This is a genomic window from Falsochrobactrum tianjinense (assembly GCF_019100495.1).
GTDB lineage: Bacteria > Pseudomonadota > Alphaproteobacteria > Rhizobiales > Rhizobiaceae > Brucella > Brucella tianjinense.
Window position 1 is genome coordinate 1 of the sequence record NZ_JAHRVA010000002.1, and the last position, 230,686, is coordinate 230,686.

Consider the following 230,686-nt stretch of genomic DNA (forward strand, 5'->3'; position numbering starts at 1 on the left):
TTCGCCCGCTAGTGGGGTCAATATTCCACGCCGAAACACAGCCTCGAGCGAGGATTCGCCATTTTGAGCCGACCCTGCTGCGACCGGGCTGTAACCCGTAACCCCAATACAAGCGCGGCAACCTTCTGCGCCGCGCCCTACGGCAGGGGGAGTGTACTACTCCCCCTGCCGTCCTTGGAGCTTTCGGACCTTAAGTTACGGTTACAAGTTACAGGGGCAACGACCCATGCCGTCCGCTACGTTTTGGGTCGGCCTGCCGGACGCGGTACGGGGCGCTCAGAACCGCCTCAGACGCCGTAGGAGGCATAGGCAGCGGCGGGGGCGGCTTTGGGCATGGGCGTGCCTAAAGCCGCCTGTCGGACGCTCTGACGGCCGTCGGCGCGGGTTATGTGCAGCACGTTTGGTTTTGGGGCACGTAAGGGTCGCGGTTTGGCACTACTCCATGCCCGCGTGGTCAATTCGATCGGTCCGTCAGCAGGTCCGCCGTCGTGGTACCGAGCGCCTTGGCCAGCTTTGCGACCACGGTGATCGTTGGGTTCCTCACCTGCCGCTCAACACCCGAGATATAGGTGCGGTCGATCTCTGCACGGTCGGCAAGCTCTTCCTGGGACCAACCCAGAAGGCCTCGGGCCGCCTTGATGTTTCGGGCCAGTATCGCGCACACGTCTTCCATGCCCACGATAGGCCAGATGTGTAGACGATGAGGCCACGGACTATGAGTCTCATTTTGCTTTCAAATTCCACTTGTTGACTATAGGCTACATCGCATTTTCATCGGGGATGGTGCGATGTGGGATATATTCGTTCAAGCATTTTCGTGGCTGCTACTAATCTTCTTCGTCGGTCAGGCACTTTTCTTCGTCGGCCTCATGCTCTGGACGATCTGGACCGACGCGATCAAGCCGAGGCTGATCCCAGTTGACGACATTGCCCGCGTGGCTGACGACATTATCGCCAGCTATCCCGACCCGGAACTTGAGGCCTTTGCCCGCCACGAGCGCGCGTGGTGCGACAGCGACGGCGCGGAGCAGACCTATTGGTATCGCGTGCGGAAGACCGTCAGGCGGCGGCTGGAAGGGCGCTGAGGCCCGTCAGTCGAACAGAGGGCCGTGACCACCGCCAGCGGCCTTACGGCGAACCTCGTCTTCGCGCGCCTCGCTGACCTCGCGCCAGATGTCGTAGGTCTCGCGCACCATCTGTCTGGTCGAGTTGGTCGAAGCCAAAGAGTTCGACGCCTTCGGCGGTGCTCAGCGTCACCGGGCGCTGGTCATCAGCGGCATCGCCAAACTGCACGACCCCGAGCTGAGCGGCGGTAAAGTCGGGGTTGGCGACCCTGATATGCTCATGCATCATCGAGAAGACAAACCGTCTCGCTTCTGCCGTCAGACGCTTGCCGCGCCGGGGATCGATGAAGATCACCAGCGGGGCACCCTCCAGCGCCGTCACCATCGGCAACCAGTATTCCACCTTCTCGCCGACGCTCAGTGATAGCGGGAAGAAGGCTTGAGAGCGGCTTCGCAAGGCATTTGCGCGCGCGAAGTCGTGCAGACCCTTGGCGACGAGCAGGTTGGCGTTGCATTCGTCGTCGGAGGTCGCCTTTGCCTGTATCAGTCGTTCCAGAACCGGCCACGCGGTCGGGTCGGCAGCCGCGAACATATCAGGCTGAACATTGAAGATATCGGCGAACCGGGCGCGCACTGGTTTGTAGGTGATCGTCGGATGCCCGAGCTTGAAACGCTCAAGTTCGCGCCGCTTCTGATCCGTCGGCAGCGTTGCGACACGGGCAAGATCGATCTCAGGTAAGCGGCGTATCTTCATCCGGTTCTCCCGCGACCGGAGCCGCGCCAACGGAAACCTTGTGGAACTTGAATCGGTTAACGATGACATCATCGGGGATTCGCAACCCCAGCGCAACCGATGTTCTTCCTATGTCCGCAATGTAATCCCAAGGCGCTCCCTTGGCGTGGGAGATGTCCACCAGTCGCCCCGGCGATAGCTGCCCGTAGGACGACATGATACGCGCCAGATGGCGACGAATAGCGGGGTCGTTGGGCAGGTCGAGAGTTATGCGCTCGCCGGTCATCACATTCTGCCCGGTGGCGCGGAAGTCGATAGGAGAACTGCCAGCCGTCTTGAAAGCCGAGTAGGCGGCAGGATGCACCGGCCCGTATTGCCATGCCTCGAAATAGCCGCTGACCAGAGGTCGCTTGGCTTCGATCAGGAAAATGGAGTGGGCGAAGTAGAGGAGTTTTTGCAGTGCAAGATTGGTGACCTTCATCCCCGACCGGTCAGCCTCGTCCAGCATGAGGTTGGCGACGGCTCTCGGATCGTATGGACCACCGGTCATCTGCGCACTTTGACTTCCTCAAGCTGGGAAGTGGTGCCGCTTGCGTGACTCGAACACGCGACCCCATCATTACGAATGATGTGCTCTACCAACTGAGCTAAAGCGGCTTAACCCTTCACACACGGCCATACTATGGCCCTACTAACTTTCACTCACCAGCCCCAACCCACTGGCTTCGAACCTCATTCTCTAGCGGACCCGCTAATTACGAATGATGTGCTCTACCAACTGAGCTAATGCGGCCCTGGAAATGCATTTCGGATCATAACCGGACGGTGCGCTGATAACCAAAAGCACAAAGGAATGCAAGGTCCAAAACGCACAAACCTTATGTTAATTGCAGACCTTATCAGCACAATGCCTCTATCGGCCTATACAAGCACTTCCATCTGCCGGAAAGGGGTTCAGACGAGAGTGCAGAGACGGTTGCGAGCGTCCTCATAATCGCGTGCCAGCCGGTCGATGAGTGTAGCAACTGGCAGAACTTCCTTAACCGCGCCAATCCCCTGACCACAGCCCCATATGTCTTTCCAGGCCTTGGCGCTTTCGCGATGTGCCGCGTCGAAGTTCATTTTGGAGGGGGCAGCTTCTGGCAGATTGTCCGGGTTGAGGCCGCTTCTGGCGATCGAAGGCTTGAGATAGTTGCCGGCAATGCCCGTGAAATAGTTCGAATAGACAATGTCGGCAGAATTTGATTCGATGATCATCTGTTTATATGCGTCAGTCGCACGCGCTTCCGGGGTCGCTATGAAGGGTGAGCCGACATAGGCAAGATCCGCCCCCATGGCCTGCGCGGCAAGGATCGCGCTGCCATTGGCGATTGCGCCAGAGAGCAGAAGCGGCCCATCGAACCATGCGCGAATTTCCTGAATGAGCGCAAAAGGCGAAAGGGACCCCGCATGGCCACCTGCACCCGCTGCTACCGCGATCAGGCCGTCAGCGCCCTTCCGGATTGCCGAATTGGCGTGGCGGTTGTTGATGACGTCATGCAGGACGATGCCGCCATAGGAATGGATGGCCGCATTGACCTCGGGTACGGCGCCCAGCGAGGAAATGACGATAGGAACCTTGTATTTCACGCAAAGAGCCAGATCGTGTTCAAGCCGTTTGTTTGAGCGATGAACGATCTGGTTCACGGCAAAAGGCGCAGCCGGACGATCTGGGCTGGCCGCGTCATAGGCGGCAAGCTCTTCGGTGATTTCAGCCAACCATTCATCGAGTTGGGCTTCGGGGCGCGCATTGAGCGCAGGAAAGGAGCCGATAATACCTGCCTTGCATTGCGCCAGAACCAGAGCCGGATGGGAAATGATAAACAGCGGCGCTCCTACGACCGGAATGCGCAACCCGTTTTTCAAAATTTCCGGCAATGCCATTCTGTTCTCCTATAAATTGACGTTTCCGTAAACGTCATAGTTTTATCATGACCTATGACAACAGCAAGAATAAAACAGTGCGGGAATCAGGATGGCGATTTTGATATTGTCTTGTGTTTTTTATCAAACGGCAGGGGAAAATCGCTTTAAAGTTCATATTTAGCCAATCTGGCAACCATATCGGCTAGCCAAAACATGTATTGAACAGGTAAACCACCTTGATTCAGACACTAATATCGCGGACGCTTGTTTAGCGGTATGCTGAAATGCAGCTTTAATATCGCCGCAATGGCATGACCGAATACGCGAACGAAGGAAGATCGGCCTTTTGGAAAGTATCGAACGCGCAATCAGGAACGCATTCGCAAAGGCGGAGGCGCATAATCCGGCGGCCCGCCAGCGTATTTACGAGGCGGCCTGGGGCGCGCATGAACGCGCGCTTGCGACCAATAATGCGGCATTGAATGACGGGCAGAAAGCACAGCGGCGCCAGAAGCTGAAGGACGCGATCTCTCGAATCGAGCGGGAATTCCTGCCTCGACAGGATACCGCGCCGCAGCGGGAACCATCTTCTGACACTCTCGGATCGGCGGATCCCGTTCTGGGAAGAGCCGCTTTTGAAGCCGGTCCGGCTCTTGATACGGCGGATATTCGCCCGACGCTAAAAAAGAGCAGGCGCAGTGCAGGGGAGGGGTATGAGGCTAGCGCAACCCATCGCAGCCGCACGAAAAAGCGCCGCTCCCCGTTTTACAGCTATGGCATTCCTGCGCTTGTTCTGGTCGTGGCCGTTATGATCGGCTATTCACTTTACAACAGCTTCGCCGATTTCACGCGTGGTTCTTCTTCTCCCTTGCATGCTGATGGCAGTATTGCTCCGGTCATGGAGGGCGAAGACCCGGAAGGACGTCGCTGGATTAATATTTTCACACCGCAAGAGGCGACGCGCATGTCCGTGCAAGGGCGTGGACAGGCGGAAATCATGCGAGAGGGCAATAGTAGTTTCGTGCGCATTCAATCGTTGGGTGTGGGCGACACAATCACCTTCGACGTGGGCGAGGGTGTGCTCAATCAGTTGGCTGGCAAAAAAGCGACCTTCGATATCGTGGCGCGTAGCGAAGGCGAGGGAACCACGCAAATGTCGGTAAGCTGCAATTTTGCTGCTCTGGGCGATTGCGGGCGCAGGCGCTACGACATTCGTGATACGATCGGCGATTTCCTTTTTGATGTGACGTTTCCGGCAGATCAGACAGTGGGCGGCGGCGGTACGATCACGATCAATTCCGATCTTAGCGGCCAAGGCAAGCCGGTCGATATCTACGCGATCCGCGTGACAAGCGCCGCTACTCAGTAATCTGGTTCAATCCTTGCGGAAAAGAATGCGGCCCACCCAGCCGGTTGTGACGGCCAGAAGAACGGCGAACAGGCCATAGAGCAAGCTGTGTTTATGGGCTGCGTCGTAGATGCTTTGTTCGAGACTTGCCTTGACGATTTCTAGACCCGTACTGGCTTCACGCAGGAAAACGCCATTGCGAAACAATAGCGCGCGCGCGCGATGGCGTCCGACCGGCACATTGGCTGACAAGTTCAGCGTGGCGCGAAACAGGGTGCGCGATACGAACTCCACTCCGCCAACACGCTCGCTGTAAAGACCCTCGCGGATTTTCATCTCGCGCAATTCATCAGCAAATTTGGGAATATTGTCCGAAAGGCTCGTCGGGTCCTCTGGTGTCAGGTAAAAGTTGTGCACCCCGACCGAAAGCTGGCGGAATGTTTTCTCGTCGGCAATATCCTGCAAATTGCGCGTTGAGGCTAATGAGTAGGACAGGGGAACGCCTAGAAACGTCTCTGAATTCGCATTGACCCAGACACCCAGATAGCGCTCTTTCTTGCGCATGACCAGATCGCGCGAGGGACCTTGCAGTACGACTATGATGTCGTAGCGGCCCTGACGCTGGATCAGCGGGTCAGCATTATCGAGCGCGCCGAAGATAGTCAGTCGAGTGCCGCCGAAATTCGAGGTGATGGCGATGGTTTCAGTGGAAAGGCCGATCTCGATGGTCTCTTCGGCCGGATTGCGTAATTGCGGCATATTGTTGCCGTCGCCGATGGAGTTGATCTGCGCTGCAGCGGGCAAGACTGCAAGATTCAGGGCCGATGCGGATATGAGCGCGAGCTTTCTCATATCACATATCCGCAATTGAGATGGAGAACAGGTTGTCGGGTCGCACAAACAGGCCAAAGGCGAGGCGCAGGCCGACGGCGAGAACCAGAAGTGCAAGCAGCAGGCGCAATTGCTCGCCGCGCAATTTTTGGCCTGCGCGTGCGCCGTATTGCGCGCCTATGACGCCGCCCAGCATCAGCAGGAAAGCAAGGACGATATCGATCGACTGATTGGCGGTCGCCTGCAAAACAGTTGTGAAAGCTGTAACGAAAGTGATCTGGAACAGCGAGGTTCCCACCACGACATTGGTGGGAACATGCAACAGATAGATCAGCGCCGGAACCATGATGAAACCGCCACCGACGCCCATCACCGATGAAAGCAGGCCGATGAAAAAGCCGATGGCGAGCACCGGAACGATGCTGACATAGATGGTTGAGGTGCGAAAACGCATCTTGAAGGGCAGCTTGTGAATCCATGTATGCTGGCCGGGGCGCCGCGCCGCGCTGGCCTGCCCTTTTTTGGTGCGGCGCAGGGCGCGCAGGCTCTCTACCAGCATCAGTCCGCCGACCGTACCCAGAAAGAAGACATACAGAATGGAGACGATCAGATCGAGCTGGCCGAGATCGCGCAGCCATGAAAAGACGAAGATGCCCACCAGCGATCCCAACAGGCCCCCCGCGACGAGAAACAAGCCCAGTTTGATGTCGAGTGTGCGGCGTTTGAAATGCGCAAGCGCACCCGAAACTGAGGAAGCAATGACCTGATTGGCACCGGTGGCAACAGCGATTGCTGGCGGGATGTTGTAAAATATCAGCAGTGGTGTGATGAGAAAGCCGCCGCCTACACCGAAGAGGCCGGAGAGAAATCCCACGGCAGCGCCCATGCCAAGCAGAACCAGCATGTTGACCGACAATTCTGCAATGGGAAGGTAAATACCCAATTCCGAACCCGGTTATACTACGCATGACATGCAGTCGCTTGCGGTTGCGCCCGGCCGCAAGGCCTGTCCAGTATCGTCTTGCTCTTTCAGGGCGGCGAAGTCAAACCCTGATTCAAAATAGAGTTACCTTATTGGAAGCGCGTAACTTTCCTGCAATATCTTCCGGGAGCGGAAACAAATTATCGCCGGTTTTGAGCCATGCTTTACCCATTCTTTTCGAGAAGCAATTGCACCAATTGCTGGTCCACTTCGCCGGTCGGATTCTGGCCGTTGGCTTTCTGTATTGCAGCGATGGCATTGCGGGTCCGGCTTCCCATCACTCCATCTGCCGCGCCTACGTCATAGCCGTTCTTCTGGAGAATGAGTTGTATGTTGCGCACGGCCTTTTTCATATCCACCGAACTGGTGGCCACAGGTGCGTCTTCTGACCAGCCCTCCGGCACGTCGATGGAATTGGCGGCCTCGTTCAAAGGTTTTGCCTTCCAGAGTTCCACCGCGCCCTTGGCGCGTTTGAGTTGCGCGGGTTTGAGGATTGCGGCAACCTGGTCACGCTTTTGCGCGGAATCCTTGTCGCCCGAATTGGCGGCAAGCGCGAACCATTTGTAACTCTCTTCCAGATCGACCGCCATTCCCAGTCCCTTGGCGGCGAGAATACCCAGATTGAACTGGCTGTCTCTCACGCCTAGTTCCGCAGCTTCCGTAAACCAGCGCACTGCCGCAGCGTTGTCGGGCGCGCCATTGGCTCCCGAAGCATAAAGGACGGCCAGATTATGCATCGCACTGGCATTACCCTGTCCAGCGGCAAGTTGATACCAGTCCTTCGCCTTGGCAAGGTCGCGGGGCATTCCCAGCCCCTTTTCATTGAAATTACCAAGGCGATATTGTGCCGGCGCGTAATTTTGCTCTGCGGCCCGCTCATACCATTTCGCAGCTTGTGCGAAATCGGCGGTAACGCCACGGCCTTCCATATAGCGATTGCCGATCTCGAAGAGGGCGCGGGTGTCGCCCTTGGATGCTGCGTCGCGCAGCGCCTCCGGGCCCGTTTCCTGCGGAATATCCGTGATCGCAGCGTTCTGTCCGGCCTGTTCGGCGGCTGGCGAAGGGGCTGCGAGCACGCTTTCCGCGCGTGGCTCCGTAATCTGCGTGGCCGGAGTGATGGTCTCCGGCATTTGCGGCAATTCCTGCATTTCCACCGTGGCAGGAGCTACAGGTTCGTTGTCTGGGGTGAGGGCGGGTGCGTGAACCGAAGCCGTGGTTGCTGGATCGATTGCGGGCAATTCCGCATGCTGCGAAGCCGGGTCGGCCTGCTCGTCATGTTGTAGAAAAGCCGAGCCGACCTGCAAGCCGGCGATGGCGATCATGACCGCGCCGACGCCCATCAGGATCGGTTTGCGCTGGCGATGGAAAAAGCCGCCGAGCGAGCTTTTCCGATCTTCGGTGCCCTCGGCCAGCTTTTCTTCGATCTGCTTCGATTCATCGGCTGCCTGTTGTGCCGTGCGCCGGGCAACGGAGATGAAATCCGCTTTGCCGCCGGGCTGATCTTTGCCAGCCTCCTGCTGGCTGCGTTCCTCGCGCACACGCCGCATGATCGTGCTGAGATCAAGCGCGCCATCATTATCGGGTTGGGTCGAATCGAGTGTCGGGTTGAGTTCCGGCTCGCGACGTATCTTCGGCGTGAGATGGCCAAGCTTCTCTTCAAGGAGCGGGGAGGCAATATCCGTTTTGCTTTTCTTTTGGGCAGCCACGGGCGTACGAACCACAACAGGTTGCGGTGCTACAGAAAACGGATTGCTGGCCGCAGGCGACTCCCCGTCCCCGTTCATATTCTGCTCAAGATGCGTCAGGCGATCCACCACCTTGACCAGAGCCTCATGCACGGACTGGAAGGACTTCCCGTTGCGTTCTTCCGCCGTGCGCGCAAGGGATTCCAGCGATTTTATATCATTGGAAAGCTGAAGCGCCATGGCGCTGTCGTTCTGCGATCCATGTTCTGAAAGGCGAGCGACGGCGCTTTCGGCGGCTTCGCGCGCTGCATCGAAAACTGCTTCGCGATTGGAGGAAAGCGAGCGCTCAATGTTGTCTAGGCGCGGTTTGAGTTCCGCAAATTCCACAGATGGCTGCACCAGATGCTGCGCGATCGTGGCAAGCTGGCTTTCCAGATTATGAATGGTTTCCTGGCCGATATGATGGCTGGCATATTGCGCGTCGAGCCTTTCGGCCAGCGCTGCAAAACGCTCGTTCAATTTATCTACAATGGCAGGGTTTGGCTCGGATGCCCGCTTCTCCATTGCGGCAAGTTTTCCGGCGATGGTGGCCAGACGAGCGTCGATGGAGCGGTAATCCGAAGAATGCGGATTGTCGATGAGCTTGCCAAGGTGCTGCGCAAGCAGATTGATCTGACGGGCAAGCGGTTCGATGACCTGCTGCGGCAGGTTTGAAGCGCCGTTGAGCGTATCAATACGCTGCGAAAGCTCGCCGAGGCGGCGAAACAGAATATCCGAATTCTGTTCGGCCAGAGATGTGTCGAGCTGTCCGGTCAGTTCTGTCAGCCGCTTTTCGATCCGGTCGAGTCGACCAGTATCCTCACGAGAGGTCTCGCGGTACCGGTTGGCGGCAATCAGTGCGCGGCTGATTTCATTCAGACGATGGTCGATCTGGCGCAGGGCCGCACTTTCCATGACGGTTGCGCTCCTAGGCTGTGAATAGGCTGGTAACTCTGCCGGTTCGCGCACCGAGTTGTGATAATAATCGGGCTGCTGATAACGATGGCTTTCGGGAGGCGTGCTCATCAGCGACAGACGCTTTTCCAGTTCGGTCAAGGTATGGCGCAATTCATCCATCGCATTCGATGCAGGACGGCGCTCCCGCAGGACGTTGAGTTCATCTATTATAGAGCGTGAACCGGATGCCGGATGGGAGTTTGCCATGAGAAGTCACTTTTCCCTCGATAGAACAGCCAAAGGCAAATTTTGCGAATGCACCGCTGTAATGTGATTTGCAGCCGATCTTCTTACAATCATGGTAAATAAGTCGTTAAACTCGCCCTATATTGCCTCAGCGCTTCAATGTTGGGCGAGTACCGCATTTTCTTAATAGGAGCGGTAAACATCAGTGACATAAATTGAGTGTTGTGCATTGGCGAGTGATCGCCACCTCTTTTCCGGTTCTGGAAAACCGTAATTTTCCCGGAGCGGGGTGGAAGGTTTGTCCAAACTGCCCTCTTGCGTGCTCCAATCTTGTATACTAGAATACTTACCTAGCCAGGGGAGTGCTGGCAGGTAGAGGTGAGGAGCAGTTTATAATGAAAAAGCTATTATATGCAGTCGTGGCCGCGACTGCCCTGAGTGCGATGTTTCTTGCGGGACTGGCACAGGCGCAGGAAGTTCCCGCACCGGGCAAGAGTGCGCGTATCGACGCGATCAAGGAAGCGGGCGAGCTGCGCGTAGGCGTTCTGGCCAATCCGCCGTGGCTGGTCGAGGACACCACGGGCTCGGGCGAACGCTGGCGGGGTCCGGCCTGGTCGCTGGCGCAGACCTATGCCGATGATCTCGGTGTGAAACTGGTTCCGGTTCTCGTCTCGCATGAAACCAAGGTTCCGGTTCTGGCAGCCAATCAGGTGGACATGACCATTTCGCCGCTTTCCATGACCAAGCAGCGGCAGGAAGTCGTCGATTTCGTCACCTATTCGCGCACGTCGCTGTGCGTTTTCGGCAAGGCTTCCAACCCCAAGGTTTCCGAAGCCAAGTCGGTTGACGATTTCAACCGTCCGGAAGTGACCATTGCCTATTTCACCGGCGGCGGTGAGGAAAACTGGGTCAAGGAACGTTTTCCAAACGCCACACTGCGCGGTGTCACGAGTGCCGGAACTGCGGCGCCCATGGAAGAAATCATGGCTGGTCGCGCCGATGTTGCGCCGATCAACCGTATTCCTTTCATTGCCCTGAGCAACAATGTAAAGGGGCTGGAAGCGCTGCCGCGCGAGAATAATTGTCAGGACAGCACCGAAGCCGTGAATGAAATCGGCCTCGCCATCGACAAGAACCAGCCCGAATATCTCGAATGGCTACAGGCGGTGACGGAGCCGAAGCTTCCGGAACTTCTCAAGCTTGAAGAAGCCGAAGTCGCCAAAATGTGAACGATTTCAATTCCACACGCGGTCTTTTCCGGCAGCGTGTGGAGGCTGTCCTGTTTCGTGCAGGACCTTCAGAGTTCCAGAATCTTCAGGGTTAATGACAAATGGAATTCAATTTCAGCGCCATATTTGAGAGCTGGCGATTTCTGCTCGATGGGCTGATGGTCACGCTTCTGCTTGCAGCGGGCGTGAGTATATTAAGCTTTCTTCTGGGTCTGCTGCTCGCTTTCGCCCGTCTTTATGGGCCGACATGGCTTAGCAAGATAACCGTTTTTTATATCGATTCCATGCGCGCCATTCCGGTGCTGGTGGTGCTGGTGTGGGTTTATTTTGCCCTGCCCATCGCAACGGGCATAAACCTTCCTCCCTTCTGGTCGGCTTTGTTCTCGCTGTCGCTGCATCTTGCCGCTTATGTGGCGGAAGTCGTGCGCGCGGGTATTCAGTCGGTTCGTCCGGGGCAGGTTCGCGCGGGGCTGGCGCTGGGCATGTCGCAGAGCCAGGTCATGCGTAAGATCGTGCTGCCGCAGGCTTTTGTGCGTATGCTGCCTTCCTTCGGCTCGCTGCTGTCGCTGGCGGTGAAGGATACGGCCATTGCGACTGTGATCGCCGTGCCTGAACTCATGCGGCGCGCCGAGGCGATCGCCGGGCAGAAATATGCACCCGTCGAAGCTTTCACAGCAGTCATGATCCTTTACTTCATCGTCATTTTCCCACTCACCCGAGGCGTCGACATGCTCTACCGCCGCATTTCCTTCCTGGGGCGCTCATGACATTCGACTGGTCCATCATCTGGAAAAGCCTGCCCGCATTGGGCCACGGCGCGCTCATCACCATAGCGCTGACCATATTGACCATGCTCCTTGCGACACCGCTGGGCATATTGGTTGCGGTCATGCGCGAATCGCGTTTCAGGCCCCTTGCGGTGATCGCAACCTGGTATGTCGAGCTGATGCGCAATCTGCCGATCATTCTGGTGGTTTATTGGGCGTTCTATGTGCTGCCCATGATCAGCGGGCTTTCGTTTTCGCCTTTCATGACCGGGCTTGTGGCGCTGGTCGCCAATAATGCCGCCTATAATTCGGAGACGTTCCGCTCCGGTATCCGCTCCATTCGCAAAGGGCAGACCGAGGCCGGGCTGGCGCTGGGCATGAGCGAATGGACGGCGTTTCGCAAGATCGTATTGCCGCAGGCATCACGCCGCGTGCTGCCGGTTCTGGCGACCACATGGGTCACGCTTTTCAAGGACACGTCGCTGGTATCCGTGATCGCTGTCGGCGATCTGGCGCATACGGCCATGCAGATACGCTCCCAGACATTCCGCGTGATCGAGCTTCTGACCGCCATGGCGGCGATCTATTGGCTGCTGGGTTATCCGCAGGCCAAGCTCGTCGACTGGATTCATCGCAAATACGGGGTTACCGAATGACATCTCCCAGAACCGCAGCCGCAAAAACAGGCGATGTCGTCATCGAATATCGCGATGTGCGCAAATCCTATGGCGATTTCGTCGCTCTCAATGGCGTCAGCCTGAAAGTACACCGCGGGCAGGTCGTCTGCCTCATCGGCCCCTCCGGCTCGGGAAAATCGACCTTGCTGCGCTGCACCAATGGTCTGGAAGCCATGAGCGGCGGAGAGATCCTGATCGATGGCGAACCGCTTACGCAGGACCCGAAACAGGCGCGCTCCATGCGCCAGCGCATGGGCATGGTGTTCCAGAATTTCGAGCTTTTTCCGCACAAGAATGCGCTCGGCAATATCATGATGGGGCCGACAACCGTTCTGGGGCTGTCTGAGAAGCAGTCGCGCGAGCGTGCCGTCGCATTGCTGGCCAAGGTGGGCCTGTCCGACAAGGCGGATAATTATCCCTCCAATCTCTCCGGCGGCCAGCAACAGCGCGTGGCCATCGCCAGAGCACTTGCAATGGAACCGGAAGTCATGCTCTTTGATGAGCCGACTTCGGCGCTTGATCCCGAAACCATCGGTGAAGTGCTCAACGTCATGAAAAGGCTGGCGGATGACGGAATGACCATGATTGTCGTGACCCATGAAATGACTTTTGCGCGCCGGGTGGCGGATCATGTCGTCGTTTTTGCCAACGGCCAGATCATTGAGCAGGGACCGCCGGAGCAGATTTTTGACAATCCGCATACGACCCGCACGAGGGATTTCCTGAGCCATCTGGGCTGGGACGGTTAAAGATGAATGATACTCCGGCCAGCCCGATCCAGCTTCAGGAAAAATCTGCGCATGGTGGCGGGGTTCCGCCTGCGGTTGGAACCATTCTCGAAGCCATCCGCAACGACATCATCACCTTGCGGCTGATGCCGGGAAAGCGCGTCTCTGAGAACGAGTTGGCACGGCATTTCGGCACCAGCCGTACGCCAGTGCGCGAGGCGCTGCTGCGGCTGGTCGATCAGGGGCTGGTCGAGGTCTGGCCGCAGCGCGGCACCTTCATCATGCCGATTTCGCTGTCTGCGGTGCGGCGCGCGCGCTTTGTGCGTAACGCTGTGGAGATCGCGGTATTCAGGCGCGCGGCGGAAGAGGGGCTTGGCGAGGATGTTCTGGCCGAACTCGATGGGATCATTGCCGCGCAAGAAAACTCGAAGGATTCGCCCGAAGACTTCACTATGGCAGACGATGCTTTTCATCGCACCATCGCCAACAGCATTCGCGTTGGCGATCTCTGGGGTCTGCTCGAACGTGAAAAAGCTCAGTTCGACCGACTGCGCTTTCTAAGCCTGCCCAACGTCACGCCCGTTGAATTGCTCATCGAACAGCATAAGGACATGCTCGCGGCTATACGCCAGCGCGATCCGGCGGCAGCGGAAGCGGCTGTGCGCGTGCATCTTTCGGAAGTACTGAAAGTTACCGAGCACCTTGCGCAGCGTTATCCGAATCTGATCGTCAACGATGACTGACGCACAAATTTGCCGCCTCATACGCGATTGATTCCGTCACGCCGTCTGACAACATGCGTTGCAGGCAGGCTTTGACCTGTTGTGCAAAAAGGCCTCCTTTGAGCACAGACGGCAATAATCCAGGTAATCCGGCATAAGCGGAAAATATTGCATCGGCAGTTGAGAGATGGCTGAGTGCTGCTGAAATCTCGTTTGCGCGCGGGTCGTTCAGGGGATAGGTTTTGCCTATATCGTTATAACCTAACCCATAACGCATCCATGCCGCGGCGGCGAAGGCAAAAGGCGTGGTATCGCCGCCCTTTTCCAGCGTGTCGAGTGCGGGGGCAAAAATGCGCTGGGGCATTTTCTCGGTACCGTCCATGGCAATCTGCCGTGTTTCATGCGCAATGGCGCGGTTGCGGAAGCGCTCCGCAAGCGCCTGTGCATAGGTATCAAGATTGATATCGATTGGAGGAAGGGTCTTTGCCGCTGCCCGCAAATGGCGCAGCACCAGCTTGTTGAGCGCTGCATCCGCCATTACATCGCGCACATAGGTTTTACCCGCCAGAAAACCGGTATAGGCCAGCATGGAATGACTGCCATTGAGCATACGCAGCTTCATCATCTCGAACGGGCGCACATTGTCGGTGAATGTCGCCCCCATGGCCTCCCACACCGGACGGCCATGGGGGAAATTATCCTCAATGACCCATTGCGAAAAAGCCTCCGTCTCGATTGCTGCTTCATCGTCGCAGCCTGTGGCGAGCGCGGCGTCGGTGCGGGTTTGCGCCGTTGCCTGCGGCGTAATGCGGTCAACCATCGTGGCAGGAAAGGCAACCTCGCTTGCGATGCGTTCGGCCAGATTGGCACCATGCGCGCGCCGGGCGAAATCGATGACAGCAGCGCGCAGCAATGCGCCATTGTCGGGCAGATTATCGCAACTCAATATGGTGAAAGGCGGTTGGGAAGCATCAAAACGTCGTTTCAACCCCAATGTCAGCAGGCCCAGTACGCCTTTTGGCGCGTGAGGTTCGGCCAGGTCGGCCTTGATTGCCGGATGATCGGGGTCGCAGCCGCCGCTGCGCAGCAGGCCATAGCCTTTTTCCGTGACGGTTATGCTCACAATATGGCAGGCGGGATGAACGATGGCGGCCAATGCATACGCGCCGACGCCCGGCCCCGAAAGCACATGGGAGATCGAACCGATGACGCTGGCGCGGTTTTCCTCGCCGCGCACGATCAGCGTGTAGCGTCCGTCCTGAGCATTCAATGCTTGTGCCACATCGGTCCCGCGCAGCGACACACCGATAATGCGCCAGTTGCCGGGAGCGACCGCCAATGCCGCATCCGTATAGGCTGCGATATGCGCGCGTGCAAAAGCCCCCAGACCCAGATGCACAATGCCTGCATTATGGGTTTCCGGCTGATAATCGGGCCATGAAGCGCCGTCCGATCGGGGGCTGTTTGCGGATAGTCTCATCAGGCTTGCCTTGCGAAAGAAGGGTGTTCCAGCGCGGTCATGATGCCGCGCAGCTCCGCCAGTCCCTTGAGACGACCAATCGACGGATAGCCGGGCTGGCCCCTGCGGCTCAGATCGTCAAGAATATCCTGACCGTGATCGGGGCGGATCGGTAACTGCCAGTCCTTGCGGCCTGCGGTCTTGCGGCGGCGTTCTTCCGCCAGAATAGCTGCGATCATCGCTACCATATCGGTGCCGCCTTCCAGATGGCCCGCTTCGTAGAAAGAGCCGTAATTGCCGGGATCCTCGATCATGACATTGCGCAGGTGGAGGAAGTGGACGCGATCCCCAAGGCGCTGCATCATTCCGGGCAGGTCGTTGTCACGCCGTGTTCCGAGCGAACCGGTGCAGAGCGTGATGCCGCTTGCCGGAATGTTCACCGCCTCGATCATCTGCCGGTAATCCGCTTCCGTCGACATGATGCGCGGCAGGCCAAGCAGCGAAAACGGCGGGTCGTCGGGATGGCAGCAGATACGCACTCCCAGTTCTTCGGCCAGCGGAGCGACTTCGGCCAGAAAATCGAACAGATGGCCACGCAGTTTTTCCGCGCTGATATTATCATATTCCGCCAGATGCTGGCGTACATCGGCAAGGCTGAAAGTCTCGGCGGTGCCCGGCAGGCCATAGACCACATTTACTGCAAGTTGCTCTCGCCGTTCCTCGCTCATGGCGTTGAAGCGCTCCTTTGCAGCCTGCACCACATCATCAGAAAAGCTTTCGGAAGCGCCGGCGCGTTGCAGGATGTGAATATCGAAAGCCGCAAAATCAATGAGATCGAAGCGCATGCATGTCGCACCGCTATCCAGCCGCCAGGCCAGATCGGTCCGCGTCCAGTCCAGCACCGGCATGAAATTATAGCAGATGGTCTCTATCCCGGCGCGGGACAGATTGGTTAGGCTCGTTTTCCAATTGGCGAGATGGGTTTTCCAGTCACCCGTCTGTCTCTTGATGTCTTCGGACACGGGCAGGCTTTCGACTACTTCCCATTTGAGGTGTGACGGTGCTCCATCTTCCATTCGCCCGATCTCTGCCTGCCGCAGTGCAATCTCTTCGGGCGTCCACACGATTCCGGTTGCCACATGGTGCAGAGCGGAAACAACGCCCTCTACGCCCGCCTGCCGCATGTCGTCAATCGACGTGAGGTCCTTTGGTCCGAACCATCGCCATGTCTGCCGCATTCCATTCCTCCATGAATCCGAAACTGCTTCTAGCATATGGTAGACTAGTATGGAAGATAGTTGGGCGCACTCACTTTCAACTAAATTTCACTCTGGGAAGAAGTTTCGAGGGGTGATTCCGGCCTGCCGTCACGGCGATGTGCGCGTCCAAAGGCGAAATGTGTTTCGATCTGGGACAAAAATCATTGTCGACTTCGTCAGATCAAAGGGCATTTCGTCAATATGTATAGGATTAGCGCAGAATATTATCGATTTAACGGGTTGTTTGTTCAAACATTCGATGGAAGAGTTTCCATCAATAAAGGGCGATTTGAAAAAGGGAGAGGATCGGGGGACCTGTAGCCCGGATATTCAGATGGAAAATTTGTGAGCTGATATTTCTGGGAGGAAATTACTGCATGCCTGCAAGGCCGGAATTGTACGCCGACACCATTCTGTTTAATGGTACGATCTGGTGTGGTTATGAAGAGGGAACCGTCGAGGCACTGGCGATCTGGCAGGGCAAGGTTCTGGCGACGGGAAACCAGACGGAAATCGTGGCCGCCTATAAGGGCGCCGATACGCGTCTGGTGGACCTCAAGGGCGGTTTCGCCACGCCCGGCCTAAACGATGCGCATCTTCATCTGATTTCGCTCGGATTGACGCTGCACTGGATCGACGCGACATCACATGCGGCACCTACGCTCGACAGTTTGCTGGAGGCGATCCGCCGCAAGGCTGCTCAAACGCCGCCCGGCGCGTGGGTCATGGCGCGCGGCTATGATCAGACAAAACTCGATACGGGACGTCATCCCCTCAAGGAAGAACTGGACGCGGTAGCGCCCGATAACCCGGTCATGCTGGTTCGTGCCTGCGGGCATGTGGCGATCTTCAATTCCGCTGCTTTCAAGCTGGCGGGGGTGGACGAAAATACGCCCGTACCCGAAGGTGGCCTGATCGGGCAGAAGGACGGTAAGTTGACGGGCATGGTCGCGGAAAACGCGCAAGGCCTCGTGCGCGCAGCCATTCCCGACCCCACGACCGAGCAGATGATTGATGCCATTGAGGCGGCGGGCAATCTGCTGCTTTCCTATGGCATTACCAGCGTCATGGATGCAGCAGTGGGACAGGTTGCCGGTTTCGACGAGATCCGCGCCTATAATCTCGCCCAGCTGCAAAAGCGCCTGCCAGTGCGTAGCTGGCTGGTGTTGCTCGGCGATCCGGGCAAGTCCATTGTCGAGCAATGCTACGAGACGGGCCTCGTTTCCGGCGTTGGCGACGATATGGTCAGGATCGGTGCCGTCAAGATATTCCTCGACGGATCGGCGGGCGGGCGCACCGCATGGATGAGCAGGCCCTATCTGGGTGACGACAACAATACGGGTGTGCAGATTCTACCCGATGCAGAGCTTGAAGCTCTGGTGCTCGACTGGCACGGAAAGGGCTACCAGTTCGCTTGTCACGCCATTGGCGATGCGGCAATCGGCCAGCTTATCACCGCTTATGAAAAGGCGCTTGCCGTGCATCCCGATGCTGACCGGCGACACCGCATCGAACATTGCGGCTTTTCCACATCGCAGCAGCACGAACGCATGCGCAAAGCGGGCATTTATCCGTGTCCGCAGCAGGTTTTCATTTATGATTTCGGCGATGCCTATATTTCCGTTCTGGGTGAGGAAAGGGCGCTGCCGAGCTATCCATTGAAGACATGGAAGAACCTTGGATTCAAGCCTGCGACAGGCAGCGATTCGCCCGTTTGCCATCCCAATCCCTATCCGAACATCTATTCCATGCTGACGCGGGAAACCGGCAAAGGGACGGTGATGGATGCGAATGAGCGGGTTACGATCGAAGAGGCCTTGCAGGTCTATACCGAATATGGTGCATTCTCCCAGAAGCTTGAGAATGCGAAGGGGAGGCTTGTACCGGGGCAGATGGCGGACATTGCGGTTTTCTCACGTAACATGCTGACTGCAAAGCCGGAGGAAATCCTGAACGATACGCAATGCATGCTCACCATTCGCGGGGGCGAAGTGGTGTTCGAGCGTCAATAAGCCGGGGGGCGCCGGGCGGTTTGGCATCTTGCTGTGCCGCCCGGATAAACGGTCCGGAAGAACCAGAACAATAATCTTAAAGGGGAAAGAAATGAAAAAATTCGCATTGATGGCAGCTTTGTCCGCCGTACTGATGGCGGGAACTGCGGCTTACGCCGCCGATGAGCCGCGTTCGGGTGGCGTTGTGAATTTCGTAGCGCCCTATGGGGACAGTTTTTCGTCGCTTGATATTCACGCTTCGCCTGCCACGCAGGACGAATTTTACGCCAAGGCCATTCATCGCACGCTTTATGATTGGGACGCTAACGAAAACACGCCGGTCCTCGGGCTTGCCACAGAAGTGAGCGCTTCAGATGACAAGCTGACCTATACATACAAGCTCCGCCAGGATGCCTACTTCCATAATGGAAAACAGCTGACGGCAGATGATATCATCTGGAGCTATACAAGGATGATGGACCCCAAAAAGGCATTCCCTCCGGCTCGTTATATCGCTGAAATAAAAGGGGCAGATGAATACACGCAAGGTAAAGCCGAGGAAATTTCCGGCCTGAAAAAGATCGATGACCATACGCTTGAAATCACGCTCAACCAGCCGATCGATCCCAAATTCCTCTTCATGCGCAACAATACCGCGATTTATCCCGCTGGTGAAGGCGATAGCGAGGAATTCCAGCGTCATCCTGTCGGGCTTGGGCCTTATAAATTTGCCGAGTATATTCCCGGCTCGCGCCTGACGGTCGAGAAATGGGACAAATATTACGAAAAAGGCAAGCCCTACGCCGACAAGATCAATATCATGATCATGGGTGATGCGGCGGCGCGCGACGTTGCCTTCCGCAACAAGGAAATCGATGTGGCGGTGTTGGGCTCGGCGCAATATGTAGCCTACCAACAAGATCCGGAACTGTCGAAGAACCTGCTGGAAGTGGCTGAGGTCTATACGCGCATGGTTGGTTTTAATCCCGACCATAAACCGTTTCAGGACAAGCGCGTCCGCCAGGCAATCAATTATGCTATCGACAGCGATTTGATCATAAAACGCCTCGTCAAGGACAAGGCATATCGCGCAGTGAGTTGGCTGCCAAATTCTTCGCCAGCCTTCGACAAGGATGCAAAGCCTTATCCCTATGATCCGGAAAAGGCGAAAGCCCTGCTAGCTGAAGCCGGCTATCCGGACGGCTTCGAGTTTGAATTGACGGCGACGCAAAACGAAAGCTGGGGTCTGACCATTGTTGAGGCCATAATTCCGATGCTCGACAAGGTTGGCATCAAGGTCAAGGCCAAGCCGGTGGAGGCTTCCGTGCTTTCCGAGGTGGTGCCAAGCGGTAATTTCCAGGCTTTCATGTGGTCGCTTGAAAGCGGGCCCGATCCGCTGACATCGCTACAGTGCTTCTATTCCAAGACGCCGCAATCGGCTTGTAACTATCAGAAGTTTGCCAATGCGGATTTCGACAAGCTGATTGACGATGCGAAGCTAGCCGCGACGGAAGAAGAGAAGAACGAGCTTCTGCGCAAGGCCAACAATCTGTTGCAGGAGGAAGCGCCGGTCTGGTTCTTCAACTACAACAAGGCCGTTATGGCTTATCAGCCATGGCTGCACGGCCTTCAACCCAACTCCGCCGAGCTTGCTATTCAATCCTACGAAAAATTGTGGGTAGACGAAACGGTTCCGTCCGGGCGCTGATCCCCGGTCGAACAGGATCGGCCCGCTCCAGCTAAACTGGTGCGGGCCACTGATCCCCTTTGCTCCAGCGCCTTGAGCGCTGATACGGAAGGAGGACCGTGTGCTTTATTTTATCGTGCGGCGTGTCTTGCAGATGATACCGACCATCATAGCGGTATCCTTGCTGATATTTGTCATTTTCAGCGTGGTGCCGGGCAGCATCGCGTCCGGACTGGTCGCCAGCGGCAAGGGTATGAATGACCCCAGAGCCGTGGAGAAGATCACTAAGGAATTTGGGCTGGACAAGCCGGTCTACGTGCGCTTCGGCAATTATCTGGTGCAGCTTGCCCAGTTCGATCTTGGTACGTCCCATCGCTCGCGCCAGCCTGTCGCCACGCTCATTCAGGAGCGCATGTGGCCGACGCTTAAACTTGCTTTCGCTGCGATGGGCTTTGCCATTCTCATCGGCGTGCCGCTGGGTTTCATCGCAGCTCTCAGGCCCGGAAGCCTCCTCGACAGCGTGACCATGATCGGTGCGGTTTCGGGTCTGTCGTTGCCGCAATTCTGGCTCGGCCTGCTTGCAATGTATCTGTTTGCGCTCACACTCGGCTGGTTGCCCAGTTTTGGCTATGGCGATGGCGGCATACGCAATATCATCCTGCCCGCCATGACATTGGGCGTTGCTCCTTTGGCGCTTCTTGCGCGCACGACGCGCGCGGCGGTTCTCGAAGTGATGAATGCGGATTTCATTCGCACCGCGCGCTCAAAGGGCATGAGCAGCTTCCGGCTTGTCAAATGGCATGTGGGGCGCAATGCGCTGGTGCTCATCATCACCACGATCGGCCTCCAGTTCGGTTCGATGATGGGGCAGGCGGTCGTGGTGGAAAAGCTTTTCTCCTGGCCGGGGCTCGGATCGCTTCTCATCGACAGCGTTTCATTGCGCGACATTCCGGTCGTGCAGGGAGCAATCCTCGTGATCGTATTGTGGTTTCTGGTCATCAATACGATCGTTGACATTCTTTACGCGGTCATCGATCCGCGCATAAGCCACGAGTAAGCTCATGAATCTGCGTTTCAATTTCGTACTCGGCGGGGTTCTGTGCGTCATCATGCTGTTGGGTGCGGTGTTCGCACCCTTTCTCGCTCATTATCACCCGGTGATGGACGCCGATCTGATGAGTGCGGAAATGCCGCCTGATGCACAATTCTGGTTCGGCACGGACGCACAGGGCCGCGATGTCTTTACGCGCATTCTTTATGGTGCGCGGGTCTCGCTGACCGTCGGCATCGTTTCCCAGTGCATCAATACAGTCATCGGCCTTTGTTTCGGTATTTCCGCCGGTTATTTCGGTGGCTGGTGGGATGATTTCGTCAATGGCCTCACCAATTTGATGCTGGCCATTCCGTCGCTGATCTTTGCTCTCGCCATCATGTCCGTGCTTGGGCCGGGCCTGCCAAGCCTGTTGCTGGCGCTTGGCCTCACCAACTGGTCATGGACCTGCCGCATCGCGCGCAGCTCCACCTTGTCACTGAAAAAGCAGGGCTATGTGCAGGCGGCAAAGACGCTTGGTTATAGCGATATCCGTATCATGATCACGCAGATCGTGCCCAATATGATCGGCCCGATTCTGGTTATCGGGACGCTCGGCATGGGCGATGCGATCCTTGCGGAAGCGGCCCTTTCCTATCTTGGCCTGGGTATCAGCCCGCCATCACCGAGCTGGGGCAATATGCTCACCGATGCGCGCGAACTGATCGTGAATGCGCCATGGGCTGCGATCTTCCCCGGTATTGCAATCTTCCTCACCGTGCTTGGGCTCAATCTCTTCGGGGATGGTCTGCGCGACTGGCTTGACCCGCATATGAGGACGCGCAAGATATGAGTGAAAACATGCTTCTGGAGGTGGATAAACTCCGCCTCGACATCGTATCCGGCAGCCGCAGGCATAATGTGGTGGAAGATGTTTCTTTTACCATTCGTCGGGGAGAAACTTTCGGCCTGGTTGGTGAATCGGGTTGCGGCAAGAGCATCACGGCCCTGTCGATGATCGGCCTGCTGCGCAAGCCGCTGGCCATCACCGGTGGCTCCATCCGCTTCAAGGGACAGGATTTGCGTTTGGCATCGGCGCGTGAAATGCGCAAGCTGCGAGGAAACCGCATCGCCATGATCTTTCAGGAACCGATGACGGCGCTTAATCCGCTATCGTCGGTGGGACGGCAGATCGCTGAAATGTTCGTACTGCATCAGGGTGCGACCTGGCATGAGGCGGAACGCAAGGCGGTCGAGGCATTGGCGAGCGTGCAGGTTCCTGCTCCTGATCAGCGGGTGAAAAACTATCCCCACCAAATGTCAGGGGGGATGCGCCAGCGTGTCATGATCGCCATTGCGCTGGCCTGTAATCCCGATCTTTTGATCGCAGATGAGCCGACAACCGCGCTTGATGTGACTGTGCAGGCGGAAATCCTGCGTCTGATGCATGAATTGTGTAATGCGCGCGGCACGTCCGTACTGATGATCAGCCACGATCTGGGGGTGATCGCCAAAATGTGCCGCCGCGTCGGCGTCATGTATGCGGGACATCTGGTCGAAGAGCGCGGGACGGCGGATTTGTTTCACCATCCTTCGCATCCCTATGCGCAAGGGCTTCTCGCGTCGCTGCCGCAACTCGGCTCACGCCAGAGCGAAGGCCAGCGGCGCTTGCAGGAAATCGAGGGCGTCGTGCCGTCCATTTCCGCTTTTCCAAAGGGATGCCGGTTCGAGCCGCGCTGTACGCGCGCGACCGACATATGCCGGGCGTCTCCGCCTGAACAGACTCCGCTGGCGGATACTGGTTTCGTGAGGTGTTTCCACCATGATTGACAGGGCAACCTATTCAACCGCACTTGCCGAGCCGCTGGTCCGCATCGACGATCTGTGCGTCTATTTTCCCATCGGCAACGGATTGTTCAGCCGGTCCAAGCAATTGCTGCGGGCAGTCAACAATCTCAGCCTGACGCTGAACAAGGGCGAATGTCTGTCGGTTGTCGGTGAATCGGGCTGCGGAAAGTCAACGTTGGCCCTTTCCATTGTCGGCCTTCAGAAGCCTACTCATGGGGAGATCTATTTCGAGGGCAAGCCGATTACCGGTAAGGACGAGCCGTCCCGGCTGGAGCGGGCGAAAATGGCGCAAATGGTGTTTCAGGACCCCTTCGCTTCGCTCAATCCGCGCCAGACGGTCTATACTTCGCTGGCGGCTCCCTTGCGTATTCATGGTATCAGCAACCGTAGCGAGCTTGATGGGCGGCTGGAAGAAATCCTGCGTCTTGTTGGCCTGAAGCCCGAACAGGCCAAGCGTTATCCGCATGAATTTTCCGGTGGCCAGCGCCAGCGTATCGGCATTGCGCGCGCGCTTTTGCTCAATCCCAAAGTGATCGTCCTCGATGAGCCGGTATCGGCACTCGATGTTTCAATCCGGGCGCAGATCATCAACCTGCTGCTGGAACTCAAAGAGCGGCTTGGCCTCTCCTACATCATGATCAGCCATGATCTGAGCGTGGTCGAACATATGAGCGATCGTGTGGCGGTGATGTATTTCGGGCAGGTGGTGGAAACGGGGCCGTGGAACCAGATTTTCTCCAACCCTACGCATCCCTATACGCGGCGGCTCATCAGTGCCATTCCCGATCCAATGACCGAACTTGCGGGTGGAAAGCTGATCGATGAAAGCGTGCCCCCAACGCCCCCGGCAGGCTATGAATTCTATCCGAGTAGCTTCGGCACGCATGATGTGCATGAGGTGCCCCCGCCGACCCGGTTAGTGGATATTGGTGGCGAGCAGAGCGTTCGGGTCATCGAGGAGGCGTGAGCCAGTTTAAGTGGTTTTAGCCCGCAGCTTCTGCTCGCCGAGAACGAAAGCGCTGTTGATGAGAATGGCCAGGGCCGCGACAATCAGGCCCCCTTGCAGGACGAAGGCGGTATTGCCCGACAGAAGACCTGCGACAATGACCTCGCCCAGCGTGCTTGCGGCAACGGTTGAGCCGATGGTTGCGGTCGCAAGCGAAATGATCGTGCTCAGCCTTATGCCCGAGAGGATGACTGGAAGGGCCAGAGGAAGCTCGACCTTGAACAGCAATTGCGGTTCGGTCATCCCCATGCTGCGCCCCGCATCCACCACCGAAGCGTCAAGCTCGGTCAGCCCGGTCAGCGTATTTTCAAATATTGGCAGCAGGCCATAAAGCACCAGCGCTATGAAGGTCGGCACCGAGCCGAAGCCGAAAACCGGAACTGCGATGGCAAGCACAGCGACCGGAGGAAAGGTCTGGCCGATATTGGCGATGGCGCGCGAGAACGGCAGGAATTCGCGCCCGCCTGCCCGGGTCGTCAGAATTCCCAGAGTGACGGCGACGAGCGTCGCGGTAAGTGTTGCAGCCCCCACCAGCACGAGATGATTGATTGTCAGTCTCAACAGTGAGTTCTGCGTATAGATCGCCGGAGCATTATTGCGCGCATAGGGTGCAAGCAGGCCCTTGAAAAGCTCTGGTTCGAAAAGAAAGGCGCATAGAAATAGCAGTAGGGCGGCTTTGGCGATTGTACCTGCTCTCATGATGCCGCCTTGCGGGCATAGTCTTCGATAGCGGTGCGGGTGACGCGCCCGATTATCTTGCCCTCGCGGCTTACTGGCAGGGCAGGGCGACCCGACCAGAGGCTTGTGCCCAGCGCCTCGCGCAGCGATGCGGAGCTCGCCACCGGCTCACCATCCGCATGACCCGTTTCGATCAGTCCGCTGACCGTATTGAGGGCGAGCAGTCGGAACACGCGGTCACCGCCGCCGCCAAGCAGCGCGCGGACAAAATCCGTGGCGGGATGGGTGATGAGCTGCTCTGGCGTCGCATATTGGAGCAGTTTCCCCTTGTCCATGACCGCAATGCGGGAACCCAGACGGATGGCTTCCTCCATATCATGCGTCACCAGCACGATTGTCGTGCCGTAATGTTTCTGGATTGCCAGCAGGTCTTCCTGCGCCTTGTCGCGAATGATGGGATCGAGCGCACCGAAAGGCTCATCCATCAAGAGGATCGCCGGGTTGGAAGCCAATGCGCGGGCTACGCCGATCCGCTGTTTTTCTCCGCCCGAAAGCTCATGCGGCATCCGCTCGCGATAAAGCGCGGGGTCGAGACGAAACAGCGACAGAAGCTCATCCACACGCTCCGAAATTCGTGTTTTGTTCCAACCGAGCAGCACTGGCACCGTGGCGATGTTTTCGGCGATGGTGCGATGGGGAAAAAGCCCATGGCCCTGAATCGCATAGCCGATGCCGCGCCGCAGAATATGTGCGGGCAGTTCACGATTGTCGCGGCCATCGATCCGGATCATCCCGGAGGTTGGCTCGACAAGGCGGTTGATCATACGCAGCAAGGTGGTCTTGCCTGAACCCGATGTGCCGACGATAACCGCTACATCGCCCGCGTCGACGGTCAGTGATACATCGTCTACAGCAGCCTGCGTGCCGTAGATGCGGCTGATATTTGCGATCTCGATCATGGGCTTTGCTCCATATTCGGGTGGCCACGACTGATTTCGATCAGCGCGTCGAGCAGAATGGCGGCGGCGAAGGCCATGGCAACGGTTGGCAGCGCGCCCAGCAGCACCAGATCAGTGGCAGTCTGGCTGATGCCCTGAAAGACGAAAATACCAAGCCCGCCTCCACCCACCAGCCCGGCAATCACTGCAAGGCCTATATTCTGAACCAGAACGACGCGGATGCCGGTCAGGATCACCGGAAAGGCGAGCGGCAATTCGACCGAGAAAAGCCGCTGAAAGCGGGTCATGCCGACACCATTTGCGGCATCGACCACGGCTGGCGCAACGCTGTCGAGGCCGGTAACGGTTGCCAGTGCGAGCGGCAAAAGCGCGTAGGCGACCAATGCAATGAAGGCAGGGGCCGGGCCGATACCGGCAATGCCCAAGGCTGCTGCACCGGGAAAAGTGGCAGCAACCCATGCGAGCGGCGCAATCAGCATTCCGAACAGGGCCATGGAGGGAATGGTCTGGATGACGTTGAAAACTGACAGCACCGCATCGCGCAACCGCTTGATCCGGTGGATCAGGATGCCGATGGGCGTGGCGATGAGAAAGGCCACCACCAGCGAACCGCCAGCGAGCAACGCATGGGTGCTGAGCGCATTCATGAACGGCCCCCGATGCGATGCATATTCCTTGAGGATCGAAAGATCGCTCCACACTCCGGCATAAAGGAAGATGCCCAGCACAATGATGAAAACCGCAAGTGCTGCAAGGCGCGTGAGCGGTTTGAGTTGCAGGCGCACGAATGTATCGCCGATGGCAAGAGCCAATGCCAGAAACATCAGCCAGAAGCTGCTGCCGGGCGAAACGCGCGCATAATCATTGTCGGAAGGAGTGAGATAGCTGGCGCTTGAGCCGATGGTGATTGCCAGCGCCAGCAGCGACACGCTCAATATGGCAAGGCGCAATTGCGGTGCGGTGCGCCAGACCATGGCAAGGACTGAACCGAGTGCCAGCGCGATCATGGCGAGCGATTGCCAGAACGGCAATGCGTCGAGGATCGTCACTGGTGCGGTGGCGGCAATGCGATTGGGCCGCACAAGCGCAAAAGGCTGCACGAGCGCTACGATAATGATGAGCGCGATCACCAATCCCAGCCGGTCGAAGCTTAAACGCGCGTGAGCAGCAGTGGCATGATCTGCTTTTGACTGCATGAATGTCCTGTTCGCCCAGAGCAAGAAGGGCAGCAGAAGGGTCTATTTGATGAAGCCCTTGCTGGTGAGATAATCGCGCGCCACATCGGCTGCCGGTTCTCCGCCCACCTGCACACGCCCGTTCAAGTCCTGCAAGGTTGCCAGATCAAGCGAAGCGAAAACGGGCTTGAGCAGCTCTTCAATCTGCGGATACTCCTTCAATACGGCTTCGCGGATGATCGGAGTGGGCAGATAGACCGGCTGCACTCCTTTGTCATCTTCCATGACCACAAGGCCCGCAGGCGCAATGCCGCCATCGGTGCCATAGACCATTGCCGCATTTGCGCCCGAAGTTTGCTGTGCTGCGGCCGCGATGGTCGCTGCCGTATCGCCGCCCGAAAGGGTGATGAGCTGTTCGGGCTTGAGGGTGAAACTGTAGGCGGTCTGGAAGGCGGGCAGGGCGGTGGGCGAGGTGACGAATTCCGACGAGGCCGCAAGCTTCACTTCGCCGCCCCCGGCGACATATTTGCCGAATTCAGATAATGTTTTGAGATTGTTCTTTTCTGCCAGATCCTTGCGCAGCGCAATGGCCCAGGTATTGTTGGCGCTTGCAGGCGTCAGCCACACGATCTTGTTGGCGTCATAATCGAGCTTTTTGGCTTCCTGATAGCCTTCTTCCGGCTTGTTCCAGACCGGAAGGTCCGCCTTGTTGAAGAAGAAAGCAGCATTGCCGGTATATTCAGGATAGATATCGATCTGCCCCTGTATGATCGCTTCGCGCACGATTGGCGTCGCGCCAAGCTGTATCTTGTCGGCAACGGGGATATCGTGGGCTTTGAGGACCTGGAGGATGACATTCCCTAAAACACCCCCTTCGGTGTCGATCTTCGAACTGACGACAACATCGGCGGCGTGGGCGCTCGTTGCAGCAACCATACCGACAAGGAGGCCGGCCATGATCAATGATGTTTTCATTATTCTGGCTCCATTACAGTCAGGCACGCTGGAAGCTTAACGCGATTAGCGCGCGTCCGATAGGGTCAAGGCAGATTCAGGGTAAATATCGATCTGTATACTGGCTGCTGGAGGAACGGCGCCGCCGGGGCGGCACCATTTGTTATCAGTCAGAAATTCCAGTCTTCATCCTCTGTCGCGACGGCCTTTCCGATGACATAGGAGGAGCCGGAGCCGGAAAAGAAGTCGTGGTTTTCGTCGGCATTGGGAGACAATGCGGACAGGATTGCCGGATTGACCTTGCAGGCTTCGGCAGGAAACAATGCTTCATAGCCCAGGTTCATCAGCGCCTTGTTGCCATTATAGTGAAGGAACTTCTTCACGTCCTCCGTAAGGCCGACGCCATCATAAAGCGCTTCCGTATAGCGAACTTCATTGTCATAAAGTTCCAGCAGAAGTTCAAAGGCGAAATCCTTGATTTCCTGTTTTTTCGCCTCATCCAGATCTTCGATGGCGCGCTGGTATTTATAGCCGATATAATAGCCATGCACCGCCTCATCACGGATAATGAGCCGTATGAGATCGGCGGTATTGGTCAGCTTGGCGCGACTCGACCAGTACATGGGCAGATAAAAGCCCGAATAGAACAGGAAGCTTTCAAGAAAGACGCTGGCGATCTTTTTCCTCAGTGGATCGCCAGAATGGTAATTATCGAGAATAAGCGCGGATTTCTTTTGCAGAAACTCGTTTTCTTCCGACCAGCGATAGGCGTCGTCCACATCTGGCGTGAGGCAAAGCGTGGAGAATATCGACGAGTAAGAACGCGCATGTACCGCTTCCATGAAGGAAATATTGGACAGCACCGCTTCCTCATGCGGCGTGGCGGCATCCTCCATCAGCGTCACGGTGCCGACCGCGTTCTGAATTGTATCCAGAAGGGTGAGGCCGGTAAATACACGGATGGTAAGCTGCTTTTCCACGGGCTTGAGTGTTTCCCATGACTGGATGTCGTTGGAAAGCGGGACCTTTTCAGGCAGCCAGAAATTTCCCGTCAGACGGTTCCAGACTTCGAGGTCCTTGTCGTCCTCAATGCGGTTCCAGTTGATTGCGCGCGCAATGCCGGGCTTTTTCGAAGAGTTGGGTTTGAATTGCATGTTCATTGCTTCACCTTGGATCAAAGAGCGCACGAAACGCAGCCTTCAACCTGCGTTCCTTCCAGCGCCATCTGGCGCAGGCGGATATAATAGATGGTCTTGATGCCCTTCTTCCATGCATAGATCTGGGCGCGATTGATGTCGCGCGTGGTGGCCGTATCACGGAAGAACAGCGTCAATGACAGGCCCTGATCGACATGCTGCGTGGCGGCGGCATAGGTGTCGATGATCTTTTCAGGCCCGATTTCATAGGCGTCCTGATAATATTCGAGATTGTCATTGGTCATGAAGGCGGCGGGATAATAAACGCGACCGATCTTGCCTTCCTTGCGGATTTCGATCTTTGAGACGATCGGATGGATCGAGGAGGTCGAATGGTTGATATAGGAGATCGAACCGGTCGGCGGGACGGCCTGAAGGTTCTGGTTATAAAGCCCGCCTTCCATTACGGACTTCTTCAGCTTACGCCAGTCTTCCTGCGTGGGAATGGCAATGCCTGCGTCAGAGAAAATTTCCCGCACCCGATCGGTGGCCGGCTCCCATTGCTGGTCGGTATATTTGTCGAAATATTCGCCGGAAGCATATTTGGATTTATCGAACCCCCTGAAGGAGCGCCCCGTCTCGATTGCCAGCCGGTTGGATGCGCGGACGGCATGATAGGTTACGGTGTAGAAGTAGATATTGGTGAAATCGATGCCTTCTTCGGAACCATAGAAGATCCGCTCGCGCGCCAGATAGCCGTGCAGGTTCATCTGGCCGAGGCCGATGGCGTGGCTTTCATCATTACCGCGTGCAACCGACGGTACCGAGCCGATATGGCTGGTATCGGAAACGGCGGTCAGCGCACGGATCGCGGTTTCGATGGTCTTGCCGAAATCGGGTGAATCCATCGCTGCGGCAATATTGAGCGAACCGAGATTGCAGGAAATATCCTTGCCCAGATGCTGGTAGGACAGATCGTCATTAAAGGTGCTGGCTTCGCTGACCTGAAGGATTTCCGAGCAGAGATTGCTCATGGTGATGCGCCCGTCAATCGGGTTGGCGCGGTTCACCGTATCTTCGAACATGATATAGGGATAACCGGACTCAAACTGGATTTCCGCCAATACCTGAAAAAACTCGCGCGCCTTGATCTTCCTCTTGGTGATGCGGGCGTCATTGACCATTTCGCGGTATTTTTCCGTCACTGAAATTTCAGTGAACGGCACGCCATAGACACGCTCCACATCATAGGGCGAGAACAGATACATATCCTCGCCATTCCTCGCCAGTTCAAAGGTGATGTCGGGGATCACCACACCAAGCGACAGGGTTTTGATGCGGATTTTTTCATCGGCATTTTCGCGTTTCGTGTCGAGAAAGCGCATGATGTCGGGATGATGCGCGTGCAGGTAGACCGCGCCTGCACCCTGCCGCGCGCCCAGCTGATTGGCATAGGAGAAGGAATCCTCCAGCAGCTTCATCACCGGAATGATGCCGGAGGACTGGTTCTGTATCTGCTTGATAGGCGCGCCGGATTCGCGAATGTTGGTCAGGCTCAGCGCCACGCCACCGCCGCGTTTCGACAGTTGCAGCGCCGAATTGATGGAGCGGCCAATCGACTCCATATTGTCCTCGATGCGTAGCAGGAAGCACGAAACCAGTTCGCCGCGCTGTTTCTTGCCTGCGTTGAGGAAGGTCGGTGTCGCCGGTTGATAACGCCCTGAAATAATCTCATCGACCATTTCGCGCGCAAGCTGCTCATCGCCGCGCGCAAGCGTCAGCGCCACCATGCAGACGCGATCTTCATAGCGTTCCAGATAGCGCTCTCCGTCAAATGTCTTGAGCGTGTAGCTGGTGTAATATTTGAAGGCACCAAGGAAGGTCGGGAAGCGGAATTTTTTCGCGTAAGCTTCGTCGAAAAGATCGCGCACGAAGTTGAAGGAATATTGATCGAGAACCTCTCGCTCATAATAGCCTTCCGTCACCAGATAATCGAGCTTCTCACGCAGATTGTGGAAGAAGACGGTGTTCTGGTTCACATGCTGGAGAAAATATTGCCGAGCGGCCTGCCGGTCCCTGTCGAGCTGAATCCGGCCGGCATCGTCATAAAGGTTGAGCATGGCGTTGAGCGCGTGATAATCCAGCGCCGTTTCTGCCGGTCTGGTCGCCGTCTGCGTCACAGATTCTTCTTCTATGACGCCGGTTTCACGCTCGCGGGTCAGGGTCATATCTGCCGTTTCCAAAATCGTTCCATTCCGTTTTTGACATTGCCAATATCGTCCTCGGTTCCCAGAAGCTCGAAGCGGTAGAGATAGGGGACCTGGCATTTGGCGGAAATAATCTTGCCGGCGAGGCCGAAAGCTTCGCCGAAATTGGAGTTGCCCGCAGCGATCACGCCGCGAATGAGCGAGCGGTTATCCGCATCATTGAGAAAGCGGATAACCGGCTTGGGAACCGCGCCTTTGTAACCGCCGCCGCCATAGGTGGGTGTGACGAGCACGAAAGGTTCATTCACCCGAAACAGGTGCGAACCGTCTGCGTAGCTCACCAGCGGAATGCGGCGCGCGCGTATTCCAAGCCGCATCACGAACCGATGCGTGTTTTCCGAGCGGCTGGAAAAATAGACGATCTGGCCCATGGCAAAGTTCCCCGCAGCGTCCGATCCGTTCAGGCGAGGGCGCTGATCATGTCGGGGCGGAAACCCGCCCAATGGGTTTCGCCTGCGACGACAACCGGAACCTGCCGGTAGCCCATGCCCTGAACGAGATCGTAAGCATGAGCATCGGCGGATATATCGATGACCTCATATTCGGTGCCCTGACGGTCGAGTGCGCGGGTGGTGGCGGTGCATTGCACGCAGGCGGGCTTGCTATAGACGGTGACGTTCATTTCATCCTCACTTACTGGTCGGCAAAACTGGGAGGTGGTTTGGAAAAAAGACGCAGAAAATCGCCGCGCATTTGGGTGCACGTGAAATCAACGGCTTATTGTCAAGGACAGACTATCCGCAGCTACAGCGGATCAATCGACGGGCTCGCGGGCCCGGTCGCTCCAAAGCGGAGCCTATTGGAACTGGTTGATTTGACATGCTCTTCACCCCGAAGCTTGTGGTGGGATATTCGGGGGCAGCAATGCAGGCACGGCAATTGACTGCCATGCTCGACTGCGCGCCATCCGGACACCCCGCCCGTGGACGTTCATGTTCAAGGCAGGTCTCCTGGCTTGCGGATCATCGCCCTGTGTCCGCCTTCCCGGAATACCCGGTGGCATGGTGGACAAGAACTCGTCGCTTACAGTTGCGGGGGCAGCTCCGGCATTGCGCTGTCTTCTGTAAACAGCCCGCACCGGATTCCCATCTTCGCTTTCGACACTTACGAATCGAAAGCACCCTGAACACAAGATATGGTATATGAAGTTAATTATGCGTCAATAACTAGATGCGCGAAAACACAAGTTCTCCACCTTCCGGTGGGGGCCCATTATCCATGTTGTTGGCGGTGCCTGAGAAGCATGGGCGCATATTCTACAATATAGAGGCCGAAGGCCGCCATCCATAACAGTGCCGACGCGGCAAGCAGTGTATGGAAGAAATTTGGCATTATCTCCGCAAAGGGCCGGATGAGCGCTGACGCAACGATGCACATATAGGCCACCTGCGTCAGGGACGAAGCGGCCAGTTTGTGTCCCGTATGTCCACGTGTCGCGCGGGTCATCACCGCGAGCATCATGCAGCCGACTACTCCGACCGTCATCACATGCAGGGCCGAATAGGGGTTGAGCCTGCCGAGCGCAGCACAGGCAATGGCGATAAAACCCGCAGGAATAAAGGCATAGGAGACATGTAGGATCAGGAGCAGCTTCTCGCGCGTCACTGCCCAGCCGCGCCAGCGATAGAGCCGCACGGCATGAAATGCTGCGGCAATCATGGCAAGCACTGCGGTCAGCGAATGGTCGGGGGCCGAAATCCAGCCAAGGCAGGCGATTGCGCCGACGAGGATGCACAAGCCGTCATAGCGGTTGAAAGGCACGGGAAAACGTGTTTCGCCCGTGCGATTGAGCCAGTTGCGGGTGAAGCTTGGTATGATCCTTCCGCCGATCAGCATGACGAGCAGCACGAAGGCGCTCACTCCGAGACGGTTGGCGAGCGCCACATCACCATTTGTCAGCACCATATAGTGGAAGGTGAGATTGGCGATCATGATGATAGCCACGCCGCTCAGCACCTTGAGATTGCGCCACTGCTTGCCTGCAACGATCTCACGCGCCGCAATGAAAAGTAGCAGCGGCAGGAACAGGCTTTCAATGATCACGGCAATGTGGAGATGCATCAGGTCGGGTGCCAGAAAAACGATTCTTCCGGCAAGCCAGACCCCGACCAGCGATGCGAGCGGCGTGCCTGAAACCGGTAGCCTGCCGGTCCAGTTTGGCACGGCGGTTAGCAGAAAACCCGCCAGAATAGCGGGCGCGAAACCGAACACCATCTCGTGCGCATGCCAGTTGACGCCGCCGTAAGAGCCGCCAATGGAAAGGCCGATGGTGAGCGACAATATCCATAGCAGCATAGCCATGACCGCCCATATGGCTCCACCAAAAAAGAAGGGGCGAAAGCCATAACCTAAAATTGCCGGACCGGTAGTTTTCAGGCCGCGCGCTATCGCACCCCGGCGTATGAAGGGCGTTGCACCCGGACCGGCGGAGGCAGTCGGTGTGCTTTCCTGTGTCGTCATGGCTTCCTCATCATTGCAACCGGCCCCGAGCATAGACTTGGGGCCGCCCTACCGGTAGCGATCAATCTATTGTGCGCTGGCGAGTGCTTTTTCCAGTCGTTTCTGCACCGCTTTAGGCTTCTTGGCCGCGACAATTGCATCGAGATTGGCCGGATTGTCGCCTACTTCGATGAGCGCGATCATGCCCATGGCATAATGCGGTGTGCATTTGACGAGATAGGCACCAGGCTGGGTCACGGTCAGCGTATAATTTTCATTGATCTTGCTTTTGAACTTTTCCGCGCCTTCGGGAATCATATTCTTGATCGACTCGACATTGTGCCCTTTGTCCACCGGAATGAAAGTGATAGTGTCCCCGGGATTGGCCTTGATCAGGGCAGGCTCGAAAACCATTACGCCTTCCGCACCTTTGTTCAGCATGTGGACTTCAAAATTCTCGGCCAAGGCGGGGGCAGCCATCAGAAGGCAAAGTCCAGCGGTAGCGAACGGAATGGCAATTTTACGCATTTTAATTCGATCTCCATAAATAGGTCCCAGCATCACCACGGTGCCGGTCGGGCCACGTTGATATTAGTCTCTGGCAAACGGGGCTTCTTTGATGAAGATCAAATAAGAAGATGTATGGGCCGACCTTAGATATCGCTGTCGGCGATCTGTTGCAGGCGATGAAGATCGCGGACGAGCAGCGATTTGCGGCCACCTTCCACCCAGCCTTTGCCCTGCCAATGGCTGATGATGCGTGAAACCGTATGCAGGGTCGTGCCGGTCAATTCTGCTATATCCTGGCGGGAAACCGGAAAATCGATCCGGATGCCGCCTTCATCCTTTACGCCTGCCTCGCTGATAAGCCGGATGATGGCATGCGCCACGCGCTGTTCCACTTCCTGTGTAGAGATTTCGCGGATGCGTGAATGGGCGGCGTCGAGGCGGCTTCCGATCATCTGCATGGTGTTGACGGCAAGCGTCGGATTACGCGCCATGAAATCGCTCATCATCTCCATAGGCCAGGCGAGAACGCTGCTGTCCACCAATGCGACCGGCGTGCCGGGGTAATCCTTGCGTCCCAAAGCCATGGCGAAACCAAAAAGGTCGCCCGGATTGACGACGCGGACAATGATCTGTTGGCCGTCCGCTGTTACTTGCGTGACCTTTAACCTTCCCTGAACCAGAAGATAGAAGAGATCGGCTTCCTCGCCCTGCTGAAAGACAGCGCTATTCTTGGGAACGATGCGTTGCGTTCCATGGCTCATCAGCTGATTGAAAGCGGCCTCTTCCATGCCGGAAAATACCGGCAATTTACGGACCAGTGTTTTGATGATTGTTTCCGTGGCCATTTCTGCTCCATTGCCCGAACCGGCGTCGCAGAAATGCGTGCGAATGCCCGGAGGAGGCAAGGAAGGGCTATCAGACCTTCCTTTGAAAGAAAACCGATTTTCCGCATAAAACATGCGCAAAATAGTCTTGCATTATCCGCTGCTTATCGCCTGCACACGGTTTGCTACATAAAAGTGATCGTGATTTGTGTTGACTATTAACATTTCGTTAACCACAGTTTGTTGCAATATGTTACAAAACGTTACAAGGCGTGAGCGAAAGGAGCCCGGATTGAAGACGAAACGGCAGGTACAACAGCATTCCTTGCTAGCAAAGGGTGGCTCTGCCGTGTCCTCCATGACCTCGTTTTGGGGTCTCATGCGCGCCTATTGGGTTTCGGAGCGCTGGAAAGAAGCTTGGGGCCTGACCCTCGCAATCTTCCTTTTCACCGCCATCATCAGCAAGACTACGGTCTGGGTGGCCGAGGCCTCGGGCCACCTGATGAATTCCATTGTCAATGTGAAATCCGCTCCCGTTCAGGATCCGCTTATGATGATCGTCGCTAATGCGGGCATTCTGATCGTGCTCATGCTTGCCAAGGATGTATGCCTTGTCGGCTTCCGGCATCTGCTATCCACGACCTTGCACCGCAAATGGCGAAAATGGCTCAATGATAGTTTCTCCGATGCGCTGCTTGACCGCAATCACACGCATTTTCATTTGCAACAGGGAAAAGGCGGTGATCTGCCCGACAATGTGGACCAGCGGTTGCAGGAGTCCATCAAGGGCATGACGGGCGGTGCCATCGGCCTTGTCATGGGCATTGTCGGCGTACTGCTCTCTGCCTTTTTCGTCGGTCAGAAGCTCATTGAAATCTCAACCGAAGTGACTGGGCTGGAATTTCTCGGCTCCTATGGCGGCGCGATCCTCGCCTTGGCCGCGATAATCATCTATGTACCCCTGGGTACGTTGATCGCCATAAAGATCGGCCGCAGGCTGGAACGGCTCAATTTGGGCATGCAAAAGGCCGAAGGTTCCTACCGTGGCGAATGGACCACGCTTCTGCGGCGTAGCTTTCAGATTTCCGCTTCCGAAGGGGAAAACGTGCAGCGCACCGTCAACAAACGTCTTTACAGGGACGTCGACGGCACATGGAACAGCCTCAACCGGTTCGATGCGGCTTATCTCGCCTTTTCGCAGGCCTATGGCTTCATGTCCAATCGCATCATTGCCTATATTCCCGGCCTGTTACCTTATATGAGCGGGGCTGTCAGCTTCCGCAATTATGTGACCGGGGCGGAACTTGTGGCGGCGATGATCAACGACTGCTCATGGTTTATCCAGGTCATGCCAGCCATCGCCAATCTTCGTGCGAATGCGAGCCGTGTCACCGAGTTGGCGCGGGCAATCGACAATGTTCAAGAGCCTGCAGAATTTTATGCACGCACCGGCGTCAACCGTTTTACCTTCACCCGGCAACATCCGCGTTTCGGGCTGTCCGTGCGCAATCTGACTCTGATGCATGGTGCGGAGAGCGAAACACCCTTCCTGCGTTCGGGCGTCATTAGTATCCGCCGTGGCGACTGGGTCTATATGCGCGGGCCGTCCGGTTCGGGTAAAACCTCTTTTATCAAGGCGCTGAACGGCCTCTGGCCCTATGGTACGGGCGACATAATCTATCCGCAGAAGGCGACATCCATCTATGCGCCGCAAGAGGCCAAGTTTCCCTCCGTGAGCTTGAAGCAGCTTGTCTGCCTGCCCGGTGACGAAGCAGACTTCGATGATCTCGCTGTGGCTGCGGTTTTGCATGAAGCGGATCTTGGCGAATTCATCGGGCGCATGAAAAATGCCGATGCTGACGGCTCGCCGTGGGACATGGTGCTTTCGGGCGGGCAGAAACAGAAGGCAATGCTGGCGCGCATCCTGTTGCACAAGCCGTCGATCATCTTCCTTGATGAGGCCACCGGCGCACTCGACCCGGCCTCCAAAGCGCGTTTCCATACCGCGCTCAAGGGCCATTGCCCCGATGCTATCGTCATCAGCATCATGCATGAGGAGAAGCTGCCCACGCTGGAAAATGGTTCGAACGTCTATTCACACGTCCTTGAGATAATCAACGGCTATGCTTCCCTGCGCCCGGTCAGTTTCCCGGTAGTGGCCGAAATGCCGTTGATCGCCGCAGAGTGAGCGGCCACGAGTGCAAGGGAGGGGCATCTATTGCGTATAATGCCCTGGCTCTTGCCAATTGAGCAGCCGCGAGGTTTTGCCGATCCCCGGATTGAAGGAATTGGTCGGATCAAGTTCCCGATAGAAGTCTTTAAGCGAATCCGCTGCCGGATAGAGATGGCCGACATTATGTTCCGCTGGATATTGCGCGCCGCGTGCGCTTAGCAGAGACAGGATCGCATCCTTCACCGCATCGCAGTCCTCGCCCTTCTTGACCAGATATTCCTGATGCAGGACATGGCAGAAGAAATGGCCGCAATACATCGTGAAATCGATCTTTTGTGCGATCTCGTCGGGCAGTTTTTCAAACCAGTCGAGCGTGTTGCGCGGCAAGGCAATGTCGAGCGCTACGATATCCTCGACTGTTTTTGGATGAACCGCCCGATAACGGACAACCGAGCCACCCACGGCAAAACGGTTGAGAAAAGCGGCTGTGCCTTCCTGTTCCGTACATTCGAAATAGGCGCCATTCTGGGTTGGAAAGCGTGCCGAAAGATATTGGCGTGCTTCGTCAATGCCAGTATCGCCCATTTTAAGCAGCAGGTGATGGGCATATTTGTCGCGAAAGTCATTGAGGCGCAGCGGCAGGTGCTCGGGCAGCAATCCTGTTATGAATTGCAGGAGACGGTCGCTGATCGCGCTGCCCAGGCCGAGCTTCTCGGTGATCGCGTCGAACCGGCTCTTGAGCGCAAAGGCGAGAGGAATCCTGTCGGTGCCGAAAGCCTGAAGGAAGAGAAACAGGTCCTTGCCGTACTGCTGGCTAAGCGCGTAGGCGGAGCTGTGCATATACTCGCCCGCAATCGGCAGGCTTTCAAAATCGCCGAGAATATCGCGCCGGATATTTTCCAGTTCAGCCGGATCATTGGTGCCGATGTAAAAAACCTGTGTTTTTTCGTCTGCGGGGAAAGTGTCGAGGCGCAGGGCAAATACGGCAAGCCGTCCTGCCGAGCCGGATGCCTCATATAGCCGCCGGGGGTCTGCATTGAAGCGCGCAGGCGTTGCAGCAGAAATATCGCGCACATGATTACAATATTCATGATCGGAAGCATGGCGGTTGGCTGAAGTGGCGATGTCGCTCTCGTTTATCTCGCCGCGATCAAGCCGCCCCAATATTTCCTCCGGGCTTTCGCCCAGTTCAATGCCCAGATGGTTGACAAGCTTGAGTTCACCGCTTGCGGTGGTCTGCGCAAAAAGCGCAAGCTGCGTGAAGGCCGGGCCGCGACGGATCAGCGAGCCGCCCGAATTGTTGCACACGCCGCCTGTGACGGATGCACCGATGCAGCTTGAGCCGATCACCGAATGAGGTTCGCGCCCGATGGGGCGCAGGGTCTTTTCAAGTTGGTCGAGCGTCACGCCCGGCTGCGACACGACCTGACCGCCGCCGGTGATGAGGTCGAGACGGCGCAGGCGCATTGTATTGATGATGACGACGGGCCGGTCATAGCCTTCGGGAACCGGCGTTGATCCTCCGGTCAGGCCCGTATTGGCGGCCTGGCAGATAATGATGGTTCCCGCCTTGTGACAGGCCTGCAATGCGCGCCACATTTCGACCAGCGTGCCCGGCCGCACGACGGCAAGCACTGCACCGCCGCCATAGCGATAGCCCTGCCGGAAGCGGCGTGTTTGCGCATCGCCGGTCAGCACATGACGGCGACCGGCGATAGTACGAAGTTCATCAATGAGTTGGGACATTATTTTCAATCATGCAGGTTTCAAGCGAAGTAGCGCACGCGGATTGCGTCGATTGCCACTGCGATGAAGATCATGAAGCCGCCGATCATTCCCACATAGAATGAGGGAATATTGATGATTGCAAGCCCGACCTGAATGACAGTGAGCAGAAGTACGCCGCCCAGAATGCCGATTACATTGCCGCGCCCGCCGAACACACTCACGCCGCCGATGATGGGGGCTGCGATTGCGTAGAGCAGATAGCTCGAACCCTGATTGGACGTAATGGCCATCTGCCATGACGCCAGCAGAAAGCCTGCCACGCCTGCAAGAAATCCAGAAATCGTATAGGCGATGATCTTGACGCGGTCAACGCGGATGCCAGCCGAATTGGAAGCGAGCGGATTGCCGCCCACTGCATAGATGGAACGGCCCAGAACCGTCATGCGCAACAGCACGCCAACCAGTATCAATGCGGCGAGAAAAATCAGCGGCATGACCGGCCATCCGCCGATGGATGCCTGGCCGATCCAGACATAACCGTCGGTGAGGTTGGTCAGGGTCTTGCCCTGGGTGATCGCCAGCAGGGCCCCTTGCAGGATAATCATCATGGACAGGGTTTGGATCAATGAAACCATACGCAGCTTCGTGATGCACAGGCCGTTGAAGAAGCCGATGAGCGTGGCGACGCCCACACCGGCCAGCATGGCTGCAAACCACGGCAATCCCAGATCGGAATAGGCCAGCGCGCCGATTGCCGAGGAGAAGCCGAGATTGGCCGGAATGGAAAGATCGATTTCCGCCACGAGCAGCGGCAGGGCGACCGCAAGGCCAAGCATGCCCAGCACGGTGGCCTGCACCATGATATTCTGCATGTTCATGACGGTCAGGAAGAACTCGTTAAAGGCTCCAAAACCGAGAAACAGCGCTACGAGCCAGATCCAGACCACATTATGCAGGACCCAGCCAACCGCCTTGTGGACGGTTTCATTTTTTTTCCTGGGAGATGTTTTCTGTGCGGTTGCTGTCATAACAGTGCTCATTCTCTTATTCCTTTACCGATGGTGCGGTCACGCCTGAGCCAGGCTGCGCAGATTTTCGGTGGTGATTTCGTCGCCGGTTACAATTTCCTGAACGGAGCCGTGCCGGAATACGCATACGCGGTCCACGGCCCGCACCAGTTCGTCGGTATCGGTGGACACGATAATGATACTGACGCCCGTTTGGCTCAGCGCGTCGATGGTGCGCAGCACATCCTGCTTGACGCCAACATCAATGCCCCTGGTTGGTTCGTCGAGGATCAGAAGGCGCGGCTCGGTTGCGAGAACGCGGCCAAGACAGACTTTTTGCTGGTTGCCTCCACTCAGCGTATCCACGGCAGCAGCTCCGTTGGCGGCTTTGATCCCCATGCTGGCAAAATAGCCATGGCAAAGGTCCGCTTCGCGCTTTTGTTGGATGAAGCCGAATGTGGCCCGGCGGTCCAGCGAGGAAAGAGCGATATTGTCGGCGATCGAAAGATGGCCAACAACGCCGTCCTTGCGCCGGTCGTCGGAAAGATAGGCGATGCCCCTGTCGAAAGCCGCGCTGGGGTGATGCGGAAGGTTCTCATCTGCGCTGTCAGCCAGGCTGATCGTGCCGCTTGTTGCGCGGTTGAGGCCAAAAATGGTCCGGGCAAGTTCTTTTGCGCCGGCTCCGGGCAAGCCGGTGAAGCCGACGATTTCGCCGGGTCTTATATCGAGTTCGTCGAGTTCGACGTGCTGGGCTGTGACATTGCGCAGGCGTACGGCTACGGGTTCATCGCTGAATGTCTTGCGCTCGCGCTGGAACAGGTCCAGCCCGCGCCCCAGAACCAGTTCGGAAAGCTGCTCGGACGTCATCGCTTCGATGTCTTCGCTGCCGCCTGCAAGCGCACCATCGCGCAGCACCGAAACCGCATCACAGATTTCCAGAATTTCGTCATTATAATGGGAAATGAAAATGAAGGTGACGCCTTCATCCTTCAACTGGCGCATGAAATCGAAAAGCTGGCGGCGGTCGGGAACCGTAAGTGCAGCGGTCGGTTCGTCCAGAATGATGACCTTGCCGCCGGAAAACATGGCGCGCAGAATGTTGAGCTTACGGCGCGCAACCGCATTGAGCCTGCCCGCATTCGCATCGGGATCGATCCCCGATCCTTCGAGCATCCTTGCTGCATCGGCCTTGAGCTTCTTCCAGCGCACGAAACCACCGCGCGAGGGCCAGATGCCCAGCATCAGGTTTTCGGATGCCGAGATGTGATCGACGATCATCGGCTCCTGCGTGACCAGGAAAACCCCGGCTTCTTCCATGGCCTTGACATCGGCGTCGCGGATTGCCTTGCCATTGAGATAGATCGTGCCGCTGCTTGGGGTTCTCTGGCCCGAAATGATGCCCACAAGCGTACTTTTGCCTGCGCCATTCTCGCCCAGCAGACCATGAATGGAGCCGCGACGTATATTCAGGCTGACCGATCGCAGGGCCGAGAAGGAACCATAATTCTTGCCTACCTTGTCGACGCGCAAGGCGATGTCACTGACAGGCGCGCTGTTTTGCGCCGGGCTGACTGCCGCATGGGCCTTGGTCTGATTGCTCATCATGGTTCATTCCATCCGTGGAGCGGCCTGGATTGCAAAGCCGTTCTCTCTTCCTGTTTCACGCATTTCCGGTCGCCATTAACTGGCGACCGGATTGCATCACCCTGATCAGGTGTAGGGAACACCCCAGTCATTTTCCGCGACATAGCCCCAGTGGCGTTTGTCAGAGGCGTTTTCACCGTTGATGACGAATGGCGGAATAATCAGTGTCGGACCCGTTGTGCCCTTGACGATTTCGCCCTTCTCCCAGAAGTATTTCTTGTTCTCATAAGTGCCCAGCGGCACCTCTTCGCCCTTCATCGAATGTTCAGCAAGCATATCGACGGCAATTTCGCCATAAGCGATCGGGTCTTGAGATACACAGGCATCCATGAAGCCTTCCTGAATCCATTTCAGGGCGACCGGTTCGCCGTCAATGGTCACGAAAATGACGTGGCCTTCCTCGTCGACTTTTTTCCAGCGGTCCTTCTGCTGAAGAGCAGTGGCAATGCCGCGCGCAGGCGAATCGCTGGGCGCGTGGACTGCGTCCAGATCCGGATGTTCCGAAAGGGTCGAGAGCGTCACGGAAAGCATCTGCTCAAGCTGGCCTTCGGTCGGGCGCGTGATGTAGGTGATGTCAGGATGCTTTGCGAATTCGGCGTCCATGCCTTCCTTGCGCTGGCGCCAGGCGACGCTGGCAAGAGAACCGTAGCAATTGAGCACCTTGCCGCGCGGGCTGCCATATTTCTTGGTCAGGCGGTCGATGATCTCGCGCGCGGCCATAACGCCGCCTTCGTAATTATCGAAGCTGACGGTGATCGCGACATCGCCGCCATCAGCAGGCGTGTCGATGATAGCGACCGGAATTTTCTGCCTGTTATAGCGGCGGATTGCACTGACGATGGCCTGGCTGTCGATCGGATCGGCAACAATGCCCGCGGGCTTGGACAGCATCAGGCTCTGCCATTGTTCAAGCTGTTTGGTATTGTCGAAATTGGCGTTGGTGGCCTGAAAGGACCATTCCTTGCCATTAACGGCGCGCTTGACGGCCTCTTCCTCGATGACGAAGAAATAATAGTCGAGGCTCTTATTGCTGAACGGCAGAAATACGCGGTCCTGTGCAAATGCTGCGCGACCGGCCAATGTGCTTGCACCCAATGCAAGACCCCCGGCTAGAACATGACGGCGGTTCAGTTTCAGATCGATACTCATGCTCACCTCCCTAGGTATAAGACGTATAGTTTCACTACATAGCAGATCTGGTTGTCAAGTTGTTTCGGATGAATCGATAACGCTCACCGCGAGAATTTTCAAGCACATGGCCAAACAACCGGAAAAATGCCCATAAATTCTCCCGGCCATGGCTTTTTCTGTCAGAGAAAGCCATGGCCGGGTCAAATCGTATTTAGAAGTTTTACTACATTAACGCATCTGAACGTAGGATGTGCCGTCAAAGCAGCCGACAACCATTCCCGCTGATTCACGGGTGAAAAGACCGTTTTCGACCACACCCGGAATGCGGTTGAGTTCGATTTCAAGCGGTGCCGGCTCGGCGATCACACCGCATTTGCAATCGAGAATGAAATTGCCGCTATCGGTTACCACGGGCTGGTCGTCACGCATGCGGCGCGTCATTTGCGCAGTGATTCCATGCTCGACCAGAACGCGCGCCACCATCCGTTCGGTCTGCTTCCACGCAAACTGGACCACCTCGACTGGCAGCGGAAAGCCGCCGAGCTTGTCGACGATCTTGGTCTCGTCGCAGACGGTTATCATCTGTTTCGAGGCATGAGCGATGATCTTTTCCCACAGAAGGCAGGCCCCGCCGCCCTTGATCATGTTGAACTGGCGGTCGATTTCGTCGGGTCCATCGACAGTCAGGTCCAGTTCGCCGATTTCATTGGGATCGGTAATGGCGATACCGACTTCACGTGCTACATCGATGGTCGAGCGCGATGTGGTAGTGCAGGTGAGTTTCATGCCGTTGGCGACATGTTTGCCAAGTTCGCGAACGAAAAAATGCGAGGTTGTGCCGGAGCCCAGGCCGAGTTTCATGCCGTCGCGAACGAATTCCTCAATTACTCGCCGCCCTGCTACTTTTTTGGCTTCGTTTTGCTGTTCTGACATTTGTCTTCCTTGATGATGGACGATCTGCGGCTGCGCACGGCCGCGTGTGGTGATGGGTTCAAATCAGTCCCGGATTTTGTCGGTCAGCCAGGAATCGAGGGCTGGCAACTGGTCGGGGAATTTGCTGCCGCTCGATACGGCAATGGCCGTGACGAGCATATTGACGACGAGGTGGTGGTTGAGGCGCGAGGCCAGCGGTGTCATGAGTTCCGTCTGGTCATAGGGGAGGACTGCGATCAGCCCATCGGTCACGCGGGCAAGGGGGCTGTCGGCGGCTGTTACCGATACGACGCGCGCGCCGCCCGCCCGTGCGGCAATGGCCAGTTCCACCATTTGCTTGGTGTGACCCGACTGCGAAAAAATCAGGGCGACCTCATTGGGGTGCGACCGTTCCGCATGCATCCATTGCTTTTGCCGCCCCATGACCGCTGCACAGCGCATTCCAAGCCGCTGGAACTTGTGCTCGGCGTCGATTGCCGTCACTTCCGAGATGCCGCTTGCATAAATGCCAGTCCATGTAGCGTCGCGCAAAAGCAGGGCGGCATTCTCAATCTGTTGCGGGATCAGGTCTTCAAGCACACGCTGAATGGCGTTGAGCGAGTTCCGGCACGTTTTGCGAACGATATTCTCGATGCCATCGTCGGGAATGATCTGCTCATAGACGAATGGTGCGGACGGAACGAGGCTCTGGGCGAGATGGAGTTTAAAATCCTGATAGCCGTCAAAGCCGAACCTGCGGCTGAAGCGCATGATTGTGGGATCGCTGACGGAGCAGCGCTCGGCGAGCTTGGCCATGCTCATATGGATGACGTCGCCGGGCGATGTGCTTACGAATTTTGCAAGCCGCTGCTCGGCCGCCCCCATCGCATCCATTTCCTGAAATATGGACTGTAACAGGCTGACGGTCATGCAATCCGTTCCTTTGCCACTTCGTCATCTGCACCGGGGCGATAGTTCATGAGATCAGAAATTCGTGTAAGACGCTGATGCGGCTCTACATCCACTTCTGCCCCGCCGCCCCACGGCACAACAAAGAAGGTTGCATCAGCACCTTTCGCAGTTGCCCGGTCGACATTGGTGTCGCCGATATAGGCCCAGCTTTTAGCCTCCAGCCCCATCTGTTCTACCACGGCCAGCAGGTGGCCAGGATCGGGCTTGCAGGCAGGCACGGCATCCGCGCCCAGGGCCACGTCAAATATATGATCGAGCTTGAGGAGCTTGAGAATTTCCTGCGTGAGAGCGTGGGGCTTGTTGGTGCAGATGCCAAGTCGAAATCCAGCCTTGTGAAGCCCTTCCAGATCCTCGCGGACATGATCGAAAAAGCGCGTCTTCTCGGCGGGATTGCGGTGATAGTTCTCAATATAGCTCTTGACCGCCGCATCGACCGTCGCATCATCGGAGGGCAGGCCCTGATCGATGAAAATATCCAGCAGCAGACGGCGCGGTCCATTGCCAATGAATTTTTCGACATAGGCCACATCGAGTTCCCGCCAGCCGTGATCCTTCATATAGACATTCACGGCGGCGGCGATATCCGGTGCGCTATCGATGAGGGTGCCGTCGAGATCGAAAATCAAGGCTGAATATTGGGTCATAAGATGGGCAGTCCTGTCGTTCATCTGCTTGCAATGAATTAGTCTGCAAAAGCTTGATTGTTGAGCGCGGAAAAACTCTGCGTAAGGGCGGGATAAAGATTGCGATAGATGTCATGCGCCTTGCGATAGATCTCCCCGGCTGCATTGTCGGCATGCTGGCGGGTCAACTCGCGCAATATGCCGGCTGCCTGTGTGGCGTCTTGCCAGATCCCGACGCCGACGCCAGCAACCAGTGCCGCGCCAAAGGCGCCACCCTCTGCAGCGCCTTCTGTTGTCACCACATCGCAGCCGAACAGATCGGCCTGCATCTGCCGCCAGAGTGCCGATTTCGCACCGCCGCCAGACGCTTTGATGAGTGTGCCTTCAATGCCCATGTACTTCATCAACTCATGCATGTCGTAAAATGCATGGACGACGCCTTCCATGACGGCACGTCCGATATCGCCGGAACCATGTCGGGCCGTCAGACCCACAAATGCGCCGCGCGCAAGCGGATCGGGATGCGGGCAGCGCTCGCCATTCAGATAGGGAAGAAACAGCAAGCCGCGCGCGCCGGGCCTGCTTGCGGCAGCAGCTTTTACGATGGTGTCGAAATCGAGCGCATCTTGCTGGCCTGCCTGCGACAGAACCGAACGAAGCCAGCCCATTGCACCGCCTGCGTTCAGCGAGACGCCCATCGCGTGCCACTTATCGGGAGCGACGTTGCAGAACATCTGGATGCGTCCGTCAGGGCTGGGGGCCGGGGCATCCAGAGCGGCTGCCAGTATTCCGGCAGTTCCGATGGTGGTCTGAAGCTCGCCGGGCGCAATCACGCCGGAGCCGATGGTCTGAATGACGCTATCGCCTCCGCCCCCGGCAACGGGTATACCAGCCGGAAGTCCGAACAATTGTGCACCGGTCGCGCTGAGGCGTCCCGAAATCTCGTGCGATTCATAGCAGCGCGGCAATAGCGATGGATCGATACCGATCTGTTCGATCAGTTCCGTCGCCCATTTGCGCTGCTTCACGTCAAAAAGGCCCGTTCCCGATGCATCGGATACTTCGGTCGCCATTTCGCCGGTGAGGATGAAACGCAGATAATCCTTGGGATTGAGGACATGGCGCAGCCGGGAAAACAGTTCCGGCTCGTGATTCTTCATCCAGACAATCTTGCCGCCCGTATAGCCGACCAGCATGCGATTGCCTGTCTGGGCAATCAGCGCCTCAAGGCCACCGGCCTTTTTCGTGATTTCAGTCACCTCGGCGGCATTGCGCTGATCGTTCCACAGGATGGCGGGGCGCAGGACCTCTCCATTGGCGTCGAGCGGTGTCAGTCCGTGCATCTGACCAGACAGGCCGACGCAGAGCAATTCGACCCCTGGGCATTGCGCCATGGCTTGCGCAACGGCCTTGCGCGCGCCTTCGATCCAAAGGGAAGGGTCTTGCTCTGTCCAGCCCACTTGCGGCTGCGAAAGCCCGTAAGTGGCAGTGCTGGTTGCAAGAATATCGCCATCAATGGAGAGCAGGAGCGCCTTGCATCCCGAAGTTCCGATATCGATACCCAGAAGTGCCGAAGCCATGGTCTCAGGCTCCTGCGCCGTGGTGAAGGCGGATATGCTTGAAATTGAAATATTCCAGCAGTCCTTCGCGACCGTGTTCATAGCCGATGCCGCTTTGCTTGCGTCCGCCATAGGGCGCGTTCATGATGCCCGCATCGACATTGTTGATTGCGACATTGCCGTAATCGAGTTCGGCGGAAAGCTGGTAAATTTCCTGCAAATCGCGCGCATAGACATAGGATGCGAGGCCATAGGGCGTGTCATTGGCAAGCGTCGTGGCTTCTTCCAGCGTGTCGAAGGGGGCAACGCCCACCAGAGGACCGAAAGTCTCTTCGCTCATGACCTTCATGGCGTGGGTGCAATCGGCAACGATGGTTGGCTGGAAGAAGAAACCTTTCGCAAACTCATCGCCTTCCGGTGCCTTGCCACCGGTAATCAGGCGCGCGCCCTTGTCGAGTGCGTCGGCAAGGTGCTCATGCGTCTTCTTGAGCGGATCGGCGGACGCCATCGAGCCGATATCCGCGCCGGGGTTCAGAAGGCCATCGCCAATGGTCAGCCCACCGGCGGCCTGTGCGAATTTTTCGAGGAAGCTGCTGTAAAGCGGACGGGCTACATAGATGCGATTGATGGCAATGCAAATCTGTCCCATATTGCGGAAGGAGCGGCGCGCCGCACCCTTGACAGCCGCATCGATATCCGCGCTTTGGGTGATGATCAGCGGACAATTGCCGCCCAGTTCCAGCGACAGGCGCTTGACTGTGGGGCAGGAACGCTGAATCTGCAATCCAACCGCGCTCGAACCGGTGAAGGCGATCTTGTCGACGTCGGGATGTTCCACCAGTGCCTGTCCGACGATCGACCCCTTGCCCGTCAGGACATTGACCACACCGGCGGGAATGCCCGCCTCGGCCACTTTTTCGGCAATGGCAAGCGCGGTGAAAGGAGTGAGTTCGGCAGGCTTGATGATGATGGTGCAACCAGCGGCGACACTGGCGCAAAGCTTCCAGCCAATCAGTTCGGCGGGATAATTCCATGGGGTGATCGCGCCAACGACGCCTATGGGTTCGCGAATGACCTGGCTCTGATAGCCATTCTGATCGTTTGGAACGATCTCGCCCAGAACGCGCACGGCTTCTTCGGCATAGAAATGGCAGGCTTCAGCAAGCTTGAGGATCTCGCCTTTGGCTTCATTGAGCGGCTTGCCCTGTTCCAGCGTCATGATATGCGCCATACGTTGTGCGTCGGCGGTGATTGCGTCACCGAGTCTGTGCAGAGCCTGAGAACGCGTTTTAGCAGGGACGCGTGACCATTGACGGAAAGCGGTACGGGCGCTGGTAACAGCCTGTTCGATTTCGTCGACCGTTGTCTCCGCAGTCTGTCCGATGACTTGATCGCGGGCCGGGTTTTTCACATCATTGCGCCCGCCGCGCCCTTCAATGAATTTCCCGTCAATGAACAATTTGCCATCGAGTTGTGACAGGGTTACGTCCGTCATATATTCCTCCGCGCTATTCTCAAGCAGTCAGGTCGTCTGTTGGGCCTCATGAAATATAGCATAACTACATATCAAGAGAACCGCAATTCACCAATCCTGAAAAATAACAAAAATTACATGGACTGATTAATATCATTAATTTCAAATACTTGCGCATAAATTGCTGAGGCTTTGGCTAAAATCGCCTGATCGTCATGAGTCAGGGCGGTGCTTATATGTAGTGGTAGAACTTTCGTACTTGACGAAATAGCGGTTCATTCAATAGTTTTACTACATACGTTGGAGGAGGCATGATCCCCCGATTCTCACGAAGGAGTGTGTGCCGGATGTCTTATTGCAGACTACAATGGCGCAAAAGAGGTGTCCGTCCCGTTCTTCGATCTATCTGAACAGATCAGTGCAATTCATATTGGATAAAACAGATGACATATCGTGCGAAAATGGATTTGAACGGGCGGCTTGCACTCGTTACGGGTGCTGGTCAGGGAATTGGAGCGGCCTGTGCGCAGGCGCTGGCTGAAACTGGCGCGACGGTAATCTGCACGGACATCGATCTGGCGCGCGCCGCAAATACGGCAAACAGCATCGGCGGCAGCGCCACGGCCCGTCAACTCGATGTGACCGACACCAGCGGGCTGAATGCGCTGGCAGTCGAACTGCCGCCTCTCGATATTCTTGTCTGCAATGCGGGTATTGTCACCAACGTGCCTGCCGAAGATATGAGCGATGAGGACTGGGATCGCGTCATTGAGGTCAATTTGAGCGGCGTGTTCCGCACATGCCGCGCCTTTGGCCGCCGAATGCTGGAGCAGGGCCGGGGATCGATCATCAATATCGGCTCCATGTCGGCGACGATCGTCAATGTGCCGCAGCCGCAATGTCATTATAATGCCTCGAAAGCCGGTGTACATCATTTGACACGCTCGCTTGCGGTTGAATGGGCCAGACGTGGCGTGCGGGTCAATGCTGTCGCGCCGACCTATATCGAAACGCCTTTGCTGCAAAGTCTGGAAAGCCAGGCCGGACTGATCGACCGCTGGCTTGATCTCACTCCTGCGGGGCGCATGGGCAAGTCCGAAGAAGTCGCGTCGATTGTACAGTTTCTGGCCTCGGATGCGTCAAGCCTGATGACCGGGTCCATCGTCACTGCGGATGCGGGCTATACGAGCATATAGGGCTGCCTATTGGCCTGCTCGAACAGGCGGGGTTGAGGTAAAATCGCTAGGTTCGACAACTTATCCCTTTAGTAAAAGCATCGAGGCGTTTAAACGTGCCGATGCGACACATCCCCAGGATGTCAGAATACAGATCGCAATGCGATAATTATCGCAGAAAGGAAGAATAATGAGCTGGAAACCCCATGGAAGCCATCTGATTGCCGGTGAATGGGTTGCAGGCGAGAAGACTTTCGCATCTTCGCCTGCGACGGGGCCGTCATATGAGTTTGCCGTTGGTACGCCCGAGCTTGTGGCTCGCGCCTGCGAGGCGGCGGAAGATGCGTTCTGGACTTACGGCTACACATCCCGCGAAGAGCGTGCCGCATTTCTGGAGGCAATTGCCGACGAGATCGAGGCCCGCGCTGCTGCCATTACGGAAATCGGTACACAGGAAAGCGGCTTGCCAGCTGGACGGCTTGAAGGCGAACGCGGCCGCACGACCGGCCAGCTTCGGCTTTTCGCCCAGCATATCCGCAAGGGCGAATATCTCGACCATCGCGTGGATGAGGCGCAGCCGGATCGCAAGCCCGCGCCGCGTCCGGAAATCCGCATGATCGAGCGCCCGGTGGGCCCAATTGCCGTGTTCGGCGCTTCCAATTTCCCGCTGGCATTCTCCACCGCTGGCGGTGACACGGCAGCAGCGCTTGCCGCAGGTTGCCCAGTGGTCGTCAAGGGGCATTCCGCCCATCCGGGAACCGGCGAGATCGTTGCCGAGGCCGTTCTGGCTGCAATCGAGAAGACTGGCATGCCCAAGGGCGTGTTCAGCCTGATCCAGGGCGGTGACCGCAAGGTCGGTGAGGCACTGGTCACCCATCCGCTGATCAAGGCGGTCGGCTTTACCGGCTCGCTTGGCGGTGGGCGCGCTTTGTTCAATCTTTGCGCGCAGCGCCCGGAACCAATCCCCTTCTTTGGCGAACTGGGCTCGGTCAACCCGATGTTCCTGCTGCCGGAAGCGATCAAGGCACGCGCAACCTCGCTTGGCGAGGGCTGGGCGGGCTCACTCACCATGGGCGCGGGACAGTTCTGCACCAATCCGGGTATTGCCGTCGTGATCGATGGCGCGGATGCGGACAGTTTTGTGGCCTCGACCCGCGATGCGCTCGAAAAGGTCGGACCACAGATCATGCTCACCGACGGTATCGCCAAGGCCTATCAGGACGGCAAGGCGCATTTCGACAGTCGTAATTCGGTGAAGCCGGTTCTGACCACTGAAAGCAAGGGTCGCGAAGCTTCGCCGAACCTCTATGAGACGACGGGCGAAGCATTCCTCGAAGATGATTCGCTGAGCGAAGAAGTATTCGGTCCGCTGGGCGTCGTCGTGCGCGTCAACTCCGTGGATGACATGGTTCGTCTCGCCAAGGGCTTCGATGGTCAGTTGACGGCAACCTTGCATATGGACGAAGGCGACGCGCCGGCGGCCCGTAAGCTGCTTCCGGTGCTGGAACGCAAGGCCGGACGCGTATTGGCCAACGGCTTCCCGACTGGCGTGGAAGTTGGAGAGGCCATGGTGCATGGTGGTCCTTACCCGGCCAGCACCAATTTTGGCGCGACCAGCGTCGGAACGCTGTCCATCCGCCGTTTTCTGCGTCCTGTCAGCTATCAGAACTTTCCGGCTGACGTCCTCCCGCAAGACGTCTGAAGCGCGGCTCCCGTTCTCGCACATATGGGAATAGGTAAAATATGATCAGGACGGCCTATCCTTTCAGCAAGGGTGGGCCGTCCTATATCTACTTTCAAGCATTTACGGGGTATATATGATCACCATGAAACCCGGTTTTATCAATTAATATGGTTCCATAATGGGACTCATGCTAACGATGCTGTGATTGATATGATTTTACCGTTACACATCACAGCACAGACGCGATTTGTCAGGCTCCGGCGCATTTTTCGAAGCATGAACGGCTTTTGGAGAATGGAAAATGATGCGCGTTGGGTCAGGAATTGGAGATGCCGATTTGGCCAAGCGGGATCCGAAACTGTTTGTCTTCGTTACATCGATCGGGCCTTTGTCGGCACTTTTAGTTTTCTCTCGTTGATGGCTTGGGGCGGATGCGCATGAATTTTGGATGTTTTTGGCACAGGCTGGCATTGCTGCCGCGCCGTGCCAAGCAGATCATCTTGCTGCTGAGCGATTTCGCTCTGTTATTGCTCAGCGCCTATCTCGCTTTTGTCATACGTCTTGGCTTTGTTTTCGTTCCGACAAATACGCAATTCTTTCTTATTCTGATAGCGCCGGTTCTGGCCGTTCCGGTCTTCGTCCGGTTTGGCCTCTATCGGGCCATTATCCGCTATCTGGCTGAGCGATCCATATGGCCGATCTTTCAGGCTACGGCCATTTCCGCCCTTTTCTGGGTGGCTCTGGTCTTTCTTATGGAGCTTTCTGGTGGTACAGGATTACCGCGTTCCGTTCCTCTGCTTTACTGGCTTTTGAGTACGGTGCTGATTTCGGCCAGCCGTTTTGGCGCAAAATGGCTGTTGCGAAACGCTGAAACGCACAAGACCTATTCGAGCGCGGCACTTATCATAGGTGTAGGCGAGGCGGCACGCCAGCTTGCGGTCGCGCTCCGAAGCCACAGTGATACGCGTGTGATCGGTTTTGTCGATCCAGACGAACAACTCACCGGTATGGATATTGTGGGTCTACGCGTATATGGCACTGAGCAGATTCCAAACCTGATCGAGAATTTCGGCATTGATCAGGTTCTGATCTCGGAGCCGGGGCTTACGCAGCAGCAAAGGCAGCATTTTGCCCGCCTTCTGGGCCGGTTGGCGGTTAATACCCGCATTCTCCCACCCATTGCCGACCTGACGGCTGGAAAATATCTGGTCAGCGCCCTGCGCAATATCGAGATTGACGATCTGCTTGGACGTTCGCCCGTTCCACCGGACGACGATCTGCTGCGTGAGGTGGTCGAAGGTCGCCGCATCATGGTGACGGGCGCGGGTGGATCGATCGGCAGCCAGCTTTGCCGCACCATCGCTCGACGCAACCCCGCATGTATAGTTGTTTTCGAGCAGAGTGAATTCGCGCTTTACCAGATTGACAGGCAATTGCGGGAGATCGCGCTTTGCCCTGTCGTACCGGTCCTCGGTTCCGTGAGTGACCGGTTATGTATCGAAAAGGCGATCCGTGATCATCGCGTCGACACCGTCTACCACTGCGCGGCTTATAAACATGTGCCGCTGGTCGAGAAAAACCCGCTAATCGGCATTTACAACAATGTTTTTGGCACTTTGGAAGTTGCCGCTGCAGCCCTTGCCACGGATGTGGAACGCATGGTGCTGATCTCATCGGACAAAGCCGTACGGCCCACCAATATCATGGGTGCGACGAAACGCTGGGCCGAGCTGGTGGTCTATTATCACGGCCTGCTGGCCGCGGAAGCTGGCAAGCAGAAATTGTTCTATTCCGTCCGTTTCGGCAATGTGCTCGGTTCCAACGGCTCGGTCGTGCCGCTCTTTCGCGAGCAGATCACCCAGGGCGGGCCGGTGACTCTGACGCATAAGGATATGACGCGCTATTTCATGTCCATCAAGGAAGCGGCGGAATTGATTGTTCAGTCGGGTGCTATCGCAGAATCGGGCGATACGGTTCTGCTTGAGATGGGCGATCCGGTGAAAATCATCGATCTGGCTGAAAACATGATACTTTTGGCGGGGCTTACCGTCCGCAACGAGGAAAATCCGCAAGGTGACATCGCCATTGAGGTGACAGGTGTCCGTGAAGGCGAGAAGATGTATGAAGAACTCTTCTATGACCCTTCGCATGTACAGGCGACACGCCATCCCAAGATCATGCGCGCGCCGAAGGGCAAGAAGGCAGATGTCGATGTGCCTGCAAGCTTGGATGCGCTGCGCGCCGCGATGGAAAGTGGCGATATTGATGCAATCCGCAAGGTGTTGTTTGGCGTCATAGCTTCTTGAAGCATCCTCGAAAATCGAGCAGTAGCAGCAACACAGCGACAATCGCCACCAGAAGAAACGCTATCCGCACGAACATATGATCGAGGCTCATCATCGCGATGGCGCTGCCGATCAGAATAATATTGAGCAGCGCGATATGACCGGTGATTTTCAGGACACTCCAGCCTGATCGCCGGGCAATCTGGTAGGCATGTCTGGAATGTGCCTTGAGAATATTCTCGCCTGCAATAGCGCGCAAGATGATGGTGGTGAGCGCATCAAGAATATAATAGAGTGGCAGGATGAGGGCAACGACGATGTGGGTTTCCTGCGCCAGCAAGAGGAATGCAGTACCGGTGAGAAGACCGAGCGGAAAACTGCCTGAATCGCCCAGAAAAATACTTGCGGGAGGGCGATTGAAGAATGCAAATCCCAGCAGCCCACCTGCCGTTATGGCGGCTATCGTACCGCTTTCCATCCCAGCAAGATGAAGTGTCGCAAGCAAGACAACGCCAACCAGCGGTGCGCCGATGCCGACCGCCGTCATCAGGTCGAGGCCATCCATGAAATTGGTTACGTTGATTGTCGCGACCAGGGCGATGACGATAAGCGCAATTTCGGCCCAGTGAGGCAGGATGTCGGGCAGCAGGCGGAAGTCAGGACCCAGTCCATAAACAACAAGGCAAGCGGCGATAAATTGCGAGCTGAAGCGCGTCGCCACGGAAAGTTCAAAGCGGTCATCTAATCCGCCAATGATCCAGAGCAATGCTGTCGCGCCGCAAAGGCAGAGAACAAGGCTGCTGTTGACCCCGTTATCCGTTCCGAACATCCACAGCGTGATAAGTATCGCCGGTATGAGTGCAAGGCCGCCGATTTGCCGCGCCGGAACCGTATGGTTGGAACGCGCGCTGAATTGTGCGGCCAGAAACCTGGCCGGGAGCAATGAAGACAGGACATAAAGAGCGGCAGCACAAAGCACGGCGCTTGCGAGAAAGGAAACCAGCAACAAAAACATTACGAATACCGATGAAAACAGACGTTGTTAATTAGCAGCTTTGCGGGCGGAGGCAAATGCCTATCCGCTCTGACGGAGTGTTTGTACCGGTCTTATTTGTGTGTACGCATTTGCAGATATGGCACTTTGATGCTGGCATCGTTATGGTTCGAGCAAATTAAACTACGGAGCTTTCGGTGAAGATTTTTGTTTTCGGCAGTGTGAATGTCGATGTCAGCGCGAGAATGGCCACGCTCCCCCGGCCCGGACAAACTGTCAACGCCTCGGCCTATGGTATCGGGCTTGGCGGCAAGGGCGCCAATCAGGCCGTGGCGATTGCGAAGCTTGGCGGCGAGGTCCGTTTTGCGGGCGCGGTCGGCAGGGATATTTTCGGCGATCTGGCCTTGAAGGAAATGCAGCAATTCGGCCTCGGAACGGATGGCATTCGCATTCTGGACGATGTCGATACCGGTATGGCCATTATTCAGGTTGAAGAAGCCGGGCAGAATACGATTGCAGTCTGTGCGGGGGCCAATGCTTGCTGGTCGGCGACGGACATCAATCAATATGCTGCTGATATCGCCAAAGCGAAAATAACGCTTTTGCAGCGCGAAGTTCCGCATGAGGCCAATCTGGCGGTCGCCAGGGCAGTGAGGGCTGCGGGCGGGGTGGTCTGCCTCGATCCGGCGCCGGTTGGCGACGCAGGACGCATGGCCGATCTGATTGCGCTCAGCGATATCGTTTCACCCAATGAAACGGAAGCTGCCGAAATAACGGGGATCGAGCCGACTGACATTGCCTCGGCACAAGAAGCGGCACGCAGGCTTCTGGAGGGCGGCCCCAAGGTCGTGATCGTAAAGCTCGGCGGGCGTGGTTCATTGCTGGTCACGGCTGATGAGGTGACGCATTTTGAGGCTTTCAAGGTCAAGGTGGTGGATACCGTGGCTGCGGGCGACAGTTTTAATGGCGGATTTGCGGTTGCCTATTCGCAGGGCCGGTCGCTGCATGACTGTGTGCGCTATGCATCGGCGGCGGGAGCAATAGCGGTTACGCGGGCAGGAGCCGGTGCGGCGGCCCCGACCGCACGGGAAGTGGAGGAACTGCTGGCGGGGGAATGATCTCATGTCTGAATAGCAGATGATAACGCACCGGGCTTTGTGGACAAAGCCGGGCGGAGCCTCTATGTGTTCTGGACGGACAGCATGTTTGACGGTGACGGTTATGTTTGCATACCAGCGTTACACGGTTTGTGTTGCTGCGGTACTTCTGGCATTGTTTTCGCTTCTGGGGGCAGTTTTCTATAGCAGTTGGCTATGGCTTCCCGCCGCTTTCTTCGGCTGGCTGGTGCTTGTCGGCATTCATGATATGCGCCAGCGCAGGCACGCGATCCTGCGCAATTATCCGATCATCGGGCATATGCGCTTCATCCTTGAAAGCATCCGCCCGGAAATTCGCCAGTATATGCTCGAAGCCGATCATGACGAGGTGCCGTTCAGCAGGCAGGATCGCGGTCTGGTCTATCAGCGTGCCAAGGGTGAGGAAGACAAGCGTCCTTTTGGCACTATCGAAAATGTCTATGGCTCCGGCTATGCGTGGTTGACCCATTCGGCGGCCCCGGTTGTCATCGCGAATACGGATTTTCGCGTGCGAATCGGCGGCTCGGCGTGCAGGCAGCCCTATGATGCGAGCCTTTACAATATTTCGGCCATGAGCTTCGGAGCGCTGTCGGCGAATGCCATTCTGGCGCTCAATAGCGGGGCGCGGAAAGGCCAATTCGCCCACGATACCGGCGAAGGCAGCATCAGCAAATATCACAGGCAAGGCGGCGGCGACCTTATTTATCAGGTGGCGTCGGGCTATTTCGGCTGTCGTAATGATGACGGAAGTTTTTCGCCGGAAAAATTTGCCGCCACTGCCGCCGATCCGCAAGTCAAAATGATAGAGGTGAAGCTGAGCCAGGGGGCCAAGCCCGGCCATGGCGGCATGTTGCCTGCATCCAAGATTTCGGCAGAAATAGCCGAAGCACGCGGCATTCCCATGGGGAGGGATTGCGTTTCCCCGGCCGCGCACAGCACTTTCTCCACCCCCATCGAACTGATGCGATTCATCGGCCAGTTGCGGATGCTTTCGGGCGGCAAGCCCATCGGGTTCAAGCTTTGCATTGGTCATCGGCGTGAATTTATGAGCATGGTGAAGGCCATGCTGGCGACCGGCATCAATCCCGATTTCATCGTCGTGGACGGTGCCGAAGGCGGCACGGGCGCAGCCCCTGTGGAATTTGCCAACCGCGTCGGCATGCCAATGCTCGAAGCCCTGACTTTCGTGCACAATGCCCTGCGCGGGGCGGGCATAAGGGACGAGGTAAAGATAGGGGCCGCGGGCAAGATTATCTCGGCCTTCGACATAGCCCGCACATTGGCGCTGGGGGCCGACTGGTGCAATTCCGCGCGCGGTTTTATGTTCGCCGTCGGCTGCATCCAGGCGCAGTCATGTCACACCAATACCTGCCCTGTCGGCATCGCCACGCAGGACCCGCTGCGCCAGAAGGCCATCGACGTTGGTGACAAAAGCGAGCGCGTGGCGCGCTTTCACCGCAACACGATGCGCGCACTGGGCGAAATCGCCGGTGCTGCCGGATTGACCAATCCGAGTGATTTCATGCCCTATCATTTTATGTTCCGCCAGAAGGACAATGAGTTTCTCGACGGCAACGAAGCCTATCCCTATCTGCCGGAGGGCTTTCTGGTATCGGGTAACGAGATTCCCGAATTGTCGGACTGGTATAGCCGCTGGGACCGTGCCTCGGCCGAGTCTTTCACACCACCGGAAATTCCGCATGGCCCTTTCCAGCGCAGCAAAGCGGCTTGAACTTCAGTCGACTTTATTTCTCTTTACAAAAAACAGGTCTGGAACGGCAGGTGTCCCCTTTAAGTGGGATACTTGTCGGCTTTGATTTCGAATATAGGGGCATCAGGCGCCCTTAGAGAATTGCGCGCGCATAATAGGAGGAATTGATGTTCAAGCGAACCGCTTCGGCGATTATTGCAGTTTTGGTGGCATCCGGCTCGGCCGCAGTGGCGGAGGAGATCACGATCGCCACTAATATCGCCAATGTGCCTTTTGAATTTGAAGACGCCAGCGGCAAACTTCAAGGATTTGAGGTCGATCTGGTTGACCTGATTGCCGCTCGCATCAACAAGACCGCCAAATTTACGCAAATGCCTTTCAACAGTCTGTTCTCGGCTGTGCAGTCGAGCCGCGCGGATATTGCGATCGGCTCCATCACCATTACGTCCAAGCGGCTTGAATCAGTTTCGTTCACGCAGCCTTTCTATGATGCAGATCAGTGTCTTACAGTAGCGACCTCAGGTGGCATTGAAGGTTTTGATGGCCTGGAAGGCAAGGACGTCGCAGTCATCACCGGAACCACCGGTGAAATATGGGCTTCGGACAATGAGGCGAAGCATAAGTTTGGAACCATCAAGCGTTATGATGGAAATGCCGAACCAATGCTCGACATTGCGACTGGCCGTATTTCTGGCTTTATCCACGATTGCCCGATCGACGCTTACTACATCCGCGACAAGCCGCAGTATAAAATCGTAGCGACCATTCCGACCAATGAGCAGTTCGGCCTGATGCTGCGCAAGGATAGCCCGCTTCTCAACGACGTGAACGAAGCCATCACAGCCCTGAAGAATGAAGGCGAGATGGAACGTCTCCACAAGAAGTGGTTCGGAACGGATGCAGACGCTGATTCCAGCACGCTGAAAGTGCATCCGATCCCCACGAACTGACTGGCTCGATGATAGCGAGAAGAAAATGGCCTCCGCAGAGGGGCCATTTTCCATGCCTGTCTGCTGCGATTGGCCGAACGAACACGATACCATTGGTGGTTTGAATGGATTTTATTACGACATTTGTGAATATAGGGGTTCTTACGGACGCGGCCCCGCTGCTTTTGAAAGGCTTTGGCCTCACCATTGTTCTTGGTGCGACGAGCTTGGTCATTTCGCTTGCTCTGGGGTTAGTGTTGGTGTTGATCCGCCTTTATTCGCCCTATGTCACACGCATTCTCGCGACCGCCTATATTGATCTGTTCCGTGCGATACCGCTGCTCGTCTTGCTCGTACTGATCTATTACGCTCTGCCGTTCCTCGGCCTTCGGCTGACGTCGTTCTGGGCCGCTACCGCAGCCCTGTCGCTTGTCGCTTCGGCCTATATGGCTGAAACCTTCCGTGCCGGTATTGAGGCGGTTTCGCGTGGCCAATTCGAAGCAGCGCAAGCCCTCGGGTTTTCCTGGCCGCGCATGATGATCGATGTGATCCTGCCGCAAGCCATGCGCATGGTCATTCCTCCGGCGACCGGCGTTGCTGTAGGCCTGATCAAGGATACCGCACTTGCCTCTGTCGTCGCTCTGCCGGATCTGCTCAAACAGGCGACCCAGACACAGGCATTCTATGCCAATCCCTCGCCGCTGATCGGCGCCGCAGTGCTGTATCTGGTCCTGCTGCTGCCGCTCGTCCGCATCGTCAATATCCTCGAGTCGAAACAAAAGCGCTCTCGTTGAAGATAATGCGAAACATCACGCGACCGAGCGGGAGGAACTATAAATGAGCCAAAACAATCAAAAAGTGAACAACGCGAAAACGATCATAGAGATAAAGGGTCTGGAAAAGCATTACGGCAAATTCCATGCCCTCAAGGGCATAGATCTTGCAGTAAAGCGCGGCGAAGTCATCACGATCATCGGATCGTCGGGCTCGGGAAAGTCTACACTTATACGCTGCATCAATCTGCTTGAGGATTTTTCTTCGGGATCGATTACTGTCGATGGTGTACCTGTTACGCAGGGCAAGAACCTTGTCAAGGTGCGCGCGGAAGTCGGCATGGTGTTCCAGCAGTTCAATCTGTTTCCGCATATGACCGCGCTCAAGAATGTGGCCATCGCTCCGGTGCGGGTGCGCGGGCGTTCCTGGGCTGATTCCGAAGCCAAGGCAAAGCAGTTGCTCGAACGTGTCGGCCTTGCGGAGCATACGCATAAATATCCCGACCAGCTTTCAGGTGGACAGCAGCAGCGCGTGGCAATTGCGCGCGCGCTGGCGATGGAGCCAGCTGTTCTGCTCTTCGACGAGCCGACCTCGGCGCTCGATCCCGAAATGGTCGGGGAAGTGCTCGATGTGATCCAGCAACTCGCAAAAACCGGCGTGACGATGCTGGTGGTGACGCATGAGATGTCGTTTGCAAGGCGGATAGCCGACCGCGTCCTATTCATGGAGCGGGGCGAAATCATTGAGCAAAACGATCCGAATAGCTTCTTCGATAATCCGCAGACGGATCGTGCGAAGTTCTTCCTCAGCTCAATCGTCCGCTCGTCGGAAAACTGACGCGCGCTCCCTTTTGATATTTTTGTTGTGTTGCAGAGGCACAGTTCATGAACATTCATCCGTCATTTCCGATTGAGGCCCGTCCTCAAGTGCAGGCGCTGTCCAGCTCGCTTATTCGAGAAGTCGCCAATAGCGCGATGGGGCAGTCCCACGTCCTGCCGTTCTGGTTCGGCGAATCCGACCGCCCGACGCCGGGCTTCATCTGCGAGGAAGCCGTCCGCTCCTTGCAGAGCGGAGAGACCTTCTATTCGCAAAATCTTGGACGCCACTATTTCCGTGAGGCGATCGCGGAATATCTGGGCAATCTGCATGAGAGGCCTATTGATATCGAAAGAGTCGCAGCGATAGGGTCCGGCGTGTCGGGTTTGATGATCGCCTCGCAGCTTCTGCTGTCGCCAAACGATAAAGTCGTCGCCATCACGCCGCTCTGGCCGAATGTCTGCGAGATACCCCGCATCCTGGGCGCTCGGGTCGAACGTGTTGCACTGGACGTTGCGCAAGGCCGTTGGTCGCTGGACCTCGACAAGCTGTTTGCAGCCCTGACGCCGGATACGCGCGCGCTCTTCATCAACTCGCCCAATAACCCGACGGGCTGGACAATTGATGAAGAAAGCATTGTCGCCATCCTCGCCCATTGCCGTAAACACGGGATCTGGGTGTTCTGCGACGATGTCTATGAACGGCTCGTTTACGATCCCGCCCAGCGCTCCGCTCCTTCATTCCAGCGCTATTATGAAGAGGGAGACCGCATCATTTCGGTCAACAGCTTCTCAAAAGCCTGGTCCATGACGGGTTGGCGTGCGGGCTGGATTCTTGGGCCAAAAGCTCTTGGCGACGATCTGGCGAAGCTGATCGAGTATAATTTCTCCTGCATTTTCGAGCCGACGCAGCGGGCTGCTACCATCGCGCTCAAGCAGGGCGAGACAGAAGTAATGAATATGCGCCAGCAACTCGTGCGCACGCGCGCCGTGCTGCAAAGCGCGCTCAAGGGTTTCGACGGTGTCGAAGTCCCCGATGCGGGCGGCGCTATGTATGTCTTCTTCCGTGTGAGCGGATTTACCGATACGCTTGCCCTTGCAAAGCAATTGCTCAGCGAAGTGGGCCTTGGGCTTGCGCCTGGTGGCGCATTCGGCCCTGAAGGCAATGGCTGGTTGCGCTGGTGCCATGCGGTGCAGGAAGACAAGCTTCTCGATGGTATCGACCGCTTCTCATCCTTCCTGAGTGAACATCGATAAGCTGCGCAGATTTACGCCTTTTCGAGTGGAAGAGAAAGCTTACGCGGTTTATCGCGTAAGCTTTTGTTTATGTGTGTTTAAATGACTTTTTTAGAAATTTCTGGAAAAGAGAGCGGCCGGAAACATTGCCATTGACACGGTCAGTCGCCTATTGCAAAGTTCATATTGTAGACTGTGTGTCTATAATATGAACAAGGAGGAGAGCGTGTCTGAAAAGCCGCCGGGGGATGTCGACCCCGAAGTCCTGCGACGAATGCCTTATCAGAACCCCCAGCCAGTCGAAATGCTACCGGATCTGGTGGTGCCGAACGCCATCCCGACCGATGATCGTATCTGGGTGCCCCAGTCTGAGAATGTCTGGTTTCGACCGCTGTGCCTCAACCGTTCGGCTGGCTATTGGATGAACTTGCTGAAAGTTCGCAAGTCTGGCGTTCTCAGTCGTCATCGCCATCCGGGGCCGGTCCATGCCCTCGTGCTCAAGGGTAGCTGGCGCTACCTGGAGCATGACTGGGTCGCCACAGAAGGCTCCTATGCTTTTGAACCGCCGGGTGAGATTCATACGCTGGTGGTTGATGAAGGCGTCGAGGAAATGATCACTTATTTCCAGGTCAACGGCTGCATGTATTACGTCGACCCCTGGGGCAACAATAATGGGTATGAAGATGTCTTCACCAAGATCGATATGTGCCGCAAACATTATGAGGCTATTGGCCTTGGCGCGGATTATGTCGATCAATTTATCCGTTGAGTGGTGAATTGTGAAGTTGCGAGCGGCTCTTGGGCCGCTCGCTCGCTAACCGTAAATCTTCCCCTTTGCAGGCACAATCATGACATTTCAGACGAATATCTTTGCTGGGAAGCTTGCTCTGGTGACGGGTGCTACAACCGGCATTGGCGCAGGCGTGGCGCAGGGGCTTGCCCGGCTTGGGGCCGAGGTGGTCGCCGTCGGACTTGGCGCAGATCAAGCTCGTGCCGAAACCGGCGCTGCAATAAGCTTTCGCGAGCTTGATGTGTGCGACGAAGCTGGAGTGCAGTCACTGGTCGATAGTCTGGATCGTATCGATATCGTCGTGAACTGCGCCGGTGTGATCCGCCGCCAGGAGGAACATCAGCTTGACGTTTTCGAGAAAGTACTCGCTATCAATCTGACTGGAACGATGCGCGTCTGCTCGGCGGCCCGCGAAAAACTGGCCAAAAGCGGCGGGACCATTGTCAATACCGCCTCCATGCTGTCTTTCTTTGGCGGGGGTCTGGTTCCGGCTTACAGCGCAAGCAAGGGCGGGGTAGCGCAGCTTACCAAATCGCTCGCCATTGCCTACGCGCCCGATGGCATCCGCGTGAACGCCATTGCGCCGGGCTGGATCGCCACGCCTTTGACGCAGGCGCTTCAGGACGATCCTGTGCGATCCGGCCCGATCCTTGAGCGGACGCCCATGAAGCGATGGGGCGCGCCGGAAGATATTGCGGGTGCTGTTGCATTTCTGTGCAGTCCCGCCGCAGCCTTCATTACCGGCATTGTCATGCCCGTCGATGGGGGCTATCTGGTGGCGTAGGTCGGTTCTGGCTGGAAGGATACGTCGCCGATGAGCAACGAGGAACATGGTTCTGCGCGCAGGCAAGAGGTGCCCGGCACGGCGGCATTCTCGCGGTTCATGCGCGTGTTGCAGGCGGTCAGCGATAGTGACGAACGGATGACAACAGCAAAACTTGCAGCATCGGTCGGCCTTCCGCGCCCGACCGTTTACCGCATCGTCGCAGCGCTCAAATCCGAAGGCATGCTGGCGGAAGAGCCGCAGACGGGAGCATTACTGCTCGGCCCCCGTCTTATCAGCCTTGCCGCGCGCAGTTGGGACAGGTCCGATCTGAGAAAGGCTGCGCAAACACCGCTCGCGCGCCTGCGTGACCGGCTTGACGAGACGGTCCATCTCGCAATTCGCAGTGGCGACGAGATGGTCTATATCGACAAGATCGAAAGTAATCGCACCGTTCGGATGATGTCGCGCATCGGCATGCGTGTTCCGCTTCATTCCAGTTCGGTGGGCAAGGCATGGCTCGCCAGTCTTGACGCTGAGGAAGTGCGCAACACCCTTGCGCGAATACCTCTCGTATCGCGCACGAAATACACGCTTACCGACCGCGATGCGGTCGCCCGCGAGATCGAGATAACTCGCCAGCGCGGGTTTTCGCTCGATTTGCAGGAAAACGAAGAAGATATCTGCTGTTATGGTTGCGTCATCCTCGACCGGGGCGGTCGCGTGCTGGGCTGTATCAGCGTGAGCATGCCGCGCTATCGTTTTGAAGAGGCTGAATCCGGGCCGATTACACAGGCGATGGCAGAATGTGTCCGCGACATTGCCGAAGAGATGATTTCCATAGATGGTTGAGCCAATGACAGTTTCTGCTTCTTCCCCTTTCGTTTGCGCCGTTGACTGGGGCACGTCGAGTTTTCGCCTGTGGCTATTTGACCGTGATGGTGCGGTTCTCGCCGAAAGCCGGTCGGATGAAGGCATGATGAAGGCGGTGCAGACCGGCTTCGCCGTTGTTCTGGAAAAACATCTGGCATCGGTGGAAGCAGATCCCGATCTGCCGGTTCTAATCTGCGGCATGGCCGGTGCGCGGCAGGGTTGGGTGGAAGCGCCCTATGTCGCGGTGCCGGCGACGCTTGGCGGTCTGGCCGATGCAGTCAGAAGCATCGAAGAACTGCCGCGCGATATCCGTATCCTGCCGGGCGTGGCGCAGCGTGATCCGGCTGCTCCCGATGTCATGCGCGGAGAAGAAACGCAATTGTTAGGCCTTGGAGCGAATGGCGCGAACCGGATCATCTGCATGCCCGGCACCCACAGCAAATGGGTGGAAATGCGCGATGGAGCCATCCATGGCTTCACCACCTATATGACCGGTGAGCTGTTCAGCGTCATCGGCAAGCATTCCATTCTCAAGCATACGGTGGGCGCGGCGAAGGGCGGCACGGAAATTCCACCCGCATTTCTCCTGATCGCAGGTAAGGCGATTGCCGATCCCGATGCACTGGCACAGGGTCTGTTCAAACTGCGCGCAGGCCAGCTTCTGGGCTATAGCGACAACGGCGAGGGCGCGGTGCAATTGTCAGCTCTGCTGATCGGTGCGGAAATCGGTGCGGCCATGCGGCAATATCCCGGCATGCGCGCGCCTGTTCTCATTTCCGATGGCCGCTTGGGTCTGCTTTACGAGGTGGCGATGAAACAGGCTGGTCTGGAGCCAGTCATTGTCAATGCCGACGATATCACCAGAACCGGCCTTTATACGCTCGCCCGCCAGATATGGACGGCTTGAGCCGGTCCGCACGATCTGCCTTTTCTCACAAGGAGTTATGCCATGTCCACCACATCGACAAAAATGCCCTGGCCCGGTCTCAAGCGCTCGCTGGTGGCGATCCTGCGCGGCATTCGCCCCGAAGAGGTGGAGGCCATTCTGGGTGCCCTGATCGAAGAGGGTTTTGAAGCCATAGAAATCCCGCTCAACTCGCCCCAGCCATGGGTTTCAATCGGCAAGGCGGTCGAACTGTTCGGCGAGCGGGCGCTGATCGGTGCGGGAACCGTCCTCACTGTGGAAGACGTTCACAAGCTTGCCGATCTTGGCGGGCGCATCATGGTCAGCCCCAATACGGATGCACAGGTCATAGGCGCGGCTGTCGAACGCGGCCTTTATTCCATGCCGGGCTGCTATACGGCCAGCGAGGCTTTGCTGGCTATCAAAAGCGGCGCATCAGCGCTTAAATTTTTCCCCGCTGCAACGCTCGGGCCTTCGGGGATTGCCGCGATCTGCACCATCCTGCCACGCAATGCTGTCGTAGGTGCTGTTGGCGGCGTTTCCGAGCGCGACTTTGCCGATTATGTCAAGGCTGGAGTTCGCGCATTCGGTCTGGGCAGCAGCCTTTACCGTCCCGGTGACAATGCTGCCAACGTGCGCGAGAAAGCAAAAAGAACCATCGCTGCTTATGATGCACTGGGGTTATAAAAAGCTCTGGCACTTTGGTAAGGCCGATTGAAAAGGCGTACGCTTCGGGGTAAAGCCAAGGGGTGTCCTCCCCCTTGGGCGAGACAATCCATCATCCATGTTTCGCACGGCCAGCGAAGTTCAGGGACGAAAATCAAAAATGAGATCGGTTGAGACGAGCGATTTCGCAAAGAGCAATAAGGCGATAGCGGCCCTTATCGACGAATTGGATAATCCCCATTTCGAGAGCAGTTTCGTCGCAGCACTCAAGAAGGTGGTTTCTTTCGATCTCGCCATGATCTCGATTTACGACCAGGACAGCGTGTTCGCGCCCAATTACCCGCTGCCTTTCGGGATTAGCGATGACGTTTTGGAAAAATATTACGCGTCAACCTATCGGTTCAGCCCGTTTTTTCAAATGCACAAGCTTGGGCTGCGCGGCGGCGTTTATCAGATGGAGAAGCTTGCAAATTCCTCGATTCTGCAAAAGCCGACCCGCAATATGGATATTCTGGAAATCGACCATTCCGAGGAGGTTGGTTACAGCACAATCGGTTGGCCGAAGCGTTTGCGCGAAATCGGCCTTGCAATCCGTCTTTCGAGCACGCAGACCGTTCAGGTCGCAATGTACCGCGTGGGTACGGCGCATTACCGGCCCAGGGAAGTGGAAAGTCTGAACGCCGTTTCGCAAATCATGAGTTCGCTTTACAAGCGCTTCTGGACGAGCGCCTCCGAGAGGCGGCAGCAGCCTTCGTCCATGATCGCGAAATCATTGCAGGAAATGGCGTGCCACACTCTCTCCCCGCGTGAGCTGGAAGTGATCTCGCTGATCGTGGAAGGCCAGTCGGGAGAGAATATCGCGCATACGCTGGGGGTGGGCGAAGAAACGATAAAGACCCATCGCAAACGCGCCTATCAGAAACTTGGTGTTAAATCCCATGTGGAACTGTTCGTTCTTCTGATAAACCGTCTGAAGAAGGTGTGATCAAAGGAGGAGAGCAGGGTGGGTTCAGGTAATACGGCAACCGTGATCGGTCTTGGTTCGATGGGGTGGGGCGCAGCCCTGTCCTTGCTGCGTGCAGGTTTTCGCGCCAAGGGCGTCGATATAAACCCACAAGTGCTTGAGCGTTTCGAAAAAGAGGGGGGCGAAGCCTATTCCGTGCCTGCCGAGGCCGGTGAAAGCGATGTGGTCTTTGTTTTCGTGGTCAATTCCGATCAGGCCAGGGAAGTGCTTTTCGGGCCGAAAGGCGCACTTGAAAGTGCACGGCCCGGCACCGTTTTCCTGCTATGCGTAACCATGGCTCCGAGCGCTACGCTCGAAATCGCAAGGGAACTTGAGGCGGCAGGCATGGCCGTCATCGATGCGCCTGTGTCCGGCGGTCATTTAAAGGCAATTGCGGGTGAGATTACGGTCATGGGGTCGGGACCGGACGCAGCTTTTGAAACGGCATCGAGTGCTCTGGATGCGGTTGCCGCCAAGGTGTTCCGACTGGGAAACGAAGTCGGAACCGGCTCAAAAGTCAAGATGATCAACCAGTTGCTGGCAGGAGTTCATATCGCAGCCGCTGCTGAAGCCCTAACCCTGGCCGCGAAAATCGGCCTTGATCTTGAAACTGTCTTCGATGTCATTCGGGTTTCCGCCGGCTCATCCTGGATGTTCGAGAACCGCGGGCCGCATATCGTCGAAGGGGACTATACGCCGCGTTCAGCGGTGAATATTTTCGTCAAGGATCTGGGCATCGTTACAAGTGAGGCGGAAAGTGCAGGTGGTGCGACCCCGTTGAGCGAGATGGCGCTTGCCTTGTTCGGGGATGCAGCGCAGGCCGGGCTGGGTCTGGAGGATGACGCCGCTGTGGCCAAGATATTGGCGCAAAAAAGCGGAACGATGCTGCCCGGCATGGCGGGGCAAACCGCTAAGAAGCACGGTTAAGATGGTCAAATTTTCTGCTAACCTAGGTTTTCTGTGGCAGGAAATGCCGCTCCCGGACGCTATCCGGGCGGCCAAAGCCGCAGGCTTTGATGCGGTCGAATGCCATTGGCCCTATGCATTCGAAGTGGGTGAGATCAGTGCGGCGCTTCGGGAAACCGGATTGTCGATGCTGGGACTGAACACCAACAGGGGAGATGTCGGGGCCGGTGACAACGGGCTTGCCGCCATTGTCGGGCGCGAAGAAGAGGCGCGGCAGGCGATTCGTCAGGCTGTCGATTACGCGGCGGCGCTTGAGGCTGCCTGCGTTCATGTCATGGCGGGTAAGGCGCAGGGCGATGAGGCGCACCGGGCATTTTTGAATAACCTCTCTTACGCCTGTGAACTGGCTGCACCTCATGGCATTACGGTCCTGATTGAGCCGCTCAACCACCGCGACGCGCCGGGTTATTTTCTCAAGACTTCGGCGCAGGCGCTGGCCATCATCGAAGAGCTGGGCGCGCCTAATCTCAAACTAATGTTCGATTGCTATCATATCCAGATCATGGAAGGTGATATTAGCAAGCGACTGGAGGCTTTGTTGCCGCATATCGGACATATACAGATTGCGGCGGTGCCTGACCGTGGCGAGCCGGATCACGGAGAACTGGATTATCGCCATATACTCCGGCTGCTGGCTTCGATAGGCTATGAGCGGCCTGTCGGTGCGGAATATCGTCCAGCTGGTTCCACCGATGCGGGGCTGTCCTGGATGAAGGAATTACGCTGATTTGATGACCTGACTATCAACGCGGCGCCATCGCCCATATGGTGATTTAAATGGCCGTTTGCTGTTGGGCACAAATGTGCTTACCATAACGAAAACACCTTTTGTCGGCGCGAGAGAAGCAAAGAATAGAAGCCGTCCCGACGAGACGATTTAACAGGAGAATGCCCCAAGCGCGCGTCAGGGAAGTGAGGAGCCCGCAACTGCGCTGCAAGAAAAATCAAAATCAGGTTGCACTCTGGGAGGAGACGCATGGCCGCTGTTCAGTTTGCCGAGGTGAGGAAATCTTTTGGTAATTTTCCTGTCATCAAAGGCGTTGATATCGATATTGAAGACGGTGAGTTTGTTATTCTGGTAGGGCCATCCGGCTGCGGCAAGTCAACCCTGTTGCGCATGCTGGCAGGGCTGGAGAATATCTCGGGCGGCGAAATCCGCATTGGCGGAAGGACGGTCAACAGCTTGCCGCCCAAGGAGAGGGACATCGCCATGGTGTTCCAGAATTATGCTCTCTACCCTCATATGACGGTTGCGAAAAACATGGCTTTCTCGCTGATGCTCAATTCCTCGCCGCAGGCGGAAATCGACAAGCGCGTCAATTATGCAGCCGAAATCCTGGGCCTGAACACTCTACTCGATCGTTATCCGCGACAATTGTCCGGGGGGCAGCGCCAGCGCGTGGCCATGGGGCGCGCCATCGTCCGCGATCCGCAAGTCTTCTTGTTCGATGAACCGCTTTCCAATCTCGATGCAAAATTACGCGTAGCGATGAGAGCGGAAATCAAGGAACTGCATCACCGGCTGAAAACCACAACCGTCTATGTGACGCATGACCAGATCGAGGCCATGACTATGGCCGACAAGATCGTCGTCATGCATGATGGCAAGGTTGAGCAGGTCGGCTCGCCGCTCGACCTTTACGACAATCCCAATAATCTGTTCGTCGCGGGGTTTATAGGCTCTCCCGCCATGAACATGCTCCGGGGCAGGCTCGATCCTGACGATAACCGGACGTTTGTTGCGACTGATGGCACCCGTCTGCCGCTATCCCATGCCTATCCCGGAGCCGCAGGCAAGGAACTGATTTACGGTCTTCGCCCCGAATATATAAAGCTCGATAGTGAGGGGCTTCCCGCCCCAGTCGTCGTCATTGAGCCGACCGGTTATGAAACGCAGATCGTCGTAAGTTTCGGCGGCTCAGAAATAACCTGCGTCTTCCGCGAACGCGTCAATGTCCGCCCCGGCGAGATGATCTCAATTTCGATTGATCCGGGCAATGTTCATCTTTTTGATGAGCAAAGCGGGGAGCGTCTGAAAGCATAACGTATCCGCTTCGCAGAGGCCGGATCATCAGATATTGGCATTCGCCCATCGGGACAGCGGATGCGGCAAGGGAGAACGTCCCGAATTTGGAGGAGGAGCATATGACCATCAAGAGAAGAACGTTCCTTGCGGGAACGGCAAGCCTTGTGGGAGCCTCGGGCCTGACTGGTCTGGGCATTCATCCGGTCTTCGCGGCCGAGCCGGAATATAAACCGGAAGAAGGTGCGAGCTTACGCCTTTTGCGCTGGACGCCTTTCGTGAAGGGAGACGAGGATAGCTGGCTGGCCAATACCAAGAAATTCACCGAAGCTACCGGTGTTGAAGTGCGTGTCGATAAGGAAAGCTGGGAGGATATCCGCCCCAAGGCCGCCGTGGCCGCTAATGTGGGCTCCGGTCCTGATCTCGTCATGTGCTGGTTCGACGATGCGCATCAATATCCCGATAAGCTCGTCGATCTGACGGAACTTGGCAATTATCTCGATGCCAAATATGGCGGTTTCTATGACGGCTTGAGGGGCTATGCGACCCGTGATGACAAGTTCATCGCCATGCCGCTGACGGCCATCGGTAATGCGATCGTCTATCGTGATAGCCACATGAAAGCAGCCGGGTTTGATGAATTTCCGCAGGATACCGCCGGGTTCCTCGAACTGTGCAAGGCGATGAAAGCCAAGGGAACGCCGGCCGGTTTTCCCCATGGCAAGGCTGTGGGCGACGGCAACAACTATGCCCATTGGCTTTTGTGGAGCCATGGCGGGAAGATGGTCGACGAAAGTGGGCAGGTCACGATCGATTCTCCTGAAACGCTCGCGGCCATCAACTATGCCAAGGAGCTTTATGCGACCTTCATTCCCGGAACCGAAAGCTGGCTTGATATCAACAACAACCGCGCTTTTCTTGCTGGCCAGGTTTCACTGACAGCCAACGGTGTTTCCATCTATTACGCCGCCAAGAACGATGCGAGCCTTGCGGAAATTGCTGAAGACATGCGCAGCACGAATTTCCCCGTCGGGCCGGTCGGGAAAAGTGTCGAACTGCATCAGACCAGTTCACTGCTTTTGTTCCAGCACACCAAATATCCTGAAGCGGCGAAGGCCTACATCAAGTTCATGATGGAAGCCGACCAAATGAACGAATGGATCAAAGGCTCCAGCGCCTATTGCTGCCAGCCATTAAAGGCTTTTGCCGACAATCCCGTCTGGACCGAGAATCCGATCCATGCGCCGTATGCACGGGCTTCGGAAACACTGCGCCCGAATGGTTATGCGGGTCCGCTCGGTTATGCCTCGGCTGCGGTGATGGCCGACTATGTGCTGGTCGATATGTTCGCTGCGGCCGTCACTGGTGCATCCACGCCGGAAGAGGCCATTGCGACAGCGCAAAAACGTGCCGAACGGTACTACCGCGTCTGATCCGCTGCGGTAGAGGGGCGAAAGTCAATCCTTTCGCCCCTCTACCGCTCTTTGCCTTGGAGATTTGGTCCATGACAATGACAAGCCCTACCGATCCCGGTGTGCCGCAGCGTCCTTTTCTCGCCCGGCTGGGAAACAACCGCGACATGCTCGGCTTTCTATTCATGCTGCCAGCGGCGGTATTTCTGCTCTGCTTTCTGACCTACCCGCTGGGTCTCGGCGTCTGGCTCGGTTTCACCGATACGAAAATCGGCCGAGACGGCATTTTCATAGGTCTGGAAAATTACGAATTTCTCTGGGATGACAGTGTGTTCTGGCTGTCTGTTTTCAATACGCTTTTATATACGTCCGTAGCTTCGGTGCTCAAATTCGTGCTTGGCCTGTGGCTTGCCTTGCTACTCAATGAAAACCTGCCGGTTAAATCCTTCTTCCGCGCAATCGTACTTCTGCCATGGGTGGTGCCCACGGTGCTTTCGGCGTTGGCGTTCTGGTGGATTTACGATTCGCAGTTCTCGATTATCTCTTGGTCTCTGATCGAAATGGGACTGATCGACCAGCCGATCAATTTCCTCGGCGACCCCACCAATGCCCGTGCGTCTGTCATCGCAGCCAATGTGTGGCGCGGCATCCCCTTCGTGGCGATTTCGCTGCTTGCGGGCCTGCAAACGATCCCCGTTTCGCTACAGGAAGCAGCTTCACTGGACGGCGCATCAAGCTGGCAACGGTTCCGCTATGTAACATTGCCGATGCTGACCCCGATCATCGCCGTGGTCATGACCTTCTCGGTGCTGTTCACCTTCACCGATTTTCAGCTCATCTATGTGCTGACCAGAGGTGGGCCGGTCAATGCGACGCACCTCATGGCGACGCTGTCCTTCCAGCGCGCTATTCCCGGCGGCCAATTGGGCGAGGGCGCGGCTATCGCTGTTGCGATGATCCCGTTCCTGCTTGCCGCCATCATGTTCTCCTTCTTCGGCTTGCAGCGCCGCAAATGGCAGCAGGGCGGGGGCGACTAATCACGGAGACCGGCATGAATACCAAGATACAATCTCAGCCTGCCGCCCATGATGCGGCTTTCAACGATGATACGCAGGGTATGTCCTATCTCAACCGCCTGCCGCGCCGGGTGGTGACGCTCTATCTGCCCATGGCGCTGTTCGTCTTCGTGTTGCTGTTTCCATTCTACTGGATGACGATAACCTCTATTAAACCGAATTCGCAGCTTACCGATTACGATAATTACAGCCCGTTCTGGGTGGTCGGCCCGACGCTCGATCATATCAAATATCTATTGTTCGAGACCTCCTACCCGGGCTGGCTATGGAACACGATGCTGGTGGCGACGGCCTCCACAATCCTGTCTCTGGTTGCTTCCGTGGCGGGGGCCTATGCCATCGAGCGCATTCGTTTTACCGGCTCGCGCTCGGTGGGCCTGCTGATCTTTCTGGCCTATCTGGTGCCGCCGTCCATCCTGTTCATTCCGCTTGCCTTCATCGTCTTCAAAATCGGCATTTACGATTCACGCCTTGCACTGATCTTCACCTATCCGACCTTCCTCATTCCCTTCTGTACATGGCTGCTGATGGGCTATTTCCGTTCAATCCCCTTCGAGCTGGAGGAAAGCGCGCTGGTGGATGGCGCGAGCCGCTGGCAGATTCTGGTCAAGATCATCCTGCCGCTTGCTGTTCCGGGACTAATTTCGGCAGGTATCTTCGCCTTCACCCTTTCATGGAACGAATTCATTTATGCGCTTACATTCATTCAGTCTTCAGAGAATAAAACTGTACCGGTAGGAGTGCTGACCGAACTGGTGCGCGGCGATATTTTTGAATGGGGTGCGCTGATGGCGGGCGCGCTGTTCGGCTCGTTGCCAGTCGTCATCCTCTATTCCTTCTTTGTCGATTATTATGTCTCGTCCATGACCGGCGCGGTGAAGGAATGAGTGTGGAACCAACCGGCCCTCGTGTGAGGGCCAGTTGGTTTGCGGAGCAGGCCAGCGATTTTGTGAAAAGATGAAACTCTCTAAAACATATTGTGTTTAAACATATGAAGGCATTCTGCTTTATTCCTTTGTTGAGATGCATTGCCCCAACCGAGTCGCACTTTAAGTGGCAGGTTGAACGAAGCGGATGAAAAGAGAGGCCGTCCGGATGTCGCAAAGAGTTTCCGCTCTTGCACCGTTTCAGAACAGAATTTTTCGCGGGCTATGGTCAGCGACGCTCTTTTCCAATCTGGGTGGCTTGGTGCAGACAGTCGGCGCGGGCTGGATGATGGCCACCATCGCGCATTCCGACGATATGGTTGCGCTGGTTCAGGCATCGACTACATTACCGGTAATGATTTTTTCGGTTGCGGCAGGTGCGCTAGCGGATAATTTTGACCGTCGCCGCATCATGCTGACCGCGCAGATACTGCTTTTGTTTATCTCTTTCGCATTGGCCGCTTTCGCCTATCTTGGCATGCTGACGCCATGGATGCTGCTAAGCTTCACCTTTCTGATCGGTTGTGGCGGCGCGCTGCATAATCCCTCCTGGCAGGCATCGATGGGCGACATTGTTCCCAGAGCCGACCTGCCTGCGGCTGTTGCCCTCAACAGCATGAGCTTCAATCTCATGCGCAGTATTGGGCCGGCGATCGGAGGCTTGATCGTTGCGGTTGCAGGTGCGGCGTTCGCTTTTCTTTTCAATGCCTTCAGCTATTGCGCGCTCATTATCGCACTGTGGCGCTGGAAACCGCAAACCGTCAAGTCCGATCTGCCCCGTGAAACCTTCGGCTCCGCAATGGTGGCAGGGTTGCGCTATGCGTCCATGTCGCCAAACCTGCTCAAGGTCATGTTCCGTAGCTTTCTGTTCGGCCTGTCGGCGGTCGTCATATTGGCGCTGCTGCCATTAGTGGCGCGCGATCTGGTTGAGGGAACTGCGCTCACTTACGGCATCATGCTGGGTTTTTTCGGGCTGGGCGCTATTGGCGGCGCGCTTTCAAGTGCGCATCTGCGGGAGCTTCTGGGCAATGAATGGCTGGTCCGCGGTGCTTTCGTGGCCTTCGCCATAAGCTGCGCGCTGCTTGCGGTCAGCAGAAGCATATGGCTTGGCTGCCTGTTCCTGCTTCCGGCCGGGCTGTCATGGGTGCTGGCGCTTTCGCTCTTCAATGTCACTGTGCAGCTTTCGACGCCACGCTGGGTCGTGGGCAGGGCGCTGGCGCTCTATCAGACCGCCACTTTCGGCGGTATGGCGGCGGGTAGCTGGCTGTGGGGCTCGATAGCTGAAGATTTCGGCGTTCCCATTGCGTTGATGGCCGCTGCTGCGGTGCTTCTGTTCGGAGCGCTGATCGGGATTTTATTGCCGCAGCCGGAATTCGAATCGCTCAATCTCGACCCGCTCAACCATTTCAGTGAGCCGAAGCTCCGCCTTGATCTTCGTTCACGCAGTGGCCCGATCATGATTATGGTCGATTATAAAATTGCTCAGGAAGACGTTCCGGCTTTTCTCGCTGCCATGGCGGCGCGGCGGCGTATCCGCATTCGCGACGGCGCGCGGCAATGGGCGCTGCTGCGCGATCTGGAAAATCCAGAGACATGGACTGAAAGTTACCACGTTCCCACATGGGTGGAATATGTGCGCCATAACCAGCGCCGGACCCAATCGGACGCTGAAGTTTCACAACGACTGTTCGCGCTTCATCAGGGTGAAAAACCGCCTCTGGTCCATCGCATGATTGAGCGGCAGACGGTGCCCATCCGGGATGATATGCCGCTCAAGCCCCATCTGGACATGCCGTGAAGTAAGTAACCGTTAGAGCCTTTCCAGCAAAAGTGGGAATGGTTTGTATTGAAAAAGCTTGACTGGGTCGAACCGAAAATCCGGCGCGGCTTTTTGGATGTAGGGCTTGATTAACTACGTGGCAGCAGATGCTTGACTTCCTTGGCCGCATCTTTTGGTGTTGCTGATTGCTCTACGATACGCGAGAGATCGCGCGGCGGTGTATGAGGGCACGCACTGGCGCGGACGGCTCGCCTTCGACGGCCTTCTGAGCACAGGCAATACGGAGATCGACGTCCCTGCCGTATTGACCAAGATGCTGCAACTGCGCGGCTTCACCTTGCGCCCGCATTCACGCGAGGAGAAGGCGGAAGTGCTCGAACGCTTCCATCAGCGCTGGATGCCGCTGCTGGTAAACGGAGAGATCGAGCCGGCCATTCATGCGGTGCTGCCGTTCGAATCCGCCATGAAAGCTCATTGCATGTTGGAGGGCGGCGACAATTTCGGCAAGATTGTGCTCAAATTCTAGAGAACAATTTCCAGTGCAGCCTTCATGAATCCACAGCCATAGATGTGCAAATGACCTTTGCGGCCATTGTTTTTGAACATAATATAACAGTTAAATCGTTATAATTTTCTAGCCACATTGTTATGTTTTCAAAATGATGTTAGGCACCCGCTTGCCCCGTCATATGGGGGAATGCCTTGGAAATACCGGCAAAGGATTGCTGTCTATGAGTTCCGCTTCATCTGCGCCAATTGCATCGCAGGGCGCCGATTGCCACATTATCGCACATCATTATCCGCCTCTTGTCCTCGCTGGCGACTGCGATCGTATCGAGGCTGATAATGTCGAGGATTATCTCGACTTATGGACCGGTCAGGACGTGGCGCGTCTGGCAACCGCCAATGCAATCAGGGCCATTCTGGCGGGTGCAGTCAGGCTTGCAGGCCGTATCGCGCTTGGGTCGCTTCCGGGCGATCCGGGCAAGCTTGTCGGGATCAACAGTGATCAGGACCAGCAAAAGAGCATCGATGTCGGTTCGCATGATCTCTTTGTCGAACTATTGATTGCGGCAGGTGCTGCTTCCATACTTTCCGAAGAGGCGGACAAGCCGGTTTCTGGCCGCAAGGACGGCATTGTGGCCGTCGCCATCGACCCGCTTGACGGCTCCGGAAATGTGGGCCTTGGAGCGCCGCTCGGCACCATTTTTTCCATTGTGCCTGCTGATACGGACGAGCCGTTCCTGCAACCGGGCAGCCGCCAGATTGCCGCTGGATACGTTTCTTATGGCAATTCGGTCGATCTTGGATTTTCGGTGGGCGAGGGTGTTGTACTTGCAACGCTTGATCCCGTCAGTGGGACTTTCCTGATTACGCGCCGCAATCTGACATTGCCTGAACGTGCTTCCGAGTTGGCGTTCAACGCTTCCGTTTACCGCTATTTGCCTGACGGCATGAAAGCCTATGTCGATGATGCCTTTAATGGCAAGGACGGACCGCGCGGACGCAATTTCAACATGCGCTGGCTGGGCGCGGCAGTGGGCGACCTGCATCGCATCCTGCAACGCGGCGGGCTGTTTTTCTATGTAAACGATAGCCGGCCCGGCTATGAAAATGGCCGTCTGCGGCTCGTTTACGAAGCAAACCCGATTGCCTTTCTCTGTCAGCAGGCAGGTGGCAAGGCAACCGACGGACGCATGCCTGTCCTCGACATTGTTCCGCAATCCTATCATGAGCGTAGCGGACTGGTGTTTGGCGTGGCTGAAGAAGTAGACGTGCTTGGCAAATATTTCACCCGTAACTGACAGGAGTTAAGAATGGCGCGCATCACGCTGCGGCAGTTACTCGATCACGCCGCTGAAAAAGGTTATGGCGTTCCCGCCTTCAATATCAACAATATGGAGCAGGCGCTGGCCATCATGGAAGCGGCAGATGCCGCCGATGCGCCGGTCATCCTGCAAGCATCGCGCGGCGCGCGTGCCTATGCCAATGACATCATGCTCAAGCATATGATGGATGCAGTCACGGAAATCTATCCGCATATTCCGGTTTGTGTGCATCTTGACCACGGCAATGAAGCCGGAACCTGCATGACCGCCATCCAGTCGGGCTTTACGTCCGTCATGATGGACGGCTCGCTCAAAGCCGATGGCAAGACGCCTGCGGATTGGGATTATAACGTTTCTGTCACACGGCAGGTCAGTGAAATGGCGCATCTGGGCGGTATTTCGGTGGAAGGCGAACTCGGCGTTCTGGGGTCGCTCGAAACCGGTATGGGCGATGCGGAAGACGGCCACGGCGCGGAAGGCAAGCTTTCGCAGGAACAGCTTCTGACCGATCCGGATGAAGCGGTGAAATTCGTGCGCGAAACCAAGGTCGATGCGCTGGCCATCGCCATGGGCACATCGCATGGCGCTTATAAGTTCAGCCGCAAGCCCGATGGTTCGGTGCTGGCTATGCATGTGATCGAAGAAATCCATCGCAAGCTGCCCAATACGCATCTGGTCATGCATGGTTCGTCTTCAGTGCCGGAAGAGCTGCAGGACATCATCAATAAATATGGCGGCAAGATGAAGCCGACCTGGGGTGTGCCGGTCGAGGAGATCCAGCGCGGCATCAAGAATGGCGTGCGCAAGATCAATATCGATACAGACAACCGTATGGCATTGACTGGGCAAATTCGCCGCGTTCTTCAGGAAGATCCGAGCGAGTTCGATCCACGCAAATATCTCAAGCCGGCTATGGCGGCGATGACGAAGCTCTGCAAGGAACGTTTTGAGCAGTTCGGCACGGCAGGCCACGCAGGCTCGATCCGTCCACTGCCGGTTTCGGAAATGGCCAAGCGCTATCGCGATGGCTTGCTCGACCCGAAATTCAGCTAATTTTGCGGATATAGCAAAAGAAAAGCGGCCAGATGGCCGCTTTTTTGCATTTAAGAGGCTGAGAAATCAGCTCTTGTTGTACTTGGCGTCAACTTCGTTGATTGCCTTGACGTTGCCAGCCGAACGTCCGTTTTCATCGAAGGTCTGGGCAAGAAAGGCATCGGCAATGGTCTTCGCCACTTCCGAACCGATCACGCGTGCGCCCATGGTGATGATCTGCGCATTATTGGAGAGCGCCGCACGTTCTGCCGAATAGGTGTCGTGCGCTAGCGCCGCGCGGATACCGGGCACCTTGTTGGCCGAGATGCATACACCGATTCCGGTGCCGCAGACCAGAATGGCGCGATCATAAGTACCGTCAAGAACGCCTGAGGCCACACGGTCCGACAGATTGGCGTAGAATGCATCGGGGCCTGCATCCGTATGTGAGACTTCCGAGACTTCAAAACGGTCTTTCAGGTAGTCTGCGAGAACCTTGGCCAGGCCTTCGCCCGCACTATCGCCTGCTACTGCGATTTTCATGATTTTACTCCTTGGTTTTCTGAGTTTTCAACCCGCCTGAACTTTTCGGGCGCATTTATCCAGAATGTCGAGATAGCCTTCCACGTTCCACGCCGAACGGCCGATGAACAATCCATCAATATGTGGGCATGCGATCAGTTCTTCGCAATTGCCCGGATTGACCGAGCCGCCGTAAAGGCAGAGCACGCGGCGACCAAGAATATCTTCCGCGACCGCGATGATTTCCGCCTGACGGGCATCCGCATAATCTGCGGAAGCTGGAATACCGTTCTCGCCGATCGCCCAGACTGGCTCATAGGCCAGCAGGATTTCGGCCTTTTTCTGCTCGTCGGAAAGCTTTGCAAGCGCGCCGCGTACTTCATCCGCCAGAACTTCGGCAGCACGGCCGCTTTCGCGGTCTTCGAGTGTTTCGCCAATGCAGATAAGCGGAATCAGCCCATGGCGCACCGCAGCTTCGACTTTGAGGCCGACCGTTTCATTGGTTTCGCCGAAGTGCTCGCGGCGTTCTGAATGGCCCAGTTCCACCATGTCGAGATTGCAGTCCTTGAGCATCAGCGGTGAGATTTCGCCAGTCCATGCGCCCTGATCGGCCCAATGCATGTTCTGCGCGCCAACCTTGACAGATGTATCGGAGAGGATTTCCTTGGCTTCGCGCACGGCGGTAAAGGGCGGAATGACAAAACGCTGAATGTCTGGTGAGCGACTGCCATCGGCAGCTTTGAGTGCCTGAGCAAAAAGACGCGCTTCTGCAAGCGTCTTGTTCATTTTCCAACTCGTTCCAACCCAGAATTTCGCCATGGGATAACTCTTTCCTAGTCTGCTATCGTCAATTTGATCCCGGCCTGTTCCAGCGGCGCCAGAACATCGCTTCCGGGCGATAAATCGGTGGTGATTGCGTCAAAATCGGCAAGATCGGCCATGACATGCAAAGCCGAGCGCCCAAAGCGCTGATGATTGACCAGCAGGCATGAGCGGACGGAAGAAGCAGTCATGGCGCGCTTGGTGCGCACGACGCTTTCATCCATATGATAGACCAATCTGCCGTTGACTGCGGGGGTCGAAATGAAGGCGATATCGGCGCTCAACCGCGATAGCGCCTCTTCCGTCAGCAAGCCAAAGAACGCATTGAATTTGGATGAATAGACCCCGCCCAGCGCAATGAGATTGATGCCGCTCTCGCCTTTGAGGTTGTCAATAATGACGGCATTGTTGGTGATGACGGTCAATGGACACTTTTCGCGCAGCATCGTGCCAAGAACCGCCGCCGTCGAGCCGTCGTTGATCATGACGGTCATGCCCGGTTCGACTAGTTCAAGGGCCGCGCGCGCCATCCGAAGTTTTGCTTCGCCATCCTGTTTTTCGCGAAAGCGGAAATCGCTTTCAAACTGTGTGCCGGTATCGATGGTCGCGCCGCCTCGCATCTTGCGCAAGACCCCCGCTTGTTCCAGCGCGTCGAGATCGCGGTGAATGGTCATTTTGGAAACCGCAAAGCGCTCGGCCAGATGATCAAGGTCGACAGCATGATTTTCGATCAGCAGATTTATAATCGCTTGTCTTCTGTCTTCGCGTTTCACCATATTTCCGATCCGCGTTATGAATTTCAGTTAAAAAGATAAATCACAAAATCACAAAAAAATCTAATTAAATGTTATTTTGTGATCTTCCTGTAGAAATGTTCACATGAATCAGTTCAGGCTTCGACAAGGGCTTTCGCGGTGCGCTCATCGGTGATGAGACCGTAGAGGCGTCCGCTTTTAAGAACTGCGCGAATAGCTTCCACTTTGGATACCCCACCAGCAAGACCGATGATGCGGCTCATATCGGCATTTTCGACGGAGGCGGCGATGGTGCGCGCGGTAAGGCCGGTTTCCAGCGAGCGACCCTCGGCATCGAAGAAGTGGCCGAGCATCTCACCGACGCCGCCCAGGTCAGCGATTTCCTCGACTTCCGCAAGCTGGATCACGCCGGACGTGACGAGTTGCGCTTGCCCATCGACTGTGCCGATACCGACGATCTTCAATTCCGCGCGGCAGCCCATTTCGAATATGCTGGTGACGCCCTTTTGCGCGAGCAGCACTTCGCGATCTTCCGCTGTATTGGCAAAGAACGGAACTGGCATGACATAGGCAGGCATGCTGGTTTTCTCGGCAATACGGTGCATCACGTCATGGGGATTGGCGGCGAAGTTTCGCGTCAGGCCACCGAGCAACGAGACGAATTGCAGGTCTTGCGTGCTGACGCGGGGCATATGTTTGACCGCCGCTGAAAGCGTACGGCCATGGCCAAGGCCGATCACTTCGTGATCCCCATGCTCGATCTCACGGCGAAGGAATTCGGCCCCTGCATTACCAAGTGCAACCAGCGGCAATCCCTCTTCACCAAGATCAGGCGCCACTTCACAATACTCGAGCTGATAAAGCTCGCCGAGCCGGTTTTCGAGGTCGATACATTCGGTGATGTCGCCGTCGATCGTCACTTTGACCGCGCCATCGGCAACCGCCTTGGCGATGAGGCGATGCGCCTTCACCGAAGGCAACCCTAAACGTTTGGCCACTGCGGATTGGGTCATGCCGGCTACGAAATGCAGCCAGGCAGCACGAAGGGCAAGGGAATCGTCGGGGTCCGCCATGGTTCATGATCTTCCAGTAGCCGTTAAACTTTCAAATCTGCAACGCCGGTGTCGATATGCGGAGCCCAGAAAGCCACACTTTCGGCAATATGGGGAATGACTTCGCGGTCGTTCGGTTCGCGTTCTTTGAACGAAAGCTCAAGGCAGATCTCATTGTCCCGTGCGCCACCTTCGGCGAGGGCCTTCAGAAGCGGTTCCGGCTGGATGCGGCCCTTGGCATTGAACTCCGCCGTGAACGGGCGATGACCGCCCTTGTCCATCAGGCTTTGTTTGATATGGATGATCGGCGATACTTTCGGCACGGTGCGCGCCCAGGCATAAGGATCGAAATCAGCCGGATTGGAAGAGGTCACATCGCCATGGTCGATATCGGCCATCATCCACATGGGAATGGCCATACTGGCGGCGGTGAGGCGATCTTGAAGCTTCATGCATTCGACAATCGTTTCGCCGAATTCGCGCCCGATGCTCATCGGCTCCCAGAAGACATATTCAAGACCTGCGCCTGCGGCGTGTTCCGCTACTTCTGCCCAGCAATCGACCGCGATCTTGATGAGTTCTTCCCGGCGCGCGGGATCGTCAAAATCCTTATAGGTGAAGATCGCAAACTGCGTACCCACCGACTTGCCGCCTAGATCACCGATGATATCGGCAAAAGTCTTGAACCAGTCGACGTAATAGCGGCGCACGTCGCGGTCGGGGTGGCCAAAATGGTTGAGACGGCCATAAGGACCGGTCATGCCAGAGGTCACGCGAACGCCGGTGCGCTGCAGCGCCTTGTCCATATCACGGGTGAGGCGGCGAATGGTCGAAGCCTGCCAGCTCGGATTGATGAATTCATGCGTGAGCTGAAGATCGCGTAAACGCAGGTCGCGCGCCACAGTTTTGATCAAATCGCCCGGCTCTGCAAAGCGGTTGACCAGCGGATTGGTGTTGAGCGAAAGCGTCAGAGCCATGTCGTCCTCAGGCAGAAATCTTGTTGGTTTCGAACCATTGCGCAAAGGCAGTGCGTTCGGCTTCGGTCAGGTGCAGGTAATGTTTGGTACGGCGATAGAGAATGTCTTCCGCCGTTTTCGCCCATTCCTTGGCCACCAGATAGCGCACTTCGGCTTCGTAGAAATTTCCGCCGAAATGACGGCCCAGCTCTTCGAGGTTTTGCGCTGCGCCGATTACATCTTTCGTTCTTGCGCCATAGAGGCGGCCATAATGATGGACGAGCGTGCGCGGCATCCACGGATAGGTGTCGCGCAAGGCGTTGGCGAAGGTTTCGTAATCGGCATTGGGGATTTCCCCGCCTGGAAGCGGTGCGCCATGCGTCCAGTCATCACCCATCTTCGGGAAGATATGCTTCAGGCGATGCATGCCGCGCTCCGCCAATTCGCGGAACGTGGTAATCTTGCCGCCGAAGACATTGAGCAGCGGTGCATCGTTGGTTTCATCGAGGTCGAAAACGTAATCACGGGTCACGGCTGAAGGATTGCCCTTACCGTCATCGAACAGCGGACGCACGCCGGAGAAGGAATGCAGCACGTCTTCGCGGCGCAGCTTTTCCTTGAAATAGCGGTTCACGGCGGTTAGCAGATATTCGATTTCCTTCTCGTCTGCGGCAACGTCTTCCGCACGGCCGTCATAGGCAATGTCGGTGGTGCCGATCAGTGCCTTGTCCCCTTCATAGGGGTTGATGAAGATCACGCGCTTGTCGTGGTTCTGGACGAGATAGGCGTTCGATCCCGACCAGAACTTGGGCACGATGATATGGCTGCCCTTGACGAGACGCACATTGCGCGACGAGTTCGATCCGGCCACATTGGTGATGACATCCGTGACCCATGGTCCGGCGCAATTAACGATGCAGCGTGCGCGGAACGTGCTGGTTTCGCCCGTATCGCGGTTCTTGGTTTCCACGATCCAGCTGCCTTTTTCGCCCATTTTTTCACGACGCGCGGAGACGACGGGCGTGCGGGTCAGGATCGTCGCGCCCTTTTCGGCCGCGCCGACCGCATTGAGGGCCACGAGGCGGGCGTCGTCCACCCAGCAGTCAGAATATTCGAAGCCTCGTGTGTACTGGTCGAGGATCGGGGTGCCTTCCGGGTCGCGCTTGAGATCAAGCGTTCGGGTTCCGGGCAACTTCTTGCGACCGCCAAGATGGTCGTAGAGAAACAGACCAAGCCGCACCAGCCAGGCCGGGCGATCCTGCGGGCTGTGCGGCAGAACGAAACGCATCGGCCAGATGATGTGCGGGGCGGCGTTCAGAAGCACCTCGCGCTCGATCAGCGCCTCGCGCACCAGGCGAAATTCGTAATATTCGAGATAGCGCAGACCGCCATGCACCAGCTTGCCGGAACGAGACGAAGTGCCTTGCGCCAGATCGTCCTTTTCGGCCATCACGACCTTGAGACCGCGTCCAGCTGCATCGCGGGCCACGCCTGCGCCGTTAATGCCGCCGCCAATTACAAACAGATCGCAGGTTTCCGGTTCAGCCATTTCATGCTCCTTCGGATGCAATCGCATCCCATAGTCTATATGCGGGCTAACTTGTCCCAGATCGGCGTCAGCGCCAGCCGGGCTTCGCGATAGGCAACGAAGAGTTCTTCATAGTGCTTTGCGCGCGCTTCATCCGGCGCTTCGCCGGTGCCGAGCAATGGCTTGACCCATTCGGCGATGCAGTCATCCATGCCCGGATAAGTACCGATGGCGACAGCGGCCATCATGGCAGCACCTGCCGCCCCAGCCTCTTCGCGGGCCGAAACACGCACCGGCGCATTGACGGCGGCTGCAAGCGTGCTGCGCAGGGCCTTCGAGCGCGCCGCACCACCGGTAATGCGCAATTCAGCAGGCATTTCACCCATGGCCGCATAACAATCGCGCGTCGCCATACCGAGGCCTTCGACGACCGAACGCACCAGTTCCGGGAACCGATCGCGGCTGGAAAGTCCGGCGAAGCCTGCGCGTGCGTAGGCATTGACGAAGGGGCCGCGCTCGCCTGCTTCCGAAATATAAGGATGATAGAGGATCGTGCCGGGGCGGCTGGCATTGAACCAGTCATCGAGGCGGGGTATGAGATCGCTCAGGGAGACGGGTTTCTCCGGCGTCGATATAAGATCGGCAGCGACCTGCAATATCCAGTCGATATTGATCGTCGCGCCCATATTGGTCTGGACCTGCGTAACGATGCCGGGAATGGGCAGCGCGATGACGTAGCCCGTGCCATCCTTATTCAGGTGAATATCCGCCACGGGCTTGGCGCGCATATGCACGCCCGTCGAGCCGATGGTCGAACATCCGGCACCTGCCGTGCCGCCACGCACGCCGGCGCCGAGTGCCGTCATGGCCATGTCCACATAGCCGAGGCTCACCGGCGTTCCGGCCTTGAGGCCGGTTGCAGCCGCCGCTTCGGGCGATAGAGGATGCTGGACTTCTGTGCCGTCGATGATTTCGGGCAAGAGTCTGCGGCGCGTTTGCAGGCCGAGCGCTTCGATGACCACATCGTCATACTGGCGATTGCGGAAATTGCCGAAGGTAAAACTTGCTTCCGAAGGGTCTGTGGCGCGGACGCCAGTGAGATTGAGGTACAGCCAATCCTTACAATGAAGCGCGACTTCGGCATTGTCGAGAAGTTCCGGCGCAAATCTGTCCATATGCGCCATCTGCGAACCCTGCTGGCAGGTATTGAGTCCGGTGCCGGTCGCCTCAAAACGTGCGCGATTCATCGGTTCGGCAGCAAGCCGTGTGACGGTTTCCGCCGCTCGGGCGTCAAGCCATATCCATGCATCACCGACGGGCTTGTTATCCTTGCCCACCAGCCAGGTACCGTCGCCCTGGCCGGTAACCGCTACGGCTGCCGTGCGCTCGGCAAGTCCCGGCATTTTATCGCCAAGATCGCGCAGTGCGTTCGCACAATCTTCCCAGGTCTGGGAAAGCGATTGGGTGACAGCGCCATGTTCGCCGGTTTCATATTTATTGCGGACGGCTGCCGATTCCAGTTGCCGACCTTCAAGGTTGAATGCAACTGCCTTGACGACAGACGTGCCGGCGTCGATCCCGATGATTATATCACCTTTACCATGCATGACGGAGATACGCTTTCCCACAGTGCTCATTCACGGACAACTGGATTTCCGCGACGAAATATGCCGCTCGCGACGCCTATTTTAACGAAAACGGGCTATGCATATGATTGAGATAACATAAGCTTTCGAATGTGTCTGTAAAATTTTTGACTTACAGTATTTTTTTTCACAATGGGGTGGCGCAGATAAATTCGCCATCAGTAATTTGACCCGGCGCTATCTATTTTGGACTGCTCGAGCAAAACTCTAAAACCATAATGTGGTATAATATACTGTTATTAAATAATAAAGTATACTGTTTGGGTGAGGTGCTCTGTCTTTGCCTGCTCATAGGCAGGTTTGCCCTGGCCCGCTTTTGCGTAGAGGATTTCGCTACTTCAATGTGGATTTCCAGATGGAGGTTAATGAAAATCGCCCTGTTATGAAAACATATGATTGACAGATATTAGTGTTTATAACATCATTATTGAAGTTGATAACACGCCGCTATCATAGCATATGGCGCGGCAGCAGAAATTGCTCAAGGCGTTTGATTATGAGTATACAAGCTGATCAAGTTTCGCAGAAGCCCGCCAGAAACAATCGCTCTGTTTTATGGAGTGTGATTGCTGCGGTAGTGGTTATTGGTGCGATCGGATTTGATACAACAGTGGTGAGGATCGGTTCCGAGGCCGATGTGCGTCAGCAGGTTTTCTCGCCTGAAGCCTATGGTGCTGAAGAGTTTCCGAAAGTCAAAGCGGATGTCGAAAGGCGCGCCGTCGATGCGGTCGAGGTGGGAACTGCGGTTGCGGCCGACAAGGGCGCCGCTGGAAAGAAATATGGCGTAGGTGACGTCAATCCGGTCATTCCAGTCAAGTTTACCGGTGTCGTTGAAGAGCGCAAGTCCAATTACAATATCGTCAAGGTCGACGGTTTCCCCGAGGGTATGACGATCCGCGTCCAAACCGGCCCGGCTGTCAACGGCACGGATCTGCGTGATGCCACAGGCACCATCGAATTTGGCCAGTTCAAGAACCAGATCGAATATCAGAACGCCGGTTCCGCGCTCAATAATGAGATGAAAAAGCAGATACTGGAAGGTGTTCCCGTTGATAATCTCGTCGGACAGACGGTTTCGGTTGTCGGTGTTTTCAAGCTCGTCAATCCGAAAAACTGGCTCGTTACGCCAGTGGGATTTGAAGTCAAATGAATCCGGAAAATAAAATCGAAGGCAGGCACGGCGAGGTCGTTCTGGCCGCGCAGAATATCGCCAAGTCCTATGGCCGGGTTCATGCGCTCAAGGGCGTGAATTTCGAGATCAGGCGCGGGCAGGTCACGACGCTGTTCGGCGAAAACGGCGCTGGCAAATCGACGCTGATGAAGGTGCTGTCGGGCGTGATCCAGCCGACCTCCGGCACGATTCTTCTCGATGGCGAGCCGGTGGTTTTCAGTTCGTCGTCCGATGCGCGCGATCGCGGAATTTCGATCATCCACCAGGAATTGAGCCTCGCGCCAAACCTGAATGTACGCGATAATGTCTTCATGGGGCGTGAAATCCGCACGCCGACAGGTGTAAATTTTGCTGAAGAAGAACGCCTGACTCGTGCGCTTCTCGAAGAGCTGGAAGAGGACATAGATCCGCTGACCCTGGTCGAGGATTTGCGGCTGGGCCAGCAGCAGATCGTTGAAATCGCTCGCGCACTTTCGGTCAATTCGCGCATTCTTATTATGGACGAGCCGACTTCCGCACTCAGCGCAACGGAAGTGGAAGTGCTGTTCAAGGTTATTCGCGACCTGACATCGCGCGGCGTTGCCATTGTCTATATTTCGCATCATCTTGAAGAAGCCTTGCAGATCACTGATCATGCGGTGGTGCTGCGAGACGGTGCCATGACAGCTTATTCTCCGCGCGCTGATATCGATTTGGAATGGATCGTACGCAATATGGTTGGCGAGAATTTCGATCTTGGCTCGCCGCCGACCGGCTATGAATGGGGCGACGTTGCGCTTTCCGTGACAGATCTCACGGTTCCCGATCCGTCGGGTGCCGGTTTCGCGGTTGTTGACCGCATGTCGCTCGATGTACGCGCAGGCGAAGTCGTCTGCATCTATGGTCTGATGGGAGCTGGGCGCACGGAATTGCTTGAAGCGGTCGCAGGCCGGCTCAAGACGACTGAGGGCCAGATATTGCTCAATGGACAGGATGTGTCTGGTTTGACCATTGCGCAGCGTATCGACAGAGGATTGGTTTTGGTTCCTGAAGACCGCCAACGCGATGGCCTCGTTCAGACCATGACGGTGGGCGGAAACCTTTCCCTTGCCAGTATCAGCGCTATCATCAGGGGATTTTTCACCTCGAAGAAGAGAGAAAAAGACCTGATCGGGCAGGCCATCCAGAAGGTTCACATCAAGACGGATGGCGGCGAGGCGACAATTGGCTCGCTTTCGGGCGGTAATCAGCAAAAGGTCGTCATTGGCAAGATGCTGGCGACAGAGCCGGAAGTGGTCCTGTTGGATGAACCGAGCCGCGGCATCGACATTGGCGCAAAGGCGGAAGTTTTCAAGCTGCTGGCCGAGAAGGCCCGGCAGGGGCTGGCGGTTGTCTACACCACCTCGGAAGTCGGCGAATGCCTGAGCATCGCCCATCGTATCATCGTTATGCACCGCGGACGCGTTTCGGCCGAATTCGGCTCGGACGTTTCCAAGGAGAAGATCATGGCCGCCTCGGGCGAGGCCATGGTCAGTCACTGATATAGTTATGGAGCACTGATAGAATGTCAGTCACAAGCACCAAAGAGAAGGCTGCGGCCCCCGAGGGAGCGAAGCGTAAAACCAGCATCGTGCAATTGCTGCTCGAAGGCCGTGCGTTCTTTGCGCTTATTGCAATCATCGCCGTCTTCTCGTTCCTTTCACCTTATTACTTCACTGTCGGCAATTTCCTCATCATGTCGTCGCATGTGGCCATTTTCGGCCTGCTGGCGATCGGTATGCTGCTGGTGATCCTCAATGGGGGCATCGACCTTTCCGTGGGTTCGACGCTGGGGCTTGCGGGCGTGTTTGCAGGCTTTCTGATGCAGGGCGTGACGCTCTCGCAATTTGACATCATTCTTTATTTCCCGGTCTGGGCGGTCGTGCTCATCACCTGCGCGCTGGGCGCTTTCGTGGGCGCGGTGAATGGCGTGCTGATTGCCTATCTGCGCGTTCCCGCCTTTGTGGCGACGCTTGGCGTGCTTTACTGCGCGCGCGGTGTTGCGCTGCTGATGACCAACGGTCTAACCTACAATAACCTTGGCGGTCGTCCCGAACTTGGCAATACCGGCTTCGACTGGCTCGGCTTCAACCGGCTTTTTGGCGTGCCGATCGGTGTGCTGGTTCTTGCCGTTCTCGCAATCATCTTCGCAATTGTTTTGAACCGGACCGCATTTGGCCGCTGGCTCTATGCATCGGGCGGCAATGAACGGGCGGCGGAACTTTCGGGCGTTCCGGTCAAGCGCGTCAAGGTTTCCGTCTATGTCATTTCTGGCGTCTGTGCGGCAATTGCCGGGCTGGTCCTGTCGTCACAGCTGACCTCGGCTGGCCCCACGGCGGGCAATACCTATGAACTCACCGCAATCGCCGCGGTCGTTATCGGCGGCGCTGCCCTGACGGGCGGGCGCGGCACAATTCTGGGTACGCTGCTTGGCGCTTTCGTGATCGGCTTTCTTTCTGACGGCCTCGTCATCATCGGCGTATCGTCTTACTGGCAGACCGTCTTTACCGGCGCGGTGATCGTGCTCGCGGTTCTGCTCAACAGCATTCAATATGCCCGGCGCTAGTATCGCGCGGCCTCGCCCAGTGTTCTGGACGGGGCCGTTTCGGGCGTAGCGAAAACTTTCCAAGATGGCGATGGACTCGCCCCCTGGAAATAATACCGCCGGGAAACCGGCATAATGGCAACGCTAATTGTTACGGGAGAGAGACATGTTTAAAAAAGGAATGCGGGTTCTGTTTGCTGCCGCAGCAGCACTGCCGCTCATCGCCAGCTCGGCCTGGGCCGAAGGTCTGATGACGATCATCGTCAATGATCCTTCCAATCCTTACTGGTATACGGAAGGTGAAATCGCCAAGAAGACCGCCGAAAGCCTCGGCTATTCGGCAGTTGTTGGGGGTCATAAGGGCGACACCAACACCGAAAGCAACCTGATCGACACCGCCATCACCAACAAATCGGTGGCCATCATTCTCGATCCGGCCAATGCTGATGGTTCGGTTGGTGCGGTCAAGCGTGCAATCGCCGCCAATATCCCGGTTTTCCTCGTGAATGCCGAGATCAATCAGGAAGGTCTGGCCAAGGCGCAGCTCGTTTCCAATAACGCGCAGGGCGCAGCCCTTGGTGCTACGCAATGGGTGGAAAGCGTTGGTGAAGAAGGCAAATATGTCGAACTCTTCGGATCGCCTTCCGACAATAATGCCGCTACGCGCTCGAACGGCTATGAAACCGTTCTTTCGCAATATCCTGATCTGGTGAAGGCTGGTCAGGACGTCGCCAACTGGGACCGTACCCAGGGTCACGACAAGATGCAGGCTCTGCTTCAGGCCAATCCCGACATTATCGGCGTGATCTCCGGCAATGACGAAATGGCATTGGGCGCAATTGCTGCCCTCAAGAAGGCCGGCAAACTCGATCAGGTCAAGGTTGGCGGTTTCGACGGTTCGCCAGATGCTGTTGCTGCCATCAAGGCCGGTGAACTTCAGTACACCGTGCTTCAGCCGGTTGCGGTTTTCTCGGAAGCTGCTGTCAAGCAAGCAGATAACTTCATCAAGACTGGTGAAACCGGTGTGGATCAGGAAAAGCAGCTTTTCGACTGCATCCTGATCACCAAGGACAATGTCGATAAATACACTTCGCCATTCGTTCTTGAGCAGTAAGACCTCGCACGAACGGGACGCAGGTTTCTATCCGCGTCCCATCGGTGCATGAAGCGGTAAGAATGGCAGTGAGCAGCAAAGCAGCTATTGAAAACCTTATGGCGGAGCAGGTTCCGAACGACAGTCGACATGCGCGTCAACTGGTTCGCCGCCAGAAAATCGCCGAGACCGTGATGTCCGAAGGCTCAATGCGCATTGAGGACATTACCGAACGCTTCGGCATCAGCCTCATGACCGCACATCGGGACGTCGATGAGCTGGTCAGCCGTGGTCTTTGCCGCAAGACGCGCGGCATCGTTTCCGCTGCGCCGACAAGCCTTATCGAGGCGAGCGACATTTATCGTATCACGCGTCAGGCAGACGAGAAAAAGCTGATTGCGGCGGCGGCGATGCAGTTCGTCGAGCCGGGACAGGCGATTTTTTTCGACGATTCTACGACCGTTCTTCAGATGGTCCCGCATCTTCCGGCCAAGGCGCCGTTGACTGTCATCACCAATTCGCTCACCCTGATGAATGAAACCCGCGACATGACCGATATCACGCTGTTGGGTCTGGGCGGGCAGCTTTATAATTGGTGCAATGCTTTCGTGGGTGGAATGACGACCAACGAGATTCGTCGTTTGCGTGCCGATGTGGCTTTCATTTCGATTGCAGCGATTACCGACGATCTTCTTTTCCATCAATCTCCAGAAATGGTCGAGACCAAGCGCGCTATGCTTGAAAGTGCCGCCAAGCGTGTGCTGCTGGCCGATCACACCAAGTTCGAGCGCCGGGCACTGCATGGATTCGGAGCATTGAGCGATTTCGACGTGGTTATCGTCGACGAACGAACGTCTTTCGCGCATCTCGACCGCATGCAGGCGCAAGGTATTAATGTCGTCGTCGCGCGTCCGGCCGCGACCGACACGTAAACAAGAGCGGAGGCTATGCGGCCTTTGCCTGCATTTCAGGAATGATGATTCATGCCTTGCCTACTGGGAATCGATAGCGGACTGACCGTAACCAAAGCCGTATTGTTCGATATTGACGGCACGCCGCTTTCTATTGCGCGCCGCCGCGTGACCCAGTCTTTTCCGCAACCGCGCCACGTCGAGCGTGATATGGACGAATTCTGGAACGCAACCGCGGATGCGATCGCCGAGGCAATCGCGAAAAGCGGACGTCCAGCATCCGATATTTTGGCAATTGCCACAACGGCGCACGGTGATGGCATTTATATGCTCGACAAGGATCGTCGTCCGCTTGGGCCGGGCATATTGTCGCTCGACAGCCGAGCGCTGGATGTCGCCGGACGCTGGCTTGGCGGGCCGGTGGCGAAAAAATCCATCTCCATTACCGGGCAGGCTCCGCACGCCTCGGCCCCGTCGGCCATCCTTGCATGGATAAAAGAAAACGAGCCGGAGCGCTATGCGCAGATCGGGCATGTTCTGGCTGCAAAGGACTGGCTGCGCTTTTGCCTGACTGGCGAGGTGGGAACCGACCGCACCGAAGCCTCGACGTCCTTTACCGACGTCAATACACAGGGTTATTCCAAAGATGCGCTCGCCCTGTTCGGTCTGGAGGAGCTTTGGGGGGCACTGCCGCCCATGGCGCGCTCCGACGAAATCGTCGGTGATGTTTCGGAAGCCTGTGCGGAACGCACCGGCCTTGTCGCGGGTACGCCTGTTGTCGCCGGTCTGCATGATGTGACGGCCTCTGCCCTGGGTGTCGGCGGTCTTGGGATCGGTACCGTCGCAGTGGTTGCAGGCACCTATTCGATCAATGAAACGCTTTCCTCCGAGCCGCGCGTCGATGAAAGCTGGTTCTGCCGCAATGGCATTGCGCCCGGCGAATGGAACAATATGTCCATTTCGCCTGCCTCAACCGCGAATTACGACTGGTTCCTCGATAAGCTTTGTGCAGCGGAGCGTCGCGAGGCCGAGCAGTCGGGTCGGTCTATCCACGATATGCTGCGCACGGAAATCGACGCGGCGCTGGCGAAGCCCTCGACGGCTATGTTCCATCCCTATCTTTTCGGTTCGCCTTACGGCGCTATGGCGAGCGGTTCGTTTTTCGGCCTGCGAGGCTGGCAGGAGCGTGGCGACATGCTGCGCGCCGTCTGGGAGGGCATCGCCTTTAATCATCGCATTCACGTCGATCATCTTAAAGGCGGGTTCGCCATTTCCAGCGCGCGCTTGACAGGGGGGGTATCGCGCAGCCCGGCCTTTGCGCAGATGTTCGCCAATGTGCTTGGCATGCCTGTCACGGTGACGGATACGGATGAAGCCGCTGCCTGGGGGGCTGCCCTTTGTGCAGGCAAGGGCGCAGGGGTTTTCGGCGATGTTTATAGCGATCCGCGCGATCTTGATGCCATCGCAATAACCTATAGTCCCGATATGGAGCGCAGTTCGCAATATGAAAAGCGCTATGCGCTGTTCTGTGAGATGGCGTCGGCGCTTGGCCCTCTTTGGCCGAAGATCGAAGCTCTGAGCGACTGAAATGACGCGCAATAAAGATGTAAAGACAGTGAAATGAACGAGCCCGAGAACACTCAATATAACCGGATCAAGCAACTGGAAGCGGAGGGTGTCGACGTCCTCATTCTAGGCGCAGGCGTCAATGGCGCAGGGTTGTTTCGCGATCTGAGCGAGCAGGGCGTCAATTGCCTTATCGTCGACAAGGCGGATTTCGGTTCCGGCACTAGCGCTGCGCCGTCGCGCCTGATCCATGGCGGGCTGAAATACCTGGAGACAGGCGAATTCGGGCTGATCGCGCAATCGACGCTGGAGCGCAATCTTCTGTTGAAAAATGCGCCTCATAACGTCCAGCCCCTGCCGACATTCATTCCGGTTTTTTCGTGGACGCGCGGCGTCTGGGCCTCCTTACGCACGCTGATGGGCTCCACTACCGCGCCGCGCAGCCGGGGTGCCGTGCTCATCAAGATCGGCCTTGCGCTCTATGATTATTTTGGCGCGCGTGAGCGTGTCATGCCGCGCCATCGGTTTTTGTTCAAAAATACCGCGACGAAGGAAATGCCTTATATTACCCCGGCGATCGTCGCAGGCGGTATCTATCATGATGCCAAGGTCAGCCAGCCGGAGCGTCTCGTCTATGAACTGGTGAGCGACGGCCTCGCCGCAAACCCCAAGAGCGCTGCCAGCAATTTCATGGCACTGGTTTCCGCCAAAGACGGTGCTGTGAGCTTCGAAGGGCCGGACGGGGCGGCATTTACGGTGACACCAAAACTGGTCGTCAATGCCGCCGGACCGTGGATCGATCATGTGAATGAAGCGCTTGGCAAGCCGACGAAGATGATCGGCGGCACCAAAGGATCGCATATTCTCATCGATCATCCGGAACTGGTGAAGAGCCTCAATGGCCGTATGATCTATTTCGAAGCGGATGATGGGCGTATCTGTCTTGTTTATGACTATCACGGTCTGGCGCTTGTCGGTTCGACCGATATTCCATCAGACGACCCCGATAATGTGCGTGCCGAAGAACCCGAGATCGATTATTTTATCGACAGCTTGCGCTCGTTATTGCCGAAGCTGCAATTCGACCGCAAGCAAATCGTCTATGCCTATAGTGGCATTCGTCCGCTGCCTGCGTCGAATGCTTCCGAACCGGGTCTTATCAGCCGCGATCACTCTGCGCCCATCATCGAGCCGGATCGTGAGCGGCCTTTTGCCATCATCTCGCTTGTCGGCGGCAAGTGGACGACCTTTCGCGGCTTTGCCGAGGAAGTGGCGGATACGGTGCTTTCGCGTCTGGGGCGTGATCGCCTTAAATCTACCCGCAACCTCTCCATCGGCGGAGGCAAGGATTATCCGGCGGGTGTTCAGGCGCACGCCGCATGGGTGGGAAAATACGCCATGGAGAGTGGACTGTCTTCTGCGCGTGTAGAAACATTATTGGCGCGCTACGGCACCACTGCTTCCGCCATTATCGAACAGGAGACACGAGTCGGCACTGTTTTTCTGCCGGAAACAGATACGATCAGTGCAGCGGAAATCGCCTGGATCGCGCGCAACGAACTGGTAGTGCATCTGGCTGATATCGTGCTGCGGCGTACGACGCTTGCAATCGACGGTGCGCTTTCGACCAGCAATTTGCAGGCAATAGCAGATATTGCGGCGCGGGAACTGGGATGGAGCGACGCGCGCAAGATGCAGGAGATCGAAACGGTCACTACCGAGCTTGCGCGCCGCCATGGCGTTATCCTGATCAGCCAGCCCGCCAAACGGCGCTGACCGAAAATCCTGCTTATCCGGCCCGACGTTCCGCTGGATGAGCATTGGTTTTCAACTGCGGGAAGAGGCATTCCACGAAGCGGGCCGCTGTGGGCTGCGGTTCGTGATTGGCAAGCCCCGGTCGCTCGTTTGCTTCGATGAAGATGTAATTCGGATCTTCGGGTGATTTGATCATCAGATCGATACCAACCACTGGAATATTGATCGCTCGCGCCGCCTTGCACGCCGCATCGACCAGTTTCTTGTTCACGACAGCCGTTACATCGTGAATGGTACCGCCTTTGTGCAGATTGGCGGCTTTGCGCACCGTAATCTCGCGGCGATCTTCAAGTATGTGATCGAGCGTAAGGTCCTGTTGCGCCAGACAGCGTTTCGTTTCAGCATCTATGGGAATACGGCTTTCGCCGCCTGTTGCGGCGGCGCGGCGGCGTGATTGAGTTTCTATGAGCTTACGGATCGTTGCTTTTCCGTCGCCGATCACGCGCGGCGGGCGGCGAACTGCTGCGGCCACCAGCTTATAATCAATGACGATGAGACGTAAATCCTCGCCCTCGAAGCAGGATTCAAGCAAGACTTGATCGCAGACTTCGCGGGCCTGCTTGATTGCCGCGCGCAGGTCTTTCATTGTTGAAATGCCGACTGAAATGCCGCGCCCCTGTTCGCCGCGTGCTGGTTTTACCACCAGACTGCCGTGCTTTTCGAGGAAAGATTCGAGCGTCTCGTCGCTGCCACTGGCTGGAATTTGCTCCGGCACGGCAAGCCCTGCCTTGGCAACGGTTCGAGTTGTCACGGCCTTGTCGTCACAGAGCGACATGGCGACGCCGGATGTCATTTCCGAGAGGCTTTCGCGGCAATGTATCGAACGGCCGCCGTGCGACAGGCGGAAGAACCCGCCCTCGGCGTCCGTTATATCGACATGAATGCCGCGACGCAGTGCTTCATCGACGATGATGCGCGCGTAGGGATTGAGCGCATCGATGGAATTGAGCGGCAATGCGAAGAATTTCTCATTGATCGCGTTCTTGCGCTTGATGGCAAAGAAGGGAACACGGCGAAATTTCAGCTTGTCGTAAAGCCGGATCGCGTTGTCATTGTCATAAAGGACCGACAAGTCTACATGGTTCAGTCCGCGTGCCTGAAAATGCTCGGCAAGCTTGCGCACGAGCTTTTCGCCAATGCCGGGCTGGCGCGCCTGCGGATGAACCGCAAGGCACCACAGTGACGCGCCCTTGTCGGGATCATCGAAAAGTCGCTCATGATTGATGCCCGTGACCGTACCTACAATCTCGCCCGTCGTATCGTCCTGCGCTACAAAATAGGTGACGGCGCGATTGTCGCGTTCGGCGGAAAAGAAATCAGGACGCAGCTGGACCATTCCACAAGCCGCATAGACCGCGTTAATACCGTCTGCATCAAGCTCGGAGACCGCACGCCGAATGGTGATGCCGCGCGTGCGTCTGCCGCCTGCGCGATAAGTGGCCAGTTCCAGCCGGTATGTGTGCGACGGATCAAGAAAGATTTCCTGCGGCGCCAGCGAGAGCAGGATATGCGGGTCACTGACATAAAACAGGATATCGCGGCTATCGGGTGCTTCCGCGCGCAAAGCTTCAACGATTGCCTCGTTGCTGTCGAATGTCTGCGCGAAGAGCAGTCGTCCCCAGCCGCAGTCGAAGATCACATTGCGGTTCTTGTCCGAACTATTTTCCTCGTTCTGGCCATGCAGATGCTCCTGATAGGAGCCGGCCTCGCCGGGAGAACGCAACCGCGTCAGCCGATGAGAGAAGGCTTTCGTTCCCCTTGTCTTCTGCCTCGTCATGTCCGTCTTGTCTGCTTTCTTCATGTCAGGCCTCCTGTGTCTGGAGCCACATTTCCAGCAGCCCCGCTTGCCAGAGTTCTGAGCCGCGCAACGGTGTGATATGATCGGAGGGATTGGCAAACAGGCGGTCGAGATAGTCCTTCTGGAACAGCCCGCGTTCACGCGCTTTTTGCGATGTCAGCGCGTCACGCAGCATATCGAGATAGGGGCCGGCTATATATTTTAGCTGCGGTACAGGGAAATAGCCCTTCTTGCGGTCAATCACTGCGGCGGGCACGATCTTGCGCGCCACATCCTTGAGGATACCCTTGCCGCCATCGCGCAATTTCTCTTCCGGCGGAATGCGCGCGGCAAGCTCCACCAGCTCGTGGTCTAGAAAAGGAACGCGGGCTTCCAGTCCCCAGGCCATCGTCATATTATCGACGCGTTTGACCGGATCATCAACCAGCATGACATTGCTGTCGAGGCGCAGGGCGCGGTCCACCGGCGTATCTGCTCCGTCGCGCAATAATTGCTCGTTCAGAAATTCGCGGCTATAATCGCGATCAGACAGCCATTCGGGTGCAAGCTGCGTTGCGAGCACGTCATGCGAGCGATCGCAAAAGGCTTTGGCATAGTCGCTCACCACATCATTGGAATCAACGAGCGGCGGATACCAGTGATAGCCGCCGAAAACTTCATCGGCGCCCTGGCCCGATTGCACGACCTTGATATGTTTGGAAACTTCTTTGGAAAGCAGATAGAAGCCTACATTATCGTAGGAAACCATGGGTTCGGACATTGCTGCGATGGTTCCGGGCAGCGCATCCATCAGATCGGCTGAAGGTACGAAAATCTTGTGATGATCAGTGCCGAAATGTTCGGCAATCAGATCAGAATAGACGAACTCGTCGCCTTTTTCGCCATTGGCTTCCTCAAACCCGACCGAAAAACTCATCAAGCCTGTCTGCCCGGCTTCTGCGAGCAAGCCGACGATCATGCTGGAATCCACCCCGCCCGAAAGCAGGACGCCAACCGGCACATCGGAAATCATGCGGCGTTTGACGGCGATGCGCACCGCATCCAGCAATTGCTCCTGCCATTCTTCGCGGCTTAAAGCGCTGTCGCCCGGCCTGCGGCCATAGGGCGGCTGCCAATAGAGGCGGTCAGTGAAACTGCCATTGGCTTCATAAATGCGAATGGTTGCGGGACTGAGCTTGCGAACCCCATTATAGATGGTGCGCGGTGGTGGCACGACCGCGTGAAAGCTCATATAATGATGCAAGGCGGCGCGGTCGATGGATGTATCGACGCCGCCGGCCTTCACCAGCGCGGGAAGTGACGATGCGAACCGCAACGCGCCTGCGACCTGCGCCAGATAAAGCGGCTTGATGCCGAAGCGGTCACGCGCCATGACAAGCCTGCCGCTATCGCGTTCATGGATGGCGAAAGCGAACATGCCGTGAAAACGCGAAACACATTCTTCGCCCCAGGCATGCCACGCCTTCAGGATCACTTCCGTGTCGCCATCGGAAAAGAAGCGATAGCCCTTCTGCTCCAGTTCGGCGCGCAATTCGCGGAAATTATAGATGCAGCCATTGAAAACGATGCTCAGACCAAGATCGGCGTCGATCATCGGTTGCTGCGATTTTTCGGAAAGATCGAGGATTCTCAATCGCCTGTGACCAAACCCGACATTGCCCCGTACTACGATACCGGACGCATCCGGTCCGCGGGGGGCAAGTATGTCTGCCATTTTCGAGATTGCTGAAATCGAGGGCGTAACGCCGTCGAACCTCACTTCTCCGCAAATTCCACACATAAAAAGGGTTGAAACCTCCATTGTTGTCATAAATTAAAAGGCCGTCGCTTGGATCGTGGCGGCGGCCTCATGCGCATTTCCCTACTCGGCGATTCCCGCTTTTGCCGGATATGCCCTATGGCAAATGCATCAGCAGCGAGATGGTTCCACAATTTATGTAGGAAAAGTATTCTTCTTGTCGCCGTCGTCCGGGGTATCGTCGGGCTTGAGATCCTGTTCCGCTTCGGATGCGGTCTGATGGGTGAAGCCTTTGACGCCTTTGGCAAGTTCTTCCGCGTCACGTTCAATCTGCACCTCGCTCAGCGCATAATGCACCGCCAGCCGAGCGATGGAGGTGAGGGCGCTCAAGTGAATGCGCTCATAACCATGGGAGGCGTCGACGCCAAATGTCAGCAGGGCAGTGCGCACGTCATGCCCCGCTTCCACGGCGGAAGCCGCATCGGAGCGGTAATAGCGGAACACATCCTTCTGCACCGTGATTCCGTGCTCGTGACAAAGTTCAAACAGCTTCTTGCTCAGGTGATAATCGAAGGGACCGGTCTGGTCCGCCATGGCAAGAGTGACACCGAATTCGGAAGAATTCTGCCCCGGCGCGGTAGTGCCATTATCAATCGCTACCAATGACGCAATATCCGGCACGACAACGGCGGATGCGCCTACGCCGGTTTCTTCACCGATGGTAAAAAGCCAGTAAGTATCGACCGGCGTTTTCACCTTGGCCCGTTGCATCGCTTCCAGTGCCGCCAGCATGATCGCGACGCCTGCCTTATCGTCGAGATGGCGGGAGACAATGAACCCGTTGTCTATGAATTCCGGGGCGGGGTCGATGGCGACAATATCGCCGACATCGATACCCAGTTCGACCAGGTCGTCCCGGTTGCGTGCCAGCGCATCGACGCGAAGCTCGATATGGGGCCAACCCACCGGCTGCGTGTCGACTTCCTCATTGAAAGTATGGCCTGAAGCCTTCAGCGGCAGAATCGAGCCGCGATAGATGCCCTTGGACGAAAAGATCGAAACGCGGGCGCCTTCGGCAAAGCGCGCTGACCAGTTGCCGATGGAAACGAGTTCCAGCCTGCCATTGGGCTTGAGATATTTGACCTGTGCGCCCAGCGTGTCGAGATGGGAGACAATGGCACGGGCGGGGCGTCTGTTCTCGCCATGCCGCCGTGCCCTTATCGCACCGCGCCGGGTGAGGACGACATCGAGGCCGAGCCGCTCCAGTTCACGCGCAACATAATGCACGGCCTCATCTGTAAAGCCGGTCGGACTTGGAATCGCCAGCAGAGCGGCCAGCTTTTCGGTGAGATAGTCCTGATCGATTGCTATATCAGCCATACCGGCAATAGATCGCAAATCAGAACTTCTGCGTCAACCTCGCGCCCGTCGTTTTTCCTGTCGCCCCTTAATAGGCGTATTCGAGAAAGACGGGCTCGATGGAACCGGCCCAGACGCTGTTATAGGCGTTGAGCATACGCTCGGCATCCGTCACGCCAGCGGCGACGATTTCCTCAAGCGGAGCGAGGAAGTGAGTTTCGTCAAAGCCGTCGCTGTTGAGCTTGTTGCGGTTGAGAAGACCAAGACGCGAAATCCGCAAGGTTTCGCGCGCGATCTGCGCCACTGGCTTGCCGCGGAAATCCGCATTGAGCGCCTTGGAAGGCACCTCATTGCGCAGGGCCAGAACCTCTTCATAGCTCCAGTCACGAGTCAGCGCTTCTGCTGCATCGAGCGCCTCTGCATCATAGAGCAGCCCGACCCAATAGGCGGGCAGGGCGCAAATACGCCGCCATGGACCGCCATCGGCGCCGCGCATTTCAAGGAAACGCTTCAGCCGCACTTCCGGAAACAGCGTTGAAAGATGATTGGTCCAGTCGCCCATATTCGGCACCGGATCGCTCACTTCGCCTTTCAGCGCGCCATTCATGAACTGGCGGAAGGTGACATGGGTGCAATTGTGGTAGCGGCCATCGCGAAGGATGAAATACATCGGCACATCGAGCGCCCATTCGACATAATCCATAAAGCCGTAATTTTCGGAGAAGACAAAAGGCAGGATGCCGGCGCGCTGATTGTCAGTGTCGCGCCAGATATTGGAGCGCCATGACAGCAGTCCGTTCGGTTTGCCTTCGGTAAAGGGAGAGCTGGCGAAAAGCGCGGTCGCAACCGATTGCAGCTTCATCGAGACCTGCATCTTGCGACGCATGTCGGTTTCCGAAGAGAAGTCGAGGTTCACCTGAACAGTCGATGTGCGATACATCATGTCCAGACCTTCATGCCCGACTTTGGGCATATAATCGGTCATGATGTTATAGCGCGATTTCGGCATGACAGGCGTTTCGGCAAGCGTCCATTTCGGACTGCCGCCGAGGCCAAGGAAACGGATGCCGAGCGGTTCGGCAATCTCATGCACTTGCGACAGATGGGCGTTCACTTCGCGGCAGGTCTGGTGAATGGTGGAAAGCGGCGCGCCGGAAAGCTCGAACTGGCCGCCGGGTTCCAGCGAGATTGCGCCCTGTCCGGTCGGTTCGACCAGTCCGATAATGCTACCCTCGTCGATGATCGGTTCCCAGCCGAGCCGGGCCTGCATGCCTTCGAGAATTGCCTTGATGCCGCGCGGGCCTTCATAGGGCACGGGGCTGTTATCGGCGACATAAAAGGGGAATTTTTCATGTTCCGTGCCGATGCGCCAGGCTTCCTTTGGCTTGCAGCCTTCTGCAAGATAGGCTGCAAGTTCCTCAACGCCTGTCAGTGCGGTTTCATCAGTCGTATCGCGCGCCATGCATTCTATCCTCAGTCATCTTTCACTTTTCAGCGTGATTGGACAAAAATGTCCAATCACGCAAGTCAATTTCATTGAAGTAAGGAATTTGTGCTCTCATGGCCGGGTTTTCCAGTCGCCCAGTACGGCCTGTACCAAAGTAAGCGCTGCCACGGCTGCCGTATCGGCGCGCAGGATGCGCGGACCCAGCGGGATTGCGGTCACAAAGGGCAACGAGCGCAAAAGCTTTCGTTCCTCTTCTGAAAACCCGCCTTCGGGGCCGATCAGGACGCCGTAAGGCCCCGGCTGAAGCTGGCTGAGGGTGGCCAGCGGGTCGTCTGCCTCATGGCCTTCGTCGCAGAATATCAGGCGGCGCGATGTGTCCCATTGCTCTAGGAACTGGCCGAATCGCTCGGCTTCGCGGCATTCGGGAACGGAGAGGACGCCGCATTGCTCCGCCGCCTCGATGGCATTGGCCCTGATGCGATCCGTGCCGAGCTTCGCCATTTGTGTATGCTGGGTAATGACCGGTTGCAGAATGCCCGCACCCATTTCCACGGCTTTTTGCACCATATAGTCGAGCCGCCCCTGCTTGAGAGGCGCAAAACAATAGATCAGGTCGCAGGGCTGCGGCTGGGGGCGGGTCTGCTCGATGGACTCAAGAAAAAGCCGCTTCTTGCCCTCGGGCCGCAGCCGCATTTTCCACTCGCCGTCCTGCCCGTTGAAAGCGAGGATTTCATCGCCTTCCTTCAGGCGCAGCACATGGGCAAGATAATGAGCCGCCTGCAGCGTGGTTTCCACGCAGGCCCCATCCCCAAGTCCGGCCTCGATATAAAGTCTGAACATCCTGTAATTCGCGCGCATGATCGCATCGATGGCAGAGGGCAGGGGCTGTGGTCAAGAACTTTGGTCATTTGGCGCGTTTTGCATCGCGGTGCGTCGATTTTCTGGAACCGGAAGGCCCCTGTTAACGTTGCCCCTTTGCCACAGCCGCTTATGATTTGAGGTCTTGTGCGGCAAACTGGTGTTGGAAACCATGCCGTTCAGTTGCAGGTAACTTTTTTCGTGTGTAACTGGACCCGACTCCGGGTGGCGATTGATGGAACAGGCTTCGGTTCTGCTCATTATGAAAACTCGGCCTATCGTTATTCGGCAAACCCTCGAAAGAGTTTCTCATTATGCCCGCTAAGCATGCCGCCCTTCTTACTGTCCTGATGATTTCCGCAATCGCATTTATGGCAGTTGGCATCTTTGCCGTCGATGCGGGCGATCACATGACGTCCACCGATGGCTACGGCATCTCCAACTCGCATTATTAATCAAGCGCTTCCAGGAAGTGTTTTTCCGCACCATCAATAATGATGGCGGAAAGCCTGCCGCTTTTCCATGCATGGGTATCGAGATTGACCCGGTTGGGGTGGATATCGATTGCGTCCTGCGGCGTATGGCCATGGATAATGACCTTCTCGAAAAGTCCGGTCCATCCGAGGAAAATGTTGCGAATCCAGATCAGCTCATCGGGATCCTGAGCGTCGAGCGGCAGGGACGGATTGACGCCTGCATGGCAAAAGAAAAAATCCTCGAATGCCAGCGAGCGCGGCAGCGAGCGTATGAAGTCAATATGCGCTTGCGGGACGGCCTGCACCAGATTGCTGTGGCCTTCCTGTGCGCTCACGGCCTGCGTGAAATCGATCTCGACGCCATAGGAGCGTGCCGTTTCCTCGCCGCCATTCGCTGCAAAGAGGCCCGTTACTTCGCCGGTCGCCAGATATTGCAGGAAACCGGCCTCATGATTGCCAAGCAGCGCCAGCATACGCGGATCATGTTTTGAAACTTTGATGAGGAAATCCAGTACGCCGCGCGAATCGGGACCGCGGTCGACATAGTCGCCAAGGTGGATAATGCGCCAGTCATGGGTCGGGCGCGCGTCTATATCGGCGCGTATCAGGCCATGCATGTCCTGCAAAAGATCGAGACGGCCATGAATGTCGCCAATAGCATAAAGGCGCAGGCCCTCCGGTCCCCTCGCATCGGCGAATTTCATAGGGTTAATGGGGCCTTTCATGGGCTTTTGCCTTCTTTTGTCTCTTTTCCTGCCCGCTGACGATAGCGCAATTGTGCGACGCGTTCACGTTCGTCATTCAACTCCCGGTCATTCATGGCCTGTTCGACAAACCGAATATGATTTTGCACTGCCTCGCGCGCGGCTTGCGGATTGCCTGCAATGACCCCATCGTAAATGGCGCGGTGCTGGGCGAGAAACATGTCGGCCACACCGGGATAGCTGTAGATCAGGCTGCGATTATAGAAAACGCCATCCTTGAGAAGCTGATAGCAGGAGCGCAGCGTGTGCAGTAGCACGATATTATGCGCGGCCTCACCAATGGCGTTGTGAAATTCAACATCAAGCTGAGCACCTTTGTCGAAATCATTGTCATCATTGGCTTTTTTCATGGCGTCCATGATTTCTGCCAGCAGTGCCCTGTCGGCGGGAGTTGCGCGCAGGGCCGCATATTCGGCGGCGATGCTCTCAATTTCGCGGCGATATTCGAGATAATCGGTGGTGGCCTTGCGATGGCTGGCGAAAAGCCCGACCACAGGCGCGCTGAAAACCTGTCCGATGACATCGGCCACGAAGGTTCCGCCGCCATGGCGCGAGAGCAGCAGCCCCGCATTTTCGAGCTGTTTGAGTGCCCCGCGCAGAATGGGGCGGGAAATATTGAACTGGCGCGCCAGTTCCCGCTCGCCCGGAAGCCGTTCGCCGCCGCGCAGAACCCCTTCCAGGATCAGGCTTTCTATCTGATGCACGACATCATCCGCGGTTCTGCTTGCCCGAATGCGCGAAAAAACTGTTTCGGCCATGCGGTTAATATCTCCAGTCAGCTCTGTGGAGCAGCGCCACTCTCCCAATAGGGAACGGGACCATAAAGTTCGGCCAGATAATCGATGAAAATTCGTACCTTTGCCGGCAGAAACTGCCTTGAAGGATAGACCGCGTGAATGGCGACGTGACGCGATGCGGAGTAATCGGGCAGAAGCTGCACGAGCTTGCCTGCTGCCAGTTCCGGCCCAATATCCCATGTCGAGCGCTGTGCAATGCCAAGACCGGCGAGAACGGCTTCCCGCACGATTTCGCTGGAATTGGTCTGTAACGGCCCGATAGGCCGAATCGTCATCGGCCCCTCCGGTCCTTCGAGTCGCCAGGGGTCGTTATTATGCGGAGCAAGGCAGATATGATCTTGCAGATCTTCAATGCGCTGCGGAATGCCGCGTTCCTCAATATAGGCTGGGGAAGCGACCAGAATGCGCCGCACCGGCGCAAGACGCCGCGTGACGAGCGTGGAATCGGGCAGATCGCCGATGCGGATCGCCAGATCGTAGCCCTCGCCGACAATATCCACCATCTCGTCGGAAAGCTGCATATTGACAGTGAGATCGGAATTGGCGCGCATGAAAGGCATAAGGTAAGGCGCGATATGCATACGTCCAAAGGTGGTGGGGGCGGAGATTTTCAGCGTCCCGCGCGCATCCGCCGATTTGCGGGCAAGAAAAGCTTCGGCTTCTTCGATATGGCCAAGAATTTCCAGCACGCGCTCATAGTAGCCATGCCCGGCTTCGGTCAGGGCGATGCGGCGCGTGGTGCGCTGCATGAGCCGCGTACCGAGCCGCTCTTCCAGCCGCCCCATGCGTTTTGAAACCACCGCCGGTGATATACCAAGATCGCGTGCCGCCGCCGACATGCTGCCGGTTGCGACAACGCGCGCAAAAATCTCCATGTCCGCCAGACTGCTCATCATGCTAGCATCTAGCCAAAGCCGACCCGCAATCGCAAGGCGATTATAATCGCTGCATCAAAACAGTTTGCCACATGCGCAAGTGGTCAAATAATATTACCTCTTGACGCTGGCGGCGGCGGATGCACTCTGGGGGCAGAGGAGTTCAAGAGGAAATCATGAGCGGATTAATCATGCCGGAGCCGGATGTTTCGGTGCTCCAGCGGCGCGGGCAGATCGTTGCAGCGCTGCGCGAAATCGTGCCGGGCGAGGGGGTCGTCGATACGGTCAATGCCATGCGGGTATTTGAAACCGATGGGCTGACCGCGCATCGGCAATTGCCGCTTGTCGTGGTGCTGCCTGAAACGGTGGAGCAGGTTTCAGATGTTCTGCGCTATTGTCACGAGCATGAAATCCGCGTCGTGCCGCGCGGGGCGGGCACCTCGCTTTCCGGGGGCGCGATACCTCTGGAAGACGCAGTGCTGCTGGTTCTGTCGCGCTTCAACCGCATTCTGGAAATCGATTATCCCAATCGTGTCGCCGTGGTGCAGCCCGGCGTGACCAATCTGGGCATCACCAAAGCTGTCGAACATGAGGGCTTTTATTATGCCCCCGATCCGTCCTCGCAGATTGCCTGTTCCATTGGCGGCAATGTTGCGGAAAATGCCGGTGGCGTGCATTGCCTCAAATATGGGCTGACGGCCAATAATGTTCTCGGCATCGAGATGGTGCTGATTACCGGCGAAGTGCTGCGGCTGGGCGGCAAGCATCTCGACAGTGAAGCCTATGATCTGCTGGGGCTGATGACGGGTTCGGAAGGTCTGCTGGGCGTCGTCACCGAAGTCAGCGTACGCATATTGCAAAAGCCCGAAACGGCGCGCGCCGTCATGATCGGCTTTCCTTCCAGCGAGCAGGCGGGGCAGTGCGTGGCGGATATTATCGGCGCGGGCATTATTCCCGGCGGCATGGAAATGATGGACCGGCCTGCCATTCATGCAGCGGAGGATTTCGTGCGCGTCGGCTACCCGCTCGATGTGGAAGCGCTTCTGATCGTGGAACTGGATGGCCCGCCGGTGGAGGTGGACTATCTGATTGCGCAGGTGGAAAAGATAGCGCTCAAGAATGGCTCGACCACTTGTACATTGTCGCAATCGGAAGAGGAGAGGCTGGCGTTCTGGGCTGGGCGCAAGGCGGCTTTTCCGGCGGTCGGACGCATTTCGCCGGATTATCTTTGTATGGATGGAACCATCCCGCGCAAGGAACTGCCCAATGTTCTTTCGGGTATGCGTGCGCTTTCCGAAAAATACGGATTGCGCGTCGCCAATGTCTTTCATGCGGGTGATGGCAATCTGCATCCGCTCATTCTTTACGATGCGAATATTCCCGGCCAGCTACGGGCGGCGGAAGATTTCGGCGCGGATATTCTGCGGCTATGCGTGAAGGTTGGCGGCGTGCTGACCGGGGAACACGGGGTGGGCGTGGAAAAGCGCGACCTCATGCCGGTCATGTTCAACGAAATCGATCTTGACCAGCAGATGCGCGTCAAATGCGCCTTCGATGCCAAGCATCTGCTCAATCCCGGCAAGGTTTTCCCGCAATTGCGTCGTTGCGCTGAGCTGGGCCGTATGCATGTGCATCGCGGCGAACTGGCTTTTCCTGATATTCCACGGTTTTGACCATGAATGATGCCAGTATAATCAAGCCGGGGGACGAAGCAGATGTGCAGGATGCCGTGCAATGGGCGCTTGCCAAAGGCGCGCCGCTCGAAATCATCGGCCACGGCACCAAACGCGGTATAGGCAATCAGGTTGTGGCAAGCCATGTGCTTGATCTCTCCAGCCTCAGCGGCGTGACGCTTTACGAGCCGGATGAACTGGTGCTTTCGGCCAGAGCGGGAACGCCGCTTGCGGAAATCGAGCAATTGCTTTCCGATAATGGCCAGTGTTTTCATTTTGAGCCGATGGATTACGGGCCGCTGCTTTCAGGCGAGGCGGGACGCGGCACGATTGCAGGCGTCCTGGCTGCAAATCTTTCCGGTCCGCGCCGCATCAAGGCGGGAGCGGCACGCGATCATGTGCTTGGTGTGCGTGTGGTTTCCGGGCGCGGAGAGTTTTTCAAATCCGGCGGGCGCGTGGTCAAGAACGTCACCGGCTACGATCTTTCCAAAGGCATGGCGAATTCCTGGGGTACGCTTGGCGCTGCAACCGAAATCACTTTCAAGGTCTTGCCTGCCTTTGAAACAGTCGCCACGCTCGCCCTGCGCGGCCTCGACGATGAAGCGGCAGCGCGGGCAATGGCGATGGCGATGGGCGCGCGCGAGGAAGTGGCGTCCGCAGCCCATCTGCCGCCAAGCGTGGCGTGGCGTTTTCTCGACGGCAAGCTGGGCGGCGAGGCCGCGACGATCTTCCGGATTGAAGGCTTTGCACCATCCGTCAAGCATCGGATGGCACAGTTGCAAACCCGGTTTGGTCGTGCTGGCGCAATCGATATACTTGACGAAACACAATCACGGCAGCTTTGGCGCGAGGTGCGCGACGTGCTTCCTTTCGTCAAAAAGGGCGACCAGCGCGTGGTCTGGCGCGTATCGATGGCTCCGATGCAGGGCTGGCGCATGGTGGATGAATTTCGCCGCCATGCCGGGGTGGACGCCTATTATGACTGGCAGGGCGGGCTGATCTGGCTGCGGATGGAAGCCGAGCCGGAGGCGCAGATATTGCGTGCGCTGATTGCCAGATATGGCGGCGGACATGCGACTTTGGTGCGCGCACCGGAGAGTTTGCGCGCAAGCACAGATGTATTCGAGCCGCAAGAACCGGCCCTTGCTGCCCTTTCGCAGCGGCTCAAGCAGCAATTCGACCCGGAAAATATTCTTAATCCGGGACGCATGTATAAATATCCGGCTGGAGCGTAAATCATGCAAACCAATTTCAGCCCCGAACAATTGCTCGATCCCGGCGTCAATGAAGCCGAGAAAATCCTGCGCAAATGCGTGCATTGCGGCTTTTGCACCGCGACCTGCCCGACCTATGTGACGCTTGGTAATGAACTCGACAGCCCGCGCGGGCGCATCTACCTCATCAAGGATATGCTGGAAAATGGGCGCCCGGCGGATGAGGAAGTCGTCCGTCATGTCGATCGCTGCCTGTCTTGCCTTTCCTGCATGACGACATGCCCTTCCGGCGTCAATTACATGCACCTGATCGACCATGCGCGCGTCCATATCGAAAGGACCTATAAGCGTCCTTTCATGGATCGCTTCCTGCGCGCCGTTCTTGCGCGGGTACTGCCCTATCCGGCGCGCTTTCGCGCGGCTTTGAAAATGGCAAAGCTCGGACGTCCGCTGGCGCCGCTGTTTCGCAAAAACGACAGGCTGAAGCCGGTTGCGGCCATGCTCGAACTGGCACCGCGCCATCTGCCTGCGTGCGAGGAGATTGCAGCCGAAAAAACCTCCGCCACCGGCACACGCGGACGGGTGGCCATGCTCAATGGTTGTGTGCAGCCAGTTCTCAATCCCGGCATCAATGCTGCCGCAATGCGTCTGCTCAATCGCCTTGGCATTGAGGTGATAATACCCCGAAATGAAGGTTGCTGCGGCTCGCTGGTGCATCATATGGGCCGTGAGGAACGCGCGCTTGAACAGGCACGGCACAATGTCGATCTTTGGACCCGCGAGATCGAAGCGGGCGGGCTTGATGCGATCATTGTCACTGCGTCGGGCTGCGGCACCACCATCAAGGATTATGGCTTTATGCTGCGCCTCGATCCCGCTTATACATCCAAGGCGGCGCGAGTTTCAGCGCTTGCCAAAGATGTAACCGAATATCTGGCTTCCATCGAAATGCCCGAACCGCAACAGCAAGCCGGGTTGACGGTGGCCTATCATTCCGCCTGTTCGATGCAGCATGGCCAAAAGATCACGCGCCAGCCCAAAGAGCTGCTCACGCGCGCGGGCTTTACGGTTCGCGAACCGCTGGAAGGGCATTTATGCTGCGGCTCGGCGGGAACCTATAATATCATGCAATCCGATATTGCTGTGACGCTACGCGACCGCAAGGCGAAGAATATCGAGGCCACGGGGGCCGATCTGATTGCAACCGGCAATATTGGCTGCATGACGCAGATTGCAGCAGGCAGCAGATTACCTATCGTTCATACGGTCGAACTGATCGACTGGGCCTATGGCGGGCCGAAGCCCGCCGCCCTGTCTGGCATCGGGCAGTAACAGAGACGTCACAGGGCGACAATGGTCGGGTTGCGCCCGATACGCCCATCGGCGCGGTCGAGTTCGGTGATCGCGTCGTGATCCGTGCCGTTGAGATGGAAGTCGAAAATCTCAAAATTTTCCCGGATACGGGATGGGGTCACGGATTTCGGAATAACGATATTTCCCGTCTCGATATGCCAGCGCAGGATGACTTGCGCCACGGATTTTCCATGCGCGCTGGCGATGGCTTTCAGCGTCTCGTTTTCCATCAGGGTGCCCTGACCGAGCGGGCTCCAGGCTTCGGTTGCGATATTATGCTTGCTATGAAACAGGCGCAGCTCATCCTGCTGGAATTGCGGATGCAATTCGATCTGGTTTATGGCGGGCGGGACGTCGCTTTCCTTGAGGATGCGTTCCAGATCGGCGGTACGGAAATTCGACAGACCGATGGACTTAGCCCGGCCTTCTTCTTTGATCCGCGTAAAAGCGCGCCATGCCTCCATGAACAAATCTTTGGAAGGCATGGGCCAATGGATCAGATAGAGATCGACATAATCGGTTCCGAGCCTTTTCAGACTGGCGTCGAAGGCTTTGAGGGTCGTTTCATAGCCCTGTTCGCTGTTCCAGAGTTTGGTTGTGAGGTAGATGTCGCCGCGCGCAATATCCGATTCGCGAATCCCCTTGCCCACGCCTTCCTCATTGCCGTAAATGGCTGCGGTATCGATGTGGCGATAGCCGGTATTCAATGCTTCGCTAACTGCGACCGCAGCGTCATCATTGCTGATTTTCCAAACACCGTAACCGAGCTGTGGAATGCGATTGCCGTCGTTGAGTTTTACTGCCGGTACGGTCATGTTCTGTCCTTCCCTCATATATTATGCCGTTCTGTCGGCAGCATAGGGGTGTTCGCAAAAAAAGGAAAAGCTCTTTCGGCAGCTTTGCCAGGTTAGAATGTTCTTCCATAAAGCTGGCACCAAAAAGCCGTCATTATCACATGATAATAACGGCTCATTGATTGCAGTTATATGAAAAATATCAGCGCACGACTACGCGCGCGCCGACAGGAACCCGATTGTAAAGATCGGTGACATCTTCATTGCGCATTCGGAAACACCCCGAAGACATTGCCTTGCCGATGGTCCAGGGCTGGTTGGTACCATGTATCCGGTAAAGCGTGGAGCCGAGATAAAGTGCGCGTGCGCCTAGTGGATTGTTGATGCCGCCCTTCATTTGCGCAGGCAGGATACGGCCCTTTTTGCGTTCGCGCTGGATCATGGCTCTGGGCGGCGTCCAGGTTGGCCATTCCGCCTTGCGACTGACGCGCTGAGTGCCTTTCCAGCCAAAGCCCTGTTTGCCCACGCCCACGCCATAACGCCGCGCCTTGCCATTGGCCCCGACCAGATAGAGAAAGCGCTTGCCGGTATCGATAATGATCGTGCCGGGCTTTTCCGAGCCGGGATAAGTAACTGTTTGGGGCAGATAGACGGGGTCCATCTGCAGCTGCTTCTTGCGTGTTACTTTGACGGGATTGGCGGCCGGACGCTGCTGGCTGACATTCTGGTAGCGCGCTTTCGGTTGCTGTTTTTGCCGCAATATCTTGGATTTTTGCACCGTTGCCGGTTTGATCTGCGGGGCGATCCGGCTCGCCGCGCCCTGCAATTGCGCGATCCATGGGGCCGAAACATCCCGGCTAAGATAAATGGGTGGTGGAGTGGCGTAACGATCATTGGCGAATGCCATTCCCGTATTCACGACGGATACGGCAATTGCCGCAAGCGATCCTATCAAAAGAAGATGACGTGGTTTCATGTGCCCGATCAGTCTCTCTCGCACTTGGCATTGGCGCTGGTGCGGTTTCCTTTGGCCTCTCCTGGCGCGATACGTCAGGAGAGCAGCCTCGAAATTCATGTGGACATTGTGGGGAGCAATAGAATCATAAAGGTAAATATTGGCGGGACGTTTGTTGCCATCTTATGCAAATTACAGTTGTGGTTAGCGGCCCGTTGCGCGACATGATTAAAATTGGATGAAGGTTCGGAGAGTGAAAATGAACGAATTGATGTCTGAAACAACCGGATTAGTCCGCGATGCGGATGGTACGGTGCGCTGTTTCTGGTCCGGCAACCTGCCTGATTATGTCGCCTATCACGATCAGGAATGGGGCGTACCGGTTGCTGACGACCAGCGTCTTTTCGAGAAAATATGCCTTGAAGGGTTTCAGTCCGGCCTGTCCTGGCTGACGATACTGCGCAAGCGCGAAAATTTCCGCGCCGCTTTCGATGGTTTCGATTTTCGTCGCGTCGCGCTTTACGATGAAAAGGACGTCGAGCGCCTGCTTGGTGACAAAGGCATTGTGCGCCATCGCGGCAAGATAGAATCCACTATCAACAATGCCCGGCGCGCTATTGAACTGGTCGGCGAAAAGGGGTCGCTTGCCGCCTATTTCTGGTCGTTTGAGCCGAAGGCGGAAGAACGCCCGACCATTGTCGATTATCCGACGCTGGCCGCTAATCCGAAAACCGACATATCGACGCGCATTTCCAAAGACCTCAAGAAACGCGGCTGGTCATTTGTAGGGCCGACAACTGTTTATGCCTTCATGCAGGCGATGGGGATGGTGAACGACCATATCGAAGGCTGCCATTGCCGCGCGCATATTGAGAAGCTACGCCAGTCCTTTTTGCGGCCCGGCTAAGCACATCGCGTTTGCTTCATACCCCGCACTTGCCGCACCGGGTTTGATGCGTTAGGAAACCGGCAACGGATCTGCTGGATACCTCCGGCGTAACATGAACAAAATCAGTGATCAGGCAGGAAAAATGGCCGATAAAGCGGACAGGATGAAGGCGCGGTTGCCGCGCGGGTTTGTCGATCGGGCGCCGGACGATCTGCGCGCCACAGAAAAGATGATGGCGACCATCCGCGAAGTCTATGACCTTTATGGTTTTGAGCCGGTAGAAACGCCGCTGGTCGAATATACCGACGCGCTGGGAAAGTTCCTGCCGGATCAGGACCGCCCCAATGAAGGGGTTTTCTCGTTTCAGGACGATGATGAGCAATGGTTGTCGCTGCGTTACGACCTGACGGCGCCGCTCGCCCGTTATGTTGCGGAAAACTACGAAAGCCTGCCCAAACCCTATCGCAGCTATCGCAGCGGCTGGGTGTTCCGCAACGAAAAGCCCGGTCCGGGCCGTTTCCGCCAGTTCATGCAGTTCGACGCCGATACGGTCGGCGCGCCCAATGTTTCAGCGGATGCCGAAATGTGCATGATGATGGCCGATACGCTGGAACGACTAGGCATAAAGCGCGGCGATTATGTGATCCGTGTCAATAATCGCAAGGTGCTCGACGGAGTTCTCGATGCCATCGGCCTTGATGGCGAAGGCAATGCCGCCAGCCGCCTCAATGTGCTGCGTGGCATCGACAAGCTGGACAAGTTCGGCCCCGAAGGCGTGCGCCTGCTGCTGGGCAAAGGCCGTCTTGACGAGAGTGGCGATTTCACCAAGGGCGCGCAATTGCCGGAAGCGGCAATCGAGAAGGTTCTGGCCTTCACCGCTGCCGGTGGCGCGACGGGGGCTGAAACGATCGCCAATCTGCAAGCTGTCGTCGCAGGCAATGTGAAGGGCGAGCAGGGCGTGACGGAGCTCGCTGGCATGCAGGCGCTGTTCAGCGCAGGCGGCTATGAAAGCCGCGTGAAGATTGATCCTTCCGTGGTGCGCGGTCTGGAATATTATACCGGCCCGGTTTTTGAAGCCGAATTACTGTTCGATGTCACCAATGAAGACGGGCAGAAAGTCGTGTTCGGCTCAGTCGGCGGTGGCGGGCGTTATGACGGTCTGGTCTCGCGCTTCCGTGGCGAGGCAGTGCCGGCCACGGGCTTTTCCATCGGCGTCTCACGCCTGATGACGGCACTGAAGAATCTCGGCAAGCTGGATGTTTCCGATACAGTTGGCCCGGTTGTCGTGCTGGTCATGGACAAGGATGGGCCAAGTCTTGGCCGCTATCAGAGAATGGTTTCCAATCTGCGTCAGGCGGGTATTCGCGCGGAAATGTATGTCGGCGGCTCCGGCATGAAGGCGCAGATGAAATATGCCGACCGCCGCAATGCGCCTTGCGTTGTCATTCAGGGCTCGCAGGAGCGTGAAGCGGGCGAGGTTCAGATCAAGGATCTGATTGAGGGCAAGCGCCTTTCCGCGGAGATCGAAGACAATGTGACATGGCGTGAAAGCCGCCCTGCGCAGGTCACGGTGAACGAAGGCGGACTTGTGGATGCTGTTCGAGAAATCCTCGATGCTCAAGCGCGTGATCGCGCCCAGCAGGCAAAGTGACGGGCCAATGATGGGATCAGCTACATTTTCGCTGCGGGAACCTCTTTTCGACACGCTGCGCAGCCAATTCATCGCGAGCGAAGCGGAACTGGTACATATTCCACTGATCCAGCCTGCCGACCCATTTCTGGATATGGCGGGCGAGGATTTGCGCCGCCGTATTTTCCTGACGGAAAACGAGAATGGTGACAGCCTTTGTCTGCGTCCGGAATTCACCATTCCGGTTTGTCGCAATCATATTGCGCTCAATGCCTCCACACCAAAACGCTATGCTTATATTGGCGAAGTGTTTCGCCAGCGTCGTGACGGAGCGGCGGAGTTTTTGCAAGCGGGCATCGAAGATCTTGGCACGGCTGATGAGGCGGCATCCGACGCGCGCTCCATCGCCGATGCGTTGGCCTGCGTGAAGGCCGCTGCGCCGGGTTCGCAGCTCGAAATCGTTCTGGGCGACCAGTCGGTTTTTGCAGGCATGCTCAAGGCGCTCGGCTTGCCACAGGGGTGGCGCAAGAAACTGCTGCGGGCATTTGGCGACGCGCATTCGATGGAAGCAGCGTTTGCCGAACTGACCGGAGAGCAGCGTAGCGATCCGTTGCCCGAAACGCTCGCTCCGCTTGTAGCGCAGGGTGACGAGGAGGAACTGGCGCTCATGCTTGAGGCGGAAATGCTGGAAGCGGGTATTTCACCGGGGGCAGGGCGCACGCCCGCTGAAATTGCCCGCCGCCTGATCGAAAAGGAAGATCTGGCGACTACGCGCTTCCCATCGACGGCGCTTGATGCATTGAAGCGTTTCCTTGCGATTCGGGTTTCGCTCGATACGGCGGCCATCACCATGCGGGCTTTTGCAGCCGATAATGCGCTTGATCTCAGCGCAGTTTTGCAGAAATTTGAAGACCGGACGGATGCAATTGCCGCCGCAGGCATCGCAATCGAAGATATCGTCTACAAAGCGTCTTTTGGTCGACCGCTCGATTATTATACCGGGCTGGTCTATGAAATCCGGCAGGCGGGAGCGGAAGCCGAAACCGTGCTGGCTGGTGGTGGCCGTTATGACCGCCTGCTTACCATGCTGGGCGCCTCCGACAATATTCCGGGCGTGGGCTTTTCCATCTGGCTCGACCGGCTTGGTGCGCTGGCGGGAGAACGATCATGAGCGTGACACTGGCGTTGCCATCCAAGGGGCGGCTTAAGGCACAGACACTCGCTGTGCTGGAAAAGGCTGGATATAAGGTCGTCCTCCCCGATGACGAGCGCAATTACCGCGCCCGGATCGAGGGCGATAACGATCTCGATATTCTTTTCCTTTCAGCCTCCGAAATAGCACGCGAACTTGGTTATGGCGGCATTGATCTTGGCGTAACGGGCGAAGATCTCGTGCGCGAAACCCTGTCTCATGCTGACGAGCGCGTTACCATTGAAGCGGAACTGGGTTTTGGCCATGCCGATGTGGTGGTGGCCGTACCAGAAGTCTGGCGCGACGTCACGACCATGGCCGACCTTGACGATGTGGCGGCAGATTTCCGCCAGCGCCACGGCCGCCGGTTGCGCATTGCGACCAAATATTGGCGGCTGACGCAGCAGTTCTTTTCACAAAAACATGGCATTCAGGTCTATCGTATCGTAGAAAGCCTTGGTGCAACTGAAGGCGCGCCTGCGGCCGGTTCCGCCGATATGATTGTCGATATCACCTCAACGGGCTCGACCCTGAAGGCAAACCGGCTCAAGGTGCTCGAAGATGGCATTATTCTGCGTTCACAGGCTTGTCTCGTGTCCGCGCGCCGCAGCCAGATCGACGTGCGCGTACAGGATATTATTGCCCGTATTCGTAATGGGCTGAAAGCCTGATCGTTTTCCAGATTTCACAAAAAAGCCACGCCTCATATGAGACGTGGCTTTTTTTAAATGCAGAGTGTCATTAGCTACACTTGGCATCAGTCGAGAGCGAATTTGCGTGGGGATAGCGGTCAAGCTAACTATCCCAGTTGATTTGCGTTTCATTTAGAGCGGTTCCTGTTTAAACGGAATCATTGGACCCGCCCTAAGTCTTTGTTTTGTTGCATTGTCCTAACGCAAAACCGTTTCACACTTTTGCTGGAAATACTCTAGCTTGGCCGCACTATGAGCTTTTCGATATAGTGTTTATTACGAGTGCGTAAATTACTCTGGAGCAATCATTCGCTCCGCACGGACCAGTCGGTCATAATCCTCTTCCGAAACCAATCCGCTGTTGAGGGCCTCTTCTCGCAAGGTTGTGCCATTCTTGTGGGCCGTCTTGGCAATCTTCGCCGCATTATCATATCCGATAACTGGAGCCAGGGCGGTGACAAGCATGAGCGAGCGATCCAGCAAATCTTTGATACGTGCCTCATTTGCTTCGATTCCTTCGATACAATGATCGGCAAAGGAAACCATGGCGTCGCTCAAAATCCGGATTGATTGCAAGGTATTATAGGCAATGACTGGCTTGAAGACATTCAGTTCGAAATGGCCCTGACTTGCTGCAACTGTCACTGCCGTATGATTGCCAAAAACCTGCGTGGCGACCATGGTCAGAGCCTCCGCCTGTGTCGGATTCACCTTGCCGGGCATGATGGAGGAACCGGGTTCGTTTTCCGGCAGCGTTAGTTCACCGAGACCGGATCGGGGGCCGGAACCGAGGAAGCGGATATCGTTAGCAATTTTGAAGAGGTCGGCGGCCAACGCATTGAGGCTGCCATGGAAATTGGCGATAGCGCCATGACTTGCCAGCGCTTCGAACTTGTTCGGTGCGGTCTTGAAGGCAAGGCCAGTGATCTCGCTTACGGCCTCGGCAAAGCCGGTATCGAAGCCTTTAGGCGCATTCAGACCGGTGCCGACCGCCGTGCCGCCCTGTGCAAGCAGGAAAATATCTTCAAGCGCTTGTTCTATGCGACGGCGCGCATATTCAAGCGCTACGCGATAGCCGGAGAATTCCTGTCCGAGCGTGACAGGGGTGGCATCCTGCGTATGGGTGCGCCCAATCTTGATAATGTCCTTGAAGGATTCTTCTTTGGCTTTGAGGGCTTGTGTGAGCTGCTCCAGTGCCGGATAGAGCCGATTGACTGTTTCCATCGCGGTGGCGATGTGAATGGCAGTCGGAAAGCTGTCATTGGATGACTGGCTCATATTGACGTGGTCATTTGGATGGACCGGCTTTTTCGAGCCGCGTTCGCCGCCCAGAAGTTCGATGGCGCGGTTGGAAATGACCTCGTTGGCATTCATGTTTGACTGCGTGCCAGAACCGGTCTGCCAGACGACAAGCGGAAAATGATCGTCAAGTTTGCTTTCAATAACTTCGGATGCTGCAACCGCGATGACTTGCCCCAGCACTGGATCGAGTCTGCCGAGCGTGACATTGGTTTCCGCCGCCGCACGCTTTACGATGCCCAATGCATGCACAAGCGGCAAGGGCATGCGCTCGCCACCGATCTTGAAATTTTGCAGCGAGCGCTGCGTCTGTGCGCCCCAGTAGCGGTCGGCCGCAACCTCAATCGGTCCGAAAGTATCGGTTTCGGTACGCATGGCGGTCATTCTCAATCTCCGGCTCATTTCAGGCAAACATAGCACATTATCAGACCAACGCAGGGCTTCGCTTGCGACAATTGGTACGATCTTATGATAAAATAGGATTCTGAAAGTCAAATTTAATTGACCAGCATCATTTCGGAAATATCAATTATCTTCTTCATCCTCATCGCCGCCTTCGGTCTCGGAAATCCATGCGATCGGATCTATTTTCTGCTGGGTCTTGCTGTCTGTGAATATCCACCAGCCGGTATCAGTCTCATCCCAATCCCCGCCGCCTGCCTGCAAGCGTTCCAGGGAGCGATATTGGCTAATGGATTCATTGCGCTGATCGTCGTCATCCAGCCAGACCACCGTGATCTTGCGGCCATCTTTGGGCGCTGTATCTATGGGCATTTCCTTGCGCATGGACCTCTCCATCTCCATCACTTGAAGCAACGTGTTTTAGAATAGCGCGAGGTCGTAGAAGGGCAAGCAAAGATGAGAAGAGCGGGGAAGGTGGAAAGACAGACCGAAGCCTGCCTTTCCTGTTGCCTGAGACAGGACTTCCGAAGCGGGGGGCAAATGGAAGTCCATCTCATATGCCTTTTGCGATTGATCATGAATGAAGCAGGATGTAAATGAGAAAAAACTAAAATATATATCTTAGCCCCAGTAAAGCGAGGCTTAGGTAAATTTTTCATAAATCACAATTGGTTACATCATGTAAGAAAGGCGGCCATTGGCCGCCTTTCTACATTTCCAAGGTATGGGCTTCTTAGAAGTCCATACCGCCCATGCCACCCATGCCGCCAGGCATGCCAGCCGGAGCTGCATCCTTCTTCGGCAGTTCGGCAATCATGGCTTCCGTGGTGATCAGCAGACCAGCAACCGAAGCTGCGTTTTGCAGCGCGGTGCGGACAACCTTGACCGGATCGACGATGCCGAGAGCGATTAGGTCGCCATATTCGCCATTGGCCGTGTTGTAGCCATAGGTTTCGGAGGTATTTTCAAGAATCTTGCCAACGATGATCGAAGCTTCCTCACCAGCGTTCGTCGTGATCTGACGGGCCGGGGACTGAAGCGCACGACGAACGATGTTGATGCCAGCTTCCTGGTCAGCGTTGATGCCCTTGGCAGTGATTTTCACTGAAGCGCGGAGCAGAGCGGTGCCGCCGCCAGCGACGATGCCTTCTTCAACCGCAGCGCGGGTTGCGTTCAGGGCGTCGTCAACGCGATCCTTCTTTTCCTTGACTTCAACTTCAGTCGCACCGCCAACGCGAATGACTGCTACGCCGCCAGCGAGCTTGGCAAGACGTTCCTGAAGCTTTTCACGATCATAGTCCGAAGTGGTTTCTTCGATCTGCTGCTTGATCTGGCCGACACGAGCGTCAATTTCGGCCTTCTGGCCAGCGCCATCGACGATGGTGGTGTTTTCCTTGGTGATCGACACCTTCTTGGCGCGGCCGAGCATGTCGAGCGTAACGCTTTCGAGCTTGATGCCGAGATCTTCGGAAATGACCTGTCCGCCGGTGAGGATGGCGATGTCTTCGAGCATGGCCTTGCGGCGATCGCCGAATCCCGGAGCTTTGACAGCAGCAATCTTCAGGCCGCCGCGCAGCTTGTTGACGACGAGGGTCGCAAGAGCTTCGCCTTCGACATCTTCAGCAATGATGATGAGCGGCTTGGAGGTCTGGACGACAGCTTCCAGAACCGGCAGAAGAGCCTGAAGGTTCGAAAGCTTCTTTTCGTGCAGAAGGATGTATGCGTCTTCGAGGTCCGCAATCATCTTGTCAGGATTGGTGACGAAGTACGGCGACAGATAACCGCGGTCGAACTGCATGCCTTCAACGACTTCGAGTTCGGTTTCAGCGGTCTTGGCTTCTTCAACCGTGATGACGCCTTCGTTGCCGACTTTCTGCATCGCATCGGCGATCATCTTGCCGATTTCAGCTTCACCATTGGCGGAGATGGTGCCAACCTGGGCAACTTCTTCCGAAGTTTTGATCTTGGTGGCCTTCTTGACCAGTTCGGCAACGACTTCGTTGACGGCCAGATCGATGCCGCGCTTGAGGTCCATCGGGTTCATGCCAGCGGCAACGGCCTTGGCGCCTTCCTGAACGATGGCCTGACCGAGAACGGTCGCGGTGGTGGTGCCGTCACCGGCAGTGTCATTGGTCTTGGACGCCACTTCGCGCAGCATCTGTGCGCCCATGTTTTCGAACTTGTCTTCGAGTTCGATTTCCTTGGCGACGGAAACGCCGTCCTTGGTGATGCGCGGTGCGCCGAAGGACTTGTCGATAACAACGTTACGACCCTTCGGGCCGAGCGTGACCTTAACAGCGTCAGCGAGGATATCGACGCCGCGCAGCATCTTTTCGCGCGCGTTACGACCGAATTTTACGTCTTTAGCAGCCATTGAATTCTCTCCTGGGAATATCCCGGTCAGATTTTATGGTGATTGATTTCTGAGGTACGGGCTATTAGCCGACGATACCAAGAATGTCGGATTCCTTCATGATCAGCAGGTCTTCACCGCCGATCTTGACTTCGGTGCCCGACCACTTGCCGAACAGAATCTTGTCGCCAGCCTTCACTTCCAGCGCAATCAGCTTGCCAGCTTCATCACGCGCACCGGCGCCAACAGCAACGATTTCGCCTTCCTGCGGCTTTTCCTTGGCGGTGTCAGGGATAATGATGCCGCCAGCAGTCTTTGCTTCCGATTCTACGCGACGCACGACAACGCGATCGTGGAGCGGACGGAACTTGATCTCAGCCATGGTATAACCCTTGGTGTTGTAGATGTTGAACCTGTTTAAGCGAGCCGACCGGCTCACACTGTTAGCACTCTATGTATCTGAGTGCTAACACGCCTTTGAGATAGAAGCAGGGCTATTCTTTGTCAAGGATGATTGCCGTTTTTTGACAGGCTTACAATAAACTCTGGCGATGTACGCAAGGGGAACGATATAGGAGTGAAACGCGCGGGCCTGCGTATATGGGAACTATACAAGCCTCGCACAAGCTGGCCAGACGATTTACAGCCATTCCCGGCTTATTATCGGAAAATGGCTGTTCTGGTTAATCTCATATGAAGGGAGGCAGCGTATTTATTGCACCCATCAGGCTCTCATCCGGTGTTCATTTAGACGCATCCCGTCCTAACTGTGGTGACAGATCGGGCTGCTTGGGGTAGAGGAAACGCCATGGCGCGTGCCGTGCCTTCACGCTAGTCCATTGCTTTCGCGATGGCCGCTTCCAATTTTGCCGGAAATAACCGGATCAGCATATAGAGGATGACGATGAAATTGCCAGAGTGTCTTGACGATCTCACGGACGGATATGATGCGCTCTTTTGTGATGTCTGGGGGGTCCTGCATAATGGTGAAGTTTCGTTTTCCGCAGCAATAGCCGCTTTGCAGCGCGCTCGCGCCAAGGGACTGACTGTGATTCTGGTCACCAATGCGCCGCGGCCTTTCCCCAGCGTCGCAGCGCAGCTAACGCTGCTTGGCGTGCCGGAAGACGCTTATGACCGCATCGTGACGTCCGGCGATGTGACGCGTGATTTGATTGCGGAGGGTCCCCGACAGGTCTTCCATATCGGCAGCGAGCGTGAACTGGCCATCTATGACGGGCTGGATGTAGAGCTGGTGGAAGAGTTTGAGGCTTCGGGGGTCGTCTGCACCGGGCTTTATGACGACGAAACCGAAACGCCGGAAGACTATGCGGAACTATTGCAGCGGCTGCGTTCGCGCAATCTGCCTTTCATTTGCGCTAATCCTGATATCATGGTCGAGCGCGGATCGCGTCTTGTATGGTGCGCGGGCGCGCTGGCACGCGACTATGGTCAGCTTGGTGGTCGCATGCTGATTGCCGGAAAGCCGCATCGCCCGATTTATGAAGCTGCATCCAAAGCGGTCGAGGAAATCCGGGGGCAGTCCGTGGAGCGCAACCGCATTCTCGCCATTGGCGACGGCGTACTCACGGATGTAAAGGGAGCTGCCGATTACGGCGCTGACGTGCTCTATATTTCGGGCGGGGTGCATGCTGCCGATTATGCAGCGGATGGCGAAGTGGATTTGGCCAAAATGGATGTGTTTTTGCAAAAACACGGCCATTCGCCTATCGCCTCCCTTTATGCACTTGTCTGATAGCTATGCGAGCTGAATTCCGCCCATGACAGAACCACTCTTCAAGCGCTTTTCAGGAACGGAGGTATTTCCCGAATCGCTGCATAATTGTGTGGTGGCGATCGGCAATTTCGATGGTGTTCATCGTGGTCACCAGGCCGTGCTCGAACGGGCGCTGGAATTGGCCCACGAGAATAGTCTGCCAGCGGTGGTTCTGACTTTCGAGCCGCATCCGCGCAGTTTTTTCAAGCCAGACGGGCCGGTGGAGCGGCTCACCGATGCCACCGAAAAAGCACAGATCCTGCGACTCATGGGGTTTGACGCTGTAGTGGAACAGCCATTTACCGCAGAGTTTTCCCAGCAATCGGCAGAAGATTTCGTACAGCACATTCTCGTCGAGAAGCTGCACGCCAATTGCGTCGTGGCCGGCTATGACTTTCATTTTGGCAAAGGACGCCGTGGAACGCCGGAATTTTTGCAAAATGCCGGCGACACATCCGGCATAAGCGTATCTCTGGTCGATGCCTTCAGCGACGAGGGTGGTAATCTCGTTTCCTCGACGCGCATTCGCGCACTACTTTGTGAGGGCGAAGCCGCGCAGGCCGCGGGATTGCTCGGCTATCGTTATCGGGTCAGCGGCGAAATCATCCATGGCAAGAAGCTCGGGCGGACTCTGGGCTTTCCAACAGCCAATATGGGTATAGATGGCCATGTCAGCCTGAAATACGGAATTTATGCTGTCAGATTTCGCCGCGCTGACGGTGCGTTATATGATGGTGTTGCGAGCCTGGGCCGCCGCCCCACCGTTGACAGTGATGGCGTTCCGCTGCTCGAAACATTTCTTTTTGACTTTTCCGGCGATCTTTATGGCGAAGTCGCCACGGTCTCTTTCTTTGGTTTCCTGCGCGGCGAAGTAAAGTTCGATGGACTCGATCCACTTGTCGAGCAGATGAAGCGCGATGAGGAGGAGGCGCGAGCCTTGCTGGCCGGAGCCAGACCTCTATCAGAGCTGGATCGCATCCTTTCCTTCCAGTCGGCATAACTTTATATTATTCGCCGGGCAGAATATGTGTCGCCTCGGGACGCCATGAAACCCAGAGGCTGGCACCCGGCTCAAGATCGAGATGTTCAAGTTCGTCGTGGCTTTTTTGCGCCTTGATCTTCATGCCATCTGTGCCTTCCAGATGGACGACAGCCGTCGCTCCGACAAATTCCTCACCCACCACGCGTGCCTGCATGCCGTTATAGCCATCGGCAGGCGGAGTACTGTTTAGCTGCACCCGATCATCGGAAACTACGAAAGTCGCCCTGTCACCCGCTGCAAGCGACTTGGCGGGATTGGCCATGATATCGAACTCGCCTGCTGACGTTGTGATCTTCAGAATCTCGCCGCTGACGTTACGAACCTTTCCGGTGAAAATGTTGGATGAGCTGAGGAATTCGGCCACAAACTTCGTGCGCGGGGCGCGATAGATTTCCTGCGGAATGCCGATCTGCTCGATCCGGCCGCGGCTCATGATAATAACGCGGTCGGCCATCGAGAATGCTTCCGACTGGCTATGCGTGACATAGACGAAAGTGATGCCCAGTTCGCGTTGCAAATTGGAAAGCACGATCTGCATGTGCACTTTCAGATGCGCGTCGAGCGCCGATAGCGGCTCGTCAAGCAGCAGGATTTCCGGCTCCGTCACCAGCGAGCGGGCAAGGGCCACACGCTGACGCTGGCCTCCGGAGAGGTGGGCGACATTGCGATCTGCAAATTCAACGATCTGCATACGTTCAAGCCATTTATCGACGCGTTTGCGTCGCTCGGATTTTTCCACGCCCCGCATTCGCAGCGAGAACTCAATGTTCTCGCGCACCGTGAGAAATGGGAACAGCGCCAGGCTCTGCCATACCATTGGCGTATCGCGCTGCCATGTCGGTAGGTCATTGATGCGCTTGCCATCAAGGCGGATTTCGCCTTCGCTTGGCGCCTCCAGCCCTGCGAGCATGCGCAAGGTCGTGGTCTTGCCGCAGCCGCTCGAACCCATAATGGCGAGGAACTCGCCCTTGCGGATCTCGAAATTGATCTTTTCGACGGCGACGAAACTGCCAAAACGTTTGACGACACCATCGAAGACAACGAGAGCCTCATCTATCATATAATTTCTTCTCCGGAGGTTATTGCTTCCGCCGCGGGTGCGACGCTGCGTTTCATCAGAAGAATCTGGGCCAGCACAACGAGCGTGATCGAAACAAGGAACACGAAGGTGCCGATGACATTGATGCGCGGGCTGACCTGCCCTTGGAGAAAGCCGAGCACCTTGACGGGCAGGGTTTCGTTCAGGCCAGAGACAAACCAGGCCACGGCGAATTCATCAAAAGACACGGCCATGGTGATGAACAGCGCGGAAAATATTGCGGGTTTGCAGAAGGGAATGATGACATGGCGCATGGCCATCCATTCGGATGCGCCGAGGTTCCATGCCGCCGCCTCCAGCGAAGGGTCCATTTGTGACAGGCGCAGTCGGATGATCGCCATGGCAAAAGGCGCGCACATGACAACATGGGCGATGATGACCGAATAAATCGCGCCCGACAGGTTGATGTTGGACAGGAAGGCCAGCATTGCCAACCCAAGGATGACGACAGGAATTGTTGGGGGCAGCAGGGCGAGCGCGACATAAATGGTCTTGCCGAAGAATTTGTAGCGGAAATCGGTATAGGCCGCGCCAAAGCCGATAGCGGTCGCCAGAACTGATACGATCAAACCTGCAACAAGCGTATTGCGCAGCCCCTCCCAAACCAGCGGGTCGTTGGCGACGGCTTCGTACCAGGTCATCGAGAAGCCGCCGAGAGGAAGCGAGGGGAAGCGGTCGACATTGAACGAAAAGACGAAGCTTGCGGCAATCGGTGCAAAGATGAATGCGAAAGCCAGCAGAACGTAAAACCTCAAAATCCAGTCAATCCATGGATTGCGGTTGAAACTGTTCATCGTCCACGCTCCTTATAGGCATAGCCGATTGCGGCGAAGGCGACGGCGAGCAGCGTTGCGATCATGGTGAGGGCGATCACTGCCGCACGCGGCCATTGCTGGCCGGATTTGGTGGTGTCGGTTATCAGGATGGAGAGAGTAGGCGGGTCGCCGCCGCCCAGATAGAGCGGGCTGACGAAATCGCCGAATGTCAGAATAAAGCAGAACAGCGCCGCGATCACCAGACCGACCCTGGCCGATGGCAGGACCACCTCAAAGATGGTGCGCAGTCGTCCGCACCGCAGATTATGCGCGGCCTCAATGAGCGTCCTGTCTATGAACATCAGACTGAACAATTGCAGCAGAGCCACCAGCGGGAAGCTCAGAGTCAGATAGCCGATCATGGTGCCAAAGCCTGAGTTCAGCATGCCGAACGGCCCGAGTCCGACCGTTGCCAGCAGCGCATTGATGATGCCATTGTCGGAGAGGAATATCTGCCATGAATAGACACGGACCAGGTAGCTTGTGAAAAATGGGATCACCATCAGGAACACTGCCCAGCGCCGCCCGGTTTCAGTGAGTTTGAAGGCGATTGCATAGGAACAGGGAAAAGCCAGCACGCTGGTGATGATCGCAGCGAAGGTGGCGAGCGTGAGGGTACGTAGATAGGCATCCCAGAAGACGCCGCGACCGAGCATCCTGACCCAGTTGACGATATCGAAGTCCGGTTCCATGCGGAAATTTTTGACCGTCCAGAAACTGAGCGCGATCAGGAACAATAGTGGCGCAAGGAAAAACAGCACCTGCCAGATCAGCATCGGTAGCGAGAAGGTCAATCCGTAAAGAGTAATCGATTTCCGCATCATGCATTCCCAAGCTTGAAGATACCTGTACGCTCAATCGCCGTGCAGGATCGCTGGAATGAATGAGTGGATCGTAATCCACTCAGCGAATATATTGCTCTCCCCGTCCTACGTCCCTTTATATTCAGACCAGAAGTCGTTCCAGTCTTCGAGACCCTGTTGAACCGGAAGCTGCCGATACTTGATGCGTCCGTCGCGGATCAGGTCCATGGCATTGTGTTCATTGAGAAGCATGCCCTGTCGTTTGGCTTCTTCAGGAGTTTCCTTGGCGAGCAGCTCCCAGCCCTTCTTGTTCGGGATGAGGCAGGGATAGGCCGCCATATTGGCTGACTTGACCTGACCTTTCGGGGAAGTGATATATTGAATCCACTTCTTGGCCAGTTCGCCCTTGCTTGTACCCTTGCCGATCGAGAAGGATTCTGTGAACTGCAATCCGCCTTCCTCCGGAATGACGCTGCGCACCTTGGCGCCATTGCGCTCCAGCGTACCGGTGATCCAGTCGCCAATCCCGGCCATGGCCAGCACCTGCCCGTTCTGCAATGAGGAGAAGGTGCCGCCATAATCGAAGAAGCCGCCGATCTGCGGCCGCAACGTCATGATCTTGTCCTGAACGCCCGTCCAGGCGGCCTCGTCAATGTCGTAGGGCGAGGCATTGCCGTTGAGCAGGCTGATTTGGCCCAGATTGGGCAGATGCCAGTCGAAATGGCCGACCTTGCCCTTGAGCTTCTGGTCCCAGTAGACATTATAGGTCGAGGCTTCTTTTTCAGTGATTGCATCGGTATTGTAGGCTACGCCGAGGAAGCCGAAGCGGGTGATGACGGAATAAAGATCGTCGCCTTCCCAGTGACCGGGAAAATGCTGGAATTCCGGGAAGAAATCATTGAACGAATAATCGGCGGGATCGAGCTTTTCGATATAGCCGGCGGCGTTAAGCTGCTGGACATATTCGGCATCCGAGAGGATGAGATCGAAAGTGCCGGGAGGAGACTGCGAAATCAGGCCCAGCATATTGTCGCCGCCGGTGTAATATTTGGGCTTGAACTTGACGTTGTTCTCCGCCTCGAATTCGGCCACGATATCTGGCTCGGCATGGCCATACCAGGCCAGCATGGTGAGTTCGGTGGGCTGTGCGAATGCGGACCTGTTCACATAGGGCATTGCCAGAATGCCGCCACCCAATACGCTTGCCCCTTTGAGAATCTGTCGCCGGGTCAGAGAACCCGACAGTCTGTCCTTGATGGTCATCGTATTCCCCATTTTTATTGTTATTGTGCAAGCTTAAGAAGCGCAGCTCCATTTGAAAAATTAATTATTATAATTTGTCCATTAGCTACGCTTATTGGCGGGTTAGCTCCGCCGGGCGACGCAGCGGATCGCTGGGCACTCCGGCATCGTCAAGCCGCATGATGATATGGTTGATCAGGCCGATCCCGGCGTCCGAGAGGCGGGGATGCTTGTAGAACAGCCCGACGCGTATCTCGGCCAGCGGGGGAAATCCATCTGCTTCGTTCAGGATGCGCATACCCGGCAGGATAGTGTAGCGCGTCATGGCGCTCACGCCCAGACCGTTGATAACAGCGTTTTGCAAGCCAGAAATACCAGGCCCCGTATAGGCCATGCGCCAGCGCATCTGTGCGGCGTCGAGCGCCTGGATCATCCGCGCGCGATAGCCGCAGCCTTCCGGGTGGGCGGCGAGCGGTATGCCCGCCTGCGGGTCGAAACGGGCATCCTGCGCGCCGGTCCATACAGGCTGCTCGATCCACGCCCGTGACAGATATTGCGCGCGGTCGGTTTCAGCCATGGCAATGGCCAGATCAAGTTCATCGGCGCGCAGCCGGTCGAGAACCGTTTCGCTCAGGCCACAATAAATCTCAAGGGCTACGTCGCGGTGCTGGCGGGTATATTCGGTGATGACGCCTTGCAGAAACGCAACGGCATAGTCATTTGGCAATCCAATGCGCAGAACGCCCGACAGCTTGGAGCGGTTGAAATAAGACGCTGCCTCATCATTGAGCCGGAGGATTTCGCGGGCATAACTCAAGAGCATTTCACCTTCGGCGGTGAGTGAAAGGGTGCGACCGACCTGCTTGATGAGCGGAGCACCGATCAGTTCCTCAAGCCTGCGCATCTGCAAGGAAATTGCCGGCTGGGTGCGGCCGAGCATGTCGCCAGCCTTGGTATAGGCGCCGAGGTCGATGACAGAAACAAATGTACGCAGAAGGTCAGTCTGGAGATTTACAATGTTTCGCATGGATTTCGTTTCCTTATGCGCAGATGACTATTATAAATTTCTCATATCTCCCAGTTCTGTTCAAATCCTGTTTTCGGATCATCAATGGGAGATGTGTGACTATGCCCGAACAAACAGTTTTTGCTGCCGAATTGTCCTGGCCCGATTACGATGCCTGCGTTCGCGACGGGAAGACGGCAATTCTTCTGCCGATCGGCTCGATGGAGCAGCACGGGCATCATATGCCGATGAATGTGGATGTGCTGCTGCCGGTGGAATTTGCGCGCCGGGTTGCTGGCCGTATCGGCGCACTGGTCGCCCCGCCCTTTACCTATGGCTACAAGTCGCATCAGAAATCCGGCGGCGGCAATCACCTGCCGGGCACGACGAGCCTCGACGGTGCGACACTGGTTGCGGCCCTGCGCGATGTCATCAGGGAGTTTGCCCGCCACGGCGTGCGCCGCATCGGCATGATCAACGGTCATTACGAGAATTCCTGGTTCATCATCGAAGGTATCGACCTTGCGCTGCGCGAACTGAAATGGGAAGGCATCACCGATATGAAGATCGTGGTGCTCTCCTATTGGGATTTTGTGAACAGGGCGACGATCGAACGGCTTTATCCGGACGGTTTCCTGGGCTGGGATATCGAACATGGCGGCGTGCTTGAGACCTCGCTGATGCTGGCACTCTATCCGCAGCAGGTCCGCCTTGAACGCGCGGTCGACCATGCCCCGGCAACCTTCCCCCCCTATGACGTCTACCCGCCGAAACCGGAATGGACACCGGAAAGCGGCACATTATCCTCGCCTAAAGATGCGACGGCCCAAAAGGGTGAATTGCTGCTGCAGGTTTGCGCGGACGGCATTGTGGAGGCACTTGAAAAAGAATTCCCGCGCTGAACATTCAGCGGCTTAAAGCCTGTGGCTGCGGCATTGCCGTAGCTTTTTATGTAGTTCTGAATGACGAAACACGAAAGGAAATCAGCCCAATGGGCTGACTTCCTCATTAGTTGGATATGGTTCGCTGATTTCGTCAATTGCGGATAATGTTGTGCTCCGGCCCGAAGGGGAAGCCTGTGATATTTTCGGCTCCGTCTTCCTTGACGATCAGAATGTCGTGCTCGCGGTAGCCGCCTGCGCCCGGCTTGCCTTCAGGCAGCATTACCATCGGTTCCATCGACACCACCATGCCTGGTTCAAGGACGGTCTCGATATCCTCGCGCAGTTCCACACCGGCCTCTCGACCATAATAATGGGAGAGGACGCCGAAGGAGTGGCCATAACCGAATGAGCGATATTTCAGCAGGTCCCACTCGCGATACATTTCATTAAGCTCGATGGCGATGTTTTTGCAACGCGCGCCCGGCTTGATGAGTTCGAGGCCGCGGCGATGAACGGCGACGTTCTTTTCCCATATATCGAGGCTCGCATCATCAACATGATCGCAGAACAGGGTGCGCTCAAGCGCGGTGTAATAACCAAAAATCATCGGAAAAGTATTGAGCGAGAGAATATCGCCGGACTGAACCTTGCGGTTGGTTACCGGATTATGCGCGCCATCCGTATTGATGCCCGACTGGAACCATGTCCATGTATCCATGAGTTCGACGAAGGGGAAGGAACCGGCGATCTCACGCACCATCGCATTGGTGGTGGCGATCGCGACTTCATGCTCAGGCACACCAGCCTTTACCGCCGCAACGCAGGCTGCGCCGCCGACGTCACAGATTCGTGCGCCTTCGCGGATCAACTTGTGCTCTTCCGCCGATTTGATGGTGCGCATCCACATGGACGGCTGGCTGACATCGACAAATTCGACGCCGGGAAGCGCTTCTTCGAGCGCACGGCGGAAGTCGAGTGAGACATGATCGAACTCGATGCCGATGCGCTTGGCGCCGGGGGTCAATTGCCGCACGGCGCTGTAGAAATTATCGCGGCGCCAGTCGGTATAGGTGATGTTGTCGCCGAAACTGCGTCGCCATGGCTGGCCGCCATCTATACCGGCTGAAATGGTGGTTGCATTATTCTGGTCGATGACCATGCCATATTTCCGGCCAAAATAGCAGTAGAGCCAGCCGGAATAGTAATTGATGCAATGATAAGATGTGAACAATGCTGCATCCACATCGTTCTTTGCCATCCATCCGCGCATATTGTTCTGGCGGCGCGCCATTTCGGCATCGGAAAATGGCGAAAACTCCTTTTCGCCATTGTGCCATTTCATTACGTGCAACATATCGTCGGTCATCGCGCTGCTCCTCCTTGAGAACGATATCTGAAGCAGCAGAATAGGTTCGCCAATGGCATTACAAAAATTTATTCACTTAATAGTCGGATAATAGAATTTTATAGAGAGAGGGTTTGTTCGACTTCCTTCCGACCGCAGACGGTGGCCATTATCAAGCTGACCGGGACAGAGTGATTAACTCGGAACGCAGATAATCCGGATCGGATAAAGTTGCTTCGATCTGGGCGTGAACCTGCCGCCAGATCGGCGTCGCTTCGACTAAAACAGATCGCCCGGTAGACGTCAGCAGCAATCGCCTCGCGCGCCGATCCTTCGGGTCGGTTACGATCTCGATAAGACTGCCGCGTTCCAGCGGCTTGAGGTTGGCCGTAAGCGTCGTCCTGTCCATTGCCAGTAAAGCGGCTACATTGCCCAAAGTAGGTGGCTCCGGTCGGTTGAGCGACATGAGAAGCGAGAATTGACCGCTGGTGATGCTCAAAGGTTTGAGCGCAGTGTCGAAATGGCGTGCAAGCGCACGCGCCGCTCTCTGCGCATGCAGGCACAGGCAGGTGTCACGCACATAGAGCGTAGTTTGAAAATCGGGATCGGCTGGCTGGTGCATCTCGAAGCTTGATATTCGCAGTATTGTTTATGTTGATATCAATATAAAATGAAGGCGTCAAGCTGCCGGACGGGGAGGGCTGTCAAGCCTCTCCCATTTCCTGCCGCGCTTCCGCTCTTGCCGTTCGCCACGAGGACAGCAGAAGTGCTGCGATGAAGAATGCGGTCATTAGCAAAACGATGGTCGGGGCAGGGGCACTGTCGATGAAGAACGAGAGATAGACGCCCATAAAAGACGAAAAGACTGCGATGATGACTGATAGGACCATCATCATGCTGAATTTGCGCGTTAGCAGATAAGCGATAGCGCCCGGTGCGATCAGCATTGAGATGGCAAGAATGATGCCGACCGCTTTCAACACGCCGACAATGGTTAGCGAGATCAGGCAAAGCAAGCCATAATGAAGAAGGCGAACGGGCAGCCCCACCGCTCTTGCTTGTGTCGGATCGAAGGCATGGAGCAGAAAATCGCGCCATTTAATGACGAGAATTCCGGCAGTCAAAGCCGCAATAATTGCCGTTTCGATCAGGTCGCCTGTCGTAATGCCCAGCATGTCCCCAAACAGAATATGATCGAGGTGGATGCTGGAGCGGACGGAAACATAGAGTACAAGCCCCAGCCCGAACATGCCCGAAAATACCACCCCCATCACCGTATCCTGTTTGATGCGACTATTCTCCTTGAGAAAACCGGTTGCGAGCGCACAGATCATGCCAGCCGCGAATGCGCCAATGCCGAAAGGTATGCCGATTATATAGGCGACAACGACACCTGGCAGCACGGCATGGCTGATAGCGTCGCCCATCAAGGACCAGCCCTTGAGCACGAGAAAACAGGAAAGCAGGGCAGTCGGTATCGCAATCAGCACCGATATGACGAATGCATAGCGCATGAATTCGAATTGGAACGGCATGAGCAGCATTTCGATGAGCGTCATGGCTGCGCCTCCTTCAGGGCAATTGCCGCGCGCTGCCGCGCTGCCAGCATGCCATGTTTGGGAGCGAGGAAAAACACGGTAAGGAAAATCAAAGTCTGCAAGACGACGATGATCCCGCCCGTGGCTCCGTCGAGAAAATAGCTGATATAAGCGCCGGTGAAACTGGTTGTCGAGCCAATGATGACGGCGATCCATAGCAGGCGCGAAAAACGATCTGTCAGCAGATAGGCGGTAGCACCCGGCGTTACAACCATGCAGATCACCAGAAAAGCGCCGACCGTTTGCATTGCGGCCACTGTCGAAGCCGAGAGCAGGGTGAAGAACATGATTTTAAGCGCCGCCGGTCGTAAGCCGATGGAGCGTGCATGGCTTTCGTCAAAAAAGACCACCATCAGGTCTCTCCATTTCAAAAGCAACAGGGCGAGTGAAACGAAACCGATAATGGCCAGTTGCAATGTGTCGCCCGGCGTGATGGCCAGAATATTGCCAAGCACGATCGTCTGGATGCTGACGGCAGTTGGTTTCAATGAGATCATGAACAGGCCCAGGCCGAAAAAAGATGTAAAAATCAACCCGATAATGGCATCTTCTTTCAATTTGGTGCGCTGATTGAGAAACAGCATGGCCGCAGCAGCCAGTCCGCCGGAAAAAAACGCGCCAATGGAAAAGGGCAGACCGAGCATATAGGCTCCGGCAACGCCGGGAACGATGGAGTGCGAAAGTGCATCGCCAATCAGCGACCAGCCTTTGAGCATCAGATAGGCGGAGAGAAAAGCACATACACCACCGACAAGGGCGGAAACCCACATGGCATTGACCATGTAGCCGTAGCTGAACGGTTCGAGCAGCAGCGCCATTATTTGCGTTCCTTGGACTTATGCTCATAGAGTACGAAAGGTCGCTCGTCGTCGGTAATCACCCCGACCGCAGCACGGTTCGGCTTTGCGGTTTCATCGAGAACGAGATGACGCAAAACGCCGCCGAATGTCTTTTCCAGGTTGGCTTGTGTGAAAACCTCTTCTGTCGGGCCATAGGCCAGAACCGTGTGCTTGAGCAAGACGGTGCGGTCGCAAAACTCCGGGACGCTACCGAGATTATGGGTGGAAACAAGCATGACGCGGCCTTCGTCGCGCAGGCCGTGCAGAAGGGCTACGATGGCTTCTTCCGTTTTTACGTCTACACCTGTGAAAGGTTCATCGAGAAGAATGACGCGGCCATCTTGTGCCAGAGCACGTGCGAGAAAGACGCGCTTCTTTTGCCCACCGGACAATTCACCAATTTGGCGCTTGCGGAATTCTAGCATGTCGACGCGGCGCAACGCCTTTTCCACCGCATCGTGATCGGTCCGGCGCGGAATACGCATCATACCCATATGGCCATAGCGCCCCATCATGACCACATCTTCAACCAGTACAGGGAAATTCCAGTCGACTTCCTCGCTCTGCGGGACATAGGCGACCAGGTTCTTTTTCAGAGCTTCCTTGACGGGCAGGTTGAGAATGGAAATCTCGCCCTTGGCGAGCCGGACGAAGCCCATGATCGCCTTGAACAAGGTGGATTTGCCCGAACCGTTCACCCCCACCAGTGCGGTGATGGTTCCGGTGGGCGTCGTGAAACTGGCATTGCGCAAGGCCGTGTGGCCATTGCGATAAGTAACTGTCGCGTCTTTTACGGCCAAACCGTCAGCCGCGCCCTTTTCGAGAGCGGCCAGAGTTTTCCCGCCATGACCTTTCAGGGCATTCATTGCTTGAGGCCTTTTGCAATCGTGCTTGAGGTGACTTTCAGAAGATCAACATAGGTTGGCACGGGACCATCGGCCTCCGAAAGAGAATCCACATAGAGCACGCCACCATAATTGGCTCCCGTTTCACGCGCTACCTGTTTTGCGGGAGCGGCAGAAACAGTGCTCTCCGAAAAAACTGCCGTAATATCGTGTTTACGCACCGCATCGATTACCTTGCGCACCTGTTGCGGCGTGCCTTGCTGATCGGCGTTGATGGGCCAGAGATAAAGTTCCTTGAGATTGAAATCCCTTGCCAGATAGGAAAAGGCACCTTCGCTAGTGACCAGCCAGCGCTTGTCTTGCGGGATTGTGTTGAGCTCGGCATGGATCGGGTCGATCGTCGCCTTGATCCGCGCTTTGTAGCTTTCGGCATTGGTTCTATAGGTTTCAGCATTATCGGGATCGTATTTCATGAAAGCATCGCGGATATTGTCGACATAAATCAATGCAGAAGTGGGCGACATCCATGCATGCGGGTTGGGTTTGCCGCTATACGGCCCCTCACTGATGCCGATGGGGATGATACCTTCCGACACGACAGCGCTTGGCACTTTTTTGAGTCGCGAGAAAAATTTCTCGAACCAGCGTTCCAGGTCAAGCCCATTCCACAGAATAAGCTTGGCATCCTGCGCCTTGATGAGATCGCCTGGTGTCGGTTGATATCCGTGGATTTCGGCGCCGGGTTTTGTGATGGATTCAACGGTCGCCGCATCCCCGGCCACATTGCGCGCAATATCGGCAATGACCGTAAAGGTCGTCACCACTTTAAACTTGTCCGCAGCCAACGCTCCGCTCGTTGCCACGCACAACAGCAGGCTTCCGGTCAGAGCCGTCATCAATTTCTGCATAATGGGTCGAAACATAGCTCTATCCTTGTTGCAAATAACTCGCAACTGCATAAGTGGAAGGATAGAGAGAATCAAGCGCTTTTGCAAACCATTTGCAAATAAGGTGCATACGAGTCAAATAAATGGTTGTTCCTTTAAAAATCATACACGTATAAATTGTAATCTGAATTATTTTGTGTAGTCTGGAGAGTGGAGCGCGTCTGTTTTGAGCTGCACATCAATCAGTTACGAATCGATATACCAGGTGGTTACGGCGCAGAGCGGACATATAGGCATCCGAAATTCATTTTTGATTTTGATTTGAGGACCGGGGGTATCGATGACTTTAATGATGCAAAGCCGTAGCCATAGCGTTGCTGGGCCACTTATCGGAAACGAGGATCATCAGGGCGTAACGTCTGCTACGCAATCAAGCGGGCCGTTTCGCTATGGGCTGACGCGGATTGGGATCGACGTTTATACGCCGGAGAAAAAATTGGCGATCATCCTACTCGAACCCGTTCGCCATTTGCGATGGAGGGACAGCGAAGGGGGCGATCATTCCGCGAGTTGTCCCGCTGGAACCATCTTTTATATTCCGGCGCATTACAGCATGGTTATCACCTGGCCGGAAGCTGTCCAGTTCCTATCTGTGACGGTTGACGAGACAGACGATACGATACTTTCCTCTACCCGAATACCCGCTAGTACAGTCAGGTTTTCCAGCAAACAATGCTTACAAATAAGCGAAATCATTCTGGAGCAATTGCAGGAGGTGGCAGCGGATAATGCGAACTATCTTTCTTCGCTGTATTCGGTTCTGGTCAATCTTCTGATGCGCAATGCGCAAGTTGCACAGACGGCGGGTGGTGCGCAATCCGGGCTTAGCGCTTATGCGTGCGGGCAAATCGAGACATATTTGAAGACAAATTTTCGCAATCCGGTTTCCGTGCCTGAAATGGCCGCAACGCTGGGTATATCGGCTGGCCATTTCGCAACCTGCTTTCGTGAGAGCTTCGGCCAGACCCCCCATCAGTATCTGATGAAGCTGCGTCTGGACGAGGCGGAGCGTTGTCTTTGCGAAACCGACATGCCGATCAGCGAAATCGCCGCCAGATTAAGTTTCTCTAGCCAAAGCCATCTTACAACGGCATTACGAAAACACCGGCAACTTACTCCCGGCGAAATAAGGCGACGCGGTAGACAACAGCGATTGCGTTAACCCGACAGGCGTTTACCTGTTACACAATTATCTTACGCCAAATAGAAGGCCGGGATCAGGGCGGGGCAGCGTTCGTTGAATCAGCCTGCTGTTGATGCCGGTCTTCGTTTCAGCCATTTGCGCCAGATATGAACCTCGCTCTTTCGTCTCAAGCGCCGTACCCGATGAGAGTCGTGAGACAATATGATGAGTCCTAGTGGCAACATCCAGAAACCAAGCACGGGCAGGAATCCCAACGCGCCGCCAGCCACGAGAGAACCGCCGAGCGTTCTTCGCATCATGAGGGATTGCGGCATTGGTATCCGCTTTCCAAGAATCACTATGACACGTTTGCGTTGAGTCGAAATATGTTCTTCATTCACCGGAGTGTTCTCGCATATAGGAATTGTCAGCTTCCTCCTAAAAATATACCAGAGAATATAGGGTTTCTCGACCGAAATACAAAAAGGTGAAAAAAAACCATTTAGCCCTTTGCAAATGCGAAACCCTTTTGCTATACGCCATCTCGCTGACGCAACGAGCACCTGTTCCCCGGTAGCTCAGCGGTAGAGCAACCGGCTGTTAACCGGTTGGTCGCTGGTTCGAATCCGGCCCGGGGAGCCATTACGCTTGTAAAAGTGCTTATTTCTCAATATTATCAATGCCTAAGGTTTCCTTCCAGTACACGGAGGGGTACACATGGGGCTTGTCTTGAAGTACGTGCAGAAGACCCCTGCGGGGGCATTTCGATAACCGGCACGCCGTGGCGACTGGTTGCAAACGTACAGTGGCCGCCAATTCTGGCCGCTTGACCCGCGCGCTGATGAGGTTTTTATCGAAGATATTGCACAGGCCCTGTCGATGCAATGTCGCTTTGCCAGGCATTGCTTGCAGTTTTATAGCGTTGCCGAGCATTCTGTTTTGCTGGCCCGCCATGTCTCGCCAAAGAACCGCCTCTGGGCGCTCCTGCACGACGCCAGCGAGGCCTACCTTGTGGATGTGCCGCTACCGGTGAAGCCGTTTCTTGACGGCTACAAACAGGCTGAGGCATCCGTCATGGCCGCGATCTGCGACAGGTTTGACTTGCCCCATGAAATGCCTGCTGAGGTGAAGACTGCCTACAGCGCAATCATCGGCGACGAGCGCACGAACATGGCGCCGTGCGTGGCTGAATGGCATGCGACCGGACCCGGAATCGGATCTGAACTGCAATATTGGTCGCCAGAGCGGGCGAAAGCGGAGTTTCTAATGCTGTTTGATAAGTTGACGGCAAGGAGGGCAGCGGCGTGAAAATACCGGCGGATATAGAAAATGCAGCCGTACGTCTGTGCGAGTCGCATATTGAATGGCCGAGGACAGAGTTTGTCATGAAAGCCATCCTCGCAGGAGATACCAAATGAGCAACATCGAAACAGCGATTGCCGTGGCCGCCGCTGCCCATATGGGGCAGGTGGATAAGAATGGCGAGCCTTACATCCTGCACCCCATTCGCGTGATGCTGGCACAGACGACCTCCGAAACGCAGATCGTTGGCGTGATGCACGACATGATCGAAGACACGAACACGTCGCTCAACGACATTTATTCGTTCGGGTTTGACGATGATATTGTGCTGGCCATGAGTGCGATTACCCGCCGTGATGATGAAGATTATTTCGTCTATGTCGCTCGCGCTTGCTCAAACCCTATCGCGCGCCCGGTCAAGATTGCTGACCTGCGCGATAACCTGCGAGCCTCAAACGACGACGATAGCAGGCGCGCTCGTTATCTGAAGGCGCTGGAACTGGTGGGAGAAAAACCATGACCTTCTGTGTCAGGGAGCAGATCGTCTGCATTGATGCGCAGGTTGGCTTTGAGCAGTTCCTCGAGAACAAGGAAGGCGAAATCTACACCGTTTCATGGATAGGCCCGTTCGAGCACTACACGCAGGGCAATTTCATCGGCGTTCGCCTCAAGGGCGTCGATCGAGGCATCTGCCCACAGTTCGGCTATGATAACCCGCCGTTTGCGGCTGCCCGGTTTCGGCCTTTGGTAAAAGACAGGCTGGCTTCATTGCGCGGCCTGCTTGCGGGCGGGCCTATTGTCGATGCGCCAGAAGAGCCGCGCAGGCGAGTGAAGGAGGGGGTGTAATGGTGCCAGATGCACGAATTGACCGGGGGATGCCAGAATGGGCACGCGCTGAGCGCCTCACATCGGGGCCCGCCATCCAGTCCGATGGCGGCAGCACGAGCTATTACGAGTTGCCCGAAGGCGCGACCGAACTGAACGACCTGATCGAGCACAAAGGCATGTCCTTTGCGCTCGGCAACATCTTCAAGGCTTGTTATAGGTTTGGTGAGAAAGATGCGGCTAGCCGGATGTACGATCTAAATAAGATTATTTATTTTGCTGAGCGGGTGAAGTCGTTTGAGCTAAAACAAACGCCTATCGTATAATTAGGCAAATATGAGAGACAAGTCGGGATGATGATCCATACCAAGCTAAGGCACCTCCGTAAAAAAGCTAAAGTACGCCTTCAGGATGTAGCTGCCTCTCTTGATTTGTCTCCGGGCTATCTAAGTCAAATGGAAACCGGCAAAGTCGAGCCGTCGATATCCCAGTTGCGACGTTTGGCAGCGTTTTATAATGTGGGCGTGGTATATTTCTTTGATGGCCAAAATGACGACCAAATTCTAGTGAAAGCAGCTGAGCGCCCTCGTTTCGGCCGGCCAAATTCGCCGCTACTATACGAGCTTTTACGAAATAATATTCCTGGTATTGATCTACAGGCTGCAATAATAAAAATTGCACCTAAATATGAAGAGCCGCAAGGTTTGTTTGTTACCTGTCAAAGCGAAGAGTTTATCTATGTTCTCTCAGGTGAACTAGGTTTCGAATATAATGGGCATATGTACTTTGCAAATACAGGCGATTCGTTCTGTTATAAAGCTAATCTGCCTTACCGATTATTTAACCCGAGCGATGAAGTGACAGAAATACTTGGGATTGGCTTTCCTCAATTTCCATAAAAATAGCTGTCAAAATATCTGACAGCTATTTTTGCAATATTAAGCTTGCGTCATAGAACGAGTAGGTCTCTTGAAGAACTTTACATAGAATACAGGTACTATGTACAGGATCCCCACGTACGCAGCCACGGTTGTTACAATGTTAACGAGCACAGAGAATGACCCTATCCCACTCGCAAAGTATGCAAGTACAGAGGTGAGCATAATCACCCATTTATAAGCTCCCGTATGCTCCTTCACGAAAACATTGGACACAGACCAGATCAGGGGAGCAGTTGTTGTGTATAGAGCTGCAACCAAAATCACGCCATAAATTGCGCCCAAGAACGGACTAATCTGAGTCCCTAGATGTAGGTTAGGTACTTCTATGCCGTGGAGAACAGTAATGTTTGTCATGAACGCTAGGAGTAGGATGATGCAGGAGGCTACATATACTGAAGCGCCAATTATAACACTAGTTGTCAGCTGCTTAGTGGTGGCAGGATTGGTCGTAGCGATACCTGATAAGTATGATGCTTGAAATAGGATGCAGTACGAAAAATACATAACCGCTGCCCAAAGCCAATTGCTGGTCGGCTTGAGCAAGTTATTGGTCTGTATATATTCATTACCACTGCTTAAGGTATCAGGTCCATTCATCATAGCGATAAACGCAATTAGCATCACGAAAGCGATTATGCAGGGGCCAAGACTCCCGATAACGTCCACTATTTTACGCATGCCCAACAAGCCAGTGATAAGCACCAGCACGGTCATAATGATCCGGCCAACCTCATTCCCAACCCCAAAATACTGCGAGAAAGCAGCTCCGGCTCCTGATATCATCAGGCTTGCCATGCAGAAAAGATAGACAATAGAAAACGCAAAAAGTGCGTTCCCCAAATAATTTCCGCAGTAGAATAGATATACCTCATGAAGAGATTTTAATTGATAATCTCTAGAATCCTTTACAATAAAGACCGCATACGTTCCCCATAAGACCGCACTTATCAGTATTCCAAGTATTCCAACGTACCCGTAGGCGGTGAAATACTGCATTATCTCTTGGCCACTGCCAAAGCCAGAGCCTGCGAGATATGCTATATATGCACCCGATAATACAAAGACTGTTAGCCAGCTACTTCTTTGCATTTGCAACTCCCATTCTCTTATTATTTTTAAATAATGGTGTCGATAACACGAGCCCAGCCGTTCTCTTCGGATGCTAAGAAGTCCGTAACAGAGTAGCCGCCACCCAAAACCTTAAGATTGGAGAATTCACCAATAGGATCCGTTGGCGAACTATTTAGTTTCACCTTAACCTCGGCAAAAGTATTGGATAGCAATGTGCAAGTGGATGAATTGTCTCTAGCGGTTACCCGTTGGGAGAAAATCCCTGGTCCATCTGGATTGGGAATGGTGAGCAAATTTAGATGAGGGTAAACTGTATGAAGTTGCGGTACATCATTTAGAGGTTTGCCACAGTCGAGCTCAATATCGATTAACTTAGCCCCTCTCCTCGAAGCTGTGCCGCGAATAAGATCGCCATTTTTTTCAAGGGTCATTGTGCCGAATTTTTTTGGGTAGCCCCAATAGCGACCTGTTTCAATGGCCGCATCGTCATCTTCCCATTCGTACATATAGTACCCGCCAAACACTCCTTTATACTCGACAGTAAAAATAATGCCGGCATCCATGTATGGAAGCTCTGGACTTTCGGTAAAGTCGTTTACGTAAACCATGCAGCGGTTGTTCACGAAGTTAAACGGTGTGGGGCTCAAGTGGCGCCTCAAAACCGCTTCTTCCACTTCGCATACTGCGTAAACTGTGCGGCTGTTCTTGCAGCTATAGGGAAGGATTGGATCTGGAACCAACGGTGCTTGCACCGGCATATTGTTCCCACTTTTCATAGTCGGCCTCCATTTTAGATAAACTAAAAATTAGGCAATAAATTTATAAATAGCAAATATTATTATCTGATAGGTGAGGCCGCAACCGCATCTAGAATTTCCACAAGGAGTTTCACCATTCAGTTGTGTAGGCGACGAATTTTGAACCGCTTGTTACGAAGCTCTTCAATTATTTTTTTACAAGGCAGGCAGCTGAGGCAGAAACCGTTTTCGAGTCAAGAATCTCTCTATTCCGTATACGCGATGAAGTCAGCGGGGTAGGTTTCGCCATCGAAAACAGTGCGCTTCCATTTCAAATCCATCATGGCGCTTCACTTCACAACGATTCGCCCCCAGTCGCCTGCGGCGACCGGCTTGCCGCACAAAGGCGCTCTCATGCCGTTCGGTCGTGAAGCTGAACACGCAGAAATAACCACCGGCTTTCTTCGCCATACTGCGCACGGTACGCGCGCCAAGGCGGTCAGCGTCCCTGTTAACTTCTCGTCGTGCGTATTTCAGCGCGTACGATTCGGGCAGGGCCACGCTGTAAGGATAGGTCGTCATGCTGCATATCCTTGGATAATGGATGGCTTCCAGCCGCGCGAATAGCCAAACGACATGGCCAGGCTGGCATATTCGATTTCCTTTACGAGAAAATCCCGGTCCTTCAGCAAGCCCTCGATCGCAGCGCGAACGTCGCCTTTGTAGTAGGAAAGGACCTGCTCGATTTCGTCATCGTAACTTTGCACCAATGCGTTCATGGCGACTCTCCAGTTGCAATGTTCTCAATTTGTTCTTTTTGTAAAAGAGAGTCAAGCATTGTGCGCCATGTGATAATTCATGTGGCATGTATTTCCCGCTAACCCCAAGAAAAGCCCAGAAATGCGGGCAATTCTCGTAAATCGGCTGGCACACGCTACCGGGTGGGTTTTTATGCTAAGTGCTTGATTTTGTTGGTGAGCGCGCAGGGATTCGAACCCTGGACCTACTGATTAAAAGTCAGTTGCTCTACCGGCTGAGCTACGCGCTCCCGAGAAAGACAAATCGTCTCTGGAAGTGGGGCGGAACATAAGGGCGGCTTTTGCAATGGTCAACACCATAAAAACAGGTTTCTCCAATATAAATTCAAAAATGGGTAGTGAGCCCCATCTTTTTTTGGCGTGTGGACGCGCTTAGGAGGTTTTTGGCAGAAAATTTAGATGTTTAGCGGCTTTTCTGGCCTCATATAACCATCAGAAAGTCGATAGATTCGCGTCTATTGATGTTTGATGACCATGTTCGGGGGCTTTGGCTTTGCAAACAAAACAGCCGCCTGTCGAGGCGGCTGTTTGTTAAACAGGGTGTTAAGCTGCTGTTAGCGATAGGGTGAATAGCACTGCCGACGAGGACCGTTATAAGGCTGGAATGTATTGTCAGAAGCCCGATAGGACCGGTAGCGGTTATAGCACCACTGCACATGGCTATTGCTATGGCGATAAACCGGTGCGCGCTGAACTGGAGCCGGAGAGGACAGCGCTCCACCAAGGATTGCGCCAGCGCCAAAGGCTGCCAACGGATACCACCAGCCATCGCTGTGACGGCGATAGCCGCGGCGATATTCGCGGTAGCCGCGATGTCCGTGCCAGTGGCGTGGACCTGAGCGGTGGCCACGCCAGTGCCGGTTGCGGGAACGATGTCTGCGATCATCCCGCACATGCTGGACATTGTCATTTCCCATAAGCTGGGCAGAAGGCATGACAGGAGCGGCGGACACGGGCGCCAGGACGCCGACCATGAAAGTTGCGCTGATCACCCCAACCATAAGTTTCTTCAAGGTGTTACTCATCTTCTTCTCCAGTTCAACTGCTCGCATCATGTTCGATGCAAGATGAACGTGTGCTGAATGACAGGGAATGATATATGGCATCTTCGCTATCCGGCAAGTCATACTCGGCGATTCAAACTGACCATGATTTGCATCGTGACGGATGGCCAAACCATCATACTAATAGGCACATCTATTTTATTCGCAACAATGAGGGTAATAAGCTAAGGTCTAATCTGTTGGATAGGTTTATAACGCCTTGAGTATTATGGGGGGTTGCAGTGGCAACAATGTTAGAGCCGTCCAAGCCCTTTCCAGGTGATGCTATCTCGAAACAAGCCGATCCTTTCCGGGCGGCGGTGGAGCATACGCCCACGCCGATGCTGATCACCAATCCGCGATTGCCAGATAATCCTATCGTCTTCGTCAACCGCGCTTTCCTACAATTGACGGGCTATGAGGCCAGCGAGATCGTAGGGCGCAATTGCCGCTTTTTACAGGGTAGGGAGACTGCGAGCGAACATGTGGACACCATCCGGGCAGCTCTCGCCGCCGAAAGGCCGATCCATATCGACATACTGAACTACAAGAAATCGGGTGAGTCCTTCTGGAACCGACTGGATATATCGCCGATTAAGAGCGATGACGGGGTTTTGCAGCACTTCATCTCTACTCAGATTGATGTAACGCTGGAAATCCAGCATCGCGCTGAATTGCAAAAAGAACGCGATACCACAGAGAGACATAAGGACCAGCTCAATTATATTGCCAATATTGCCAAGATCGGCTTCTGGACCCGTGATCAGCGAAGCGGAACCGTTAGCTGCTCTGCCGAATGCCGCCGTATTCTTGGCCTGCCGGATAATGGACCGATTCATTTTGACCAGATCATCGATCTTATTGCGCTGGAAGACCGAATGGCGGTTCTGCAACAGACCCAGCAGGCTTTTGCAACCGGCGGAGCTTATTCCATGGAATACCGGATCGTAAACAGCACCGGGAAAACCGTCTGGGTTGAAACGCGTGCCAAGGCTTTGCTAGGCGACGACCCGACACTGATGGGGGTCATACAGGATATCACCGAACGTAAGAAAGCCGAAGCTGACAAGGCGCTTGTCACACGGGAAATATCGCATCGCTTCAAGAATTCGATGGCTATGGTCCAGTCGATCGCCAATCAGACGCTGCGAAACGCCAGCGACCCCATGCAGGCAAATAAGCTTTTTAACGAGCGCCTGCACGCGCTGGCGCAGGCGCACGACATGCTGCTTCAGGACGACTGGGGTGGCGCCACCATTCGGCAGATCGCCGATACGGCGCTGGCCCCTTTCAACAGCACTTTCGGGCATCGCATCCGCATGGACGGCCCGCCGCTATTCGTCAGCGACCGTATAACCGTTTCGCTGTCGCTGGGGCTTTATGAACTCGCCACCAATGCGGTTAAGTATGGTGCTCTCTCCAACGAACATGGTGTTATCGATTTCAACTGGAATATTGTCGATGATCATGGTGAGAAGAAATTCCAGATGCGTTGGGTGGAAAGCAATGGCCCAAGGATTTCCCGCCCGTCGCATCGCGGTTTTGGCCAGAGGCTTTTGCGCATGGTGCTCGCCGAGGAACTCAAGGCGTACTGCGATATCGAGTTTGCGCAATCCGGCTTGAAAATCATTGTGCTGGCACCCATCAGCTTCGATGTTTTTCCGAATTTCGATTACAACATAGAGCCTGGCAGCTGATTGTATGATGCCAGAGACGTTTTGACATCTGGAAGTATACCTGAAAAAGCGCCATATGCTGCCATCATGACCGACAACCCTGCTACTCTTTCGACCGTCCTGGCTGCGAAGCCGCAAATTACGCGTGACGATACGGCTCGCCAGTCGCGTTTTCTGCCAGTGGCGGCGGATGCGCCGCCGGTGAAGTGGCTTATCGCCGATGGGCTGACGGATTACGATGAAGCGCTGCGCTTCATGGAGGAGCGTGTACAGGCTATTCGTGAAGGCGAGGCCAGTGAACTTGTCTGGCTGGTCGAACATCCTTCGCTTTATACGGCTGGTACCAGCGCGCGAGCGCAAGATCTGCTGACGCCAGACCGTTTTCCGGTTTTCGATACCGGACGCGGCGGCGAATATACCTATCATGGCCCAGGCCAGCGCGTAGCCTATATCATGCTTGACCTCAAACGCAGGCGCGAGGACGTACGCGCTTTTGTGGCTGCGCTTGAACAATGGATCATCGAAACGCTGGCGCAGTTCAATGTCAAAGGCGAGCGGCGCGAAGATCGGGTGGGCGTCTGGGTTGTCCGTCCGGAAAAGCCGCCCCTCGCTAACGGTCAATTATGCGAGGACAAAATCGCGGCCATCGGCATCCGCCTGCGTCGCTGGGTCAGTTTCCACGGCATTTCGATCAATGTGGAGCCACAGCTTGAACATTTCAGCGGCATTGTGCCGTGCGGCATCGACGATTATGGCGTAACCAGCCTCGTCGATCTTGGCTTGCCGGTCACGATGGACGATGTGGATCTCGCGCTGGGCAAGGCATTCGAAACCGTCTTCGGAGCCCGCAGGGCTTAACCCGCGGCCGTCGTTTTTATCCGCCGCTCGCGCACGAAGACATAAATCCCCGAACCAACGATGATGGCGATGCCGAGCCATTTTGACGGGGTAGGAAAGTCCCCGAAAAGGATCAGGCCGACGATCACAGCGGTAACTATTTCCAGATATTGGAAGGGCGCGAGCACGGAGGCGGGAGCGAGCTTGAAAGCCTGCACCACCATCAGATGGCCGAAAGTGCCGATCATCCCGAGCAGCAAAAGCAGCAGCCATGGAAAGGCCGTCTGCGGCAGGCTGAACTGGAGGTTTTCAATTCCGGCCCGCGTGCCAGGGATCATGGCTGCGGCGGTGATTAGCCCGCCGCCAATACCTGCATAAAATTGCATGACCAGCGGGGTCTCTTTGGAGCCGTATTTTCGGTTTAAAGTCAGATAGGTAGCAAAGCACACTGCCGATAGCAGGGGCAGCAGCGAAACGGCACCGAAAATCTCATAGCTTGGCTGGATGACAATCAGCGTGCCTACAAGGCCCACGGCCACAGCGCTGTAGCGGCGCCACCCGATCTTTTCCTTGAGGAAAACTGCCGACATCAAAATGAGAATTAGCGGTTCGGCGAAGAATACGGCCATAGCGTCGGCAAGCGGCATGTATTTGACCGCCATGAAGAAGCACAGGCTTGCAAATCCAATCAATACGCCGCGCACGAGATTGCCGACCAGATGGGATGTGCGGAACTCTTTAAAGCCTCCCATGGAGAAGAGTATGACGAACATCAAGATAACCTGAACTGCAAAACGCAGGAAGGCTATGGTCGCTGGCGGAACATTGTCCATCATGGCCAGCCACTTGCCGATCGCATCAATCAGCGGAAGCATCAGCACCGCCAGCACCATCGTAACCATACCCCGAACATGGGTGCTGGACTGATCTGGTTGTGCGCTTGCGCTATTTAATGTCTGTGTTCCCATTCTCAGCTCCTCAACCCCTTGGAAGCTGTAGGACAATTACCTGCAGGGTGCCATCGCCATTCTGAAAAATACCCAGAGTGATTTGACATTAGGCGTCATTCCGGTGCAAATCCCTTCAACAATGTACAAAACCCTTTGATAAAAGCGGCAAGGCAGAACGTAAGGCGAACTTTATTCGCCTTTCGTATTTTCCCGTGGCATCATTCTTGTGATTCGCCCCGCTTGTTTCGGTGCCGGCAAATTGACGATGTACGGCCTTCGCAGTTTCAGACAGAAAGCTTTTTGGACAAAGATGGACGACAGCAACGATCTCTTTTCAAGAGTAGTCAACAATGCCAGGGAACGGCAGGTGGAGCAGCAAGTGAATACCACTTCCACATCGCAAGCCGCACCCCGCCCAGCGGTCACGCCGTCCGTGCCCGCCTCAGCGCTGAAGCCTGCTCGGCTTGCGGAGAAAGCTTTGCCTGTCTCAAGCGGTGACGATTACAATGCTTCATCCATCCGGGTTCTGGAAGGACTCGAACCCGTGCGCCTGCGCCCTGGCATGTATATTGGCGGCACGGATGAAAAGGCGCTGCATCACCTCTTTGCCGAAGTGATTGACAACTCGATGGACGAGGCCGTGGCCGGCCACGCCAATTTCATCGAAGTCAGCCTCGATGCGGAAGGGTTCATAACCGTTTCGGATAATGGGCGAGGTATTCCGGTGGATGAGCATCCGCAAATGCCCGGCAGGTCGACGCTTGAAGTCATCATGACCAAGCTGCATGCGGGCGGTAAATTCGACGGCAAGGCTTATGAAACTTCCGGCGGCCTACATGGCGTTGGCGTGTCGGTAGTCAATGCTCTTTCGGATGTGCTCGAAGTGGAAGTGGCGCGCAATCGCCGCCTCTATCGCCAGTGCTTCTCGCGCGGCCTGCCGCAAGGTGGTTTGGAAGATGTGGGCGAGGTGCATAATCGGCGTGGTACCCGCGTTCGCTTCCACCCCGACCCGGAAATCTTCGGCAAGGTGGCGCGTTTCGATCCCCACCGGCTTTACCGCATGGCGCGCTCGAAAGCCTATTTGTTTGGTGGCGTTGAAATCCGCTGGAGCTGTGATCCGGCGCTGCTTGATCCGAAAAAGGAAACGCCTGAAAAGGCCGTCTTCCATTTCCCCGGCGGCCTCAAAGATTATCTTCAGGCATCGCTTGGCAAGGAGCATCAGGTCACGCGCGAAATCTTCGCGGGGAAGACTGAAAAGCAGGGCGGGCATGGAGCGGTGGAATGGGCCGTTTCCTGGTATGGAGGCGACGGTTTTGTTAATTCCTATTGTAACACCATCCCCACCGGCGACGGCGGCACTCATGAGGCAGGTCTGCGTATTGCGCTTACGCGCGGGCTTAAAGCTTATGCGGAATTGACCAATAATAAGCGCGCGTCCATCATCACTACCGATGATGTGATGACATCGGCTGCCGCCATGCTTTCAGTCTTTATTCGCGAGCCGGAATTTGTCGGCCAGACCAAGGACAAACTGGCGACCGTTGAAGCGCAGCGTATCGTGGAAAACGTGATCCGCGACCCGTTTGATCATTGGCTTGCCGCCTCACCGCAGGAAGCTTCGCGCCTTCTTGACTGGGTGGTCGACCGGGCCGAGGAGCGCTTGCGGCGGCGTCAAGAGAAGGAAACTGTTCGCAAAAGTGCAACGCGCAAGCTGCGCCTGCCGGGCAAGCTTGCCGATTGTACGCAGACTGCGGCTGCGGGCGCGGAACTTTTTATTGTCGAGGGCGACTCGGCAGGCGGTTCCGCCAAGCAGGCGCGCAATCGTGCCACGCAGGCAATCCTGCCGCTGCGCGGCAAGATTCTCAATGTGGCGAGTGCCGGACGTGAAAAGCTGACCGCCAACCAGCAGATTGCCGATCTGGTGCAGGCGCTGGGTTCTGGTACGCGCAAGAATTATCGCGAAGACGACCTGCGTTACGACCGCGTCATCATCATGACTGATGCTGACGTAGATGGCGCGCATATCGCATCACTGCTGATTACCTTCTTCTATCAGGAGATGCCGGAGCTCATTCGGCACGGCCATCTTTATTTGGCCGTGCCGCCACTCTACCGCCTCAGCCAGGGCGGAAAGGTTGCTTATGCTCGTGATGACGCGCACAAGGATGAACTGCTCCGCACCATATTTACGGGTCGCGGCAAAATCGAAATAGGACGCTTCAAGGGTCTTGGTGAAATGCGCGCCGAGCAGCTTAAGGAAACCACGATGGACCCGGCCAAGCGTACGCTTTTGCGTGTACATGTGGACGAAGATTATATCGATGAGACACGCAACACGGTCGATGAGCTGATGGGGACGAAGCCAGAAGCACGCTTCCGCTTCATTCAGGATCGCGCGGCCTTTGTGGAAGAACTTGACATATAAAGCATGCTGCGGGTAAGCGGGGCCGCAGCATGCTTTATTTCTTACTTCGAGACATGCCTTTAGACGGAAAAGCCTTTTCCACCTTTCCAAGGCACGGTTTAGTTTTTCACGTCGATGCCCAATTTGACCTCAATTTCCTCGATGGATTCCTTGACAAAGAACGTCAGATCGGTGCTGGTTGTCACAATACGGCTGCCTGTTCCGTACGCGTTGTAGGAAAGAACGTGGTTGAAATTGACCGCGACCTTCTCGCCACTCACATCGGTCAGCATGATCCACATGGTTACTCTCCTTCCAAAATTCAGATTCTTGAATAAGGATAGAACATTTTTCGCCTAAGAGGGAACTGAGTTCGTTAATTAGATGCGATCCATCAGCGCGTACCAGGATAAGGCGAGAAACAAGAGCGGAGCGCGAAAGGTACGCCCGCCGGGAAAGGCAGGAATGCGCAATTCTTCAAATAGCCTTAGTTTTTCGTGCTTGCCGGAGACAGCTTCCGCATAGAGCCGCCCCATATAGTTGGCCAGCATCACGCCATGGCCAGAATAGCCGCCGGCGGTGATGATGCCGGGCATCACCTCGCGCACGAAGGGCTGGCGCGGCATGGTTATGCCCACCGAGCCGCCCCATGAGTGGGTGATCTCGACATTTTCGAGTGCGGGATAGATTTCCACAATCTGGCGACGGATATGGTCGCTGATGTCGCGCGGGTTATCGGCGGTATAGGCTTCGCGTCCGCCGAACAGCAGCCGTCCGTCTTTCAAGCGCCGGAAATAGCGCACGACGAAACGGGAATCGTCCACCGACTCTCCGCCGGGGATCACTGGGCTGTTGTCGCCCAGCGGAACGGTCGCCCCGATGAACGAGCGGATCGGCATGACATGTGCGGCACTCATCGGCTCCAGATTGCCACCATAGGCATTTACGGCAATGAAGGCATTCTTCGCGGTAATCGTGCCACGCGCCGTTTCCACTTCGACACGTCCGCTCGCAGTGCGAAGTTTGATAGCTTTCGTGTTTTCGTAAAGATGCGCACCAGCCTTTTGTGCAGCCTTTGCCGCACCGATCAGAAATTTTAACGGATGTATATGGCCAGTGCCTGCATCATAAACGCCACCGTGATAGCGGTCCGAACCAAGTAGTCCCGCCATTTCCTCTCGCCCGACATAACGAATGTGAGGATAGTTGAAGTGACTTGCCATTAGCTCTGCATGGCGCTCATAGTTTCTGAGATAGCGCGGCTTGTGCACAGCAGAAATCTGGCCCGGCATATAGTCCATGTCGATGCCATGATCGTGGGCAAAGGTTAGCATATGGGCCTTGGCTTCTTCCGCCACGTCGAACAGCGCCCTGGCTCGCTCAAAGCCATATTGCTTTTCCAGATCTTCCGCCCATGTCCGCTGCCCGGTGCCGAACTGCCCGCCATTGCGCCCTGACGCGCCGTCGCCAAAGCGTGCGGCCTCAATCAGTACGACATCTGCGCCCTGCCGGGCCAGATGATAGGCCGCCGACAGTCCCGTATAACCGCCGCCGATGACGATGACATCCGCCTGCCGCGATCCGTCAAGCTCCGGATATTGCGGTCGGTCGGACACGCTGGCCTCATACCATGAAAGGCCGGGAGAGATTGGGGACTGGTATGGCATTGTGAACCGCTCAGACGTTGAGCAACAGGAACTCGCGTTCCCATGGGCTGATGACTTCCATGAAGGTTTCAAACTCGGCGCGTTTGATCGCCGCATAGGTCGTGACAAATGAACTGCCGATCAGGTTGCGCAGTTCATCGTCCGCTACGAACAGCTCCACCGCATCGATCAGGCCGCGGGGCAGGTCGATTTCCTTGGTGTTGACGCTGGTCGTGGCGGGCTGGTCCGGCTCGATCTTGTTCACAAGGCCGATAAGCCCGCAGGCAAGCGAGGAGGCGAGCGCCAGATAAGGGTTGGCATCCGACGAAGGGATGCGGTTTTCCACCCGCCTGCCGCCCGGTTCCGAGCGAGGCACGCGGAAAGCCGTCGTGCGGTTGTCGTAGCCCCATTTGACATTGACCGGTGCGGAAGCATCCGGCGTCAGACGGCGATAGGAATTCACATAGGGCGCAAACATCACCAGTGCATTGGGCACATGCTGTTGCATGCCACCGATGAAATGGCGGAAGGCATCGCTTTCGCTGCCATCATCATTGGAGAAGATGTTGCGGCCCGTTTTTTTGTCCACGATAGACTGGTGGATATGCATCGCCGAGCCCGGCTGGCCCTGAATGGGCTTGGCCATGAAGGTGGCGTACATATCGTGTTTCAGCGCCGCTTCGCGAATCGTGCGCTTGAACATGAATACCTGATCGGCCAGTTCCACCGGGTCGCCATGGCGCAGGTTGATTTCAAGCTGGCCCGCTCCTTCTTCGTGGATCAGCGTGTCGATCTCCAGCCCCTGGCCTTCGGAGAAGTGATAGATATCGTCGATCAGTTCGTCGAACTCGTTGACGCCTGCAATCGAATAGCCCTGCCCGCCGCCGATAGCGCGGCCCGAACGGCCAACCGGCGGAACCAGCGGATAATCCGGGTCGGGGTTCTTGCGCACGAGGTAGAACTCGATTTCCGGTGCGACAACCGGCTTCAGCCCGCGCTTGTTATAGGCGGCCACGACCTTGCGCAGTACATTTCGCGGGGTGAATTCCACCGCACGCCCGTCCTGATAGACGAGATCGCAGATCACCTGTGCGGTCGGGTCGGATTCCCACGGCACGGCTGAAAGCGTGGAGAGATCGGGCAGCAGTTTCAGGTCGCCGTCGTCTTCCGGATAATGGAAGCCATGGCCGTCTTCCGGATAATCACCAGAGATCGTCGTCATGAAAACCCCCGAAGGCAGCGCCAGCGAGGTGTTGGATGTGAATTTCTTGGACGGCATCATTTTGCCACGCGCTACCCCAGCCTGATCGGGGGTAATGCATTCGATGTCTTCGATATCACGCCATGCAAGCCATTCGGTCGCTTGTTTCCAGTTCTTCACGCCGCGCAACGTCTTGACATAAGGAGGAGTACGCCGACGCGGAGTGCGCGTGGCCTTTTTTTCCGTCGTATCAGCTGACATCAAACACCAAAAAATGATTTCGTATGCCCGCATGATAGCTGCACCGACCGGCATTGACAAATGCAGCTTTGCAAAAAAACCGGCTGGCAGTGCCAGCCGGAACAATTCACTATGGCGAACTCTATATAAGATGTGTTCTACCGGTTGTTGGTGACGATAACGGGAATGAGGAGATCGCCCCAGTTGCCGTCGCCGCCATGATGACGGGCCGAACGGACCAGTTCTACCGAAACGCCTGCCTCGACCGCCTTCATGACCGCCTGATTGAGACGGTGCAGATCGTTGGCGAGCGTGCGGATAGTACTCTGCTGCTCGGTGCTCATCGAAGAGGACTGCTCTTCGGCTCTTTCCTTGACGCGTACGATCGAAGCCATTGTCATTTCTCCCGTAAAACTAGCTTCTTGCAATCATTCCGCTGCGGGGCGGAACTGTGCTGTTTCAGTCGATTCCTGCATGGCGGTGGTCGAAGACTGGCCGCCGGTGATTGCGAGCGACACGGCATCGAAATAGCCGGTGCCGACTTCGCGCTGGTGTTTGGTTGCGGTGTAGCCGTTGGCTTCGGCTGCGAATTCCGCCTGCTGCAACTCGGAATAAGCGGCCATCTGCCGATCCTTGTAGCCGCGCGCCAGTTCGAACATGCCGTAATTGAGCTGGTGGAAACCGGCCAGCGTGATGAACTGGAACTTGTAGCCCATGGCGCCCAGCTCGCGCTGGAACTTGGCAATCGTTGCGTCGTCGAGGTTCTTCTTCCAGTTGAACGACGGCGAGCAATTATAGGCGAGCTTCTTGCCCGGATGCGCCTTATGCACAGCCTCCGCGAAACGGCGAGCCTGTTCGAGATCGGGCTTGGATGTTTCCATCCAGATCAGATCGCAATAGGGCGCATAGGCAATCGCGCGGGCGATACATGGCTCGATGCCATTTTTCACCTGATAGAAGCCTTCCGCAGTGCGGCCTGCATCGTAATCGACGAAGGGCTGGTCGCGCTCATCGATGTCCGAGGTCAGAAGCTTGGCGGCTTCCGCATCCGTGCGGGCGATGACCAGCGTAGCCGTTCCCATCACGTCGGCTGCAAGGCGCGCCGCGTTGAGATTGCGGATATGCGCCGCAGTCGGGATCAGAACCTTGCCGCCCAGATGGCCGCACTTTTTTTCTGATGCCAACTGGTCTTCATAGTGGACACCGGCTGCACCTGCCTCGATGAAGGCCTTCATGATCTCGAATGCATTCAGCGGACCGCCGAAACCTGCTTCCGCATCGGCAACGATGGGTGCGAACCAGGTGTCGACCGAAAGCCCCTTGCCTTCAGCGGTTTCGATCTGGTCGGCGCGCTGCAACGTCTTGTTGATGCGCTTGGCCAGTTCCGGTGCGGCATTGGCCGGGTAGAGCGACTGGTCCGGATACATGGCTGAAGCCGTGTTCGCATCCGCAGCAACCTGCCAGCCGGAAAGATAAATCGCCTTCAGACCAGCGCGAACCATCTGCATGGCCTGATTACCCGAAAGCGCGCCAAGCGCATTGACGAAATCCTCTTCGTGGATAAGCTTCCACAGACGGTTTGCACCCATCTCGGCCAGCGAATATCTGATCTCCACCGAGCCGCGCAGCCTTTTCACATCTTCGGCCGTATGCGCACGCTCGATGCCGTCGAAGCGGCCTTTGGGCGCCGAAGGGATGAGGCTGTAAAAATCTGTCATTTCGGTGTCTCCTCACACTATTCACGGGTTTTCGAAGAGCGCTTGCCGCTACTCTTTCTGTGACTGAATTTACATTCTTGCTGGAGGTGAGGCCAGAAAAAGCATGAAAAGCGCCTAAAAAATGAAGTAATGCTGTCTGATTATTGACTGTCAGGCCGTGTAAAATTGTAAATCTTGTCAAAGATAGAATTCACGGCTACTTTGTCATGAATTGTAAATATCGCCTGTCCAGATCTGGAGCACCATGATGAGCGAGCGCAAGATTTTCGCCGGGCCGCGGATCAGGCGCATCCGTAACGAGCGGGCTCTTACCCAGACGGGGATGGCCGAGGCGCTTGGCATTTCGCCGTCCTATCTCAATCTGATCGAGCGCAATCAGCGCCCTTTGACTGTGCAGCTTCTTTTGAAACTCGCAAGTGTCTACAAGCTTGATCTGGACAGTCTTCAGGCGGAAAGCGGCGCGATGGTCGCGGGCCTCAAGGAAGTGTTTTCCGACCCGCTTCTGACAGGCGAATTGCCGGGCGACCAGGAACTGGTGGAAATCGGCGAGGCCGCGCCCAACGCGGCGGCGGGGGTCGTGAAGCTTTACCGCGCCTATCGCGAGCAGCAGCAGCGCCTTTCGGATTTGTCGCAATTGCTCTCGCATGAAGGCGGTGAGGCGCAGCTTTCCGCGACGCGCCTGCCTCTCGACGAGGTGCGCGACGTGATGGCGCGAAGGCCCAACCATTATCCTCGTATCGAGGAGGAAGCCGAAAGTTTCTTTAGTCTTCTGAAACCGGGCGACGATTTATCCAGTGCGTTGAAAGAGTGGCTGCGGCGCGAGCACGGCATTACGGTGCGTAGCCTGCCTGTTGCGACCATGCCTAACTGGCGCAGACGCTATGACCGCCACTCGCAGCGGCTTTTCATTTCCGAGCGTCTGTCGCCTTTCGATCAGTTGCAGGAAATCGCCATGGAAGCGGCCTTGATCCGCATGCAGGTGGTGATCGGTGCTGAGACGGAAGGCTTGAAACTGTCATCGAGTGAGGCGAAGCGCATTGCGCGTTTCGAACTGGCGCGCTACGCCGCACAGGCGCTGATGATGCCCTATCGGCAGTTCCGCGATGCGGCGGTACGCGCACGTTACGATGTGGATGTGCTGCGCTCCCGCTTCGGCGTGTCGTTTCAGCAGGCTGCGAACCGTCTCACGACCTTGCAGCGGCAGGGTTCAAGCGCTTTACCGTTTTTCCTGATGGAAATCGACCATGCGGGCAATCGTCTGCGCCTGGTGGGGGCGGAGGGGTTTCCACTGCGCTTTGGCGGGCAATGTCCCAAATTGCCCGTCTATGCCGCTTTTGCGCAGGCAGGGCAGGTGCTTGTCGAACCCGCGGAACTTCCCGATGGTTCCGCATATCTCACGATTGCGCGCACGCTGGAAGGGCCGCAAGGCGCATTCAACGAGCGCCCGCGCCGCACCGCGCTTCTACTCGGCTGTTCGCTGGAAGCGGGGGAGGACACCATTTACGGCGTGGGCTGCGCCGCCAATACGGAAATAGGTCCAGCCTGTCGGCTGTGCGAGCGGCAGGGCTGCATTACCCGCGCCGAGCCGCCGTTGACCCGTCCGCTTGGGCTGGACGAGATGGTTGCGGGGCTGTCAGCCTTCGACTTCCAGTAAGGGCGCGATATTTCGGTTCTGGCGGTCTGCGGGTTCTCACCTCCCACCATTTTCGACGCGGCAGAGACCAAATCTCACCGCCGCTACAGCTGAACTCGGCACAATTTTTGTGTTTGTCACGTCATGAGGTGGTTGACGAACGCGGTGCAATCTAAAAAAGTGCAATAAAGAAATTGTATATCCACCTTGAACCTGCACAGGAAATTGATGTGCAGAATGGAGCACGCGATGGGGATCAAATCCTTCCTTCTGGCGACAACCGTGATCACGGGTTTTGTAGCTGCCGCCACATTGTCCGCCAGTGCGCAGGAGCGGGTGGTCAATATCTATAACTGGTCGGATTATATCGACGATTCCATCCTGAAGGATTTCACCAAGGAAACCGGGATCAAAGTCGTTTACGACGTTTATGATTCCAACGAACTTCTTGAAACCAAACTTCTGGCGGGCGGTAGCGGCTATGATGTCGTGGTGCCGTCGGGCGAGTTTCTTGGTCGCCAGATTCCGGCAGGCGTCTTCCTGAAGCTCGACAAGGAAAAACTGCCGAACATCAAGAATATGTGGGGCGAAATTTCCGATCGCGTGATGGTTTACGATCCAGGCAACGAATATTCCGTCAACTATATGTGGGGCACGACCGGTATCGGCTATAACAAGGCCAGGATCAAGGAAGCGCTGGGCACGGATACGATTGATTCATGGGATGCTCTTTTTGATCCGGAGAAATCGGCAAAGCTGAAGGATTGCGGTATCTACTTGCTCGATTCTGCCAGCGAAATGCTGCGTCCGGCTTTGAATTATCTGGGGTTGGACCCCAATTCACCGTCGCCGGACGATTTGCAGAAGGCGCAGGACCTCTATCTGAAAGTTCGCCCGAATATCCGCAAGTTCCACTCGTCGGAATATATCAATGCACTGGCGAACGGCGATATCTGCATGGCCGTGGGCTATTCGGGTGACATTTTCCAGGCGCGTGACCGGGCAGAAAAAGCCAATCAGGGTGTGGAAATCGGTTATTCGATCCCGAAAGAAGGTGCGCTGATCTGGTTCGACCAGATGGCGATCCCTGCCGACGCCAAGCATGTGCCGGAAGCGCTCGAATTCATCAATTACATGATGCGTCCGGAAGTGGCGGCCAAAGCTTCGAACTATGTGTTCTACGCCAATGGTAACAAGGCTTCGCAGGAATTCATCGAAAAGGAAATTCTCGACGATCCGGAAATCTATCCGACAGAAGACGTCATGAAGAAACTGTTCGTGCCGTCGCCATACGACACCAAGACCCAGCGCGTGGTGACTCGCGTCTGGACCAAGATTGTCACCGGCCAGTAAGCGCCAGACAGTGCGAGGGGCGCTTAAAGGCCCCGCCCGACATCGTGAAGAGCGGCTCCCTGTAAAGACAGAGGGCCGCTCTGCGTCTTGTAACAGCAGGCTGACGGCTTGGGGGTAGAGTTCCAGACAGGTCGATAGGGGAACGGAATGGAATCTTTTGGCAGCTTTCGCCGCAAATTTGCGCCCTGGAACGATCCGGCGGCCAAGCCCTTCATTTCTTTCGAGAATGTGACGAAGATCTTCGGCGATTTCACCGCCGTCGATGATCTGTCGCTCAATGTTTTCAATCGCGAATTCTTCGCGCTGCTGGGCGCATCGGGCTGCGGCAAGACCACGCTGATGCGCATGCTGGCAGGTTTCGAGGAGCCGACATCGGGTCGCATCATGCTCGACGGTCAGGATTTGCGCGGCATTCCGCCCTACAAGCGTCCGGTCAATATGATGTTTCAGTCTTATGCGCTGTTTCCGCATATGACGGTCGAAAACAATATCGCCTTCGGCCTGAAACAGGACGGCATGGCGAAATCGGAAATCGACGCGCGCGTGGCCGAAATGCTCAAGCTCGTGAAGCTGGAGCAATATGGCAAGCGCAAGCCGCACCAGCTTTCCGGCGGCCAGCGCCAGCGCGTGGCTCTCGCCCGCTCGGTTGCCAAGCGCCCCAAAGTTCTGCTGCTGGACGAGCCGCTTGGCGCACTCGACAAGAAGCTGCGTGAGGAAACGCAGTTCGAATTGATGGATTTGCAGGTCAAGCTCGGCATGACCTTCATGGTCGTCACCCATGATCAGGAAGAGGCCATGACCATGGCCGACCGTATCGCGGTGATGGACAAGGGCCGCATCATGCAGGTGGCCACACCTGCGGAGGTCTATGAAGCGCCGCGCTCGAAATTCGTGGCGGATTTCATCGGCAATGTGAACATCATCGAAGGCGAGGTGGTGAAAACGGCAAGCGGCGAGGCGGAAATTGCCACCGAGAAATTCGGATTTCATATTCATACCGAAACCCGTGAAACACTTAATCCAGGCCAGAAGGTCTGGTATGCGGTGCGCCCGGAAAAGACGCGCATTGCCCGCGAAAAACCGGATGAGGCTTCGGTCAATGCGGTCGAAGGCGAGCTTTGGGATATTGCCTATTTCGGCGATATGACGGTGTTCCATGTGCGGCTCGACACCGGACGCACCATCAAGGCAGCAAGTCTTAATGCCGTGCGCAAGACGGAAAATCCGCTGACCTATGACGAGCGCGTCTGGGTTTCTTTCGATACCGACGCCGGTCTGGTTCTGACCGCCTGAGGGGCAAGCCCATGCAAAAGCTGATCGCTTCCGTCGCCAGCCGCCTCGTCATCGCAGTGCCTTATCTGTGGCTACTGGTTTTCTTTCTTGTGCCGTTTTTCATCGTCTTCAAGATTTCCCTGTCTGAAGTGGCGATGGCTATTCCGGCCTACGTGCCGACCTTCGATTTCGCCCAGGGTTTTGCGCTGAACTGGGAAAAGTTCAAGCAGCTGTCCTTTGCCAACTACCTGTGGCTGCTGGACGATCCGCTGTACTACAAAGCCTATCTGTCGAGTGTCCGCATTGCAGCGATCTCGACGTTCCTGACGCTGCTTGTCGCCTATCCGATGGCCTATGGCATTGCGCGCGCGCCGACGACAATCAGACCCACGCTCTTGATGATGGTGATCCTGCCGTTCTGGACGTCATTTCTCATCCGTGTCTATGCGTGGATCGGCATTCTGAAGCCGGAAGGGCTGCTCAACCAGTTTCTGATGTGGCTGAACGTCATCGATACGCCGCTGACCATTCTCAATACGGACACGGCGGTCTATATCGGCATTGTCTATTCGTATCTGCCTTTCATGGTGCTGCCGATCTACTCCTCTCTTGAAAAGATGGATTATTCGCTGATCGAGGCGGCGCAGGATCTGGGCTGCACGCCGATTGCCGCCTTTTGGAAAATCACGTTTCCCTTGTCACTGGCAGGGGTGCTTGCCGGCTGCTTCCTCGTTTTCATTCCGGCCGTGGGCGAATTCGTCATTCCCGATCTTTTGGGCGGTTCGCAGACCCTGATGATCGGCAAGACGATCTGGAGCGAATTCTTCTCCAATCGCGATTGGCCGGTTTCGTCAGCGGTGGCTGTGGTGCTGCTGATCCTGCTTATCGTGCCGATTGTCATCTTCCAGCAAGTGCAGGCGCGCCAGCAGGAAAAAGGGAGATAGGTGATGAACAACAACTGGTCCCGCTTCAATATTGCGTCTGTTGCTCTGGGCTTCGCCTTCCTCTATCTGCCCATCGTGCTTCTGGTCATCTATTCGTTCAACGAATCCCGCCTGGTCACCGTCTGGGCGGGTTTCTCGACCAAATGGTATGGCGAGGTGTTCAGAAATCAGGCGCTGATGGATGCAGCCTGGGTGACGATCCGCGTGGGTTTGCTGTCCGCAACAATCGCAACCGTGCTCGGCACGCTCGCGGCACTGGCGCTGACGCGTTATACACGCTTTCGCGGACGTATCCTGTTTTCCGGCATGGTCTATGCGCCACTGGTCATGCCCGATGTCATCACCGGCCTGTCGCTCCTCCTTCTGTTCGTGGCGGTGAGTTTTGATCGTGGCTTCTGGACCGTGACGCTCGCGCACATCACTTTCTCAATGTGTTTCGTGGCCGTGGTGGTGCAGTCGCGCCTGGTGAGCTTCGACCGTTCGCTGGAAGAAGCGGCCATGGACCTCGGCGCAACGCCGGTGACGACCTTCATGAAGGTCACGCTTCCGGTTATCCTGCCTGCCGTGGTTTCCGGCTGGATGCTGGCTTTCACGCTGTCGCTGGACGATCTGGTGATTGCAAGCTTCACCTCCGGTCCGGGCGCAACGACGCTGCCGATGAAAATCTACTCCCAGGTGCGCCTTGGCGTGACGCCGGAAATCAACGCGATCTGTACGATTCTGATTGCATTGGTGACGATCGGCGTCATCATCGCATCGGTCGTCAACAAGCGTCGCGAAGTGCAGCGCCGTCGCGACGAGCAGGCCGCATTCCGTATCGTGTAAAGCGCAACAGAACGTTACTGCACCGTTCCCGATGGCGAGATGAAGGGTCGGTCCCATGAGCCGCCGACGAAGAAATTCAGAGGCGGCTTTGCTGGGGAGGTTTCCTCCTGCGGGTCTTCGGTCGCATCGGATTGCTGTTCGGGCTGGCTACCGGGGAAGACCACCTCGCCGCTCAATGCCAGACTGCGGTCCACGAAAGGCACGATTCCGGCCAGATTGAGCGTGCCGTCCGATGTATCGAGGCGGGCATTTTCAAGCGTCGCCACGCCATCGGAAAGATTGGCCTTGAGGTCTAGCCGGTTAAAGGCGAGCGCAATGTTCTCCTGTCGCTCCAGCGCGAAAAAGCCCTGGCTTTGTGCTTTGGCGAGAAAATCCTGAACTGCAAAGCCCTGCATCTGACCGTTGTTGAGCTGCACCGAGATATTACCCTGCGCATTAGTAAGCAACTGGGACCAGCGGTTGGCCGGTCCTTTCATGAGCAGTGAGACATTGCCCTTGCCGTTGACGAAGGGCTTGTCGAAACCGAGCACGGCAAATAATTGTGAACTATCAATATCAGACGCATTGAAGCGCAGTTCACCGCTCGCAGATTTCAGATCGCGCACGATCTGCAAGTTGGCCTGCACAATGCCATTGAAGGCCTTGGCATCACCAATATCGAATATGGCGCGTCCGCCGCGTATCTGCACGGCTGCCGCAACGCCCGTCAATGTGATCGGTCCGGCAGTGGCACTTTGGGCGGAAAGGCGCAGATCCAATTCGGCCCGGTCGATAAAGCTGGTATCGATCATATCACGGTCATTCTGGTCGCGCTCATTGGGGGGGCGGGCGCGATTATCGGGCAACGGCACGAAAATAGAAAAGAGCCGGCGCAGGTCTAGTTTTTCGAAAGCCAGCGTTCCTGTCACCGCAGGCTGGTCCTGCTCTAAGCCGATTTCAATCACGCCTTTGGCAGGACTCTCGTCCGTCGTCATCTCAACATTGGCGAATTTGAGCCTGTGTGGCGTGGAGGTGATCGTTGATGCCAGTGAGAACGCACCGATTTCCGCACGTCCGACAACCGGCGGCAAGCCAAGCCAGCGAACGGCGCCATTTAGGGAAGGGGTCTTTACGCTCAAGGTGCCCTCAAAAAAGCGGTCATCGGAAATAGTGGCCTTGCCCTGAAAGGCGAGGTTGAGGGGAGCAGCATTGAAGTTTGCGGTGACATCGGACATGCCACCAGCAAGGAGCGGCAGCGCTTGTGTGGCGCTCAGGTTGAATTGGGTGGCTTCGCCACGCCATTGTGCATTGCCCTTAAGTGTTGCGGGGCTGGAGGTTCGTGGCCATTCAAACGTGGCGTTCAGTCCGGTGATTTGCTGGGCCTGATCGGCTTCGCCTTCGGTCTCGTTCTCCGATTCCGGGCGGTTGAACGAGATCGTGCCGTCACGCACGACGACGCGGCCAAAAGGCTGCGATACCAGTTGCGCTGCAAGCGTTTTGTCATTGGAGCCGTTTTGCAGAAGCGCGCGCTGCGCACGTATTGCGGTACCCAACCGACCATTGGAACTGGCCACAGCCTCCAGCAGCCCCGAAAAATTATCGACCGGCCCGCCAATATTAAAATGCGGGCGCACAATATGCGTTTCGGAGAAGGACAACCGTCCCAGAATCGCATCGAGCGGCGAAAGCTCGACATCAATACGGTCGGCACTCATTATGGGTCGCGCGTCCTGTCCGGACAGTTTGCTCAAGGTTACGCCGCTGAGCGAGGCGCGCAAGACCGGAAAGACCCGGAGGCGCGGAGCTTGCCGCAATTCGACGCTGTAGCCGGTCCAGGCGCTGATTTCCTGCGCCACACGTATGCGGATTGCATCTGTCGAAACGACGAAGGGTATCACCGCGAGCAGAGTTGCCGCTGCCGCCGCACCAAGAATGACAAGCGCAATAATAAGGCGCATAAATTTAGGCCAGCGCATCAACCATCCGATCAGTGAGACATGTTTCCTGCTGCAATCAGTAAACCATCACCGCCGCGAGGCAAAGCCGCCTGATGGGGCGAAACTCAAATTCGCCACAACGTTTCACCGGCGAGATGAGTATCAATCGGCAAGGACACGCGTGGGCGGGAAGACGATCTCTACCACAGTCCCGCGTCCGGGCGTGGAATCAATGGAAAACTGCGCGCGGTTCGCTTCGACCATGGCCTTAGTGAGCGGCAGGCCGAGGCCGGTACCCTCATTGCGCCAGTCTTTCGTACTCTCTACTTGACGGCGCTGCATGACGTTGACCTGCCGGAAAGGCTTGAGCGCCTGCTCGACTTCCGCTTTGCTCATACCGACGCCTGTATCACGTACGCGCATGATCACATCGCCGTTCAGTTCGTAATTCGTCGAGACGATCACCTGTCCGCCCGTGGCGGTGAAACGAACGGCATTCGACAGTAGGTTGAGCGCCACCTGTTTGATGGAACGGGCATCTGCCACGATATCGGGCAGGTTCGACTGGAAGCTGGAACGGATAATGACGCGGTCCCGGTTCGCCTGCGGCTGCATCAGTGCGATGGCCTCGCCAATGGCGTCGTTGAGTGACACTGCCTCGAACTCCATATCGAGCGCACCGGCTTCGATCTTGGAAATATCGAGCAGATCATTAACCAGTGCCAACACATGATTGCCGGAGCGATTGATGTCGCGCAGATAGTCGCGATAACGGTCGTTGCCGATAGGGCCGAATTTTTCGTCGGACATCAATTCGGAAAAGCCGATGATCGCATTGAGTGGAGTACGGATTTCATGGCTGATGCGTGCCAGAAATTCAGTTTTCTGGGTCGAGGCGCGCTCGGCTTCCTTGCGCGCATTGGTCAGTTCTTCCTCGGTGCGCTTCCATTGCGTAATGTCGCGCAGCACGGCGCAGAAGCCGCGTGCCTGCGGCAGCTTGCCAATTGTCATGAACAGTGGAATGAACCCGCCCTTCGCTTCGCGACCGATCACTTCGCGCCCGTCATTGAGAACGCTCATGACGCCATTGCCGGAAAGCCCGTGCAGGTAATCCATTGCCGCGCGCTGGCTTTCAATGGCGAAGAGCATCGAGAAGAACTTACCTTCGGTTTCTTCGCGCTCATAGCCGAATAGGGCGGCTGCCGAATGGTTCATCGAACGGATGCGGCCTTCGGGATTGATCAGGACGACGCCATCGGTCGCCGTATCGAGAATGGTCTTGAGTTCCTCGACATGGGTTTCAAGCGCCTGCTTTTCAACTTCTTTATCGTTTCCTGTTGTGTCAGGAGTAAGTGTTTCGATCAGGGCAGGGGCCACCGGCACCAGGCTGAGCATGAGGGCGCGGCCATCGCGCCAGCCTATCGCGCTGAGATGTGCCTCCACCGGCTCTTCGCCGCCATCGGCATGGCGCAGCATCATGCCCTGCCGCTTTTCGCTGTTGTCCGGCTCACTGTTGAATAGCGCTTCCACGCCACCCGCCTCATGAATGGCACTGAGCGATTCATAGCCGCTCAGTTCCAGAAACGCATGATTGACGTAGTGAATTTCGTCGCCGGAATGGATGATGATCGGTACGGGCAGATTGGCCAGAAGTGCGGTTTCATCGGCGTATGTTTTATCGTCGACTGCCTTGCTTTCGAGCGGAGCCGCTCCAGCCTGCTCGCCGGGGATATTTACCACCTTTGCTTCCGCAGGTTTTTCGGTCTGGAGCTCGCTATCCTGGCGTGAGTTCGCGAGGCCCTGCTTGCGCAATCGCTCGGCAATCTCGCGGAAAGCATTGCGCTCGGTTGCGGTCAAGCCGCCTTCCGGGCGCGCTTCTGAACGTTCTTTGGCCTTGAGCAGTTTTGCCTGATCGGCCTCGATCTTGTCTCTTGCCGCAGTATTGAGAAGTTCGATCACTCTGTCGGAAGTACGCCGTCCCTCGGTTGGGGTCAGGTTGAGCGGAGGCTTCGGCATAGTCGCTTCCGGGCGATCGTCATTGGCAACTTCCTCGGAAAGAGCCAAGGCATCATCATCGCCATTGCGGGTTGTCGGTTGCGTCTGTGTGATTTCGGGTTCGCGCTTTTGCGGAATGCCGCCTGCGAGCACGAGGCCGATGGTTTCGGGGTCCTCCTCGGCTTCGGTGGGGCGCACAAGGCCAAACCCGCGAAAGCCGACAAACTCGCGGTTACGCGAATAGACCGGCAAAGCGGCCAATTCCACCGGCACGCGCAAATTTGTTCCTTCGACCGGCCAAAGCAGTCGCTTGCCCGACCAGGTATCCCGTTTTTGCAAAAGCGCTGAAATACTGCCATCGCTATCGAAGCCGAATACGGTGGCGACTTCCGCAAAACGCCGTCCGACGACATCGGCGGCATTCGGCCCAATGATGACGCCCAGTTCTGGCGAGACTTCCGTAAACGACCCATCCGCATTCGTTTTCCAGATGAAGCGGGCAGGCGGGCCGCCATGGTCGAAGCTGAAGCCCTGCGGTACGGCTTCTTCGGCAGCATTTTTTTTCGGAGAGATGACTGCCGGCGCGGGCATGGAAGATTCACTGACGACGCACAGGAGATGCAAAACTGGATTGTCGGACAGACGCGCTATTGCACCCGGAATGGAGTGTTTGCCCGCGCGTATGCGACGCTTGACTATGCGATCAGCCGCATCGCGGGCTTCGACGATTAGGTCTTCGATCGTGCTTGCAGAAATATCGAGCGAAGCAAAACGCGGGCTTGCCGTAATCGTCCGGGCCGCGTCATCGATCAGCGCTACATGGGTCGTGTCGCCATCTAGACCTGAAATGACGGTTTCGGGCCGCGGGTCCTGCTGCTGCGCGGCAAGCAGCAACGCCTCTACGTCATCGGGGAGCGTGATGTGGGACACTTTCAAGCGGGTGAGTTCCGAATGCACGCTGGCGCCGACACGAATGGCCACAGTACGTGCTCCGTGATCGGCTTCATTGCTGGAGCCTGTAATCTGGCGGCGGGTCGCCACGGGCAGTTCAAGATCGCGGCCAATCATGTCCTCAATACGTTGAAAGCCGAACAAGGCTGCGCCAGGCCCGTTGACCCAGAGTACGGTCGAAAGGTCGCGCGTCAGTACGAGCTGCGCATCGCCCTTTGCAAAGCCCTCGCGGATATGATCCAGCGCGGCAATATCGATGAAGGGGTATGATCCTGACATACCGTTCCTTTACCTGTTCGTTCGACCGCCCACATACCTGTTAACACCCCGTTAATAAGCTTGTTGCGGGTCCGGGTCCATCTTGCCATTCGGTATGGACCTAATTTTCTCTTCCATTAGTTAATGCATGTGAGGCAATTTTACATGTTTGGCGAATATTCATACTTGCGCACATTCATGCATAAAATATGGTAAGCGAAATCGTTTCAATTTTAACGATCCAATCGTCACGGCCATCAAATGGGGATTTCTTGGCGAATGAACGTTATAATCACTTGCAATATGAAACGATTCTCCGTATGTGACCCCCTGTCAGCGGACGCCTTGAGGCGAAATTGCTGGAAACAAGGTACGCGGTCGTAGCTCAGTTGGTTAGAGCGCAGGATTGTGGCTCCTGAGGTCGTTGGTTCAACTCCAACCGACCGTACCATTTCCCCACGCCATCCATTTAAAATTATCAAGCAATATCAATTGGTTAGTGGGTTGTTGGCCTGCTGGTTGCGCTTTAAACGTGCCGCTTTGTGATACGAAGTGTGTAACAGCGTGCTATAATGCCATTATGGTTGGGTATCGCATCAAATCAGATCCACATCGATATTTGAACAACCGCGACGGCGTCTATCAGTACGTTCGGCGCGTTCCTGCGTCGGTTGCTGCCAAGGAACCGTATGTCAGAAGCGCAAGCCACAGACGCCGGCATAACGCAGGCTGATCGGTTTTCGTTTTTCAGTATGATTTACGGCAAGTCCAACCTTTCGGCGCTTTCGCATAAGGCCGACTGGCGCAAGCTTGAATCCGTGGCGCTGGGCAATGGTCGGGGGCTGACGCAGCCGCAGGACCACGCGCCGGTTGTAACCGCATGGGCGTGGCCGACGAGCGGGGAAGTCGCAGACACCCTGACCGACGATCAGAAGGAAGCCATACGCGGCACGGTCAACGGCGGGACGTACAAACAGGCACCGCAAGCCAAGGATTGGGTTGGGTGCGCGGTAGCTTATGCGCTTGGACTGGACCTTGACGATGACGCGGAAAAGAAGCGTGCGGGCCTCATAACAAAAGCGCTGTTCAAGGAAGGTTTCCTTGCGAAAGTCGATGAGCGTGACCCGGTGCAGCGGAAGATGACGACTTTTGTGAGGGCGGTTTAGGGATTAGAAAAGCGGAGCCGAAGCCCCGCTTTTTTGCTATCGTGTTTTCAATGGAAACCAATAGCGGCTTTTGGGCCGCTATCGTTTAACCGCCGGAGGGAACTGGGCAAGAAAGGTCACCTTCTTCGCAGTTCAGGTATTCAGAGAACTGTTTATTTCGTTCTTTTGTGAGCTTTTCACGACATATGGCTACTGTCATCGGGTGCACGCTACCGCCAGCGGTCCCCGATGCCGAAAAATTGCACTCCGCGTCCCGGAATTTGACCCATGCACGTTGTGAGGTGATCAGAAGCTTCTTGGCATCTTCGTCGTCAGAAAGGCGCTTTTCGATCTCTCTGTAATGCGCATTTAGCTGCTTATCTGCTTTCGCGAAATCGTCGTTGGCACACTTGTTCATTGTTGCCTGATCTTGCGCATTATTGCAATCAGAGGATGCAAAAGCAGAGCCCGAGAAGAACACAGCCGCTAACGTTATGGCGATATATTTCAACATTATACCCTCCGTTACTTTTGAAGTGAAAACAAAGTAAGAAATATCTGCAAATTATAAACGGTGCATCTAGAATTGGCCGCGATGGTTAATTAAAACAGGAGGGAATTACTTATTAGAAGAAGCTGAAATTGGTGCTGGGAGGGCGGAAGAAACCTGTCTGCTGGCTTACCAGCCCCAGCTGATCAGCTTGCCAAGTCTTATCTTCCGGCTTGGCTAAGCCCGCGAAAAACTTACAGCGCGCTATCGCTGCGTTCAATAGCCCCGCCATCGAGCGGGGTTAGGAATGAAGAAAGCGAAGCCAATGCTCCGCTTTTTTAGAAGATGACGTAGATTTTCCATCAGCGTAACTATTGATTACGTCAATTGCTGTATAAATGGGTGTCGCTTAAAACTGGCACCGTTTCTCTACTGAGTAAATTTGTGGTCCATCATAATCGAGTTTTTCATAGCGAAACTTGTACCAATCGTCGCTTTTCATGGTCGCAAAATCATGGGTGCCTTTCACTTCAAATGTATCGACAATCCATTCTTTACGTCCTTTTACTTTCGCAGAATAGCAAACGTTGTATGACGCGTACATCTTTAATTTAGAGACAAGTTGCCCTTGCTTCGTATCATTTGAACCGATAAATTTATAATTTTCTTTATAGTAGTCATTCTTGTTCAAAGAATTAGTTATAAGTATGCTAACGTCTTCAAAATTCATGGGAGTTTCATTTCTTACCCAAACAAAAGAACCTCCAGGGTAGTTGACGTTTTGTACCTGACCATCAATCTCCTCTAGTTTATTTGAAAAGCTTGCCTCAATCGACAGCTCAAGCCATGGGAATGTTGCTGAGAGGATTTTATCTGACTTATCATTGATTTCCCCAACCTGATTTTTAATCTGCGCTATATCAGACTGCATAATCCCGAGCGTTATTTGGATTTCTCTGATCTCCGGGTACTGCGATGCAATAATACCTCCTTCTGGCGCAGCTTTAACCGATAGCGTGGAAAAGCCAAACACGGCAGCCGCCATCAACAAACATGACACCCCAAGGCACTTAAAGGAAAAGTTGTCTTTCTCCTCTTTCAAACTGGAGAATATACCTCTAATTCTCGACAGCCACGAGCGTGGTGCGACAGACGTTATTATTCCAATAGCCGCTAATGATGCGGCCACAAAAATCGCGATATCGTTCTTTTGAATTAGATCAGATACTGTTGTCAGAAATCCTGAAACGCCCATAAAGACTGGATAGGTGTACTGCTTCAAATTCGCCATTTTGCCCCTCCCTAAGAATCAGCAAAATGTTTATCCGATTTCAATTCGGCAGGCATCATAACGATGCGCTAGTGTGACTTTTTGGCTTTCGTATACAGCCCGCTGTCACAATCAAGTACAACTCTAGGTAACGCGTAAGACTTTTTGCGCACTTATGAAAATCCCGGTGAGTAGCCGCTCAATCGTTTCAGGCAGACGCAAGACACGCGCCAAATTCACGTACATCAACGTGTTACAATCTGCGCAATAAATTGTGTAACAAACTGTGATACAAATTCGGAGGGTAAAGGGAAATTGTACAATTAATACAGTAGTATAATAGTTGGTTCAACTCCAACCGACCGTACAATTTCCCGTATGAATGCTGATTATAGATCCGCTTATGGGGCATATTAAATAACATTCACTTGAGGTGTTCTGTTTCAAGAAATTTATACTTATATATCTTGAATGATATATTGGTAAAATTATTCATGCCGATTGCGATATATGCACGGAACTATTTCCTCGTTTAGCGATTACTCCTTGACGCTATGTGGAGCGCCAAAACCAGGAGGTATTGATCTATGAAACGGGTCAGTCCGAGCGAAGCAAGGCAAGGCCGAGAGGGAAGACCAGTCCTTTTAATATTGCTGGTGAGTATCGTCGCTGCATTTGCCGTATGGTTTCTGGTCGAGATCTATGGTCAGGTGATCTCACCGGATAAGCCCTCGAATAGCGAGAATTCCATACCGCCTGCGACAACGGAATCTGTGCCGCCAGCATCCGGTGGTGGTCAGTAGATTCTGCAATGCATGGTGTGGATGCTTGTGCGTTGAGGGAACCAACCTCATCTATGTCCGTTAAGGGGCATGGATCAATTCTGGGCTGAATTCACACATGAAAATGTTCTGAGCCTTCCGGTGGTGCTGGTGCGAATGCTGCTTGCAACTGTGTTGGGGGCTATTATCGGACTGGAGCGCGAATGGCGTAAGAGACCGGCGGGTCTCAAAACCCATATGATGGTCTGTCTGGCTTCGGCGACCTTCACGATTGTTTCGGTGGAACTGGTGAATATACCAATCTTTGACGATCCGAATATCAGAATGGACCCGTCCCGCCTCATTGAAGCCATTACCGGCGGCGTTGCTTTTCTTGCCGCTGGTTTCATCATTTTTGCCAAAGGCAAGATCATGGGCATTACGACAGGGGCGGGTATGTGGCTAGCGGCTTCCGTCGGTCTGGCCAGTGGCCTCGGTCTTTGGCATATCGCGATCATAGCCACCGGTATTGCAATTATTACGCTCGTCGTGGTCGGCAACATGGAAAGGTCGGTCGGATCGGATAATAGTGAGCCATAGGCATTTTCAGTTCGCCCAGACACGACATATGCTTATTACGCATGGCTATCATGTGCAGGTTGGTCTACCGACTTTCGTTCTCCATACCCATATGAAAGACACGGATGCAGGAAGTATCCGTGATGGAGAGAAAGATGTTTGCCCGTTTCAACAGTCGTTTTGGTCACGCTTTTACGCAGTTCAACAGCGCAGTTCAGGCCGCTGCTGCCCTGCGCGTGGGACATCAGCCGCGTAAGCGCGACCTTGAAGCACTTGGTATAAATGTTGCGGAATTCCGCAAAATTCATGGATAAAGCTTAAGAGACTGATTGAAAAGCCCGGAACATCCGGGCTTTTTCTGGTTAATCTTCATCCGACGCCATTTGAGCAAGCAATCCGCCCTTGCCACGCTGGCGTAGGATCATCGGGACCACAACCGCCGTAATGGCCAGCAAGATCAATGTCACCGAGACCCACGAACTGACCAGAGTGAGCGGATTGCCCTGACTGATCTGCAATGCCTGACGCAGGCTTTTTTCGGCCATTGGCCCAAGAATAAGCCCCACGACTACAGGCGCAATCGGATAGGAAAAGCGGCGCAGCACGTAGCCAAGCAGGCCAAACGCCAAAAGCAGGCCCAGTTCGAACGAGACTGGCAGACCGAAAAGCATTGAGGTCGAAGCATTTGCGCCGATGGTGCCGAGCGTGGCGAAGACCAAAATGCCCGCATAGAGCCAATGGCGCGGGATGGTCAGCATCTTTACCCAAAGACCGATCATCGGCAAATTGAGCACCAGCAGCATCAGATTGGCCACCAGAAGGCTCGCAACCAGACCCCATACCAGCGAAGCATTGGTCACAAACAACAGCGGTCCGGGCTGAAGGCCGAATTGCTGGAAGCCTGCCAGCATAATAGCGGCTGTCGCCGTTGTCGGGAGGCCGAGCGTGAGCAGGGGCACCAGTGTACCAGCGGCAGAGGCATTGTTTGCAGCCTCCGGACCGGCGACACCTTCAATTGCGCCTTTGCCGAATTCTTCGGGATGCTTGGAAAATTGACGTTCCGCAGAATAGGATAAAAAGCTCGATACGTCCGCGCCACCGGCAGGCATCGCCCCAATGGGAAAACCGATCGCCGTACCGCGCAGCCACGGCACCCATGAGCGTTTCCAATCCGCCTTCGTCATCCAGACGGAACCTTTGATGGCGATGACCTCGTCATCGGGGGTCAGTTTTTTGGATACGACCGCAAGCGTTTCGCCAATGGCAAACAATGCCACGGCCATCGTGGTCACATTGATGCCGTCGAGAAGATTTGGCGTACCCATGACGAGGCGCGCCTGGCCGGTCAACTGATCGATCCCGATCAGGCCAAGCGCCAGACCGACGAAAAGCGATGTCAACCCACGCAGTGTCGAATCGCCGAAGGCCGCCGAAACGGTCATGAAGGCTAGAAGCATGAGCGCGAAATATTCCGACGGTCCGAAGGACAGCGCAAATTTGACCACCCATGGCGCGACAAAAGCTAGTGCCAGCGTGGCGATCAGGCCTGCGACGAACGAGCCAATGGCCGCTGTGGCAAGTGCCGGGCCACCACGTCCGGCGCGCGCCATCTTGTTGCCTTCCAGCGCGGTGACGATGGAGGCGCTTTCGCCTGGCGTGTTGAGCAGGATCGATGTGGTCGAACCGCCATACATGCCGCCATAATAAATACCCGCGAACATGATGAGCGAGCCGGATGGATCGAGCTTGTAGGTGACAGGCAGAAGAAGGGCGACGGTAAGTGCCGGACCGATGCCGGGAAGAACGCCGACCGCTGTTCCCAACGTTACGCCGATCAATGCGTAAAGAAGGTTTATGGGCTCCAGTGCCACTATGAGGCCGTGGGCGAGGAGTGCGACAGTATCCATGTGGCATCTCCCTTTAGACGAACTGTTCCAGCCAGCCGGATGGCAGCGAAAGTTGCAAGCCGCGTGAGAAAATGACCCAGACAGCGAAAGCAAAAATGATTCCAATGGGCAGGCTGATCCAGAACTTGCGATAGCCGAAACCGCGCGCTGTCGCGGCAAAAAGCAGTCCTGTCGACAACGAAAAACCGATGGTCTTCATCGTCAGCATCTGGATCGCCAGACCGCCGATGATCCACGCCATAGGCGCCATTTCCTGTTGCTCCCGTTCGGGAAAATCGCCGCGAATTGCTTCGATCACTGTCCAGATAGCCAGCCCGAACAGCCCGGCTGCGACGATATAGGAAACAGTTTTGGGGCCGACCGGCGAATAGGACAGGACAGTATTGCCATAGGCCGTCGCCCAAGCAATCGCAATGGCAATGGCGGCCAGAACGAAGGCTATGACAAGAGCAGCGTGATCAGGACCTGCGCGTTGTTGCGCCGCCCCATCGGGACGGCGTTGTTCCTGTTGTTGCGTTCCTGTCATTTGACGAGGCCAATTTCCTTGAGGATAACTTCCGTCGACTTGATGTCCTTGGCAAGTTGCTCCTTGAACGCATCGCCCGCCAGATAGGTGTCTGCCCAACCCTTGTCCTTGAGGCTTTTCTGCCAGGATTCCGATTTTACCATCTTCTCGATGTCAGCATTGATCGCTGCTTCCTGTTCAGCGGTAAGATCGGGTGCCGCGCCGACCATGCGCCAGTTCTGGATCGAAACATCCACACCGCCCTCCTTGAAGGTGGGGGCGTCAATGCCGTCAATGGACTCGTCGCTGGAAATGCCGATAACACGCAATGCTCCGGCTTCGATCTGAGCTTCGAATTCGCCATAGCCGGAAATGCCGACCGTTACCTGATTGCCCAGAATTGCGGCGAGTGCTTCGCCGCCGCCCGAAAAGGCGATGTAATTGATCTTGGTGGGGTCTACGCCAACAGCCTTTGCAAGAAGGCCAGCGGTGATGTGGTCTGTGCCACCAGCCGAGCCACCGCCCCATGAAACAGAGCCGGGATCGGCTTTAAGCTTTTCAACGAGATCACCCAGATTCTGAATGTCAGAAGATGCCGGGACGACGATGGCTTCATATTCGCCGGTCAGGCGCGCGATCGGCGTGATGGCATCGAGCGTGATCGGGGATTTGTTGGTCAGAATTGCGCCGACCATCACATAGCCGCCGACAATCAGCTGGCCTGGATCGCCCTTGTTCTGATTAACAAATTGCGCAAGGCCGATTGTGCCGCCCGCGCCAGGTACGTTGATGACTTGCACGCTGCCGGAAATCTCTTCGTCCTGAAGTACGTTCTGCATCGTGCGCGCGGTTTGGTCCCAGCCGCCGCCCGGAGCCGCAGGAGCCAAGATTTTGTAGTCCTCCGCCAAAGCAGCACTCGCCACGGCCAGAGCGGCGATGGATGTAAGGGCCAGAATCAATTTACGCATAAGTCCTCCCTGAATGCACTTGCGTGCAGTTTTGCCGCCATTCGGCGGTCCTCCTCTAAACCCCTCTGCCTTGCCAGCAGATTTTTCGTAAAGCAGATTACAGAAGAGAAATGAAAAATGCCAGCAAACGCATTGCGGCTTTAGCGGCAATAGGCACTCTTTTTCAGCGCCCGGCATTCTTTCGGTTGACCAATCTTCCAGTTGAGTTAAGGCAACTTGCATGATTTCCTACCGCTTAAACAGGGCTGAAAATCTTCTTCTTGCTGCCGTTTTGGCAAAGGTTGAATTACTCGTGCCGGAGCCTTGCTCCGAGTAAGTATTAGAATGCGCGGATCTTAAATAAGTTGGGCGATCATTAAGGAATTTCTAATGTATTGTATCAATGACTATTTGTATAAAGCCCAAAAGGTGAGGATTTCACCTTGGTTTATCACGGGAAGGTGACGAATTTACTTAACAATATTTTTCATTCTATTGACGGCCTGTCTATAAGCCGGGCATTCGCAATCTGACAGTTTTTAGGATGCGGTGCCCATTCTTGACTTCTCCTAGTTTGGAATGGACCTATTTGGATGACCAAACAGTATCGGCATGCTCGCTGCGCTGTAACCAAATATTTGGGGCATGTGCCGACTAAGATTTTTGAAGCTTTAATTACTATATTTATAAAAACGGCAGCTTTCCGTTTCGGAAAGCTGCCGTTGTTTTTTGAAATCGTATAGCCAAATTGGTGCAGCGTTAAGCCTCACCAAGCGCTTGCCTGAGCCGATACTGTTCCAGATCGAGGCCCAGTTCTTTTGCACGTGTGATGATCGGCGCAAAGCGGCGCTGCTTTTTTTCTTCATGGTTGGAGGCGATATCGGCAATCCGGTGCTTGAGGAAAGGATTGAGGAACCGTTCCCGCACTGAGCCGACATAGGTTTCCGCTTCGCTTCCAAGGTCGTCGGCAGCAAAAACCGGCAGAACTTCCTCACGCCACATGGCTTCGAGCCCATCGCGGACAGCCGGGTCCTGCATGGCCTCGAGCACGATCTCATCCTTGGGGCGAGCAGTTTTCAACCATTGCTCGGCAATGTAGGTATGGCCGAGATTGAGAAGGTAAAGTTTCAACCGCTCGTAACGAGCCAGATCATCGGTCACGACAATATCGGGATGCTGGCAGGGAAGGGTCAGCCCTTCTGTCTTTTCGATGGCCCAGAGCGCATAGGGTTCAGCGATTGCTCCGACCGGATCGATGGGTTCGGAGACGATGCGATCAACGAGACTGTTGGCGAAGACGCATTTCGTTTCAATCCATTGCCTGAATGTATCGGGCAGGCTCCAGTCTTGCGCCATTTGGAGCAGGATCGAACGCAATTTGTCGCCATTGCGCGAAATAAGTTCGCAAGGAAAGATCGAAAGCGGCGCGTCGGGATTGGTCTGCCAGCGATGATGCAGCAGTACGAGAAGCTTGGCCGGAAAGCTTTTCGGCAAACGGTCGGGGCTTGTAATCAGCGTACTGTCGTCGCCGCCATCAAGTTCATACCCCTTATCGGCTGTGTTGGAGAGGATGACTTTCACATTTGCGGAAAGCGTGCGGATTGTCTGCCAGTCTTGATGCGCCGAATAAGCGGCGGTGACGCTTCTTGCCTGATGCTGCACATCAACCGGCTTGCCGCCCGACAGGCCCCGGATGATGACCGGATAGCCTTGGCCGCTGTTCAGTGCCGCGATACGGCGAGCGCTGTCGGGATTTGCGGTCGTCTGCACGATAGCGACCGTGCCAATCGCGTCACCCTTGGCCAGTGCTTCCGAAATGAAAAAATCCGCGTGTCCCAGCAGGAAACGACTGGTGCCGAATTGCAGAATCGATGGTTGTCCGCTCATTTTCTCTCCCTCGATTGATTATGTGAATAGCTAATCCAGCACTTGAAATTGGTCAAGCCAGTCTCGAGAAGATGACAGAAAAGCAGTGCGACAAAACGGCAGAAATATATAAAATTCATAAATATCAATAATATGGCAAATATTGCACTTTGGATCGGTTCAAAATATGGTAAGGCCAGTTTGGGAGTGATCATGAACGAACATATTGGCTCGGTTGAGCCACGGCGACTTTATCAGCAGATTGCCGACCAGGTCAGGCTTTTAATCCGTGACGGACATTTCCCGGCTGGAAGCAGGCTTCCGGCCGAGCGTGAGCTTGCGCAGCAACTTGGAGTATCGCGTCCGTCGCTGCGCGAGGCCCTGATCGCGCTGGAAATTGCCGGCAATGTCGAAATTCGCATGGGGTCTGGCATTTATGTGACCGTGGAGCCGGAGAACAGGCCGGGTGTTCAGGGTGGTTCGGTTGGTGAAAGCGTGCTGGAAATCATGCAGGCGCGCGCACTTGTTGAAGGCAGCGCTATTGTCATGGCTTGCAGCCAGATGACGTCGGAGACTCTGGAGCGTCTGCGTGCCAATCTGGATGCCATGCATGCGTTGATTGCGACTGGCCGCAAGGCGATCGATCTGGACCGGCAATTCCATTTGATCATCGCTGAGCAGTCAGGCAATTCCGTGATGGCCCGCATTGTACGCGATCTGTTCGATGAGCGGTACAGCCCGCTCACGGCGCAGATCAGAACGCGCTTTGAAACCGGCGACACATGGATGCTGGCTTTGGCCGAGCATGAGAAAATCTATGCAGCGCTGGAGGCGAGGGACTCACTTCTGGCGCAGGCGGCGATGCGAATGCATCTGGAAGCATCCAAGCAGCGCTGGATGGAAAGCGAGCCGATGCGAGCCCAGGTGTGAGAGGCAGTTTGGGCTAGTGAACGAATTTAGGATTGAGGTCAGAAAATGAATGACAAGGTTGTACCGGCAGTGGCGCCGGTGATCCTTTTGCACCCATCCGATGATGTGGCGGTTGCGCGTGTTTCGATCCGCGCTGGCGATCCGATCGGTCTTGGCGACGTTGTTGCCCACGATCTGATCGGGCGCGGTCACAAGGTTGCGCTGCATGCCATTTCGGCAGGCAAGGAAGTGCATAAATACGGTCAGGTGATCGGGGTGGCGACGCGAGGTATCGCAGTTGGCGAACATGTACATCTCCACAATCTCGCTATGTTGCCTTCCGAACACGAGCATCAGTTTTCGATCGATATCGAAGAACGGGGCATGTTGCCCGAGGCCGAGCGCCGCCAGTTCATGGGCTATGATCGCGGTTTCGGCGGCGTGGGCACGCGCAACTATATCGGTATCATTTCGTCGGTGAACTGCTCAGCAACTGTCTCGCGCTATATCGCTGATTATTTCAACCGCATGGGCGGATTGGACGGCTTCGACAATATCGATGGCGTGGTTGCGTTGACACACGGCACAGGCTGCGCGCTTAATACGAAGTCGGAAGGCTATCGCCTGCTTACCCGCACCATTCAGGGCTACGCCAAGCATCCGAATTTCGGTGGTATATTACTGATCGGGCTAGGTTGTGAAACCAACCAGATCGCGCCTATCCTCGAACATTATCGCATGGAGGAAGGCGAGCGCCTGCGTACCATGACGATCCAGCAGCATGGCGGCACGCGCAAGACCATTGATGCGGCCATCGAACAGATCAAGGAAATGTTGCCGCTGGTCAATTCGGCCAAGCGCACGCCGCAACCCTTGTCCAAGCTAAAAGTGGCGCTCGAATGCGGTGGCTCCGATGGTTATTCGGGTATTTCGGCCAATCCTGCGTTGGGCTATGCGTCCGATCTCATCGTGCGCAATGGCGGCACGACCGTTCTTTCGGAAACGCCTGAAATCTATGGTGCGGAACATCTTCTAACCCGCCGCGCGATAACGCCTGCTGTCGCAGAAAAGCTGCTGCAGCGCATCGACTGGTGGCGCGATTACACCGCGCGCAACGGTGACGAGTTGAACAATAACCCTTCGCATGGCAACAAGCTGGGCGGTCTCACCACCATTCTGGAAAAGTCGCTTGGCGCGGTCGCCAAGGGCGGCTCCATGCCGCTCAAGGCTGTTTATGAATTCGCCGAAACCGTGACCGAACAGGGCTTCGTTTTCATGGATACGCCGGGATACGACCCGGTTGCGGTGACCGGGCAGGTGGCTGGCGGCTGCAATGTCATCTGCTTCACGACCGGGCGCGGCTCTGTCTCTGGCTTCAAGCCTGCACCCTGCATCAAGATCGCCACCAATTCCGAAATGTATGAGCATATGAAGGAAGACATGGACTTCAATTGCGGCGGCATAGTCAAAGGCGAGGAAACCATCGAAGAATCGGGAACGCGCATCTTCGAGCATATCATTGCGGTAGCGTCGGGCCAGGAAACGTTGAGCGAAATTTACGACTATGGCGATAATGAATTCGTGCCCTGGCAGGTCGGGGCCGTAACCTGATTTGCCGCAATAAGCATTCCAACTGACAGGATAATCCGATGGTCAAGGCTCTGCGTATAGAGAGCGAAAACATTACCCGCTTCGCCGAAGTTGACGAAGCCCCGCTATTGCCCGGCTATGTACGGGTGAGCGTACGGCACATAGGGCTGTGCGGCAGCGATCTCAACACGTTCAAAGGACTTAATCCGTTGGTTGAACTGCCGCGTATTCCAGGCCATGAAATCGGTGGCGAAATCATTGAGGCGGGCGAGGGCGTCGATGGAGCCTACGCCAAGGGCAAGCGCGTGATCGTGATGCCTTACACCAACTGCGGCACCTGCTCGTCGTGCCGCAAGGGTCGCCTGAATGCCTGCCGCTACAACAAGACGCTCGGTGTGCAGCAGAATGGCGGTCTGGCTGAACAGATCGTCCTGCCAGCCGAAAAGCTTATTCTCAACGAGAGCCTGGCTCCACGCCATCTGGCTCTGGTTGAACCGCTTTCGGTGGGCTTTCATGCGGTCGAACGCGGGCGCGTTGCGGCTGACGATACGGTTGCCGTGCTTGGTTGCGGCATGATTGGCATGGGCGTGTTGCTGGGCGCTGTCGCGCGTGGAGCGAAGGTCATTGCCATCGATCCAAGTGCCGAAAAACGCGAACTGGCGCTGAAATTCGGTGCGGCTCACGCTCTGCCGGGCGGTGAGGATGTGGTCGCGAAGGTGCAGGAACTGACGGACGGTGACGGCGTGGATGTGGCCTTCGAGGCGGTCGGCTTGCCGATCACCTTCACGCAGGCTGTCGATCTTGCCGGGTTTGCGGGCCGTGTCGTTTATGTCGGCTATTCCAAGGCTCCAGTGACCTATCAGACGCAATTCTTCAACCTCAAAGAGCTTGATATCATGGGATCGCGTAATGCGACGCTACCCGATTTTGAGGCTGTGATCGCACATCTGGAAAAGCTCGGAGCGGACGCCGATCAGCTTATTTCGCGGGTCTTCCCGTTTGAGGAAGCCGAAGCCGCGCTGCCCTTCTGGGACGGCGACCGTAATGTTCTGAAGATCGTGATCGAACGAACGTAATTGAAATCGAAGCAAGGCCCCATGCCGGGAAGGACAGCATGGAAGCCAAGCGGAAGAACCGGCCTCATGGCCATTTGAACCCCTGAAGGGAGGGAATAGTAATGAAAAAAATCGTAACCGGTATGATTGCGGCGAGCATGCTGCTGGCCGGAAGCATGGCGGCTCTGGCTGCCAATGTTTCGATCAAGGTCGCATATGAAAACAATCCTGGCGAGCCTTTCGATGAGGTTATGCATTATTGGAAAGACGATCTTGCAAAGCGTTCCAATGGTGAAATCACGCTTGAACTCTATCCAAGCTCGCAACTCGGTTCCAAGAAGGACGTGACGGAACAGGCCATGATGGGCCTCAATGTCGTGACCATTTCCGATGTCGGCTTCCTTGCGGAATACGACCCGGATCTTGGCGTGCTCTACGGTCCTTTCCTGAGCGACGATCCGGCAGACCTTTTCAAAGTTTATGACGGCGATTGGTTCAAGGCAAAGAGCGAAGAACTGAAAAAGAAAGGCATTCACATCGTAATGCCGAACTATCTTTACGGCATTCGCCAGATCATTTCCAAGAAGCCGATCCGCACGCCTGAAGACCTCAAGGGCATGAAGATTCGCGTGCCGAACAACGTCATGCAGATCAAGACGTTTGAAGCCATGGGTGCGACGCCGACTCCGATGCCGCTTGGTGAAACCTTCCCGGCTTTGGCGCAGGGCGTGATCGATGGTGTTGAAAACCCGATCTCGGTTCTTTATGGCCAGAAATTCCAGGAAGAAGCCAAGTATCTGAGCAAGGTCGGTTATCTCACCAACGTTGCCCTGATTGTCGGTGGCGAAGCATTCTTCTCGACTTTGCCGGAAGAGCAGCTCAAGATGATCCATGAATCCGCCTATGATGCCGGTCTTTACAGCCAGAAGCTGACGATCGAAAAAGACAATGAAATGATCGAGAAGATGAAGGAAGCCGGCGTCGAGATAATCGAAGTCGACCGCGCTCCCTTCAAGGTATTGGCAGAAAAGGTCTATACTCAGTTCCCGGAATGGTCGCCAGGTCTTTATGAGCAAATCCAAGCCGAAATGAACTGACCAATCTCAATTCGGATATTGCCATGTCGCAGTTTGACTGCGGCATGGTGTTTGCATGGGATTTAGTCCGATGAAAATTTTTGAAAAACTGATTGATGGGCTGGCAGCAGCTCCGCTTTTCATTCTGCTCGTCTTGTACAATGTGGCGGTCGTCATGCGCTATTGGCTCCACCAGCCACTGCAATGGACGGAAGAAGTCGCTGGCCTACTGATGATCTGGATCGTGATGCTGGGTAGCGTTGCCGCAGAACGCGACAAGCAGCATCTTCATATTCCGATGTTCGTTGACCTCCTTCCCGGCAGATTACGCGATATGATCAATGCGGTCGTTTCGATCGCCTCCGGAATCTTTCTGCTTTATGTCTCCTATGCCGGATACAAACTGGCCGTGGGGGCGCAGTTTAAAGTAACCAGCGTATTGCGCGTCTCCTATTTCTGGATTGACATTGCGGTCCCGGTTAGCTTCGTCATTATCGCTTTTTATATGTTCTCCGGCGCTTACAAGACCTTGCGCGCCGCCTTTGCGGGAGGCAAGGCATGAGCCTGACCACTATCGTCCTCATCATGCTGGCGTTGATTGCGCTCAACATGCGCCTTTATGTCGGCATTCTGATTGCCGTATTCACTTATTTCGTGTTCTTCAATCCGATGCCGATTGCAATTGCCGTACAGCGCTTCATAAGCCCCGCGCAGAATACGTCGCTACTGGCAATTCCGTTCTTCATCATGCTCGGCACAGTCATGTCCCATACCGGCATTGCGGAGCGTTTGATCAAGGTGGCCGATATTCTTGTCGGTCGCATGCGCGGCGGCATGGCGCTCACCAATATCATGGTTTCCACCTTGATGGGCGGCGTGAGTGCTTCAAACCTTGCCGATAGCGCTATGCTGACCCGCATGATGGTGCCGGAAATGGTCAAGCGAGGTTATGACAAGGCGTTCTCCTGCGCCGTGACTGCTGCCGGTTCGCTGATTACGCCGATCATTCCTCCAGGTATTGCGCTTATTATTTACGGCCTGATTGCCGATGTTTCTATCGGCAAGATGTTCATGGCCGGCATTGTTCCCGGTGTTTTGGGGGCCGCTATCTTGATGTTTGCAGCCTATCTGACCTCGGTGAAGCGCGGCTACAAGCCGAGCCGCACGCACAGGATGACGGGAGCAGAGGTTGCATCCACATTGGCTTCCGCATGGCCAGCCGTGGTTTTGCTGTTCGCAATTCTCGGCGGTATCCGCATGAATATCTTTACCCCGACAGAAGCCGGTGCGGTGGCGGTTACGCTGGTGCTCATCATCGGATTTGTGATCTATCGCGAGATGCGCGTGTCGCATGTGGTGGATTCGCTGGTTGAAACCGCGAAATCCACCGCCTCGGTCATGCTCGTTATCATGGCTTCCTCCGCGCTTGCCTGGGTGTTCTCGCTCGAACAGGCCGGTGTTGCCCTGATGCAGCTTATTTCGTCTTTCACCAGCAATCCCTACACATTTCTGCTGGCTGTGAACGTGATCCTTCTGCTGCTCGGCTCGCTGATCGAAGGTACTGCGCTGATGATCGTTCTGGTACCGTTGCTCATGCCAACCGTTCATGCGTTGGGCATTGATCCGGTGCATTTCGGCATCGTCGTCATCATCAACCTGTCCGTCGGCACGCTGACACCGCCGGTCGGCACGGTAATGCTGATGGTTTGCAACATCGCCAAGGTCAAGGTGGGCGACTTCACTCGGCAAGCTTTGAGCATGTATGCGGCTTTGTTTATCCTACTGGCACTCGTCACCTATGTGCCAATAATTTCAACATTGCTGGCTTACTGATAGAAAAACTTATTGTTAAAAAGAAAAGCGCGGGGGGATTCCCGCGCTTTTTTCTTGCCTGCTAAAATATGACTTGGAAAAGGGGGTTAGGTTTTCCGTCGGATTTGCGCCTGTTTTCATGTATGGCGGGGACTGAATCGAACAGAAGTATAATCATATATATTTACTGTTGTTAATCTCATCTATATTGTGACAATACTAAAATTAGCGTATGTCGCAGCTAAATCCATATTTGTCGCAGTTCGCCGGTGCGCAACCATTTCACGGGACTACTATCATAGTCGGGTTGGCCCATTTTTTGCGATTATCCGCTGTATGGGAAAGCCCTTATATTTCGTCGTGCACCCATCAAAAAATGTCCAAGGGAACGGGTGCATAAAGATGAATTCACGGCTGTGGGTGGACATGTCGAGAAATGACCTATATAGAATCAGGATACCAATCGCCAATCATTCTCCGCAGGCCGTTCGTAGCCTGCAGTATGTGCATGCTCTATTCGCACTGGAATGAAGAATTATTAATTATGAAAAGGAGATTAAGTCCGCCGGCACAGCGGGGTTAGACATAATGCATGGTATTTTATACAAGGACGATAGTATGAAGTCGCCTGCTAAGACAAAAATAAGCTTGAACGGCGTGTTTAAAGTCTTCGGCGACGATCCGGAGCGTGCAATGCAGGAATTGCGCGCAGGTAAATCAAAAGCCCAGATTCACAGTGATTATGGCGCCACGATTGGCGTAGATGACGCGACTTTCGATATTTATGAGGGCGAAGTATTCGTCATCATGGGGCTGTCTGGTTCAGGTAAATCGACGCTTCTGCGCCTGCTCAACCGCCTCATTGAGCCGACTGCTGGCTCCATCGAAGTCGACGGTCGTGAGATCGTAAAAATGTCGAAGCGCGAATTGATCGATCTGCGCCGCCGCGACATGAGCATGGTATTTCAGTCTTTTGCACTGCTTCCCAATCGCACCGTTTTGAACAATGCCGCTTTCGGCCTTGAAGTCGCCGGGATAGGCGAAGGCAAGCGGCATGAAAAAGCGCTCAAGGCGCTTGACGCCGTGGGGCTTGAGCCTTACGCCAACAGTATGCCGGACCAGCTTTCGGGCGGCATGAAGCAGCGTGTCGGCCTGGCGCGCGCGCTGGCAAGCGAGCCGACCATCCTTCTGATGGATGAGGCTTTCTCCGCACTCGATCCTCTGATCCGCACGGAAATGCAAGATGAGCTCAAGCGACTTCAGGCCAAGCAGAGCCGCACTATTATTTTTGTCAGCCATGACCTCGATGAAGCCATGCGTATCGGCGATCGAATCTGCATCATGCAGCATGGCAAGGTCGTTCAGGTGGGAACGCCGAACGAAATCGTTTCCGCGCCTGCCAATGATTATGTCCGCTCCTTCTTCCGAAATGTCGATGTTTCGCGGGTCTTTAAGGCGGCGGATGTGGCGCGCGAGGATGAGTTGATTGCATTCGATCCTTCGCAACTGGAATCTGCGCTGGAACGGCTCGACGCAAGTGGAAAAACATACGGGGTGCTGATCGACGCCGATCACATTTATCACGGGGTCGTCACGCGTGATGCGTTGGCGAATGGCGGCGTGGGCGCGAGTGAGGAACAGCTTGATTGCGCAAAGACCATACAGGCTGATGCGCCGCTTTCGGAGCTTTTGATGCGCGTTGCGGAAAGCCCATGGCCCGTACCTGTAACGGATAGGAACAACCGCTATATCGGGGCCATCAGCAAGTCTGCACTGCTGGAGTCGCTTGGTCGCGCGGGGTGATCCCGCAGAGCCCGCCGGGCTGTGTTCCGGCAGGCAGGCTTACGGGCTTCGGCCCAGACGCGTCGCATTTAATCATACTCACTGCGCTCGCTCTGGACTCTTAGTTTGTCGCAGTATCGCGGTCATTAAATGAGGCCATTTAACTGCGAAATACTCAAGCCGGACCTTGCGGTCCCGCAGAGGCCAGAGGCAACACGATCCGAAACGGACGGTAAACCATGGATTTGAACTTTAGTATCGGCGGATGGGCAGATGTAACGGTCAATTATATACTTGACCACTTCACACCTGCGCTCGATATGATCGCGGCCACAATCGGCTTTCTAACCGACGGAATTCAAAATACACTCATCGCCATTCCGCCATGGGTGGGGGTTGCGATACTCGCTTTGCTGGCGCTGTGGCGTGTTGGCTGGAAATTTGCGGTATTTACCGTACTTGCGCTTGCTCTTATCATTCATATGAGGCTGTGGATCGGCACGATGGAAAGCCTGTCGCTGGTGCTCGCTTCCACTATTGTTGCGGTGCTGGTGGGCATTCCCCTCGGCATCGCCATGGCGCGCAACGATACAGTCGCGTCAATCGTGCGCCCTGTGCTCGATCTGATGCAGACCATGCCGGCGTTCGTCTATCTTATTCCAGCAGCAATGTTTTTTGGTCTTGGCGCCGTGCCGGGCACGATTGCGACTGTGATTTTCGCCATGCCACCGGTGGTTCGGCTGACCAACCTTGGTATCCGCCAAGTGCATACTGAATTTGTCGAAGCAGGTTTGGCTTTTGGCTGCACATCGCGCCAGTTGCTTTTCAAGGTTCAGCTTCCCAATGCGATGCCTTCCATTATGGCCGGGGTGAACCAGACGATCATGCTGTCGCTTTCAATGGTGGTCATCGCTTCGATGATCGGTGCGGGCGGACTTGGCAATACGGTTCTCACCGGCATCCAGCGTCTCGATGTCGGCAAAGGCTTTGAAGGTGGATTGGCGGTGGTCATTCTGGCCGTCATCCTCGACCGCATCACGCAGAGTTTTGGCAAGGGAAATTCCGGTGGGATAATGGGCTTTTTCAAAAGGTTGGCCTTCATGAAAAAGGACTCTGACGGGCACTCTGCCTCCCCCTTCCGCAAACAGGAGGCATGACGAGAAAATGAGTATGCAGAATAGAAAAGGAGAAGGTATGTTAGGAAAACTGACGAAACTGGGACTCGCAGCCGTTGTGGCAGGCAGCATGACAGCCGGTGCAGCCTTTGCGCAGGACAGCAAAACCGTGAAAATCGGCTGGGCTCCCTGGTCGGATGCGGAGTTCGTAACCAAGCTCGCCGCCAAGCTGATTGAGGATAATCTTGACCAGAAGGTAGAACTGGTTCAAACCGACGTCGCGCCGCTTTATCAGGGCGTGAGCCGGGGCGACATCGATGCCATGATGATGGCCTGGCTACCGGAAACTCATGCGGATTATTACAAGCGTATCGAAGACAAGGTGGAAAACCTTGGCCCTCTTTATGAAGGGGCAAAGCTTGGCTGGATCGTACCAGACTATATTCCAGAGAGCGAAATCAGCTCCATCGAAGATCTCAAGAAACCTGAAGTACGCGAGAAACTCAAAGGCGAGATTCAGGGGATCGATCCGGGTGCGGGCCTGACGCGCCTGTCGCAGGAAGCGATTGAGAAATATGGCCTTGATTACAAGCTTAATATTTCCAGTGAAGCAGCCATGCTGACGACTGTTGATCGCGCGACGCGTTCCGATGGTTGGTTTGTTGCCACCTCATGGAGTCCGCACTGGATGTTCGGCAAGTACAAGCTGCGCTATATCGACGATCCGAAAGGTGCACTTGGCGGGGCCGAGCATATCGATGCCATTGCACGCAAGGGCTTCAAGGAAGACAATCCGAAGGTGGCATCCCTACTCACCAAGATGGACATTCCGATCAACGACCTGGAAGCAGCTATGTTTGATGCGCAGGAAACCTCCTATGAGAAAGCTGTTGATAAATATATTGCCGATAATCCCGACCGCATCAAGGAATGGCTTGCTGAATAAGCAGGTACATATTTGAAGGGTACACCTTAACGGGTGCGCATTATTAAAAAACTGAAATCCATTTTTGAATAAAATGCGCATGAAAACAATAAGAAGAAGCGCCGGTTCGATTAATCGAACCNCGTCGGAGCAATTATTTTCGCTTCGTGATTCCACTTGTATTTGCGGTGCATAAGACAAGAAGAAGCGCCGGTTCGATTAATCGAACCGGCGCTTCTTCTTGTCTTATGCACCGCAAATACAAGTGGAATCACGAAGCGAAAATAATTGCTCCGACGATAACAGTTTTAAAGATGAATAGGGGCGGGTTCCTCCCCCAAAGAACCCACCCCTGAGCGCATCGCCCCCCGCCAAGGGATGGTCGATGCCTGATCTGAAACTATAATTCATAAATCCAATTGAACAACTTTAGCGCACTTCAATTTATAAATGCAACCTGAATCTTGTTCGAAGTATGTTAATTATTTTGATTAGATATTTATGTGCAAAGCCTGTTCCACAGGATATATAATACTGAAAGCTCCGTTATTCCAGGCCGCAAGCACGCAGGAAAAGTGTGCTGACTTCTCTCTCGATGCGTTCAAGATCGAGCGGTTCTTCCCAATCCAGCTTCATCATGCTGCGCACTTGCGTTTCAAAGTCCGCATAATGCTGCGTGACAGCCCATATGTGTATCTGAAGAAGAAGCGGATCTACCGGTCTGATCCGGCCAGTATCTACCCATGCTTGAATGAGCTTGACTGCATTATGGGTGGCGGCGACATGCTTGGCCCAGTGACGGCGCAAATAGGGAGCGCCATTGGCAATTTCCGTGGTGAAGAGGCGTGATGCCTTTGGATTCTTCTGGCTATATTCAAGCTTTTTGCGGATATATTGCCGGATTACCTTGGCGGGATCTTCCTCGGTGGTGGCCCCAAGAAAAATTTGTTCCCATTCGTCAAGGATAAAGACGATGATATCCTCGTAAAGCTCTTCTTTGCTGGAAATATAATAGTGCAATTGTGGCTTGGTCAGCCCGGCACGTTGGGCGATGCCTTGCGTGGATGCGCCTACAAGCCCTTTTTTGGCAAATTCATCAATTGCGGCCGCGCGGATAGCGTCGAGAATGCGCTGCCGGCGACCGAGAACCCTGTCTCGGCCGGTCAATTCGGTGCCGCCATTCTCGTTGTCACTGCTCATGGCACGGACCGTATACTAGAATAGCGTTTACTGATCCAGCTTCTGCTTGATACCGAGGCCCACGCCCTTGTTCACGAAAGCATCAGTTGCGACCTTGCTCATATCGAGTTCGTCACCGGTCACAATGCCGGAATCGCGCGCCAGTTCGTAAAACTCCTTGACGCGATTCATATCGATTGCGCCAATCCCCTTTTCGAGCGCATCCCCGGAATCGATGAGCTGCAGTTCCTTGATGCGTGCCAGTTCCGCATCGAGTGTCTCCTTGCTCATATCCGCATTATCTTTCAGGATTAGCTCATAGGCTTTGCTGCGGTCACCATAAAGGAAATTGGTCCAGCCTTCGATGGAGGCCGTGACGAAGCGCTGCACGAGATCCGGGTTCGTATCGACCAGTTCCTGACGCGTTTCGATGGTGTTGCCATAGGTGCTGTAGCCATGATCTGCGAGAAGATAGGTCGTCACTTTCGCGCCTTCCTTTTCGGCATATAGCGGCTCGGCAGTGGCATAGGCCTGCTGTACTGTTTTCTTGTCGCTAAGGAACTGTGCGAGGCTATAGCCATAGGGGCGAAGCTGCTCGTCCTTGAACCCGAATTCTTTCACCAGCCAGGGCCAGAAGGAAAACTGGCCATCCTTGGAAATCAGAATAGTCTCGGCATTGGCGAGGTCTTGAAAATCCTTGTATTCACCCTCATGCGCCATCAGTGCCTGCGGGTCTTTCTGGTAGAAAGCAGCCACCACGGTGGTTGGAATACCATTAGCCACATTATTGAATGAGAGCAGCAGATTTCCAGCCAATAGGAAATCAAGGCGGCCCGCGGCGAGCATCGGGCGGTTATTAACCTGCGGTCCGCCCATTTCAATCGCCACGTCGAGACCGTATTTTTCGTAGGTGCCATCGGCCAGTGCCTGATAGAAGCCGCCATGGCCAGCTTGCGCCAGCCAGTTGGTGCCGAGCGTAACCTTGTCGAGCGCGTGAGCCATCTGCGCGGAAAGGCCAAGCGATAGTGCAGTGATCGCCGCTGCGAGTGTCTTTTTCATATTTGGTTCCCCTTACTTTTAGTTCTTCAGTGCCATGTCGGCTGTCCAACCGCGGGTTTTGCCCGGATTGAGCAAGCCGTAAGGATCGGCCAGTTTCTTGAACTCGATCTGTGCGCTGTCGATCTCTTTCATACCGCCATCCTCGATAGTATAGGCATGAGGATCATAGATATCGCAGCCATCGATCTGTTCCAGTTCTTCGATCAGGCGATACATGGCATCGCGGTCCTCGAAGCGGACAAGCGGCAGCCCGAAAATCTGCACTTCGCCTTCAAGACGCGCCATTTCATGGTGCATATATTGCGTGTCACCATAACGCTGCATCTGGCGGGTAACGAGTGTCGGATCGAAGGGGCGCGGATAGGCGACCTGCAAATAGGTCCAGCCTTCCTCGGCTTTGAGCGCCTGAAGCGTGGTGTGGTTCCAGCCGCATTCATAAGCGGGCTGAAGGCCGTTCTTGTGTAGTTCTTCCTGCGTCATGCTGAATGACACGCGACCGGAAAATTCCGCGACGAGCGCTTCGAACCGGCTCATTTCGCCCGGCGCGATCATCGCGAAGACCGCGTCCTTGTCGGACGGAAACAGATCGCCGAACTTGGTGTAGAAACGTGCAAACCGACGGTCCACCGTGGTTAGCAGATAGCAGTCGAGCTTTTCTTCCAGCGCCTTGAGACAGAAGTTCAGTGTTGCTTCATAGCTGTTGAACAGAGCTGCGGTATGTATCCAGTCTGTAGCCTTGGTGAGCCCGATTTCCAGCTCCAGAATGATGCCGTTCGTGCCGTAAGCGTGCTGGACCTTGTGAATATCGCGACCGGTCAGTTCGATGATTTTCGGCTCCGGCTCGACGGTCAGAACCTTGACCGAATAGACATTGCCATCGTCGCGCAGCATGCCATGGCGCAGCGAGCCGATGCCGCCTGAGCCACCGGAAAAGAAACCGCCAATGGTGGCGATACGGCGGGTGGACGGATACATCAGCAGTTCCTGACCGGTTTCGCGCACGGCATCATCAAGACGTGAGATGCGCGCGCCGCCTTCTACGCGAACCTTGCCGGGTTCGATGGAAATCACGCGGTCGAGCTTGGTCATGTCGAGGATGATGCCGCCTTCCAGCGGCACACATTGGCCGTAATTGCCGGTACCGCCGCCGCGCACGGTGATCGGAATGCGCAGTTTTGCGGCAGCCGCGGCCACACGGCGCACTTCGTCCTGATCCTTGGGGATCACGACCAGATCGCCGACATAGTGGCCGATATCTTCGGTCAGGATCGGGCTATACCAGAAATAATCGCGTGAGCGCAGTTCGACCTGCTTCGGATCGTCATAGATACGAATGCCGTCGATTTCGGCGCGAAACGCAGCCCAGTCATAGATGCGTTGCGGAGCAACAGAATTCATAGGTTTCTCCCGTTAAATTCAGTCGAAGGAGCGCCATCGCGCCAGATGACGCGGCGAGCCTGCGGACGGCTGATGAGATCATTTAGGTCTTCGGCATCATGCCAGATGAAATTTGCGACCTTGCCGGTGGACAGCACCTGGACGCGCTCGCTTTTGATCAGGCGGGCGGGCAGGGTGGTGATGCTGTCGAGCCAGTCTTCTGGCTCAAGATGGCAGACGGGGGCCGCAAGGCGCAGAATGCCAAGCGGATCGTAATCGCCATAAGGATAAAAGGCGTCACGCACATTGTCGGAACCGAGCATGACGTTCATACCCGCCTGGCGTGCTTCCTTGAGCGGCGCAACACCGCGCAGACGTGGGGACTTCCCGCCAAGCCGGTCTTGCAGATAGAGATTGGTGCTGGGCAGCGAAACAAGGGCGGTGCCCGCCGTTGCTGCTGCTTCCAGAATGCTTTTCAACTCTTCTTCAGTGCGCAATGACAACGAACAGGCATGACCGCAAAGCACGCGACCGCCCATATTATGGCGCGCTGTCGCCGCGATAATGACCGGGAGGCCGTTCGCTTCCGGCTCAAGCCCTTCATCGACATGGAAATCGAGATCAAGATCATGCTGGACGGCGAGGCGGAACATTTCCTCGATTTTGGCTTGCTGGTCATCATTGCGATAGAAGAAGGCACCGAGCACACCGCCATCTTGAGCTACGCGTGCCGCAATGTCCTTGCCGGCATCCAGCACCAGATCGCCGTGTACGAGGGCTGCAAGCTGCAGGTCGATCCGATCTTTCCATTCGTCGCGCAATTCATTGAGAATTGGCCAGGCGGTTGGAACATCGGGCGTCGTCCAGTCGATGTGGGTGCGCATCGCCCCCACGCCTTGCGCGAAGGCTGCTTGGAGGCCGCGCGTGGCGCGATTGCGGATATCATGCGCATCCCAGTTCTGTCTGTCGGTCGCCATCAGATCGATAGCGTCGAACAGGCATTCAACCTTGGCACTGCCATTGGCTGCAATGCGCTGAATGGTGAATGTCTTGTCGAGATGTACATGCACATCGGCAAGCAGCGGCGTGACAACCCCGCCATTCATTGCCTTTGACGGCATGAGCGAGGCAATATGTGTGCCTTCAAATGCGATGTCGTAGCGACCAGGTAGTCCTGCTATTGCGACGCCTTGTAGCATATCAACGCTCTCTGCGGATTTCGCTTTCGTGCCAGCGTCCGAGGACAGCGCGCGAGAGCCAGCTTGTAATCAGGAAGATGACGATGCCGAGCAGCGAAACGAGGATGAGGGCTGCGAACATGCGTGGAATTTCGTTGCGGAAGCTCGATTCCAGAATGCGCGAGGCGAGGCCGGTGCTCTGGCCCGCGCTGCCCGCGACGAATTCGGCTACCACCGCACCAATCAGGGACAGGCCACCGGCGATTTTCAGCGCCGCCATGAAATAAGGCAGGGCGCTTGGTGCCAGCAGATAGCGCAGGCGCTGCCATGGAGTGGCGCGATAAAGCTTGAACAGATCGCGCAGATTGTGGTCCGCGCTGCGCAACCCGATCACCGTATTGGACAGGATCGGGAAGAAAGCGACGATCCATGCGCAGATCAGAAGCGCCGAGAAAGTATCGCGTACATAGATCAGGATCAGCGGCGCGATGGCGATGACCGGCGTCACCTGGAGGATGACGGCGAAAGGAAAGAAAGCCATTTCAATCGGGCGCGACAGGGCGAATATCATGCCGAGCAGCACGCCGCCGATAATGGCGCAGGCAAGCGAGATCAGGGTCAGTTTTACCGTGAACCACATGGAGGTCATCAGCGAAGGGCCGTCCTTGAAGAGCGTTTGGGCGATGAGGGACGGGGCAGGGATCAGATAATGCGGTACCTGATAATAGCGCACCAGGCCTTCCCAGATGCCAAGCGCGATGATGATCGCAAGCGTTGGCATGATGATGCGCAGGTTTCGCTCACGGCGCGCGAGACGGTGCTGCTCGGAATTCAGGACTGGCAGTTCGTTTTGCATCTGGTTCATTTGCCTGTCCTCAATGATCTATATCTTCGGACGAAAGCGTCGCGGTCAGCGCGTCGGAAACCCTGGCGCAATACTTCGAGTAGGAATCCGTGGTCCGGTAGTTTTCTGCACGCGGATAGGAGCCGATGATCGAAATGTCATCCACGACACGGCCCGGACGCGCTGCCATGACGATGACGCGGTTTGACAGATAGACCGACTCGTAAACGCTGTGGGTGACGAAGATGACCGTCAGGCCATGCTCCTGCCAGAGACGCAGTACATCGTTGTTGAGCTTGAAGCGCGTCATCTCATCGAGAGCTGCAAAAGGCTCGTCCATCAACAGAAGGCGCGGGCGCGTGACCAGTGCGCGGGCGATGGAGACGCGCATCTTCATGCCGCCGGAAAGTTCACGCGGGAATGCATCGGCGAAGCGCGACAGGCCAACCTGCGCCAGCACTTCCTCGACGCGGGGCATGGCTTCCTTGCGCGAAATGCCGGAAAGGCGCAGCGGCAGGTAAACATTGTCGAAAACGCTGGCCCACGGCATCAGCGTCGGCTCCTGAAACACGAAACCAATGTCCTGCGCACCGGACGGGCCTTTGCCGGGTGCATGTCCGTTGACGCGAATATCGCCTGCCGAAATGGATTCCAGTCCGGCAATCATGCGCAAGGCCGTGCTCTTGCCGCAGCCCGAGGGGCCGAGGAAGCTCACGAACTGGCCTTGTTCGATTTTGAGCGACATATCGCTCACGGCCATGACGCCGGTGCCATATTGCTTGTAGACACCGTCGATTTCGATCAGGGAAGACGGGGTTTGCGAGTTGGGGGCCACGCTCATCGTCCTTACCAGGCTGGTTTGTTGTCGAGCCACGACAGCGGCGCGCGTTCGATTTCGGCGAGTACCTCGACCAGCCTTTCAGCGGCGAAATCGATGGTCTTGCGGCCCTTTTCGGCCGTGGCAATGGTTGCGTCGCCAGCGGCGCCATAAGGATTGATATCCTGTATCTGCCAAGCCGGCTTTGCGCCGCCACTGAGCGAAAGATGCTTGTATTCGCTTGCAAATACTTCTGTAAGTGTACGGAAATCCTGCGCTTTCGACATATCGACGAGATCGGGATGCATTTCCAGCATCACCGAGGTTTCCATGTCGCCGGCATGGATGCCGTGCTTCATGTCATGCTCGCTGTAAACGCCTTCCGGCATACCCAGCGCAAACCAGTTGATGTTCACCACCATCATATTGTGCTTGATGCGTAATTCGCGCGCCACAATGTCCATGATGCTGATATTGCCGCCATGGCTGTTGAGGATTGCCATTTTGCGCACGCCACTTGCCGCAACACAGGCACCGATTTCGCACCAGACACGGATGAGGGTTTCAGCTGATAACGTCAACGAACCCGGGTAAAGGCTGTGTTCATTGCTCTTGCAGATGGCCTGCGTCGGGAGAAATATCGCATGGCTCGTTTCCGGCAGGCGCGTGATCGTTTCCCTGACCATGCCGTCGGCGATGGCCGCATCGACGGCCAGCGGCAGGTGGGGTCCGTGCTGCTCAATCGCGCCGACGGGAAGGACCGCCACGATTTTCTCTCGCTCAAGACGCGAGAATGCTTCGCTGCTGTAATCTGACCAGTATCTTTTCAAGATTGCGCTCCCAGGCACGGCTGCACGATGAAGCAATCAACTTACTAAACAATCTGACCGATCGGTCAAACTAAATGTTTAAAATATAAAAGATGCGTGCAATTAAGATGTGAATCCGTGACGAATAAGCCACGCGATGGCCGTGTGACGTATTTATGTACGCGAAATTTCCGGAGGTCCTATGGACGACAAATGCATTATCATAGGGGCGGGCCATGCCGGCTCGCAGGCTGCAATCAGCCTCAGGCAGGAAGGTTATACGGGAGAAATCGTGCTCATCAACGACGAGGCCGATATTCCCTATCACAAGCCGCCGCTCTCCAAATCCTATCTCAAGGCGTCGGAGCATGGCGGTCTCGTGCTGCGGCCCGAAAGCACCTATCGCGACAATAATATTGAACTGCTGTTCGGGCGGCGCGTCGATACGGTATCGGTGGGTGACAGGACGGTAACGCTGGACGACAGCCGTGTGCTCGGCTGGTCAGAGTTGATTTTTGCAACCGGCGCGCGGGCGCGCATCCCGGATGTGCCGGGCATTGATCTTGAGGGCGTCGTCACGCTGCGCCGCATGGCCGATGCACGCCGCATCGCCGCGATGATGCCGGATGTGCAAAATGTCGTGATTATCGGTGGCGGTTTTATCGGCCTTGAAATGGCGCATAGCGCAATCGGACTTGGCAAGAAGACGGTATTGATCGAGGCAGCGCCGCGTGTTCTAGGCCGCTCGGTTACAACACATATCTCCGCTCACGTTGAAGCGCGCAGCCGCGCAGCGGGCATAACGCTTCTGACCGGCCTAGGCGTAGCTTCGATAGAAGGGGTAAATGGCTGCGCAACGGGTGTGAAGGCTGCTGACGGAACCGTCTTCCCGGCGGATATGGTGGTGATCGGCACAGGCGCGGTCCCAAATGTGGAACTTGCCGTCGAAGCCGGGCTTGTCGTCGATAACGGTATTGTGGTGGATGAGCATATGCGCGCTTCCGCTGCGCATATCTATGCCATTGGCGATTGCGTGAGCTATGATCATTTTCATGCGGGCCGCCGCGTGCGGCTGGAATCGGTGCAGAACGCCACCGATCAGGCCAAGCATGTCGCACGCACCATTGCAGGCCGCGCGGCTCCCTATCGCGAGGTTGCGTGGTTCTGGTCGGATCAGGGCGATATGAAGCTCCAGACGGCGGGACTGTCCTTTGAGGCCGACCGGCATATTCTCTCCGGCAACCCGGAAGACAACGCATTCTCAGTCTTCCATTTCGCGGGCGACAGGCTGGTGGCGGTCGATTCCATTAACCGCCCGGCAGATCACATGATTGCCCGGCGACTGCTTGCGGCGGGCATCAGCCCGACCGAAGCGGACATTGCAACAGGCGCGCCGCGCCTGAAGGAACTGCTGGCCACCGCGCCCAAACCGTGAGGAAGAAGCATGACCGCTTTGAAACCCCTGCTGCCGCAGGACATGGCCGCTCCCTTTGCCGCCTATAGCCATGGCGTTAAAGTGAAGACGGGGGCGGAGATGATTTTCTGCTCAGGTCAACTTGGCATCGCGCCGGACGGAAGTGTGCCGGAAGATGCGGGTGTGCAGGCCGAGCTTTGTTTTGAAAATATCCGCCGTATCCTGCGCGATGGCGGCATGTCTTTCAAAGACGTCGTGCGAATCAACGCCTATGTGACGGATCGCATTTATATGCGGCCCTATATGGATGTGCGCGACCGGCTATTTGAGCAGCCCGCTCCCGCATCGACACTGATGATCGTTTCAGGTTTCACACGCGAGGAATTCAAGGTGGAAATTGAAGTAGTTGCTGCGCGCTGAAGGGGCAAAATAAAACACCCGTCGCGGGAGGAGCGACGGGTGTTTATAGGGAAGACCGGATTGGGAGGAGGAGTTCCGGTCTTTCGATCGCCGAGAGAATGGGAGGAGAAACCCCGGCGACATCTCTGGAAACTGTAGGACCGCACGGTTTGACAGATCGCGATCCTGAAAGCAGGCGTGCCTTTGTCAGGCGGTTCTGCTGAAGAGTGCTATTAGCGGCTGGCAGCCTTGCGTGCGACGAACGGGATTTCCGAAGGCATGATACCAAGGTCGTTCAGTTCGCGCTGGCTCAGACGGCTGAGTTCGTTGACAGTGTTGCGGTAACGGCGCCAGTTATTGTAGGAGCGGATCAGGTTCATTTCTCTCACCTAAGTAAAATCATAATCTCTTGTTGCAAACAGTATATAGGTCCCAAGTTTGCTTTATTGGAGGGCCATATTTGCATAGCTGCCCTGCGTTAAAGCTTGGGGATTGCACGGCTTTTGCCCATATTGGCCATCTTGCCATCACAATTGTTTGATCTACTGACTAAATCACAATTTTTCAGGCTGTCCCATCGGCCAGGACACACGATAAAGGAGGCCCGGTCAAAGCATGGCTTTGCCGGTAAATATTGTCGTAAAAGTCCGAGTATTTGTCGGTTGAAGACAACAATTCCGCATGACTCCCGCTCCGGATTGGGTTAAGGGAGATGCGTCGGGTGCCGGGACGTCACATTCAACGGTGATGTTCTTGCACTGTCTGTCTGCGGGAGAGCGCCAATTGGCCGCCGAAGGGGAAATCGCCCGAAATCTCTCAGGTACAAGGAACCGCAGACGGGTAAGACAACTCTGGAAAGTCGGGGGAAACCCCGCGCCGAAGGTGTAAGTGTGGCTTTATATATAGCCATGCGAGTCTCTCAGGCCTGAGACAGAGGGGCACGGAACGACCGCATTTCGCGGAAGGTACACGTGCGACTCTGGAGTTGATATGGGCGATACCGCACATCTGAAAACCCTGCCTTTGCAGGATCTGCATGAAGCTGCAAAAGCGCGCTTTGGCGCATTTGCAGGCTGGAACATGCCAATCACCTATCCGCTGGGCGTGATGAAGGAGCATCTTCATACACGCGAGCATGTGGGGCTTTTCGACATTTCTCACATGAAGCTTGTCGATGTGTCGGGCACAGATGCCGCCGCGCTTCTGGCCGAAACATGCCCGCTCGATCCGACCGTGCTGAAGACCGGTCAGTCGAAATACACGTTCTTCCTCAATGACAATGGCGGCGTTCTGGACGATCTGATCGTCACGCGGCTTGGCGAAGACCGCTATATGGTTGTGGCCAATGCCGGAAACGCCGAAGCCGACATCGAGCATCTGAACGAAGCCGCATCCGGCAAGCAGGTCAAGGTTAATCCGCTTGACCGCGTGTTTCTCGCGATACAGGGACCGGAAGCCGAAGCCGTCATCAAGGATGCCGGTCTGGCCGGTGGCGATCTTGCCTTCATGAACGGCTTTGAGCCGGAAGAGGGCTGGTTCATGACCCGCTCCGGCTATACGGGCGAAGACGGATTTGAAATCGGCCTGCCTGTTGACGAAGGCCGTGCACTGGCGGCAAAGCTTCTTTCTGACGAGCGCGTGGCATGGGTCGGCCTTGCCGCCCGTGACAGTTTGCGTCTGGAAGCCGGTCTCTGCCTGCACGGGCAGGACATCACGCCGGAAACCGACCCGGTTTCAGCCGGGCTTACCTGGGCAATTTCCAAGCCGGTGCGTGAAAAGGCAGCGTTCAACGGCGCCAAGGCCGTGCTTGACGCAATCGCCAAGGGTGCCAGCGCCAAGCGCGTGGGTCTCAAGCCGGAAGGCCGCCAGCCGGTACGCGCCGGTGCAGACCTGTTCGATGCTGAAGGCCGTCAGGTCGGAACCGTCACATCGGGCGGCTTCGGTCCTTCCGCAGGTTTCCCGGTCGCCATGGGTTATGTCGAGACAAGCCTCGCCACCCCAGGTACCCGCGTTTTTGCAGACGTTCGCGGCAACAAAGTTCCCGTTGATGTCTCAGCACTTCCCTTTACTCCGCATCGCTATCGCAAAGGATGATTTCCATGGCCAATATCCTGTTCACCGAAGATCATGAGTGGATCAGCGTCGAAAACGGCGTTGCCACTGTGGGCATCACGATCCACGCACAGGAACAACTGGGCGACCTCGTTTTCGTGGACCTGCCGGAAGTTGGGCGCACCGTTTCCAAGGGCGAAGCCATTGTGGTCGTGGAGTCGGTCAAGGCCGCTTCCGACGTCTATGCGCCGATCGATGGCGAAGTGGTTGAAGTCAACGATGCCGTGTCGGGCGATCCGGCTCTGATCAATCAGGCTGCTGAAGGCGAAGGCTGGCTGTTCAAGCTGAAGCTTTCGGATGAAGGCCAGCTTTCCGGCCTTCTCGACAAGGCCGGTTACGACGCACTGGTGGGCTAATCCAATGACGGAAACCGTTCTTCCCTTTGTCGCCCGTCATGTCGGGCCGAGACTGGAAGATGAGCGCGCCATGCTGGCCGCGCTCGGTCTTCCTTCCATGGAAACCCTTATCACGCAGGCGGTTCCGGCTTCCATCCGGCTGAACCGCGCGCTCGATCTGCCCGCGCCGCTCAGCGAAGCCGATGCGTTAGCCGAGCTTAGCGACATCATGGGCCGCAATGTGGTGAAGAAGAGCTTCATCGGTGCCGGTTACCATGGCGTGCATACGCCGCCGGTCATCCAGCGCAACCTCTTCGAGAACCCGGCCTGGTATACGGCCTATACGCCTTACCAGTCGGAAATCAGCCAGGGCCGTCTTGAGCTTCTGTTCCACTTCCAGACGCTGGTTGCGGAACTGACCGGCCTGCCGGTTGCCTGCGCTTCGCTGCTTGACGAAGCAACCGCCGTTGCCGAAGCCATCGGTGTCGCCTGCCGTCATCACCGCGACAAGCGCAGCCGTATCCTGCTGGCCGGCGACCTGCATCCGCAGGCCGTTGACGTGGTGAACACCCGCGCCGAGCCGCTTGGCTGGCAGATTGAAACCGGCAGCGAAGTTGACGATAACACCGCTGCGGTCGTGGTGCCGTGGCCGGATACGCGCGGCGTCTATGGCGATTTCGCCAAGGTCATCGCCGATGCGAAAGCCAAGGGCGCGCTCGTCATCGCAGTTGCCGATCCGCTGGCGCTGACCATCATGGAGGCTCCGGCAAGCTGGGGCGCGGACATGGCTGTCGGTTCGATGCAGCGCTATGGCGTGCCGATGGGCTTTGGTGGTCCGCATGCAGCCTATCTGGCTGTTTCCGAGCCGCTGACCCGCATCATTCCGGGCCGCATTGTCGGCCAGTCGGTCGATGCGCATGGCCGTGCGGCTTATCGCCTGGCACTCCAGACGCGTGAACAGCATATCCGCCGCGACAAGGCGACGTCGAACATCTGCACTGCGCAGGCATTGCTCGCCAATATGGCGGCTTCCTTCGCGATCTGGCACGGCCCGGCCGGCCTGCAGGCGATTGCAACGCGCGTTGCCGGACTGGCTGCCCGCTTTGCCGCCGCTCTCAAGGCCGCAGGCGTCGAAATCGCGGGTGAAAGCCTGTTCGACACCGTTACGGTCAAGGTCGCAGGCAAGGCCGCAGCAATCGCTGGCGAAGCCGAAAAGGGCAACCGCCTGATCCGCATCATCGATGCGGATACGGTTGGCGTTACCTTCGACGAAACCTCGACCGACGACGATCTTAGCCAGTTTGCATCACTCTTCGGCGCGAAGGCGGGCGAAGGCGACAAGGTTCTCGTTCCAGGCAAGGGCCGGGGCGAAGGCTTCCTGACGCAGGAAGTGTTCCATTCGCACCGGTCCGAAACCGAGATGATGCGTTTTCTGCGCCGTCTGGCCGACAAGGACCTAGCGCTTGACCGTGCGATGATCCCGCTCGGTTCCTGCACCATGAAGCTGAACGCAGCAGCGGAAATGATGCCGGTGAGCTGGAACTCGGTCGCGAACATGCACCCGTTCGCACCCGCGGCGCATACTGCGGGCTATGCAAAAATGACGTCCGACCTCGAAGCATGGCTTTGCGAAGTCACCGGTTTTGCGGGTGTTTCCTTGCAGCCGAATGCGGGCAGCCAGGGCGAGTATGCCGGCCTGCTGGCAATCCGTCATTATCATCAGGCGCGCGGCGAAGGCCATCGCAACATCTGTCTCATTCCATCCTCCGCACATGGCACCAATCCGGCCAGTGCCTCGATGGCGGGTATGAGCGTCGTGGTCGTCAATTGCCGTCCGGATGGCGATATCGACATTGACGATCTCAAGGCCAAGGCCGAGAAGCATCGCGACAATCTCGCCGCCTTCATGATTACCTATCCGTCCACCTATGGCGTGTTCGAGGAAGGCATCAAGGCCTTCTGCGAAATCGTGCATGACAATGGCGGTCAGGTTTATTTTGATGGTGCGAACCTCAACGCGCTGGTCGGTCTTGCACGTCCGTGCGACATCGGCGCCGATGTCTGCCACATGAACCTGCACAAGACCTTCTGCATTCCGCATGGCGGTGGCGGTCCGGGCGTCGGTCCGATCGGCGTTGCCAAGCATCTCGTGCCTTACCTGCCGGGTCATGTGGAAATCGGTTCCGAGCATGCTGTTTCGGCAGCGCCGTTTGGCAGCGCTTCCATTCTGGTCATTACGTGGATGTATATCCGCATGATGGGCGGAGCAGGGCTCAAGAAGGCGACTGAAATGGCTGTGCTTAACGCCAACTATGTGGCGCATCGCCTGAAGGATGCCTATCCGATCCTTTATACGGGCGCACATGACCGCGTGGCGCATGAGTGCATCGTGGATACCCGCGTGCTGAAGGACAGCGCGGGCGTGACCGTGGAAGACGTGGCCAAGCGCCTCATCGACTATGGTTTCCACGCACCGACCATGTCATGGCCGGTGGCGGGTACGCTGATGATCGAGCCGACCGAGTCTGAGCCGAAGCTGGAAATCGACCGTCTGTGCGACGCCATGATTGCCATTGCGGCTGAGGCGAAGAAGGTTGCCGATGGCGTCTGGCCTGCGGATGACAATCCGCTTGCAAACGCACCGCATACGGCAAGCGACACGCTGGCGAGCGAATGGACACATCTTTACACCCGTGAGGAAGCCGTGTTTCCCGCTGGCGCTTTGAACGGCGGTGACTTTGACCCGACCGCGAAATATTGGCCGCCGGTCAGCCGTGTGGACAATGTGAGTGGCGACCGAAACCTCATCTGCGCCTGCCCGCCTGTGGCGTCTTACGAACGGCGGATGGCCTGATCATAAGCGCCTGATCTCAAGTAATTGGAGCGCCGCGGAAACGCGGCGCTTTTTCTGTCGTTTGACCCGCGCAGGCAGAATTTAGGCAAAAAAAAGAGCCGGACTGAAAAGTCCGGCTAAGTTATGAAGGTGCCACTTGGGCAAACCTCCAGAGGGGAACACTTACCGCGCGTAATGGGAGGAGACGCAGCGGTAAGCACCTGTCATATGGATCAGTTGACAACATAGTTCAAGCCCTTAGTCGAGAAATTTTTACCATTTCGGAAAGTTTTGAAAACACCGATGCCAGCAAGGCTCGCCCATCTCTCCATACGTAATGTTTCGAGGAGTTTTCCAGCGCAAACCGGTCATATATTTCCACTGGCTTCTTCATAAATCCATGAGTTATTAGAATAACTCTAAAACTTTCCTTCTTTTGTCATGTTCATTTTTCTTGCAGGGGGCACGGTGCAGCTATAAAAAGAGTGTCCAGTGACAAAGGCCCGACTGCCTGTTGTGCGTGACGCAAGCCACGAAGCATTCAGGCTTCCTGTATTGTGGACATCGTAAAATGCTCGTACCTTTTCTTATCATGTTCCGCGAAGGCGTAGAGGCTGCGCTGATTGTCGGGATCATTGCGAGCTATCTTCATCAAACCGGGCGCAGCGCATGGATGCCCGTCATATGGATTGGCGTTTTGCTGGCATTGGCGATGTCGCTTGCCGTGGGAACTGTCCTGCAATTACTCAGTGCAGAGTTTCCGCAAAAGGCACAGGAACTGTTTGAGGCTGTCATTGGCCTGATCGCCGTTTTCGTGCTGACATCCATGGTGTTCTGGATGCGCAAAGCCGCCCGCTCCATCAAATCGGAGCTTCATCATTCCATCGATGCCACTTTTGCAACTCCCACCCATCAAGGCTTCGGGTTGATCCTGATGGTCTTCTTTGCAGTGGCTCGTGAAGGATTGGAATCGGTTTTCTTTCTACTTGCCGCTTTTCAGCAAAGCGAGGGGGCGTCAGCACCGTTGGGCGCTTTGTTTGGTGTTCTTTTGGCCGTAGTGGTTGGTTATGGCATCTATAAGGGCGGCTTGAAGCTCAATCTGCGTCGCTTCTTCCGCTGGACCGGGGTTTTCATTCTTGTGATTGCGGCCGGTATTCTGGCCAATTCCGTCATGGCGCTGCATGAGGCCGGTATCTGGAATCGCTTCCAAACGATTGTTTTCGATGCAAGCGAAATATTGCCACTCGATAGCGCGCTTGGTTCGGTTCTGGGGGGCATTTTCGGCTATATCGCCGCGCCGACAATCAGTGAGGTCTTTACCTATCTGGCGTTTCTCGTGCCTGCGCTCATTCTTTTTCTAATGCCGTCTTCCGCGTCACGGCAAAGCACGCGCGTGAAGCAAAGCGCTCAATAAGAGATTTTCATGACCAATCCAAAAAGTCCGAAACCTACCGAACCGTTTTCGCGTAACCTTGTGCGCATCGTGCTGGCTCTTGCAGTCGTGCTGGTGGTCGCCGCGGGTGCGGCATTCTTTTATGCCTCCCGTCTTTCCGACACGTCGCGGCATGCGGACATCGGTGGTAAGGTACAGGTCGTGATCAATGCGAGGAATTGCCAGCCCAATGAGCTGACAGTGCCAGCCGGGCGCACGGTATTCGAGATCGTCAACCAGTCCGACCGTTCAGTAGAGTGGGAAATACTCGACGGCGTCATGGTGTTGGAAGAGCGCGAGAACATAGCGCCCGGTTTCAAGCAGACGCTTGCCGCCAAGCTTTCCCCCGGTGAATACCAGGTCACCTGTGGTTTGCTTTCCAATCCGCGCGGCAAACTGATCGTCACGCCATCCGCGTTCAGCGAAGCAGAAAAGGGCAAGTTGCCTTTGACTGCTTTCCTGGGAGGATTAGCGGAATATCAGATCTATCTTGCGAAAAAAGTGGCTGAATTTCAAAATACTGTCGCGCACCTTTCTTCGGCGATTTCCCGTGGCGATTGGGAGGCCGCGAAACTCGCCTATGGCCCCGCACGGGCGGCTTATGCCCGGATTGCACCAGTTTCGGAATCGTTCTCCGATCTTGATACGGCAATCAATGCCCGCGCCGATTATTTTGAGAAGAGAGAGCAAGATCCGGCCTTCGGCGGTTTACATCGTCTTGAGTATGGACTGTTTGTAGACAATACTTCCGATGGGCTGGAGCCGGTGGCGGCAAAGCTGGTGCAGGATACGCAGGCTCTCAAAGAGCGCATCCGTAGCCTGCGTATTTCGCCTGATCGATTGCTGGCGGGGACGGCATCTGCGCTCAATCGCTTTGCCTCCACTGCCGCAGATTCTGGCGACGATCGTTATGCTCATACGGATTTGCAGGCTTTCGCGGGGCTGATTGAAGGTTCGGCCAAGACCGCGGATGTGCTTCGTCCGATTGTAATCAAGGCTGTCCCAAAAGCGTTTGAAGGCATCGATCAACAGATGATCGCCGTCAAAGCGCTGCTCAAGACGAATGCTGATAACGGCAGCTACAAGATATATAATACTCTTTCGCCCGAGGAAAAAGGAAAAGTCAAGGAAGGCGCGAGCGGACTTGCCGATCAGTTTTCAAAACTCCGCGATCAGCTTGGAGTGGATTGATGGCTAAAAAAAACTTGAAGAACAATTCTCCTGTTTCCCCGAATCGCCGCGCGCTTTTGCTTGGCGCGGTAGCGGGTGTAATGACGCCGCACAGCGCCAGGGCTCTTTCTTCGGAAAGCGTGACCAATGCGCCCGAAAGCGACAAGCTTCATCAAAGACAACCTTTTTATGGGTCACATCAGCCGGGCATCGTGACACCACGGCCGGCTGCGGGACTGGTGGCCGCATTTGATGTTCTGGCGAGGGATCGGGCCGATCTTGAGCGTATGTTCCGGCTTTTGAGCGCACGCGCAGCCTTTCTGATGAAGGGCGGTGAACCGCCTGAACTCGATCCGAAATTTCCGCCCGCCGATTCCGGCATTCTGGGACCGATCATCACTCCCGACAACCTGACGCTGACCATCGGGCTTGGCAGCTCGCTGTTTGACGATCGTTTTGGGTTAAAGCCGCTAAAGCCGAAACAGCTTCAGCGTATGACGAAGTTTCCCAATGATGCGTTGCAGAAGGATATTTGCCACGGCGATCTGGTAATCCAGTTCTGTTCCAATACGCCCGATACAAATATTCATGCTCTGCGCGACATCATGAAGAACCTGCCAGATCTTCTGTTCGTGCGCTGGAAGCAGGAAGGGTCGGTACCGGTTCTACCGCCGCACTCGCCAAAGGCGAAGGAAAGCGCACGCAATTTTCTTGGTTTTCGTGACGGATCGGCCAATCCGGATGCAGCCGACAAGGCTTTAATGGACCGCATCGTCTGGGTTCAGCCCGGTAAGGCTGAGCCTGAATGGACTGCCGATGGCAGCTATATGGCAGTACGTATCATCCGCAATTTCGTCGAACGTTGGGACCGCACGCCCTTGCAGGAGCAGGAGACTATTTTCGGTCGCCGCAAGGATAGCGGCGCGCCATTCGATGGCGAGACCGAGGCCGACGTGCCGGATTATTCGGCGGATCCGGGGGGCGAGGTGACGCCAATGGATTCTCATATCCGGCTGGCCAATCCGCGAGACGCAAATGCCGAACAACATTTGATCCTGCGTCGACCGTTCAACTATTCCAACGGAGTTACCAAGTCCGGACAGCTCGATATGGGGCTGCTGTTCATCGCCTATCAGGCCGATCTGGAAAAGGGGTTCATCACCGTCCAGAACCGTCTCAATGGCGAGCCGCTGGAAGAATATATCAAGCCGGTCGGCGGCGGCTATTTTTTCGCACTGCCCGGTGTGAAAGACGGCAAGGATTACTATGCGCGGGCGCTGCTGGAAGCGAGCAGCTTCCAGAACGCTCGTGGCTGAGGTCTGTTTATCAACGGAGAGGTAATATGAAATATCGTCTGCCATTGCTCGCGTCGGCCTGTGCCGTCGCTCTTTCGCTCGGTTTTAGTGCGGCCAAAGCCGAAGTGTCGCCGCTGGACCTCGTTCAGCCGATTGCCGATTACAAGATCTATGTTCAGGAGAATCTTGATATTCTCGTAAAAGACACCAAAGCCTTCACCGATGCAATCAAGGCCGGAGATATAGAGAAAGCCAAGGAGCTTTATCCATCCTCGCGTGTTTCCTATGAGAAGGTCGAGCCGATTGCCGAGCTTTTCGCCGATCTCGACGCTTCGATCGACAGCCGTGCCGACGATCACGAAAATGGTGAAAAGTCGGACGATTTCACCGGTTTCCATCGGCTTGAATATGGCTTATTCGCACAGAACACGACCGATGGTCTTGGTGAATATGCCGACAAGCTCTATGCAGACGTTCTGGAACTTCAGAAGCGTGTTGAGGGTCTGACAGTTCCGCCTGAAAAAGTGGTGGGTGGCGCTGCGGCTCTTCTTGAAGAAGTGGCCGCCACCAAGATTTCTGGTGAAGAAGACCGTTATAGCCATACCGATCTTTGGGATTTTCAGGCCAATGTCGACGGCGCACAGAAAATCGTTGAACTCTTCAAGCCGCTGATCGTCAAGGAAAATCCTGACCTCGTCACCAAAGTCGAAGGCAACTTCCAGACAGTCAATGATATTCTCGCCAAGTACAAGACGAGTGATGGCTATGAATCTTACGACAAGTTGACTGAAGATGACCGCAAGGCGCTGGCCGGGCCGGTTACTGCGCTTGCCGAAGACCTTTCTACGCTGCGCGGCACACTCGGGCTTAACTGATTGGCCGCATGAGACATCAAAATGGCGGGGCGGCCCCGCCATTTTCAATTTGCAGAGCTTTTTTGATAGACTGCTACTGTTTCAATCAGGCGGACATTCTTAGCTTGATTTCCGCATTGAGCAGAATGCGCGGGTCGTCCGGCAGGCTCGCTTGTGTGTCCTGTGGCTCGCCAAGCGTGCGGAACAGCAGATTTACGGCCAGACGGCTGATTTCATTATAATTCTGCGCAACGGTGGTCAGCGGTGGGCAGGTATATTCGGAAAGCGGATTATTATCGTGCCCGGCCACGCGGATATCGCTGTCCTTGAGCCTGCCGACTTTCAAGCCAGCTTGCCACAAGGCAGCCATCACACCGAAAGCGATACGGTCATTGGAGCAGAGAATTGTGCTCGTCGGGAAAGATCCCCTTTCGCGCAGGATGCGCGACGCCTGTTCAAAGGCATATTGCTCGAAATCCCAGCTACTGCTCGGCTCCAGATCGACGATACGCGGCTCTGACCCCAGTTTTTCCATTGCCATGCAATAGGCTTTCCGGCGTTTGATCGCATTGTTGTTCACGCCCGGCATGGAAAAATAGCAAGGCTCGCTGCCCGAACGGCAGAGGTAATCCACGATCAGGTGGAAGGATTTGATATTGTCGGTTCCCACGAAGGGGGAGCTGTTGTCCAGCGGGGAATCAACATAGACGATCGGAACAGCGGCAGCGAGGCGAACCAGTGCCGAATGCTGTGATTGTTCGCCAAGCGGTGCGATGATCGCACCGGCGACATTGAGCGAACGTAAGGTTTCGATGGCTCGCATCTCCAGTTCCGGCTTGCCATCCGAAGAAAGTACGATGGCCAGATAGCCGCGCTGTTCCGCAAGCGTTTGCAGTCTGCGGGTCATGGCCATGTAGAAATGATCGAGCTGATTGGGAATGATGATGCCCAAAATTGTCGTGCGCCGTCGATTAAGGTTCACCGCGAAAAGATTTGGCCGAAAACCAGATTGCCGGAGTGCTGCTTCAATCCGCACGCGGGTCTTGGGGCGGACGGAGTCCGGATCATTGAAGTATTTGGAGACCGTCGGGCGTGACAGACCGACGAACTCCGAAAAATCTTCCATGGTGCGGATATTCTTGAGCACGGCCTTTGTCCTGTCCGTCAAGCGCCAGCGGCACGCAGTGCTGGGCTATTGCGTTCTTTCAAATGTCAGGCGGCGATCGAAAGTGATGGATCATATCATAACGGCAATTGAACCATTTCGCTATTATTCAGCAGTTTCAATACGTTCCTTCATTTGTTCTGCCAGTTGTGATTTACGGGCAAGATAAGGTCAAACTGGCAAAGGCTGGTGTAAACGTCAAGCGAACAAATGATCGAGCATAGATTGATGCAGTGGAATTGCAGATGTGCTAGACTTTGTGCGGGAAGAGTTGGGAGGCGGGATGCGCTTTAAATTTTACCCGAATAATGCGCATAAATGAGACGCCTTGCTTCGAAAAGCGAATTGAAAACCGTGCTTGACAAGCCGAAGATATGCGCGCCATAAAGTTTACACATGTAAGAATTTTGCTATGCATTCGTAAAGGAGGAGACGAGATGCGGACCAAAACTTATATAGCAGGACTTGTTGCATCCGTTGCCAGCATCACATTCATGGCAGGGGCGGCGTGGGCGGAGGAGCTCACCATCGCCACGGTCAATAATGGCGACATGATCATCATGCAGAAGCTATCGCCGGAGTGGGAGAAGGCAACCGGCAACAAGATCAACTGGGTCGTGCTTGAAGAAAACGTGTTGCGTCAGCGTGTTACGACCGACATCGCAACCAAGAGCGGACAATTCGACATCCTGACCATTGGTGGTTATGAGACGCCGATCTGGGGCAAGGCCGGATGGCTCCTGCCAGTTGATGATCTTGGTGATGATTACGACTACGATGATCTCATCAAACCTGTCCGCGCTGGTCTGACGGTCGACGGCAAGCTTTATGCCGTACCGTTCTATGCCGAAAGCTCGTTCACGCTCTACCGCAAGGATCTTTTCGATGCCGCCGGACTGAAAATGCCGGATGAACCGACATACGAGCAGATCAAGGAATTCGCCACCAAACTCACCGACAAGTCGAAGGAGCAGTACGGTCTCTGTCTGCGTGGCAAGCCGGGCTGGGGCGAAAATATGGCCTATCTCGGTACACTGATCAACACCTTCGGCGGGCGCTGGTTCGACGAACAGTGGCAGCCGCAGATCAATTCTGAAGAGTGGAAAAAGGCGATCAATTTCTACGTCGATCTGATGAAGGAAGCAGGCCCTCCCGGAATTACCTCCAACGGCTTCAATGAAAATCAGGCACTGTTTTCCACCGGCCATTGCGCCATGTGGATTGATGCGACTTCTGCTGCCGGTCGTATCTATGACCCCAATCAGAGCCAGGTTGCCGACAAGGTTGCCTTCACGAAGGCACCCGTGGAAGTGACGCCGAATGGTTCGGCCTGGGCATGGTCGTGGAATCTTGCAATCCCGGCATCAACAAAGAAAGCGGAGGCCGCAAAGTCCTTCCTCAAATGGGCAACTTCCAAGGAATATGTCGAACTGGTCGGCGAGAAGGAGGGCTGGGTCGCGGTTCCCCCGGGCACACGCCAGTCCACCTATGCAAATGAGGAGTACAAGAAGGCCGCACCTTTCGCTGATACGGTTCTGAAGGCAATCGAATCCGCGGATCCGACCAAGCCGACAAAGGATCCGGTGCCTTATACCGGCATCCAGTTCGTCGCGATTCCTGAATTCCAGGCGATCGGTACGATTGTCGGTCAGGCGATTTCGGCGGCTGTTGCCGGACAGCAAAGCGTGGATGCGGCGCTTGATAATGCACAGCGCCAGACTGAGCAGATCATGACGCAGGCAGGCTATATCAAATAAGCCTGAACCACTGGCCTGCCGTCCTCTGGAGGGAGGATGGCAGGTGTGATTCTTCGCAAAGCTGCGCATGACGCGGTTGAAGGCGGGAAGGGGAGGAAACGTCCGATATGCCGACAAATCAAGCGTTGGCCGCTGGTGCCAGATCACGCTTTGCAAGAAAATCCCGCCGCAGTGTCCGCACAGGCCCCTTGCTTGCGCCATCCGTCATCCTGCTATTGCTGTGGATGATCGTACCGTTGGCGATGACCCTCTGGTTCTCGTTTCAGTATTATAATCTCATCAACCCGTTCGTGACTGGTTTCGCCGGATTTTCGAACTACAAGTTCCTGCTGTCCAGTCCGGGGCTATGGTCGGCAATCGCCAATACGCTCATCCTTGTGGTCTCTGTTCTGATTATATCGGTCGTTCTCGGCGTGTTGTTCGCCGTTATTTTCGACCAGGATTTCTGGGGCAAGAACATAGCGCGACTTCTGGTCATTGCGCCCTTCTTCGTCATGCCGACCGTTTCGGCACTGATCTGGAAGAATCTCCTGATGCATCCGGTCAATGGGCTCTTCGCCTTTATCTCCCGTAGTTTCGGCCTGCCTGTGGTCGACTGGTTTTCACAGCTTCCGATGGCGTCCGTGATTATAATCGTGTCGTGGCAATGGGTGCCGTTCGCGACCTTGATCCTGATGACCGCCATGCAGTCGCTCGACCGCGAACAGATGGAGGCCGCACGCCTTGACGGCGCCAAAGGGCCAGTGATGTTTTACTATATTATCCTGCCGCATTTGCTGCGCCCGATCTCGGTCGTCATCATGATCGAGACCATTTTCCTTCTGTCGATCTTTGCGGAAATTCTCGTCACCACGTCCGGCGGGCCGGGCATCGCGACTACCACGCTCACCTACTTCATCTATCTCAAGGCACTTCTGCAATGGGATATCGGCGGAGCATCTGCGGCGGGCGTGATCGCCATCATCCTTGCCAACATCGTTGCGATTTTCCTCATTCGTACTGTCGCGCGCAACTTGGATAACTGAGAGGAGGCTGACAATGGCTGCAAAGCGTAGAATTGACAAAGCCGTAGTCTCCGCCGGCATCATCGGCTGGATCGTGGCGATCCTGATGTTCTTTCCGATCCTGTGGATGCTGCTGGCCGCTTTCAAGACAGAAATAGATGCGGTTGCCCCGCCCAAGCTCTTCTTCGCGCCGACACTCGAAAATTTTGCGGCGGTGAACCAGCGGGCCGACTATTTCAGCTATGCCATGAACAGCGTGGTGGAGAGCCTTGGCGCGACCATCCTTTCACTGATCATCGCTGTACCCGCGGCCTATGCGGCGGCTTTTTGTCCCCGGCAAGCGTACCAAGGATCTGCTGCTGTGGATGCTCTCGACCAAGATGCTGCCTGCGGTCGGCGTGCTGGTGCCGATCTATCTGCTGGCCCGCGATACCGGGCTTCTCGACACACGCACCGGTCTCATCATCATCTTCACCCTTTCCAATCTGCCTATTGTCGTATGGATGCTCTATTCCTTCTTCAAGGAGGTGCCGCACGAAATTCTTGAAGCGGGCCGGATGGATGGAGCCGGCGTGGGGCAACAGGTGCGCTATCTGCTGCTGCCATTGAGCCTGCCGGGCATTGCCTCCACGGCCCTTCTTTCCATCATATTGTGCTGGAACGAGGCTTTCTGGAGCCTCAATCTGACCGCATCGCAGGCCGGGCCGCTTACCGCCTTCATCGCGTCCTTTTCATCACCGGAAGGGCTTTTCTGGGCCAAGCTCTCGGCGGCATCCACGCTGGCTATCGCGCCAATCCTCGTTTTCGGCTGGGTTACGCAGCGCCAGCTTGTACGCGGGCTTACCTTCGGTGCCGTGAAATAAAGGGAACCTCATGGCTACACTTTCATTGCACAACGCCACTAAATCCTTTGGCAAGATTGACGTCATCAAAGGCGTTGATCTTGATATTGCGGATCGTGAATTCGTGGTTTTCGTCGGCCCATCCGGCTCTGGTAAATCGACGCTGCTGCGCATGATTGCAGGGCTTGAGGAAATCACTAGCGGCGAACTGATGATCGATGGCCAGCAGGTCAACGATGTGCCGCCGGATGAGCGTGGTTTGGCGATGGTCTTTCAGACCTATGCGCTCTATCCGCACATGAATGTGCGCGAGAACATGGGTTTTGCGCTCAAACTTGCAGGTCTGTCGAAGGTAGAACGCGATCGCAAGGTTGAAGACGTGGCGAAGACATTGCAGCTCGACCAGCTTCTGGACCGCAAGCCGCGCCAGCTTTCCGGCGGGCAGCGCCAGCGTGTTGCCATCGGGCGCGCCATGGTGCGCGAGCCGAAGATTTTCCTGTTCGATGAACCCCTTTCCAATCTCGATGCAGCGCTGCGCGTGCAGATGCGTATTGAGCTTGCGCGCCTGCACGATCGGCTGAACGCGACCATGATCTACGTCACGCACGATCAGGTCGAGGCGATGACGCTTGCACACAAGATTGTGGTGCTGCGTGACGGCCAGGTGGAACAGGTCGGCTCGCCGCTCGAACTTTATCATCATCCGGTCAATCGCTTCGTGGCGGGTTTCATCGGATCGCCGACGATGAATTTCATCGAAGTGAAGGCTCGCACTGTCGATGGCGATGGTATTTCCGTCGAACTGGGAAATGGTCGTTCGCTGAAGGTTCCTGTTAACGGCGAGGGGGTCAGCGAAGGCACGCCGCTTGTTCTGGGCGTGCGGCCCGAACATCTGCATCCTGCCGCTGACGGTGTGCTTGAAGGTGAGATCATGGTGGTCGAACGCCTTGGCGGGGAGACCTACCTTTATGTCCATTACGAGAATGCGAGCGGGCTGGTGGTTTCCGAAGCGGGGGGCAACAGTACGGCTCGCGCACACGAGACTGTGAAGCTCGGCTTCGATGCCGCCGATGCACACCTGTTTACCGCGGATGGCCTGGCGCTTGAACGGCACGACCGCCACCCTCTCATTCTATCGGAAAAGAAAACGCATCTTTAGGTGCACATATGAATTCTCCCGGAGAAACTTCCATGAGACTGAAAGACAAGGTTGCTCTGATTACCGGGGCCGCGCGCGGTATCGGGCTTGGTTTTGCGCAGGCCTATGCGCATGAGGGCGCGAAGGTCATTATCGCCGATATCAATATCGAGCGCGCGGAAGAAGCGGCGCGCGGTATCGGCCCATCGGTGAAGGCTATGAAGCTCGATGTCACCGATCTTGCCCAGATCGAAAAAGTAGTGGTCGATATCGACGCCGAATATGGCGGCATCGATATTCTGGTCAATAATGCCGCTATCTTTGAAATGGCGCCGATCAACGAGATCACCGAAGACAGCTATGAACGTGTTTTCAATATCAATCTCAAGGGGCCGCTTTTCATGATGAAGGCGGTTTCCAACGTCATGATCAAACGCAAACGCGGAGGCAAGATTATCAATATGGCAAGCCAGGCCGGTCGCCGCGGCGAGGCTCTGGTAACTTTCTATTGCGCCTCCAAGGCGGCGATCATTTCCGCCACGCAATCGGCGGCGTTGGCTCTGGTCAAGCATGGCATTCAGGTCAATGCAATTGCGCCGGGCGTGGTCGATGGCGAGCACTGGGATGTGGTGGACGCCAACTTTGCCAAATGGGAAGGTCTGAAACCGGGCGAGAAAAAAGCCGCAGTGGCCAAATCAGTGCCGATCGGTCGCTTTGCGACACCGGAAGATATTACCGGCATGGCCGTTTTCCTGGCATCGTCGGACAGCGATTACATTCTCGCCCAGACCTTCGGGGTCGATGGCGGAAACTGGATGGCCTGAATGAAGCATTTCCAGCAAAAGTGTAAAACGGTTTTGCGTCCGGATAATGCGACAAAACAAAATGATAGAGCGTCGATCTAATGCAATCAGATCGAAAAACGCTCTAAGGTCGGGATGCTGGGATAAAAAGGAGTCGTCATGACCAAGCCGTCGCGCGCAACGCTCAAGAGCTTCGCCAAGGTGCACAAGCCGGGTTATGACCCAGCGGAACTGAGGCCGGGAATTGTGCATTTTGGTGTCGGCAACTTTCATCGTGCCCATCAGGCAGTCTATCTTGACGACCTATTCGGGCTTGGTCTCGATCATGACTGGGCGCTGGTGGGAGCCGGAGTGCGCAAGAGCGACGATGCCATGCGCGACATACTCAAGGCGCAGGATTGGCTCACCACGATCGTCGATCAGGAAGCAGGGCATTCAGAGGCGCGCATCACTGCCTCAATGATCGATTATGTGACCATTTCCACCGACGAGGGCCGCAAGGCCCTGATGTATTATCTGACCTCGCCCGATATCCGCATTGTTTCCATGACGATCACTGAGGGCGGCTATTACATCGACCCGGCAAGCCAGTATTTCGATGCAGCGCATCCTGATATCATCGATGATGGCGCGCATCCAGAAAAGCCAAAAACCGTATTCGGGTTGATCGTTCAGGCGCTCAAACTGCGCAAGGCAGCCGGGGTCGAACCTTTCACCATCATGTCTTGCGACAATATTCCTGGCAATGGCCACGTCACCGAAGATGCGGTGGTCGGTCTTGCAAAACTCAGCGACCCGAAATTTGCCGACTGGATCAGCGCCAATGTCGCCTTCCCGAACTCCATGGTGGACCGTATCACGCCTGCCACGAGCGCACGCGAGCGCGAGATTGCTGCAAGAGATTTTGATGTCGAAGACGGCTGGCCGGTTTTCTGCGAGAGCTTCAAGCAGTGGGTTGTGGAGGATAATTTCCCCAATGGACGCCCGGCGCTGCATAAGGTTGGCGTCACCTTTTCCGATCAGGTCGGTGCTTATGAACTGATGAAAATCCGCATTCTCAATGGCGGTCACGCGGCAATCGCCTATCCAGGCGGATTGCTGGATATTCATTTCGTCCACGAGGCCATGGAGCATCCTCTGATCCGGCGCTATCTGGAAAAGCTCACCAGAGATGAAATTATCCCGGAAGTGCCACCCGTACCCAATACGGTTCTGGAAGATTATCGCATCCTGATTGACAAACGCTTTGCCAATCCCAGCATCGGCGACACGATCCGCCGCCTCTGCCTCGATGGCTCCAACCGTCAGCCCAAATTTATTCTGCCCACCGCTTCCGATCGTGTGGCGAAGGGTGCGTCCGTTACCGGCCTTGCGCTCGTTTCGGCTTTCTGGTGCCGCTACTGCTATGGCACAACCGATAGCGGCGCAATTATCGAGCCGAACGATCCGTCATGGCCTCGTTTGGTTAAACAGGCAGCGCTTGCCAAGGACGAGCCGGCAAAATGGCTTGAAATGGAGGATGTTTTCGGGCATCTCGCAGCCAATCCGGCCTATGTGGCAGCCTTTTCCTCGGCGCTCAAACGCATCTGGCAGGACGGAACCGCAAAGACGCTGGAACTCTATCTGGCAGGCGAAAGCCTGTAATAAGGATTGGTGCAAGAAGGATTACAACGCGCCCGGATAGACCCTGACCGGGCGGTTGTCCTTGACCGATTCCATCACGACGAAAGTCGAGGTGCTCGCCACATTGGGCAGGCTCGAAATTTTCTCGCCCAGCACTTCGCGATAGCGCCTGATGTTGGGCGTTCTTATTTTCAGCAGATAGTCGAAGGAGCTTGCGATCATATGGCACTCCTCGACTTCGCGTATCTTCCGAACGGCGATGTTGAACGCCTCAAGTGCTGTCTCGCGCGTGTCCGAAAGCTTCACGGTGGTAAAGGCGATGTGGTCAAGGCCGAGTTTTTCCGGATCAATGGCTGCGCGAAAGCCGAGAATATAGCCTTCATCGACCAATCGCTTGAGACGCGCCTGGCAGGGCGTCTTGGAAAGGCCGACCTTTTTCGACAGTTCCGTAACCGGAATGCGACCATCTTCGCTTAACACCTCGATTATGCGGCGGTCGAACTGATCCAGATCGTCTACAGAATCCAGTTTTTTCAATCTTATTTCCTTTAAACTATCAAATAATAAGAGCGAATTGCCTAAATTTGGATGAAATGAAGGCAGAATGGAGCATATAGCAATGATAATGTTCACTCAAATCAAATAAGGGTATCCTGATGCCATTCGGGAGCCGTTTCTTTTGTGAGCAGTGCACTATGACCGATAAGAACATCATTTCCAAAGCCGCTGTTTTCCAGAATTTTGCGCCGCCCATCCGCGCGCAGGACCCGCTGCGGCAGGCAATCACCGCTGCCTTTCGCAAGCCGGAAGCCGAATGCGTGACTGCGCTGGTCGAGCAGGCGGCCTTGCCGGAAGAAACCCGCAAGCAAATCCGCGCGACGGCATACAAGCTGATTGAAGCACTGCGCGCCAAGCATAAGGGCAGCGGCGTTGAAGGTCTGGTGCATGAATATTCGCTTTCCAGTCAGGAAGGCGTGGCGCTGATGTGCCTTGCGGAAGCTTTGCTTCGCATTCCGGATATGGCGACGCGCGACGCGCTCATTCGCGACAAGATTGCCAATGGCGACTGGAAATCGCATGTCGGCGGCGGCCGCTCGCTGTTCGTCAATGCCGCCACATGGGGGCTTGTCGTCACCGGCAAGCTGACCAATACCGTCAATGATAGCGGACTTTCCGCGGCCCTCAATCGCCTGATCGCCCGCTGCGGCGAGCCGGTTATCCGACGGGGCGTCGATATGGCGATGCGCATGATGGGCGAACAGTTTGTCACTGGCGAAACCATCGATGAGGCGCTCAAACGTGCCAGATCGCTGGAAGAACGCGGTTTCCGTTATTCATATGACATGCTGGGGGAGGCCGCGACCACCGCCGCCGATGCCGAGCGCTATTATAAAGACTATGAAAATGCGATCCACGCGATTGGCCGCGCTTCTGCCGGTCGCGGCGTCTATGACGGTCCCGGCATTTCCATCAAGCTTTCAGCGCTGCATCCGCGTTACGTTCGCGCGCAGGCCGAGCGCGTCATGAGCGAGCTTATGCCTAAAGTGAAGGCGCTGGCTGTTCTGTCAAAGAAGTATAATATCGGCCTCAATATTGATGCCGAGGAAGCCGACCGGCTGGAACTGTCGCTCGACCTGTTGCAGAGTCTGTGCGAAGACCCCGACCTTGCCGGATGGGAGGGGATTGGTTTTGTGGTGCAGGCCTATGGCAAGCGCTGCCCCTTTGTACTTGATTTTATTATCGATCTTGCCCGCCGCACCAATCACCGCATCATGGTGCGTCTGGTGAAAGGTGCCTATTGGGATGCTGAAATCAAGCGGGCGCAGGTGGATGGCCTGGAAGACTTCCCCGTTTTCACGCGCAAGGTCCACACCGACGTTTCCTATATTGCCTGCGCACGCAAACTCCTGGGCGCGACCGATGTGGTGTTTCCGCAATTTGCAACGCACAATGCGCAGACGCTGGCGACGATCTATCATCTTGCCGGTCCCGATTTTAAGACCGGCAAATATGAGTTCCAGTGCCTGCATGGCATGGGCGAGCCGCTTTATGACGAAGTGGTCGGATCGCAGAAGCTTGGCCGTCCAGCGCGTATCTATGCGCCGGTGGGCACCCATGAAACGCTGCTCGCCTATCTTGTTCGCCGCCTGCTTGAAAACGGGGCCAACTCCTCTTTCGTCAATCGTATCGGGGATAAAAGCGTTTCCATCGATGAACTGGTTGCCGATCCGGTCGAAGTGGTCCGCTCGATGGCAATTGTCGGCGCGCAACATGATCAGATCGCGCTGCCGGAAGAGCTTTATGGCGCGCGCAGCAATTCGGCCGGTTTTGATCTGTCCAATGAAGCAACCTTGGCGCAGTTGAGTGAAGTGCTCAAAAATAGCGCTGGCCGGGCGTGGACCGCCGAACCGCAGATTGCAGGCGCCAAGGTTGCGGGCACACGCCGCCCGGTTCTCAATCCCGGCGACCGCAACGATATTGTCGGTACTGTTGCCGAAGTTGCCGAAAGCGATGTGTTAAAAGCCATGCAGGCCGCCACGAAAGCTGCTGCAAGCTGGTCTGCGGCAGCACCCGCCAAACGCGCGTCCTGCCTTGAGCGTGCCGCCGATATCATGCAGCGTGATATGCCGGAACTGCTTGGCCTCATCATGCGCGAAGCGGGCAAGTCTATGCCGAACGCCATTGCCGAAGTGCGCGAGGCCATCGATTTTCTGCGCTACTATGCTGAACAGACCCGGCGCACGCTTGGCGTTGCGCATAAGCCGCTCGGCCCTGTCGTCTGCATCAGCCCCTGGAATTTCCCTCTGGCGATCTTCACCGGCCAGATTGCGGCGGCTCTCGTCGCAGGTAACCCGGTGCTGGCAAAGCCTGCCGAGGAAACCCCGCTGATTGCGGCGCAGGGCATACGCATTTTGCATGAAGCGGGAGTCCCTGCCGATGCTCTGCAACTCCTGCCGGGTGATGGCCGCATCGGCGCGACATTGGTCGCGGCGCCTGAAACCTGCGGCGTGATGTTTACCGGCTCGACGGAGGTTGCCCGTCTCATTCAGGCACAGCTTGCCTTGCGCCTGTTGCCGAACGGCAAACCGATCCCGCTAATCGCAGAAACCGGCGGGCAGAATGCCATGATCGTCGATTCATCCGCGCTGGCCGAACAGGTGGTATTCGATGTGATTGCCTCGGCATTCGACAGTGCCGGACAACGCTGCTCGGCGCTGCGCGTGCTCTGCTTGCAGGAGGACGTGGCTGATCGTATCCTGACCATGCTCAAGGGTGCACTGAAAGAACTTTCCATCGGCCGCACCGACAGGCTCAATATCGATATCGGCCCGGTCATTACAGACGACGCCAAGAACATCATCGAGAAGCATATTGACGACATGCGCGAGCTTGGGCGCAAGGTCGAACAGCTTCCACTCGGGCCTGAAACGAAGGACGGCACTTTCGTCGCGCCGACGATTATCGAAATCAACTCTCTGCGCGATCTCAAGCGCGAGGTTTTCGGCCCGGTTCTGCATGTGGTGCGCTATAAGCGCGCCGATATGGATCGCCTGATTGATGATATCAATGCAACCGGCTACGGCCTGACATTCGGCCTGCACACCCGCCTTGATGAAACGATTGCCCATGTGACCGATCTGATCCGCGTCGGCAATGTCTATATCAACCGCAACGTCATTGGCGCTGTGGTCGGCGTCCAGCCATTTGGCGGTCGCGGCCTGTCGGGCACTGGCCCGAAGGCAGGCGGGCCGCTTTATCTGGGGCGTCTGGTCGAAATAGCGCCGGTTCCGCCGCGTCTCAACTCGGTTCACAGCGATGCCGCGCTCAAGGACTTTGCCAAATGGCTTGGCCAGCGCGGAATGAACGATCTGGCGCAGGCGGCGCGCGAAACGGGGAGTGCTTGCGCGCTTGGCCTCGATATTGAGTTGCCCGGACCGGTAGGTGAGCGCAATCTTTATGCCCTGCATCCGCGTGGCCGTATATTGCTGGCCCCACAAACGGAAACCGGTCTTTACCGGCAATTGACGGCAGCACTTGCCACCGGCAATACAGCCGTCATCGATGAAACATCCGGCTTGCGGAATGTCTTGAAGGATTTGCCTGCAAGTGTTGCGGCCCGCACGCTCTGGACCAAAGACTGGCAGGCGGACGCGCCTTTTGCCGGTGCGCTGGTGGAAGGCGAAGGCGAGCATCTGATCAAAGTGAACAAGAAGCTTGCCGAACTGCCGGGGCCTTTGGTTCTCACGCAGGCCGCATCGTCAGAGCAGCTTGCGATTGCCCCCGACGCCTATTGCCTGAACTGGCTGCTTGAAGAAGTCTCGACTTCCATCAACACCACGGCGGCAGGCGGCAATGCCAGCCTGATGGCGATCGGCTGATCGCGCAGTCATGAACACAATGAGAGGCGGCACTTTGGTGCCGCCTTTTTAGTTGGCAGGATTATCGCGCTGATAAATCCAGTCATGGTCGGGATGGTTCTTGAACCGCCATTTGCGGATCGGTCCGGCCATGACATTGAGATAATACATCTCATAGCCATAGGGCGCGCCACAGGGATGATGGCCTTTCGGCACCAATACGACATCGCCATCGGCAACGGCCATGGTTTCATCAAGGCTGTCATCCTCGGTGAAAACCCGCTGGATGCCGTAGCCCTGCGATGGGTTCAGACGATGATAATAGGTTTCCTCCAGATAGGTCATATCCGGGAAATTGTCTTCGTCATGCCGGTGCGGCGGATAGGATGACCAGTTGCCCTGCGGTGTGAAAACCTCCGTCACCAGAAGACTGTCGGCGACGTCTCGGCCTTCCATGGCAATGTTATGGATGAAGCGGGTATTCGCACCCTTGCCGCGCTGATCAAACGTCAGCCCTTCGGGTCCAAGTTTTTGCGCTTTGCGCCCTGGCTTTCCAGGCGCTGTGCATACCGCAAGCACACAATCGGTTGTGGCAGTAGCGCTCCAGTCACTCTCTGCTGGCACATAGAGGCAATGAGGGGGCAGTTTCTCGAATACGCTCATACGCTCGCCCATTTCACCAAACTCTTCACCGGACGCCGTGATCTTTGCCATGCCTTCGACAAGCACGAGGATGACTTCTGTTGGCCCGTTTTTCTCTGCGGTGCTCTCACCCGGTTTGAGCCGATAAAGACCAAAGCCGACATAACCCCAGTTGGCGCTTTCAGGTGTGATGTCATGCACCTTGCCATGTGTGCCGGTCGGCTTGCGTAAAAGATTAGCCATGGTTCAGTTTCCTTTATCCAGTCCGGCTTCGCGCGCGAACGCCTTCAGTGATTTCAGTCCAAGGGACTGATATTCAAAAGGATTGCGTACGTCCGGGTCCTGTTCTGCTTCTATGACGAGCCAGCCCTGATAGCCGCTTTTCGCTGCAATTTTCAGCACGGATACGAAATCCACATCGCCTTCATGGTCGCCGGGAACCGTGAAAACACCGCGACGCACGCCTTCGAGGAAGGAAAGATCATGGTCGCGCACGTCGGTCGCGATTGCAGGGCGCACATTCTTGGCATGGATATGCCCGACGCGGGCCATATGCTTCTCCGCCACCCGCTCAGGATTGCCGCCGCCGAACAGGCAATGGCCGGTATCGAGCAGAAGTCTCGTATGAGGGCCGGTGTGTTCCATCAGAAGGTCGATCTCGTCTTCACTCTGCACAACCGTGCCCATGTGGTGGTGATAGACAAGCGCAATGCCTTGCGCGCCGGCATGTTCTGCCAGCGCTTCCACGCCACCGCCAAAGGTTTCCCAGTGGGCCTCTTCCAGAACAGGCCGTTCCGAAAGTGGCTTGTCGTTGTCGCCATGAATGGCGTTGGATGTCTCGCAAACGATGATAACTTTCGACCCCATCGCCTTCAGAAGATCAAGTGCGGGCTGCATCGCCGCCTTCTCATCTTCGACCGGGTTCGTCAAAAGATTGAGCGAATGCCAGCCTGAAACATAACGCAGATGATGCGGTTCGAGTACTGCTTTAAGTTCCTCTGCAACTTGCGGAAATTTATGGCCTTTTTCGATTCCGTCAAAGCCGATTTTCGCTGTTTCGTCGAGGCATTGATCCAGTGTGATATGCGCGCCCAGATTGCGGTCATCATCATTCGACCAGGCAATTGGATTGGTGCCGTAGAGGATCATCGGTCAGTTTCTTTCTCTGATCTGGGCTTCATAATTCTTGCGCGCTGCACGCACTTCCTCACGTTCCGAAACTTCCGGCACGGCGACATCCCACCACCAGCCGCCCGTTTCCGGTGTCGGATAAGGGTCGGTGTCTATAACGATAACGGTCGTGCGCGGCGAAGTGCGCGCTTCGGCCAACGCTTCTTCAAGTTCCCGGATGGAGCCGGTCTTTCGGGTGTCCGCACCCATTGCGGCAGCATGGGCGGCGAAGTCGATATGCGCGGGATTCACATGGGCGGCATGGTCCAGCAGATTGTTGAACTCGGCGCCGCCGGTCGCCATTTGCAGGCGGTTGATGCAGCCGAAACCGCGATTGTCTGTGAGGATGACCGTGATCTTGATACCCATCATGACCGCAGTCGCAAGCTCGGAATTGGCCATCATATAGGAGCCGTCGCCGACCATCACGATCACGTCGCGATCAGGTTCAGCCATCTTGATGCCCAGACCGCCGGCGATCTCGTATCCCATGCAGGAGAAGCCGTATTCCATGTGATAGGACATCGGGCGACCGGCCTTCCAGAGCTGGTGCAGTTCGCCCGGCATAGTGCCTGCGGCACACATGACGACGGTATTTTCATGCGCCTGACGCTGCACCGCGCCAATGACCTGCATGTCGGTGGCAAGCGCGTTGCTGTCGGAAGGGGCGGCGGTGAAACGGTCTGCATCGGCAAACCATCTGGTTTTCAGCGCGGTGTCGACAGCTTGCCGCTTATAGGCCCGCAAGCCATGGGACAGGGCTTCAAGACCGTTTCTTGCATCGGCCACAAGCGACAGCGAGCCATGTTTGTGACTGTCATAAGGTTGGACATTGAGCGACATCAGCTTGCGTTCAGGATGCTTGAACAGCGCCCATGAACCGGTCGTAAAATCCTGAAATCGCGTGCCGACGCCGATTACCAGATCGGCTTCCGCCGCGATGGCATTCGCACAATCCGCGCCCGTGACGCCGACAGGGCCGAAATTCAGTGGATGATCCCACGGCAAGGCGGATTTGCCCGCCTGTGTTTCGATGACGGGTACGCCATGTTTCTCGGCGAAGCTTTGAAGGGCCGCATGCGCACCGGAATAGTGCACGCCACCACCTGCGACGATCACAGGTCTTTGCGCAGCCTGAACCGCGGCAATGGCATCGGCTAGTTCGTGGGCATCGGGTGGCGGACGCCGCCAATGCCAGACTTTCGGCACAAAAAACTCTTCCGGCCAGTCATGGGCCTGTGCCTGCACATCCTGGCAGAATGACAGCGTGACCGGGCCGCAATCGGCGGGGTCAGTCATGGTGCGAAAGGCGCGAGGCAGGGCTGTCAGAAGCTGTTCGGGTCGGGTGATGCGGTCGAAATAGCGGCTCACGGGGCGGAAGCAATCATTGACGGTCATGGTGCCGTCGTTGAAATCCTCGATCTGCTGGAGAACCGGGTCGGGGCCGCGATTGGCGAAGACATCGCCGGGGATGAGAAGCACTGGCAACCGGTTGACATGGGCGAGGGCCGCCGCAGTCACCATATTTGTTGCGCCAGGACCAATGGACGATGTGACGGCGCAGGCGCGCCTGCGGCCAAGCTGCTTGGTATAGGCTATGGCCGCATGTGCCATGGTCTGCTCATTCTGGCCACGCCATGTCGGCAATTGATCGCGGACGCCATAGAGCGCTTCACCAATGCCCGCCACATTGCCATGACCGAAAATGGCCCAGACACCGGCGAGGAAGGTTTCCCCATCCGGCGTCATCTGGTTTGCCAGATAGCGCACCAGCGCCTGCGCGGCGGTCAGTCGTATGGTTTTCATGTCTCCTCCCAGAGCATTTTATTCAGCGCCTGCGCACTTTGTCCCAGACATCGCACAGGCGGCGATAGCGAGCGGCCATGTCCGTTACGGCATCCCGGTCGCTGATGGCGCCGCTCAGCCATTTGCGGGCGGCATCGCCGAAGATGGTGCGCCCCACTGCGAAACCTTTCACGAGATCAAAGCCTGCCGCAACCTTGAGGCTTTGTTCAAGCTCTTCCGCTGGCGCGTCGAGACCCAGAACCACTATACCACGCGTATGCGGGTCGTTGCGGGTGATGGCCTCGCAGGCATTGGCCCAGGCGGCCCTGGTTTTCATAGGTTCCAGTTTCCACCAGTCGGGACAAACGCCGATCTGGTAGAAACGCTCGATCACTTTCGCCGTGGTCGTGTCATCGACAGGTCCGGCCTTGGAAGGGATCACTTCCAGAAGAAACTCCAGCCGGTTGCGGCGGGCAGCAGCGAAGAGCCGTGCCACGGTTTCTTCCTGCTGGCGCTTCATGTCGTCCGTATCTTGCGGATTATAGAAGCAGAGCAGTTTTACCACATGCTCGACCGGCCATTCGACAAGCGAGCCGCAATCGGGGCCCAGTTCCGGCTCAAGTTTCAGCGGGCGCGAGCCCGGCCATTCGGTGGGGCGTCCGATCCACAAGCCGCTGCCCGCAGCTTTGTAAAGTGCATCGCGTCCCAGCCGCCCGTCGCATAATATACCATACCCGCTTTGGCTGTCCGCAACCTTCAAGGCAGCATCCAGGCACAACTGTTTGAAGTCGCTTATCTTCTCGATACTCGCGCCGGCCTCTGCCGCCATTTCCTCAAGCTGGATGCGATGGTCGAAGGCGAATACGCGCATATGCGGCCAGTCGCCATTGCGGTTGGTGGACCAGTGTACCTGTTCCAGCGCCGCATCCTTGCGCAAAGCCTTGTTGCGAATGCCGGTTTCGAAAAAATACTGCAGTTCTTCCCAGCTTGGATAAGCGGGCGTACAGCCATGGCGCGAAACGGCGAACGCGCCGCAGGCGTTGGCGAATTTCAGGCTGGTGGGCCAGTCTTCGCCCTTGAGCCAGCCGCGCAGCAGGCCGGACATGAAGCCGTCGCCCGCGCCAAGCACATTGAAAACCTCGATGGGAAAGCCCTGTCCGCTTTGTCCCTTGTCGAGGTTGTCTGGAATACCGCCTTCAAAAACCACGGCACCCATCGGCCCGCGCTTGCAGACGAGGGCCGCCTTCGAGACTTTGCGCACGGCTTTCAACGCTTCCAGCGTGTCGGTCGAGCCGCCCGCGATGTGGAATTCTTCTTCCGTGCCGACGATGAGATCGAAAAGATGCAGAGTGGATTGCAGCTTGGCGGTGACGGCGGCGGATTCGATGAAGCGGTTCTCCCCGTCGCCATGGCCGGACAGGCCCCATAGATTGGGCCGGTAGTCGATGTCGAGTGCGGTGCGGCTTCCGTTTTCTCGCGCGAGCCGCAAGGCTTTCAGGACGGCGGCTTCCGTACGTGGATGCGACAGATGTGTCCCGGTGGCGAGGACGCAGCCGGCTTCAGCGATGAAGGCAGGATCGATGTCGTCTTCGCAAAGCGCCATGTCAGCGCAGTTCTCGCGATAGAATATCAGCGGAAAATGTTCCTGATCGCGAATGCCCAGGATAACGAGCGCTGTCAGCCTTTCGGGGTCGGTTACGATTCCGCGCGTATCCACTCCTTCCCGATCCAGTTCACGCAGCAGAAAACGCCCCATATGCTCATCGCCGACACGGGTAATGAGTGCGGATTTGAGGCCGAGACGTGCCGTACCCGTGGCAATATTGGTGGGCGAACCGCCGACATATTTATTGAAGGAGGCCATGTCTTCCAGAAGGCCGCCAATCTGCGCGCCGTAGAGATCCACCGAAGACCGGCCAATCGTGATCAAGTCCAGCCGCTTCACTCTTATCCTCCCTCGGCGTTTCCGCTTTTCGTTATAGCCGCAGTATCTATGCGTGCGATTCTCCATGCATAGCAGTTATTCCATTTGAGATTAAAATAGATTTATTATTCTATTTCAACTGAAAAATGGAATGCCCGCTGCCAGCTAGCGGGATTGCCGCGCGGTTCCGACAGCGACGGCAAGCGTGATGGCGAGACATAGCGTTGCAGACAGGGAACGGAAGGCACCGAAATCCACTTCCGAGACCAGCAGGGTCTGGCGGGAGAGCTTGCTCAGCGGACTGACGATCGTATCGGTGATACCCACGACATCGATTCCGCGCGCAGCGGCGGCTTCGGTCATGGCGACGGTTTCGGACGAATAGGGGGAAAAGGTGATTGCCAGCAGCACGTCGCCCTTGCGTAAGGCATGCAGATTTTCGAGTTTGCCGACCGCACTGTGCAGCATGGCGGGGACCTGCATTTTTTCCAGTGCATAGGCGAGATAGCTTGCGACGGGAAAGGCGCGGCGTATGCCAACGATATGGATTGTTTCGGCACCAGCCAATAGTTCGACCGCCTTTTCCAGTGCTTCCGGTTCAATGGTCTTCAGCAGACCTTCGAGCGAGGTGCGGCCCGCTTCGGCAAATTCAGCCAGAAGGGCAGGCGCGCTGCCCGCCGCCGTCTCGCGCAGATGCTCAAGCCTTGTGGAATAATCCGGCCAGCCGCCTGCATAGGATTCACGAAAAAGCTTCTGCATTTCCGAAAAGCCGGAAAAGCCGAGAATCTGGCAGAAACGCATGAAGGCAGAGCTTTGAACGCCCGCGCCTTCCGCCATTTCAGCCACGGTGGATACGGCGATGCGATCCTGATTGGCGGCAACGAAATCGGCACATTGCTTCAGGCGCTTGGGCAGACGGTCAGAGACTTCCAGCAGCCTTGCTTCGAACTCCTTGATGCTGGAAGGTGTAGGGAATTGTGCGGGGGCGGAATCCATTGCTGTCCTTTCAAAACCGTCTCTTGACAATCTTTATGTCACATTCTAGCAAAATAGAATAAATATTCCATAGCGCATCGAGATTTCTCCCAAATATGTGGGGAACGGATGGCGCGGAATAGCAAAGACAGTCTCGCTGGCCAACTGCGAGGGGCCATTTTCTGGGAGGATGAAGGCAATGGTGACACGTCTGGCGCTGCTCGGTGCGGGTCGTATCGGTAAGGTTCATGCGGGCGCGATCGCATCCGACCGTCGTGCCAGACTGGTCGCGGTCGCCGATGCCAATCAGGATGCGGCGAAGGCAATCGCCGATGCATCGGGCGCCGAAGTGCGCACGATTGAAGATATCGAAAAAGCCAATGATGTGGACGCGGTGCTGATCTGTACGCCCACCAACACCCATGCGGATCTTATCGAGCGTTTTGCCCGCGCCGGCAAGGCGGTTTTTTGCGAAAAGCCGATTGATCTCGATATTGCCCGTGTCCGTGTCTGCCTGAAGGTGATCGAGGATACGGGTGCCAGCGTGATGCTCGGCTTCAACCGTCGTTTCGATCCGCATTTTGCCGCCGTGCGCAAGGCGATCGATGACGGGCGCATCGGTAATGTGGAAATGGTCACGATCACCAGCCGTGATCCCGGCGCGCCGCCTGCCGATTATATCAAGGTTTCGGGCGGCATCTTCCGCGACATGACCATTCATGATTTCGACATGGCGCGGTTCCTGCTGGGCGAGGAAATCGAAAGCGTTTCGGCGTCAGCCTCCGTGCTGGTCGATCCAAAAATCGGCGAGCTGGGCGACTTTGACAGCGCAAGCGTCATCCTGACGACCCCGTCAGGCCGCCAATGCGTTATTTCCAATTCGCGCCGCGCATCCTACGGTTACGATCAGCGCATAGAGGTGCATGGTTCGCTGGGCGCGGTTTCCGCCGAAAACCAGCGGCCCGTCTCCATCGAAGTCGCTTCAAAAGATGGGTACAACCGTCCGCCATTGCATGATTTTTTCATGACGCGCTATACGGCGGCATATGCGGCTGAAATCGGCTCGTTCATAGATGCTCTCGACGGCGGCAAGGCTCCATCGCCTTCTGCCCGAGACGGCTTGCAGGCACTTGCACTCGCGGAAGCGGCTCTGCGCTCGGTCAAGGAAGGCCGCACCGTTAAAGTTGCGGAAGTTCTTGCGTAAGGAGCCAATTTCATTTGCCTTTTGCCGCGATCGGCTGCGATATGCGGAACATGGCCTATGAGTTAGACAATCTGCCGCTGCAAGACCTTTTCATGCCTGTGAGCAGCGCGACAGCGGCGCTGGCGAGGCTCGACGAGCGGCTGGCGCGTTCGCCCATTCGCGACGGGATGTTGCAGCGCATGCATATGCATGATGCTGTCGCATCCATGTGGCTCGAGGGTGAACTGGTGCATATGGAAGATCTCGTTCTGCACGATGCACTTATGGACAGCCGCATGCCGAGCCATGCGCTGACCATTGCCCATGCGGTTTTGCGCATGCGCAGGCAGATCAGCGGTCGCTCCGCCAGTTGGGCGTTGAGCCCAACGGGCATGCAGCAGTTGCTGGGACGCAATCTGGATGTAGCGCCTGCAAGGGAGATCGATCGCTCCGATTCTGAAGACGATGGCGATGATCCGCTGCTCGACGATATCGATGCACTGCTGGCGCGCACCGACGCGCTTCTGGAAGGCGTGGTCACGGAAGCGCGCAAGCCGGATATGGCTGGCCGCGACGCGTTGCTTTATGATGACGACTGGGACGAAGATGCACGGTTGCAGGAATGGCGGGATTGTTTTGCGGCAACCGCGCATCTGCCGCCGCTCTTGCGAGCGACGATCATGCACGATGCATGGTTTTCGCTGGAGGTGGTGCAGCGTTCCTCATGGATCGGCAGACTTCTGACCGCAGCTTTCCTGCGGCAGTCGGGTATTGCGGCAAACCACCTTCCGGCGATCAGCCTCGGTCTGCGGTCGAAGCGGCCCGATGAGCGACGGTCGCCCAACCGGTTGATCCGTTTGAAGACTTTCTTGTCTGCCATTGAGGAGGCAGCGGAAGTCAGTATGAAAGAGCATGATCGGCTGATGCTTGCGCGTGAGCAGATGCAGCGCAAGCTGAAGGGCAGGCGCTCCAATTCACGCCTGCCACAATTAATGGAGCTGATCCTGCGCAGTCCACTGGTTTCAAGCCAGATCGTCGAGAAAGAATTGCAGGTCACGCAGCAGGGAGCGCTCAAGCTGATTGCAGAGCTTAATCTGCGCGAGATCACCGGTCGCGGGCGGTTTCGTGCTTGGGGCGTGCTCTAAATTTTCCTCATGCAATTGTCGCGCAGGTGGTTTGCAAAGAGCTGAAATTCTGCGCGCCGCGCGGCATTGGGGCGCCAGACGAGCACGAGTGACCGGTAATTGTGCTGGCCCTCATAAGGGACGATACTGAGTTCAGTCCCGCGTGTCACACCTGCCTTGACTGCAATCTCGGGCAGAAGCGTTACGCCCATACCGAATTCGACCAGCTGCACCAGCGTCATGATGCTGGTGGCGTGCACGTCACCGCTCATCTGCGTGGGTTTCGAGCCGATGGCAGTCATCACATGTTCGCGCAGGCAATGCCCGGTTTCGAGCAAGAGGAAAGGCTGGTCCTGAAGGTCGCTCGCATCCACCCGGTCGCGGTTGGCCAGCGCGTGGTCCCGCCGCACCGCCAGAAAAAACGGATCGCGGCCAATTTCCGCCACCTCGAATTCGTCAAGATCATAAGGGTGGGCGACAAGGGCCGCATCCAGAGAACCCGAACGCAGGCTGTCCAGCAGTGGCCGTGTAAGGCCCTCGCGCACGGTCAACTGAAGCTCGGGGAAGGTCCCGGCGGTCGCAGGCAGAATTTTCGGCAGCAGAAATGGCGCAATGGACGGGATGATACCCATGCGCAGTCGTGTGGTCAGTGGACGTTCTGCCTGACGGGCATGTTCCGGCAGCTCTTCAATCAGGGCGACGATGTCGCGGGCGCGGGCGAGAAAATCCTCACCAGCGGGAAGCAATTGCATGCGTCGCCCCGTGCGATCGATAAGCGTAACGCCGAGCTCGGCTTCAAGCGCCTGAATGGCTGCACTCAATGTGGATTGCGTTACGCCAACCGTGTCCGCTGCCCGCGAAAATGAGCCAGCATGAACAAGCGCGAGAAAATAATGGAGTTGACGCACACTGATATTGAGCATGGAATCGAGTATCTGCCTTATCGCTAAAAACGATGATAATGATCGCTTTAATCGCTTTGACCGATGGAGGCAAGATGGCTATAACCGACTCGCAAGCGGGAAATTCTGAAGCTTCTGAATTTTCTGCATAACATTTGAATTTTACAGGTAGGTTTTAAAATGCTCGGTATCGGCGACAAGCTTCCTTCTTTCAAGGTAACCGGTGTAAAGCCCGGCTTCAATTTCCACGAAGAAAACGGCGTTTCGGCATTTGAAGAATTGACCGAACAGAGCTTCGAAGGCAAGTGGAAGGTCATCTTCTTCTACCCGAAGGATTTCACCTTCGTCTGCCCGACGGAAATCGCTGAATTTGCCCGTCTGGCTTCGGATTTCGAAGATCGTGATGCGGTTGTTCTCGGCGGCTCGACCGACAACGAATTCGTAAAGCTCGCATGGCGTCGCGACCACAGCGACCTCGACAAGCTGCCGATCTGGTCCTTCGCTGACACCAACGGTTCGCTGGTTGACGGTCTGGGTGTTCGCTCGCCGGATGGCGTTGCGTATCGCTACACCTTCGTTGTCGATCCTGACAACACCATTCAGCACGTCTATGCGACCAACCTCAATGTTGGCCGCGCGCCGAAGGACACGCTGCGCGTGCTCGACGCTTTGCAGACCGATGAGCTGTGCCCATGCAACCGCGAAGTCGGTGGCGAGACGCTCAAGGCTGCCTGATCGGCCCGACGGTTTTACGGAAAGGCGGGTTAAAGCCCGCCTTTCTTTTGTCCTGCAACAAGAAAAGAGGGTTCCATGTCGATTGATGACCTGAAGTCAAGAATTCCGGATTTCGCCAAGGATGTCCGTCTTAATCTGTCTTCCATGGCGAGCGATGAAACGCTGACATCGCAGCAGAAATACGGCCTGTTCGTAGCCTGCGCCATTGCTTCGCGCAATGCCGATGTGCGCAAGGCGTTTGTCGCTGAAGCAGCCTCCAAGGTCGATGCATCCGTCATTCAGGCGGCCAAGTCGGCAGCGTCGATCATGGGTATGAACAATATCTATTATCGTTTCGTACATTTGGCCACCAACAAGGATTACCGCACCATGCCGGCCAAGCTGCGCATGAACGTGATCGGCAATCCGGGGGTCGACAAGCTTGACTTCGAACTCTGGTCGCTGGCTGTTTCGGCCATCAATGGCTGCGGCATGTGCATCGATGCGCATGAAGATGTGTTGCGCAAGGCAGGCGTTACGACGGAAACGATTCAGGCGGCTGTGCGTTTCGCATCGATCATCCAGTCGGTTGCCATTGCACTTGAAGCGGCTGACGTCGAATAAACACGCTTTTCTCAGGCATGATGAAAAGCCCGCGCGGATCGCTCCGCGCGGGCTTTTTTGATCGCTGCTATCTCGGATCAATCCTTGTGCTTGAAGGTGATGAAGCCAAAGCCGATCAACGATATGACCGCGGCAAACACCATATAGTAGCCGACATAGTTGAATCCATAATTGGTCGCGAGCCAGGTGGCGATATAAGGCGCAAGCGATGCACCGAGAATGCCTGCCAGGTTGAAGGCGAGCGACGCCCCCGTATAGCGCACCGCCGTCGGGAAAGGCTCGGCCAGAACAGCGCCGATCGGACCGTAAGTCATACCCATCAGTGCAAAACCGATGATGAGGAAGGTGAGGACGCCCGGTGTGCCGGCCGCGAAAAGCGGAGCCATGGCGAAACCATAAGCACCGATCAGCAGGGAAACGACGACCATGGTGAAGCGCATTCCGCAACGATCCGACATGAGCGCAGCAATGGGAATGAACAGGCCGAAAAAGACTACGCCAACCATCTGGAGAACCAGGAATTCCTCCCGGCTATAACCGAGCGCACGTGTGCCCCAGCCGAGTGAAAACACTGTCATCAGATAGAACAGCACAAAGGTTGCCATGGCACCAATGGTGCCCAGGAAAAGGCTCATCTTGTACTTTTTGAACAGCACTGCGGCTGGAACCGACACACGTTCGGCTTTGTCTATGGCCTTCTGGAACTCCGGCGTTTCAGCAATACGCAAGCGGATGAAAAGGCCGACGGCTACGAGAATGGCGCTGGCAATGAACGGAATACGCCATCCGAAGGCGAAGAACTGTTCGTCGGTCAGCGTTTCAGCCAGAAGCAGGAAAACACCCGTTGCGAGGATGAAGCCGACAGGTGCGCCGAGCTGCGGAAACATGCCGTACCAGGTGCGTTTGCCTTCCGGTGCGTTTTCGGTCGCGAGCAGAACGGCACCGCCCCATTCGCCCCCGAGCCCGAGGCCCTGGCCGAGACGGCAAAGCGCCAGCAGAAGCGGCGCGACAACGCCGATCGATTCATAGGTCGGCAGGAAACCGATGGCGACCGTCGAAAGCCCCATTGTCATGAGTGCGGCAACCAGCGTTGCCTTGCGGCCGATCTTGTCGCCGAAGTGACCGAAAATCGCAGCACCGATCGGGCGTGCGAAAAAGGCGATGGCAAAGGTTGCGAAGGATTGCAGCAGCGCGGAATTGCCGTCGCTTGCCGGGAAAAAAAGATGCGGGAATACGATCACCGCAGCCGTTGCATAAATATAGAAATCGAAGAATTCGATGGTCGTGCCGATCATGCTTGCGGTCAAGACACGACGCACGGAATTTGCCTGTGGGGCAACCGCTTGAGCGACAGTCATTGTTTCATATCCATTTTGGCGGGCCGTCGGAGTTTGGGAGGAGGCCCGAGATCAGGCTTCTTTAAAGCCACGGAATACAAAATCGCAAGTGGAAAAGGGCTTTTGCGTAATTTTGTGAGTTCGAATGCGTTGGTTTCGAAAGAAAAGCGAAGATTCGCGGTTTTCGGAGAGAACTGCGTTCCGGGCCTTTCAATTGCCGCAAGCCCTGTCTAAATGTGTTTGTGCGCATGTTGCCGGTTGGGCGGCATGCCAGCTTTTGGAAACGGCAATGCATTTGAGAAAGCGCAGGATCAGCTTGAGCGTCCGGGGGCATTCGGCTCTCCGGTTGCCTTCGCATATGCTGGTCGCGGTATTCTCATTCCTGTTTCTGGTATCCTCCCAGCTTTGCTATGCGATGGCGCATGACATGCCCGCCATGCCGGGTGATGTCGTGCAGGCGACGGTTGGCTGTCATAGTGGAACCCGGCAGGCCGGTGGCATGATGGCGCAGCCGCATCATGCGGACCGGTCTGCGCCCATCGATCACGGGGCAAAGTCGCCAGCCGCATGCGTCATGATGACGTGCGGCTGTCTTGTGCAAATGAGCGCCGATCTGAGTGCCTCCACATCCATTCAGGATTTTGGCTTGCCGCCACTCGTTGCTGCCCTGGACGGCAGCGCGCCGCATGGCGTGCTCAGACCACCAATACTTATTCAGGCTTGATCACGAAAAACGCCGCCGGTTTCGCCGGCGGCAAGGATGATTATTGTCTGGAGATTTATCATGACCGGAATTACACGCCGCCGCCTGCTGACGCTCGGAGCAGGAGCGGCTTTCATGACAGCCATTCGGCCGTTTGACGCTTTTGCGCAAGATGCCCACCAGCACATGAACCACGGGGCTGCGTCTTCCGCAGCCAAGGCGCAAGCGCTGCCGCTGCCGCCCTTGCTGGAGCCGGATGCATCTGGCTTGGTGCGTCTCAAGGTAGCCAAAGGGCGGCATGCCTTTACGGAAGGCAGCGAAGCGGCTTCCGCCGGTATCAATAGCGCCTATCTCGGCCCCGTCATTCGTCTGAAGAATGGCGAGACGGTCACGCTTGCGGTAGAGAATGACATGGATGAGGAAACGACCCTGCATTGGCATGGGCTTTTCGTGCCGTCCGTGCTCGATGGCGGACCTCATAATGTCATAGCCGCTGGAAAAAGCTGGGAGCCGAAAGTTACGGTTAGCCAGCCGGCGTCGTTCAACTGGTTTCATCCTCATTTGCATGGCGACACGGCGCGACAGGCGCATATGGGTATTGCCGGGCTGATGATCGTCAGCGACGGCCAGGATCGTGAGCGCGGACTGCCGGAAAATTATGGTGTTGACGATATTCCGCTGGTGCTTCAGGACCGCCGCATAATTGAGGGCGATAATGTTTATCAGCCTGATATCATGGATCTCATGCATGGGTTTCGCGGCGACAGGCTGATCGTCAATGGCGTTATCGCGCCGGAAGCCCGCGTGCCTGCCGCTATCGTGCGCCTGCGTATTCTCAATGGCGCCAATGCCCGCAATTTCCATGTCCGGTTCAGCGATGACCGGCCTTTGCATGTCATTGCATCCGATGGCGGGTATATCGGCAGGCTCGAGCCTGTCGGACGGCTGGTTCTTAGCCCCGGGGAGCGCTACGAAGTGCTGGTTGATTTTTCGCAAGGCACAGAGCCGGTCGATCTTCTGACCTATGGTGACGATTCCGGCGGCGACGACATGCATCTTATGCGCTTCGCCATCGACAAGGCGTTGAAGGGCGGCGCTGACAAGCTTCCGGCCAAGCTGGATGGCCCGGATGCGCCGGATGAAAAGCTTTCGGTTCGCAGGCGTTCGTTCTTCTTCGATGAACGCATGGCCGAGAACATGAAGCTCATGATGCAGAAGCCTGCTAATGACCCGCATGCCGGACATGATATGGGCAATATGGACATGAGCGCCATGCAGGGCAGGGCGATGGACCACGATATGCACGGCGGCAGAAGCGCTGCGGATGCCGGGCCTGCGCTCAATGCGCTGACGTCCGGCGTTCAGATGGCGATTGCGGCCAAGCCCTTCGACATGGACCGCATCGATGTCGAGGCAAAGCTTGGCTCATGGGAAATCTGGGAATTATCGACCAGAGAGATGCCGCATCCGTTCCATATCCATGGTGCTTCGTTCCGCATTTTGTCACTGAACGGCAAGGCGCCGCCTGCCCATCAGACGGGCTGGAAGGATACGGCGCTTATCGACGGGAAGGCCGAGCTGCTCGTGCATTTCGACCGCGAGGCAGCGCGCAGCCATCCCTTCATGTTCCATTGCCATGTGCTGGAGCATGAAGATGTGGGTATGATGGCGCAGTTTGTGACCGTCTGAGTTTGCACGAGATTGCGCGGCGAGCGGATGCCCGCCGCGCTAACCCCAGTTTTCGATACGGATTTTCGAGCCATCCGAAAAACGCGAAATGTGGAATGGCGATGGATCGACCACCGGCGTCTCGCCGCTGACCATATCGGCTACCAGTCGTCCCGCGCCGGGGCCAATACCGAAGCCGTGGCCGGAAAAGCCGGTGGCGACGATAAGACCCTCGACGCTCGGTATAGGTGAAATCACCGGAATGACATCCGGCATCGTGTCGATAAGCCCTGCCCATTCCTGTGCGATTGTGGCGGATGCAAAGGAGGGAAGTGCCTTTTTGAGTGCACTGAATACCCGAGCATTGGTCGTCCGGTGAGGTTCCGGATCAAGCGTACGGATCTTCTCGAAAATCGAGACCTGATCGACGGGCCGAAGTTTCCATTCGAGTGCTTCTTCAAAAAAGCGCGAGCCGAAGCGAAAACGCAACGAACGCCATTCGGTTGAAAGCGATGGGATAAACTCACGGAGAAAGCGGAAACTGTCGGGAACGATATCAGCGATGGAATCGCCAAGGCTTGCCACCGTATATCCGCCATCCAGCCGCTTGCGCAACGCGAAATCCGGGAATGCCATAGCCGGTTCGACATTTCCTTCAATGGGTGCTGTACGGAAAACCGACGAGCGCACCTTGAGCTGCGGCAGGCGGGCATCTAAGGCTGAAACTATAAGGCGTGACCATGCTCCTCCAGCGACCACGACGGCTTCGCATGGAACGCGGCCTCTTTCCGTCAAAACCGCTGTTACGCGGCCATTCGTCGTTTCAATACCGCGTACTGCACAGTTCTGCATGATAACGGCACCGTCCTCCTGCGCTTTGGCGGCAAGGGCCGGAACCGCCTTCTGCGGTTCCGCGCGGCCATCAAGCGGTGTCATCATGCCGCCCGCGACGGTTCGGGTCAGCCCGGGAGCAAGGGACGCAATTTGCCGGGAGCCAAGAAGTTCGGTCTGGATGCCATGTTCGCGAGCGATCTTGATCCATTCGCCATAACGCTCGACTTCCTTCTCTTTTTCCGCTGCATAAACAATGCCGGTGATGCGGAAGCCTGTTTCGCGTCCGGTACGCTTATTCATGCCTTCCCACAGGCGCATACTTTCGACAATCAGCGGCATTTCGCGGCTGTCGCGACCGGTACGGCGGCACCAGCCCCAATTGCGGCTCGACTGTTCGCCCGCGATCTCGCCCTTCTCGAAAAGAGCCACCGGGATCCCGCGTTCGGCCAGAAAAAGCGCGGTGGAAACGCCGATCACACCGCCGCCGATGATGGCGATCTTCGTTTCCTGCGGCAAAAGCCCGGCAGTTGCCACCTTGTCGGTGATCGGCCCCATCGTCATTCTCCTGCACTGCAATATCTTCGTTGGCCAAACATGGCGCGATTTTTATGCGCAATCAATCGGATAAAAGCGAGAACTGACGTGGTATGAGCTGCCTGTTTCCATATTCCTGATTGTATTGGTCTTGTTTTTGCTGGCATTCTGGACCAAGTGTCTTTATAGGCCAATCAGTAAAATTTAGTCGTGGTTCCCGTTATGGATGCATGCAGCCTGCAAGAAAAAAATCTTCTGGATAGCTCCTGCCCAGCACTGGTGCTTTCAGGCATCAGCCGCCAGTTCGGCAGCGTGCGCGCGCTCGATAATATCTCAATTGAGATCCAGCCCGGAGAGATCGTCTGCCTCGTGGGGCATTCGGGTTGCGGCAAGACTTCGCTGCTGCGCATTATTGCAGGCATCGATGCGCCCGATAGCGGTTCCCTCGCTATGTATGGCAAGACGCTGGTTGCGCCATCGGTTTTCGTAGAGCCGGAAAAACGCAATATTGGCGTGGTTTTTCAGGATTATGCACTGTTTCCGCACCTCACGGTTAGGGAAAATGTACTTTTCGGTTTGCGCAAGATGCGCAAGGAGGTGGCGCAGGCAAGGGTGGATGAACTGCTTGATCTTGTCGGCCTTGTCCCAATGGCGGATCGCTATCCCCACATGCTCTCCGGCGGCGAGCAACAGCGCGTCGCCTTGATAAGAGCGCTTGCTCCAAAACCTGATCTGCTGCTCATGGATGAGCCGTTTTCCAATCTTGATCGCGGCCTGCGCGCAAAGGTGCGGGGGGAAACCATGGCATTGCTCCGGGGCTTGGGAACGCCGGTCATTATCGTGACCCATGAGGCGGAAGAAGCGCTTTCCATCGGTGATCGCGTGGTCCTGATGCGCTCGGGTCAGGTTGTGCAAAATGGTACAGCACGCGATCTGCACGACCGTCCCGAAAGCCGTTATGCGGCAGATTTCTTTTGTGATTTCAATGTCATTCCCGGTGAAATTCGCGGCGCATCTCTGGAAACTGTTCTGGGCGCGCTACGGGCGCCAAACCATGTCCGCTCCGCTGAGGATGTCCTC

203 protein-coding genes, 4 tRNA genes, 3 pseudogenes and 2 riboswitches (1 of these 212 cut by a window edge) are annotated in these 230,686 nt (G+C 56.0%); of the genes and pseudogenes, 108 read left to right on the plus strand and 102 right to left on the minus strand.

Annotation, left to right across the window (positions count from 1 at the left end; translation table 11 throughout):
• Positions 1-454 precede the first annotated feature (454 nt).
• Positions 455-673 carry a helix-turn-helix domain-containing protein gene (locus KUG47_RS05645; protein ID WP_217676998.1) on the minus strand — a complete coding sequence of 73 codons (219 nt, stop codon included), beginning with the start codon at positions 671-673 and terminating at the stop codon, positions 455-457.
• A gap of 115 nt (positions 674-788) precedes the next feature.
• Between KUG47_RS05645 and KUG47_RS05650 the strand changes: the two genes are divergently transcribed.
• Complete coding sequence (locus tag KUG47_RS05650) at positions 789-1,085, plus strand: hypothetical protein (protein WP_217676999.1); 297 nt, start codon at positions 789-791, stop codon at positions 1,083-1,085.
• Between the two features lie 6 nt (positions 1,086-1,091).
• On the opposite strand, the pseudogene socB reads toward KUG47_RS05650, so the two are convergent.
• From socB to KUG47_RS05670, 4 genes and pseudogenes are all read right to left on the minus strand, one after another.
• A pseudogene (gene socB, locus KUG47_RS05655) lies at positions 1,092-1,818 on the minus strand (type VI toxin-antitoxin system SocB family DNA replication inhibitor toxin).
• Entirely contained in the window at positions 1,796-2,347 is a 552-nt protein-coding gene (gene socA, locus KUG47_RS05660; RefSeq protein ID WP_217677000.1) for a type VI toxin-antitoxin system SocA family antitoxin, read from the minus strand. Before socA ends, socB begins: the two are co-directional and overlap by 23 nt.
• Positions 2,348-2,378: 31 nt before the next feature.
• A tRNA-Thr gene (locus tag KUG47_RS05665) sits at positions 2,379-2,454 on the minus strand.
• Positions 2,455-2,751: 297 nt separating this feature from the next.
• Complete coding sequence (locus KUG47_RS05670) at positions 2,752-3,720, minus strand: NAD(P)H-dependent flavin oxidoreductase (RefSeq protein WP_217677001.1); 969 nt, start codon at positions 3,718-3,720, stop codon at positions 2,752-2,754.
• A 328-nt stretch (positions 3,721-4,048) separates the two neighbouring features.
• Between KUG47_RS05670 and KUG47_RS05675 the strand changes: the two genes are divergently transcribed.
• The gene (locus tag KUG47_RS05675) at positions 4,049-5,071 is read left to right on the plus strand and encodes a hypothetical protein (protein WP_217677002.1); all 1,023 of its coding nucleotides are present in this window, start codon (positions 4,049-4,051) and stop codon (positions 5,069-5,071) included.
• Positions 5,072-5,077: 6 nt separating this feature from the next.
• Here KUG47_RS05675 and KUG47_RS05680 read toward each other — a convergent pair whose 3' ends face one another.
• From KUG47_RS05680 to KUG47_RS05690, 3 genes are all read right to left on the minus strand, one after another.
• On the minus strand, positions 5,078-5,902 hold the full coding sequence (locus KUG47_RS05680) for a TIGR02186 family protein (RefSeq protein WP_217677003.1): 825 nt from the start codon (positions 5,900-5,902) through the stop codon (positions 5,078-5,080).
• 1 nt (position 5,903) lies between these two features.
• Positions 5,904-6,785 carry a sulfite exporter TauE/SafE family protein gene (locus KUG47_RS05685; protein ID WP_422718064.1) on the minus strand — a complete coding sequence of 294 codons (882 nt, stop codon included), beginning with the start codon at positions 6,783-6,785 and terminating at the stop codon, positions 5,904-5,906.
• Positions 6,786-7,027: 242 nt separating this feature from the next.
• On the minus strand, positions 7,028-9,751 hold the full coding sequence (locus tag KUG47_RS05690) for an SEL1-like repeat protein (RefSeq protein WP_217677005.1): 2,724 nt from the start codon (positions 9,749-9,751) through the stop codon (positions 7,028-7,030).
• A 374-nt stretch (positions 9,752-10,125) separates the two neighbouring features.
• Here KUG47_RS05690 and KUG47_RS05695 point away from each other — a divergent pair, with 374 nt between their 5' ends.
• The 5 genes from KUG47_RS05695 (at position 10,126) to KUG47_RS05715 (ending at position 13,874) form a co-directional block, all read left to right on the plus strand.
• Complete coding sequence (locus tag KUG47_RS05695; protein WP_217677006.1) at positions 10,126-10,959, plus strand: substrate-binding periplasmic protein; 834 nt, start codon at positions 10,126-10,128, stop codon at positions 10,957-10,959.
• Positions 10,960-11,060: 101 nt separating this feature from the next.
• Positions 11,061-11,726, plus strand: coding sequence for an amino acid ABC transporter permease (locus KUG47_RS05700; protein WP_217677007.1), 666 nt, complete (start codon positions 11,061-11,063; stop codon positions 11,724-11,726).
• On the plus strand, positions 11,723-12,382 hold the full coding sequence (locus KUG47_RS05705) for an amino acid ABC transporter permease (protein ID WP_217677008.1): 660 nt from the start codon (positions 11,723-11,725) through the stop codon (positions 12,380-12,382). Before KUG47_RS05700 ends, KUG47_RS05705 begins: the two co-directional genes overlap by 4 nt.
• The gene (locus KUG47_RS05710; RefSeq protein ID WP_217677009.1) at positions 12,379-13,152 is read left to right on the plus strand and encodes an amino acid ABC transporter ATP-binding protein; all 774 of its coding nucleotides are present in this window, start codon (positions 12,379-12,381) and stop codon (positions 13,150-13,152) included. Before KUG47_RS05705 ends, KUG47_RS05710 begins: the two co-directional genes overlap by 4 nt.
• Before the next feature lie 2 nt (positions 13,153-13,154).
• Positions 13,155-13,874 (plus strand): GntR family transcriptional regulator, encoded by a 720-nt coding sequence (locus KUG47_RS05715; RefSeq protein WP_217677010.1) that lies wholly within the window; start codon positions 13,155-13,157, stop codon positions 13,872-13,874.
• Here KUG47_RS05715 and KUG47_RS05720 read toward each other — a convergent pair.
• Positions 13,861-15,333 carry a mannitol dehydrogenase family protein gene (locus KUG47_RS05720; RefSeq protein WP_217677011.1) on the minus strand — a complete coding sequence of 491 codons (1,473 nt, stop codon included), beginning with the start codon at positions 15,331-15,333 and terminating at the stop codon, positions 13,861-13,863. The two genes, KUG47_RS05715 and KUG47_RS05720, sit on opposite strands and share 14 nt — an antisense overlap.
• Entirely contained in the window at positions 15,333-16,550 is a 1,218-nt protein-coding gene (gene uxuA, locus KUG47_RS05725; protein WP_217677012.1) for a mannonate dehydratase, read from the minus strand. The genes KUG47_RS05720 and uxuA overlap by 1 nt, the downstream gene beginning before the upstream one ends.
• Positions 16,551-16,948: 398 nt before the next feature.
• Here uxuA and KUG47_RS05730 point away from each other — a divergent pair, with 398 nt between their 5' ends.
• The 6 genes from KUG47_RS05730 (at position 16,949) to KUG47_RS05755 (ending at position 24,094) form a co-directional block, all read left to right on the plus strand.
• The gene (locus tag KUG47_RS05730) at positions 16,949-18,583 is read left to right on the plus strand and encodes an amidohydrolase (RefSeq protein ID WP_217677013.1); all 1,635 of its coding nucleotides are present in this window, start codon (positions 16,949-16,951) and stop codon (positions 18,581-18,583) included.
• Between the two features lie 91 nt (positions 18,584-18,674).
• Positions 18,675-20,270: an ABC transporter substrate-binding protein gene (locus KUG47_RS05735; protein WP_217677014.1), complete on the plus strand. Its 1,596-nt coding sequence runs from the start codon at positions 18,675-18,677 to the stop codon at positions 20,268-20,270.
• Between the two features lie 100 nt (positions 20,271-20,370).
• A complete protein-coding gene (locus tag KUG47_RS05740; protein WP_217677015.1) occupies positions 20,371-21,306 on the plus strand; it encodes an ABC transporter permease in 936 nt (311 codons plus the stop codon).
• A gap of 4 nt (positions 21,307-21,310) precedes the next feature.
• The gene (locus KUG47_RS05745; RefSeq protein ID WP_217677016.1) at positions 21,311-22,132 is read left to right on the plus strand and encodes an ABC transporter permease; all 822 of its coding nucleotides are present in this window, start codon (positions 21,311-21,313) and stop codon (positions 22,130-22,132) included.
• On the plus strand, positions 22,129-23,109 hold the full coding sequence (locus tag KUG47_RS05750) for an ABC transporter ATP-binding protein (RefSeq protein WP_217677017.1): 981 nt from the start codon (positions 22,129-22,131) through the stop codon (positions 23,107-23,109). Before KUG47_RS05745 ends, KUG47_RS05750 begins: the two co-directional genes overlap by 4 nt.
• Positions 23,102-24,094, plus strand: coding sequence for an ABC transporter ATP-binding protein (locus KUG47_RS05755; protein ID WP_217677018.1), 993 nt, complete (start codon positions 23,102-23,104; stop codon positions 24,092-24,094). Before KUG47_RS05750 ends, KUG47_RS05755 begins: the two co-directional genes overlap by 8 nt.
• A 6-nt stretch (positions 24,095-24,100) precedes the next feature.
• Here the strand turns inward: KUG47_RS05755 and KUG47_RS05760 are convergent, their stop codons facing one another.
• The 11 genes and pseudogenes from KUG47_RS05760 to KUG47_RS05810 all read right to left on the minus strand — a co-directional run bounded on the left by KUG47_RS05760 (position 24,101) and on the right by KUG47_RS05810 (position 35,096).
• Entirely contained in the window at positions 24,101-24,832 is a 732-nt protein-coding gene (locus KUG47_RS05760) for an ABC transporter permease (RefSeq protein WP_217677019.1), read from the minus strand.
• Positions 24,829-25,770: an ABC transporter ATP-binding protein gene (locus KUG47_RS05765; RefSeq protein WP_217677020.1), complete on the minus strand. Its 942-nt coding sequence runs from the start codon at positions 25,768-25,770 to the stop codon at positions 24,829-24,831. Before KUG47_RS05765 ends, KUG47_RS05760 begins: the two co-directional genes overlap by 4 nt.
• A complete protein-coding gene (locus tag KUG47_RS05770; RefSeq protein ID WP_217677021.1) occupies positions 25,767-26,966 on the minus strand; it encodes an ABC transporter permease in 1,200 nt (399 codons plus the stop codon). Before KUG47_RS05770 ends, KUG47_RS05765 begins: the two co-directional genes overlap by 4 nt.
• Before the next feature lie 42 nt (positions 26,967-27,008).
• The gene (gene osmF, locus KUG47_RS05775; RefSeq protein WP_254799366.1) at positions 27,009-27,902 is read right to left on the minus strand and encodes a glycine betaine ABC transporter substrate-binding protein OsmF; all 894 of its coding nucleotides are present in this window, start codon (positions 27,900-27,902) and stop codon (positions 27,009-27,011) included.
• A gap of 167 nt (positions 27,903-28,069) precedes the next feature.
• On the minus strand, positions 28,070-29,059 hold the full coding sequence (nrdF, locus tag KUG47_RS05780; RefSeq protein WP_217677023.1) for a class 1b ribonucleoside-diphosphate reductase subunit beta: 990 nt from the start codon (positions 29,057-29,059) through the stop codon (positions 28,070-28,072).
• 14 nt (positions 29,060-29,073) lie between these two features.
• Positions 29,074-31,182: pseudogene (gene nrdE / locus KUG47_RS05785) on the minus strand (class 1b ribonucleoside-diphosphate reductase subunit alpha); the annotation flags it as partial.
• Between the two features lie 77 nt (positions 31,183-31,259).
• A complete protein-coding gene (gene nrdI, locus KUG47_RS05790) occupies positions 31,260-31,673 on the minus strand; it encodes a class Ib ribonucleoside-diphosphate reductase assembly flavoprotein NrdI (RefSeq protein ID WP_217677025.1) in 414 nt (137 codons plus the stop codon).
• Between the two features lie 29 nt (positions 31,674-31,702).
• The gene (gene nrdH, locus KUG47_RS05795; protein ID WP_217677026.1) at positions 31,703-31,924 is read right to left on the minus strand and encodes a glutaredoxin-like protein NrdH; all 222 of its coding nucleotides are present in this window, start codon (positions 31,922-31,924) and stop codon (positions 31,703-31,705) included.
• Positions 31,925-32,225: 301 nt separating this feature from the next.
• Positions 32,226-32,442: riboswitch (cobalamin riboswitch) on the minus strand.
• Positions 32,443-32,514: 72 nt separating this feature from the next.
• Positions 32,515-33,762: an NnrS family protein gene (locus tag KUG47_RS05800; RefSeq protein ID WP_217677027.1), complete on the minus strand. Its 1,248-nt coding sequence runs from the start codon at positions 33,760-33,762 to the stop codon at positions 32,515-32,517.
• Between the two features lie 66 nt (positions 33,763-33,828).
• Positions 33,829-34,269: a pseudoazurin gene (locus tag KUG47_RS05805; RefSeq protein ID WP_217677028.1), complete on the minus strand. Its 441-nt coding sequence runs from the start codon at positions 34,267-34,269 to the stop codon at positions 33,829-33,831.
• A gap of 125 nt (positions 34,270-34,394) precedes the next feature.
• Complete coding sequence (locus KUG47_RS05810) at positions 34,395-35,096, minus strand: Crp/Fnr family transcriptional regulator (RefSeq protein ID WP_217677029.1); 702 nt, start codon at positions 35,094-35,096, stop codon at positions 34,395-34,397.
• 328 nt (positions 35,097-35,424) lie between these two features.
• On the opposite strand from KUG47_RS05810, the gene KUG47_RS05815 reads away from it, so the two are divergent.
• Positions 35,425-37,263, plus strand: a complete 1,839-nt coding sequence (locus KUG47_RS05815; protein WP_217677376.1) for an ABC transporter ATP-binding protein/permease — start codon at positions 35,425-35,427, stop codon at positions 37,261-37,263.
• 27 nt (positions 37,264-37,290) lie between these two features.
• Here the strand turns inward: KUG47_RS05815 and dld are convergent, their stop codons facing one another.
• The 9 genes from dld to KUG47_RS05860 all read right to left on the minus strand — a co-directional run bounded on the left by dld (position 37,291) and on the right by KUG47_RS05860 (position 48,319).
• Entirely contained in the window at positions 37,291-38,994 is a 1,704-nt protein-coding gene (gene dld, locus KUG47_RS05820; protein WP_217677030.1) for a D-lactate dehydrogenase, read from the minus strand.
• A 20-nt stretch (positions 38,995-39,014) separates the two neighbouring features.
• Positions 39,015-40,016 carry an ABC transporter permease gene (locus KUG47_RS05825; RefSeq protein WP_217677031.1) on the minus strand — a complete coding sequence of 334 codons (1,002 nt, stop codon included), beginning with the start codon at positions 40,014-40,016 and terminating at the stop codon, positions 39,015-39,017.
• Positions 40,017-40,043: 27 nt separating this feature from the next.
• Complete coding sequence (locus KUG47_RS05830; protein WP_254799335.1) at positions 40,044-41,588, minus strand: sugar ABC transporter ATP-binding protein; 1,545 nt, start codon at positions 41,586-41,588, stop codon at positions 40,044-40,046.
• A gap of 105 nt (positions 41,589-41,693) precedes the next feature.
• Positions 41,694-42,776 carry a sugar ABC transporter substrate-binding protein gene (locus tag KUG47_RS05835; protein WP_217677032.1) on the minus strand — a complete coding sequence of 361 codons (1,083 nt, stop codon included), beginning with the start codon at positions 42,774-42,776 and terminating at the stop codon, positions 41,694-41,696.
• Between the two features lie 210 nt (positions 42,777-42,986).
• The gene (gene rpiA, locus KUG47_RS05840; protein WP_217677033.1) at positions 42,987-43,691 is read right to left on the minus strand and encodes a ribose 5-phosphate isomerase A; all 705 of its coding nucleotides are present in this window, start codon (positions 43,689-43,691) and stop codon (positions 42,987-42,989) included.
• A gap of 63 nt (positions 43,692-43,754) precedes the next feature.
• On the minus strand, positions 43,755-44,600 hold the full coding sequence (locus tag KUG47_RS05845) for a MurR/RpiR family transcriptional regulator (protein WP_217677034.1): 846 nt from the start codon (positions 44,598-44,600) through the stop codon (positions 43,755-43,757).
• Positions 44,597-45,286: an HAD-IA family hydrolase gene (locus KUG47_RS05850; protein ID WP_217677035.1), complete on the minus strand. Its 690-nt coding sequence runs from the start codon at positions 45,284-45,286 to the stop codon at positions 44,597-44,599. Before KUG47_RS05850 ends, KUG47_RS05845 begins: the two co-directional genes overlap by 4 nt.
• A gap of 38 nt (positions 45,287-45,324) precedes the next feature.
• Positions 45,325-46,845, minus strand: coding sequence for a xylulokinase (gene xylB / locus KUG47_RS05855; RefSeq protein WP_217677036.1), 1,521 nt, complete (start codon positions 46,843-46,845; stop codon positions 45,325-45,327).
• 4 nt (positions 46,846-46,849) lie between these two features.
• A complete protein-coding gene (locus KUG47_RS05860) occupies positions 46,850-48,319 on the minus strand; it encodes an aldehyde dehydrogenase family protein (protein WP_217677037.1) in 1,470 nt (489 codons plus the stop codon).
• 422 nt (positions 48,320-48,741) lie between these two features.
• Here KUG47_RS05860 and KUG47_RS05865 point away from each other — a divergent pair, with 422 nt between their 5' ends.
• The 3 genes from KUG47_RS05865 (at position 48,742) to KUG47_RS05875 (ending at position 53,463) form a co-directional block, all read left to right on the plus strand.
• Entirely contained in the window at positions 48,742-49,494 is a 753-nt protein-coding gene (locus tag KUG47_RS05865; protein WP_217677038.1) for an SDR family NAD(P)-dependent oxidoreductase, read from the plus strand.
• Positions 49,495-49,663: 169 nt separating this feature from the next.
• Positions 49,664-51,175, plus strand: a complete 1,512-nt coding sequence (locus KUG47_RS05870) for an aldehyde dehydrogenase (NADP(+)) (RefSeq protein WP_217677039.1) — start codon at positions 49,664-49,666, stop codon at positions 51,173-51,175.
• 419 nt (positions 51,176-51,594) lie between these two features.
• On the plus strand, positions 51,595-53,463 hold the full coding sequence (locus tag KUG47_RS05875) for a polysaccharide biosynthesis protein (protein ID WP_217677040.1): 1,869 nt from the start codon (positions 51,595-51,597) through the stop codon (positions 53,461-53,463).
• On the opposite strand, the gene KUG47_RS05880 is transcribed toward KUG47_RS05875, so the two are convergent.
• Positions 53,450-54,457 (minus strand): MraY family glycosyltransferase, encoded by a 1,008-nt coding sequence (locus KUG47_RS05880; protein ID WP_217677041.1) that lies wholly within the window; start codon positions 54,455-54,457, stop codon positions 53,450-53,452. The genes KUG47_RS05875 and KUG47_RS05880 overlap by 14 nt on opposite strands.
• Positions 54,458-54,681: 224 nt before the next feature.
• Between KUG47_RS05880 and rbsK the strand changes: the two genes are divergently transcribed.
• The 22 genes from rbsK (at position 54,682) to fba (ending at position 77,101) form a co-directional block, all read left to right on the plus strand.
• Complete coding sequence (gene rbsK / locus KUG47_RS05885; protein ID WP_254799368.1) at positions 54,682-55,554, plus strand: ribokinase; 873 nt, start codon at positions 54,682-54,684, stop codon at positions 55,552-55,554.
• A 103-nt stretch (positions 55,555-55,657) separates the two neighbouring features.
• Complete coding sequence (locus KUG47_RS05890) at positions 55,658-57,304, plus strand: FMN-binding glutamate synthase family protein (protein WP_217677043.1); 1,647 nt, start codon at positions 55,658-55,660, stop codon at positions 57,302-57,304.
• 146 nt (positions 57,305-57,450) lie between these two features.
• Positions 57,451-58,233: an ABC transporter substrate-binding protein gene (locus KUG47_RS05895; RefSeq protein ID WP_217677044.1), complete on the plus strand. Its 783-nt coding sequence runs from the start codon at positions 57,451-57,453 to the stop codon at positions 58,231-58,233.
• Positions 58,234-58,337: 104 nt separating this feature from the next.
• On the plus strand, positions 58,338-59,006 hold the full coding sequence (locus KUG47_RS05900) for an amino acid ABC transporter permease (RefSeq protein WP_217677045.1): 669 nt from the start codon (positions 58,338-58,340) through the stop codon (positions 59,004-59,006).
• 43 nt (positions 59,007-59,049) lie between these two features.
• The gene (locus tag KUG47_RS05905; protein ID WP_254799336.1) at positions 59,050-59,823 is read left to right on the plus strand and encodes an amino acid ABC transporter ATP-binding protein; all 774 of its coding nucleotides are present in this window, start codon (positions 59,050-59,052) and stop codon (positions 59,821-59,823) included.
• A 47-nt stretch (positions 59,824-59,870) separates the two neighbouring features.
• On the plus strand, positions 59,871-61,058 hold the full coding sequence (locus KUG47_RS05910) for a pyridoxal phosphate-dependent aminotransferase (protein ID WP_217677046.1): 1,188 nt from the start codon (positions 59,871-59,873) through the stop codon (positions 61,056-61,058).
• 253 nt (positions 61,059-61,311) lie between these two features.
• Positions 61,312-61,806, plus strand: a complete 495-nt coding sequence (locus KUG47_RS05915; protein WP_254799369.1) for a 2,4'-dihydroxyacetophenone dioxygenase family protein — start codon at positions 61,312-61,314, stop codon at positions 61,804-61,806.
• A 79-nt stretch (positions 61,807-61,885) separates the two neighbouring features.
• On the plus strand, positions 61,886-62,611 hold the full coding sequence (locus tag KUG47_RS05920) for an SDR family NAD(P)-dependent oxidoreductase (RefSeq protein ID WP_217677048.1): 726 nt from the start codon (positions 61,886-61,888) through the stop codon (positions 62,609-62,611).
• A 30-nt stretch (positions 62,612-62,641) separates the two neighbouring features.
• Positions 62,642-63,442 carry an IclR family transcriptional regulator gene (locus KUG47_RS05925; RefSeq protein ID WP_217677049.1) on the plus strand — a complete coding sequence of 267 codons (801 nt, stop codon included), beginning with the start codon at positions 62,642-62,644 and terminating at the stop codon, positions 63,440-63,442.
• Positions 63,443-63,446: 4 nt separating this feature from the next.
• Complete coding sequence (locus tag KUG47_RS05930) at positions 63,447-64,370, plus strand: 2-dehydro-3-deoxygalactonokinase (RefSeq protein WP_217677050.1); 924 nt, start codon at positions 63,447-63,449, stop codon at positions 64,368-64,370.
• 42 nt (positions 64,371-64,412) lie between these two features.
• Positions 64,413-65,054 (plus strand): 2-dehydro-3-deoxy-6-phosphogalactonate aldolase, encoded by a 642-nt coding sequence (locus KUG47_RS05935; protein WP_217677051.1) that lies wholly within the window; start codon positions 64,413-64,415, stop codon positions 65,052-65,054.
• Positions 65,055-65,193: 139 nt separating this feature from the next.
• A complete protein-coding gene (locus KUG47_RS05940; RefSeq protein ID WP_217677052.1) occupies positions 65,194-66,018 on the plus strand; it encodes a helix-turn-helix transcriptional regulator in 825 nt (274 codons plus the stop codon).
• A gap of 18 nt (positions 66,019-66,036) precedes the next feature.
• Positions 66,037-66,963, plus strand: coding sequence for an L-threonate dehydrogenase (gene ltnD / locus KUG47_RS05945; RefSeq protein WP_340162788.1), 927 nt, complete (start codon positions 66,037-66,039; stop codon positions 66,961-66,963).
• A gap of 1 nt (position 66,964) precedes the next feature.
• Entirely contained in the window at positions 66,965-67,729 is a 765-nt protein-coding gene (locus KUG47_RS05950) for a hydroxypyruvate isomerase family protein (RefSeq protein ID WP_217677053.1), read from the plus strand.
• A 249-nt stretch (positions 67,730-67,978) separates the two neighbouring features.
• Positions 67,979-69,046 (plus strand): ABC transporter ATP-binding protein, encoded by a 1,068-nt coding sequence (locus tag KUG47_RS05955; RefSeq protein WP_217677054.1) that lies wholly within the window; start codon positions 67,979-67,981, stop codon positions 69,044-69,046.
• Between the two features lie 101 nt (positions 69,047-69,147).
• A complete protein-coding gene (locus KUG47_RS05960) occupies positions 69,148-70,458 on the plus strand; it encodes an ABC transporter substrate-binding protein (protein WP_217677055.1) in 1,311 nt (436 codons plus the stop codon).
• 71 nt (positions 70,459-70,529) lie between these two features.
• The gene (locus KUG47_RS05965; protein WP_217677056.1) at positions 70,530-71,474 is read left to right on the plus strand and encodes a carbohydrate ABC transporter permease; all 945 of its coding nucleotides are present in this window, start codon (positions 70,530-70,532) and stop codon (positions 71,472-71,474) included.
• Positions 71,475-71,488: 14 nt separating this feature from the next.
• Positions 71,489-72,400 carry a carbohydrate ABC transporter permease gene (locus KUG47_RS05970; protein ID WP_217677057.1) on the plus strand — a complete coding sequence of 304 codons (912 nt, stop codon included), beginning with the start codon at positions 71,489-71,491 and terminating at the stop codon, positions 72,398-72,400.
• Positions 72,401-72,608: 208 nt separating this feature from the next.
• Entirely contained in the window at positions 72,609-74,237 is a 1,629-nt protein-coding gene (locus KUG47_RS05975) for an MFS transporter (RefSeq protein ID WP_217677058.1), read from the plus strand.
• A gap of 199 nt (positions 74,238-74,436) precedes the next feature.
• On the plus strand, positions 74,437-74,745 hold the full coding sequence (locus tag KUG47_RS05980; protein WP_217677059.1) for a zinc-binding dehydrogenase: 309 nt from the start codon (positions 74,437-74,439) through the stop codon (positions 74,743-74,745).
• Positions 74,746-74,950: 205 nt separating this feature from the next.
• Positions 74,951-76,024, plus strand: a complete 1,074-nt coding sequence (locus KUG47_RS05985; RefSeq protein ID WP_217677060.1) for a class 1 fructose-bisphosphatase — start codon at positions 74,951-74,953, stop codon at positions 76,022-76,024.
• A gap of 12 nt (positions 76,025-76,036) precedes the next feature.
• Positions 76,037-77,101, plus strand: coding sequence for a class II fructose-bisphosphate aldolase (gene fba / locus KUG47_RS05990; protein WP_217677061.1), 1,065 nt, complete (start codon positions 76,037-76,039; stop codon positions 77,099-77,101).
• 66 nt (positions 77,102-77,167) lie between these two features.
• On the opposite strand, the gene derI is transcribed toward fba, so the two are convergent.
• The 7 genes from derI to KUG47_RS06025 all read right to left on the minus strand — a co-directional run bounded on the left by derI (position 77,168) and on the right by KUG47_RS06025 (position 84,322).
• The gene (gene derI / locus KUG47_RS05995; RefSeq protein WP_217677062.1) at positions 77,168-77,623 is read right to left on the minus strand and encodes a D-erythrulose-4-phosphate isomerase; all 456 of its coding nucleotides are present in this window, start codon (positions 77,621-77,623) and stop codon (positions 77,168-77,170) included.
• Positions 77,624-77,650: 27 nt separating this feature from the next.
• Positions 77,651-78,421, minus strand: coding sequence for a triose-phosphate isomerase (locus tag KUG47_RS06000; RefSeq protein WP_217677063.1), 771 nt, complete (start codon positions 78,419-78,421; stop codon positions 77,651-77,653).
• A 14-nt stretch (positions 78,422-78,435) separates the two neighbouring features.
• Positions 78,436-79,197 (minus strand): DeoR/GlpR family DNA-binding transcription regulator, encoded by a 762-nt coding sequence (locus KUG47_RS06005; RefSeq protein WP_217677381.1) that lies wholly within the window; start codon positions 79,195-79,197, stop codon positions 78,436-78,438.
• 116 nt (positions 79,198-79,313) lie between these two features.
• Positions 79,314-80,252: a sugar-binding transcriptional regulator gene (locus tag KUG47_RS06010; protein ID WP_217677064.1), complete on the minus strand. Its 939-nt coding sequence runs from the start codon at positions 80,250-80,252 to the stop codon at positions 79,314-79,316.
• Between the two features lie 23 nt (positions 80,253-80,275).
• Complete coding sequence (locus KUG47_RS06015; RefSeq protein ID WP_217677065.1) at positions 80,276-81,208, minus strand: sugar phosphate isomerase/epimerase family protein; 933 nt, start codon at positions 81,206-81,208, stop codon at positions 80,276-80,278.
• A gap of 7 nt (positions 81,209-81,215) precedes the next feature.
• A complete protein-coding gene (locus tag KUG47_RS06020; RefSeq protein WP_217677066.1) occupies positions 81,216-82,736 on the minus strand; it encodes a glycerol-3-phosphate dehydrogenase in 1,521 nt (506 codons plus the stop codon).
• A 35-nt stretch (positions 82,737-82,771) separates the two neighbouring features.
• Positions 82,772-84,322, minus strand: a complete 1,551-nt coding sequence (locus tag KUG47_RS06025) for an FGGY-family carbohydrate kinase (protein WP_217677382.1) — start codon at positions 84,320-84,322, stop codon at positions 82,772-82,774.
• Positions 84,323-84,857: 535 nt separating this feature from the next.
• Here KUG47_RS06025 and KUG47_RS06030 point away from each other — a divergent pair.
• From KUG47_RS06030 to KUG47_RS06060, 7 genes are all read left to right on the plus strand, one after another.
• Positions 84,858-85,511, plus strand: coding sequence for a DUF2291 family protein (locus KUG47_RS06030; protein WP_217677067.1), 654 nt, complete (start codon positions 84,858-84,860; stop codon positions 85,509-85,511).
• Positions 85,508-87,052 (plus strand): sugar ABC transporter ATP-binding protein, encoded by a 1,545-nt coding sequence (locus KUG47_RS06035; RefSeq protein ID WP_217677068.1) that lies wholly within the window; start codon positions 85,508-85,510, stop codon positions 87,050-87,052. Before KUG47_RS06030 ends, KUG47_RS06035 begins: the two co-directional genes overlap by 4 nt.
• Before the next feature lie 23 nt (positions 87,053-87,075).
• Positions 87,076-88,116 carry an ABC transporter permease gene (locus KUG47_RS06040; RefSeq protein ID WP_217677069.1) on the plus strand — a complete coding sequence of 347 codons (1,041 nt, stop codon included), beginning with the start codon at positions 87,076-87,078 and terminating at the stop codon, positions 88,114-88,116.
• 145 nt (positions 88,117-88,261) lie between these two features.
• A complete protein-coding gene (locus KUG47_RS06045; protein ID WP_217677070.1) occupies positions 88,262-89,209 on the plus strand; it encodes a D-ribose ABC transporter substrate-binding protein in 948 nt (315 codons plus the stop codon).
• Positions 89,210-89,271: 62 nt separating this feature from the next.
• Entirely contained in the window at positions 89,272-90,120 is an 849-nt protein-coding gene (locus KUG47_RS06050; RefSeq protein ID WP_217677071.1) for a DeoR/GlpR family DNA-binding transcription regulator, read from the plus strand.
• A 51-nt stretch (positions 90,121-90,171) separates the two neighbouring features.
• Positions 90,172-91,686 (plus strand): FGGY-family carbohydrate kinase, encoded by a 1,515-nt coding sequence (locus KUG47_RS06055; RefSeq protein ID WP_217677072.1) that lies wholly within the window; start codon positions 90,172-90,174, stop codon positions 91,684-91,686.
• A gap of 33 nt (positions 91,687-91,719) precedes the next feature.
• Entirely contained in the window at positions 91,720-93,441 is a 1,722-nt protein-coding gene (locus tag KUG47_RS06060; protein ID WP_217677073.1) for a glycerol-3-phosphate dehydrogenase/oxidase, read from the plus strand.
• A 13-nt stretch (positions 93,442-93,454) separates the two neighbouring features.
• On the opposite strand, the gene ngg is transcribed toward KUG47_RS06060, so the two are convergent.
• From ngg to KUG47_RS06085, 5 genes are all read right to left on the minus strand, one after another.
• Positions 93,455-95,281: an N-acetylglutaminylglutamine synthetase gene (gene ngg / locus KUG47_RS06065; protein ID WP_217677074.1), complete on the minus strand. Its 1,827-nt coding sequence runs from the start codon at positions 95,279-95,281 to the stop codon at positions 93,455-93,457.
• Position 95,282: 1 nt separating this feature from the next.
• Complete coding sequence (locus KUG47_RS06070; RefSeq protein ID WP_217677383.1) at positions 95,283-97,058, minus strand: N-acetylglutaminylglutamine amidotransferase; 1,776 nt, start codon at positions 97,056-97,058, stop codon at positions 95,283-95,285.
• 153 nt (positions 97,059-97,211) lie between these two features.
• A complete protein-coding gene (locus KUG47_RS06075; protein ID WP_217677075.1) occupies positions 97,212-98,396 on the minus strand; it encodes an osmoprotectant NAGGN system M42 family peptidase in 1,185 nt (394 codons plus the stop codon).
• 67 nt (positions 98,397-98,463) lie between these two features.
• Positions 98,464-99,837 (minus strand): glutamate--cysteine ligase, encoded by a 1,374-nt coding sequence (locus tag KUG47_RS06080; RefSeq protein WP_217677076.1) that lies wholly within the window; start codon positions 99,835-99,837, stop codon positions 98,464-98,466.
• 96 nt (positions 99,838-99,933) lie between these two features.
• Positions 99,934-100,680 (minus strand): 16S rRNA (uracil(1498)-N(3))-methyltransferase, encoded by a 747-nt coding sequence (locus KUG47_RS06085; protein ID WP_217677077.1) that lies wholly within the window; start codon positions 100,678-100,680, stop codon positions 99,934-99,936.
• Positions 100,681-100,994: 314 nt separating this feature from the next.
• Here KUG47_RS06085 and KUG47_RS06090 point away from each other — a divergent pair, with 314 nt between their 5' ends.
• A complete protein-coding gene (locus tag KUG47_RS06090; RefSeq protein ID WP_217677078.1) occupies positions 100,995-101,135 on the plus strand; it encodes a hypothetical protein in 141 nt (46 codons plus the stop codon).
• On the opposite strand, the gene KUG47_RS06095 is transcribed toward KUG47_RS06090, so the two are convergent.
• From KUG47_RS06095 to KUG47_RS06105, 3 genes are read right to left on the minus strand one after another with little or no spacing between them, the layout of a single operon-like run.
• Entirely contained in the window at positions 101,132-101,881 is a 750-nt protein-coding gene (locus tag KUG47_RS06095; protein ID WP_217677079.1) for a metallophosphoesterase family protein, read from the minus strand. The genes KUG47_RS06090 and KUG47_RS06095 overlap by 4 nt on opposite strands.
• Positions 101,878-102,678: an FCD domain-containing protein gene (locus KUG47_RS06100; protein ID WP_217677080.1), complete on the minus strand. Its 801-nt coding sequence runs from the start codon at positions 102,676-102,678 to the stop codon at positions 101,878-101,880. The genes KUG47_RS06095 and KUG47_RS06100 overlap by 4 nt, the downstream gene beginning before the upstream one ends.
• Before the next feature lie 17 nt (positions 102,679-102,695).
• Positions 102,696-103,613, minus strand: a complete 918-nt coding sequence (locus KUG47_RS06105) for a LysR family transcriptional regulator (RefSeq protein WP_217677081.1) — start codon at positions 103,611-103,613, stop codon at positions 102,696-102,698.
• Positions 103,614-103,768: 155 nt separating this feature from the next.
• Here KUG47_RS06105 and KUG47_RS06110 point away from each other — a divergent pair, with 155 nt between their 5' ends.
• From KUG47_RS06110 to glcF, 3 genes are read left to right on the plus strand one after another with little or no spacing between them, the layout of a single operon-like run.
• On the plus strand, positions 103,769-105,265 hold the full coding sequence (locus KUG47_RS06110) for an FAD-linked oxidase C-terminal domain-containing protein (RefSeq protein WP_217677082.1): 1,497 nt from the start codon (positions 103,769-103,771) through the stop codon (positions 105,263-105,265).
• A 2-nt stretch (positions 105,266-105,267) separates the two neighbouring features.
• A complete protein-coding gene (locus KUG47_RS06115) occupies positions 105,268-106,500 on the plus strand; it encodes an FAD-binding protein (RefSeq protein ID WP_217677083.1) in 1,233 nt (410 codons plus the stop codon).
• A 3-nt stretch (positions 106,501-106,503) separates the two neighbouring features.
• Positions 106,504-107,811 (plus strand): glycolate oxidase subunit GlcF, encoded by a 1,308-nt coding sequence (glcF, locus tag KUG47_RS06120; protein ID WP_217677084.1) that lies wholly within the window; start codon positions 106,504-106,506, stop codon positions 107,809-107,811.
• Between the two features lie 8 nt (positions 107,812-107,819).
• Here glcF and KUG47_RS06125 read toward each other — a convergent pair whose 3' ends face one another.
• Both KUG47_RS06125 and KUG47_RS06130 read right to left on the minus strand, forming a co-directional pair.
• Complete coding sequence (locus KUG47_RS06125; protein ID WP_217677085.1) at positions 107,820-108,647, minus strand: aldo/keto reductase; 828 nt, start codon at positions 108,645-108,647, stop codon at positions 107,820-107,822.
• Positions 108,648-108,828: 181 nt separating this feature from the next.
• The gene (locus tag KUG47_RS06130; protein WP_217677086.1) at positions 108,829-109,602 is read right to left on the minus strand and encodes a L,D-transpeptidase; all 774 of its coding nucleotides are present in this window, start codon (positions 109,600-109,602) and stop codon (positions 108,829-108,831) included.
• 238 nt (positions 109,603-109,840) lie between these two features.
• Between KUG47_RS06130 and KUG47_RS06135 the strand changes: the two genes are divergently transcribed.
• The 4 genes from KUG47_RS06135 (at position 109,841) to hisG (ending at position 113,963) form a co-directional block, all read left to right on the plus strand.
• The gene (locus tag KUG47_RS06135) at positions 109,841-110,488 is read left to right on the plus strand and encodes a DNA-3-methyladenine glycosylase I (protein WP_217677087.1); all 648 of its coding nucleotides are present in this window, start codon (positions 109,841-109,843) and stop codon (positions 110,486-110,488) included.
• Between the two features lie 124 nt (positions 110,489-110,612).
• Complete coding sequence (gene hisS, locus KUG47_RS06140; RefSeq protein ID WP_217677384.1) at positions 110,613-112,121, plus strand: histidine--tRNA ligase; 1,509 nt, start codon at positions 110,613-110,615, stop codon at positions 112,119-112,121.
• 7 nt (positions 112,122-112,128) lie between these two features.
• Positions 112,129-113,271: an ATP phosphoribosyltransferase regulatory subunit gene (locus KUG47_RS06145; protein ID WP_217677385.1), complete on the plus strand. Its 1,143-nt coding sequence runs from the start codon at positions 112,129-112,131 to the stop codon at positions 113,269-113,271.
• Complete coding sequence (gene hisG / locus KUG47_RS06150) at positions 113,268-113,963, plus strand: ATP phosphoribosyltransferase (RefSeq protein ID WP_217677088.1); 696 nt, start codon at positions 113,268-113,270, stop codon at positions 113,961-113,963. The genes KUG47_RS06145 and hisG overlap by 4 nt, the downstream gene beginning before the upstream one ends.
• A 312-nt stretch (positions 113,964-114,275) precedes the next feature.
• Here hisG and fumC read toward each other — a convergent pair whose 3' ends face one another.
• The 4 genes from fumC to groES form a co-directional block, all read right to left on the minus strand.
• Positions 114,276-115,667, minus strand: coding sequence for a class II fumarate hydratase (gene fumC, locus KUG47_RS06155; protein WP_217677089.1), 1,392 nt, complete (start codon positions 115,665-115,667; stop codon positions 114,276-114,278).
• 141 nt (positions 115,668-115,808) lie between these two features.
• Positions 115,809-116,069 (minus strand): hypothetical protein, encoded by a 261-nt coding sequence (locus KUG47_RS06160; RefSeq protein ID WP_217677090.1) that lies wholly within the window; start codon positions 116,067-116,069, stop codon positions 115,809-115,811.
• A 349-nt stretch (positions 116,070-116,418) separates the two neighbouring features.
• Positions 116,419-118,059 carry a chaperonin GroEL gene (gene groL / locus KUG47_RS06165; protein ID WP_217677091.1) on the minus strand — a complete coding sequence of 547 codons (1,641 nt, stop codon included), beginning with the start codon at positions 118,057-118,059 and terminating at the stop codon, positions 116,419-116,421.
• Between the two features lie 64 nt (positions 118,060-118,123).
• The gene (gene groES, locus KUG47_RS06170) at positions 118,124-118,420 is read right to left on the minus strand and encodes a co-chaperone GroES (protein ID WP_217677092.1); all 297 of its coding nucleotides are present in this window, start codon (positions 118,418-118,420) and stop codon (positions 118,124-118,126) included.
• 522 nt (positions 118,421-118,942) lie between these two features.
• On the opposite strand from groES, the gene KUG47_RS06175 reads away from it, so the two are divergent.
• The gene (locus tag KUG47_RS06175; RefSeq protein ID WP_217677093.1) at positions 118,943-119,791 is read left to right on the plus strand and encodes a TIGR01459 family HAD-type hydrolase; all 849 of its coding nucleotides are present in this window, start codon (positions 118,943-118,945) and stop codon (positions 119,789-119,791) included.
• A 25-nt stretch (positions 119,792-119,816) separates the two neighbouring features.
• Complete coding sequence (locus tag KUG47_RS06180) at positions 119,817-120,812, plus strand: bifunctional riboflavin kinase/FAD synthetase (protein ID WP_217677094.1); 996 nt, start codon at positions 119,817-119,819, stop codon at positions 120,810-120,812.
• A 7-nt stretch (positions 120,813-120,819) separates the two neighbouring features.
• On the opposite strand, the gene KUG47_RS06185 is transcribed toward KUG47_RS06180, so the two are convergent.
• The 5 genes from KUG47_RS06185 to KUG47_RS06205 form a co-directional block, all read right to left on the minus strand.
• Positions 120,820-121,914, minus strand: coding sequence for an ABC transporter ATP-binding protein (locus KUG47_RS06185; RefSeq protein WP_217677095.1), 1,095 nt, complete (start codon positions 121,912-121,914; stop codon positions 120,820-120,822).
• On the minus strand, positions 121,911-122,747 hold the full coding sequence (locus KUG47_RS06190; protein WP_217677096.1) for an ABC transporter permease: 837 nt from the start codon (positions 122,745-122,747) through the stop codon (positions 121,911-121,913). The genes KUG47_RS06185 and KUG47_RS06190 overlap by 4 nt, the downstream gene beginning before the upstream one ends.
• Complete coding sequence (locus KUG47_RS06195; RefSeq protein ID WP_254799339.1) at positions 122,744-123,592, minus strand: ABC transporter permease; 849 nt, start codon at positions 123,590-123,592, stop codon at positions 122,744-122,746. Before KUG47_RS06195 ends, KUG47_RS06190 begins: the two co-directional genes overlap by 4 nt.
• A gap of 105 nt (positions 123,593-123,697) precedes the next feature.
• On the minus strand, positions 123,698-124,834 hold the full coding sequence (locus tag KUG47_RS06200; protein WP_217677097.1) for a polyamine ABC transporter substrate-binding protein: 1,137 nt from the start codon (positions 124,832-124,834) through the stop codon (positions 123,698-123,700).
• A gap of 91 nt (positions 124,835-124,925) precedes the next feature.
• The gene (locus KUG47_RS06205; protein ID WP_217677098.1) at positions 124,926-125,840 is read right to left on the minus strand and encodes a LysR substrate-binding domain-containing protein; all 915 of its coding nucleotides are present in this window, start codon (positions 125,838-125,840) and stop codon (positions 124,926-124,928) included.
• A gap of 101 nt (positions 125,841-125,941) precedes the next feature.
• Here KUG47_RS06205 and KUG47_RS06210 point away from each other — a divergent pair, with 101 nt between their 5' ends.
• Positions 125,942-126,721 (plus strand): creatininase, encoded by a 780-nt coding sequence (locus KUG47_RS06210; RefSeq protein ID WP_254799340.1) that lies wholly within the window; start codon positions 125,942-125,944, stop codon positions 126,719-126,721.
• A 133-nt stretch (positions 126,722-126,854) separates the two neighbouring features.
• On the opposite strand, the gene KUG47_RS06215 is transcribed toward KUG47_RS06210, so the two are convergent.
• From KUG47_RS06215 to KUG47_RS06240, 6 genes are all read right to left on the minus strand, one after another.
• Positions 126,855-128,069 carry a M24 family metallopeptidase gene (locus KUG47_RS06215; RefSeq protein ID WP_217677100.1) on the minus strand — a complete coding sequence of 405 codons (1,215 nt, stop codon included), beginning with the start codon at positions 128,067-128,069 and terminating at the stop codon, positions 126,855-126,857.
• A 151-nt stretch (positions 128,070-128,220) separates the two neighbouring features.
• A complete protein-coding gene (locus tag KUG47_RS06220) occupies positions 128,221-128,670 on the minus strand; it encodes a MarR family winged helix-turn-helix transcriptional regulator (protein ID WP_217677101.1) in 450 nt (149 codons plus the stop codon).
• Positions 128,671-128,752: 82 nt separating this feature from the next.
• Positions 128,753-129,607 carry a metal ABC transporter permease gene (locus KUG47_RS06225; protein WP_217677102.1) on the minus strand — a complete coding sequence of 285 codons (855 nt, stop codon included), beginning with the start codon at positions 129,605-129,607 and terminating at the stop codon, positions 128,753-128,755.
• A complete protein-coding gene (locus tag KUG47_RS06230; RefSeq protein WP_217677103.1) occupies positions 129,604-130,464 on the minus strand; it encodes a metal ABC transporter permease in 861 nt (286 codons plus the stop codon). Before KUG47_RS06230 ends, KUG47_RS06225 begins: the two co-directional genes overlap by 4 nt.
• Positions 130,464-131,351, minus strand: a complete 888-nt coding sequence (locus KUG47_RS06235) for a manganese/iron ABC transporter ATP-binding protein (RefSeq protein WP_254799341.1) — start codon at positions 131,349-131,351, stop codon at positions 130,464-130,466. Before KUG47_RS06235 ends, KUG47_RS06230 begins: the two co-directional genes overlap by 1 nt.
• Positions 131,348-132,226 carry a metal ABC transporter substrate-binding protein gene (locus tag KUG47_RS06240; protein ID WP_254799372.1) on the minus strand — a complete coding sequence of 293 codons (879 nt, stop codon included), beginning with the start codon at positions 132,224-132,226 and terminating at the stop codon, positions 131,348-131,350. The genes KUG47_RS06235 and KUG47_RS06240 overlap by 4 nt, the downstream gene beginning before the upstream one ends.
• A gap of 331 nt (positions 132,227-132,557) precedes the next feature.
• Here KUG47_RS06240 and KUG47_RS06245 point away from each other — a divergent pair, with 331 nt between their 5' ends.
• Positions 132,558-133,439: an AraC family transcriptional regulator gene (locus KUG47_RS06245; RefSeq protein ID WP_254799342.1), complete on the plus strand. Its 882-nt coding sequence runs from the start codon at positions 132,558-132,560 to the stop codon at positions 133,437-133,439.
• 80 nt (positions 133,440-133,519) lie between these two features.
• Here KUG47_RS06245 and KUG47_RS06250 read toward each other — a convergent pair whose 3' ends face one another.
• Entirely contained in the window at positions 133,520-133,735 is a 216-nt protein-coding gene (locus KUG47_RS06250; protein ID WP_254799377.1) for a hypothetical protein, read from the minus strand.
• Between the two features lie 232 nt (positions 133,736-133,967).
• Here KUG47_RS06250 and KUG47_RS06255 point away from each other — a divergent pair.
• The 6 genes from KUG47_RS06255 (at position 133,968) to KUG47_RS06280 (ending at position 136,426) form a co-directional block, all read left to right on the plus strand.
• A tRNA-Asn gene (locus KUG47_RS06255) sits at positions 133,968-134,042 on the plus strand.
• 264 nt (positions 134,043-134,306) lie between these two features.
• Positions 134,307-134,708 (plus strand): phosphohydrolase, encoded by a 402-nt coding sequence (locus tag KUG47_RS06260; RefSeq protein ID WP_254799343.1) that lies wholly within the window; start codon positions 134,307-134,309, stop codon positions 134,706-134,708.
• Positions 134,709-134,814: 106 nt separating this feature from the next.
• Entirely contained in the window at positions 134,815-135,222 is a 408-nt protein-coding gene (locus tag KUG47_RS06265; protein WP_217677107.1) for a GTP pyrophosphokinase, read from the plus strand.
• On the plus strand, positions 135,219-135,548 hold the full coding sequence (locus KUG47_RS06270) for a hypothetical protein (protein WP_217677108.1): 330 nt from the start codon (positions 135,219-135,221) through the stop codon (positions 135,546-135,548). The genes KUG47_RS06265 and KUG47_RS06270 overlap by 4 nt, the downstream gene beginning before the upstream one ends.
• Positions 135,548-135,853 (plus strand): hypothetical protein, encoded by a 306-nt coding sequence (locus KUG47_RS06275; protein WP_217677109.1) that lies wholly within the window; start codon positions 135,548-135,550, stop codon positions 135,851-135,853. Before KUG47_RS06270 ends, KUG47_RS06275 begins: the two co-directional genes overlap by 1 nt.
• Before the next feature lie 27 nt (positions 135,854-135,880).
• On the plus strand, positions 135,881-136,426 hold the full coding sequence (locus KUG47_RS06280) for a helix-turn-helix domain-containing protein (RefSeq protein ID WP_217677110.1): 546 nt from the start codon (positions 135,881-135,883) through the stop codon (positions 136,424-136,426).
• Positions 136,427-136,465: 39 nt separating this feature from the next.
• Here KUG47_RS06280 and KUG47_RS06285 read toward each other — a convergent pair whose 3' ends face one another.
• The 6 genes from KUG47_RS06285 to KUG47_RS06310 form a co-directional block, all read right to left on the minus strand.
• Positions 136,466-137,557, minus strand: coding sequence for a YkvI family membrane protein (locus KUG47_RS06285; protein WP_217677111.1), 1,092 nt, complete (start codon positions 137,555-137,557; stop codon positions 136,466-136,468).
• 26 nt (positions 137,558-137,583) lie between these two features.
• Positions 137,584-138,315 (minus strand): acetoacetate decarboxylase family protein, encoded by a 732-nt coding sequence (locus tag KUG47_RS06290; protein ID WP_217677112.1) that lies wholly within the window; start codon positions 138,313-138,315, stop codon positions 137,584-137,586.
• 249 nt (positions 138,316-138,564) lie between these two features.
• Positions 138,565-138,858: a hypothetical protein gene (locus KUG47_RS06295; RefSeq protein WP_217677113.1), complete on the minus strand. Its 294-nt coding sequence runs from the start codon at positions 138,856-138,858 to the stop codon at positions 138,565-138,567.
• The gene (locus KUG47_RS06300) at positions 138,855-139,055 is read right to left on the minus strand and encodes a hypothetical protein (protein ID WP_217677114.1); all 201 of its coding nucleotides are present in this window, start codon (positions 139,053-139,055) and stop codon (positions 138,855-138,857) included. Before KUG47_RS06300 ends, KUG47_RS06295 begins: the two co-directional genes overlap by 4 nt.
• 193 nt (positions 139,056-139,248) lie before the next feature.
• Positions 139,249-139,324 (minus strand) — tRNA-Lys (locus KUG47_RS06305).
• Between the two features lie 324 nt (positions 139,325-139,648).
• On the minus strand, positions 139,649-140,119 hold the full coding sequence (locus tag KUG47_RS06310; protein WP_217677115.1) for a BA14K family protein: 471 nt from the start codon (positions 140,117-140,119) through the stop codon (positions 139,649-139,651).
• Between the two features lie 260 nt (positions 140,120-140,379).
• Between KUG47_RS06310 and KUG47_RS06315 the strand changes: the two genes are divergently transcribed.
• Together KUG47_RS06315 and lipB are read left to right on the plus strand one after the other, a co-directional pair.
• Positions 140,380-141,834, plus strand: a complete 1,455-nt coding sequence (locus KUG47_RS06315; protein ID WP_422718061.1) for an HWE histidine kinase domain-containing protein — start codon at positions 140,380-140,382, stop codon at positions 141,832-141,834.
• A gap of 66 nt (positions 141,835-141,900) precedes the next feature.
• Positions 141,901-142,671: a lipoyl(octanoyl) transferase LipB gene (lipB, locus tag KUG47_RS06320; protein WP_217677116.1), complete on the plus strand. Its 771-nt coding sequence runs from the start codon at positions 141,901-141,903 to the stop codon at positions 142,669-142,671.
• Here lipB and KUG47_RS06325 read toward each other — a convergent pair.
• Entirely contained in the window at positions 142,668-143,618 is a 951-nt protein-coding gene (locus KUG47_RS06325; protein ID WP_217677117.1) for a DMT family transporter, read from the minus strand. The genes lipB and KUG47_RS06325 overlap by 4 nt on opposite strands.
• A 292-nt stretch (positions 143,619-143,910) precedes the next feature.
• Here KUG47_RS06325 and parE point away from each other — a divergent pair, with 292 nt between their 5' ends.
• Entirely contained in the window at positions 143,911-146,025 is a 2,115-nt protein-coding gene (gene parE / locus KUG47_RS06330; RefSeq protein ID WP_217677118.1) for a DNA topoisomerase IV subunit B, read from the plus strand.
• Between the two features lie 98 nt (positions 146,026-146,123).
• Here parE and KUG47_RS06335 read toward each other — a convergent pair whose 3' ends face one another.
• From KUG47_RS06335 to aceA, 5 genes are all read right to left on the minus strand, one after another.
• A complete protein-coding gene (locus tag KUG47_RS06335) occupies positions 146,124-146,306 on the minus strand; it encodes a hypothetical protein (RefSeq protein WP_217677119.1) in 183 nt (60 codons plus the stop codon).
• A 78-nt stretch (positions 146,307-146,384) separates the two neighbouring features.
• Positions 146,385-147,671 carry an NAD(P)/FAD-dependent oxidoreductase gene (locus KUG47_RS06340; protein ID WP_217677120.1) on the minus strand — a complete coding sequence of 429 codons (1,287 nt, stop codon included), beginning with the start codon at positions 147,669-147,671 and terminating at the stop codon, positions 146,385-146,387.
• 10 nt (positions 147,672-147,681) lie between these two features.
• Positions 147,682-149,112 (minus strand): glutamine synthetase family protein, encoded by a 1,431-nt coding sequence (locus KUG47_RS06345; RefSeq protein WP_217677121.1) that lies wholly within the window; start codon positions 149,110-149,112, stop codon positions 147,682-147,684.
• Between the two features lie 137 nt (positions 149,113-149,249).
• Positions 149,250-149,486 (minus strand): SMc00767 family acetate metabolism repressor, encoded by a 237-nt coding sequence (locus KUG47_RS06350; protein WP_217677122.1) that lies wholly within the window; start codon positions 149,484-149,486, stop codon positions 149,250-149,252.
• A gap of 33 nt (positions 149,487-149,519) precedes the next feature.
• Positions 149,520-150,809 (minus strand): isocitrate lyase, encoded by a 1,290-nt coding sequence (aceA, locus tag KUG47_RS06355; RefSeq protein WP_185918718.1) that lies wholly within the window; start codon positions 150,807-150,809, stop codon positions 149,520-149,522.
• A 247-nt stretch (positions 150,810-151,056) separates the two neighbouring features.
• On the opposite strand from aceA, the gene KUG47_RS06360 reads away from it, so the two are divergent.
• From KUG47_RS06360 to KUG47_RS06380, 5 genes are all read left to right on the plus strand, one after another.
• Entirely contained in the window at positions 151,057-152,463 is a 1,407-nt protein-coding gene (locus KUG47_RS06360) for a helix-turn-helix domain-containing protein (protein ID WP_217677392.1), read from the plus strand.
• Between the two features lie 228 nt (positions 152,464-152,691).
• On the plus strand, positions 152,692-153,795 hold the full coding sequence (locus KUG47_RS06365) for a polyamine ABC transporter substrate-binding protein (RefSeq protein WP_217677123.1): 1,104 nt from the start codon (positions 152,692-152,694) through the stop codon (positions 153,793-153,795).
• 147 nt (positions 153,796-153,942) lie between these two features.
• Positions 153,943-155,088 carry an ABC transporter ATP-binding protein gene (locus KUG47_RS06370; protein ID WP_217677124.1) on the plus strand — a complete coding sequence of 382 codons (1,146 nt, stop codon included), beginning with the start codon at positions 153,943-153,945 and terminating at the stop codon, positions 155,086-155,088.
• Between the two features lie 11 nt (positions 155,089-155,099).
• Positions 155,100-156,011, plus strand: a complete 912-nt coding sequence (locus tag KUG47_RS06375) for an ABC transporter permease subunit (RefSeq protein ID WP_185918715.1) — start codon at positions 155,100-155,102, stop codon at positions 156,009-156,011.
• Positions 156,012-156,014: 3 nt separating this feature from the next.
• Positions 156,015-156,836 (plus strand): ABC transporter permease, encoded by an 822-nt coding sequence (locus KUG47_RS06380; protein WP_217677125.1) that lies wholly within the window; start codon positions 156,015-156,017, stop codon positions 156,834-156,836.
• 14 nt (positions 156,837-156,850) lie between these two features.
• Here KUG47_RS06380 and KUG47_RS06385 read toward each other — a convergent pair whose 3' ends face one another.
• Both KUG47_RS06385 and KUG47_RS06390 read right to left on the minus strand, forming a co-directional pair.
• Positions 156,851-158,791, minus strand: coding sequence for an AsmA family protein (locus KUG47_RS06385; RefSeq protein ID WP_217677126.1), 1,941 nt, complete (start codon positions 158,789-158,791; stop codon positions 156,851-156,853).
• Positions 158,792-158,914: 123 nt separating this feature from the next.
• Positions 158,915-161,977, minus strand: coding sequence for a PAS domain S-box protein (locus KUG47_RS06390; RefSeq protein WP_217677127.1), 3,063 nt, complete (start codon positions 161,975-161,977; stop codon positions 158,915-158,917).
• Between the two features lie 353 nt (positions 161,978-162,330).
• Between KUG47_RS06390 and KUG47_RS06395 the strand changes: the two genes are divergently transcribed.
• Together KUG47_RS06395 and KUG47_RS06400 are read left to right on the plus strand one after the other, a co-directional pair.
• A tRNA-His gene (locus tag KUG47_RS06395) sits at positions 162,331-162,407 on the plus strand.
• 238 nt (positions 162,408-162,645) lie between these two features.
• Entirely contained in the window at positions 162,646-163,122 is a 477-nt protein-coding gene (locus tag KUG47_RS06400; protein ID WP_217677128.1) for an ATPase, read from the plus strand.
• An 85-nt stretch (positions 163,123-163,207) separates the two neighbouring features.
• Here KUG47_RS06400 and KUG47_RS06405 read toward each other — a convergent pair whose 3' ends face one another.
• Positions 163,208-163,615 carry a lysozyme inhibitor LprI family protein gene (locus KUG47_RS06405; RefSeq protein ID WP_217677129.1) on the minus strand — a complete coding sequence of 136 codons (408 nt, stop codon included), beginning with the start codon at positions 163,613-163,615 and terminating at the stop codon, positions 163,208-163,210.
• Between the two features lie 385 nt (positions 163,616-164,000).
• Positions 164,001-164,882 (minus strand): hypothetical protein, encoded by an 882-nt coding sequence (locus tag KUG47_RS06410; protein WP_217677130.1) that lies wholly within the window; start codon positions 164,880-164,882, stop codon positions 164,001-164,003.
• A gap of 851 nt (positions 164,883-165,733) precedes the next feature.
• On the opposite strand from KUG47_RS06410, the gene KUG47_RS06415 reads away from it, so the two are divergent.
• Both KUG47_RS06415 and KUG47_RS06420 read left to right on the plus strand, forming a co-directional pair.
• The gene (locus KUG47_RS06415; protein ID WP_217677131.1) at positions 165,734-166,222 is read left to right on the plus strand and encodes an MgtC/SapB family protein; all 489 of its coding nucleotides are present in this window, start codon (positions 165,734-165,736) and stop codon (positions 166,220-166,222) included.
• A 119-nt stretch (positions 166,223-166,341) separates the two neighbouring features.
• Complete coding sequence (locus KUG47_RS06420) at positions 166,342-166,515, plus strand: hypothetical protein (protein ID WP_217677418.1); 174 nt, start codon at positions 166,342-166,344, stop codon at positions 166,513-166,515.
• A 48-nt stretch (positions 166,516-166,563) separates the two neighbouring features.
• Here the strand turns inward: KUG47_RS06420 and KUG47_RS06425 are convergent, their stop codons facing one another.
• The 4 genes from KUG47_RS06425 to KUG47_RS06440 all read right to left on the minus strand — a co-directional run bounded on the left by KUG47_RS06425 (position 166,564) and on the right by KUG47_RS06440 (position 171,447).
• Complete coding sequence (locus KUG47_RS06425; RefSeq protein ID WP_217677132.1) at positions 166,564-168,108, minus strand: tripartite tricarboxylate transporter permease; 1,545 nt, start codon at positions 168,106-168,108, stop codon at positions 166,564-166,566.
• Positions 168,109-168,121: 13 nt separating this feature from the next.
• On the minus strand, positions 168,122-168,634 hold the full coding sequence (locus tag KUG47_RS06430) for a tripartite tricarboxylate transporter TctB family protein (RefSeq protein WP_217677133.1): 513 nt from the start codon (positions 168,632-168,634) through the stop codon (positions 168,122-168,124).
• Positions 168,631-169,581 carry a Bug family tripartite tricarboxylate transporter substrate binding protein gene (locus KUG47_RS06435; protein ID WP_217677134.1) on the minus strand — a complete coding sequence of 317 codons (951 nt, stop codon included), beginning with the start codon at positions 169,579-169,581 and terminating at the stop codon, positions 168,631-168,633. Before KUG47_RS06435 ends, KUG47_RS06430 begins: the two co-directional genes overlap by 4 nt.
• A 738-nt stretch (positions 169,582-170,319) precedes the next feature.
• Positions 170,320-171,447, minus strand: a complete 1,128-nt coding sequence (locus KUG47_RS06440; protein ID WP_217677135.1) for a mannitol dehydrogenase family protein — start codon at positions 171,445-171,447, stop codon at positions 170,320-170,322.
• Positions 171,448-171,639: 192 nt separating this feature from the next.
• Between KUG47_RS06440 and KUG47_RS06445 the strand changes: the two genes are divergently transcribed.
• The 9 genes from KUG47_RS06445 to KUG47_RS06485 all read left to right on the plus strand — a co-directional run bounded on the left by KUG47_RS06445 (position 171,640) and on the right by KUG47_RS06485 (position 181,711).
• Entirely contained in the window at positions 171,640-172,356 is a 717-nt protein-coding gene (locus tag KUG47_RS06445) for a FadR/GntR family transcriptional regulator (RefSeq protein WP_217677136.1), read from the plus strand.
• Positions 172,357-172,401: 45 nt separating this feature from the next.
• A complete protein-coding gene (locus KUG47_RS06450) occupies positions 172,402-173,946 on the plus strand; it encodes a UxaA family hydrolase (protein WP_217677137.1) in 1,545 nt (514 codons plus the stop codon).
• A 38-nt stretch (positions 173,947-173,984) separates the two neighbouring features.
• The gene (locus KUG47_RS06455; RefSeq protein ID WP_217677138.1) at positions 173,985-175,001 is read left to right on the plus strand and encodes a zinc-binding alcohol dehydrogenase family protein; all 1,017 of its coding nucleotides are present in this window, start codon (positions 173,985-173,987) and stop codon (positions 174,999-175,001) included.
• 101 nt (positions 175,002-175,102) lie between these two features.
• Positions 175,103-176,077 carry a C4-dicarboxylate TRAP transporter substrate-binding protein gene (locus KUG47_RS06460; protein WP_217677139.1) on the plus strand — a complete coding sequence of 325 codons (975 nt, stop codon included), beginning with the start codon at positions 175,103-175,105 and terminating at the stop codon, positions 176,075-176,077.
• 70 nt (positions 176,078-176,147) lie between these two features.
• On the plus strand, positions 176,148-176,618 hold the full coding sequence (locus KUG47_RS06465; protein ID WP_217677140.1) for a TRAP transporter small permease: 471 nt from the start codon (positions 176,148-176,150) through the stop codon (positions 176,616-176,618).
• Positions 176,615-177,889, plus strand: a complete 1,275-nt coding sequence (locus KUG47_RS06470) for a TRAP transporter large permease (protein WP_217677141.1) — start codon at positions 176,615-176,617, stop codon at positions 177,887-177,889. Before KUG47_RS06465 ends, KUG47_RS06470 begins: the two co-directional genes overlap by 4 nt.
• Positions 177,890-178,486: 597 nt before the next feature.
• Positions 178,487-179,671 carry a glycine betaine/L-proline ABC transporter ATP-binding protein ProV gene (proV, locus tag KUG47_RS06475; RefSeq protein ID WP_217677142.1) on the plus strand — a complete coding sequence of 395 codons (1,185 nt, stop codon included), beginning with the start codon at positions 178,487-178,489 and terminating at the stop codon, positions 179,669-179,671.
• 218 nt (positions 179,672-179,889) lie between these two features.
• Positions 179,890-180,807 carry an ABC transporter permease gene (locus tag KUG47_RS06480; RefSeq protein ID WP_217677143.1) on the plus strand — a complete coding sequence of 306 codons (918 nt, stop codon included), beginning with the start codon at positions 179,890-179,892 and terminating at the stop codon, positions 180,805-180,807.
• Between the two features lie 37 nt (positions 180,808-180,844).
• Positions 180,845-181,711 (plus strand): glycine betaine ABC transporter substrate-binding protein, encoded by an 867-nt coding sequence (locus tag KUG47_RS06485; RefSeq protein WP_217677144.1) that lies wholly within the window; start codon positions 180,845-180,847, stop codon positions 181,709-181,711.
• Positions 181,712-182,236: 525 nt separating this feature from the next.
• Here the strand turns inward: KUG47_RS06485 and KUG47_RS06490 are convergent.
• From KUG47_RS06490 to KUG47_RS06520, 7 genes are read right to left on the minus strand one after another with little or no spacing between them, the layout of a single operon-like run.
• Entirely contained in the window at positions 182,237-182,890 is a 654-nt protein-coding gene (locus KUG47_RS06490) for a TetR family transcriptional regulator C-terminal domain-containing protein (RefSeq protein WP_217677145.1), read from the minus strand.
• A gap of 27 nt (positions 182,891-182,917) precedes the next feature.
• Complete coding sequence (locus KUG47_RS06495) at positions 182,918-183,928, minus strand: ABC transporter substrate-binding protein (RefSeq protein ID WP_217677146.1); 1,011 nt, start codon at positions 183,926-183,928, stop codon at positions 182,918-182,920.
• Between the two features lie 18 nt (positions 183,929-183,946).
• Complete coding sequence (locus KUG47_RS06500) at positions 183,947-185,326, minus strand: FAD-binding oxidoreductase (protein ID WP_217677147.1); 1,380 nt, start codon at positions 185,324-185,326, stop codon at positions 183,947-183,949.
• The gene (locus KUG47_RS06505) at positions 185,323-186,504 is read right to left on the minus strand and encodes an amidohydrolase family protein (protein WP_217677148.1); all 1,182 of its coding nucleotides are present in this window, start codon (positions 186,502-186,504) and stop codon (positions 185,323-185,325) included. Before KUG47_RS06505 ends, KUG47_RS06500 begins: the two co-directional genes overlap by 4 nt.
• Position 186,505: 1 nt before the next feature.
• On the minus strand, positions 186,506-187,348 hold the full coding sequence (locus KUG47_RS06510; RefSeq protein WP_185918662.1) for an ABC transporter permease: 843 nt from the start codon (positions 187,346-187,348) through the stop codon (positions 186,506-186,508).
• A gap of 10 nt (positions 187,349-187,358) precedes the next feature.
• The gene (locus KUG47_RS06515) at positions 187,359-188,168 is read right to left on the minus strand and encodes an ABC transporter ATP-binding protein (protein WP_217677149.1); all 810 of its coding nucleotides are present in this window, start codon (positions 188,166-188,168) and stop codon (positions 187,359-187,361) included.
• Positions 188,169-188,173: 5 nt separating this feature from the next.
• Positions 188,174-188,974, minus strand: coding sequence for a creatininase family protein (locus KUG47_RS06520; protein ID WP_217677150.1), 801 nt, complete (start codon positions 188,972-188,974; stop codon positions 188,174-188,176).
• A 181-nt stretch (positions 188,975-189,155) separates the two neighbouring features.
• Between KUG47_RS06520 and KUG47_RS06525 the strand changes: the two genes are divergently transcribed.
• Together KUG47_RS06525 and KUG47_RS06530 are read left to right on the plus strand one after the other, a co-directional pair.
• Positions 189,156-190,388 (plus strand): NAD(P)/FAD-dependent oxidoreductase, encoded by a 1,233-nt coding sequence (locus tag KUG47_RS06525; RefSeq protein WP_217677151.1) that lies wholly within the window; start codon positions 189,156-189,158, stop codon positions 190,386-190,388.
• Between the two features lie 9 nt (positions 190,389-190,397).
• Positions 190,398-190,787 (plus strand): RidA family protein, encoded by a 390-nt coding sequence (locus tag KUG47_RS06530; protein ID WP_217677152.1) that lies wholly within the window; start codon positions 190,398-190,400, stop codon positions 190,785-190,787.
• 212 nt (positions 190,788-190,999) lie between these two features.
• On the opposite strand, the gene KUG47_RS06535 is transcribed toward KUG47_RS06530, so the two are convergent.
• The gene (locus KUG47_RS06535; protein ID WP_217677153.1) at positions 191,000-191,146 is read right to left on the minus strand and encodes a DUF1127 domain-containing protein; all 147 of its coding nucleotides are present in this window, start codon (positions 191,144-191,146) and stop codon (positions 191,000-191,002) included.
• A 379-nt stretch (positions 191,147-191,525) separates the two neighbouring features.
• Positions 191,526-191,609: riboswitch (glycine riboswitch) on the plus strand.
• 147 nt (positions 191,610-191,756) lie between these two features.
• On the opposite strand from KUG47_RS06535, the gene gcvT reads away from it, so the two are divergent.
• The 7 genes from gcvT (at position 191,757) to efeO (KUG47_RS06570) (ending at position 200,818) form a co-directional block, all read left to right on the plus strand.
• On the plus strand, positions 191,757-192,860 hold the full coding sequence (gene gcvT, locus KUG47_RS06540) for a glycine cleavage system aminomethyltransferase GcvT (RefSeq protein ID WP_185918657.1): 1,104 nt from the start codon (positions 191,757-191,759) through the stop codon (positions 192,858-192,860).
• Between the two features lie 5 nt (positions 192,861-192,865).
• Positions 192,866-193,234, plus strand: coding sequence for a glycine cleavage system protein GcvH (gene gcvH / locus KUG47_RS06545; RefSeq protein WP_185918656.1), 369 nt, complete (start codon positions 192,866-192,868; stop codon positions 193,232-193,234).
• A 4-nt stretch (positions 193,235-193,238) separates the two neighbouring features.
• Positions 193,239-196,067 carry an aminomethyl-transferring glycine dehydrogenase gene (gene gcvP / locus KUG47_RS06550; protein WP_217677154.1) on the plus strand — a complete coding sequence of 943 codons (2,829 nt, stop codon included), beginning with the start codon at positions 193,239-193,241 and terminating at the stop codon, positions 196,065-196,067.
• Positions 196,068-196,617: 550 nt separating this feature from the next.
• On the plus strand, positions 196,618-197,460 hold the full coding sequence (gene efeU / locus KUG47_RS06555) for an iron uptake transporter permease EfeU (protein ID WP_217677155.1): 843 nt from the start codon (positions 196,618-196,620) through the stop codon (positions 197,458-197,460).
• Between the two features lie 9 nt (positions 197,461-197,469).
• Positions 197,470-198,669 (plus strand): iron uptake system protein EfeO, encoded by a 1,200-nt coding sequence (gene efeO / locus KUG47_RS06560; protein WP_217677156.1) that lies wholly within the window; start codon positions 197,470-197,472, stop codon positions 198,667-198,669.
• The gene (gene efeB, locus KUG47_RS06565) at positions 198,669-199,964 is read left to right on the plus strand and encodes an iron uptake transporter deferrochelatase/peroxidase subunit (protein ID WP_217677157.1); all 1,296 of its coding nucleotides are present in this window, start codon (positions 198,669-198,671) and stop codon (positions 199,962-199,964) included. The genes efeO (KUG47_RS06560) and efeB overlap by 1 nt, the downstream gene beginning before the upstream one ends.
• A 26-nt stretch (positions 199,965-199,990) precedes the next feature.
• Entirely contained in the window at positions 199,991-200,818 is an 828-nt protein-coding gene (gene efeO / locus KUG47_RS06570; protein ID WP_217677158.1) for an iron uptake system protein EfeO, read from the plus strand.
• Positions 200,819-200,903: 85 nt separating this feature from the next.
• On the opposite strand, the gene KUG47_RS06575 is transcribed toward efeO (KUG47_RS06570), so the two are convergent.
• Entirely contained in the window at positions 200,904-201,923 is a 1,020-nt protein-coding gene (locus KUG47_RS06575) for a LacI family DNA-binding transcriptional regulator (protein WP_217677393.1), read from the minus strand.
• Positions 201,924-202,399: 476 nt separating this feature from the next.
• Here KUG47_RS06575 and KUG47_RS06580 point away from each other — a divergent pair, with 476 nt between their 5' ends.
• The 6 genes and pseudogenes from KUG47_RS06580 to KUG47_RS06605 all read left to right on the plus strand — a co-directional run bounded on the left by KUG47_RS06580 (position 202,400) and on the right by KUG47_RS06605 (position 209,150).
• The gene (locus tag KUG47_RS06580; RefSeq protein ID WP_217677159.1) at positions 202,400-203,719 is read left to right on the plus strand and encodes an ABC transporter substrate-binding protein; all 1,320 of its coding nucleotides are present in this window, start codon (positions 202,400-202,402) and stop codon (positions 203,717-203,719) included.
• 107 nt (positions 203,720-203,826) lie between these two features.
• On the plus strand, positions 203,827-204,744 hold the full coding sequence (locus KUG47_RS06585; RefSeq protein WP_217677160.1) for a carbohydrate ABC transporter permease: 918 nt from the start codon (positions 203,827-203,829) through the stop codon (positions 204,742-204,744).
• 13 nt (positions 204,745-204,757) lie between these two features.
• Positions 204,758-205,586, plus strand: a pseudogene (locus KUG47_RS06590) (carbohydrate ABC transporter permease).
• A 10-nt stretch (positions 205,587-205,596) separates the two neighbouring features.
• Positions 205,597-206,724, plus strand: coding sequence for an ABC transporter ATP-binding protein (locus KUG47_RS06595; protein WP_217677161.1), 1,128 nt, complete (start codon positions 205,597-205,599; stop codon positions 206,722-206,724).
• A 32-nt stretch (positions 206,725-206,756) separates the two neighbouring features.
• Complete coding sequence (locus KUG47_RS06600) at positions 206,757-207,527, plus strand: L-iditol 2-dehydrogenase (RefSeq protein ID WP_217677162.1); 771 nt, start codon at positions 206,757-206,759, stop codon at positions 207,525-207,527.
• Positions 207,528-207,665: 138 nt separating this feature from the next.
• On the plus strand, positions 207,666-209,150 hold the full coding sequence (locus tag KUG47_RS06605; protein ID WP_217677163.1) for a mannitol dehydrogenase family protein: 1,485 nt from the start codon (positions 207,666-207,668) through the stop codon (positions 209,148-209,150).
• Positions 209,151-209,171: 21 nt separating this feature from the next.
• Here KUG47_RS06605 and KUG47_RS06610 read toward each other — a convergent pair whose 3' ends face one another.
• The gene (locus KUG47_RS06610; RefSeq protein WP_217677164.1) at positions 209,172-209,666 is read right to left on the minus strand and encodes an Lrp/AsnC family transcriptional regulator; all 495 of its coding nucleotides are present in this window, start codon (positions 209,664-209,666) and stop codon (positions 209,172-209,174) included.
• Between the two features lie 158 nt (positions 209,667-209,824).
• On the opposite strand from KUG47_RS06610, the gene putA reads away from it, so the two are divergent.
• Complete coding sequence (putA, locus tag KUG47_RS06615) at positions 209,825-213,508, plus strand: trifunctional transcriptional regulator/proline dehydrogenase/L-glutamate gamma-semialdehyde dehydrogenase (RefSeq protein ID WP_217677165.1); 3,684 nt, start codon at positions 209,825-209,827, stop codon at positions 213,506-213,508.
• Between the two features lie 48 nt (positions 213,509-213,556).
• On the opposite strand, the gene iolB is transcribed toward putA, so the two are convergent.
• The 5 genes from iolB to KUG47_RS06640 form a co-directional block, all read right to left on the minus strand.
• Positions 213,557-214,372: a 5-deoxy-glucuronate isomerase gene (gene iolB, locus KUG47_RS06620; RefSeq protein ID WP_217677166.1), complete on the minus strand. Its 816-nt coding sequence runs from the start codon at positions 214,370-214,372 to the stop codon at positions 213,557-213,559.
• Between the two features lie 3 nt (positions 214,373-214,375).
• Positions 214,376-215,278, minus strand: coding sequence for a myo-inosose-2 dehydratase (gene iolE, locus KUG47_RS06625; protein WP_217677167.1), 903 nt, complete (start codon positions 215,276-215,278; stop codon positions 214,376-214,378).
• 3 nt (positions 215,279-215,281) lie between these two features.
• Entirely contained in the window at positions 215,282-217,105 is a 1,824-nt protein-coding gene (gene iolD, locus KUG47_RS06630) for a 3D-(3,5/4)-trihydroxycyclohexane-1,2-dione acylhydrolase (decyclizing) (protein ID WP_185918641.1), read from the minus strand.
• A gap of 22 nt (positions 217,106-217,127) precedes the next feature.
• Positions 217,128-219,029 (minus strand): bifunctional 5-dehydro-2-deoxygluconokinase/5-dehydro-2-deoxyphosphogluconate aldolase, encoded by a 1,902-nt coding sequence (locus tag KUG47_RS06635; RefSeq protein ID WP_217677168.1) that lies wholly within the window; start codon positions 219,027-219,029, stop codon positions 217,128-217,130.
• 144 nt (positions 219,030-219,173) lie between these two features.
• On the minus strand, positions 219,174-220,004 hold the full coding sequence (locus tag KUG47_RS06640) for a MurR/RpiR family transcriptional regulator (RefSeq protein ID WP_185918639.1): 831 nt from the start codon (positions 220,002-220,004) through the stop codon (positions 219,174-219,176).
• 178 nt (positions 220,005-220,182) lie between these two features.
• On the opposite strand from KUG47_RS06640, the gene iolG reads away from it, so the two are divergent.
• On the plus strand, positions 220,183-221,187 hold the full coding sequence (gene iolG, locus KUG47_RS06645) for an inositol 2-dehydrogenase (RefSeq protein WP_217677169.1): 1,005 nt from the start codon (positions 220,183-220,185) through the stop codon (positions 221,185-221,187).
• A gap of 50 nt (positions 221,188-221,237) precedes the next feature.
• On the plus strand, positions 221,238-222,311 hold the full coding sequence (locus tag KUG47_RS06650; protein ID WP_217677170.1) for an RHE_PE00001 family protein: 1,074 nt from the start codon (positions 221,238-221,240) through the stop codon (positions 222,309-222,311).
• On the opposite strand, the gene KUG47_RS06655 is transcribed toward KUG47_RS06650, so the two are convergent.
• Positions 222,308-223,213, minus strand: coding sequence for a hydrogen peroxide-inducible genes activator (locus KUG47_RS06655; RefSeq protein WP_185918636.1), 906 nt, complete (start codon positions 223,211-223,213; stop codon positions 222,308-222,310). The genes KUG47_RS06650 and KUG47_RS06655 overlap by 4 nt on opposite strands.
• Positions 223,214-223,372: 159 nt before the next feature.
• On the opposite strand from KUG47_RS06655, the gene KUG47_RS06660 reads away from it, so the two are divergent.
• Together KUG47_RS06660 and ahpD are read left to right on the plus strand one after the other, a co-directional pair.
• Positions 223,373-223,927: a peroxiredoxin gene (locus tag KUG47_RS06660; protein ID WP_185918635.1), complete on the plus strand. Its 555-nt coding sequence runs from the start codon at positions 223,373-223,375 to the stop codon at positions 223,925-223,927.
• Between the two features lie 75 nt (positions 223,928-224,002).
• On the plus strand, positions 224,003-224,530 hold the full coding sequence (gene ahpD / locus KUG47_RS06665) for an alkylhydroperoxidase, AhpD family (RefSeq protein WP_185918634.1): 528 nt from the start codon (positions 224,003-224,005) through the stop codon (positions 224,528-224,530).
• A gap of 77 nt (positions 224,531-224,607) precedes the next feature.
• Here the strand turns inward: ahpD and KUG47_RS06670 are convergent, their stop codons facing one another.
• A complete protein-coding gene (locus KUG47_RS06670; protein WP_185918633.1) occupies positions 224,608-225,888 on the minus strand; it encodes an MFS transporter in 1,281 nt (426 codons plus the stop codon).
• A 268-nt stretch (positions 225,889-226,156) separates the two neighbouring features.
• Between KUG47_RS06670 and KUG47_RS06675 the strand changes: the two genes are divergently transcribed.
• Positions 226,157-226,591 (plus strand): hypothetical protein, encoded by a 435-nt coding sequence (locus KUG47_RS06675; protein WP_217677171.1) that lies wholly within the window; start codon positions 226,157-226,159, stop codon positions 226,589-226,591.
• Between the two features lie 60 nt (positions 226,592-226,651).
• Entirely contained in the window at positions 226,652-228,259 is a 1,608-nt protein-coding gene (gene cueO / locus KUG47_RS06680) for a multicopper oxidase CueO (RefSeq protein WP_217677172.1), read from the plus strand.
• A gap of 39 nt (positions 228,260-228,298) precedes the next feature.
• On the opposite strand, the gene KUG47_RS06685 is transcribed toward cueO, so the two are convergent.
• The gene (locus tag KUG47_RS06685) at positions 228,299-229,627 is read right to left on the minus strand and encodes an NAD(P)/FAD-dependent oxidoreductase (protein WP_217677173.1); all 1,329 of its coding nucleotides are present in this window, start codon (positions 229,625-229,627) and stop codon (positions 228,299-228,301) included.
• A 201-nt stretch (positions 229,628-229,828) separates the two neighbouring features.
• Between KUG47_RS06685 and KUG47_RS06690 the strand changes: the two genes are divergently transcribed.
• A protein-coding gene (locus KUG47_RS06690) for an ABC transporter ATP-binding protein (protein ID WP_217677174.1) crosses the window boundary here: on the plus strand, positions 229,829-230,686 show its 5' portion. Its footprint extends 234 nt past the window's final position; only the first 858 of its 1,092 coding nucleotides appear in the window; its start codon is at positions 229,829-229,831; its stop codon lies off the right edge, out of view.

Coding starts and splice junctions, on each gene's coding strand:
- KUG47_RS05645 (WP_217676998.1), bottom strand. CDS start 673: ATGGAAGACGTGTGCGCGATACTGGCCCGAAACATCAAGGCGGCCCGA.
- KUG47_RS05705 (WP_217677008.1), top strand. CDS start 11,723: ATGACATTCGACTGGTCCATCATCTGGAAAAGCCTGCCCGCATTGGGC.
- iolD (WP_185918641.1), bottom strand. CDS start 217,105: ATGAAAACCATACGACTGACCGCCGCGCAGGCGCTGGTGCGCTATCTG.
- gcvP (WP_217677154.1), top strand. CDS start 193,239: ATGACGGAAACCGTTCTTCCCTTTGTCGCCCGTCATGTCGGGCCGAGA.
- fba (WP_217677061.1), top strand. CDS start 76,037: ATGGCGCGCATCACGCTGCGGCAGTTACTCGATCACGCCGCTGAAAAA.
- KUG47_RS06040 (WP_217677069.1), top strand. CDS start 87,076: ATGTCAGTCACAAGCACCAAAGAGAAGGCTGCGGCCCCCGAGGGAGCG.
- parE (WP_217677118.1), top strand. CDS start 143,911: ATGGACGACAGCAACGATCTCTTTTCAAGAGTAGTCAACAATGCCAGG.
- KUG47_RS06095 (WP_217677079.1), bottom strand. CDS start 101,881: ATGAAAGGCCCCATTAACCCTATGAAATTCGCCGATGCGAGGGGACCG.
- KUG47_RS06190 (WP_217677096.1), bottom strand. CDS start 122,747: ATGAACAGTTTCAACCGCAATCCATGGATTGACTGGATTTTGAGGTTT.
- KUG47_RS06505 (WP_217677148.1), bottom strand. CDS start 186,504: ATGCTACAAGGCGTCGCAATAGCAGGACTACCTGGTCGCTACGACATC.
- KUG47_RS05985 (WP_217677060.1), top strand. CDS start 74,951: ATGAGTTCCGCTTCATCTGCGCCAATTGCATCGCAGGGCGCCGATTGC.
- KUG47_RS05905 (WP_254799336.1), top strand. CDS start 59,050: ATGAGCCAAAACAATCAAAAAGTGAACAACGCGAAAACGATCATAGAG.
- KUG47_RS06450 (WP_217677137.1), top strand. CDS start 172,402: ATGAATGACAAGGTTGTACCGGCAGTGGCGCCGGTGATCCTTTTGCAC.
- KUG47_RS06270 (WP_217677108.1), top strand. CDS start 135,219: ATGACCTTCTGTGTCAGGGAGCAGATCGTCTGCATTGATGCGCAGGTT.
- putA (WP_217677165.1), top strand. CDS start 209,825: ATGACCGATAAGAACATCATTTCCAAAGCCGCTGTTTTCCAGAATTTT.
- KUG47_RS05810 (WP_217677029.1), bottom strand. CDS start 35,096: ATGGCCACGGAAACAATCATCAAAACACTGGTCCGTAAATTGCCGGTA.
- KUG47_RS06205 (WP_217677098.1), bottom strand. CDS start 125,840: ATGCGAAACATTGTAAATCTCCAGACTGACCTTCTGCGTACATTTGTT.
- ahpD (WP_185918634.1), top strand. CDS start 224,003: ATGTCGATTGATGACCTGAAGTCAAGAATTCCGGATTTCGCCAAGGAT.
- KUG47_RS06015 (WP_217677065.1), bottom strand. CDS start 81,208: ATGGCTCTGACGCTTTCGCTCAACACCAATCCGCTGGTCAACCGCTTT.
- KUG47_RS06060 (WP_217677073.1), top strand. CDS start 91,720: ATGAACGAGCCCGAGAACACTCAATATAACCGGATCAAGCAACTGGAA.
- nrdH (WP_217677026.1), bottom strand. CDS start 31,924: ATGAACGTCACCGTCTATAGCAAGCCCGCCTGCGTGCAATGCACCGCC.
- KUG47_RS05915 (WP_254799369.1), top strand. CDS start 61,312: ATGCCTTATCAGAACCCCCAGCCAGTCGAAATGCTACCGGATCTGGTG.
- KUG47_RS06110 (WP_217677082.1), top strand. CDS start 103,769: ATGAGCGGATTAATCATGCCGGAGCCGGATGTTTCGGTGCTCCAGCGG.
- KUG47_RS06465 (WP_217677140.1), top strand. CDS start 176,148: ATGAAAATTTTTGAAAAACTGATTGATGGGCTGGCAGCAGCTCCGCTT.
- hisG (WP_217677088.1), top strand. CDS start 113,268: ATGAGCGTGACACTGGCGTTGCCATCCAAGGGGCGGCTTAAGGCACAG.
- KUG47_RS06685 (WP_217677173.1), bottom strand. CDS start 229,627: ATGGGGCCGATCACCGACAAGGTGGCAACTGCCGGGCTTTTGCCGCAG.
- KUG47_RS05925 (WP_217677049.1), top strand. CDS start 62,642: ATGAGCAACGAGGAACATGGTTCTGCGCGCAGGCAAGAGGTGCCCGGC.
- KUG47_RS05765 (WP_217677020.1), bottom strand. CDS start 25,770: ATGATCGAGATCGCAAATATCAGCCGCATCTACGGCACGCAGGCTGCT.
- KUG47_RS06055 (WP_217677072.1), top strand. CDS start 90,172: ATGCCTTGCCTACTGGGAATCGATAGCGGACTGACCGTAACCAAAGCC.
- KUG47_RS05875 (WP_217677040.1), top strand. CDS start 51,595: ATGAATTTTGGATGTTTTTGGCACAGGCTGGCATTGCTGCCGCGCCGT.
- groES (WP_217677092.1), bottom strand. CDS start 118,420: ATGGCTGAGATCAAGTTCCGTCCGCTCCACGATCGCGTTGTCGTGCGT.
- KUG47_RS06375 (WP_185918715.1), top strand. CDS start 155,100: ATGCAAAAGCTGATCGCTTCCGTCGCCAGCCGCCTCGTCATCGCAGTG.
- KUG47_RS06220 (WP_217677101.1), bottom strand. CDS start 128,670: ATGCACCAGCCAGCCGATCCCGATTTTCAAACTACGCTCTATGTGCGT.
- KUG47_RS06410 (WP_217677130.1), bottom strand. CDS start 164,882: ATGGCGAATTTGAAGCAGTACACCTATCCAGTCTTTATGGGCGTTTCA.
- KUG47_RS06310 (WP_217677115.1), bottom strand. CDS start 140,119: ATGAGTAACACCTTGAAGAAACTTATGGTTGGGGTGATCAGCGCAACT.
- KUG47_RS06675 (WP_217677171.1), top strand. CDS start 226,157: ATGCATTTGAGAAAGCGCAGGATCAGCTTGAGCGTCCGGGGGCATTCG.
- KUG47_RS05960 (WP_217677055.1), top strand. CDS start 69,148: ATGACCATCAAGAGAAGAACGTTCCTTGCGGGAACGGCAAGCCTTGTG.
- KUG47_RS05920 (WP_217677048.1), top strand. CDS start 61,886: ATGACATTTCAGACGAATATCTTTGCTGGGAAGCTTGCTCTGGTGACG.
- KUG47_RS06370 (WP_217677124.1), top strand. CDS start 153,943: ATGGAATCTTTTGGCAGCTTTCGCCGCAAATTTGCGCCCTGGAACGAT.
- KUG47_RS06360 (WP_217677392.1), top strand. CDS start 151,057: ATGAGCGAGCGCAAGATTTTCGCCGGGCCGCGGATCAGGCGCATCCGT.
- KUG47_RS05700 (WP_217677007.1), top strand. CDS start 11,061: ATGGAATTCAATTTCAGCGCCATATTTGAGAGCTGGCGATTTCTGCTC.
- KUG47_RS05755 (WP_217677018.1), top strand. CDS start 23,102: ATGATTGACAGGGCAACCTATTCAACCGCACTTGCCGAGCCGCTGGTC.
- KUG47_RS05975 (WP_217677058.1), top strand. CDS start 72,609: ATGTCGCAAAGAGTTTCCGCTCTTGCACCGTTTCAGAACAGAATTTTT.
- efeB (WP_217677157.1), top strand. CDS start 198,669: ATGGCTAAAAAAAACTTGAAGAACAATTCTCCTGTTTCCCCGAATCGC.
- KUG47_RS06445 (WP_217677136.1), top strand. CDS start 171,640: ATGAACGAACATATTGGCTCGGTTGAGCCACGGCGACTTTATCAGCAG.
- KUG47_RS06100 (WP_217677080.1), bottom strand. CDS start 102,678: ATGGCCGAAACAGTTTTTTCGCGCATTCGGGCAAGCAGAACCGCGGAT.
- KUG47_RS06440 (WP_217677135.1), bottom strand. CDS start 171,447: ATGAGCGGACAACCATCGATTCTGCAATTCGGCACCAGTCGTTTCCTG.
- KUG47_RS05690 (WP_217677005.1), bottom strand. CDS start 9,751: ATGGCAAACTCCCATCCGGCATCCGGTTCACGCTCTATAATAGATGAA.
- KUG47_RS06430 (WP_217677133.1), bottom strand. CDS start 168,634: ATGACAGGAACGCAACAACAGGAACAACGCCGTCCCGATGGGGCGGCG.
- KUG47_RS06595 (WP_217677161.1), top strand. CDS start 205,597: ATGGCTACACTTTCATTGCACAACGCCACTAAATCCTTTGGCAAGATT.
- KUG47_RS06030 (WP_217677067.1), top strand. CDS start 84,858: ATGAGTATACAAGCTGATCAAGTTTCGCAGAAGCCCGCCAGAAACAAT.
- KUG47_RS06655 (WP_185918636.1), bottom strand. CDS start 223,213: ATGCTCAATATCAGTGTGCGTCAACTCCATTATTTTCTCGCGCTTGTT.
- KUG47_RS06535 (WP_217677153.1), bottom strand. CDS start 191,146: ATGAACCTGATCCGCTCCTACAATAACTGGCGCCGTTACCGCAACACT.
- KUG47_RS06240 (WP_254799372.1), bottom strand. CDS start 132,226: ATGACGGCTCTGACCGGAAGCCTGCTGTTGTGCGTGGCAACGAGCGGA.
- KUG47_RS05680 (WP_217677003.1), bottom strand. CDS start 5,902: ATGAGAAAGCTCGCGCTCATATCCGCATCGGCCCTGAATCTTGCAGTC.
- KUG47_RS06265 (WP_217677107.1), top strand. CDS start 134,815: ATGAGCAACATCGAAACAGCGATTGCCGTGGCCGCCGCTGCCCATATG.
- KUG47_RS06010 (WP_217677064.1), bottom strand. CDS start 80,252: ATGGCGGACCCCGACGATTCCCTTGCCCTTCGTGCTGCCTGGCTGCAT.
- iolE (WP_217677167.1), bottom strand. CDS start 215,278: ATGATCCTCTACGGCACCAATCCAATTGCCTGGTCGAATGATGATGAC.
- groL (WP_217677091.1), bottom strand. CDS start 118,059: ATGGCTGCTAAAGACGTAAAATTCGGTCGTAACGCGCGCGAAAAGATG.
- socA (WP_217677000.1), bottom strand. CDS start 2,347: ATGACCGGTGGTCCATACGATCCGAGAGCCGTCGCCAACCTCATGCTG.
- KUG47_RS06525 (WP_217677151.1), top strand. CDS start 189,156: ATGGACGACAAATGCATTATCATAGGGGCGGGCCATGCCGGCTCGCAG.
- efeO (WP_217677156.1), top strand. CDS start 197,470: ATGACCAATCCAAAAAGTCCGAAACCTACCGAACCGTTTTCGCGTAAC.
- KUG47_RS06495 (WP_217677146.1), bottom strand. CDS start 183,928: ATGAAAAAGACACTCGCAGCGGCGATCACTGCACTATCGCTTGGCCTT.
- KUG47_RS06405 (WP_217677129.1), bottom strand. CDS start 163,615: ATGTTGAAATATATCGCCATAACGTTAGCGGCTGTGTTCTTCTCGGGC.
- KUG47_RS05715 (WP_217677010.1), top strand. CDS start 13,155: ATGAATGATACTCCGGCCAGCCCGATCCAGCTTCAGGAAAAATCTGCG.
- efeU (WP_217677155.1), top strand. CDS start 196,618: ATGCTCGTACCTTTTCTTATCATGTTCCGCGAAGGCGTAGAGGCTGCG.
- KUG47_RS05745 (WP_217677016.1), top strand. CDS start 21,311: ATGAATCTGCGTTTCAATTTCGTACTCGGCGGGGTTCTGTGCGTCATC.
- KUG47_RS05940 (WP_217677052.1), top strand. CDS start 65,194: ATGAGATCGGTTGAGACGAGCGATTTCGCAAAGAGCAATAAGGCGATA.
- KUG47_RS05770 (WP_217677021.1), bottom strand. CDS start 26,966: ATGCAGTCAAAAGCAGATCATGCCACTGCTGCTCACGCGCGTTTAAGC.
- KUG47_RS06415 (WP_217677131.1), top strand. CDS start 165,734: ATGGATCAATTCTGGGCTGAATTCACACATGAAAATGTTCTGAGCCTT.
- KUG47_RS05830 (WP_254799335.1), bottom strand. CDS start 41,588: ATGATGAGCAATCAGACCAAGGCCCATGCGGCAGTCAGCCCGGCGCAA.
- KUG47_RS06515 (WP_217677149.1), bottom strand. CDS start 188,168: ATGAGCGTGGCCCCCAACTCGCAAACCCCGTCTTCCCTGATCGAAATC.
- KUG47_RS06075 (WP_217677075.1), bottom strand. CDS start 98,396: ATGGCTGATATAGCAATCGATCAGGACTATCTCACCGAAAAGCTGGCC.
- KUG47_RS06250 (WP_254799377.1), bottom strand. CDS start 133,735: ATGCCGCAATCCCTCATGATGCGAAGAACGCTCGGCGGTTCTCTCGTG.
- nrdI (WP_217677025.1), bottom strand. CDS start 31,673: ATGGGCCAGATCGTCTATTTTTCCAGCCGCTCGGAAAACACGCATCGG.
- hisS (WP_217677384.1), top strand. CDS start 110,613: ATGGCCGATAAAGCGGACAGGATGAAGGCGCGGTTGCCGCGCGGGTTT.
- KUG47_RS05955 (WP_217677054.1), top strand. CDS start 67,979: ATGGCCGCTGTTCAGTTTGCCGAGGTGAGGAAATCTTTTGGTAATTTT.
- KUG47_RS05965 (WP_217677056.1), top strand. CDS start 70,530: ATGACAATGACAAGCCCTACCGATCCCGGTGTGCCGCAGCGTCCTTTT.
- KUG47_RS06650 (WP_217677170.1), top strand. CDS start 221,238: ATGGCCTATGAGTTAGACAATCTGCCGCTGCAAGACCTTTTCATGCCT.
- KUG47_RS06105 (WP_217677081.1), bottom strand. CDS start 103,613: ATGATGAGCAGTCTGGCGGACATGGAGATTTTTGCGCGCGTTGTCGCA.
- KUG47_RS06185 (WP_217677095.1), bottom strand. CDS start 121,914: ATGATAGATGAGGCTCTCGTTGTCTTCGATGGTGTCGTCAAACGTTTT.
- KUG47_RS05910 (WP_217677046.1), top strand. CDS start 59,871: ATGAACATTCATCCGTCATTTCCGATTGAGGCCCGTCCTCAAGTGCAG.
- KUG47_RS06235 (WP_254799341.1), bottom strand. CDS start 131,351: ATGAATGCCCTGAAAGGTCATGGCGGGAAAACTCTGGCCGCTCTCGAA.
- KUG47_RS06045 (WP_217677070.1), top strand. CDS start 88,262: ATGTTTAAAAAAGGAATGCGGGTTCTGTTTGCTGCCGCAGCAGCACTG.
- osmF (WP_254799366.1), bottom strand. CDS start 27,902: ATGGCCGGCCTCCTTGTCGGTATGGTTGCTGCAACGAGCGCCCACGCC.
- gcvH (WP_185918656.1), top strand. CDS start 192,866: ATGGCCAATATCCTGTTCACCGAAGATCATGAGTGGATCAGCGTCGAA.
- KUG47_RS06485 (WP_217677144.1), top strand. CDS start 180,845: ATGTTAGGAAAACTGACGAAACTGGGACTCGCAGCCGTTGTGGCAGGC.
- KUG47_RS06425 (WP_217677132.1), bottom strand. CDS start 168,108: ATGGATACTGTCGCACTCCTCGCCCACGGCCTCATAGTGGCACTGGAG.
- KUG47_RS06050 (WP_217677071.1), top strand. CDS start 89,272: ATGGCAGTGAGCAGCAAAGCAGCTATTGAAAACCTTATGGCGGAGCAG.
- dld (WP_217677030.1), bottom strand. CDS start 38,994: ATGTCCCAACTCATTGATGAACTTCGTACTATCGCCGGTCGCCGTCAT.
- KUG47_RS06510 (WP_185918662.1), bottom strand. CDS start 187,348: ATGAACCAGATGCAAAACGAACTGCCAGTCCTGAATTCCGAGCAGCAC.
- KUG47_RS06020 (WP_217677066.1), bottom strand. CDS start 82,736: ATGGCTGAACCGGAAACCTGCGATCTGTTTGTAATTGGCGGCGGCATT.
- KUG47_RS06575 (WP_217677393.1), bottom strand. CDS start 201,923: ATGGAAGATTTTTCGGAGTTCGTCGGTCTGTCACGCCCGACGGTCTCC.
- KUG47_RS06135 (WP_217677087.1), top strand. CDS start 109,841: ATGAACGAATTGATGTCTGAAACAACCGGATTAGTCCGCGATGCGGAT.
- KUG47_RS06585 (WP_217677160.1), top strand. CDS start 203,827: ATGCCGACAAATCAAGCGTTGGCCGCTGGTGCCAGATCACGCTTTGCA.
- KUG47_RS06285 (WP_217677111.1), bottom strand. CDS start 137,557: ATGCAAAGAAGTAGCTGGCTAACAGTCTTTGTATTATCGGGTGCATAT.
- KUG47_RS06130 (WP_217677086.1), bottom strand. CDS start 109,602: ATGAAACCACGTCATCTTCTTTTGATAGGATCGCTTGCGGCAATTGCC.
- KUG47_RS06070 (WP_217677383.1), bottom strand. CDS start 97,058: ATGTGTGGAATTTGCGGAGAAGTGAGGTTCGACGGCGTTACGCCCTCG.
- KUG47_RS06390 (WP_217677127.1), bottom strand. CDS start 161,977: ATGTCAGGATCATACCCCTTCATCGATATTGCCGCGCTGGATCATATC.
- KUG47_RS06670 (WP_185918633.1), bottom strand. CDS start 225,888: ATGACTGTCGCTCAAGCGGTTGCCCCACAGGCAAATTCCGTGCGTCGT.
- KUG47_RS06470 (WP_217677141.1), top strand. CDS start 176,615: ATGAGCCTGACCACTATCGTCCTCATCATGCTGGCGTTGATTGCGCTC.
- KUG47_RS05850 (WP_217677035.1), bottom strand. CDS start 45,286: ATGACCCAATATTCAGCCTTGATTTTCGATCTCGACGGCACCCTCATC.
- KUG47_RS06160 (WP_217677090.1), bottom strand. CDS start 116,069: ATGCGCAAGGAAATGCCCATAGATACAGCGCCCAAAGATGGCCGCAAG.
- KUG47_RS05870 (WP_217677039.1), top strand. CDS start 49,664: ATGAGCTGGAAACCCCATGGAAGCCATCTGATTGCCGGTGAATGGGTT.
- KUG47_RS06125 (WP_217677085.1), bottom strand. CDS start 108,647: ATGACCGTACCGGCAGTAAAACTCAACGACGGCAATCGCATTCCACAG.
- KUG47_RS06300 (WP_217677114.1), bottom strand. CDS start 139,055: ATGAACGCATTGGTGCAAAGTTACGATGACGAAATCGAGCAGGTCCTT.
- KUG47_RS06435 (WP_217677134.1), bottom strand. CDS start 169,581: ATGCGTAAATTGATTCTGGCCCTTACATCCATCGCCGCTCTGGCCGTG.
- KUG47_RS05865 (WP_217677038.1), top strand. CDS start 48,742: ATGACATATCGTGCGAAAATGGATTTGAACGGGCGGCTTGCACTCGTT.
- KUG47_RS06340 (WP_217677120.1), bottom strand. CDS start 147,671: ATGCCATACCAGTCCCCAATCTCTCCCGGCCTTTCATGGTATGAGGCC.
- KUG47_RS05950 (WP_217677053.1), top strand. CDS start 66,965: ATGGTCAAATTTTCTGCTAACCTAGGTTTTCTGTGGCAGGAAATGCCG.
- KUG47_RS06215 (WP_217677100.1), bottom strand. CDS start 128,069: ATGACCGACGATATGTTGCACGTAATGAAATGGCACAATGGCGAAAAG.
- KUG47_RS05890 (WP_217677043.1), top strand. CDS start 55,658: ATGTTTGCATACCAGCGTTACACGGTTTGTGTTGCTGCGGTACTTCTG.
- gcvT (WP_185918657.1), top strand. CDS start 191,757: ATGGGCGATACCGCACATCTGAAAACCCTGCCTTTGCAGGATCTGCAT.
- KUG47_RS06600 (WP_217677162.1), top strand. CDS start 206,757: ATGAGACTGAAAGACAAGGTTGCTCTGATTACCGGGGCCGCGCGCGGT.
- KUG47_RS06000 (WP_217677063.1), bottom strand. CDS start 78,421: ATGGCGAAATTCTGGGTTGGAACGAGTTGGAAAATGAACAAGACGCTT.
- KUG47_RS06225 (WP_217677102.1), bottom strand. CDS start 129,607: ATGACGCTCATCGAAATGCTGCTCATGCCGTTCCAATTCGAATTCATG.
- KUG47_RS06530 (WP_217677152.1), top strand. CDS start 190,398: ATGACCGCTTTGAAACCCCTGCTGCCGCAGGACATGGCCGCTCCCTTT.
- KUG47_RS06640 (WP_185918639.1), bottom strand. CDS start 220,004: ATGGATTCCGCCCCCGCACAATTCCCTACACCTTCCAGCATCAAGGAG.
- KUG47_RS05845 (WP_217677034.1), bottom strand. CDS start 44,600: ATGACCGTCAGCCTGTTACAGTCCATATTTCAGGAAATGGATGCGATG.
- KUG47_RS05685 (WP_422718064.1), bottom strand. CDS start 6,785: ATGCTGGTTCTGCTTGGCATGGGCGCTGCCGTGGGATTTCTCTCCGGC.
- KUG47_RS06480 (WP_217677143.1), top strand. CDS start 179,890: ATGGATTTGAACTTTAGTATCGGCGGATGGGCAGATGTAACGGTCAAT.
- KUG47_RS05650 (WP_217676999.1), top strand. CDS start 789: ATGTGGGATATATTCGTTCAAGCATTTTCGTGGCTGCTACTAATCTTC.
- lipB (WP_217677116.1), top strand. CDS start 141,901: ATGACCGACAACCCTGCTACTCTTTCGACCGTCCTGGCTGCGAAGCCG.
- KUG47_RS05730 (WP_217677013.1), top strand. CDS start 16,949: ATGCCTGCAAGGCCGGAATTGTACGCCGACACCATTCTGTTTAATGGT.
- KUG47_RS06295 (WP_217677113.1), bottom strand. CDS start 138,858: ATGACGACCTATCCTTACAGCGTGGCCCTGCCCGAATCGTACGCGCTG.
- KUG47_RS06455 (WP_217677138.1), top strand. CDS start 173,985: ATGGTCAAGGCTCTGCGTATAGAGAGCGAAAACATTACCCGCTTCGCC.
- KUG47_RS06580 (WP_217677159.1), top strand. CDS start 202,400: ATGCGGACCAAAACTTATATAGCAGGACTTGTTGCATCCGTTGCCAGC.
- KUG47_RS05710 (WP_217677009.1), top strand. CDS start 12,379: ATGACATCTCCCAGAACCGCAGCCGCAAAAACAGGCGATGTCGTCATC.
- KUG47_RS05695 (WP_217677006.1), top strand. CDS start 10,126: ATGAAAAAGCTATTATATGCAGTCGTGGCCGCGACTGCCCTGAGTGCG.
- efeO (WP_217677158.1), top strand. CDS start 199,991: ATGAAATATCGTCTGCCATTGCTCGCGTCGGCCTGTGCCGTCGCTCTT.
- proV (WP_217677142.1), top strand. CDS start 178,487: ATGAAGTCGCCTGCTAAGACAAAAATAAGCTTGAACGGCGTGTTTAAA.
- KUG47_RS06605 (WP_217677163.1), top strand. CDS start 207,666: ATGACCAAGCCGTCGCGCGCAACGCTCAAGAGCTTCGCCAAGGTGCAC.
- KUG47_RS06115 (WP_217677083.1), top strand. CDS start 105,268: ATGAATGATGCCAGTATAATCAAGCCGGGGGACGAAGCAGATGTGCAG.
- KUG47_RS06490 (WP_217677145.1), bottom strand. CDS start 182,890: ATGAGCAGTGACAACGAGAATGGCGGCACCGAATTGACCGGCCGAGAC.
- KUG47_RS05900 (WP_217677045.1), top strand. CDS start 58,338: ATGGATTTTATTACGACATTTGTGAATATAGGGGTTCTTACGGACGCG.
- KUG47_RS06500 (WP_217677147.1), bottom strand. CDS start 185,326: ATGAATTCTGTTGCTCCGCAACGCATCTATGACTGGGCTGCGTTTCGC.
- KUG47_RS06290 (WP_217677112.1), bottom strand. CDS start 138,315: ATGAAAAGTGGGAACAATATGCCGGTGCAAGCACCGTTGGTTCCAGAT.
- KUG47_RS06200 (WP_217677097.1), bottom strand. CDS start 124,834: ATGACCATCAAGGACAGACTGTCGGGTTCTCTGACCCGGCGACAGATT.
- KUG47_RS06090 (WP_217677078.1), top strand. CDS start 100,995: ATGCCCGCTAAGCATGCCGCCCTTCTTACTGTCCTGATGATTTCCGCA.
- KUG47_RS06275 (WP_217677109.1), top strand. CDS start 135,548: ATGGTGCCAGATGCACGAATTGACCGGGGGATGCCAGAATGGGCACGC.
- KUG47_RS06400 (WP_217677128.1), top strand. CDS start 162,646: ATGTCAGAAGCGCAAGCCACAGACGCCGGCATAACGCAGGCTGATCGG.
- KUG47_RS06195 (WP_254799339.1), bottom strand. CDS start 123,592: ATGATGCGGAAATCGATTACTCTTTACGGATTGACCTTCTCGCTACCG.
- KUG47_RS06025 (WP_217677382.1), bottom strand. CDS start 84,322: ATGCATGGTAAAGGTGATATAATCATCGGGATCGACGCCGGCACGTCT.
- rbsK (WP_254799368.1), top strand. CDS start 54,682: ATGGCCACGCTCCCCCGGCCCGGACAAACTGTCAACGCCTCGGCCTAT.
- KUG47_RS06145 (WP_217677385.1), top strand. CDS start 112,129: ATGATGGGATCAGCTACATTTTCGCTGCGGGAACCTCTTTTCGACACG.
- KUG47_RS06660 (WP_185918635.1), top strand. CDS start 223,373: ATGCTCGGTATCGGCGACAAGCTTCCTTCTTTCAAGGTAACCGGTGTA.
- fumC (WP_217677089.1), bottom strand. CDS start 115,667: ATGACCGCCATGCGTACCGAAACCGATACTTTCGGACCGATTGAGGTT.
- KUG47_RS06280 (WP_217677110.1), top strand. CDS start 135,881: ATGATGATCCATACCAAGCTAAGGCACCTCCGTAAAAAAGCTAAAGTA.
- KUG47_RS05750 (WP_217677017.1), top strand. CDS start 22,129: ATGAGTGAAAACATGCTTCTGGAGGTGGATAAACTCCGCCTCGACATC.
- KUG47_RS05970 (WP_217677057.1), top strand. CDS start 71,489: ATGAATACCAAGATACAATCTCAGCCTGCCGCCCATGATGCGGCTTTC.
- KUG47_RS06230 (WP_217677103.1), bottom strand. CDS start 130,464: ATGGCGCTGCTGCTCGAACCGTTCAGCTACGGCTACATGGTCAATGCC.
- KUG47_RS06175 (WP_217677093.1), top strand. CDS start 118,943: ATGAAATTGCCAGAGTGTCTTGACGATCTCACGGACGGATATGATGCG.
- KUG47_RS05805 (WP_217677028.1), bottom strand. CDS start 34,269: ATGCGTAAAATTGCCATTCCGTTCGCTACCGCTGGACTTTGCCTTCTG.
- KUG47_RS06345 (WP_217677121.1), bottom strand. CDS start 149,112: ATGTCAGCTGATACGACGGAAAAAAAGGCCACGCGCACTCCGCGTCGG.
- KUG47_RS06350 (WP_217677122.1), bottom strand. CDS start 149,486: ATGGCTTCGATCGTACGCGTCAAGGAAAGAGCCGAAGAGCAGTCCTCT.
- KUG47_RS06035 (WP_217677068.1), top strand. CDS start 85,508: ATGAATCCGGAAAATAAAATCGAAGGCAGGCACGGCGAGGTCGTTCTG.
- KUG47_RS05760 (WP_217677019.1), bottom strand. CDS start 24,832: ATGAGAGCAGGTACAATCGCCAAAGCCGCCCTACTGCTATTTCTATGC.
- xylB (WP_217677036.1), bottom strand. CDS start 46,845: ATGGCTTCGGCACTTCTGGGTATCGATATCGGAACTTCGGGATGCAAG.
- KUG47_RS05835 (WP_217677032.1), bottom strand. CDS start 42,776: ATGAGTATCGATCTGAAACTGAACCGCCGTCATGTTCTAGCCGGGGGT.
- KUG47_RS06180 (WP_217677094.1), top strand. CDS start 119,817: ATGACAGAACCACTCTTCAAGCGCTTTTCAGGAACGGAGGTATTTCCC.
- KUG47_RS06325 (WP_217677117.1), bottom strand. CDS start 143,618: ATGGGAACACAGACATTAAATAGCGCAAGCGCACAACCAGATCAGTCC.
- KUG47_RS06080 (WP_217677076.1), bottom strand. CDS start 99,837: ATGGCGCGCGATACGACTGATGAAACCGCACTGACAGGCGTTGAGGAA.
- KUG47_RS05825 (WP_217677031.1), bottom strand. CDS start 40,016: ATGAGCACTGTTATGACAGCAACCGCACAGAAAACATCTCCCAGGAAA.
- KUG47_RS05735 (WP_217677014.1), top strand. CDS start 18,675: ATGAAAAAATTCGCATTGATGGCAGCTTTGTCCGCCGTACTGATGGCG.
- KUG47_RS06335 (WP_217677119.1), bottom strand. CDS start 146,306: ATGTGGATCATGCTGACCGATGTGAGTGGCGAGAAGGTCGCGGTCAAT.
- uxuA (WP_217677012.1), bottom strand. CDS start 16,550: ATGCGGCAGACATGGCGATGGTTCGGACCAAAGGACCTCACGTCGATT.
- KUG47_RS06210 (WP_254799340.1), top strand. CDS start 125,942: ATGCCCGAACAAACAGTTTTTGCTGCCGAATTGTCCTGGCCCGATTAC.
- KUG47_RS05720 (WP_217677011.1), bottom strand. CDS start 15,333: ATGAGACTATCCGCAAACAGCCCCCGATCGGACGGCGCTTCATGGCCC.
- KUG47_RS06085 (WP_217677077.1), bottom strand. CDS start 100,680: ATGCGCGCGAATTACAGGATGTTCAGACTTTATATCGAGGCCGGACTT.
- KUG47_RS05800 (WP_217677027.1), bottom strand. CDS start 33,762: ATGACGACACAGGAAAGCACACCGACTGCCTCCGCCGGTCCGGGTGCA.
- rpiA (WP_217677033.1), bottom strand. CDS start 43,691: ATGTCAGAACAGCAAAACGAAGCCAAAAAAGTAGCAGGGCGGCGAGTA.
- glcF (WP_217677084.1), top strand. CDS start 106,504: ATGCAAACCAATTTCAGCCCCGAACAATTGCTCGATCCCGGCGTCAAT.
- KUG47_RS06460 (WP_217677139.1), top strand. CDS start 175,103: ATGAAAAAAATCGTAACCGGTATGATTGCGGCGAGCATGCTGCTGGCC.
- iolG (WP_217677169.1), top strand. CDS start 220,183: ATGGTGACACGTCTGGCGCTGCTCGGTGCGGGTCGTATCGGTAAGGTT.
- KUG47_RS06385 (WP_217677126.1), bottom strand. CDS start 158,791: ATGCGCTGGCCTAAATTTATGCGCCTTATTATTGCGCTTGTCATTCTT.
- iolB (WP_217677166.1), bottom strand. CDS start 214,372: ATGGCTAATCTTTTACGCAAGCCGACCGGCACACATGGCAAGGTGCAT.
- KUG47_RS05895 (WP_217677044.1), top strand. CDS start 57,451: ATGTTCAAGCGAACCGCTTCGGCGATTATTGCAGTTTTGGTGGCATCC.
- KUG47_RS06365 (WP_217677123.1), top strand. CDS start 152,692: ATGGGGATCAAATCCTTCCTTCTGGCGACAACCGTGATCACGGGTTTT.
- KUG47_RS05880 (WP_217677041.1), bottom strand. CDS start 54,457: ATGTTTTTGTTGCTGGTTTCCTTTCTCGCAAGCGCCGTGCTTTGTGCT.
- KUG47_RS05930 (WP_217677050.1), top strand. CDS start 63,447: ATGACAGTTTCTGCTTCTTCCCCTTTCGTTTGCGCCGTTGACTGGGGC.
- KUG47_RS06245 (WP_254799342.1), top strand. CDS start 132,558: ATGACTTTAATGATGCAAAGCCGTAGCCATAGCGTTGCTGGGCCACTT.
- KUG47_RS05670 (WP_217677001.1), bottom strand. CDS start 3,720: ATGGCATTGCCGGAAATTTTGAAAAACGGGTTGCGCATTCCGGTCGTA.
- KUG47_RS06380 (WP_217677125.1), top strand. CDS start 156,015: ATGAACAACAACTGGTCCCGCTTCAATATTGCGTCTGTTGCTCTGGGC.
- cueO (WP_217677172.1), top strand. CDS start 226,652: ATGACCGGAATTACACGCCGCCGCCTGCTGACGCTCGGAGCAGGAGCG.
- KUG47_RS05860 (WP_217677037.1), bottom strand. CDS start 48,319: ATGACGGACGTAACCCTGTCACAACTCGATGGCAAATTGTTCATTGAC.
- derI (WP_217677062.1), bottom strand. CDS start 77,623: ATGAAAATCGCAGTAGCAGGCGATAGTGCGGGCGAAGGCCTGGCCAAG.
- ngg (WP_217677074.1), bottom strand. CDS start 95,281: ATGAAGAAAGCAGACAAGACGGACATGACGAGGCAGAAGACAAGGGGA.
- KUG47_RS05935 (WP_217677051.1), top strand. CDS start 64,413: ATGTCCACCACATCGACAAAAATGCCCTGGCCCGGTCTCAAGCGCTCG.
- aceA (WP_185918718.1), bottom strand. CDS start 150,809: ATGACAGATTTTTACAGCCTCATCCCTTCGGCGCCCAAAGGCCGCTTC.
- nrdF (WP_217677023.1), bottom strand. CDS start 29,059: ATGAACATGCAATTCAAACCCAACTCTTCGAAAAAGCCCGGCATTGCG.